This window comes from Klebsiella sp. P1CD1 (genome assembly GCF_003790505.1).
GTDB lineage: Bacteria > Pseudomonadota > Gammaproteobacteria > Enterobacterales > Enterobacteriaceae > Klebsiella > Klebsiella variicola.
The window spans coordinates 3,694,445-3,924,104 of sequence record NZ_CP033631.1 but is presented as its reverse complement, the minus strand read 5'-3'; the positions used below and the strand labels follow the sequence as shown (position 1 = coordinate 3,924,104).

At 57.7% G+C, this 229,660-nt stretch carries 201 protein-coding genes, 3 tRNA genes and 2 pseudogenes (2 of these 206 cut by a window edge); 105 read left to right on the top strand and 101 right to left on the bottom strand.

The window, feature by feature from the left end:
- Positions 1 to 783, top strand: the 3' portion of a protein-coding gene (kdeA, locus tag DTA24_RS19535; protein WP_047666183.1) for a multidrug efflux MFS transporter KdeA. The gene continues 450 nt to the left of window position 1, outside the view; 783 of the gene's 1,233 nt are visible here — the last part of the coding sequence; its start codon lies off the left edge, out of view; its stop codon occupies positions 781 to 783.
- Positions 784 to 825: 42 nt separating this feature from the next.
- Here kdeA and DTA24_RS19530 read toward each other — a convergent pair whose 3' ends face one another.
- Both DTA24_RS19530 and DTA24_RS19525 read right to left on the bottom strand, forming a co-directional pair.
- Complete coding sequence (locus DTA24_RS19530) at positions 826 to 1,638, bottom strand: Cof-type HAD-IIB family hydrolase (protein WP_025713828.1); 813 nt, start codon at positions 1,636 to 1,638, stop codon at positions 826 to 828.
- Positions 1,638 to 2,840 (bottom strand): MFS transporter, encoded by a 1,203-nt coding sequence (locus tag DTA24_RS19525; protein WP_012968636.1) that lies wholly within the window; start codon positions 2,838 to 2,840, stop codon positions 1,638 to 1,640. Before DTA24_RS19525 ends, DTA24_RS19530 begins: the two co-directional genes overlap by 1 nt.
- Before the next feature lie 82 nt (positions 2,841 to 2,922).
- Between DTA24_RS19525 and DTA24_RS19520 the strand changes: the two genes are divergently transcribed.
- Positions 2,923 to 3,486 (top strand): TetR/AcrR family transcriptional regulator, encoded by a 564-nt coding sequence (locus tag DTA24_RS19520; protein ID WP_012968635.1) that lies wholly within the window; start codon positions 2,923 to 2,925, stop codon positions 3,484 to 3,486.
- 179 nt (positions 3,487 to 3,665) lie between these two features.
- Here the strand turns inward: DTA24_RS19520 and DTA24_RS19515 are convergent, their stop codons facing one another.
- Entirely contained in the window at positions 3,666 to 5,351 is a 1,686-nt protein-coding gene (locus DTA24_RS19515; protein WP_008805810.1) for an aspartate:alanine antiporter, read from the bottom strand.
- 267 nt (positions 5,352 to 5,618) lie between these two features.
- Here DTA24_RS19515 and ybjM point away from each other — a divergent pair, with 267 nt between their 5' ends.
- Positions 5,619 to 6,002, top strand: coding sequence for an inner membrane protein YbjM (ybjM, locus tag DTA24_RS19510; RefSeq protein WP_008805811.1), 384 nt, complete (start codon positions 5,619 to 5,621; stop codon positions 6,000 to 6,002).
- 6 nt (positions 6,003 to 6,008) lie between these two features.
- On the opposite strand, the gene DTA24_RS19505 is transcribed toward ybjM, so the two are convergent.
- On the bottom strand, positions 6,009 to 6,272 hold the full coding sequence (locus DTA24_RS19505) for a GrxA family glutaredoxin (RefSeq protein WP_002896352.1): 264 nt from the start codon (positions 6,270 to 6,272) through the stop codon (positions 6,009 to 6,011).
- Positions 6,273 to 6,474: 202 nt separating this feature from the next.
- Between DTA24_RS19505 and DTA24_RS19500 the strand changes: the two genes are divergently transcribed.
- From DTA24_RS19500 to DTA24_RS19445, 12 genes are all read left to right on the top strand, one after another.
- Complete coding sequence (locus DTA24_RS19500; protein WP_008805812.1) at positions 6,475 to 6,762, top strand: YbjC family protein; 288 nt, start codon at positions 6,475 to 6,477, stop codon at positions 6,760 to 6,762.
- Positions 6,746 to 7,468 carry a nitroreductase NfsA gene (nfsA, locus tag DTA24_RS19495; protein ID WP_016160548.1) on the top strand — a complete coding sequence of 241 codons (723 nt, stop codon included), beginning with the start codon at positions 6,746 to 6,748 and terminating at the stop codon, positions 7,466 to 7,468. The genes DTA24_RS19500 and nfsA overlap by 17 nt, the downstream gene beginning before the upstream one ends.
- 114 nt (positions 7,469 to 7,582) lie before the next feature.
- Positions 7,583 to 8,485 (top strand): 30S ribosomal protein S6--L-glutamate ligase, encoded by a 903-nt coding sequence (gene rimK, locus DTA24_RS19490; RefSeq protein WP_012542349.1) that lies wholly within the window; start codon positions 7,583 to 7,585, stop codon positions 8,483 to 8,485.
- Between the two features lie 88 nt (positions 8,486 to 8,573).
- Positions 8,574 to 9,053, top strand: coding sequence for a YbjN domain-containing protein (locus tag DTA24_RS19485; RefSeq protein WP_002896365.1), 480 nt, complete (start codon positions 8,574 to 8,576; stop codon positions 9,051 to 9,053).
- A gap of 348 nt (positions 9,054 to 9,401) precedes the next feature.
- The gene (gene potF, locus DTA24_RS19480) at positions 9,402 to 10,514 is read left to right on the top strand and encodes a spermidine/putrescine ABC transporter substrate-binding protein PotF (RefSeq protein WP_002896368.1); all 1,113 of its coding nucleotides are present in this window, start codon (positions 9,402 to 9,404) and stop codon (positions 10,512 to 10,514) included.
- 163 nt (positions 10,515 to 10,677) lie between these two features.
- Positions 10,678 to 11,811 (top strand): putrescine ABC transporter ATP-binding subunit PotG, encoded by a 1,134-nt coding sequence (gene potG / locus DTA24_RS19475; RefSeq protein ID WP_046622770.1) that lies wholly within the window; start codon positions 10,678 to 10,680, stop codon positions 11,809 to 11,811.
- Between the two features lie 10 nt (positions 11,812 to 11,821).
- Positions 11,822 to 12,775 (top strand): putrescine ABC transporter permease PotH, encoded by a 954-nt coding sequence (gene potH, locus DTA24_RS19470; RefSeq protein WP_008805816.1) that lies wholly within the window; start codon positions 11,822 to 11,824, stop codon positions 12,773 to 12,775.
- Positions 12,772 to 13,617 carry a putrescine ABC transporter permease PotI gene (gene potI, locus DTA24_RS19465; protein WP_002896372.1) on the top strand — a complete coding sequence of 282 codons (846 nt, stop codon included), beginning with the start codon at positions 12,772 to 12,774 and terminating at the stop codon, positions 13,615 to 13,617. Before potH ends, potI begins: the two co-directional genes overlap by 4 nt.
- Before the next feature lie 57 nt (positions 13,618 to 13,674).
- Positions 13,675 to 14,163: a YbjO family protein gene (locus tag DTA24_RS19460; RefSeq protein ID WP_008805817.1), complete on the top strand. Its 489-nt coding sequence runs from the start codon at positions 13,675 to 13,677 to the stop codon at positions 14,161 to 14,163.
- A gap of 41 nt (positions 14,164 to 14,204) precedes the next feature.
- Entirely contained in the window at positions 14,205 to 15,332 is a 1,128-nt protein-coding gene (gene rlmC, locus DTA24_RS19455; protein WP_016160549.1) for a 23S rRNA (uracil(747)-C(5))-methyltransferase RlmC, read from the top strand.
- Positions 15,333 to 15,410: 78 nt separating this feature from the next.
- A complete protein-coding gene (locus DTA24_RS19450; RefSeq protein WP_012542345.1) occupies positions 15,411 to 16,127 on the top strand; it encodes a response regulator transcription factor in 717 nt (238 codons plus the stop codon).
- Entirely contained in the window at positions 16,124 to 17,596 is a 1,473-nt protein-coding gene (locus DTA24_RS19445; protein WP_046882267.1) for an ATP-binding protein, read from the top strand. The genes DTA24_RS19450 and DTA24_RS19445 overlap by 4 nt, the downstream gene beginning before the upstream one ends.
- Before the next feature lie 83 nt (positions 17,597 to 17,679).
- On the opposite strand, the gene artJ is transcribed toward DTA24_RS19445, so the two are convergent.
- The 7 genes from artJ to yahO all read right to left on the bottom strand — a co-directional run bounded on the left by artJ (position 17,680) and on the right by yahO (position 22,736).
- A complete protein-coding gene (artJ, locus tag DTA24_RS19440) occupies positions 17,680 to 18,411 on the bottom strand; it encodes an arginine ABC transporter substrate-binding protein ArtJ (RefSeq protein WP_008805821.1) in 732 nt (243 codons plus the stop codon).
- A 184-nt stretch (positions 18,412 to 18,595) separates the two neighbouring features.
- On the bottom strand, positions 18,596 to 19,264 hold the full coding sequence (gene artM, locus DTA24_RS19435; protein ID WP_008805822.1) for an arginine ABC transporter permease ArtM: 669 nt from the start codon (positions 19,262 to 19,264) through the stop codon (positions 18,596 to 18,598).
- The gene (artQ, locus tag DTA24_RS19430) at positions 19,264 to 19,980 is read right to left on the bottom strand and encodes an arginine ABC transporter permease ArtQ (protein ID WP_002896386.1); all 717 of its coding nucleotides are present in this window, start codon (positions 19,978 to 19,980) and stop codon (positions 19,264 to 19,266) included. The genes artM and artQ overlap by 1 nt, the downstream gene beginning before the upstream one ends.
- 6 nt (positions 19,981 to 19,986) lie before the next feature.
- Positions 19,987 to 20,718: an arginine ABC transporter substrate-binding protein ArtI gene (gene artI / locus DTA24_RS19425; protein WP_002896390.1), complete on the bottom strand. Its 732-nt coding sequence runs from the start codon at positions 20,716 to 20,718 to the stop codon at positions 19,987 to 19,989.
- Between the two features lie 20 nt (positions 20,719 to 20,738).
- On the bottom strand, positions 20,739 to 21,467 hold the full coding sequence (gene artP, locus DTA24_RS19420; RefSeq protein WP_012968630.1) for an arginine ABC transporter ATP-binding protein ArtP: 729 nt from the start codon (positions 21,465 to 21,467) through the stop codon (positions 20,739 to 20,741).
- Positions 21,468 to 21,693: 226 nt separating this feature from the next.
- Positions 21,694 to 22,209, bottom strand: a complete 516-nt coding sequence (locus DTA24_RS19415; protein ID WP_012968629.1) for a lipoprotein — start codon at positions 22,207 to 22,209, stop codon at positions 21,694 to 21,696.
- Positions 22,210 to 22,463: 254 nt separating this feature from the next.
- On the bottom strand, positions 22,464 to 22,736 hold the full coding sequence (gene yahO / locus DTA24_RS19410; protein ID WP_008805825.1) for a DUF1471 family periplasmic protein YahO: 273 nt from the start codon (positions 22,734 to 22,736) through the stop codon (positions 22,464 to 22,466).
- A gap of 361 nt (positions 22,737 to 23,097) precedes the next feature.
- Between yahO and DTA24_RS19405 the strand changes: the two genes are divergently transcribed.
- Positions 23,098 to 24,237: a GGDEF domain-containing protein gene (locus DTA24_RS19405; protein ID WP_016160551.1), complete on the top strand. Its 1,140-nt coding sequence runs from the start codon at positions 23,098 to 23,100 to the stop codon at positions 24,235 to 24,237.
- A 31-nt stretch (positions 24,238 to 24,268) separates the two neighbouring features.
- Entirely contained in the window at positions 24,269 to 25,099 is an 831-nt protein-coding gene (locus DTA24_RS19400) for an N-acetylmuramoyl-L-alanine amidase (protein WP_008805827.1), read from the top strand.
- On the opposite strand, the gene DTA24_RS19395 is transcribed toward DTA24_RS19400, so the two are convergent.
- The 4 genes from DTA24_RS19395 to poxB all read right to left on the bottom strand — a co-directional run bounded on the left by DTA24_RS19395 (position 25,096) and on the right by poxB (position 30,408).
- Positions 25,096 to 26,109, bottom strand: a complete 1,014-nt coding sequence (locus tag DTA24_RS19395) for an NAD-dependent epimerase/dehydratase family protein (protein WP_117113914.1) — start codon at positions 26,107 to 26,109, stop codon at positions 25,096 to 25,098. The genes DTA24_RS19400 and DTA24_RS19395 overlap by 4 nt on opposite strands.
- Before the next feature lie 87 nt (positions 26,110 to 26,196).
- Complete coding sequence (locus DTA24_RS19390; RefSeq protein ID WP_023322270.1) at positions 26,197 to 27,639, bottom strand: SDR family oxidoreductase; 1,443 nt, start codon at positions 27,637 to 27,639, stop codon at positions 26,197 to 26,199.
- A 10-nt stretch (positions 27,640 to 27,649) separates the two neighbouring features.
- The gene (ltaE, locus tag DTA24_RS19385) at positions 27,650 to 28,651 is read right to left on the bottom strand and encodes a low-specificity L-threonine aldolase (RefSeq protein WP_012542339.1); all 1,002 of its coding nucleotides are present in this window, start codon (positions 28,649 to 28,651) and stop codon (positions 27,650 to 27,652) included.
- Positions 28,652 to 28,689: 38 nt separating this feature from the next.
- Complete coding sequence (gene poxB / locus DTA24_RS19380) at positions 28,690 to 30,408, bottom strand: ubiquinone-dependent pyruvate dehydrogenase (protein ID WP_123837033.1); 1,719 nt, start codon at positions 30,406 to 30,408, stop codon at positions 28,690 to 28,692.
- Positions 30,409 to 30,559: 151 nt separating this feature from the next.
- Between poxB and DTA24_RS19375 the strand changes: the two genes are divergently transcribed.
- Positions 30,560 to 30,994, top strand: coding sequence for a DoxX family protein (locus tag DTA24_RS19375; protein ID WP_016160554.1), 435 nt, complete (start codon positions 30,560 to 30,562; stop codon positions 30,992 to 30,994).
- A 207-nt stretch (positions 30,995 to 31,201) separates the two neighbouring features.
- Here the strand turns inward: DTA24_RS19375 and hcr are convergent, their stop codons facing one another.
- From hcr to aqpZ, 4 genes are all read right to left on the bottom strand, one after another.
- Positions 31,202 to 32,170, bottom strand: a complete 969-nt coding sequence (gene hcr / locus DTA24_RS19365) for an NADH oxidoreductase (protein ID WP_049162167.1) — start codon at positions 32,168 to 32,170, stop codon at positions 31,202 to 31,204.
- A 10-nt stretch (positions 32,171 to 32,180) separates the two neighbouring features.
- On the bottom strand, positions 32,181 to 33,833 hold the full coding sequence (gene hcp / locus DTA24_RS19360) for a hydroxylamine reductase (RefSeq protein ID WP_123837032.1): 1,653 nt from the start codon (positions 33,831 to 33,833) through the stop codon (positions 32,181 to 32,183).
- Positions 33,834 to 33,976: 143 nt separating this feature from the next.
- On the bottom strand, positions 33,977 to 34,876 hold the full coding sequence (locus DTA24_RS19355; RefSeq protein WP_123837031.1) for a lysine exporter LysO family protein: 900 nt from the start codon (positions 34,874 to 34,876) through the stop codon (positions 33,977 to 33,979).
- A 115-nt stretch (positions 34,877 to 34,991) separates the two neighbouring features.
- The gene (gene aqpZ / locus DTA24_RS19350; protein ID WP_002896434.1) at positions 34,992 to 35,687 is read right to left on the bottom strand and encodes an aquaporin Z; all 696 of its coding nucleotides are present in this window, start codon (positions 35,685 to 35,687) and stop codon (positions 34,992 to 34,994) included.
- Between the two features lie 419 nt (positions 35,688 to 36,106).
- On the opposite strand from aqpZ, the gene DTA24_RS19345 reads away from it, so the two are divergent.
- The 3 genes from DTA24_RS19345 (at position 36,107) to macB (ending at position 40,955) form a co-directional block, all read left to right on the top strand.
- On the top strand, positions 36,107 to 37,765 hold the full coding sequence (locus DTA24_RS19345; RefSeq protein WP_008805837.1) for an ATP-dependent endonuclease: 1,659 nt from the start codon (positions 36,107 to 36,109) through the stop codon (positions 37,763 to 37,765).
- A gap of 137 nt (positions 37,766 to 37,902) precedes the next feature.
- A complete protein-coding gene (macA, locus tag DTA24_RS19340; RefSeq protein ID WP_123837030.1) occupies positions 37,903 to 39,018 on the top strand; it encodes a macrolide transporter subunit MacA in 1,116 nt (371 codons plus the stop codon).
- On the top strand, positions 39,015 to 40,955 hold the full coding sequence (gene macB / locus DTA24_RS19335) for a macrolide ABC transporter ATP-binding protein/permease MacB (protein ID WP_072125349.1): 1,941 nt from the start codon (positions 39,015 to 39,017) through the stop codon (positions 40,953 to 40,955). The genes macA and macB overlap by 4 nt, the downstream gene beginning before the upstream one ends.
- A 66-nt stretch (positions 40,956 to 41,021) precedes the next feature.
- Here the strand turns inward: macB and cspD are convergent, their stop codons facing one another.
- On the bottom strand, positions 41,022 to 41,243 hold the full coding sequence (gene cspD, locus DTA24_RS19330; RefSeq protein WP_002896516.1) for a cold shock-like protein CspD: 222 nt from the start codon (positions 41,241 to 41,243) through the stop codon (positions 41,022 to 41,024).
- A 325-nt stretch (positions 41,244 to 41,568) separates the two neighbouring features.
- On the opposite strand from cspD, the gene clpS reads away from it, so the two are divergent.
- Together clpS and clpA are read left to right on the top strand one after the other, a co-directional pair.
- The gene (gene clpS / locus DTA24_RS19325; RefSeq protein ID WP_002896520.1) at positions 41,569 to 41,886 is read left to right on the top strand and encodes an ATP-dependent Clp protease adapter ClpS; all 318 of its coding nucleotides are present in this window, start codon (positions 41,569 to 41,571) and stop codon (positions 41,884 to 41,886) included.
- Between the two features lie 30 nt (positions 41,887 to 41,916).
- Entirely contained in the window at positions 41,917 to 44,196 is a 2,280-nt protein-coding gene (clpA, locus tag DTA24_RS19320) for an ATP-dependent Clp protease ATP-binding subunit ClpA (protein ID WP_012542332.1), read from the top strand.
- 118 nt (positions 44,197 to 44,314) lie between these two features.
- Here clpA and infA read toward each other — a convergent pair whose 3' ends face one another.
- The 5 genes from infA to trxB form a co-directional block, all read right to left on the bottom strand.
- Positions 44,315 to 44,533 (bottom strand): translation initiation factor IF-1, encoded by a 219-nt coding sequence (infA, locus tag DTA24_RS19315; protein ID WP_001040187.1) that lies wholly within the window; start codon positions 44,531 to 44,533, stop codon positions 44,315 to 44,317.
- Positions 44,534 to 44,884: 351 nt separating this feature from the next.
- Positions 44,885 to 45,589: a leucyl/phenylalanyl-tRNA--protein transferase gene (aat, locus tag DTA24_RS19310; RefSeq protein WP_008805841.1), complete on the bottom strand. Its 705-nt coding sequence runs from the start codon at positions 45,587 to 45,589 to the stop codon at positions 44,885 to 44,887.
- A 39-nt stretch (positions 45,590 to 45,628) separates the two neighbouring features.
- The gene (gene cydC / locus DTA24_RS19305; RefSeq protein ID WP_072125348.1) at positions 45,629 to 47,350 is read right to left on the bottom strand and encodes a heme ABC transporter ATP-binding protein/permease CydC; all 1,722 of its coding nucleotides are present in this window, start codon (positions 47,348 to 47,350) and stop codon (positions 45,629 to 45,631) included.
- On the bottom strand, positions 47,351 to 49,117 hold the full coding sequence (gene cydD, locus DTA24_RS19300) for a heme ABC transporter permease/ATP-binding protein CydD (protein ID WP_039103033.1): 1,767 nt from the start codon (positions 49,115 to 49,117) through the stop codon (positions 47,351 to 47,353).
- 114 nt (positions 49,118 to 49,231) lie between these two features.
- Positions 49,232 to 50,200 carry a thioredoxin-disulfide reductase gene (gene trxB, locus DTA24_RS19295; RefSeq protein ID WP_012542328.1) on the bottom strand — a complete coding sequence of 323 codons (969 nt, stop codon included), beginning with the start codon at positions 50,198 to 50,200 and terminating at the stop codon, positions 49,232 to 49,234.
- 532 nt (positions 50,201 to 50,732) lie between these two features.
- Between trxB and lrp the strand changes: the two genes are divergently transcribed.
- The 9 genes from lrp (at position 50,733) to DTA24_RS19245 (ending at position 64,507) form a co-directional block, all read left to right on the top strand.
- Positions 50,733 to 51,227 carry a leucine-responsive transcriptional regulator Lrp gene (gene lrp / locus DTA24_RS19290; protein WP_000228469.1) on the top strand — a complete coding sequence of 165 codons (495 nt, stop codon included), beginning with the start codon at positions 50,733 to 50,735 and terminating at the stop codon, positions 51,225 to 51,227.
- Positions 51,228 to 51,362: 135 nt separating this feature from the next.
- On the top strand, positions 51,363 to 55,481 hold the full coding sequence (gene ftsK / locus DTA24_RS19285) for a DNA translocase FtsK (protein ID WP_123837029.1): 4,119 nt from the start codon (positions 51,363 to 51,365) through the stop codon (positions 55,479 to 55,481).
- A 122-nt stretch (positions 55,482 to 55,603) separates the two neighbouring features.
- Positions 55,604 to 56,215 carry an outer membrane lipoprotein chaperone LolA gene (gene lolA, locus DTA24_RS19280; RefSeq protein WP_004201368.1) on the top strand — a complete coding sequence of 204 codons (612 nt, stop codon included), beginning with the start codon at positions 55,604 to 55,606 and terminating at the stop codon, positions 56,213 to 56,215.
- Between the two features lie 8 nt (positions 56,216 to 56,223).
- On the top strand, positions 56,224 to 57,567 hold the full coding sequence (rarA, locus tag DTA24_RS19275) for a replication-associated recombination protein RarA (RefSeq protein ID WP_012542326.1): 1,344 nt from the start codon (positions 56,224 to 56,226) through the stop codon (positions 57,565 to 57,567).
- Between the two features lie 91 nt (positions 57,568 to 57,658).
- The gene (gene serS, locus DTA24_RS19270; protein WP_008805848.1) at positions 57,659 to 58,951 is read left to right on the top strand and encodes a serine--tRNA ligase; all 1,293 of its coding nucleotides are present in this window, start codon (positions 57,659 to 57,661) and stop codon (positions 58,949 to 58,951) included.
- Positions 58,952 to 59,151: 200 nt separating this feature from the next.
- The gene (gene dmsA / locus DTA24_RS19265) at positions 59,152 to 61,590 is read left to right on the top strand and encodes a dimethylsulfoxide reductase subunit A (RefSeq protein ID WP_110196058.1); all 2,439 of its coding nucleotides are present in this window, start codon (positions 59,152 to 59,154) and stop codon (positions 61,588 to 61,590) included.
- A 10-nt stretch (positions 61,591 to 61,600) separates the two neighbouring features.
- Entirely contained in the window at positions 61,601 to 62,218 is a 618-nt protein-coding gene (locus tag DTA24_RS19260; protein ID WP_004201375.1) for a DMSO/selenate family reductase complex B subunit, read from the top strand.
- Between the two features lies 1 nt (position 62,219).
- Positions 62,220 to 63,083, top strand: a complete 864-nt coding sequence (locus DTA24_RS19255; RefSeq protein WP_022066091.1) for a dimethyl sulfoxide reductase anchor subunit family protein — start codon at positions 62,220 to 62,222, stop codon at positions 63,081 to 63,083.
- 275 nt (positions 63,084 to 63,358) lie between these two features.
- A complete protein-coding gene (locus DTA24_RS19245) occupies positions 63,359 to 64,507 on the top strand; it encodes an MFS transporter (RefSeq protein ID WP_008805851.1) in 1,149 nt (382 codons plus the stop codon).
- 165 nt (positions 64,508 to 64,672) lie between these two features.
- Here DTA24_RS19245 and pflA read toward each other — a convergent pair whose 3' ends face one another.
- The 4 genes from pflA to ycaO form a co-directional block, all read right to left on the bottom strand.
- The gene (gene pflA, locus DTA24_RS19240; protein WP_101139672.1) at positions 64,673 to 65,413 is read right to left on the bottom strand and encodes a pyruvate formate lyase 1-activating protein; all 741 of its coding nucleotides are present in this window, start codon (positions 65,411 to 65,413) and stop codon (positions 64,673 to 64,675) included.
- Between the two features lie 191 nt (positions 65,414 to 65,604).
- Positions 65,605 to 67,887, bottom strand: a complete 2,283-nt coding sequence (gene pflB / locus DTA24_RS19235; RefSeq protein WP_008805852.1) for a formate C-acetyltransferase — start codon at positions 67,885 to 67,887, stop codon at positions 65,605 to 65,607.
- A 51-nt stretch (positions 67,888 to 67,938) separates the two neighbouring features.
- Positions 67,939 to 68,796: a formate transporter FocA gene (focA, locus tag DTA24_RS19230; protein WP_008805853.1), complete on the bottom strand. Its 858-nt coding sequence runs from the start codon at positions 68,794 to 68,796 to the stop codon at positions 67,939 to 67,941.
- Positions 68,797 to 69,181: 385 nt separating this feature from the next.
- Complete coding sequence (gene ycaO / locus DTA24_RS19225) at positions 69,182 to 70,942, bottom strand: 30S ribosomal protein S12 methylthiotransferase accessory factor YcaO (protein ID WP_012968619.1); 1,761 nt, start codon at positions 70,940 to 70,942, stop codon at positions 69,182 to 69,184.
- A 116-nt stretch (positions 70,943 to 71,058) separates the two neighbouring features.
- Here ycaO and DTA24_RS19220 point away from each other — a divergent pair, with 116 nt between their 5' ends.
- From DTA24_RS19220 to DTA24_RS19160, 13 genes are all read left to right on the top strand, one after another.
- Positions 71,059 to 71,751 (top strand): DUF421 domain-containing protein, encoded by a 693-nt coding sequence (locus DTA24_RS19220; RefSeq protein WP_012542321.1) that lies wholly within the window; start codon positions 71,059 to 71,061, stop codon positions 71,749 to 71,751.
- A gap of 188 nt (positions 71,752 to 71,939) precedes the next feature.
- The gene (gene serC / locus DTA24_RS19215; RefSeq protein WP_012542320.1) at positions 71,940 to 73,028 is read left to right on the top strand and encodes a 3-phosphoserine/phosphohydroxythreonine transaminase; all 1,089 of its coding nucleotides are present in this window, start codon (positions 71,940 to 71,942) and stop codon (positions 73,026 to 73,028) included.
- Positions 73,029 to 73,101: 73 nt separating this feature from the next.
- Positions 73,102 to 74,385 (top strand): 3-phosphoshikimate 1-carboxyvinyltransferase, encoded by a 1,284-nt coding sequence (gene aroA, locus DTA24_RS19210; protein WP_008805857.1) that lies wholly within the window; start codon positions 73,102 to 73,104, stop codon positions 74,383 to 74,385.
- 174 nt (positions 74,386 to 74,559) lie between these two features.
- On the top strand, positions 74,560 to 75,243 hold the full coding sequence (gene cmk, locus DTA24_RS19205; protein ID WP_012542319.1) for a (d)CMP kinase: 684 nt from the start codon (positions 74,560 to 74,562) through the stop codon (positions 75,241 to 75,243).
- 133 nt (positions 75,244 to 75,376) lie between these two features.
- Positions 75,377 to 77,050 carry a 30S ribosomal protein S1 gene (rpsA, locus tag DTA24_RS19200; RefSeq protein ID WP_002898162.1) on the top strand — a complete coding sequence of 558 codons (1,674 nt, stop codon included), beginning with the start codon at positions 75,377 to 75,379 and terminating at the stop codon, positions 77,048 to 77,050.
- 151 nt (positions 77,051 to 77,201) lie between these two features.
- Positions 77,202 to 77,489 carry an integration host factor subunit beta gene (ihfB, locus tag DTA24_RS19195; RefSeq protein WP_004100704.1) on the top strand — a complete coding sequence of 96 codons (288 nt, stop codon included), beginning with the start codon at positions 77,202 to 77,204 and terminating at the stop codon, positions 77,487 to 77,489.
- Between the two features lie 205 nt (positions 77,490 to 77,694).
- On the top strand, positions 77,695 to 79,959 hold the full coding sequence (locus tag DTA24_RS19190) for a ComEC family protein (protein ID WP_123837028.1): 2,265 nt from the start codon (positions 77,695 to 77,697) through the stop codon (positions 79,957 to 79,959).
- 36 nt (positions 79,960 to 79,995) lie between these two features.
- Complete coding sequence (msbA, locus tag DTA24_RS19185) at positions 79,996 to 81,744, top strand: lipid A ABC transporter ATP-binding protein/permease MsbA (protein WP_004201387.1); 1,749 nt, start codon at positions 79,996 to 79,998, stop codon at positions 81,742 to 81,744.
- Positions 81,741 to 82,721, top strand: coding sequence for a tetraacyldisaccharide 4'-kinase (lpxK, locus tag DTA24_RS19180; RefSeq protein WP_016160566.1), 981 nt, complete (start codon positions 81,741 to 81,743; stop codon positions 82,719 to 82,721). Before msbA ends, lpxK begins: the two co-directional genes overlap by 4 nt.
- 54 nt (positions 82,722 to 82,775) lie before the next feature.
- A complete protein-coding gene (locus DTA24_RS19175; RefSeq protein ID WP_012542317.1) occupies positions 82,776 to 84,005 on the top strand; it encodes a winged helix-turn-helix domain-containing protein in 1,230 nt (409 codons plus the stop codon).
- Positions 84,006 to 84,068: 63 nt separating this feature from the next.
- Positions 84,069 to 84,251: a protein YcaR gene (gene ycaR / locus DTA24_RS19170; RefSeq protein ID WP_012542316.1), complete on the top strand. Its 183-nt coding sequence runs from the start codon at positions 84,069 to 84,071 to the stop codon at positions 84,249 to 84,251.
- Positions 84,248 to 84,994 (top strand): 3-deoxy-manno-octulosonate cytidylyltransferase, encoded by a 747-nt coding sequence (gene kdsB, locus DTA24_RS19165; protein ID WP_123837027.1) that lies wholly within the window; start codon positions 84,248 to 84,250, stop codon positions 84,992 to 84,994. Before ycaR ends, kdsB begins: the two co-directional genes overlap by 4 nt.
- Positions 84,995 to 85,131: 137 nt before the next feature.
- Positions 85,132 to 86,025, top strand: coding sequence for a YcbJ family phosphotransferase (locus DTA24_RS19160; protein ID WP_008805863.1), 894 nt, complete (start codon positions 85,132 to 85,134; stop codon positions 86,023 to 86,025).
- On the opposite strand, the gene elyC is transcribed toward DTA24_RS19160, so the two are convergent.
- A complete protein-coding gene (gene elyC / locus DTA24_RS19155; protein WP_123837026.1) occupies positions 86,002 to 86,781 on the bottom strand; it encodes an envelope biogenesis factor ElyC in 780 nt (259 codons plus the stop codon). The two genes, DTA24_RS19160 and elyC, sit on opposite strands and share 24 nt — an antisense overlap.
- A 121-nt stretch (positions 86,782 to 86,902) precedes the next feature.
- On the opposite strand from elyC, the gene cmoM reads away from it, so the two are divergent.
- The 7 genes from cmoM to DTA24_RS19120 all read left to right on the top strand — a co-directional run bounded on the left by cmoM (position 86,903) and on the right by DTA24_RS19120 (position 97,662).
- Positions 86,903 to 87,703, top strand: coding sequence for a tRNA uridine 5-oxyacetic acid(34) methyltransferase CmoM (gene cmoM / locus DTA24_RS19150; protein WP_016160569.1), 801 nt, complete (start codon positions 86,903 to 86,905; stop codon positions 87,701 to 87,703).
- Positions 87,700 to 89,022: a chromosome partition protein MukF gene (gene mukF / locus DTA24_RS19145; RefSeq protein WP_008805866.1), complete on the top strand. Its 1,323-nt coding sequence runs from the start codon at positions 87,700 to 87,702 to the stop codon at positions 89,020 to 89,022. The genes cmoM and mukF overlap by 4 nt, the downstream gene beginning before the upstream one ends.
- Positions 89,003 to 89,707: a chromosome partition protein MukE gene (mukE, locus tag DTA24_RS19140; protein ID WP_032735144.1), complete on the top strand. Its 705-nt coding sequence runs from the start codon at positions 89,003 to 89,005 to the stop codon at positions 89,705 to 89,707. The genes mukF and mukE overlap by 20 nt, the downstream gene beginning before the upstream one ends.
- Positions 89,707 to 94,155: a chromosome partition protein MukB gene (gene mukB / locus DTA24_RS19135; protein ID WP_123837025.1), complete on the top strand. Its 4,449-nt coding sequence runs from the start codon at positions 89,707 to 89,709 to the stop codon at positions 94,153 to 94,155. The genes mukE and mukB overlap by 1 nt, the downstream gene beginning before the upstream one ends.
- A gap of 200 nt (positions 94,156 to 94,355) precedes the next feature.
- Entirely contained in the window at positions 94,356 to 96,146 is a 1,791-nt protein-coding gene (gene ldtD, locus DTA24_RS19130; protein WP_012542312.1) for a L,D-transpeptidase, read from the top strand.
- A gap of 303 nt (positions 96,147 to 96,449) precedes the next feature.
- Positions 96,450 to 97,001 carry a YcbK family protein gene (locus DTA24_RS19125; RefSeq protein ID WP_004201403.1) on the top strand — a complete coding sequence of 184 codons (552 nt, stop codon included), beginning with the start codon at positions 96,450 to 96,452 and terminating at the stop codon, positions 96,999 to 97,001.
- A gap of 13 nt (positions 97,002 to 97,014) precedes the next feature.
- Positions 97,015 to 97,662 carry an MBL fold metallo-hydrolase gene (locus DTA24_RS19120; protein ID WP_008805870.1) on the top strand — a complete coding sequence of 216 codons (648 nt, stop codon included), beginning with the start codon at positions 97,015 to 97,017 and terminating at the stop codon, positions 97,660 to 97,662.
- A 76-nt stretch (positions 97,663 to 97,738) separates the two neighbouring features.
- On the opposite strand, the gene DTA24_RS19115 is transcribed toward DTA24_RS19120, so the two are convergent.
- The 4 genes from DTA24_RS19115 to pncB form a co-directional block, all read right to left on the bottom strand.
- Complete coding sequence (locus DTA24_RS19115) at positions 97,739 to 98,929, bottom strand: amino acid aminotransferase (RefSeq protein WP_117112339.1); 1,191 nt, start codon at positions 98,927 to 98,929, stop codon at positions 97,739 to 97,741.
- Between the two features lie 187 nt (positions 98,930 to 99,116).
- Positions 99,117 to 100,196, bottom strand: a complete 1,080-nt coding sequence (gene ompK35, locus DTA24_RS19110; RefSeq protein WP_008805872.1) for a porin OmpK35 — start codon at positions 100,194 to 100,196, stop codon at positions 99,117 to 99,119.
- A 591-nt stretch (positions 100,197 to 100,787) separates the two neighbouring features.
- Positions 100,788 to 102,188: an asparagine--tRNA ligase gene (gene asnS / locus DTA24_RS19105; protein WP_046621985.1), complete on the bottom strand. Its 1,401-nt coding sequence runs from the start codon at positions 102,186 to 102,188 to the stop codon at positions 100,788 to 100,790.
- A gap of 165 nt (positions 102,189 to 102,353) precedes the next feature.
- Entirely contained in the window at positions 102,354 to 103,556 is a 1,203-nt protein-coding gene (gene pncB, locus DTA24_RS19100) for a nicotinate phosphoribosyltransferase (protein ID WP_032691145.1), read from the bottom strand.
- A gap of 326 nt (positions 103,557 to 103,882) precedes the next feature.
- Between pncB and pepN the strand changes: the two genes are divergently transcribed.
- The gene (pepN, locus tag DTA24_RS19095) at positions 103,883 to 106,498 is read left to right on the top strand and encodes an aminopeptidase N (RefSeq protein WP_123837024.1); all 2,616 of its coding nucleotides are present in this window, start codon (positions 103,883 to 103,885) and stop codon (positions 106,496 to 106,498) included.
- A 97-nt stretch (positions 106,499 to 106,595) separates the two neighbouring features.
- On the opposite strand, the gene ssuB is transcribed toward pepN, so the two are convergent.
- Genes ssuB through ssuE form a run of 5 tightly spaced genes read right to left on the bottom strand, consistent with a single transcriptional unit; the run spans position 106,596 to position 110,840 of the window.
- Positions 106,596 to 107,369 (bottom strand): aliphatic sulfonates ABC transporter ATP-binding protein, encoded by a 774-nt coding sequence (gene ssuB / locus DTA24_RS19090; RefSeq protein ID WP_012542307.1) that lies wholly within the window; start codon positions 107,367 to 107,369, stop codon positions 106,596 to 106,598.
- A complete protein-coding gene (gene ssuC, locus DTA24_RS19085; RefSeq protein WP_008805877.1) occupies positions 107,366 to 108,157 on the bottom strand; it encodes an aliphatic sulfonate ABC transporter permease SsuC in 792 nt (263 codons plus the stop codon). Before ssuC ends, ssuB begins: the two co-directional genes overlap by 4 nt.
- Before the next feature lie 10 nt (positions 108,158 to 108,167).
- A complete protein-coding gene (ssuD, locus tag DTA24_RS19080) occupies positions 108,168 to 109,313 on the bottom strand; it encodes an FMNH2-dependent alkanesulfonate monooxygenase (protein WP_008805878.1) in 1,146 nt (381 codons plus the stop codon).
- Positions 109,310 to 110,272: a sulfonate ABC transporter substrate-binding protein gene (locus DTA24_RS19075; RefSeq protein ID WP_023297328.1), complete on the bottom strand. Its 963-nt coding sequence runs from the start codon at positions 110,270 to 110,272 to the stop codon at positions 109,310 to 109,312. The genes ssuD and DTA24_RS19075 overlap by 4 nt, the downstream gene beginning before the upstream one ends.
- Positions 110,265 to 110,840: an NADPH-dependent FMN reductase gene (gene ssuE / locus DTA24_RS19070; RefSeq protein WP_008805880.1), complete on the bottom strand. Its 576-nt coding sequence runs from the start codon at positions 110,838 to 110,840 to the stop codon at positions 110,265 to 110,267. The genes DTA24_RS19075 and ssuE overlap by 8 nt, the downstream gene beginning before the upstream one ends.
- A 248-nt stretch (positions 110,841 to 111,088) precedes the next feature.
- On the opposite strand from ssuE, the gene pyrD reads away from it, so the two are divergent.
- Positions 111,089 to 112,099, top strand: a complete 1,011-nt coding sequence (gene pyrD, locus DTA24_RS19065; protein WP_002898303.1) for a quinone-dependent dihydroorotate dehydrogenase — start codon at positions 111,089 to 111,091, stop codon at positions 112,097 to 112,099.
- A 169-nt stretch (positions 112,100 to 112,268) separates the two neighbouring features.
- Positions 112,269 to 112,811 (top strand): cell division protein ZapC, encoded by a 543-nt coding sequence (gene zapC / locus DTA24_RS19060; protein WP_012542305.1) that lies wholly within the window; start codon positions 112,269 to 112,271, stop codon positions 112,809 to 112,811.
- Here the strand turns inward: zapC and DTA24_RS19055 are convergent.
- Positions 112,808 to 113,917, bottom strand: a complete 1,110-nt coding sequence (locus DTA24_RS19055) for a YcbX family protein (RefSeq protein WP_094284865.1) — start codon at positions 113,915 to 113,917, stop codon at positions 112,808 to 112,810. The genes zapC and DTA24_RS19055 overlap by 4 nt on opposite strands.
- Positions 113,918 to 114,016: 99 nt before the next feature.
- Here DTA24_RS19055 and rlmKL point away from each other — a divergent pair, with 99 nt between their 5' ends.
- From rlmKL to rmf, 6 genes are all read left to right on the top strand, one after another.
- Positions 114,017 to 116,122 carry a bifunctional 23S rRNA (guanine(2069)-N(7))-methyltransferase RlmK/23S rRNA (guanine(2445)-N(2))-methyltransferase RlmL gene (gene rlmKL, locus DTA24_RS19050; RefSeq protein ID WP_008805884.1) on the top strand — a complete coding sequence of 702 codons (2,106 nt, stop codon included), beginning with the start codon at positions 114,017 to 114,019 and terminating at the stop codon, positions 116,120 to 116,122.
- A gap of 12 nt (positions 116,123 to 116,134) precedes the next feature.
- The gene (locus DTA24_RS19045; protein WP_012542303.1) at positions 116,135 to 118,042 is read left to right on the top strand and encodes an ABC transporter ATP-binding protein; all 1,908 of its coding nucleotides are present in this window, start codon (positions 116,135 to 116,137) and stop codon (positions 118,040 to 118,042) included.
- 14 nt (positions 118,043 to 118,056) lie between these two features.
- Complete coding sequence (gene pqiA / locus DTA24_RS19040; RefSeq protein WP_012542302.1) at positions 118,057 to 119,325, top strand: membrane integrity-associated transporter subunit PqiA; 1,269 nt, start codon at positions 118,057 to 118,059, stop codon at positions 119,323 to 119,325.
- A complete protein-coding gene (gene pqiB, locus DTA24_RS19035; protein ID WP_008805887.1) occupies positions 119,315 to 120,952 on the top strand; it encodes an intermembrane transport protein PqiB in 1,638 nt (545 codons plus the stop codon). Before pqiA ends, pqiB begins: the two co-directional genes overlap by 11 nt.
- Entirely contained in the window at positions 120,952 to 121,515 is a 564-nt protein-coding gene (gene pqiC, locus DTA24_RS19030) for a membrane integrity-associated transporter subunit PqiC (RefSeq protein ID WP_008805888.1), read from the top strand. The genes pqiB and pqiC overlap by 1 nt, the downstream gene beginning before the upstream one ends.
- Positions 121,516 to 121,768: 253 nt before the next feature.
- A complete protein-coding gene (rmf, locus tag DTA24_RS19025) occupies positions 121,769 to 121,936 on the top strand; it encodes a ribosome modulation factor (RefSeq protein WP_002898396.1) in 168 nt (55 codons plus the stop codon).
- A gap of 68 nt (positions 121,937 to 122,004) precedes the next feature.
- Here rmf and fabA read toward each other — a convergent pair whose 3' ends face one another.
- Positions 122,005 to 122,523: a bifunctional 3-hydroxydecanoyl-ACP dehydratase/trans-2-decenoyl-ACP isomerase gene (fabA, locus tag DTA24_RS19020; RefSeq protein WP_012542300.1), complete on the bottom strand. Its 519-nt coding sequence runs from the start codon at positions 122,521 to 122,523 to the stop codon at positions 122,005 to 122,007.
- A 69-nt stretch (positions 122,524 to 122,592) separates the two neighbouring features.
- On the bottom strand, positions 122,593 to 124,350 hold the full coding sequence (locus DTA24_RS19015; protein ID WP_094284866.1) for an AAA family ATPase: 1,758 nt from the start codon (positions 124,348 to 124,350) through the stop codon (positions 122,593 to 122,595).
- Positions 124,351 to 124,535: 185 nt separating this feature from the next.
- On the opposite strand from DTA24_RS19015, the gene matP reads away from it, so the two are divergent.
- Complete coding sequence (matP, locus tag DTA24_RS19010) at positions 124,536 to 124,985, top strand: macrodomain Ter protein MatP (RefSeq protein ID WP_049158034.1); 450 nt, start codon at positions 124,536 to 124,538, stop codon at positions 124,983 to 124,985.
- Between the two features lie 110 nt (positions 124,986 to 125,095).
- On the opposite strand, the gene ompA is transcribed toward matP, so the two are convergent.
- Positions 125,096 to 126,148 carry a porin OmpA gene (gene ompA / locus DTA24_RS19005; protein WP_008805892.1) on the bottom strand — a complete coding sequence of 351 codons (1,053 nt, stop codon included), beginning with the start codon at positions 126,146 to 126,148 and terminating at the stop codon, positions 125,096 to 125,098.
- A 352-nt stretch (positions 126,149 to 126,500) separates the two neighbouring features.
- Entirely contained in the window at positions 126,501 to 127,010 is a 510-nt protein-coding gene (gene sulA / locus DTA24_RS19000; RefSeq protein WP_008805893.1) for an SOS-induced cell division inhibitor SulA, read from the bottom strand.
- A gap of 350 nt (positions 127,011 to 127,360) precedes the next feature.
- Here sulA and DTA24_RS18990 point away from each other — a divergent pair, with 350 nt between their 5' ends.
- On the top strand, positions 127,361 to 127,957 hold the full coding sequence (locus DTA24_RS18990) for a TfoX/Sxy family DNA transformation protein (protein ID WP_012542296.1): 597 nt from the start codon (positions 127,361 to 127,363) through the stop codon (positions 127,955 to 127,957).
- A gap of 13 nt (positions 127,958 to 127,970) precedes the next feature.
- Here the strand turns inward: DTA24_RS18990 and yccS are convergent, their stop codons facing one another.
- Both yccS and DTA24_RS18980 read right to left on the bottom strand, forming a co-directional pair.
- Entirely contained in the window at positions 127,971 to 130,106 is a 2,136-nt protein-coding gene (gene yccS / locus DTA24_RS18985; protein WP_008805895.1) for a YccS family putative transporter, read from the bottom strand.
- Between the two features lie 17 nt (positions 130,107 to 130,123).
- Positions 130,124 to 130,570, bottom strand: coding sequence for a YccF domain-containing protein (locus tag DTA24_RS18980; protein WP_008805896.1), 447 nt, complete (start codon positions 130,568 to 130,570; stop codon positions 130,124 to 130,126).
- Between the two features lie 124 nt (positions 130,571 to 130,694).
- On the opposite strand from DTA24_RS18980, the gene helD reads away from it, so the two are divergent.
- Complete coding sequence (gene helD, locus DTA24_RS18975) at positions 130,695 to 132,749, top strand: DNA helicase IV (RefSeq protein ID WP_012968608.1); 2,055 nt, start codon at positions 130,695 to 130,697, stop codon at positions 132,747 to 132,749.
- A gap of 11 nt (positions 132,750 to 132,760) precedes the next feature.
- On the opposite strand, the gene mgsA is transcribed toward helD, so the two are convergent.
- Positions 132,761 to 133,219: a methylglyoxal synthase gene (mgsA, locus tag DTA24_RS18970; RefSeq protein ID WP_008805898.1), complete on the bottom strand. Its 459-nt coding sequence runs from the start codon at positions 133,217 to 133,219 to the stop codon at positions 132,761 to 132,763.
- Between the two features lie 153 nt (positions 133,220 to 133,372).
- Between mgsA and DTA24_RS18965 the strand changes: the two genes are divergently transcribed.
- Positions 133,373 to 133,786 (top strand): CoA-binding protein, encoded by a 414-nt coding sequence (locus DTA24_RS18965; RefSeq protein ID WP_002898434.1) that lies wholly within the window; start codon positions 133,373 to 133,375, stop codon positions 133,784 to 133,786.
- A gap of 29 nt (positions 133,787 to 133,815) precedes the next feature.
- Here the strand turns inward: DTA24_RS18965 and hspQ are convergent, their stop codons facing one another.
- Both hspQ and rlmI read right to left on the bottom strand, forming a co-directional pair.
- Positions 133,816 to 134,133, bottom strand: coding sequence for a heat shock protein HspQ (hspQ, locus tag DTA24_RS18960; RefSeq protein ID WP_002898441.1), 318 nt, complete (start codon positions 134,131 to 134,133; stop codon positions 133,816 to 133,818).
- Positions 134,134 to 134,192: 59 nt separating this feature from the next.
- On the bottom strand, positions 134,193 to 135,395 hold the full coding sequence (gene rlmI, locus DTA24_RS18955) for a 23S rRNA (cytosine(1962)-C(5))-methyltransferase RlmI (protein ID WP_008805900.1): 1,203 nt from the start codon (positions 135,393 to 135,395) through the stop codon (positions 134,193 to 134,195).
- A 190-nt stretch (positions 135,396 to 135,585) separates the two neighbouring features.
- Between rlmI and DTA24_RS18950 the strand changes: the two genes are divergently transcribed.
- The 3 genes from DTA24_RS18950 to yccX are packed head-to-tail and all read left to right on the top strand — an operon-like array spanning position 135,586 to position 137,276.
- Positions 135,586 to 136,140, top strand: coding sequence for a YbhB/YbcL family Raf kinase inhibitor-like protein (locus DTA24_RS18950; protein ID WP_012968606.1), 555 nt, complete (start codon positions 135,586 to 135,588; stop codon positions 136,138 to 136,140).
- Positions 136,141 to 136,157: 17 nt separating this feature from the next.
- The gene (locus tag DTA24_RS18945; protein WP_012968605.1) at positions 136,158 to 136,946 is read left to right on the top strand and encodes an AraC family transcriptional regulator; all 789 of its coding nucleotides are present in this window, start codon (positions 136,158 to 136,160) and stop codon (positions 136,944 to 136,946) included.
- 48 nt (positions 136,947 to 136,994) lie between these two features.
- Positions 136,995 to 137,276: an acylphosphatase gene (gene yccX / locus DTA24_RS18940; RefSeq protein WP_012542291.1), complete on the top strand. Its 282-nt coding sequence runs from the start codon at positions 136,995 to 136,997 to the stop codon at positions 137,274 to 137,276.
- Here yccX and tusE read toward each other — a convergent pair.
- A complete protein-coding gene (gene tusE / locus DTA24_RS18935) occupies positions 137,273 to 137,602 on the bottom strand; it encodes a sulfurtransferase TusE (RefSeq protein WP_002898457.1) in 330 nt (109 codons plus the stop codon). The genes yccX and tusE overlap by 4 nt on opposite strands.
- Before the next feature lie 88 nt (positions 137,603 to 137,690).
- Complete coding sequence (yccA, locus tag DTA24_RS18930; RefSeq protein WP_002898458.1) at positions 137,691 to 138,350, bottom strand: FtsH protease modulator YccA; 660 nt, start codon at positions 138,348 to 138,350, stop codon at positions 137,691 to 137,693.
- 268 nt (positions 138,351 to 138,618) lie between these two features.
- Here yccA and DTA24_RS18925 point away from each other — a divergent pair, with 268 nt between their 5' ends.
- The 4 genes from DTA24_RS18925 to DTA24_RS18910 all read left to right on the top strand — a co-directional run bounded on the left by DTA24_RS18925 (position 138,619) and on the right by DTA24_RS18910 (position 143,611).
- Positions 138,619 to 140,244 carry an ABC transporter substrate-binding protein gene (locus tag DTA24_RS18925; RefSeq protein ID WP_123837023.1) on the top strand — a complete coding sequence of 542 codons (1,626 nt, stop codon included), beginning with the start codon at positions 138,619 to 138,621 and terminating at the stop codon, positions 140,242 to 140,244.
- A gap of 146 nt (positions 140,245 to 140,390) precedes the next feature.
- A tRNA-Ser gene (locus DTA24_RS18920) sits at positions 140,391 to 140,478 on the top strand.
- 303 nt (positions 140,479 to 140,781) lie between these two features.
- Positions 140,782 to 143,208: a glycogen/starch/alpha-glucan phosphorylase gene (locus DTA24_RS18915; protein WP_039103047.1), complete on the top strand. Its 2,427-nt coding sequence runs from the start codon at positions 140,782 to 140,784 to the stop codon at positions 143,206 to 143,208.
- Between the two features lie 64 nt (positions 143,209 to 143,272).
- Entirely contained in the window at positions 143,273 to 143,611 is a 339-nt protein-coding gene (locus tag DTA24_RS18910) for an STAS domain-containing protein (RefSeq protein WP_012968602.1), read from the top strand.
- Between the two features lie 38 nt (positions 143,612 to 143,649).
- On the opposite strand, the pseudogene DTA24_RS28915 reads toward DTA24_RS18910, so the two are convergent.
- Both DTA24_RS28915 and DTA24_RS28910 read right to left on the bottom strand, forming a co-directional pair.
- Positions 143,650 to 144,411 (bottom strand): annotated as a pseudogene (locus DTA24_RS28915) (EAL domain-containing protein); the annotation flags it as partial.
- Positions 144,412 to 144,570: 159 nt separating this feature from the next.
- A pseudogene (locus tag DTA24_RS28910) lies at positions 144,571 to 145,185 on the bottom strand (CSS-motif domain-containing protein); the annotation flags it as partial.
- A 402-nt stretch (positions 145,186 to 145,587) separates the two neighbouring features.
- Between DTA24_RS28910 and DTA24_RS18900 the strand changes: the two are divergent.
- The 4 genes from DTA24_RS18900 (at position 145,588) to DTA24_RS18885 (ending at position 150,394) form a co-directional block, all read left to right on the top strand.
- Entirely contained in the window at positions 145,588 to 146,604 is a 1,017-nt protein-coding gene (locus tag DTA24_RS18900) for an iron ABC transporter substrate-binding protein (RefSeq protein ID WP_004179245.1), read from the top strand.
- A gap of 21 nt (positions 146,605 to 146,625) precedes the next feature.
- Positions 146,626 to 148,200, top strand: coding sequence for an ABC transporter permease (locus DTA24_RS18895; protein WP_023297342.1), 1,575 nt, complete (start codon positions 146,626 to 146,628; stop codon positions 148,198 to 148,200).
- A 1-nt stretch (position 148,201) separates the two neighbouring features.
- Positions 148,202 to 149,230 (top strand): ABC transporter ATP-binding protein, encoded by a 1,029-nt coding sequence (locus DTA24_RS18890; RefSeq protein WP_004179253.1) that lies wholly within the window; start codon positions 148,202 to 148,204, stop codon positions 149,228 to 149,230.
- Positions 149,231 to 149,473: 243 nt separating this feature from the next.
- Positions 149,474 to 150,394 carry a GGDEF domain-containing protein gene (locus tag DTA24_RS18885; protein WP_008805910.1) on the top strand — a complete coding sequence of 307 codons (921 nt, stop codon included), beginning with the start codon at positions 149,474 to 149,476 and terminating at the stop codon, positions 150,392 to 150,394.
- Here the strand turns inward: DTA24_RS18885 and DTA24_RS18880 are convergent.
- Complete coding sequence (locus DTA24_RS18880; protein ID WP_023297344.1) at positions 150,391 to 151,224, bottom strand: helix-turn-helix transcriptional regulator; 834 nt, start codon at positions 151,222 to 151,224, stop codon at positions 150,391 to 150,393. The genes DTA24_RS18885 and DTA24_RS18880 overlap by 4 nt on opposite strands.
- 261 nt (positions 151,225 to 151,485) lie before the next feature.
- Here DTA24_RS18880 and DTA24_RS18875 point away from each other — a divergent pair, with 261 nt between their 5' ends.
- Complete coding sequence (locus DTA24_RS18875; protein ID WP_004183607.1) at positions 151,486 to 152,253, top strand: phytanoyl-CoA dioxygenase family protein; 768 nt, start codon at positions 151,486 to 151,488, stop codon at positions 152,251 to 152,253.
- Between the two features lie 13 nt (positions 152,254 to 152,266).
- On the opposite strand, the gene DTA24_RS18870 is transcribed toward DTA24_RS18875, so the two are convergent.
- Genes DTA24_RS18870 through DTA24_RS18850 form a run of 5 tightly spaced genes read right to left on the bottom strand, consistent with a single transcriptional unit; the run spans position 152,267 to position 157,229 of the window.
- Positions 152,267 to 152,608 carry a PTS fructose-like transporter subunit IIB gene (locus tag DTA24_RS18870; protein ID WP_004179260.1) on the bottom strand — a complete coding sequence of 114 codons (342 nt, stop codon included), beginning with the start codon at positions 152,606 to 152,608 and terminating at the stop codon, positions 152,267 to 152,269.
- Positions 152,609 to 152,623: 15 nt separating this feature from the next.
- Positions 152,624 to 153,499: a [formate-C-acetyltransferase]-activating enzyme gene (locus DTA24_RS18865; protein WP_008805914.1), complete on the bottom strand. Its 876-nt coding sequence runs from the start codon at positions 153,497 to 153,499 to the stop codon at positions 152,624 to 152,626.
- Positions 153,465 to 155,762 (bottom strand): formate C-acetyltransferase, encoded by a 2,298-nt coding sequence (locus tag DTA24_RS18860; RefSeq protein WP_022065193.1) that lies wholly within the window; start codon positions 155,760 to 155,762, stop codon positions 153,465 to 153,467. The genes DTA24_RS18865 and DTA24_RS18860 overlap by 35 nt, the downstream gene beginning before the upstream one ends.
- 49 nt (positions 155,763 to 155,811) lie before the next feature.
- On the bottom strand, positions 155,812 to 156,132 hold the full coding sequence (locus tag DTA24_RS18855; protein WP_004179264.1) for a PTS fructose-like transporter subunit IIB: 321 nt from the start codon (positions 156,130 to 156,132) through the stop codon (positions 155,812 to 155,814).
- 20 nt (positions 156,133 to 156,152) lie between these two features.
- Positions 156,153 to 157,229: a PTS fructose transporter subunit EIIC gene (locus DTA24_RS18850; RefSeq protein ID WP_008805917.1), complete on the bottom strand. Its 1,077-nt coding sequence runs from the start codon at positions 157,227 to 157,229 to the stop codon at positions 156,153 to 156,155.
- A gap of 309 nt (positions 157,230 to 157,538) precedes the next feature.
- Here DTA24_RS18850 and ptsP point away from each other — a divergent pair, with 309 nt between their 5' ends.
- Positions 157,539 to 160,040, top strand: coding sequence for a phosphoenolpyruvate--protein phosphotransferase (ptsP, locus tag DTA24_RS18845; protein WP_022065194.1), 2,502 nt, complete (start codon positions 157,539 to 157,541; stop codon positions 160,038 to 160,040).
- A 37-nt stretch (positions 160,041 to 160,077) separates the two neighbouring features.
- Here the strand turns inward: ptsP and DTA24_RS18840 are convergent, their stop codons facing one another.
- From DTA24_RS18840 to DTA24_RS18815, 5 genes are all read right to left on the bottom strand, one after another.
- Positions 160,078 to 161,043 carry a PDR/VanB family oxidoreductase gene (locus tag DTA24_RS18840; RefSeq protein WP_008805919.1) on the bottom strand — a complete coding sequence of 322 codons (966 nt, stop codon included), beginning with the start codon at positions 161,041 to 161,043 and terminating at the stop codon, positions 160,078 to 160,080.
- Positions 161,044 to 161,099: 56 nt separating this feature from the next.
- Complete coding sequence (locus DTA24_RS18835; RefSeq protein ID WP_086631554.1) at positions 161,100 to 162,548, bottom strand: NAD-dependent succinate-semialdehyde dehydrogenase; 1,449 nt, start codon at positions 162,546 to 162,548, stop codon at positions 161,100 to 161,102.
- 18 nt (positions 162,549 to 162,566) lie between these two features.
- Positions 162,567 to 163,691, bottom strand: a complete 1,125-nt coding sequence (gene yeaW, locus DTA24_RS18830) for a carnitine monooxygenase, oxygenase subunit YeaW (protein ID WP_012968597.1) — start codon at positions 163,689 to 163,691, stop codon at positions 162,567 to 162,569.
- A 36-nt stretch (positions 163,692 to 163,727) separates the two neighbouring features.
- On the bottom strand, positions 163,728 to 165,335 hold the full coding sequence (locus DTA24_RS18825; protein WP_004201469.1) for a BCCT family transporter: 1,608 nt from the start codon (positions 165,333 to 165,335) through the stop codon (positions 163,728 to 163,730).
- 595 nt (positions 165,336 to 165,930) lie between these two features.
- Positions 165,931 to 167,016, bottom strand: coding sequence for a tartrate dehydrogenase (locus tag DTA24_RS18815; RefSeq protein ID WP_123837022.1), 1,086 nt, complete (start codon positions 167,014 to 167,016; stop codon positions 165,931 to 165,933).
- An 82-nt stretch (positions 167,017 to 167,098) separates the two neighbouring features.
- Between DTA24_RS18815 and DTA24_RS18810 the strand changes: the two genes are divergently transcribed.
- Positions 167,099 to 168,061: a LysR substrate-binding domain-containing protein gene (locus tag DTA24_RS18810; protein ID WP_164481346.1), complete on the top strand. Its 963-nt coding sequence runs from the start codon at positions 167,099 to 167,101 to the stop codon at positions 168,059 to 168,061.
- Here the strand turns inward: DTA24_RS18810 and DTA24_RS18805 are convergent.
- The 4 genes from DTA24_RS18805 to puuD form a co-directional block, all read right to left on the bottom strand.
- Positions 168,058 to 169,338, bottom strand: a complete 1,281-nt coding sequence (locus DTA24_RS18805) for an NAD(P)/FAD-dependent oxidoreductase (protein ID WP_008805924.1) — start codon at positions 169,336 to 169,338, stop codon at positions 168,058 to 168,060. The genes DTA24_RS18810 and DTA24_RS18805 overlap by 4 nt on opposite strands.
- A gap of 2 nt (positions 169,339 to 169,340) precedes the next feature.
- Entirely contained in the window at positions 169,341 to 170,828 is a 1,488-nt protein-coding gene (puuC, locus tag DTA24_RS18800) for an aldehyde dehydrogenase PuuC (protein WP_117114548.1), read from the bottom strand.
- 320 nt (positions 170,829 to 171,148) lie between these two features.
- Positions 171,149 to 171,706, bottom strand: a complete 558-nt coding sequence (puuR, locus tag DTA24_RS18795) for an HTH-type transcriptional regulator PuuR (RefSeq protein ID WP_002898590.1) — start codon at positions 171,704 to 171,706, stop codon at positions 171,149 to 171,151.
- Between the two features lie 25 nt (positions 171,707 to 171,731).
- Positions 171,732 to 172,484: a gamma-glutamyl-gamma-aminobutyrate hydrolase gene (puuD, locus tag DTA24_RS18790; protein WP_162494428.1), complete on the bottom strand. Its 753-nt coding sequence runs from the start codon at positions 172,482 to 172,484 to the stop codon at positions 171,732 to 171,734.
- Between the two features lie 225 nt (positions 172,485 to 172,709).
- Between puuD and DTA24_RS18785 the strand changes: the two genes are divergently transcribed.
- Both DTA24_RS18785 and DTA24_RS18775 read left to right on the top strand, forming a co-directional pair.
- Positions 172,710 to 174,131, top strand: coding sequence for a glutamine synthetase family protein (locus DTA24_RS18785; protein ID WP_008805927.1), 1,422 nt, complete (start codon positions 172,710 to 172,712; stop codon positions 174,129 to 174,131).
- A 352-nt stretch (positions 174,132 to 174,483) separates the two neighbouring features.
- The gene (locus DTA24_RS18775) at positions 174,484 to 175,875 is read left to right on the top strand and encodes an APC family permease (protein ID WP_008805929.1); all 1,392 of its coding nucleotides are present in this window, start codon (positions 174,484 to 174,486) and stop codon (positions 175,873 to 175,875) included.
- 119 nt (positions 175,876 to 175,994) lie between these two features.
- On the opposite strand, the gene DTA24_RS18770 is transcribed toward DTA24_RS18775, so the two are convergent.
- A complete protein-coding gene (locus DTA24_RS18770; protein WP_002898600.1) occupies positions 175,995 to 176,117 on the bottom strand; it encodes a small membrane protein in 123 nt (40 codons plus the stop codon).
- A 256-nt stretch (positions 176,118 to 176,373) separates the two neighbouring features.
- Here DTA24_RS18770 and DTA24_RS18765 point away from each other — a divergent pair, with 256 nt between their 5' ends.
- Positions 176,374 to 176,595, top strand: a complete 222-nt coding sequence (locus tag DTA24_RS18765) for a hypothetical protein (protein ID WP_008805930.1) — start codon at positions 176,374 to 176,376, stop codon at positions 176,593 to 176,595.
- Positions 176,596 to 176,615: 20 nt separating this feature from the next.
- Here DTA24_RS18765 and DTA24_RS18760 read toward each other — a convergent pair whose 3' ends face one another.
- Both DTA24_RS18760 and DTA24_RS18755 read right to left on the bottom strand, forming a co-directional pair.
- Positions 176,616 to 177,404 carry an SDR family NAD(P)-dependent oxidoreductase gene (locus DTA24_RS18760; RefSeq protein WP_094284868.1) on the bottom strand — a complete coding sequence of 263 codons (789 nt, stop codon included), beginning with the start codon at positions 177,402 to 177,404 and terminating at the stop codon, positions 176,616 to 176,618.
- A 115-nt stretch (positions 177,405 to 177,519) separates the two neighbouring features.
- Positions 177,520 to 177,969: a winged helix-turn-helix transcriptional regulator gene (locus tag DTA24_RS18755; protein ID WP_012542276.1), complete on the bottom strand. Its 450-nt coding sequence runs from the start codon at positions 177,967 to 177,969 to the stop codon at positions 177,520 to 177,522.
- A gap of 152 nt (positions 177,970 to 178,121) precedes the next feature.
- Between DTA24_RS18755 and agp the strand changes: the two genes are divergently transcribed.
- Positions 178,122 to 179,369 carry a bifunctional glucose-1-phosphatase/inositol phosphatase gene (gene agp, locus DTA24_RS18750; RefSeq protein WP_016160599.1) on the top strand — a complete coding sequence of 416 codons (1,248 nt, stop codon included), beginning with the start codon at positions 178,122 to 178,124 and terminating at the stop codon, positions 179,367 to 179,369.
- Between the two features lie 67 nt (positions 179,370 to 179,436).
- Here agp and DTA24_RS18745 read toward each other — a convergent pair whose 3' ends face one another.
- From DTA24_RS18745 to DTA24_RS28340, 3 genes are all read right to left on the bottom strand, one after another.
- Positions 179,437 to 179,664, bottom strand: a complete 228-nt coding sequence (locus DTA24_RS18745; protein WP_008805934.1) for a YccJ family protein — start codon at positions 179,662 to 179,664, stop codon at positions 179,437 to 179,439.
- Between the two features lie 20 nt (positions 179,665 to 179,684).
- The gene (gene wrbA, locus DTA24_RS18740) at positions 179,685 to 180,281 is read right to left on the bottom strand and encodes an NAD(P)H:quinone oxidoreductase (protein WP_008805935.1); all 597 of its coding nucleotides are present in this window, start codon (positions 180,279 to 180,281) and stop codon (positions 179,685 to 179,687) included.
- Between the two features lie 217 nt (positions 180,282 to 180,498).
- A complete protein-coding gene (locus tag DTA24_RS28340) occupies positions 180,499 to 180,600 on the bottom strand; it encodes a hypothetical protein (protein ID WP_223168430.1) in 102 nt (33 codons plus the stop codon).
- A gap of 117 nt (positions 180,601 to 180,717) precedes the next feature.
- Between DTA24_RS28340 and DTA24_RS18735 the strand changes: the two genes are divergently transcribed.
- On the top strand, positions 180,718 to 180,891 hold the full coding sequence (locus tag DTA24_RS18735) for a general stress protein (protein ID WP_002898708.1): 174 nt from the start codon (positions 180,718 to 180,720) through the stop codon (positions 180,889 to 180,891).
- A 162-nt stretch (positions 180,892 to 181,053) separates the two neighbouring features.
- A complete protein-coding gene (locus DTA24_RS18730) occupies positions 181,054 to 181,992 on the top strand; it encodes a DMT family transporter (RefSeq protein WP_008805936.1) in 939 nt (312 codons plus the stop codon).
- Between the two features lie 685 nt (positions 181,993 to 182,677).
- Here the strand turns inward: DTA24_RS18730 and rutG are convergent.
- Genes rutG through rutA form a run of 7 tightly spaced genes read right to left on the bottom strand, consistent with a single transcriptional unit; the run spans position 182,678 to position 188,100 of the window.
- Entirely contained in the window at positions 182,678 to 184,000 is a 1,323-nt protein-coding gene (rutG, locus tag DTA24_RS18715) for a pyrimidine utilization transport protein G (protein WP_008805937.1), read from the bottom strand.
- A gap of 21 nt (positions 184,001 to 184,021) precedes the next feature.
- Entirely contained in the window at positions 184,022 to 184,516 is a 495-nt protein-coding gene (gene rutF, locus DTA24_RS18710) for an NADH-dependent FMN reductase RutF (RefSeq protein ID WP_008805938.1), read from the bottom strand.
- Positions 184,517 to 184,526: 10 nt separating this feature from the next.
- Positions 184,527 to 185,117: a malonic semialdehyde reductase gene (locus DTA24_RS18705; protein ID WP_023339872.1), complete on the bottom strand. Its 591-nt coding sequence runs from the start codon at positions 185,115 to 185,117 to the stop codon at positions 184,527 to 184,529.
- Positions 185,114 to 185,917, bottom strand: coding sequence for a pyrimidine utilization protein D (gene rutD, locus DTA24_RS18700; protein ID WP_023339873.1), 804 nt, complete (start codon positions 185,915 to 185,917; stop codon positions 185,114 to 185,116). Before rutD ends, DTA24_RS18705 begins: the two co-directional genes overlap by 4 nt.
- Positions 185,914 to 186,306: a pyrimidine utilization protein C gene (gene rutC, locus DTA24_RS18695; protein WP_004204505.1), complete on the bottom strand. Its 393-nt coding sequence runs from the start codon at positions 186,304 to 186,306 to the stop codon at positions 185,914 to 185,916. The genes rutD and rutC overlap by 4 nt, the downstream gene beginning before the upstream one ends.
- Entirely contained in the window at positions 186,299 to 187,009 is a 711-nt protein-coding gene (gene rutB / locus DTA24_RS18690; RefSeq protein ID WP_023339874.1) for a pyrimidine utilization protein B, read from the bottom strand. The genes rutC and rutB overlap by 8 nt, the downstream gene beginning before the upstream one ends.
- The gene (rutA, locus tag DTA24_RS18685) at positions 187,009 to 188,100 is read right to left on the bottom strand and encodes a pyrimidine utilization protein A (protein WP_004204507.1); all 1,092 of its coding nucleotides are present in this window, start codon (positions 188,098 to 188,100) and stop codon (positions 187,009 to 187,011) included. The genes rutB and rutA overlap by 1 nt, the downstream gene beginning before the upstream one ends.
- Before the next feature lie 285 nt (positions 188,101 to 188,385).
- On the opposite strand from rutA, the gene rutR reads away from it, so the two are divergent.
- A complete protein-coding gene (gene rutR / locus DTA24_RS18680; protein WP_047666343.1) occupies positions 188,386 to 189,024 on the top strand; it encodes an HTH-type transcriptional regulator RutR in 639 nt (212 codons plus the stop codon).
- Here rutR and DTA24_RS18675 read toward each other — a convergent pair.
- Together DTA24_RS18675 and putA are read right to left on the bottom strand one after the other, a co-directional pair.
- Positions 189,021 to 189,416: a lysozyme inhibitor LprI family protein gene (locus tag DTA24_RS18675; protein WP_008805943.1), complete on the bottom strand. Its 396-nt coding sequence runs from the start codon at positions 189,414 to 189,416 to the stop codon at positions 189,021 to 189,023. The genes rutR and DTA24_RS18675 overlap by 4 nt on opposite strands.
- Positions 189,417 to 190,325: 909 nt before the next feature.
- Positions 190,326 to 194,288 (bottom strand): trifunctional transcriptional regulator/proline dehydrogenase/L-glutamate gamma-semialdehyde dehydrogenase, encoded by a 3,963-nt coding sequence (gene putA, locus DTA24_RS18670; protein ID WP_123837020.1) that lies wholly within the window; start codon positions 194,286 to 194,288, stop codon positions 190,326 to 190,328.
- Positions 194,289 to 194,709: 421 nt separating this feature from the next.
- On the opposite strand from putA, the gene putP reads away from it, so the two are divergent.
- Both putP and DTA24_RS18660 read left to right on the top strand, forming a co-directional pair.
- Entirely contained in the window at positions 194,710 to 196,218 is a 1,509-nt protein-coding gene (putP, locus tag DTA24_RS18665) for a sodium/proline symporter PutP (protein ID WP_008805945.1), read from the top strand.
- Positions 196,219 to 196,352: 134 nt separating this feature from the next.
- A complete protein-coding gene (locus tag DTA24_RS18660; protein WP_008805946.1) occupies positions 196,353 to 196,787 on the top strand; it encodes a DUF3574 domain-containing protein in 435 nt (144 codons plus the stop codon).
- 31 nt (positions 196,788 to 196,818) lie between these two features.
- Here the strand turns inward: DTA24_RS18660 and DTA24_RS18655 are convergent, their stop codons facing one another.
- A complete protein-coding gene (locus DTA24_RS18655; RefSeq protein WP_012968585.1) occupies positions 196,819 to 198,003 on the bottom strand; it encodes a NupC/NupG family nucleoside CNT transporter in 1,185 nt (394 codons plus the stop codon).
- Between the two features lie 270 nt (positions 198,004 to 198,273).
- On the opposite strand from DTA24_RS18655, the gene efeU reads away from it, so the two are divergent.
- From efeU to phoH, 4 genes are all read left to right on the top strand, one after another.
- The gene (gene efeU, locus DTA24_RS18650; RefSeq protein WP_008805948.1) at positions 198,274 to 199,104 is read left to right on the top strand and encodes an iron uptake transporter permease EfeU; all 831 of its coding nucleotides are present in this window, start codon (positions 198,274 to 198,276) and stop codon (positions 199,102 to 199,104) included.
- 51 nt (positions 199,105 to 199,155) lie between these two features.
- A complete protein-coding gene (gene efeO, locus DTA24_RS18645) occupies positions 199,156 to 200,283 on the top strand; it encodes an iron uptake system protein EfeO (RefSeq protein WP_012542259.1) in 1,128 nt (375 codons plus the stop codon).
- Positions 200,284 to 200,287: 4 nt separating this feature from the next.
- A complete protein-coding gene (gene efeB / locus DTA24_RS18640) occupies positions 200,288 to 201,571 on the top strand; it encodes an iron uptake transporter deferrochelatase/peroxidase subunit (RefSeq protein WP_008805950.1) in 1,284 nt (427 codons plus the stop codon).
- Positions 201,572 to 202,075: 504 nt separating this feature from the next.
- Positions 202,076 to 202,864 carry a phosphate starvation-inducible protein PhoH gene (gene phoH, locus DTA24_RS18635; RefSeq protein WP_002898923.1) on the top strand — a complete coding sequence of 263 codons (789 nt, stop codon included), beginning with the start codon at positions 202,076 to 202,078 and terminating at the stop codon, positions 202,862 to 202,864.
- Positions 202,865 to 203,235: 371 nt separating this feature from the next.
- On the opposite strand, the gene DTA24_RS18630 is transcribed toward phoH, so the two are convergent.
- The 3 genes from DTA24_RS18630 to DTA24_RS18620 form a co-directional block, all read right to left on the bottom strand.
- Positions 203,236 to 203,323: transfer RNA gene (locus DTA24_RS18630), tRNA-Ser, on the bottom strand.
- A 144-nt stretch (positions 203,324 to 203,467) separates the two neighbouring features.
- Positions 203,468 to 204,145 carry an isochorismatase family protein gene (locus DTA24_RS18625; protein WP_002898927.1) on the bottom strand — a complete coding sequence of 226 codons (678 nt, stop codon included), beginning with the start codon at positions 204,143 to 204,145 and terminating at the stop codon, positions 203,468 to 203,470.
- A gap of 18 nt (positions 204,146 to 204,163) precedes the next feature.
- Entirely contained in the window at positions 204,164 to 205,024 is an 861-nt protein-coding gene (locus DTA24_RS18620) for a pirin family protein (RefSeq protein WP_046622966.1), read from the bottom strand.
- A 114-nt stretch (positions 205,025 to 205,138) separates the two neighbouring features.
- Here DTA24_RS18620 and DTA24_RS18615 point away from each other — a divergent pair, with 114 nt between their 5' ends.
- On the top strand, positions 205,139 to 206,044 hold the full coding sequence (locus DTA24_RS18615; protein WP_004141420.1) for a LysR family transcriptional regulator: 906 nt from the start codon (positions 205,139 to 205,141) through the stop codon (positions 206,042 to 206,044).
- A 188-nt stretch (positions 206,045 to 206,232) separates the two neighbouring features.
- Here the strand turns inward: DTA24_RS18615 and DTA24_RS18610 are convergent, their stop codons facing one another.
- The 3 genes from DTA24_RS18610 to DTA24_RS18600 form a co-directional block, all read right to left on the bottom strand.
- The gene (locus tag DTA24_RS18610) at positions 206,233 to 206,805 is read right to left on the bottom strand and encodes a TetR/AcrR family transcriptional regulator (RefSeq protein ID WP_004224069.1); all 573 of its coding nucleotides are present in this window, start codon (positions 206,803 to 206,805) and stop codon (positions 206,233 to 206,235) included.
- A gap of 94 nt (positions 206,806 to 206,899) precedes the next feature.
- A complete protein-coding gene (locus tag DTA24_RS18605; protein ID WP_117143277.1) occupies positions 206,900 to 207,763 on the bottom strand; it encodes an arginase family protein in 864 nt (287 codons plus the stop codon).
- A 723-nt stretch (positions 207,764 to 208,486) separates the two neighbouring features.
- Positions 208,487 to 208,574, bottom strand: a tRNA-Ser gene (locus DTA24_RS18600).
- A gap of 268 nt (positions 208,575 to 208,842) precedes the next feature.
- Between DTA24_RS18600 and ghrA the strand changes: the two genes are divergently transcribed.
- The 6 genes from ghrA to DTA24_RS18570 all read left to right on the top strand — a co-directional run bounded on the left by ghrA (position 208,843) and on the right by DTA24_RS18570 (position 213,110).
- Positions 208,843 to 209,781, top strand: coding sequence for a glyoxylate/hydroxypyruvate reductase GhrA (ghrA, locus tag DTA24_RS18595; protein WP_008805955.1), 939 nt, complete (start codon positions 208,843 to 208,845; stop codon positions 209,779 to 209,781).
- Positions 209,782 to 209,869: 88 nt separating this feature from the next.
- Positions 209,870 to 210,607 (top strand): phosphatase, encoded by a 738-nt coding sequence (locus tag DTA24_RS18590; protein ID WP_008805956.1) that lies wholly within the window; start codon positions 209,870 to 209,872, stop codon positions 210,605 to 210,607.
- Between the two features lie 22 nt (positions 210,608 to 210,629).
- A complete protein-coding gene (locus DTA24_RS18585) occupies positions 210,630 to 211,184 on the top strand; it encodes a molecular chaperone (protein ID WP_008805957.1) in 555 nt (184 codons plus the stop codon).
- Between the two features lie 103 nt (positions 211,185 to 211,287).
- Positions 211,288 to 211,770 (top strand): DUF1097 domain-containing protein, encoded by a 483-nt coding sequence (locus DTA24_RS18580; protein WP_016160611.1) that lies wholly within the window; start codon positions 211,288 to 211,290, stop codon positions 211,768 to 211,770.
- 152 nt (positions 211,771 to 211,922) lie between these two features.
- Complete coding sequence (gene ymdB, locus DTA24_RS18575; RefSeq protein ID WP_044613803.1) at positions 211,923 to 212,450, top strand: O-acetyl-ADP-ribose deacetylase; 528 nt, start codon at positions 211,923 to 211,925, stop codon at positions 212,448 to 212,450.
- Between the two features lie 66 nt (positions 212,451 to 212,516).
- Positions 212,517 to 213,110 carry a TetR/AcrR family transcriptional regulator gene (locus DTA24_RS18570; protein ID WP_012968582.1) on the top strand — a complete coding sequence of 198 codons (594 nt, stop codon included), beginning with the start codon at positions 212,517 to 212,519 and terminating at the stop codon, positions 213,108 to 213,110.
- Positions 213,111 to 213,144: 34 nt separating this feature from the next.
- Here DTA24_RS18570 and mdoC read toward each other — a convergent pair whose 3' ends face one another.
- Positions 213,145 to 214,305, bottom strand: a complete 1,161-nt coding sequence (gene mdoC, locus DTA24_RS18565; protein WP_012968581.1) for a glucans biosynthesis protein MdoC — start codon at positions 214,303 to 214,305, stop codon at positions 213,145 to 213,147.
- Between the two features lie 251 nt (positions 214,306 to 214,556).
- Here mdoC and mdoG point away from each other — a divergent pair, with 251 nt between their 5' ends.
- The 3 genes from mdoG (at position 214,557) to DTA24_RS18545 (ending at position 218,925) form a co-directional block, all read left to right on the top strand.
- Entirely contained in the window at positions 214,557 to 216,110 is a 1,554-nt protein-coding gene (gene mdoG / locus DTA24_RS18555) for a glucans biosynthesis protein MdoG (RefSeq protein ID WP_012968580.1), read from the top strand.
- Entirely contained in the window at positions 216,103 to 218,631 is a 2,529-nt protein-coding gene (mdoH, locus tag DTA24_RS18550; protein WP_008805963.1) for a glucans biosynthesis glucosyltransferase MdoH, read from the top strand. Before mdoG ends, mdoH begins: the two co-directional genes overlap by 8 nt.
- Before the next feature lie 66 nt (positions 218,632 to 218,697).
- Positions 218,698 to 218,925, top strand: coding sequence for a YceK/YidQ family lipoprotein (locus tag DTA24_RS18545; RefSeq protein WP_008805964.1), 228 nt, complete (start codon positions 218,698 to 218,700; stop codon positions 218,923 to 218,925).
- Here the strand turns inward: DTA24_RS18545 and DTA24_RS18540 are convergent, their stop codons facing one another.
- The 3 genes from DTA24_RS18540 to DTA24_RS18525 form a co-directional block, all read right to left on the bottom strand.
- Positions 218,926 to 219,312 (bottom strand): MysB family protein, encoded by a 387-nt coding sequence (locus tag DTA24_RS18540; protein ID WP_012542251.1) that lies wholly within the window; start codon positions 219,310 to 219,312, stop codon positions 218,926 to 218,928. It abuts the gene before it with no gap.
- 91 nt (positions 219,313 to 219,403) lie between these two features.
- A complete protein-coding gene (gene mdtG / locus DTA24_RS18535; RefSeq protein ID WP_008805966.1) occupies positions 219,404 to 220,642 on the bottom strand; it encodes a multidrug efflux MFS transporter MdtG in 1,239 nt (412 codons plus the stop codon).
- A 170-nt stretch (positions 220,643 to 220,812) separates the two neighbouring features.
- Positions 220,813 to 221,733 carry a Kdo(2)-lipid IV(A) acyltransferase gene (locus DTA24_RS18525; protein WP_123837019.1) on the bottom strand — a complete coding sequence of 307 codons (921 nt, stop codon included), beginning with the start codon at positions 221,731 to 221,733 and terminating at the stop codon, positions 220,813 to 220,815.
- A gap of 205 nt (positions 221,734 to 221,938) precedes the next feature.
- Between DTA24_RS18525 and DTA24_RS18520 the strand changes: the two genes are divergently transcribed.
- Positions 221,939 to 223,003, top strand: coding sequence for a rhodanese-related sulfurtransferase (locus DTA24_RS18520; protein WP_123837018.1), 1,065 nt, complete (start codon positions 221,939 to 221,941; stop codon positions 223,001 to 223,003).
- Here DTA24_RS18520 and DTA24_RS18515 read toward each other — a convergent pair.
- The 7 genes from DTA24_RS18515 to mdtH all read right to left on the bottom strand — a co-directional run bounded on the left by DTA24_RS18515 (position 222,989) and on the right by mdtH (position 228,360).
- Complete coding sequence (locus DTA24_RS18515; RefSeq protein ID WP_002898988.1) at positions 222,989 to 223,102, bottom strand: DUF2770 family protein; 114 nt, start codon at positions 223,100 to 223,102, stop codon at positions 222,989 to 222,991. The genes DTA24_RS18520 and DTA24_RS18515 overlap by 15 nt on opposite strands.
- A 72-nt stretch (positions 223,103 to 223,174) precedes the next feature.
- Entirely contained in the window at positions 223,175 to 224,293 is a 1,119-nt protein-coding gene (gene solA, locus DTA24_RS18510) for an N-methyl-L-tryptophan oxidase (protein ID WP_008805968.1), read from the bottom strand.
- Between the two features lie 126 nt (positions 224,294 to 224,419).
- A complete protein-coding gene (gene bssS, locus DTA24_RS18505) occupies positions 224,420 to 224,674 on the bottom strand; it encodes a biofilm formation regulator BssS (protein ID WP_008805969.1) in 255 nt (84 codons plus the stop codon).
- 304 nt (positions 224,675 to 224,978) lie between these two features.
- Positions 224,979 to 225,230 (bottom strand): DNA damage-inducible protein I, encoded by a 252-nt coding sequence (dinI, locus tag DTA24_RS18495; protein ID WP_002898994.1) that lies wholly within the window; start codon positions 225,228 to 225,230, stop codon positions 224,979 to 224,981.
- Between the two features lie 73 nt (positions 225,231 to 225,303).
- Positions 225,304 to 226,350 carry a dihydroorotase gene (gene pyrC / locus DTA24_RS18490; protein WP_008805970.1) on the bottom strand — a complete coding sequence of 349 codons (1,047 nt, stop codon included), beginning with the start codon at positions 226,348 to 226,350 and terminating at the stop codon, positions 225,304 to 225,306.
- Positions 226,351 to 226,475: 125 nt separating this feature from the next.
- Positions 226,476 to 227,036, bottom strand: a complete 561-nt coding sequence (locus tag DTA24_RS18485) for a lipoprotein (protein ID WP_012542249.1) — start codon at positions 227,034 to 227,036, stop codon at positions 226,476 to 226,478.
- A 115-nt stretch (positions 227,037 to 227,151) separates the two neighbouring features.
- Positions 227,152 to 228,360: a multidrug efflux MFS transporter MdtH gene (mdtH, locus tag DTA24_RS18480; RefSeq protein ID WP_012542248.1), complete on the bottom strand. Its 1,209-nt coding sequence runs from the start codon at positions 228,358 to 228,360 to the stop codon at positions 227,152 to 227,154.
- Positions 228,361 to 228,588: 228 nt separating this feature from the next.
- Between mdtH and rimJ the strand changes: the two genes are divergently transcribed.
- A complete protein-coding gene (rimJ, locus tag DTA24_RS18475) occupies positions 228,589 to 229,173 on the top strand; it encodes a ribosomal protein S5-alanine N-acetyltransferase (protein WP_008805973.1) in 585 nt (194 codons plus the stop codon).
- A gap of 9 nt (positions 229,174 to 229,182) precedes the next feature.
- On the top strand, positions 229,183 to 229,660 hold the 5' portion of the coding sequence (locus DTA24_RS18470) for a YceH family protein (RefSeq protein ID WP_012542247.1). It continues 176 nt past the right edge of the window; 478 of the gene's 654 nt are visible here — the first part of the coding sequence; it begins with the start codon at positions 229,183 to 229,185; the stop codon falls past the right edge of the window.

Here is a 229,660-nt window from a genome sequence, read left to right as displayed (position 1 = left end):
CTGATTGCCCCGCTGCTGGGGCCGCTGGTGGGCGCCGCCTGGGTGCACGTGCTGCCGTGGGAGATGATGTTCGTCCTGTTCGCCGTGCTGGCGGCCATCTCGTTCGTCGGTCTGCAGCGGGCGATGCCGGAAACCGCGACGCGGTTGGGCGAAAAGCTGTCGGTCAAAGAGCTGGGCCGCGATTATCGCCTGGTGCTGAAAAACCTGCGCTTCGTCGCCGGTGCGCTGGCGACAGGCTTTGTCAGCCTGCCGTTGCTGGCGTGGATTGCCCAGTCGCCGGTGATTATTATCAGCGGCGAACAGGCCACCAGCTATGAGTACGGCATGCTGCAGGTGCCGATTTTCGGCGCGCTGATTGCCGGTAACCTGGTGCTGGCGCGCCTGACTTCGCGCCGTACCGTGCGCTCGCTGATTATCATGGGCGGCTGGCCGATCATGTTTGGTCTGATCCTCTCCGCGGCGGCGACCGTGGTCTCTTCCCACGCTTATCTGTGGATGACCGCCGGCCTGAGCTTTTACGCCTTCGGAATTGGCCTCGCGAATGCCGGGCTCGTGCGCTTAACGCTGTTCGCCAGCGAGATGAGCAAAGGCACGGTCTCGGCGGCGATGGGAATGCTGCAGATGCTGATCTTCACCGTCGGCATTGAGCTCAGCAAACATGCTTATGAGCTGGGGGGCAACGGCTTGTTCAGCCTGTTTAACCTGCTGGGCGGAGTACTGTGGCTGGGGCTGATGATCTACTTCCTGAAAGATAAAAGCGTCGGCAATTCGCAGCAGGTGTAACCGGTGGCAAACCCGGATGCACAAAAGCATCCGGGGGGCTAATCAGGCGAACGGCGCTTCGCGATTTAACACCTTATCAATAATCTGCAGCACGCCTTCTTCGTTGTTGTGCGGCGCGTGATGGCTGGCGACGGCTTTGACGTCTTCCCGGGCGTTGGCCATGGCAAAGCCAAATCCGGCGTGCTGCAGCATCTCGATATCATTGCCGCTATCGCCGAACGCCACCACCTCATGATCCTCAATGCCCCAGCGCTGCTGCAAAATGCGCAAGCCGTTGGCTTTGTGCACCCCAGGCATAATTAAGTCAATACTGCCGTAGCCGGTGGCCACCGCGGTGACCATATCCCCCAGCGCCGCGTGCAGCTTCGGCTGAATTTCCGGGATCAGGCTGTCCGGTACGTTGAGACCAAATTTGAGGATCGCATCATCAAGGTGGTTAAAATCATCCACCAGTTCGAGGCGGTGATAATACTTCGCCGCCACCGTCTTCAGCGCGTCGTTATAGCGGTTGAGAGTGTAGGCGCTGCGCTTCCCGCAGGCGATGATTTCGATATTCGGCAGGGTCTGCAGATGATCGACCACGGCGTTGAAATGGTGGACCGGCAGCTGGCAGTTGAAGACGTCTTCATTGCCGCTCACCACCCAGCCGCCGTTTTCCGCCACAAAGGCGATCTGATGGGCGATCTCCGGGAAAAAGGAGATCAACTGATAATACTGGTTGCCGCTGGCGACCACGAAGCGAATATTCTGTTCACGCATTCGCTGGTACTGGGCGAGGAAGCGCGGCCGGTTGTAAGTTTTGGCATCGCTTAAAAAGGTGCCGTCCATATCCACCGCAATCAGTTTGATGCTCATTAGCTGTTCTCCATAACGGGTTCAGATTGTGGCTTAGCCACCGCGCGGGCGACCAGTGCCGCCACCATCACCAGACCCAGCACCACCATCATGGCGCTGCGCAGGCCGAAGTGTTCGCCGAGGAAGCCCAGCAGCGGCGGCCCGACGAGGAAAGCAAGATAACCGGTGATCGCCACCACGCTGACGCGCTTGGGCGCGTCCGGCCCGGTATCGCTGGCGGCGGAGATGGTCAGCGGGAAGCCGAGCGAGGCGCCGATGCCCCACAGCAGTACCGAGATGCCCGCCACCCAGGGGTTATCGACGAAGATGATCAGGCCAATACCCAGGGCGCCCATCACCGCGCTGCCGCGGACCACCGTCACCCGGCTGTAGCGATCGATAAACCAGCCGCCGGTGAAGCGGCCCAGCGTCATGCCGAGGGTGAAGCCGGCATAGATCAGCGAGCCGGAGGTGGGGCTAAAGCCGTGGCCGTCCACCATCAGCAGCGGCAGCCAGTCGTTGGCCGAGCCTTCGGCAAAGGCCATCGCCAGGACGATGACCCCGATCAGCAGTAGCTGCGCGTCGCGCCATACCGGCAGACCTTTCGCCTCACCGTGGGCGGCTTCGGCGGCGTTTTTACCGGTGCCATCGGGAATGGCGCGGATGGCAATGGCGATGGGCAGAATAGCCACCAGCGCGGCCGCCAGGATATGCGGGGCGGCAGGCAGGCCGAATCCGGTCACTGCCATGCCCACCCCGGCGCCGAACAGGGTGCCAAAGCTGTAGAAGCCATGCATCATCGGCAGCACCGTTTTATTCATCTCTCGCTCGATGGCCGCGCCTTCGACGTTAATAGCGACTTCGGCGGAGCCAAAGCTGGCGCCAAAGATGGCCAGGCCGAAGGCGAACAGCGGGGCGGAAGAGACCCACAGGGCCAGGCTGAGCACCAGCATGCCGAGTACGGCGAAGGACATGGTGGCGCGGATGACCTTGCGGGTACCAAAGCGCTTCACCAGCCACGCCGAGCAGAGAATACCGCTCATCGACCCCACCGACAGACCAAACAGCACTACGCCCATTTCTGCCGTAGAAAGCATCAGCTGATCGCGGATCGCCGGCGTGCGGGTAGCCCAGGAGGCCATTAATAAGCCGGGGATGAAAAAGAACATAAACAGCGCCCACAGCCGAAGCTGGAGCGCTCTGCGCGAGGTTTGCGTCGTCATCCGTAAACGCCTTAAAGGAGAAGAGTGAAGACAACAGTAGCAAGCATGTGTACATTTGTACATAAACCGGAAGAGGAAAATTATGGCCCGTAGACCGAACGATCCGCAGCGCCGTGAGCGCATCCTGCAGGCGACGCTGGACACCATCGCGGCGCACGGCGTCCAGGCGGTGACGCACCGCAAAATCGCCCTCTGCGCGAATGTGCCGCTGGGGTCGTTGACCTATTATTTCAGCGGTATCGAGGCGCTGGTTGAGGAGGCGTTCAGCCTGTTTACCGCCGAGATGTCGGCGCAGTATCAGCAATGCTTTGCCGGGGTAACGAACCGGGAACAAGCCTGCGATGCCATCGCGGAGCTGATCTTCAGCGCCCAGGTGACCACGGCGCGCAATATGGAGCTGATGTATCAGCTGTACGCGTTCTGCAGCAGCCAGCCGGCGCTGAAGGGGGTGATGCAGAACTGGATGCGGCGCAGCCAGCAGACGCTGGAGCAATGGTTCGCCCCCGATACCGCCCGCGGCCTCGACGCCTTTATTGAAGGAATGACTTTGCACTTTGTCACCGACCGCGCGCCGCTGTCGAAGGCGGCAATCCGGCTGCTGGTTGGGCAGCTGGCGGGGGAGAGGGCGGAGGAAGAGGGGCGCTGAGGCGGTGCGAGACATGCGTGAGGGATAAATGCAGGCAACAAAAAACCCATCAACCTTGAACCGAAGTGGCGGGGTTGATGGGCTCCACAAAATGGGGACATCAAAGAAAAGCAGTGGCATTACTTATGACTGATGCCCTGAGAAAAAGTTCTGCCTGTGACGGCTTTTTTCTCAAAAATTTATTGTAGCCCTGGCCAGATGATCACGATGAGCGTCCCGGCAAGGGTAAGCAGCACGTTGGCGATGGCGTAGGTGCCTGCGTAGCCAAGCGCCGGAATGTTGCTGCGCGCAGTATCGCTGATGATCTCCATTGCCGGGGCGCAGGTGCGGGCGCCCATCATGGCGCCAAACAGCATCGCCCGGTTCATGCGCAGCACATAGGCGCCGAACAGGAAGCAGATCACCACCGGCAACAGGCTGACGATAAGCCCTGCCGCCAGCATCTGGCCGCCGACGGCGCCCAGACCGTTATTGATCCCGGCCCCGGCGCTCAGTCCGACCCCGGCCATAAACACCATCAGGCCAAACTCTTTCACCATGTTCAGCGCTCCCTGCGGGATATAGCCGAAGGTTGGGTGGTTGGCGCGCAGGAAGCCAAGCATAATGCCGGCAAACAGCAGGCCGGCGGCGTTGCCGATGCCGAAGCTAAAAGAGCTGAACTGGAAGGTGATCATGCCGATCATCAGGCCGACGATAAAGAAGGCGCAGAAGGCCAGCAGGTCGGTCACCTGGCTGTGAATGGAGATGAAGCCGATGCGGTCGGCCACGGTTTTTACGCGGCGGGCGTCGCCGCTGACCTGCAGCACGTCGCCTTTGTTCAGCACCACGTTATCGTCGATAGGCATTTCAATCTGGCTGCGGATCACCCGGTTTAAGAAGCAGCCGTGGTCGGTGAGCTTCAGCTGCGCCAGGCGGCGGCCGACGGCGTTGTGGTTTTTGACCACAATCTCTTCGGTGACGATGCGCATGTCGAGCAGATCGCGGTCGAATACCTCTTTGCCGTTACGGAAGCTCGGGTCGAGGCGAGCGTGCGCGTCCGGATAACCCACCAGCGCAATATCGTCGCCCATCTGCAGCACCGCGTCGCCGTCCGGGTTGGCCAGAATGCCGTTGCGGCGGATGCGTTCGATATAGCAGCCGGTCTGGCGATAAATCCCCAGCTCGCGCAGATTTTTGCCATCCGCCCAGGCCACCAGCTCCGGGCCAACGCGGTAGGCGCGGATCACAGGCAGGTACACTTTACGTTTTGAATCGGTATCGAGGCCGCGCTCACGGGCGATTTGTTGGGCGCTGGTCTGCAGATCCTGATGCTGCAGCTTGGGCATATAACGGGCGCCGACGATCAGACTCACCAGGCCGACCAGGTAGGTCAGGGCATAGCCGAGGCTCAGATGGTCAAGCGACTGCGCCAGCTGATCGCTGGGCAGGCCGAAATGGCGCAGGGTGTCGCCCGCGCCCACCAGCACCGGGGTGGAGGTCATGGCGCCCGCCAGCATACCGGCGGTAAGACCAATATCCCAGCCGAACACTTTGCCCAGCACGGTGGCGATCAGCATCGCGCTGCCGACCATCACCAACGCCAGCATCAGGTAGTTTTTGCCGTCGCGGAAAAAAATGGAAAAAAAGTTGGGCCCGGCTTCCACGCCGACGCAAAAAATAAACAGCATAAAGCCGAGATTAAGGGCATCAGTGTTAATCGCGAAATGCTGTTGACCTAATAAGAGAGAAACGACTAAAACGCCAATGGAATTACCAAGTTGTACTGAGCCGAGACGCAGTTTTCCCAGGCATAGTCCTAATGCAAGTACAACGAATAATAACAGGATGTAATTCCCGTTTAACAAATCTGCGACGTTTATATTCACGAAAGCCAACTTCTCATTTACTAGTAAGTTGTTGAAGGAAATGGTTATTTGGTCTAAGGTTGCTCAGGCGTTCGCGTTGTGGCGAACCTATTCTGGCACCCTGTTATAACCAGCAAAAATATACCCGCTAGTTTAATCCTTCCTGGATGCGGCGGCTAGTGACAATCGTTTTTAGGCTGGTTGGGGAGTTATTGGCATGGATTGCCGAAATGCTTTATCTGACTGGGCGACGTGGACGTGAGTTAGAGGCAACATCAGGAGGATACGGTGAAGTCTGAGCGTAGTTGGGCCGGTATTATCTGCGGCTTCGTTCTGTTCATTGTGGTGTGCTTATCGCTGCTACTACATATGAAAGGGGCCTTTCGCGCCAGCGGCAACCCGGAGCTGGGCCTGCTCTTCTTTTTGCTGCCAGGGGCGGCGGCGAGCTGCCTCTCTCCCGGACAGCGGGTACTGCGTCCTTTGCTGGGTGCGATGCTGGCGGCGCCGGTCTGTATGGTGACGATGCGGCTGTTCTTCGTGACGCACAGAACGTTCTGGCAGGAGATGGCGTGGGTACTGAGCGCGGTGTTCTGGTGCGCACTCGGGGCGTTGTGCTTTTTGTTTATCTGCGCCTGGCTTGATACCTGGCGCAGTCACTCATCGAGCAAATAAATTGACTCAGGCAAACAGGCCAAGGTTCTCTTTCGCCCAGGCTTCGAAATCGGTGCAACCGCCGATGTGTTTCTGGTCGACGAAGATCTGCGGCACGGTTTCAACCGGTTTGCCGACGGTCTTTTCCAGGTCAGCTTTGCTGATGCCTTCGGCGTGAATATCCACGTAACGGTAGTTAAAGTCATCACGCTCGTTGGTCAGTTTTTCTGCCAGCTCTTTGGCGCGAACGCAGTAAGGGCAGCCTGGACGACCAAAAATAACGGTAAACATTGCTTCTCTCCTTAAACCTCAGCCGGATGGCGAATGGCGCTTATGATGCCTGCATTGACCGGTGAGGGAAAGAAGGTTCTGCCTTTTGCTTCGATGGTTTACGGCTATGTTTGATAAATGTCGTACTATCAAAACCCGTATACTGACCCGGCGGCGTAGTGAGATTGTCTGATGCGCCGCGCTTATCAACCGGAGAGGTGTGATGCGAAAATTTGCCCCGTTGCCGAAAAGCATTCTGCTGGTTGAGATCCTCGGGATGGGGCTGTTAACCCTCGCCTGGCTCTCGCTTAACCAGTATGTCCAGCTGCCTGCGCCCATTGCCAGCCCGACCGCGGCGCTGGTGATGCTCTTTGCCGGGATCGTGCTGATGATCCCCGCCGCCATCGTCGTTATGTGGCGGATGGCGCAGATCGTGGCCCCGCAGTTAACGCACTCTCCAAAGCCTGAATCCTTGTCTGACAGAGAAAAACGTAATGACGCCGACCATTGAGCTGCTGCGCAGCCATCGTTCCATCCGCCACTTCACCGATGCCCCCGTGAGCGACGAACAGCGCGCAGAGATTATCGCCAGCGCGCAAGCGGCATCTACCTCGAGTTTTTTACAGTGCACCTCCATCATCCGTATTACCGACCCCGCGCTGCGTGAGCAACTGGTCCCGCTGACCGGCGGCCAGCAGCACGTCGCCCAGGCGGCGGAGTTTTGGGTCTTCTGCGCCGACTTTAACCGCCACCTGCAGATTTGCCCACAGGCGCAGCTGGGGCTGGCTGAACAGCTGCTGATCGGCGTCGTCGATACGGCGCTGCTGGCGCAAAACGCGCTGATTGCCGCCGAGTCCCTCGGGCTGGGCGGCGTCTATATCGGCGGGTTGCGTAATAGCATCGAGGCGGTGACTGAGCTGCTGGCGCTGCCGCAGCACGTCCTGCCGCTGTTCGGTCTTTGCCTTGGCTGGCCGGCGGATAACCCGGACATCAAGCCGCGGATGCCGGCCGCCATGCTGGTGCATGAGAACCGCTATCAGCCGCTGGATAACGCGCTGCTGGCGGACTATGACGACCAGCTGGCGCACTATTATCTGTCGCGCGGCAGCAACGCCCGCCGCGATACCTGGAGCGATCATATCCGTCGCACTATCGTGAAAGAGAGTCGTCCGTTTATTCTCGACTATCTGCATAAGCAGGGGTGGGCAACACGCTGATTACGTGTACACTGCTGCTCCGGCCAGGTGATCTCCGCCGCCGGCCGCAGGAAAGGTGAAAGTGTGTTCGATAGCTGAGGCCCGCCAGAGCGGGTCTTTTTGCAGAGGTGCAGGATGAAAATTGCCATATTATCCCGGGATGGAACGCTTTATTCATGTCGACGCCTGCGCGAAGCGGCGCAACAGCGCGGGCATCAGGTCGAGATCCTCGATCCGCTTTCCTGCTATATGAATGTCAGTCCGGTGGCGTCGTCCATCCACTACAAAGGGCGTCAGCTACCGCATTTTGATGCGGTGATCCCGCGGATTGGCTCGGCGATCACCTACTATGGCACCGCGGCTTTGCGTCAGTTTGAACTATTGGGAAGCTATCCGCTGAATGAGTCGGTCGCCATCACCCGCGCTCGCGATAAGCTGCGCTCGCTGCAGCTGCTGGCGCGCCAGGGTATCGATTTGCCGCTGACCGGCATCGCTCACTCCCCCGATGACACCAGCGACCTGATCGCCATGGTGGGCGGGGCACCGCTGGTGGTGAAGCTGGTGGAAGGCACCCAGGGGATCGGCGTGGTGCTGGCGGAGACCCGTCAGGCGGCGGAGAGCGTGATCGACGCCTTTCGCGGGCTGAATGCGCATATTCTGGTGCAGGAATATATTGCCGAGGCGAAAGGCTGCGATATTCGCTGCCTGGTGGTCGGCAATGAGGTGGTGGCGGCGATCGAACGGCGGGCTAAAGAGGGCGACTTTCGTTCTAACCTGCACCGCGGCGGCATGGCCACGGTGGCGCAGATTAGCGACGAGGAGCGGGCGATTGCCATCAAGGCGACGCAAACCCTTGGGCTCGATGTCGCCGGTGTCGATATTTTACGCGCCACCCGCGGGCCGCTGGTGATGGAGGTGAATGCCTCGCCGGGGCTGGAAGGGGTGGAAACCACCACCGGCGTGGACATCGCCAGCCGGATGATCGCCTGGATCGAGCGCCAGGCGACGCCGGAATTCTGTTTGAAAATAGGCGGCTAGCCGCTGGATGCAAGTCTGTCATGGTATGCGGCGCTTTTTTTGCGTAAGCTATGGCGTCGTTTTTTCATTGTAAGGGGTCACAGGCACTATGGATTCACTGGTCGTTCCAGGTCTGGATACGCTACGCCGCTGGCTGGATGAGATCGGCATCAGCTTTTTTGAGTGCGATTCCTGCCAGGCATTGCATCTGCCGCATATGCAGAATTTCGACGGTATTTTTGATGCCAAAATTGACCTGGTAGACAACGTGGTGCTCTTTTCCGCCCTCGCGGAGGTGAAGCCGTCCGCTCTGCTGGCGCTGTCGGCGGATCTCTCGGCTATCAACGCCAGTTCGTTAACTGTGAAGGCGTTTATCGATATTCAGGACGATAACTTGCCCAAGCTGGTGGTCTGTCAGTCGTTGTCTATCGGCCCGGGGGTGACCATGGAGCAGTTCGCCTGGTTCTTCCGCCAAAGCGAAGAGCAGATCTCAATGGTGATCCTCGAAGCCGGCGCCAACCAGCTGCTGTACAAAGGCGAAGAAGAAGAGCCCGCGGCGGAAAACGTGCAATACCATTTTCTTCACTAAACCTGCCTAAAATTAGCGCAGCCACTACCGCAGCGGCTGCGTATTACCCGCTTTTATTCTGCGTTTATCCTTCTCTTAAAGCATTATTCACCGCCATTCAGGCCGTTTTGGCTTATCACGTAGACCGTTATTGCATAAAAATTTGATAAAAGGCGTTTTTTTACCTGGGCTATAGCCTCTTATTCTGGCTACAGTTATTCTGGCGATGCTTCCAGTTGCGAGCAACCACTCCGGGAGAGATCCGCTCTCCTTTTCTCAGGCAATGAAAAAATATGCATGATTCTTGCATGCGTTGAAATGCGTATATTTGAGCCCGTAAATTAACGGGCGTTGAGAAGGATAAGAGATATGACCGCCTTTGGTAAAAAATGGTTAACAGGTCTGGTTACGGGTGCGCTGATGGCCGTCTCTGCCGGTTCGCTCGCCGCCGAACAAAAAACCCTGCATGTTTATAACTGGTCTGATTATATTGCGCCGGACACGGTAGCGAATTTTGAAAAAGAGACCGGGATTAAAGTCGTGTATGACGTTTTTGATTCCAACGAAGTACTGGAAGGCAAATTAATGGCCGGCAGCACCGGTTTCGACCTGGTGGTACCGTCGGCAAGCTTCCTTGAGCGCCAGCTGGCGGCGGGCGTGTTCCAGCCGCTGGACAAGAGCAAGCTGCCCAACTGGAAGAACCTTGATCCCGAAGTGTTGAAGCTGGTCGCCAAGCATGACCCTGAGAATAAATACGCTATGCCTTACCTGTGGGCGACGACGGGCATTGGCTACAACGTGGATAAGGTGAAAGCCGTCCTCGGTAAAGATGCGCCGGTGGACAGCTGGGATCTGGTGCTGAAGCCGGAGAACCTTGAAAAACTGAAAAGCTGCGGCGTCTCCTTCCTCGACGCGCCGGAAGAGATTTTCGCCACCGTGCTGAACTACCTCGGCAAGGATCCGAACAGCAGCAAAGCGGATGATTATACCGGCCCGGCGACCGATCTGCTGCTGAAGCTGCGGCCGAACATTCGCTACTTCCACTCTTCGCAATATATTAATGACCTTGCCAACGGCGACATCTGCGTGGCGATCGGCTGGGCAGGGGATGTCTGGCAGGCGGCCAACCGCGCGAAAGAGGCGAAAAATGGCGTCAACGTCTCCTACTTTATTCCGAAGGAAGGCGCGCTGGCGTTCTTTGATGTCTTTGCCATGCCGGCCGACGCCAAGAATAAAGATGAAGCCTATCAGTTCCTTAACTATCTGATGCGCCCGGATGTGATCGCTAAAATCAGCGACCAGGTGTTCTACGCCAACGGCAACAAGGCCTCCACACCGCTGGTCAGCGAGACGATCCGTAACAACCCGGCGATTTATCCGCCAGCGGATGTGTTCGCCAAACTGTTCACGCTGAAGGTGCAGGATCCGAAGATTGACCGCGTGCGCACTCGCGCGTGGACCAAAGTGAAGAGCGGCAAATAATCTCTGACGGCCCGTCGAACACGGGCCGAATCAGATCTGCACTCGCCGGGAAATGGCAGCGCGCCCGGCGAGCAGAAGCACCAGGATGGTGCAATTGCACTGTTAAGCACGAAGTATGGCACCGGACCATATGGTGATCGTTTTTTTGCCGGAGAGCACCCGATTGAACGACGTAATGCCCCGCCCACAGGCGAAAGCCCCCAAAGCGCTGACCCCGCTACTGGAAATCCGTAACTTAACCAAGTCGTTCGATGGCCAGCACGCGGTCGACGACGTCAGTCTCACTATCTATAAAGGCGAAATTTTTGCTCTGCTGGGCGCATCAGGCTGCGGGAAATCGACCCTGCTGCGTATGCTGGCGGGCTTTGAACAACCGACCGCCGGGCAGATTATGCTCGACGGCGTGGATCTGGCGCGCGTGCCGCCCTATCAGCGGCCTATCAATATGATGTTCCAGTCCTACGCCCTGTTTCCCCATATGACCGTTGAGCAGAATATCGCCTTCGGTCTGAAGCAGGATCGTCTGCCTAAGGCGGAAATCACCGCCCGGGTGCAGGAGATGCTGGCTCTGGTGCATATGCAGGAATATGCCAAACGCAAGCCGCACCAGCTCTCTGGCGGCCAGCGCCAGCGCGTCGCGCTGGCGCGTAGCCTGGCGAAACGGCCGAAGCTGCTGCTGCTCGATGAGCCGATGGGCGCGCTGGACAAAAAGCTGCGCGATCGCATGCAGCTGGAGGTAGTGGATATTCTCGAACGCGTTGGCGTGACCTGCGTGATGGTGACTCACGACCAGGAAGAGGCGATGACCATGGCGGGCCGTATCGCCATCATGAACCGCGGCAAGTTTGTGCAGATTGGCGAACCGGAAGAGATTTACGAGCACCCGACCACCCGCTATAGCGCCGAGTTCATCGGCTCGGTAAACGTCTTTGAAGGGCTGGTGAAGGAGCGTCTGGAGGATGGCCTGGTGCTAAGCTCGCCGGGATTGATGCATCCGCTGAAGGTCGACCCCGACGCGTCGGTGGTGGATAACGTGCCGGTCTGGGTGGCGCTGCGCCCGGAGAAGATCATGCTGTGCGATGAACCACCGGCGGACGGCTACAATTTTGCCGTCGGCGAGGTGATTCATATCGCCTATCTCGGGGATCTCTCTATCTATCATGTGCGCCTGCAAAGCGGGCAGATGATCAGCGCCCAGTTGCAGAATGAACACCGCCATCGGAAAGGAACGCCCACCTGGGGTGACGAGGTGCGTTTATGCTGGGATGCGGATAGCTGCGTAGTGCTGACGGTGTAAGGAGAGGGCGATGAGTACCGTTGAATCCCCGTCAGGGGCGAAAAAACCGGGCGGCTTCGGGCTGTGGGCGGCGCGCCTGCAGATGGCGCATGGCCGCAAGCTGGTGATTGCGCTGCCCTATCTGTGGCTGATCCTGTTGTTCATGCTGCCGTTCCTGATCGTGTTCAAGATAAGTCTTGCCGAGATGGCGCGGGCGATCCCTCCCTACACCGAGCTGATGGAGTGGGCGGATGGCCAGCTGACGCTGACCCTCAACTTTGCCAACTTCCTGCAGTTGACTGACGATCCGCTCTATTTCGAAGCTTATCTCCAGTCGCTGCAGGTGGCGGGCATATCGACGATCTGCTGCCTGCTGCTGGGCTATCCGCTGGCCTGGGCGGTGGCGCACAGCAAGCCGTCGACGCGCAATATTCTGCTGCTGCTGGTGATCCTGCCGTCGTGGACGTCATTCTTAATCCGCGTCTATGCCTGGATGGGGCTGCTGAAAAGCAACGGCGTGTTGAATAACTTCCTGCTGTGGTTAGGGGTTATCGATCAGCCGCTGGAGATCCTGCACACCAACCTGGCGGTGTATATCGGTATTGTGTATGCCTATCTGCCGTTTATGGTGCTGCCGATCTACACCGCGCTGACCCGCATCGACTATTCGCTGGTGGAGGCCTCGCTGGATCTCGGCGCCCGGCCGCTGAAGACCTTCTTCCAGGTGATCGTCCCGCTCACCAAAGGCGGCATTATTGCCGGTTCGATGCTGGTGTTTATCCCGGCGGTGGGGGAGTTCGTGATCCCGGAACTGCTGGGCGGGCCGGACAGCATCATGATTGGCCGCGTGCTGTGGCAGGAGTTCTTTAACAACCGCGACTGGCCGGTCGCCTCGGCGGTGGCGATTGTCATGCTGCTGCTGCTGATCGTGCCGATCATGTGGTTCCACAAGCACCAGCAAAAACAGATGGGAGAGCAGGGATGAACGACTTGCCGGTAGTACGCTCGCCGTGGCGCATTCTGATCCTCGTGCTCGGGTTCACCTTCCTCTATGCCCCGATGCTGATGCTGGTGATCTACTCGTTCAACAGCTCGAAGCTGGTAACGGTCTGGGCCGGGTGGTCGACGCGCTGGTATAGCGAACTGTTCCACGATGATGCGATGATGAGCGCGGTAGGTTTGAGCCTGACCATCGCCGCCTGCGCGGCGACGGCGGCGGCGATCCTCGGTACCATCGCCGCGGTGGTGATGGTGCGCTTTGGACGCTTTCGCGGGTCTAATGGCTTCGCATTTATGATCACCGCGCCGCTGGTTATGCCGGACGTGATCACCGGTCTCTCGCTGCTGCTGCTTTTCGTGGCGCTGGGACATGCCATTGGCTGGCCGTCGGATCGCGGGATGTTGACCATCTGGCTGGCGCACGTCACCTTCTGTACCGCCTATGTGGCGGTGGTGATCTCCTCGCGGCTGCGTGAACTGGACCACTCGATCGAAGAGGCGGCGATGGATCTGGGCGCCGCGCCGCTGAAGGTCTTTTTCGTCATCACGCTGCCGATGATTATGCCAGCGGTGATCTCCGGCTGGCTGCTGGCGTTCACGCTGTCGCTGGATGACCTGGTGATCGCCAGCTTTGTCTCCGGTCCCGGGGCCACGACGTTACCGATGCTAGTCTTCTCCAGCGTGCGTATGGGGGTCAACCCGGAGATTAACGCCCTGGCGACGCTCATCCTTGGCGTGGTCGGTATTGTTGGTTTTATCGCCTGGTATTTGATGGCCCGCGCAGAAAAGCAGCGAGTGCGCGATATCCAGCGTGCAAGACAAGGCTGAACCACCTAAAATCGGTACAGCAGCCTCCGGTCGGCGCCACCCTGTGGCGCCGTTTTCATGGAAGACATTACGTTGGGATTGTTTACGAAAACTCGCTCATCGCATGCCCGCCTTAACGTCCCTGCGCTGGTGCAGGTGGCGGCCTTTGCTATTATTTTGATCCGCGCTCTGGACCTGCTGATGATCCTCAATCTGTTGGGTCTGCAGGGGCTGAACGAATTCATACACCGCAGCGTCCAGACCTGGAACCTGACGCTGGTCTTCCTCGGCAGCCTGGCGCTGGTATTTGTCGAAATCTGGTGCGCCTTCTCGCTGGTGAAAGGGCGCAACTGGGCGCGCTGGGTCTATCTGCTGACGCAGATTATCGCCGCCGGCTACCTGTGGGCGGCGTCGCTGGGCTACGGGTATCCGGAACTGTTCAGCATTCCCGGCGAATCCAAACGGGAGATCTTCCACTCGCTGGTGATGCAAAAACTGCCGGATCTGCTGGTTCTGACGCTGCTGTTTGTGCCGGCGAACTGCCGTCGGTTTTTCCGCCTGCAATAACGGTGATACAATCCCCGCCCCTGGATTTTTGAAGGTCAATTATGCATTGCGCACTCTACGACGCCGGCCGCTGCCGCTCCTGTCAATGGCTGGAGCGGCCGGTCCCGCAACAGCTCGCCGATAAAATGGCCGATCTGCGCACGCTGCTGGCGGCGATCCCGGTCGCTGCCTGGGGCGAGCCGGTCAGCGGGCCAGAGACGGCCTTTCGTAACAAGGCCAAGATGGTGGTCAGCGGCAGCGTTGAGCGTCCGCTGCTGGGGATGCTGCATCGCGATGGCACCCCGGTGGATCTCACCGACTGCCCGCTCTATCCTTCATCGTTTGCGCCGGTGTTTGCCGTCCTGAAGCCCTTTATCGCCCGCGCCGGGTTAACCCCCTATAACGTCGCGCGCAAGCGCGGGGAGCTGAAATATCTGCTGCTAACCGCCAGCCAGCAGGGGGAGATGATGCTGCGCTTCGTACTGCGCTCAGAGGCCAAGCTGGCTCAGCTGCGCGCCGCGCTGCCGTGGCTGCAGGCGCAGCTCCCGCAGCTCAAGGTGATCACGGCGAATATCCAGCCGGTGCATATGGCAATCATGGAAGGCGAGCAGGAGATCTTCTTCACCGAACAGCAGGCGCTGGGGGAGGTCTTTAACGAGGTGCCGCTGTGGATCCGCCCGCAAAGTTTCTTTCAGACCAACCCGGCGGTAGCCAGTCGGCTGTATGCCACCGCCCGCGACTGGGTGCGCGCGCTGCCGGTCCAGCATATGTGGGATCTGTTTTGCGGCGTCGGGGGATTTGGCCTGCACTGCGCGACGCCGGCGATGCGCCTGACCGGTATCGAGATCGCTCCGGAAGCGATCGCCTGCGCCAGACAGTCAGCCGCGCAGCTGGGGCTCAGCAATCTGCATTTTCAGGCGCTGGACTCGACGCAGTTCGCCACTCATGAAGCGGATATCCCGCAGCTGGTGTTGGTCAACCCGCCGCGCCGCGGCATTGGCGCCGAACTGTGCGACTATTTAAGCCGCATGGCGCCGCCCTATATCATCTATTCCAGCTGTAACGCTCGCACCATGGCGACCGATATTGCCCGTCTTCGCGGCTATCGCGTCGAGCGGGTCCAGCTGTTTGATATGTTCCCTCACACCGCGCACTACGAAGTGCTGACCCTGCTGGTCCGCGAAGTTTAAACAAAATGTGAAGGCTTTGCGCCGCTGAAATCAGGTAAGCTTGGCGCTGCATGTTTTGTTATTGGTGGGGGGAATCTAATGGCCAAAACCATTCTGCTGGTGGAAGATGACGAGGATATTGCCACGCTGCTGCGGCTCAATCTTCAGGATGAGGGCTATCAGATTGTGCATGAAGCCGACGGCGACCAGGCCCTTGTCCAGCTGGAAAAGCAGGTCTGGGATGCGGTGATCCTTGATTTGATGCTGCCTGGCGTCGATGGCCTGGAGATCTGCCGGCGTATCCGTCAGATGACCCGTTACCTGCCAGTAATTATCATCAGCGCTCGCACCAGCGAAATGCACCGCGTGCTGGGCCTGGAGATGGGCGCCGATGATTATCTGGCGAAGCCCTTTTCACTGCTGGAGCTTATCGCCCGCGTCAAAGCGCTGTTTCGTCGCCAGGAGGCGATGGGGCAGAACCTGCTGATGGACGCCGGGCGCCTGTCCTGCCATGGCCTGAGCATCGATCCGCTGTCGCGCGAAGTGAAGCTGCGCGGCGAGGTGGTGGACCTTACGCCGCGCGAATTCGATCTGCTCTATTACTTCGCCCGCCATCCCGGTGAGGTGTTTTCGCGGCTGGCGCTGCTGGAGCAGGTCTGGGGATATCAGCACGAGGGCTATGAGCACACGGTTAATACCCATATCAACCGCCTGCGCAGCAAAATCGAACGTGACCCGGCGGAGCCGGACATCATTCTTACCGTCTGGGGTAAAGGCTATAAATTCGCCCCGATGTCGCAAGAGGTCGCCCCGTGATCCGCCGCCTGAGCCTCAGCCAGCGGTTGGCGCTGGTGGTGGTCTCCCTGCTGATGCTGTGCGCGGCGGCAGTATGCGCCGTTCAGTTACACAGCAGCGCGCAGTATGGCAACGCCATGGTGCAGCGCCTCTCCGCCGGGCTGGCTCAGCAGATTGTCGCCCGCGAGCCGCTGCTGGACGCCCACGGCGAGGTCAACCGACAAACCCTGAAGTCGTTGTTTGACCGCCTGATGACCTTTAATCCCAGCGTGGAGCTCTATCTGTTGTCGCCGGATGGCGACCTGCTGGCCGATGCGGCGCCGCCGGGACATATCCAGCGCCAGCGTATCGATATGGCGCCAGTGCAGGCTTTTCTCACCGGCAGTGCGTCGCCGGTGTATGGCGACGATCCACGTAGTCTCGACGGACGAAAAGTCTTCAGCGCCGCTCCGCTGCGCGTCGACGGGCAGCTGCGCGGCTACCTGTATATCATTTTGCAGGGAGAGACCTTTAATCAGCTGGCGGCCGACGCCTGGCAAAAAACGCTGTGGAGCATTGTTCTGTGGACGCTGCTGCTGGTGGCCCTGTTTGGCCTTCTGACAGGGGGGCTGGCATGGTTCTGGGTCACCCGGCCGGTCCGCCAGCTCACCGCCCAGGTCGCGGCGAGCGGCCAGGACAGCATCAGCGCCATCAAAACCCTGGCGGCCCGCACGCCGGAGCCCCTGCCTGGTAACGAGGTGGCGGTGCTCGAGAATCGCTTTATTGACCTTGCGCAGCAGATAGCCGGCCAGTGGGATCGGCTGGCCGACAGCGACCGCCAGCGCCGCGAATTTGTGGCCAATATCTCCCATGATTTGCGTACGCCGCTCACCTCGCTGCTGGGGTATCTGGAAACGCTGACGCTGAAGGATGAACGGCTGACCGCCGAGGAGCGCAGGCAATATCTCACCATCGCCCTGCGTCAGGGCAACAAAGTGCGCCATCTCTCGCAGCAGCTGTTTGAGCTGGCGCGACTGGAGCATGGGAGCATTAAGCCGCAGCGCGAGCGTTTTGCGATGGGGGAGCTGATCTCCGATGTCGCGCAGAAGTTTGAATTAACTGCCCGCACGCGCGAGGTGAACCTGCGTATTGATGTGCCGGGACCGCTGCCGCTGATTAACGCCGATGTGTCGATGATTGAGAGGGTGGTGACCAACCTGCTCGATAACGCGATGCGGCATACGCCCGTCGGCGGGGAGATCCGTCTGGCGGTCTGGCAGGAGGATCAACAGCTCCAGGTGGAAGTGGCCGACAACGGAACGGGCGTCGATGCCGCGCTGCGCGACGATCTGTTCCAGCGGCCGTCGGCGTTGTCTACCCAGGCATCGCGGGAGGATCGCGGCGGGTTAGGGCTACTGATTGTGAAACGAATGCTGGAGTTGCACGGGGGCGGTATCAGACTGGTGGAGTCGGTAAGCGGGGCGCGGTTCAGGTTCTTCGTGCCACTTTAAGACATTGCCGGATGGCGGATACGCCTTACCCGGCTACGGGGGAAGAGTAGGCCGGGTAAGCGCAGTGCCACCCGGCAAAAAATTTACTCCGGGAACCACTGGTTGCTGATTTTCTGGTAGGTACCGTCGGCCTTAATCGCTTTCAGCGCGGCGTTCAGTTTCTCCAGCAGCGCCTTGTTATCCGGGCGCACGGCAATGCCGAGTCCGGTGCCGAAGTATTGCGGATCCGTCACTTTCGGCGTGGCTGCGCCCAACTGCGGGTTGGTTTTCAGCCACTCGTTGACCACTGCGGTATCGCCGAACACGCCGTCGATACGGCCATTTTTCAGATCGATAATCGCATTCTGGTAGCTGTCATAGGCGACGGTCTTCACCTCAGGATGTTTATCCTGCAGATATTTCTGGTGGGTGGTGCCGTTTTCCATGCCGATCCGTTTGCCTTTCAGGTCATCGAAGGAATGGAACGCGTCTTTTTTGGCGATCACCAGCGCCGAGTTGGCGTAGTACGGGTCGGTGAAGGCCACCTGCTTGCTGCGTTCCGGCGTAATATCCATTCCGGAAATCACCGCATCATATTTCTTGAACTTCAGTGCCGGGATCAGGCTGTCAAAAGCGTGGTTGGTAAAGGTACATTCTGCCTGCATTTGTTTGCACAGCGCTTTGGCCAGGTCGAGATCGAAACCAACAATCTGATTATTGGCATCCATCGATTCAAACGGCGGATAGGTTGCGGACACGCCGAAGCTGATTTTCTCTGCGGCGGCAGCGCCGAAGGTGAACGTGGTGAGCAGTGCAGCCAGAACTAACTTTTTCATCGTGGAACTCCCGTCTGTCAATCTTATGATTATTCGCCGTGTCTGCGGCATAGAGTGACAATGCCATTAAATGAATTTATATGCAATAAATATGATTAAATATTTTTAATGCCATAAAAAAAGACGGACAGATGTTAGACTTGTCCGTCTTGTTGTCTGCTTTTTATGCAATAAGGCTCAGGCGCTAGTTACGTCGCTCGAAGGCCAGCGCTTTACGTTCCACCAGGCGCATCAGCAGCGTCAGCAGTCCGTTGACGATGAGATAGATAATCCCGGCGGCGCCGAACACCATCACGTCGTAGGTGCGTCCGTACAGCAGCTGGCCGTGGCCCATTACTTCCATCAGGGTGATGGTGTAGGCCAGAGAGGTACTCTTGAAAACCAGCACCACTTCGTTGGAATAGGACGACAGCGCACGCTTAAAGGCATACGGCAGCAGGATCGCCAGGGTATCCTTTTTACTCATCCCCAGTGCGCTGCACGACTGCCATTGCCCGTCGGGGATCGCCCGGATGGCGCCATAAAACAACTGAGTGGTGTAGGCGGCGCTATTGAGCGACAGGGCGATCAGAGCGCACAGCCACGGTTCAGAGATAAGATGCCACAGCCACGGATAATCCTGCAGCGAAGGAAACTGTCCGGGGCCGTAGTAAATCAGGAAGATCTGCACCAGCAGCGGCGTACCGGTAAACAGGGTGATATAGCCGCGGACTATCCACACCAGCCCCGGCGTCTTCAGCGTCAGGATAATGGTAAAAATCAGCGACAGGATCAGCGCCACGATAATCGACGCCACGGTCAGCGTCAGGCTGGTATGAAGCCCTTTCAGCAGTTCGGGTAAGTAGTCGAGCATCAGCCTGGTCTCCGTTCGAAGCGCGTCGCACGCTGGTCAATCCGCTTAAGGATGTATTGACTCAACAGGGTGATGACGAGATAGATTGCCGCCGCAATGATATACCAGTTAAAGGGTTCCTGAGTGCGGGTGGCGATGCTTTTGGTCTGCAGCATCAGATCGTTGACGCTGATCAGGCTCACCAGCGCGGTGTCCTTCAGCAGCACCAGCCACTGGTTACCGAGGCCAGGCAGAGCATGGCGCCACATCTGCGGCATCACCAGACGGAAGAATATAGCCGCTTTCGACAGCCCCAGCGCCTGGCCGGACTCCCACTGACCCTGCGGAACGGCTTTCAGCGCGCCGCGCAGCGTTTGCGAGGCGTAGGCGGCATACAGCAGCGACAGGGCGATCGCCCCGCAGAGGAACGGACTGACGTCAAAGTTCTCAATCTGCATCTGCACCGGGATCTGCGTGAACCCGAGCGGGATGGTAAAACCGTCAGAGAGCGTCAGCAGCAGCTGGGAAGAGCCGAAATAGATAAACAGCACCACCAGAATTTCCGGTAGTCCGCGCAGGATGGTCACAATGCCGGTTGCAAGCCAGGCTACCGGGCGCCATTTCACTGACTCCAGTACCGCAAAGAGCATCGCCAGGACCAGGCCGATGACGAGCGCGCAAACGGCAAGGCCGACGGTCATCCCGGCGGCGCTTGCTAATGGAAAAATTTCGTTCATTCAGTCTTACTTCTGGAACCATTTGTTATAGATGGTCTGGTAAGTGCCGTCTTTCTTCACTTTTTCCAGCGCAGCGTTAAATTTCTGCTGCAGGTCGGTGTTGCCCTGACGTACGGCAATGCCCAGCCCGGTGCCGAAATAGGCTTTGTCGGTCACTTTATCGCCCACGGCCGCCAGCTTCGGATTGCTCTTCAGCCATTCGGTCACCACGGCGGTATCGCCAAAGACCGCGTCAATACGACCATTCTGCAGATCCAGCTTCGCATTCTGGTAGCTGTCGTAAGGAACGGTAGTGATTTCCGGATGTTTATCGGTGATGAATTTCTGGTGGGTGGTGCCGTTCTGCACGCCCACTTTTTTGCCCTTCAGCTGGTCAATGCTGGTGAACTTACCCTGCTGACCGACGAACAGCGCCGAGTTGTCATAATACGGGGTAGAGAACAGCACCTGCTTTTCACGCTCCGGCGTGATGTCCATCCCGGCCATGACCGCGTCGAAACGGCGGAATTTCAGTCCCGGGATCAGGCTGTCAAAGGCCTGGTTGGTGAAGGTACAGGTGGCGTCAATCTCTTTACACAGCGCGTTCGCCAGATCGACATCGAAACCGACGATCTGGTTGTTGGCGTCCACCAGCTCAAACGGAGGGTAGGAGGCCTCGGTGGCGAAACGAATGGTCTGCGCGGCGGAAGCGGAGAGGCTCATGCCTGCGAGCAGGGCGGCAATCAGTACTTTTTTCATCGTCATTTCCCCGAAAAACATCAATGTGAAAGATAGTTTTTAAACGCGTCAGTTTGCGGATGCGTGAAGCAGGAGGCATCCCCTTGCTCGACGATATGGCCATTTTCCATATACACCACCCGGCTGGCCGTCTTGCGCGCCACTTCAACTTCGTGGGTGACGATAACCTGGGTGATGCCGGTTTCAGCCAGCTCGCGAATGATGCTGACGATCTGAGCCGTGATTTCCGGGTCAAGCGCCGCGGTAGGCTCATCGAACAACAGGACCTGGGGCTCCATCATCAGCGCGCGGGCGATAGCCACACGCTGCTGCTGGCCGCCGGATAAATGCAGCGGGTAGCGATCGCTGTAAGGCTTCAGACGCAGACGCTCCAGCAGTTTCTCTGCGCGAGCCAGCGCCTGATCCTTGCTTAACCCCAGTACGCGGCAGGGGGCTTCGATCAGGTTCTGCTGTACCGTCAGGTGCGGCCACAGGTTGTATTGCTGGAAGACCATGCCGACGTTCTGACGCAGCTCGCGAATCGCTTTATCGGACGGCGCTTTGGTGAAGTCGAATTGGTTGCCGGCGATGGATAACGAACCGGACCGCGGCATCTCCAGCAGGTTGAGTACGCGCAGCAGCGAGCTCTTCCCGGCACCGCTGGGGCCGAGCAGCACCAGCGTTTCCCCCTGCGGGCAATCCAGCGTGATGTCGAACAGCGCCTGGTGTGCGCCGTAGAAGCAATTAATGCCGTTTAGTTTAATACTCATCTGGGCAGTCTGATACGAATAGCTATTGAGGCCGCAAATACTACCTTTGGCAGAATAGTTATGCAATATTTATGCGTTAAAAGTTAAATCTAAACCACGTTTAGCTTTAAAGTTAGCACAAAATATGGCCTGGTGGGTGAGGGGGGCGCAAATGTCGGCATTCCTGGGGCGAATACCGACATTTTACCGGGGTTATCGTTTCAGCGGGGTGGCTTCAACTCCGGAATCAGCGTTTCTCCAGACTCTGTCGCAGCGTCCCGGCTGGCGCATGGCTGTTGTTGCCGAGATAGCGGACGTCATCGACAGCCCAGCACTGGCCTTCCTGGATCATCAGCACTTCATCTTTCCAGCTCTGGGTGCCCTGTTTTAGTTCGACGCGCAGCGGAATATTGCGCGCATCACGGTTCGGGATGGTGGAGGCGCTGGCGACCACGGCGCTGTCTGCTGGGGTGCTGCTGCTGGAGAACGGGTTAGCCTGCAGCAGTTTGCTGTTGGCCGGATCCTGGCGGGCGTCATTGAGTAACTGCGCCAGCCCGTCGCTCAGATAGGGGCGCAGGGCCGCCGGATCCTGAGTGCGGTTCTGGATCTGAGTGTCATAGAATTTTTGCGCTACGTCGTCAGGGCCGCCTTCGACACAGGGGCCGCTGCGGGTACCATTATCTTTATAGGCCGGGGTGACGGTCGTACAGGCGCTGAGCGCCAGCGCGCAAGGGAGAAGTACAGCAAGAAGTTTGTAGCGCATGATGATTTCCTTATAAGCGAACTACGTTTTCAGTTTCCGTTAAAGCATAGCGTATAGCGTGCGGATTGTACTTGACGCAAAGAGCTAAGACCTTGATGTGACAACGGCCTTAAGGCAGGAAGTCGACAATGCGCATCACCGAATGATATTCAGGCAGGAAAAACCAGGCGCCGTTTAAAAATAAACAGACTTTTTGGGCAAACAAGAAACATTACCCGGACAATAGGATAATGTTTCTTGAGATATAAGATTAATTACTTCTTCTTATAGATGTTAGCGGAAACGTGCAGTTTTTTATCGGTATTACCGGAAGAGAGCACGATAACGTCCGCGCCTTTTTCATCGGCCTTTTTAATCAGCTCTTCACGGGCATCGCTCGGCGCAGTCTGGCCGGTAGAGGAAATGGTGCCGATTTTGGTATATTGCGTATGGACCTTATTAAAGGCTTCTTTCGTTAAAATCTCAGCGGAGAAGGCGTTCGCCGTTAAAAACAATGCTGCACCTGCCACTAAAGCTGCATATTTCATATTTTTAGACTCCATTGTTTATTTTGCTATCATCATGCTCTTGTTTTAACTCACCAATGAGCGATTTCAGATTGTACTAACGCCGCTTTTTTTTCAAGCAAAATACTGCAATTTTATGACGATTAGTTAACGCTTTTTTAAAGAAAAGATGACGAGGTTCTCATTGATAATGCTTGCTTTTTTTTGCGGAATGAACATTGAGGCGACGCAAGACCTTTTTTTACTGTGGTTAGCTGAAAATTAGCTGAGGCGCACGCAGGAGAAGGGGCCGGGACGCTGACAGACATTCCCTGTAACATGGTTTATCATATAGAACAGCAGGGGCTGCACCCATGGTCATGCAGGTCACCAGGGAGATAAGATGTTAACAAATAAGCGAGAGCAGGCCCGGCAGCAGCGAGCCGCGTTGTGGGCCACCAAAGATAATGTTCAGCGCCATGCGCTGTCCATGAGTATGCCCTGGCTGGCCTTTGTCAATATCGCTTTTGCGTTAATGATTTTCTTCCGCAATTTTATCTTTACCTATTTTGATAAGAAGTTACTGACGCACCGGGCGGTTATTCCTTATATCGAAGTGGCGCTGATCGCGGTTATTATTATTTCGGCCATTTTAGTGATTATTGCCGTCACGCCGCGGCTGGCGCAGGGGCGATATACGCTGAATATCATCACCGGGCTGCTGCTGGCGCTCAGCCTGTGCTGGTCCCTGAGTAATTACTGTTTTATCTTTTTCTGGACCTTGCCCTTCGCCTGGCCGCTGCTGGTGATTTTAATGACCACCGGGCTCACCGCGCTCTATCACCACTGGCCCGGCATTATCGCCTTTATGCTCCCAATGTGGGTGACCGCCTTGCTGGCAGGGGTGCAGATTCACTATGACGGTGAATTTCGTTTTTTGACCTTATGGGCTATTTTCACCGCGATTTTGCTTTATGGACGGCGTATTCTGCAGCGCTGGTATGATGAAGCCTGGGATACGCATCAGGAAAATATGCAGCTTATCCAGCGGCTGGAAAGTATCGCTAACCGGGATGCCTTAACCGGAACGGCCAATCGCCGGGCACTGAATGCTTTTCTGGCGCAGCTCTGGGAGCAAAAAGCGCCGTTAGCGCTGATCATGATCGATGTCGATTACTTTAAGCGTTATAACGACCATTACGGCCATCAGGCCGGCGATGACTGCTTATCGTCTGTCGCGCAGGTGCTTAAAATGGCGGTGCGGGCTGAGGACGATTTGGTGGCCCGCTACGGCGGCGAGGAGTTTGTCGTGTCGCTGCCGGGGGTTTCCTTAGCGCACGCCACCGTCATTGCCGAGCGCATTCAGCAGAAAATCCACGACGCGGCCTTGCCGCATGAAGCCTCTGCAGTGGCGGCGGTAGTGACCGTCAGCATGGGCGTGGTGGCTTCCGACGGCACGGTCCCGATGGAGACGCTGATCGCCCGGGCGGACAGTGCGTTGTACCAGGCTAAAAATAAAGGACGTAATCAATGGTCTTATTAACCCGGCTCCACTGCCGGGCGAGGGAAAGGGGATGAAACGGATTGCGCAGGTCGCCCTGCTGGCGCTGCTGTTAACCGGCTGTGCCGGGGAAAAGGGAATTATCGATCGCGATGGATACCAGCTGGACACTCGCCATCCGGCGCAGGCGGCCTATCCGCGAATAAAAGTGCTGGTGATCCACTATACGGCAGACAATTTTGATGTTTCTCTGGCGACGTTGACCGATAAAGAGGTCAGCTCCCACTATTTAATCCCCGAGCAGCCGCCGCGTTATCAGCATAAACCGCGGATCTGGCAGCTGGTGCCGGAAGAGGATTTAGCCTGGCACGCCGGGGTGAGCTACTGGCGCGGCAGTACGCGTATCAATGATACGTCCATCGGCATTGAGCTGGAGAACCGCGGCTGGCAGAAGACGGCGGGCGTCAAAAGCTTTACCCCCTTCCATCCGGAACAGATAGCGGCCCTGATCCCGCTGGCGCGCGATATTATCACCCGCTACCACATCGCGCCGCAGAACGTGGTGGCCCATGCCGATATCGCGCCGCAGCGTAAAGACGATCCGGGGCCGCTGTTTCCCTGGCAACAGCTGGCGCAGCAGGGGATTGGCGCCTGGCCTGACGAGCAGCGAGTGGCCTTTTATCTGAACGGACGGCCGGCCAGCGATCCCGTTGACCCAGAGGTGGTGCTGGATTTACTGGCGCGCTACGGCTATCAGGTGACGCCGGAGATGACCCCCGCGCAGAAGAAGCGGGTGATTATCGCCTTCCAGATGCACTTCCGTCCGCAGCGCTGGGATGGCGTAGCGGATGCGCAAACTGAAGCGATAGCCGAGGCGCTGTTAGAAAAATATGGCCAGGGTTAGCGGTGAAGTTTACCGTGGTCGCGTAGCCAGGCGGCGGTACGCACAATGCCGTCGTCAAGCGTCACCACCGGCTGATAGCCCAGTTCATCCTGCGCGCGGGTGATGTCGAGCGTAAAATCAAAGTTAAGTTTGGAAACGCCGTAGTGGGTAAAGGCGGGCTCTTTGGCTGTTTTATCGCCAAAACGTTCCATGCTGCGGGCAATAATATCCAGCATCGGGTAGGGAACTGAGCGGATCCGGCACTTGATGCCCAGCTCGTCGATCAGTTTCTGCACGATGCTTCGCAAGGTGCGCGGTTCGCCGTTGCTGATATTCCACGCGCGGGCGGAAGGAAGACGATCGCAGGCCGACTGGCTCGCCAGCCACATCGCATGCACGGCGTTTTCATAATAGGTCATGTCGACCAGCGCGCTGCCGCCACGCGGCAACAGGACGCTGCCATAATGCTGCATCATTTGCGCCAGCCGGGGAATAAAGACTTTATCGTGCGGCCCGAACAAGCTCTGCGGACGCAGAATGGTAAAACGGGTGTGCGGGTTGGCCTGCGCCAGCAGGTTGATCACCTCCTCGCTGGCCGCCTTGCTGCGGGCAAACTCGTTGGCGAAGCGATGCGGGCGGAAATCTTCCTGGATATCGCGATGGTGGTGATAATCGAAATAGAGCGATGGCGAAGAGATATGGACGAAATTGCGTACCCCCCATGCCACAGACCATTCGCCCAGACGGCGGGTGGCGCGGACGTTAGCGAGATCGAAAGCCTGCTGGGTGCCCCAGGGCGAGGTAAAGCTGGAGCAGTGCCACAGGGTATCGATACCGGCGAGCATCACTTTAGCCTGCGAAGAGACCAGCTCGGTTAAATCGGCCGGGATGAATTCTGCCCCCATTTTGCTCAGAAGCTTACCCATCGCTTCGTTGCGCCCGGTGGCTCTCACGCTGATGCCCTTATTGCGCAGATATTCCACTGCGTTGCGGCCTAATCCGCTGGTCGCACCGGTAACCAGTACCTTCATATCACTCTACTGTCCCAGAAAAGAATTTCGTGCGCATTTTTCCGTGATTCTCCCGACTATGCAATGAGAATCATGAAAGAATAATGCTTATCCTTGGTCTCTGCCTGAGATTTGTTCGGCCAGCCGGGCGATGCGTTGCGCCATACCGCGGAAAATAAACAGGTGCGCCGGGATCATCAGCAGCCAGTAGATCAGTCCGGGCATACCGTGCGGGTGCCACCAGGCGCGCACGTCCAGTTCGCGATGGTCGCCTTTATCGTTTATCGTAAAGCTTAACCGGCCCAGCCCCGGCGCTTTCATACCGAACAGCAGGGTGAGCTGTTTTTCTTCCTCCACGATAATTACCTTCCAGCTGTCGACCGTATCGCCGGTTTGCAGATAGTCGCGCTGCGGCCGTCCTTTGGCTAACCGATGGCCGACCAGCAGGTCCATCGCACCACGGGTTTTCCACAGCAGATTGCCGAAAAAATACCCCTCTTTACCACCGATTTGGTTAACGACCTGCCACAAGGCCTGGCGGCTCGCCTGGGTGGTGACGGTGCAGCCAGCCTGTTTCGGAAAGTAGCCGTACTCCGGTCGCCAGCGGGCGAAAGCCTGGGCGTCGTAGCCCCAGTCGCTGGAGTTTACCAGCTGCTCTTCTTCTTTCAGCGTGCGGCGAACCGCCTGATCGAAGGGGATCAGCGTTTGCGGGATCAGCGCTCGCAGCGCCCGGTCGTCGGCGATCAGATCGTGCTTCAGCCCCTGAATCAGCGCCCTGGCGATGGTAGGCGGCACCGAGGTGATAACGTTAAGAAACCACACTGAGATCCAGCGCGTCGGCAGGGGAATGGGAATGAGCGGGCGATGTTTACCGCTGACGGCCATAAAGTGGATAAACTGCTGCTGATAGCTTAACACCTCCGGACCGGCGGCTTCGAAGACGCGATGCGCGTTGGACGGATGATTCAGCAGCTCAACCAGGTCAAAGAGCAGATTTTCCAGGGCGACAGGGGTGGTACGCGAGCGTACCCAGCGCGGGGGAGTGAGCACTGGCAGGTTATAAACCATATCGCGCATCACCTCGAAGGCGGCAGAGCCGGCGCCGACGATAATCCCGGCCCGCAGTTCGGTCACCGGCACGCCCGACTCACGCAGGACCTCACCGGTCACCTGGCGGGCGCGCAGATGGTCAGATTGTTCCTGCGCCGGGGCCTGCAGCGAACTGAGAAATATCACCTGGCGCACTGACGACTGACGCAGGGCATCGCGCACATGCGTGGCCACCCGGCGTTCATGGGCGATAAAATCGCCGCCTTCGCCCATACCGTGTACCAGATAATAAAGGGTATCGATGCCGGCGAGCAGTGCAGGCAGAGCCTGCGGCTGATTAAGATCGACTGACCGACAGGTGACGCCGGGCAAATCGAGTTTTTGCAGTCGGTCGATGTGGCGTGCCGCCGCCAGCACTGGATAACCCCGCGCGCTTAACTCGCGCACCAAATGCTGGCCAATATAGCCGCTGGCGCCGAGCACCAGAACCGATTGCGACACGCCTGACTCCTTAGCGCTGTAAAAAAGCCTGCCAGTGAGCGACCACCTCGCTCAGCTGCTGACGGTTGACATCCAGGTGAGTGACCAGACGGACAACAGGCGAGGCGTTAATCAACACGCCGCGCGCCTGCATAAACTCGCCGAGCGCCGGGGCCTGCGCTTCGCCAACGCGCACAAACAGCATGTTGGTATCATGGCGGGTGACGTCGGCGCCGATGGCGCGAAGCTGCTCCGCCATCCACGCGGCGTTGTCATGATCCTCCTGCAGGCGCTGTACGTTATTTTTCAGCGCGTACAGCCCGGCAGCGGCCAGTATGCCCGCCTGGCGCATGCCGCCGCCAACCATTTTCCGCCAGCGGATAGCACGGCGAATGTACGCCTCGCTGCCCAGCAATAGCGAGCCTACCGGGGCGCCAAGCCCCTTTGACAGGCAGATGGTGAAGGAGTCGCAGTATTGGGCAATATCACGCAGTTCGCAGCCGTAGGCCACTACGGCGTTAAAGATACGCGCGCCGTCGACGTGCAGCGCCAGGTCGCGCTGGCGGGTAAACGCCCAGGCTTCCTGCAGATAGTCGCGCGGCAGCACCTTACCGTTGTGGGTGTTTTCCAGGCTCAGCAGGCGAGTCGGGGCAAAATGGATATCGTCGGGTTTGATTTTCGCCGCCACTTTATCCAGCGGCAGCGAACCATCCGCCGCGGCGTCAATCGGCTGTGGCTGAATACTGCCGAGTACTGCCGCACCGCCGGCTTCGTACAGATAGTTATGCGCCCCCTGGCCGACGATATACTCTTCGCCGCGCTGGCAGTGGCTGAGCAGGCCAACGAGGTTGGCCTGGGTGCCGGTGGGCAGAAAAAGCGCCGCCTCTTTGCCGGCGAGGTCGGCGGCATAGCGCTGCAGTTCATTGACGGTAGGGTCGTCGCCATACACATCGTCCCCGACCGGGGCGGCCATCATGGCCTCCAGCATGGCGCGCCCGGGACGGGTAACGGTATCACTGCGTAAATCGATCACGGCTTTTCCTTGGTCTGGTTCAACGTATTGCTTCTGTTTTACCTGAGCCAGTTGGTTTTCGCCAGTTCGATGACCTCATCGCCGCGCCCGCTGATGATCGCCCGCAGCATATACAGGCTAAAGCCTTTCGCCTGCTCCAGCTTGATCTGCGGCGGGATAGCCAGCTCCTCTTTGGCGACGACGACGTCGACCAGCACCGGACCGTCGGTGCTGAAGGCGGTCTGCAGCGCTTCATCCACCTCGGAGGCTTTTTCAACGCGTATACCTTTGATACCGCAGGCCTCGGCGATGCGGGCGAAGTTGGTATCGTGGAGCTCCGTACCGTCGGTGAGATAGCCCCCGGCCTTCATCTCCATCGCCACGAAGCCCAGCACGCTGTTGTTAAAGATGACAATTTTCACCGGCAGCTTCATCTGCGCCAGCGACAGAAAATCGCCCATCAGCATGCTGAAGCCGCCGTCGCCGCACATGGCCACTACCTGCCGTTCCGGAGCGGTGGCCTGGGCGCCGATGGCCTGCGGCATGGCGTTGGCCATTGAGCCGTGGTTGAACGAGCCCAGCAGGCGGCGTTTGCCGTTCATTTTGAGATAGCGTGCCGCCCAGACGGTGGGGGTGCCGACATCGCAGGTGAAAATGGCGTCTTCATCGGCAAAATGACTGATCTGCTGCGCCAGATACTGCGGGTGAATGGCTTTATCGCTGGGCTTCGCCAGGTCGTCGAGTCCTTTTCGCGCGTCGCGATAGTGCTCCAGCGCTTTATCCAGGAAGTGGCGATCGGTTTTCTCTTCCAGCAGCGGCAGTAGCGCTTTTAGCGTCGATTTAATATCGCCCACCAGCGCCATATCGACCTTACTGTGGGCGCCGATGCTGCCGGGGTTAATGTCGATCTGAATAATTTTGGCGTCGGTTGGATAGAAGGCGCGATAGGGGAACTGGGTGCCCAGCAGGATCAGGGTATCGGCGTTCATCATAGTGTGGAAGCCAGAGGAGAAGCCAATCAGCCCGGTCATGCCGACATCGTACGGATTGTCGTACTCCACGTGCTCTTTGCCGCGCAGGGCGTGGACGATGGGGGCTTTAATTTTGGCCGCGAACTCCACCAGCTCCTGATGAGCGCCGGCGCAGCCGCTGCCGCACATGAGCGCGATATTGCTGGAGTAGCGAATAAACTGCGCCAGCTTGCGCAGTTCTTCTTCCGCCGGAGTGACCGTCGGCAACGGCGCATGATACCAGTGGCTGCTGGCGCTCTCCGGGGCAGCCTTCAGCGCCACGTCGCCGGGCAGCACCACCACCGAGACGCCGCGGTTAATCACCGCTTTACGCATGGCGATGGCCAGCACCTGCGGAATCTGTTCCGGGGTGGAGACCAGCTCGCAGTAGTGGCTGCATTCTCGGAACAGCTCCTGAGGATGGGTCTCCTGAAAGTAGCCGCTGCCGATTTCGCTGGAGGGGATGTGGGCGGCAATGGCCAATACCGGTACATGGTTACGATGACAGTCAAACAGACCGTTGATCAAATGCAGGTTACCCGGTCCGCAGGAGCCGGCGCAGACCGCCAGCTCGCCGGTCAGTTGCGCCTCGGCGCCGGCGGCGAAAGCAGCGACCTCTTCGTGCCGGGTGGGCATCCAGTCGATGGTGCCCATGCGGTTCAGACTATCGCTCAATCCATTGAGGGAATCTCCGGTGACGCCCCAGATACGTTTCACGCCGGCCTGTTCCAGCGTTTTGGCAATGTATGCGGCCACGGTTTGTTTCATGATCTCCATCTCCTTTTTGTGATAACGCCTTCAAGCTTAGATGAAACTGCAGGTTACGTTGCTGATTGTCCCTTATTTTTTGCTGGTTTTATTGCTGAAAAATTGTGCATACTCAGGGACCTCACAGGTTGTAAAACAGGAAGCACATCAGATGGTTAAGGGAATGTTAAACGCAGTAAATAAAACGCTGTCGCATGACGACGCCGGTAAACTCTTGTTACGACTCGCCGTCGGCGGGTTAATGCTGTTTCACGGTCTGCACAAGCTGCTGGACGGCGTGGGCGGGATCAGCGGCATGCTGGTGGCGAAGGGGTTGCCGGGGTTTATAGCCTACGGTGTGCTGGTGGGGGAAGTGGTCGCTCCCTGCTTGTTAATTCTCGGCGTCCTGACCCGCCCGGCGGCGCTGGTGCTGGCGTTCACCATGGTGGTGGCGTGGCTGATGGTCGGTCTCGGCAAGACGTTTGCGCTTGATGCAGTGGGGGCGTGGGCCATTGAGAACCTGGTCTATTTCTTTGTTGGCGCGCTGGCGATTGCGCTACTCGGCGCAGGGCGTTATTCGCTGGCCGGCCAGTCGGCCTGGCGGTAAAAATGCCTCATTTGTCCTGGGGCGTAAAGTCGATACTGTTGCCGGTTTGCAACTTTTTCAGTCTGAGAAAATGTTTATCTCATGTCGCCTGAGCGTTTATTGTCGCCCGGGATTTTCCCGGAGTCGGCGCATTGCGCCTTCTCCGGGCTACCCAATCGCACAGCGCTGTAGCCCCGGTAAGCGGTAGCGCCACCGGGGATTTTGACCTCAGGCGAGAACCAGATCGCTCTGCGGATGGCAGGAGCAGGCCAGCACATAGCCGTCGGCGATTTCGGCGTCGGTTAACGTCATGGTGCTGGTGACGCTGTACTTCCCGGAAACCACTTTGGTTTTACAGCAGCCGCAGACGCCGGCGCGGCAGGCGACGGTCACCGGCACTTTATTGCTCTCTAGCGCATCAAGCAGTGTGGTGCCCACCGGCGCGTAAAACTCGCGCGCCGGCTGCAGTTTGGTAAATTTCAGTCCACTGGTCGCGGCTTCCGCCACCGGGGTGAAGAACTTCTCCTTAAAGAAGCGGGTGACGCCCAGGGCGGCAACATCCTGCTCGACCTTCTCCATATAAGGCGCCGGGCCGCAGGTCATCACGGTGCGGCTGGCTAAATCCGGCACGCTCTGCAGCAGCTCCCGGGTCAGACGGCCGGCGACAAAGCCATGAGTGGCATGGTGCTCTGCCACCAGGGTGACCGGATACTGGCGCCACTCCTCGGCAAAGATCACATCCTCCGGCGAACGCACGCAATAGATCACCTGCACGTCGGCCTGCGGTCGATACTTCGCCAGCCAGCGACGCATCGACATTATCGGCGTTACGCCGCAGCCGGCGGCCAGCAGCAGGAATTTATCTTCCGCTTTATCGTCGCAGGTAAACTCGCCCATCGCATCGGACAGCCAAAGGTAATCGCCGCGTTTGACCTCGCGGGTCAACCACTGCGAACCCGCGCCCTCGTCAATACGGCGAACGGTCAGCGTAATGTACTCGCTGACCCCCGGCGTGGAGGAAAGGGTATAGGCGCGCAGCGTTTCCGCCGAGTGACGCACGCTGACCAGGGCATACTGGCCGGCGCGGTACGGATAGTAATCGTGGCACAGCAGCGAAAGGGTCCACACGTCCGGGGTTTCCTGGTGAATGTGGTGAACCTGCATCCGCCACGGGCACTGGGAGGTTGGCATGGTCATCAGGGACTCCTTAAGCGCTCAGCAGCTGCTGCATATCTTGTTCCACGGTGGTCACGGACCGCAGACCAAACTTCTCATTGAGGACCGCCAGCAGATCCGGGGTGAAGAAGCCAGGCGCCGTCGGGCCGGTGACGATGTTTTTCACCCCCAGCGACAGCAGCGTCAGCAGAATGACGATCGCTTTCTGTTCGAACCAGGAGAGCACCAGCGACAGCGGTAGGTCGTTAACACCGCAGCCCAGTTTTTCCGCCAGCGTAACCGCGAGAATAATTGCCGAGTAGGCATCGTTGCACTGCCCGGCGTCGATCAGACGCGGCAGACCTTCGATATCGCCGAAGTCCAGCTTGTTGAAGCGGTATTTACCGCAGGCCAGGGTCAGGATCAGACAGTCATCCGGCACGCTGGTGGCGAAATCGGTGAAGTAGTTACGCTCCCCGCGGGCGCCGTCGCAGCCGCCGACGAGGAAGATATGGCGCAGTTTTTCACGGCTGACCAGATCGATCAGCGTATCCGCCGCGCCAAGCAGGGTCTGACGGCCAAAGCCGACGGTGATCAGATGCGGGATTTCGCTGTACGGGAAGCCCGCCATCTGCTGCGCCTGGGTGATAACCGGGGCGAAGTCTTCACCTTCCAGATGGTTCACGCCCGGCCAGCCGACGATGCTGCGGGTCCAGATGCGGTCGTCGTAGGCGCCGACGGTGGGGTCGATGATGCAGTTCGAGGTCATCACGATAGGGCCCGGGAAGCGGGCGAATTCCACTTGCTGGTTTTGCCAGCCGCTGCCGTAGTTGCCGATCAGATGTTTGAATTTACGCAGCTCCGGATAGCCGTGCGCCGGCAGCATTTCGCCGTGGGTATAGACGTTAACGCCGGTGCCTTCCGTCTGCTCAAGCAGGTTATACAGATCTTTCAGATCATGGCCGGAGATCAGGATGCACTTCCCTTCGGTGGCTTTAACGTTCACCTGAGTCGGCGTCGGGTGGCCATATTTAGTGGTTTCACCAGCGTCAAGGATGCTCATCACCTGGAAGTTCATCTGGCCGATTTCCATCGAACATTCCAGCAGCGCGTTCATATCCGCCGGCCAGGTTCCCAGCCATGCCATGATTTTATGGTACTGGGCATAAATCGCGTTGTCGTACTGGCCGAGTACGTGGGCGTGCTCCATATAGGCCGCCGCGCCTTTCAGGCCGTACAGGCACAGCAGACGCAGACCGAGAATATTCTCGCCGATGGCGGCTTTATCTTTATTTGGGGCATAGTCTGCCGCCTGACGCTGCAGGTCACCCAGATCGTCGCTGACCAGGTGTAAATCGGCTACCGGGTTATCAACCGCGGCGCTGGCGTCGAGGTTCTGGCACTGCGCTTTCAGCGCTTCACGCAGGGCAATCGCCTGGCGGGCGTAGCCGACGATGCGTGGAGAATCGAAGTTGACGTTGGTCAGGGTGGAGAAGAAGGCGCGGGGGGCGAAACTGTCGACCTCATGATCGATAATGCCATATTCGCGGGCCTTGAGCGCCCAGGCGGACAGGCCTTGCAGTGACGCAATCAGCAGATCCTGCAGATCGGAGGTTTCCGCTGTTTTACCGCACATCCCCTGCGCGTAAGAGCAGCCGTTGCCGGCTGGGGTACGAATGGTTTGTTCACATTGCACACAAAACATGGTCACACCTTTAAAGTTATATTTAATATACATGTTTAAGGTTATGCCGCATGGCACAAGGTGAAAAGGCATTTCTGATACAACTTAAAGGGAGATTGATTTAGCGCAAATTTGGCGGCAGTAAGTCTGCCGCCAGCGGGTATTCAGGCGGTAAAAAAGGCGATCAGGATCGGGACCAGCAGGCTAAGCAGAAAACCGTGCACGATGGCGGCAGGAACAATCTCGACGCCGCCGGAACGCTGGAGTACCGGTAAGGTGAAGTCCATCGAAGTGGCGCCGCACAGCCCCAGCGCTGTGGAGCGGCTGCGGCGAACAAGGCCCGGAATTAACATGATAGCCAGCAGCTCACGACACAGATCGTTAAAGAACGCCGCACTGCCGATCACCGGGCCAAAGGATTCAGTGAGTAAAATACCGGAGAGCGAATACCAGCCGAAACCGCTCGCCATCGCCAGACCGGTCTTTAACGGCAGACCGAGAATAAAGGCGTTAAGTATCCCGCCAAGTAATGAACTGGCCATAACCACCACGGCGACGATCATTCCCCGACGGTTAAGGACTATTTGTCGCAGACTCATTCCATTATTGCGTAATTGAATACCGACGAGGAACAGGAGAAAGATCAGCGTATATTCGCTGGCTTCGGTCGCGTGCTGTAAAAAAGACAGGCCGGTCAGGCCGAGCAGAAAACCGAGCACCACCACGCCGCACAGCTGCAGCGATTCCAGGGCCATGGCCAGGCGCGAAGGTAATTTCTCCTGCCGATGCTGACTGCGCCATGGCATTTTACTTTCCAGCCACAACAGGGCGGCAATATTACACAGTAAAATGATGACCACGCTCACTGCAGCGTAATGCAATATGGCCAGCAGGTTGCTTGCCAGATTGTCGAGGAATGCCAGGCTGATCCCCATAAAGAAAAGGATGACATAGACAATCCAGCTGAGCATCCGGTTAATCAGTTTTAGCGCGGAGGGTTGATGAAGTGGCACCAGATAGCCGACAACCAGCGGCAACAGAATGATGAAGAGTCCCGAGAACATGAACGATGCAGCCCTTGCATAATGAGAATAGCGCCCATGACACTACCCAAATCACCGGGCCGAGTAAAGCTGTCACCAGAAAGAAAAAGCCCGGAAACCCGGGCTTTACAAAGGATTAATCGCGTTTTTCCAGCAGGGTGCGATACAGCACGCCGCCGAGGATCCCGCCGACGATCGGCATGACCCAGAACAGCCACAGCTGCTGCAGCGCCCAGCCGCCCTGGAAAATGGCTACCGCGGTGCTGCGCGCCGGGTTGACCGAGGTGTTGGTGACCGGAATGCTGATCAAATGGATGAGGGTCAGCGCCAGGCCGATAGCGATGGGGGCAAAGCCCGCCGGGGCATGTTTATCGGTCGCGCCATGAATAACCAGCAGGAAGCCGCAGGTCAGGACAATTTCAATGACGATAGCCGACAGCATGGAGAAGCCGCCCGGGGAGTGTTCGCCATAGCCATTGGAGGCAAATCCGCTGGCGGCGGCATCAAAGCCGGCTTTACCGCTGGCCACCACGTACAGCACCGCCGCGGCAATAATGCCGCCGACCACCTGAGCGATAATATAGCCAATGACTTCTTTCGCCGGGAAACGGCCGCCGGCCCACAGGCCCAGGGTCACCGCCGGGTTGAAATGCCCCCCGGAAATATGGCCGACCGCAAATGCCATGGTTAATACCGTTAAGCCAAATGCCAGCGCGACGCCGGCAAAACCAATACCGAGCTCAGGGAAGGCTGCGGCAAGCACGGCGCTACCGCAGCCACCAAATACAAGCCAGAAAGTGCCGAAGCATTCTGCTGCTAATTTTCTGAACATAACCACCTCAATTAAATTGTATGCGCGCACGAGCGGACCGTGCCGGTCTTTATTTATCGTGATAAGGGATGACGATAAAAATAAAGCGGCGTTATTCTAGAGATAATCGCCATCCCAGAGCCAGTTAAATATATTGATATTATTTGATTTAGGGCAAGGTGAAGGGATTCCGTTTGCCAGTGTAGTCTTTCCTTTATCCGTGGAAGATTATCAATAGTGTAGATCATAACGCCTGAAATAAAACTATTTTGTTTGATGAATAATCAACAGCCGGTAATAGGCGATAAGTGAGTAATTTTATGAATATATTTAATCCGCTGAATATGAGCCACGGATGCGATTAAGCAGAGTGTCATCTTGCCGTCGCCCTCGCTATACTGTTGATTACTGAAGGAGAGTAGTGGTTTAGCGGAGGGGATATGCTTCTTGAGCGCGTAGAAATCGTCGGTTTTCGCGGTATCAATCGTTTGTCGTTGATGCTGGAGCAAAATAACGTCCTGATCGGGGAGAACGCGTGGGGGAAGTCCAGTCTGCTTGATGCGCTGACCCTGCTTTTGTCCCCTGAGTTCGATCTTTATCACTTTGTACGCGATGACTTCTGGTTTCCCCCGGGCGACATCCAGGGGCGCGAGCACCATTTGCATATTATCCTGACCTTCCGTGAAACCGAACCTGGGCGCCATCGGGTCCGGCGTTTTCGTCCGCTTCAGCGCTGCTGGGTACCTTGTGACGATGGTTATCATCGGGTGTTCTATCGTCTGGAAGGCGAGCTAGCCGATGACGACAGCGTGATGACCCTGCGGAGCTTTATCGATGGCGAAGGCGAAGCGCTGGCGGTTGAGGATATTGATGATCTGGCCAGACACCTGGTGCGTCTGATGCCGGTGCTGCGCCTGCGCGACGCGCGCTTTATGCGGCGTATCCATAACGGGACGGTACCGCATTCGCCGCAGATAGAGATCACCGCCCGCCAGCTCGATTTTCTCTCCCGGGAGCTGGTCAGCCATCCGCAAAATTTATCGGACGGTCAGATCCGCGAGGGGTTGTCGGCCATGGTGCAGCTGCTGGAGCATTACTTTGCCGAGCAAAGCAGCGCCCAGACGCGGCATCGTCTGATGCGGCGGCGCTCCCATGATGAGCAGCGCAGCTGGCGCTATCTGGATATTATCAACCGGATGATCGATAAACCCGGCGGGCGCAGCCATCGGGTGATTCTGCTGGGGCTGTTTTCCACCCTCCTGCAGGCAAAAGGTACGGTGCGCCTCGATCGCGACGCGCGGCCGCTGTTGCTGATTGAAGATCCGGAGACGCGTTTGCATCCGATTATGCTCTCTGTCGCCTGGCACCTGCTGAATTTATTGCCGCTGCAGCGCGTGACCACCACCAACTCCGGGGAGCTGTTGTCCCTGACGCCGGTGGAGCAGGTCTGTCGACTGGTTCGTGAGTCGTCGAGGGTGTCGGCATGGCGGCTGGGACCCGGCGGAATGAATGCCGAAGACAGCCGGCGTATCGCCTTCCATATTCGCTTCAATCGCGCCTCATCGCTCTTCGCCCGCTGTTGGCTGCTGGTGGAAGGGGAGACGGAGACCTGGGTTATCAACGAACTGGCCCGCCAGTGTGGCCATCATTTTGATGCCGAGGGCGTGAAGGTGATCGAGTTCGCCCAGTCAGGCCTTAAACCACTGATCAAATTTGCCCGCCGGATGGGGATCCAGTGGCACGTGCTGGTGGATGGCGATGAGGCGGGGAAAAAATATGCCGCCACCGTGCTCGGCCTGCTGAATAACGATCGCGAGCTGGAGCGTGACCATTTGACGAGCCTGCCCGCGATGGATATGGAGCACTTTATGTATCGCCAGGGATTTGATGACGTTTATCACCGGGTGGCGCAGATCCCGGATAATGTCCCTATGAATATGCGGCGGGTGATCACCAAGGCCATCCATCGTTCATCCAAGCCCGACCTGGCGATTGAGGTGGCGATGGAGGCCGGCCGACGCGGGGTGGACGCGGTGCCGACGCTGTTAAAGAAAATGTTCTCGCGGGTACTGTGGCTGGCTCGTGGTCGTGCAGATTAACCTGCGCCGTAGGGCTGGCGCAAAGCTCTCCGGTAGCTAAACAAAACGTAAGCAACGTTAAAAATGGGTGTTCTGTTGTCGACGGGTTTGGATAGAATCACCGTCTGGAGCGGCAGGGAAACAGCAGGAATCGGATAATGAAAGTGAAGGGAAAACGCAGGACAATCTGGTGGTTGTTAGCGATCGTTGTGCTGGGTCTGGCCGTCTGGGGATGGCGGATCCTGAATGCGCCGCTGCCGAACTACCAGACGCTGGTGGTGCGCAAAGGTGACCTCCAGCAGAGCGTGCTGGCCACCGGTAAGCTGGATGCCCTGCGGAAAGTTGACGTCGGCGCCCAGGTCAGCGGACAGCTGAAAACGCTGCACGTCAATATCGGCGATAAGGTCAAAAAGGACCAGTTGCTGGGGGTTATCGATCCGGAGCAGGCGCAAAACCAAATTAAAGAGGTTGAAGCGACGCTGATGGAACTGCGTGCCCAGCTCAATCAGGCGCGCGCGGAGAGCAAACTGGCGCAGGTGACTCTGGCCCGTCAGCAGCAGCTGGCGCAGCGCCAGCTGGTCTCGCGACAGGACCTTGATACCGCGGCCACCGATCTGGCGGTGAAACAAGCGCAGATCGGCACTATTGAAGCGCAAATTAAGCGTAACCAGGCGACGCTCGACACCGCGAAGACCAACCTCGACTACACGCGGATCCTGGCGCCGATGGCTGGCGAAGTGACGCAAATTACCACCCTGCAGGGACAGACGGTGATCGCCGCCCAGCAGGCGCCGAACATTCTGACGCTGGCGGATCTCAGCACCATGCTGGTCAAAGCGCAGGTCTCTGAAGCGGATGTCATCCACCTCAGACCGGGGCAAAAGGCGTGGTTTACCGTGCTGGGGGATCCGCTGACTCGCTATGACGGCACGCTGAAAGACATTTTGCCGACGCCGGAAAAAGTCAATGACGCCATCTTCTACTATGCCCGCTTCGAGGTGCCGAATCCGCAGGGCATCCTGCGTCTCGACATGACCGCGCAGGTGCATATCCAGCTGGCCGAGGTGAAAAACGTGATTACCATCCCGCTGAGCGCCCTGGGTGACGCGGTGGGTGATAACCGCTATCACGTCCGGTTGTTGCGCACCGGCGAGGTAAAAGAGCGTGAGGTTGCCATTGGCGCCCGCAACGATACCGACGTCGCGGTGGTGCAGGGGCTGGATGAGGGAGATGAAGTGATCGTCGGCGAGAGCGCGAGCGGGGCGGCAAAATGACGGCGCTGCTTGAGCTGCGTGATATTCGTCGCAGCTACCCTTCCGGCGACGGCAGCGTTGAGGTACTGAAGGGGATCACCCTCAGCATCAATGCGGGGGAGATGGTGGCGATCGTGGGTGCCTCCGGCTCGGGCAAATCGACGCTGATGAATATTCTCGGCTGTCTCGACAAACCGACCAGCGGCACCTACCGGGTGGCGGGAACCGATATCGCGCAGTTGAATGGCGATGCGCTGGCTCGGCTGCGGCGGGAACACTTTGGTTTTATCTTTCAACGCTACCACTTGCTGTCACATCTTACCGCCGCGCAGAACGTTGAAGTGCCTGCGGTGTATGCCGGCAGCGAGCGACGGGCACGCCTGGCGCGCGCCCATGATCTGCTGGTGCGTCTGGGGCTTGGCGATCGGGCTGACTATCAGCCGTCGCAACTGTCTGGCGGCCAGCAGCAGCGGGTGAGTATCGCCCGTGCGCTGATGAACGGCGGGGAAGTGATTCTGGCGGATGAACCGACCGGCGCGCTGGACAGCCATTCCGGCGAAGAGGTGATGGCGATCCTGCATCAGCTCAAAGCTCAGGGCCATACGGTCATCATTGTCACCCACGATCCGCAGGTCGCGGGCCAGGCGGAACGGATCATTGAGATCCGCGATGGCGAGATCGTCCGCAATCCGCCCGGCAGCCGCCAGGGCGGTGGGCTGCGCGCCCGTCAGCAGCCGGAACCCTCGGCGTGGCGTCAGTTTACCAGTGGCTTTCGCGAAGCGCTGGTTATGGCGTGGCGGGCGATGGCGGCGAATAAAATGCGTACCCTGCTGACTATGCTCGGCATTATTATCGGCATTGCGTCGGTGGTATCGATCGTGGTGGTCGGTGATGCCGCCAAACAGATGGTGCTGGCGGATATTCGCGCCATCGGCACCAATACCATCGATGTCTATCCCGGAAAGGATTTTGGCGATGACGACCCGCGTTATCAGCAGGCGCTGAAGTATGACGATTTGCTGGCGATCCAGAAACAGCCATGGGTGCGTTCCGCCACGCCGGCGGTATCGAAAAGCCTGCGCCTGCGCGCCAACAATATTGACGTTGCCGCCAGCGCGGAGGGGGTCGGGCCGCAGTACTTTAATGTTTACGGCATGACCTTCAGCGAAGGCAATACCTTTAATGAACTGCAGCTCAACAGTCGGGCGCAGGTGGTAGTGCTCGACAGCAATACCCGTCGCCAGCTGTTTCCCAATAAAGCGAAAGTGGTGGGCGAGGTGATTCTGGTGGGCAATATGCCGGCCACGGTGATCGGCGTCGCGGATGAAAAACAGTCAATGTTTGGCAGCAGTAAAATTCTCCGCGTCTGGTTGCCTTACACCACCATGGCGGGAAGAGTGATGGGCCAGTCGTGGCTGAACTCCATTACGGTACGCGTTCATGAAGGTTATGACAGTGAAACCGCGGAGAAACAGCTGCTGCGTCTACTGGAGCTGCGGCATGGTAAAAAAGATGTATTCACCTGGAATATGGACAGCATCTTGAAAACCGCAGAAAGGACCACACATACCTTACAGCTGTTCCTGACATTGGTGGCGGTGATTGCCCTGGTGGTTGGCGGTATTGGTGTAATGAATATTATGCTGGTGTCGGTGACCGAACGGACGCGCGAAATCGGCATCCGCATGGCGGTTGGCGCGCGGGCCAGCGATGTACTGCAGCAGTTTCTCATCGAAGCGGTGCTGGTTTGCCTGGTCGGTGGCGCGCTGGGGGTCACGTTATCGCTGATGATCGCATTTATTCTGCAGCTGTTTCTGCCCGGCTGGGAGATCGGTTTTTCCCCGCTGGCTCTGCTAACGGCTTTTCTCTGTTCGACGTTGACCGGGGTGCTGTTTGGTTGGCTGCCAGCGCGCAACGCGGCACGGCTCGATCCGGTGGATGCGCTGGCACGCGAATAGAAATAAAAATGCCAGTCAGAAGGACTGGCATTTTATTAGCAGGATGTACACAATGAAGCAAAAGAGTTATGCAGCCGTTTCCGCTTCCACAGGGACGATCACGCTGGCGTGGTTGCCTTTTGGCCCCTGGTGAACATCAAACCGAACGGCTTGTCCGGCTTTTAGCGTTCTGTAACCATCCATCTGGATGGTGGAGTAATGGGCGAAAATGTCTTCGCCGCCGCCCTCAGGGCAGATAAAACCGAACCCTTTGGCATTGTTGAACCACTTAACAGTACCCATTTCCATACTTCGACATCCTTCGTAAATCTTTATAAGTAAGATGGAATGAACCGGTGGTGGAGTGACGAGTTGTTCAATTGCTCGCCAACTCTCGCCACTACAATTTAGAGAAATACGAAAACGCGTCAAGCGATTGAGGAGGGGGAACGGCGAAAAATGCGTCAAAATTTGAAGCAGTTAACGCTATTGCCGGGGAATGTGACAGCCGTCGCGGATAGAAGCGATAGATGATAGTTATTTATGATCTGTTGTAGATTTGTGATGAGCATAACCTCTGGTCATCGACAGGCCTCCGCCTGTTGGCAACAGCAACCGATGATGAACACTGACGATGAGTAAGAGAGATTGGCTGGACTTCGAGCACCTGGTTGACGACGAAGTTCGTGATGCGATTAAACCGCCATCTATGTATAAAGTGATATTAGTCAATGATGACTACACTCCAATGGAGTTTGTTATTGACGTGTTACAAAAATTCTTTTCTTATGATGTTGAACGTGCAACGCAACTGATGCTCACGGTTCACTATGAAGGTAAGGCGATTTGTGGCGTGTTTACCGCGGAAGTGGCGGAGACCAAAGTCGCTATGGTGAATCAGTACGCGAGGGAGAACGAGCATCCATTGCTGTGTACGCTGGAAAAAGCCTGAATACAGGCATGAAAATTGGGGGAGGTGCCTATGCTCAATCAAGAACTGGAACTCAGTTTAAATATGGCTTTCGCCAGAGCGCGCGAGCACCGTCATGAGTTTATGACCGTCGAGCACTTGCTGCTGGCTCTGCTAAGCAACCCCTCGGCCCGTGAGGCCCTGGAAGCGTGTTCAGTGGACCTGGTGGCATTGCGTCAGGAACTTGAAGCCTTCATCGAACAAACCACACCCGTCCTGCCAGCCACGGAAGAAGAGCGCGACACCCAGCCGACGCTGAGCTTCCAGCGTGTGCTGCAGCGCGCCGTCTTCCACGTGCAATCTTCTGGCCGCAGCGAAGTGACCGGCGCCAACGTACTGGTGGCCATTTTCAGCGAGCAGGAGTCGCAGGCCGCTTACCTGCTGCGTAAACATGAAGTCAGCCGACTCGATGTGGTGAACTTCATTTCTCATGGTACACGCAAAGACGAGCCGAGCCAGTCTTCCGATAACAGCGGAAGCCAGCCTGGCAATGAAGAGCAAGCCGGCGGGGAGGAACGTATGGAAAACTTCACCACCAACCTCAATCAGCTTGCTCGCGTCGGCGGCATTGATCCCCTGATCGGCCGTGAAAAAGAGCTGGAGCGTGCGATTCAGGTCCTGTGCCGTCGCCGTAAAAATAACCCATTGCTGGTGGGTGAATCCGGCGTCGGTAAAACTGCGATCGCCGAAGGCCTTGCCTGGCGCATTGTGCAGGGCGATGTGCCGGAAGTGATGGCCGACTGCACCATCTACTCGCTCGACATTGGCTCTTTGCTGGCAGGGACCAAATATCGTGGCGATTTTGAAAAACGCTTCAAAGCGTTGCTCAAACAGCTGGAGCAGGATACCAACAGCATCCTGTTTATTGATGAAATCCACACCATTATCGGTGCGGGGGCGGCTTCTGGCGGCCAGGTCGATGCGGCTAACCTGATTAAACCGCTGCTTTCCAGCGGCAAGATCCGGGTGATCGGCTCCACCACCTACCAGGAGTTCAGCAACATCTTTGAGAAAGATCGTGCGCTGGCCCGTCGTTTCCAGAAGATCGATATCACCGAACCGTCGGTGGAAGAGACGGTGCAGATTATCAACGGCCTGAAGCCGAAGTACGAAGCGCACCATGACGTGCGTTATACCGCTAAGGCGGTGCGTGCGGCGGTTGAGCTGGCGGTAAAATACATTAACGATCGTCATCTGCCGGATAAGGCAATTGACGTCATTGACGAAGCGGGCGCGCGGGCGCGCTTAATGCCGGTCAGCAAGCGTAAGAAAACGGTCAATGTGGCGGATATCGAGTCAGTGGTGGCGCGGATTGCGCGGATCCCTGAGAAGAGCGTCTCCCAGAGCGATCGCGATACGCTGAAAAACCTTGGCGACCGTCTGAAAATGCTGGTCTTCGGTCAGGATAAAGCCATTGAGGCGCTGACCGAAGCCATCAAAATGGCGCGCGCCGGGCTGGGCCATGAGCACAAGCCGGTTGGGTCATTCCTGTTCGCCGGGCCTACCGGGGTCGGGAAAACCGAAGTGACCGTGCAGCTGGCGAAGGCGCTGGGTATTGAGCTGCTGCGTTTTGACATGTCCGAATATATGGAACGTCATACCGTCAGCCGTTTAATCGGGGCGCCTCCGGGCTACGTTGGCTTCGATCAGGGCGGGCTGCTGACCGATGCGGTGATTAAACATCCGCACGCGGTGCTGCTGCTTGATGAGATCGAAAAAGCGCATCCGGATGTGTTCAACCTGCTGCTGCAGGTGATGGATAACGGTACGCTGACCGATAACAACGGGCGTAAAGCGGACTTCCGCAACGTGGTGCTGGTGATGACCACTAACGCCGGGGTGCGGGAAACTGAGCGTAAATCGATTGGCCTTATTCAGCAGGACAACAGTCCGGATGCAATGGATGAGATCAAGAAGATCTTTACGCCGGAGTTCCGTAACCGCCTCGACAACATTATCTGGTTCGATCATCTCTCTACCACGGTGATCCATCAGGTTGTCGACAAGTTTATCGTCGAGCTGCAGGTCCAGCTGGACCAGAAAGGCGTCTCCCTGGAAGTCAGTCAGGAAGCGCGCGACTGGCTGGCGGAGAAAGGTTACGACCGGGCGATGGGTGCACGTCCAATGGGACGCGTCATTCAGGACAACCTGAAAAAGCCGCTGGCGAACGAGCTGCTGTTCGGCTCGCTGGTCGATGGTGGCCAGGTGACAGTGTCTCTGGACAGCGCGAAGAATGCGCTGACCTACGATTTCCAGAGCGCGCAGAAGCACAAACCGGAAGCCGCCCACTAAAGCGATGTCTTCAACGTAAAAACCGGCCCTGGGCCGGTTTTTTTTTGCCGGCGGCAGATATGAAAAGACCGGGAATTATCCCGGCCTTCAGCATCTGACGCCTTAAGGGCGAAAACAATCAGCGACTACGGAAGACAATGCGGCCTTTGCTCAGGTCGTACGGGGTCAGCTCAACAGTCACTTTGTCGCCCGTCAGAATGCGGATGTAGTTTTTACGCATTTTACCGGAAATATGCGCAGTTACCACGTGACCGTTTTCCAGTTCTACGCGGAACATAGTGTTAGGCAACGTTTCAAGTACGGTGCCCTGCATTTCAATATTGTCTTCTTTGGCCATCTAGTCCTCTGGGGTATCACTACCGTAGTTTTGAACCGGCAAGATAATGCCGAAGTTCATCATGTAAGTAAAGTTTTACGTATCTACCCTGAATCATTCGCCTTGCCGCAAGGTGCGCAGTCAGCACACCGGCAACGGATATATGACGGGTATGAATCGCCGAAGTAGTTTTGGCGCATTGCCCGGAACACACACGGCTATGCCGCGTGACAGGCGCAAACGTAAAGGGGAGTGACAGAACGATGGGCGTTATCTGACTCTTATTATTCCCAAACGGCGGCGGGGCAACAGGCAGAAGCTACTCTACCGCGCAATTATACCATCCTGACGCAAAATGTGCTGAAAACATTTTTATTGCGCGCCCGGAAATAGCACCCGCGGCACCCAAAATAGCTCGGGCAGGCGGTAGCCGCGTAATACTGACAGGTAGTCAAGATAATCGCGGCGGGGAATATCCACCGCGCCTAATGAGGCGGTATGGTTGTTCAGTACCTGGCAGTCGATTAATTTACCACCACTCTGCGTAAAAGCCTGACAGAATACCAGCAGCGCGGTTTTGGAGGCATTTTCTGCCCGGCTGAACATCGATTCGCCGCAAAACAGCGCCCCCTGCGCCACGCCGTACATTCCACCTACCAGCGTATTCTCTTGCCAGACTTCAATGGAATGGGCATGGCCCAGCTCATGGAGTTGGTGATAGGCGCGAACGATACTGCTGGTTATCCAGGTGCCTTCGTCACGATCGCTGGCGCAGCCTTCAATGACCTCACCAAAGGCATGATTCAGCGTGACGCGATAAGGCGAACGCTGATGAAAACGCTTCATGCTGCGGCTGAGATGAAACTGTTCCGGCCAGAGCACCGCCCGGGGATCGGGCGACCACCAGAGGATCGGGTCGCCCGGAGAAAACCATGGAAAAATACCGCGCTGATAGGCCATCAGCAGACGTGCCGGGCTCAGATCGCCGCCGAGCGCCAGCAGGCCGTTAGGTTCACGGAGGGCGCCTTCCGGGGAAGGGAAGGCGATAGAATGCCGGGAGAGCTGAACCAGACGCATTTTAACCTCAATACGCATCAGCAAAAATTAGATAATAGCCTACAGACGCTGTTTAAACTGGAAGTACCGGCCCTGTTTAGCGAGCAGATCCGCGTGACTACCTTGCTCAATTATCTGGCCGTTGTCCATGACTATTATCTGATTAAAACGCGCCAGGCCCCGCAGGCGGTGAGTCACCATCAGCACGGTTTTCTCGCGCATCACTTCCGCCAGAAGATGCAGGATCTGGCTTTCGGTGGCCGCATCCAGGCCTTCTGTCGGCTCATCGAGCAGCATCAGCGGCGCATCGTGGAGCAGTGCGCGGGCAATCGCCAGCCGGCGCAGTTCGCCGCCGGATAGCTGGCGCCCGCCTTCCCCCAGCCAGCTGTTCAGTCCGCCATCTTCCAGCAGTTTTTCCAGCCCCACTTTCTCGAGGGTCGCGCAGAGCGCGGTATCGTCAGCGTCTGGCGCCGCCAGCAGCAGGTTGTCGCGCAGCGTAGCGCTGAACAGGTGGACGCGCTGCGGCACCACGCTCATCGTCTGGCGCAGGGTGGCTTCGCTGAGCTGGGACAGCGGCTGGTCGTTGAGCAAAATCTCTCCCTGCGTTGGATCCCAGGCCCGGGTGAGGAGTTGCAACAGCGTCGACTTTCCGCAGCCGGTCCGGCCAAGAATGGCGATATGCTCTCCGGCGGCAATCTGCAGGGAGATATTCTCCAGGGCGGGGGAGGGCTGGTGCGGATAGCGGAAGGTAACCTGCCTGAAGGTTAAGGCCACCTGCGCAGGCACGCTGGCTTCACCCTCGACGAAAGTGACCTCCGGCTGCTGGTCGGTGATCTGCGAAATCCGCCGGGCGGAGGCGATCACCTGACCTAAATGCTGGAAAGCGCCAGTGACTGGCGCCAGGGCTTCGAAGGCCGCGAGGGCGCAGAAAACAAACAGCGCGATCAGCGCCCCTGGCTGGCTGTTACCCCCGATGCCGGCGGACGCCAGCCAGAGCATGGCCACCACGGCGATGCCGCCGATTAACAGCATTACTGCCTGCGAAAGCGCGGTCAGCTCGGCCTGACGGCGCTGTGCGTCCTGCCAGCTGAGCTCGGTCTTTTCCATTTGCGCGCGGTAGCGGTCGCTGGCGTTAAACACCATCAGCTCTGCCTGGCCCTGCAGCCAGGCAGAGAGCTGTTGGCGATACTGGCCGCGCAACTGCGTCATACTTTCGCCGGCTGGTTTACCTGCGCGATAGAACAGCGGCGGCATAACCAGCAGGGTGACCAGCATGATGCCGCCGAGCGTCAGCGCAAGGGTAACGTCGAGCAGGCTTAATCCGCAGGTGACCACTACAATCACCACCAGCGCGCCGACCAGCGGTGAAATCACCCGCAGGTAGAGATGATCCAGGGTATCGACATCGGCCACCACCCGGTTGAGCAGTTCACCCTGGCGAAAGCGCGCCAGCCCCGCGGGAGAGAGGGGGAGTAGTTTGCTGAAGGTGAAGACGCGCAGGTGCTGCAGCACGCGGAAGGTCGCGTCATGACTGACCAGACGCTCGAAGTAGCGCCCGGCGGTACGGATAATCGCCGCGCCGCGGACGCCCGCGGCAGGCAGCATATAGTTAAAACTGTAGATCCCGGCGACACCCACCACCGCTGAGGCGGAGAGGAACCAGCCGGAGAGCGTCAGCAGGCCGATGCTGGCCAGCAGAGTCACGATGGCCAGCACGACGCCGAGCAGCAGCATCCATTTATGGCGTTTATAGAGCGCCAGATAGGGTAAAAGTGCGCGCATTTAAATCTCCTCCTGACGATGGGCCAGCAGCGCCGAGAAGACCCCACCGGCACGGGCCAGCGTGGCGTAGTCGCCTTGTTCGATAATCTGTCCGTCCTGCATGACCCAGACGGCATCCCAGTCAGCCAGTCCCTCGAGCTGGTGGGTGACCAGCAGCGTGGTTTGCTCGGTGGAGGCATGGGTCAGGGCCTGCATCACCCGTTGTTCGCTATGGGCGTCGAGGCTGGCGGCGGGTTCATCCAGCAACAGCAGGCGGCAGGGCACCAACAGCGCGCGAGCAACCGCGATACGCTGCGCCTGACCTACCGACAGACGACCCGCCTGATCGCCCACGGCGGTATGGATCCCGTCCGGCAACAGGGCGATAAACTCACTGACCCAGGCTTTATCCAGCGCCAGCCGAAGCTGGGCATCGCTGGCTTCCGGCCACGCCAGCAGCACATTCTCCCGTAGCGTGGCGGCAGGTAGCTGGGGATTCTGTCCCACCCAGCTTAACAGGCGGCGCCAGCGTTCGGCGTCCAGTTCGCGCAGCTCTGCGCCGTTGACCTTCAACGAGCCCTCGTAGGGCAAAAAGCCGAGCAGTGTGTTCAGCAGCGAACTTTTCCCGGAGCCGCTCTGACCCACCAGCACAACGCGTGCGCCAGCAGGCAGTGAAAAGTTAAGCGGCCCGGCCAGGACTTTACCTTCCGGAGATTTGATCACCAGATCGCGCGCTTCCACGCCAATCAGATCGTTATCATTTAAGGTTTTTTCGCCGCGCTCCAGCTGGGTCAATGGGGTTTCCATAAACGTTTTCAGGCTGTCTGCGGCGCCCACGGCCTGGGCTTTGGCATGGTAGAAAGTGCCCAGGTCACGTAACGGCTGGAAAAATTCCGGCGCGAGGATCAGCGTCAGGAAGCCTGCCATCAGCGTGACGCCCGCGCCATAGTGGCCGAAGTTCAGCTCGCCAAGGTAAGAGAAGCCAAAATAGACCGCCACCAGCGCAATGGAGAGGGAGGTGAAAAACTCCAGCACCCCGGAGGAGAGGAAGGCCAGACGCAGGACTTCCATGGTGCGTTGGCGAAAATCCTGCGAGGCGTCGCGAATATTATCGATTTCTGCCTGACCGCGGTGAAAAATACGCAGGGTTTCCATGCCGCGCAGGCGATCGAGGAAATGGCCGCTCAGGCGGGCCAGCGCCTGGAAGTTACGCCGGTTGGCATCGGCGGCACCCATCCCGACCAGCGCCATGAAAAGCGGGATCAGCGGGGCGGTGCCGAGGAGGATCAATGCGGCGGCCCAGTTAATCGGGAAAATAGTGATAACGATCAGCAGCGGCACGCAGGCCGCCAGCGTCATCTGGGGCAGGTAGCGCGCATAATAATCGTGCATATCATCGATCTGCTCAAGGATAAGCGTTGCCCAACTGCCGGCCGGTTTGCCCTGGATCCAGGCGGGGCCCGCCTGCTGGAGGCGGTCGAGAACCTGACGGCGAATTTCATAGCGGATATGCTGCCCGGCCTGAAAACCAACCCGCTCACGCAGCCAGACCACCCAGGCGCGCAGCACAAAGACCAGTACCAGCAGCGTCAGCGGCAGCAGCAGGGCGGTTGCCGGAATATTTTCCATCACCATCCGGTGCAGGATCCGCGCCAGGAACCAGGCCTGCGCGACGATCAGCAGACCGCTTGCCACGCCAAGCAGGCGGGAAATCATCAACCAGCGACGGGAGATAATACTTTGCTGTTTTAACCAGCGGGTTAACTCTTGTTGACGGGTTTTATTCATTGCGCGCTTTGCAGGTATCGTTATGGGAATATTGGGCACGGCAATGTTACATCGCGGCAAAAATAAAGGCGACTTTTCGTCGCCTTCTTTACCTTTGTTACTGACTTGTAAAGATTATTTGCAAGCGTCGGCCAAACCGTCCAGGTAACGCTCGGCGTCCAGCGCCGCCATGCAGCCGGTGCCAGCGGAGGTGATCGCCTGACGATAGATATGGTCCATGACATCGCCAGCGGCAAATACGCCCGGGATACTGGTTTGCGTGGCGTTGCCGTGGATCCCGGACTGCACTTTGATATAGCCGTTTTCCAGTTCCAGCTGACCTTCAAAGATGGCGGTGTTCGGGCTGTGGCCAATGGCAACGAACAGGCCTGCCACTTCCAGAGACTCGACGTTGTCGCTGTTTTTGGTATCGCGCAGGCGCAGGCCGCTGACGCCCATCTGGTCGCCGGTCACCTCTTCGAGGGTGCGGTCGGTATGCAGCACGATGTTACCGCTCGCCACTTTATCCATCAGACGTTTGATGAGGATTTTTTCCGCGCGGAAGGCGTCGCGACGGTGGATCAGATGCACCTCAGAGGCAATATTGGACAGATACAGAGCCTCTTCAACCGCTGTGTTACCGCCGCCGATCACCGCCACTTTCTGATTGCGATAGAAGAATCCGTCACAGGTGGCGCAAGCTGAAACGCCACGGCCTTTAAACGCCTCTTCCGATGGCAGACCGAGGTAGCGCGCCGATGCGCCGGTGGCAATGATCAGCGCATCACAGGTGTACTCACCGCTATCGCCTGTCAGACGGAACGGACGGTTTTGCAGATCGACGCGGCTGATATGGTCGAAAATAATTTCCGTTTCAAATTTCGCGGCATGTTCGTGCATGCGCTCCATCAGCAGCGGGCCGGTGAGATCGTTAGGATCGCCCGGCCAGTTTTCCACTTCCGTCGTGGTGGTCAGCTGACCGCCTTTTTCCATCCCGGTGATCAGCACCGGCTGCAGGTTGGCGCGTGCGGCATAGACCGCCGCGGTGTATCCCGCAGGTCCAGAACCAAGGATAAGCAGTTTACTGTGTTTGGCTGTGCCCATGAGATCCCCATAATAATTGGCATACATTGGGCAGAGATTGTAGGGAATTTGTTGTCGTAAAAAAAGAGCGCAGCGATTTTGTTAACGATGTGTGCAATAGAAGCGACCGATGAATTGGCGATTTTACCGGCAAAGAATATAACTATTTCTACTGTCAGCAGGACAATTATAAGACGAAAAAATGAGAATCAACCAGGGGGGATGATGAATATCTGGCATCTTGTACTAAAAATCGATGTTTTGCTTTGACAATCCCCTGTGCTTTTGCGAAAACATTCATGGAAGAAGAAAAGCAGTATTTAGCGTGCGGCGAATTTTCATGCACGCAAATGCCATTTTTATCCGGGTTAACGAAATCTACGCATGGTGTGGACAGACGCCATGCGTGATGTCGGTGACTGCCGTCAGGCAACGGGCTTCTCACGTACCCCTGGGTTACCCATTGTCGTACGGGTAATAACAGGATGGGCTCTGGCAGTGAAGGCACAGAGCCGGAACAGGAGTAGGGAAGGAATACAGAGAGACAATAATAATGGTAGATAGCAAGAAGCGCCCTGGCAAAGATCTCGACCGCATTGATCGTAACATCCTGAATGAATTGCAAAAAGATGGGCGAATTTCTAACGTCGAGCTTTCTAAACGGGTGGGACTTTCTCCGACGCCTTGCCTTGAGCGCGTGCGTCGTCTTGAAAGACAGGGTTTTATTCAGGGCTATACGGCGCTGCTCAACCCGCATTATCTGGATGCATCACTTCTGGTATTTGTTGAGATTACTCTGAATCGTGGCGCACCGGATGTGTTTGAGCAATTTAACGCCGCAGTGCAAAAACTTGAAGAAATTCAAGAGTGTCATCTGGTTTCCGGTGATTTCGACTACCTGTTGAAAACCCGCGTACCGGATATGTCAGCGTATCGTAAATTACTGGGCGAGACCTTGCTGCGCCTGCCGGGCGTAAACGACACCCGTACCTACGTGGTGATGGAAGAAGTCAAGCAAAGTAATCGTCTGGTTATTAAGACGCGCTAACACGGAACAGGTGCAAAATCGACGTAGTTTGATTACACTCCTGTTAATCCATACAGCAACAGTGCCGGGGAGACCCGGCGCTGTTGTCCGTTTTAGCAGCAGGCAGGAAACAGCCTGATACCTGGAGAGCCTTTCTTGAGCCAGGAATACACCGAAGACAAAGAAGTCAAACTAACCAAACTCAGCAGCGGGCGCCGACTCCTTGAGGCGATGCTCATCCTTTGCTCCCTCTTCGCCATCTGGCTGATGGCGGCACTACTGAGCTTTAACCCCTCGGATCCAAGCTGGTCGCAGACGGCGTGGCATGAGCCTATTCATAATTTAGGCGGCGCCCCCGGTGCGTGGCTTGCCGATACCCTCTTTTTCATTTTTGGCGTCATGGCCTACACCATCCCGGTCATCATTATTGGCGGATGCTGGTTTGCCTGGCGGCATCAGGAAAACGACGAATACATTGATTATTTCGCCGTTTCCCTGCGCCTCATTGGCGCGTTAGCCCTGATCCTGACCTCCTGTGGTCTGGCAGCCATTAACGCCGATGATATCTGGTACTTTGCCTCGGGCGGAGTGATCGGCAGCCTGCTGAGCACCACGCTGCAACCGCTGCTGCACAGCAGCGGCGGCACCATCGCCCTGTTATGCATCTGGGCGGCCGGCCTGACGCTGTTCACCGGTTGGTCGTGGGTCAGCATTGCGGAAAAACTGGGCGGCGGCATCCTGTCGGTACTCACCTTTGCCAGCAACCGTACCCGTCGCGATGATACCTGGGTCGATGAAGGCGAATACGAAGACGACGATGAAGAGTACGACGACGAAGAGGCGGCAACCCCTCAGGAGTCGCGTCGTGCCCGTATTTTACGCAGCGCGCTGGCGCGACGTAAGCGTCTGGCCGAGAAGTTTACCAACCCCATGGGGCGTAAAACCGACGCGGCGCTTTTCTCCGGCAAACGGATGGATGACGGTGAAGAGGCGGTGCAATACAGCGCCAGCGGTGCGCCTGTCGCCGCCGACGATGTCCTGTTTTCCGGCGCCAGCGCGGCACGTCCCACAGAGGATGATGTGCTGTTCTCCGGCGCCAGCGCCGCGCGCCCTGGAGATTTCGACCCTTACGATCCGTTGCTGAATGGTCATAGTATTGCTGAGCCCGTGGGCGCAGCGGCGGCGGCCACTGCCGCGCCACAGGCGTGGGCTGAATCCGCGGCTGGCCATCAGGGCGCTGCGCCTGCTTATCAGCCGGAAGCGGGTTACCCGCCGCAGGCGTACCAGCCTGAGCCGGCGCCGTATCAGCAGCCGACTTACGATCCGTATGCCGCTCAGCCGGCGCCGCAGGCGTACCAGCCAGAGCCGGCGCCGTATCAGCAGCCGACTTACGATCCGTATGCCGCTCAGCCTGCGCCGCAGGCGTACCAGCCAGAGTCGGCGCCGTATCAGCAGCCGACTTATGCTCCGCATGCCGGTCAGCCGGCGCCGCAGGCGTATCAGCCAGAGCCGGCGCCGTATCAGCAGCCGACTTACGATCCGTATGCCGCTCAGCCTGCGCCGCAAGGGTATCAGCCAGAGCCGGCGCAGTATCAGCAGCCGACTTACGATCCGTATGCCGCTCAGCCTGCGCCGCAAGGGTATCAGCCAGAGCCGGCGCAGTATCAGCAGCCGACTTACGATCCGCATGCCGCTCAGCCTGCGCCGCAGGCGTATCAGCCGCAAAGCGCGCCAGTGCCGTCACCGGAGCCAGAACCAGAGGTTGCGCCGGAAGAGGTGAAACGTCCACCGCTCTATTACTTCGAAGAAGTCGAAGAGAAGCGGGCACGTGAACGCGAGCTGCTGGCCTCCTGGTATCAGCCAATTCCGGAGCCGGAAAGTCCGATTGCCACTAAACCGCTGACGCCGCCAGCCTCCTCGTCCAAACCGCCAGTAGAGACAACCGTGGTCTCTGCGGTCGCGGCAGGGGTGCATCAGGCAACGGCCGCCAGCGGCGGCGCGGCGGCAACCTCGGCGACAGCCGCATCCGCTGCGGCTGCGCCATTGTTCAGCCCGGCATCCAGCGGACCGCGGGTCCAGGTGAAAGAAGGTATTGGTCCAAAACTACCGCGACCAAACCGCGTTCGTGTCCCGACGCGTCGGGAGCTGGCCTCTTACGGCATCAAGTTACCGTCGCAACGGGAGGCGGAACAGCGTGCGCGGCAGGCGGAGCGCGACCCCCATTATGACGATGAGCTGCTCTCGGATGAGGAAGCGGATGCTATGGAGCAGGATGAACTGGCTCGCCAGTTCGCCGCCACCCAGCAGCAGCGCTATGGCCATCGCTGGGAAGACGATAACGCGACTGATGACGATGACGCCGACACTGCGGCGGAAGCGGAGCTGGCGCGCCAGTTTGCCGCCACCCAGCAGCAGCGCTACTCCGCTGAGCAGCCGCCGGGCGCTAATCCGTTCTCGCCGGCGGATTATGAATTCTCGCCGATGAAAACGCTTGTCAATGAGGGGCCGAGCGAGCCGCTGTTTACGCCGACGCCGGAAGTCCAGCCGCAACAACCGGCCCCGCACTATCAACAACCGGCCGCCGCTCCGCAACAGGGTTATCAACCTGCGCAGCACCAGCCGGTACACCCTCAGCCAGTGCCGCCGCAGCCTTACCAGACTGCACCGCAGCCCGTGCAGCAGCAACAGCCGGTTGTCCCGCAGGGGCATCAGCCTGCCGCGCCCGCGCCGCAGGAGAGCCTGATCCACCCGCTGCTGATGCGCAATGGCGATAGCCGTCCGCTGCAAAGACCGACCACGCCGTTGCCGTCGCTGGATCTGTTAACCCCACCACCCAGTGAAGTCGAGCCGGTGGATACCTTTGCTCTCGAGCAGATGGCGCGACTGGTGGAAGCACGTCTGGCCGATTTCCGCATTAAAGCGGATGTGGTGAACTACTCGCCGGGGCCGGTGATCACCCGCTTCGAACTGAATCTGGCGCCTGGCGTCAAAGCGGCTCGAATCTCTAACCTGTCACGCGATCTGGCGCGTTCGCTGTCGACGGTTGCCGTGCGCGTGGTGGAAGTGATCCCGGGTAAACCGTATGTCGGTCTTGAGCTGCCGAATAAAAAGCGTCAGACCGTCTATCTGCGTGAAGTGCTCGACAACGCCAAGTTCCGCGATAACCCATCGCCGCTGACCGTGGTGCTGGGTAAAGATATCGCTGGCGACCCGGTGGTAGCTGACCTGGCGAAAATGCCGCACCTGCTGGTTGCCGGTACTACCGGTTCCGGTAAGTCAGTCGGTGTGAACGCCATGATCCTCAGCATGCTCTACAAAGCGCAGCCGGAAGATGTGCGTTTCATCATGATCGACCCGAAAATGCTCGAACTGTCGGTCTACGAAGGTATTCCGCATCTGCTGACGGAAGTGGTCACCGACATGAAAGACGCCGCCAATGCGCTGCGCTGGAGCGTCAACGAGATGGAGCGCCGCTACAAGCTGATGTCAGCGCTGGGCGTGCGTAACTTGGCGGGCTATAACGAGAAGATCGCCGAGGCCGCGCGCATGGGGCGTCCGATTCCGGATCCGTACTGGAAGCCGGGCGACAGCATGGATGCCGTACATCCGGTGCTGGAAAAACTGCCGTATATCGTGGTGCTGGTGGACGAGTTCGCCGACCTGATGATGACCGTCGGCAAGAAGGTGGAAGAACTGATTGCCCGTCTGGCGCAAAAAGCGCGTGCGGCGGGGATCCACCTGGTGCTGGCGACGCAGCGTCCGTCGGTAGATGTTATTACCGGCCTGATTAAGGCCAACATTCCGACGCGCATCGCCTTTACCGTGTCGAGTAAAATTGACTCGCGTACCATTCTCGATCAGGGCGGCGCGGAATCGCTGCTGGGTATGGGGGATATGCTTTACTCCGGACCGAACTCTACCACGCCGGTGCGCGTCCACGGGGCATTTGTACGCGACCAGGAAGTCCACGCTGTGGTTCAGGACTGGAAAGCCCGCGGCCGTCCGCAGTACGTCGATGGTATTACCTCCGACAGCGAAAGCGAAGGCGGCGGCGGTGGTTTCGACGGTGGTGAAGAGCTGGACCCGCTGTTCGATCAAGCGGTCAGTTTTGTGACTGAGAAGCGCAAAGCGTCGATTTCCGGGGTCCAGCGTCAGTTCCGCATTGGCTATAACCGTGCAGCACGCATTATCGAACAGATGGAAGCGCAGGGGATCGTCAGCGAACAGGGCCATAACGGTAACCGCGAAGTGCTGGCGCCGCCGCCCTTTGAATGAGTGCAAAGTTGGGTAAATAAGCGCAAAATCAGCCAATTCTTCTGTTCCGCCGCCGTCGGCGGTCCTACATTAGGGACAGAAGAGGCTCCCGCGTCGGGAGTGACGCACATTAAGGAATAACAATGAAAAAACTCGCAATCACCTGTGCATTACTGTCTGGTATGGTCGTCAGCCAGGTCTGGGCAGATGCGGCCAGTGACTTAAAAAGCCGTCTTGATAAAGTGAGCAGTTTCCATGCCAGCTTCACGCAGAAAGTCACCGACGGCAGCGGTAACGCCGTCCAGGACGGACAGGGCGACCTGTGGGTAAAACGTCCGAACCTGTTTAACTGGCATATGACCCAGCCAGATGAAAGCGTTCTTGTCTCGGATGGCAAAACGCTGTGGTTCTACAACCCGTTCGTTGAGCAGGCTACGGCGACCTGGCTGAAAGATGCTACCAGCAACACGCCGTTTATGCTGATTGCCCGCAACCAGTCCAGTGACTGGCAGCAGTACAATATCAAACAAAACGGCGATGATTTTGTGCTGACGCCGAAAAGCGGCAGCGGTAACCTGAAGCAGTTCACGATCAACGTCGGTCGGGACGGCACCATCCATCAGTTCAGCGCCGTCGAGCAGGATGACCAGCGCAGCAGCTATCAGCTGAAGTCGCAGCAGAACGGCGCCGTCGACGCATCTAAGTTCACCTTTACGCCGCCGAAAGGGGTGACGGTGGACGATCAACGTAAGTAGAGGCGAAAGTGAGCAATCTGTCGCTCGATTTTTCCGACAACGCGTTTCAACCTCTGGCCGCTCGCATGCGGCCAGAAAATTTAGCGCAGTATATTGGCCAGCAGCATCTGCTGGCGCCGGGTAAACCCCTGCCGCGGGCGATTGAAGCCGGGCATCTGCATTCAATGATCCTCTGGGGGCCGCCGGGCACCGGCAAGACCACCCTCGCGGAAGTGATTGCCCGCTACGCCAGCGCCGATGTCGAACGGATCTCGGCGGTGACCTCAGGGGTGAAAGAGATTCGCGAGGCTATTGAGCGCGCGAGGCAAAATCGCAACGCCGGCCGGCGGACCATCCTGTTTGTTGACGAAGTGCATCGCTTTAATAAAAGCCAGCAGGATGCCTTTCTGCCCCATATTGAAGACGGCACCATCACTTTTATTGGCGCGACCACCGAAAACCCCTCCTTTGAGCTTAATTCAGCGCTGCTCTCCCGCGCCCGCGTCTACTTACTGAAATCGCTGACCACCGACGATATCGAGCGGGTGCTTGACCAGGCGATGAACGATAAGTCCCGCGGCTACGGCGGGCAGGATATTATTCTGCCGGAAGAGACCCGCAAGGCCATCGCCGAACTGGTGAACGGCGACGCGAGGCGGGCGCTGAATACCCTGGAAATGATGGCTGATATGGCCGAGAGCGATGACTCGGGCAAGCGGGTGCTGAAGGCGGAACTGCTGACCGAGATCGCTGGCGAGCGCAGCGCGCGCTTTGATAACAAAGGCGACCGGTTCTACGATTTGATTTCTGCTCTGCATAAGTCGGTGCGCGGTAGCGCGCCGGATGCGGCACTTTACTGGTATGCGCGGATCATCACCGCCGGCGGCGATCCGCTGTACGTTGCCCGCCGCTGTCTGGCGATAGCCTCGGAAGATGTCGGCAACGCCGACCCACGGGCGATGCAGGTCGCCATTTCGGCGTGGGATTGCTTTACCCGCGTCGGGCCGGCGGAAGGCGAACGGGCGATTGCCCAGGCCATTGTCTATCTGGCCTGCGCGCCGAAAAGTAACGCCGTCTACACCGCCTTTAAAGCGGCGCTGTCCGACGCGCGGGATCGTCCTGACTACGACGTTCCGGTGCATCTGCGCAATGCGCCGACGAAGCTGATGAAAGAGATGGGTTACGGACAGGAGTATCGTTACGCTCATGACGAACCCAACGCCTACGCCGCCGGCGAGCAGTACTTCCCGCAGGAAATGGCGCAAACGCGCTATTATCACCCGACAAACCGGGGGCTTGAGGGCAAAATTGGCGAAAAGCTCGCCTGGCTCGCTGAACAGGATCAAAATAGCCCGATAAAACGCTACCGCTAATTGAGGCGTTGCGGTAAGGTTATTACTCTATTTCCGTGGTCGTAGTCTGCGGCCACTTTTCTTTATTTAATTCGATAAGCACAGGATAAGCATGCTCGATCCCAATCTGCTGCGTACCGAGCCAGACGCAGTCGCAGAAAAACTGGCACGCCGGGGCTTTAAGCTGGATGTAGATAAACTTCGCGCGCTTGAAGAGCGTCGTAAAGTTCTGCAGGTGCAAACGGAAAACCTGCAGGCGGAGCGTAACTCCCGATCGAAATCCATTGGCCAGGCGAAAGCGCGCGGGGAAGACATCGAGCCATTACGCCTGGAAGTGAACAAACTCGGCGAACAGTTGGATGCTGCAAAGTCCGAGCTGGAAACGCTGCTGGCGGAAATTCGCGATATCGCGCTGGCGATCCCGAATATTCCTCATGATGATGTGCCGGTTGGCCGTGACGAAAACGACAACGTTGAAGTCAGCCGCTGGGGCACGCCGCGCCAGTTCGATTTTGAAGTGCGCGATCACGTGACGCTGGGGGAAATGCACGGGGGGCTGGATTTTGCCGCCGCCGTTAAGCTGACTGGTTCGCGTTTTGTGGTGATGAAAGGCCAGCTGGCCCGTCTGCACCGCGCCCTGGCGCAGTTCATGCTGGATCTGCACACCGAACAGCATGGCTATAGCGAAAACTATGTCCCGTACCTGGTGAACCAGGACACGCTGTATGGCACCGGCCAGTTGCCGAAATTCGCTGGCGACCTGTTCCATACTCGTCCGCTGGAAGAAGAAGCCGACAGCAGCAACTACGCGCTGATCCCGACGGCGGAAGTGCCGCTGACCAACCTGGTACGCGATGAAATCATCGACGAAGACGACCTGCCGATCAAAATGACCGCCCATACGCCGTGCTTCCGCTCTGAAGCCGGTTCCTATGGTCGCGACACCCGCGGTCTGATCCGCATGCACCAGTTCGACAAAGTTGAAATGGTGCAGATCGTGCGTCCGGAAGACTCCATGGCCGCGCTGGAAGAGATGACCGGTCACGCCGAGAAAGTGCTGCAGCTGCTGGGTCTGCCGTACCGTAAGGTCGCGCTGTGCACCGGCGATATGGGCTTCAGCGCCTGCAAAACCTACGACCTGGAAGTGTGGGTTCCGGCGCAGAACACCTACCGTGAAATCTCTTCCTGCTCTAACGTCTGGGATTTCCAGGCGCGTCGTATGCAGGCCCGCTGCCGCAGCAAGTCCGACAAGAAGACTCGCCTCGTTCATACTCTGAATGGTTCTGGTCTGGCGGTAGGTCGTACCCTGGTGGCGCTGATGGAAAACTATCAGCAGGCCGATGGCCGTATTGAGATCCCGGAAATTCTGCGCCCGTATATGCGTGGCCTCGAATATATCGGGTAATTTTTTCTTCCTCTCTTTTAAAAGCGCCTGCGGGCGCTTTTTTTACGCCCTTATTGATACCGGGCAATAATCCATTCTACGAATGCAGTGATACTCCCTTTGGATTAAATCAGCATAAAAAACCAATAATATTTCAAAGCAATATATATATGACTATATAGCGCTTGTCAGTTTATTGTGAGCAACCAAAGCGAGTATCCATGAAAATTAAAGCCCCCGATGCTTTACTGGCTGCTGAGGTAAGCCGCCGTGGTCTGATGAAAACCTCGGCAATAGGCGGCCTGGCGCTGGCCAGCAACGCACTAACATTACCCTTTACCCGACTGGCGCATGCCGCCGATACGCCGGCACCCGCCAACGAGAAGGTGGTCTGGAGTGCCTGTACCGTCAACTGCGGCAGCCGCTGCCCGCTGCGCATGCACGTGGTGGATGGCGCGATTAAATACGTCGAAACCGATAATACCGGTGACGATAACTATGACGGTTTGCACCAGGTCCGCGCCTGCCTGCGCGGGCGTTCGATGCGCCGCCGCGTCTATAACCCGGATCGCCTGAAGTACCCGATGAAGCGCGTTGGCAAACGCGGGGAAGGGAAATTCGAGCAAATCAGCTGGGAAGAGGCGTTCGATACTATCGCCAGCAATATGCAGCGGCTGATTAAAGAATACGGCAACGAATCCATCTATCTGAACTACGGCACCGGTACGCTCGGCGGCACGCTGACTCGTTCCTGGCCGCCAGGAAAAACGCTGATTGCCCGTCTGATGAACTGCTGCGGCGGTTATCTGAACCACTATGGCGATTACTCTTCGGCGCAGATTGCCGAGGGCCTCAATTATACCTACGGCGGCTGGGCCGACGGCAATAGTCCATCGGATATTGAAAACAGCCAGCTGGTGGTGCTGTTCGGCAATAACCCCGGCGAAACGCGGATGAGCGGCGGCGGGGTGACATACTACCTTGAACAGGCGCGGCAGAAATCCAATGCCCGGATGATCATCATCGATCCGCGCTATACCGACACCGGCGCCGGGCGTGAAGATGAATGGATCCCGATTCGCCCCGGCACCGATGCGGCGCTGGTATCGGGTCTGGCGTGGGTGATGATCACCGAGAATCTGGTCGATCAGCCGTTCCTCGATAAATACTGCGTGGGATACGACGAGAAAACGCTGCCCGCCGGTGCGCCAGCCAATGGTCACTACAAAGCTTACATTCTTGGCCAGGGCACGGACGGTATCGCCAAAACGCCGGAGTGGGCCTCGACGATTACCGGTATTCCGCGCGAACGCATTGTTAAACTGGCGCGCGAAATTGCCACCGCCAAACCGGCCTATATCAGCCAGGGTTGGGGGCCGCAGCGTCACGCCAACGGCGAAATCGCCACCCGGGCTATCTCGATGCTCGCTATCCTGACGGGTAACGTCGGGATCAACGGCGGCAACAGCGGCGCGCGCGAGGGCTCTTACAGCCTGCCCTTTGAGCGCATGCCGACGCTGGAGAATCCGGTTCAGACCAGTATCTCGATGTTTATGTGGACCGACGCTATCGAGCGTGGTCCGGAAATGACCGCGCTGCGCGACGGCGTTCGTGGCAAAGATAAGCTCGACGTGCCGATCAAAATGATCTGGAACTATGCGGGCAATTGCCTGATTAACCAGCACTCAGAGATCAACCGTACCCACGAGATCCTGCAGGACGACAAGAAGTGCGAGATGATCGTAGTCATCGATTGCCATATGACCTCGTCCGCGAAATACGCCGATATTCTGCTGCCGGACTGCACCGCCTCCGAGCAGATGGATTTCGCGCTGGATGCCTCCTGCGGCAACATGTCCTACATCATCTTTGCCGATCAGGCCATCAAGCCGCGTTTCGAATGCAAAACTATCTATGAGATGACCACCGAGCTGGCAAAACGCCTCGGTGTGGAGCAGCAGTTTACCGAAGGCCGTACCCAGGAAGGCTGGATGCGCCATCTGTATGAACAGTCGCAGAAAGCGATTCCTGACCTACCAGATTTCGACACCTTCCGCCAGCAGGGCATTTATAAGCAGCGCGATCCGCAAGGACACCATGTGGCCTACAAAGCCTTCCGCGAGGATCCGCAGGCCAATCCGCTGACCACGCCGTCGGGCAAGATCGAAATCTACTCGCAGGCGCTGGCGAAAATCGCGGCCACCTGGGAGCTGCCGGAAGGGGATGTTATCGATCCACTGCCGATCTACACCCCGGGCTTCGAAAACTACAACGATCCATTGACGGCGAAATACCCGCTACAGCTGACCGGCTTCCACTATAAATCGCGCGTTCACTCAACTTACGGCAACGTCGATGTACTGAAGGCCGCCTGTCGGCAGGAGATGTGGATTAACCCGATCGACGCGAAGCAACGCGGCATTGCCAACGGCGATCGCATTCGCATCTTCAACGACCGCGGAGAAGTGCATATTGAAGCGAAGGTGACGCCGCGCATGATGCCGGGCGTTGTCGCGCTGGGGGAAGGGGCCTGGTATAACCCGGACGCTTCACGGGTGGATCAGGCGGGCAGCATTAACGTGCTGACCACCCAGCGTCCGTCGCCGCTGGCGAAGGGGAACCCGTCGCATACCAACCTCGTCCAGGTTGAGAAGCTGTAAGGAGTAACCGATGACAACTCAGTATGGATTTTTTATTGATTCCGCCCGTTGCACCGGTTGCAAGACCTGCGAACTGGCCTGTAAGGATTACAAGAACCTGACCCCGGAGGTCAGCTTCCGCCGCATCTATGAGTATGCCGGTGGCGACTGGCAGGAGGATAACGGTGTCTGGAATCAGAACGTTTTTGCTTATTACCTCTCCATCGCCTGTAACCACTGCGAAGATCCGGCCTGCACCAAGGTCTGTCCGAGCGGGGCAATGCACAAGCGTGAAGATGGTTTTGTTGTGGTCAACGAAGAGGTGTGCATTGGCTGCCGTTACTGCCATATGGCCTGCCCGTACGGCGCCCCGCAGTACAACGCCGACAAGGGCCACATGACCAAGTGCGACGGTTGCCATGAGCGCGTCGCCGAGGGGAAAAAGCCGATCTGCGTCGAGTCCTGCCCGCTGCGGGCGCTTGATTTCGGGCCGATTGCCGAGCTGCGCGCTAAGCATGGCCAGCTGGCCGCGGTAGCCCCGCTGCCGTCGGCGCACTTTACCAGGCCGAGTATCGTTATTAAACCTAACGCCAATGCCCGGCCGTGTGGCGATACCACCGGTTACCTGGCGAATCCGAAGGAGGTGTGAGATGGGAAACGGATGGCATGAATGGCCGCTGATGATCTTTACTGTCTTCGGCCAGTGCGTCGCGGGCGGGTTTATCGTCATGGCCCTGGCGCTGATGACGGGCAATCTTTCTCGCGAGCAGGAGCAGCGCGTGGTTGGGAGTATGTTTGGCCTGTGGGTATTGATGGGGATCGGGTTTATCGCCTCGACAATGCACCTCGGTTCGCCGCTACGGGCCTTTAACTCGCTGAATCGCGTGGGAGCCTCGTCGCTGAGTAATGAGATAGCCAGCGGGGCGATCTTCTTCGCCGTCGGCGGGATTGGCTGGCTACTGGCCGTGTGTAAAAAACTGCCTGCCGGCCTGCGTAGCCTGTGGCTGATAGTCACCATGGTGCTGGGCGTGATCTTCGTCTGGATGATGGTGCGGGTATACAACACTATCGACACGGTGCCGACCTGGTACACCGTCTGGACGCCGCTGAGCTTCTTCCTGACGCTGTTTATCGGCGGTCCGCTGCTGGGCTACCTGCTGCTGCGCGTGGCAGGCGTTGACGGTTGGGCGCTGCGCTTGCTGCCGGTGGTTACTTTGTTGGCGCTGCTGGCGAGTATTGTCGTGGTCCTGATGCAGGGGAGTGAACTCGCCACTATCCGCAGTTCAATCCAGCAGGCCTCCGCTCTGGTGCCGGATTATGGGTTGCTTATGGCCTGGCGTATGGTGCTGCTGGCGCTGGCCCTGGCCTGCTGGTGCGTGCCGCAGATCCGCGGCCGCAAGCCGGCGGTCTCGCTGCTTAGCCTGGCGTTTGTTCTGGTGCTGGCGGGAGAGATGATTGGCCGCGGCGTATTCTATGGTCTGCATATGACCGTGGGGATGGCTATCGCCAGTTAATCGGCGTCATCATGCCGGCGGTCATACGCCGGCATGATGAAAACGTGCTGTCGATAGATGAAATTTTTCAACTGAAATCAACGTCGACATTTATTAATAAATTAAGAAAAACAACAGTGTATTATCTGTTGCCTCACCTTTACCCATTCTGTGGATAAAAAACTTCTATCGTAGCCTGCAAAACCGCATCACGCCTGATTTCAGGTGGATTGACAATGTTTTTAGCGGTGGCATGATGCGCTCGCGATCTGAACATTCCTCACGGTTTTTTACCCATGACCATCTACACCCGGCCAGTGCAAATGCTGCTCTGTGGCCTGCTTTTATTGACCCTGGCGATAGCGGTGCTGAATACGCTCGTCCCGCTCTGGCTCGCCCATGAAAATATGCCAACCTGGCAGGTCGGCATGGTGGGGTCATCCTATTTTACCGGCAACCTGGCCGGTACGTTGCTGGCTGGTTGGGTGATTAAGCGCCTTGGGTTTAACCGCAGCTATTATCTCGCGTCGTTAATTTTCGCCGTCGGCTGCGTAGGGCTGGGGATCACCGTTGGCTTCTGGACGTGGCTGAGCTGGCGGTTTATCGCCGGCGTAGGCTGCGCGATGATTTGGGTGGTGGTGGAAAGCGCGCTGGTCTGCAGCGGGACTTCCCGCAGCCGCGGCCGTCTGCTGGCGGCGTACATGATGGTCTATTATGTCGGTACCGTACTGGGCCAGCTGATGGTCAGTAAGTTACCTACCGATTTAATGAGCGTCCTGCCGTGGGTGACTGGCCTGGCGCTGGCGGCGATCCTGCCGCTGCTGTTCACCCGTATTATGGGACAGGCTGAAGAGCCGCACGAAACGGTACGTATCTGGCCAATGCTGAAGCTGCGCCAGGCGCGCCACGGGGTCAATGGCTGTATTATCTCGGGGATTGTCCTCGGTTCGCTGTATGGCCTGATGCCGCTGTGGCTGAACCATCAGGGTGTGAGCGACGCCGGCATTGGCTTCTGGATGGCGGTGATGGTGAGCGCGGGGATCCTCGGCCAGTGGCCGGTAGGGCGCCTGGCTGACCGCTATGGCCGTCTGCTGGTGCTGCGGGTGCAGGTCTTTGTGGTCATTCTGGGCTGTATGGCGATGCTGAGTCAGGCGGCAATGGCCCCGGCGCTGTTTGTGCTTGGGGCATCCGGTTTCACGCTGTATCCGGTGGCGATGGCCTGGGCCTGCGAAAAAGTCGAACATCACCAACTGGTGGCGATGAATCAGGCGCTGCTGATGAGTTATACCATCGGCAGTCTGCTGGGCCCGACCCTGACAGCAATGCTGATGCAGAATTTCTCAGACAATCTGCTGTTTATCATGATCGCCAGCGTGTCGTTTATCTATCTGCTGACCCTGCTGCGTAAAGCCGGGCATCATCCGACGCCGGTGGCGCACGCATAACCATTCTGACGTGCAGCGAAGGCTGCACGTCATCTGTTTCTATCGCATGTTTTCCACTGCAGAGAGACGGCATTGCGCTTTTCATGAGGATCAACGGCGGGGCTGGAATGATTTCCAGTGTCGCTTCGGGCCGGCGTAAGCGCACCACCGACCCTGATGAGGCTCTTAGTACATCACCTTGTGACCATACTGCTCAAGAATGCCTTTCACCCGCTCCATGGTCTCTTTTTTCGGCGGATGAACGCCGTCCAGCTTGTACTCTTCGCCCATCGCTACCCATTTGTGTTTGCCCAGCTCATGGTAGGGCAGCAGTTCAATTTTCTCGACGTTGCCCATATCGCGGGTAAATTCGCCCAGGCGGTGCGCGGAGTCATCATCGTCTGACCAGCCCGGAACCACGACGTAGCGGATCCAGACATTGATATTCTTTTTCGCCAGATACTGGGCAAACGCAAGGGTGCGGTGGTTGGAAACGCCGACCAGGTTCTGGTGGATCTCATCGTTCATCTGCTTAAGATCCAGCATGACCAGGTCAGTCACCTCCAGCAGTTCGTCGATAACCGGATCGTAGCGACGGACAAAGCCGTTGGTATCGAGACAGGTATGAATACCTTCCTTTTTACAGGCGCGGAACCAGTCGCGAACAAACTCCGCCTGCAGGATCGCTTCGCCGCCTGATGCCGTGACGCCGCCGCCGGAGGCATTCATAAAGTGACGATAGGTCACTACCTCTTTCATTAACTCTTCAACGGTGATTTCTTTGCCGCCGTGGGTATCCCAGGTGTCACGGTTATGGCAGTACAGGCAGCGCATCAGGCAGCCCTGGAAAAAGGTAATAAAGCGGATGCCCGGGCCATCAACGGTGCCACAGGATTCAAAGGAGTGAATGCGACCAATAACTGACATTGCGGTGTTTTCTCCAGATGTGGCCCATCCGGGGCCGTGTTGGTGCACAGCTCAGCGGCTGCGTCGAGTCTGTTTTGACAGGTACCCAAAGTATAGATAACTGGCAAAGCAGGCTGGGGCGGGGATCACTTGTTAAAAAGGCCCCACTGATGTGGGGCCTTTATTGTACGCTTTTTCAGTCAGACTGGGAATTACATGGTCTGAGTGAAGGTACGGGTAATAACGTCCTGCTGCTGTTCTTTGGTCAGGGAGTTAAAACGTACGGCGTAGCCAGATACGCGGATGGTCAGCTGCGGATATTTTTCCGGGTTTTCCATCGCGTCGAGCAGCATTTCGCGGTTCATGACGTTCACGTTCAGGTGCTGGCCACCTTCGATGGACGCTTCGTGGTGGAAGTAACCATCCATCAGACCGGCCAGGTTGGTCTTACGAACTTCGTCATCTTTACCCAGCGCGTTCGGCACGATAGAGAAGGTGTAAGAGATACCATCTTTCGCGTAAGCAAACGGCAGTTTAGCAACGGAAGTCAGTGAGGCAACAGCACCTTTCTGGTCACGACCGTGCATCGGGTTAGCACCTGGTCCGAACGGCGCGCCAGCGCGACGACCGTCTGGGGTGTTACCGGTTTTCTTACCATATACCACGTTAGAGGTGATGGTCAGAACAGACTGAGTCGGGATAGCGTTGCGGTAGGTGTGCAGTTTCTGAATTTTCTTCATGAAACGTTCAACCAGGTCAACGGCCATGTCATCGACGCGAGCATCGTTGTTACCAAACTGCGGGTATTCGCCTTCGATTTCGAAGTCGATAGCCAGACCGTCTTCGTCACGAATCGGTTTAACTTTCGCATATTTGATAGCAGACAGGGAGTCAGCAGCAACGGACAGACCAGCGATACCACACGCCATGGTGCGGATAACGTCACGGTCGTGCAGCGCCATCAGAGAGGCTTCGTAGCTGTACTTGTCGTGCATGTAGTGGATGATGTTCAGCGCGGTGACGTACTGTTTCGCCAGCCAGTCCATGAAGTGATCCATGCGATCCATGACTTCGTCGAAGTTCAGGACGTCGCCTTTGATCGGTTCAGATTTCGGACCTACCTGCATTTTCAGTTTTTCATCCACGCCGCCGTTGATAGCGTACAGCATGGTTTTCGCGAGGTTAGCACGAGCACCGAAGAACTGCATTTGCTTACCAACAACCATCGGGCTTACGCAGCATGCGATAGCGTAGTCGTCGTTGTTGAAGTCCGGACGCATCAGGTCATCGTTCTCATACTGCAGAGAAGAGGTATCGATGGACACTTTAGCCGCGAATTTCTTGAAGCTCAGTGGCAGTTTTTCAGACCACAGGATAGTAATGTTCGGCTCCGGAGACGGCCCCATGGTGTACAGGGTGTTCAGGAAGCGGAAGCTGTTTTTGGTGACCAGAGTACGGCCGTCAACACCCATACCGCCGATGGATTCTGTTGCCCAAATCGGGTCGCCGGAGAACAGTTCATCATATTCCGGGGTACGCAGGAAGCGAACCATACGCAGTTTCATGACCAGGTGGTCAACCATTTCCTGCGCGTCTTGCTCGGTGATTTTACCGGCCTGCAGGTCACGTTCGATGTAGATATCCAGGAAGCTGGAGGTACGACCGAAGGACATTGCTGCGCCGTTCTGAGATTTCACGGCAGCCAGGTAACCGAAGTAGGTCCACTGGATAGCTTCCTGAGCAGTCGTTGCCGGACCGGAGATGTCGTAGCCATATTTAGCCGCCATCTCTTTGATCTGACCCAGTGCACGGTGTTGTTCAGAGATCTCTTCACGCAGACGGATGGTCGCTTCCAGATCTTCGCCGCTTTCCAGTTTTTCTTGCAGAGACTGGAACTGAGCGTATTTGTCTTTCATCAGGAAGTCGATACCGTACAGCGCAACGCGACGGTAGTCACCGATGATACGACCACGGCCGTAAGCATCCGGCAGACCGGTCAGCACGCCGGATTTACGGCAGTTCAGGATGTCTTTGGTGTAAACATCAAATACGCCCTGGTTGTGGGTTTTACGGTACTCGGTAAAGATTTTTTTCAGCATCGGATCCAGCTCGCGATTGTACGCTTTGCAGGAACCTTCAACCATTTTAATACCACCGAACGGGATGATCGCACGTTTCAGCGGCGCTTCGGTCTGCAGACCAACGATTTTTTCCAGACCTTTCTCGATATAGCCAGCGTCGTGAGAGGTGATGGTGGAAGCCAGGGCAGTGTCAAAATCAACAGGCGCGTGAGTACGGTTTTCCTGTTTTACACCTTCCATTACGGTGTCCCACAGCTTGGTGGTCGCTTCAGTTGCGCCAGCCAGGAAGGATTCGTCGCCTTCATATGGGGTGTAGTTTTTCTGAATAAAGTCACGGACGTTGACTTCATTCTGCCAGTCACCTTTCGCAAAACCTTCCCAGGCTGTGGCTAACTTTTCATTAAGCTCGGACATGTAACACCTACCTTCTTAAGTGGATTTTTTATTTACTGCCTGAAACAACCCTTAGTGATGGTCGTTGCCACGCAGGTAAATGACCCAGTATGTCAACCCGACCAGCAAACCTCCGCCGATAATGTTCCCGATAGTCACCGGAATCAGGTTATCAGTGATGAAGTTCATAACGGTCAAGTGTGAGAAACTTTCCGGAGTTGAACCGATAGCGGTCCAGAATTCCGGGCTCGCAAAATTGCGGATTACGATACCCATCGGGATCATAAACATGTTGGCGATGCTGTGCTCAAAGCCGCTGGCAACAAACATCGCTACCGGCAGGACCATGATCATCGCTTTATCCATCAGGCTACGACCGGAATAGCTCATCCATACGGCGAGACAAACCATCAGGTTAGCGAGGATACCCAGGCTCACGGCCTCCACAAAAGTATGGTGCAATTTGTGGTCAGCAGTCTGCAGGACGTTTAGCCCCCAACCGCCGTTGGCAGTCATATATTCGCCTGATAACCACATCAGCAGCACAAACAGCAGTGCGCCCACCAGGTTACCAAAATAGACGTTGAGCCAGTTTTTTGCCAGTTGCCCCCAGGTGATTCGACCGCTGGCTTTCGCCACCACGATCAGCACAGTAGAGGTAAAGAGGTCAGCGCCGCAGATAACGCACAGAATCAGACCCAGGGAAAAACAGACCCCACCGATAAGCTTGGCAATCCCAAAAGGCATCGCGGCAGTGCCGGTGGTCGCGGTGATATAGAATACGAAAGCGATGGAGATGAAAACGCCAGCGGTGATCGCCAGATAAAAGGTCTTCATCGGATGCTTCGTTGCTTTATAGACACCTGCTTCTTCGGCGACTTTCGCCATCGCGGCAGGGAGCAAAAGATCAAAAGGGTTGTCAGCTTTCACACTAACTCTCTCTTTATATAAGTTGGCGGTGAGATACTAACAAAGCATTATAGAAGGGAAATTGATATAGATCATATCTCACCGGAACTATATGCCTTTTTAGTGTGGGGTTTTTGCTTGTTTGATACTTAACTATTTGATTTTTTTGTGGAAAATAAATTTTAAAATTTATAAGTTATGTTGAATTTTTTCGTTTTTGCCCCAGTATTTGAGTTAATTAAAATGGAGTATTTTATTTTAAATTAACAATTGGTAAATGATATAAGTGCGATATTTACTATTAATTAACTTTACAACTACAAACTATAGTGGCTCCCTCGCCAGGTTAAAATAACGGAGCCGCATCGGGCTCCGTTGTTGGCAAGCATGTTGGCGTAATGGGGGCTTATTTTGCCCAGAACGCCGCTTTCGCCCGCTGCAGCTTTTCATACGCTTTCAGCAGCGACTGATGAGCCGGGAAGGCTTGCAGATCGCTGTCGACAGCCTGAAGGCCATAGAACGGGGCTTCGCCGCTTAGCGCAGCGCTGGCGGCTTCGACCGCATCGGCGCCATACATACGGATGAAGGCGTTCAGATACTGCAGCGGCTGACGCTCCTCTTCCTGGCTCAGCAGCAGCAGGGTCTGCAGGCAGCGATAGTAGTTTGCGCGCTCAGGGCTGAAGACAGAGGCATTGAATTCCATGGTCCATTCGGTCCAGATCAGCGCCTGTTCCAGATCGCCGCCAGCCAGGGCCAGCATCGCTTTCAGCTCGCCGACGCGCAGGGTATACCAGCCGTTGTCTTTCCCGGTGGCAAGGCCCAGCAGTTCGCGAACGCGGGTGAAATCATCTAGGCCTTCGTCATCCATTTGTTCGATGAGCGCCAGATAATCTTCTTTTTCCCACTCGCTGCCCGGCAGAGACAGAATGGTGTCCCGCAGATGGGCGCCCATGCTGTTGTTTGCCAGCCACAGGTCTTCTGCCGGATAAATATCCGACATGCCCGGAACGATGATACGGCAGGCGTAAACGCCCAGATGCTCGTAGTCGGCAATGTACACTTCTTTATCTTCGGCCTTGAAGATGGCCATCAGGGTGGCGAACTCTTCTTCGGTGGTGCCGGAGAAACTCCAGTCAACGAACGGATAGTCGGCATCCTGCTTGAACATATCCCAGGAGATCAGGCCGCTGGAGTCGATGAAGTGGGTTTCGAGGTTCGCGTGCTCGGCGACTTCTTCGTCATCAAAGGTCGGCGGCGTAAAGACATCAAGGTCTTTCAGGCTGCGACCCTGCAGCAGTTCTGTGACCGTACGCTCCAGCGCCACGCCGAAGTCCGGGTGGGCGCCAAAGGAAGCGAAGCAGGTGCCGTTAGTCGGGTTAAACAGCACGACGCAGATAACCGGGTATTTGCCGCCCAGCGAACCATCGTAGGCGAAAATCGGGAAGCCTTCGGCTTCAAGTTTTGCGATCGACTCCACGACGCCAGGATAGCGCGCCATGACTTCCGCCGGGATCTCCGGCAGGCTGATGCTCTCTGCGATGATGCGGTTTTTTATGTGACGTTCAAAGACCTCTGACAGGCCCTGCACACGTGCTTCATTCGGGGTATTCCCTGCAGACATACCGTTGGATACGTACAAGTTGCCAACGATATTCATCGGAATATAGACGGTTTCGCCGTCGGACTGGCGGGTAAAGGGCAGGCCGCATACGCCGCGCTCATCGTTCCCCGACTGCAGATCCACCAGCATGCTGGCGGTCAGCTGATCGTCCGGATCGTAGAACGCGAGCAGACGGGCATCCAGCAGACCTTCCGGGACATCGTCGTTTTCGGTCAGCGGGAACCACTTTTCGTTCGGGTAGTGAACAAACGGGCCATTAGCGATAGTGTCGCCTAACCAGAAGTCGGCGAAGAAATAGTTGGTGGACAGGCGCTCGAAATATTCGCCCAGCGCGGAGGCCAGGGCTGCCTTTTTGGTGGCGCCTTTACCATTGGTAAAGCACAGCGCGCATTCTTTATCGCGAATGTGAACGGACCACACGTGCGGCACCGGGTTCAGCCACGAGGCCTCTTCGATATCAAATCCGAGGTCGAGCAATTTCTGCTGGAAGCGAGCGATGGAATCTTCCAGGGCGGCATCTTTGCCGGGAATAAACGTTTGGGTCATGGCGATCACTTTTGTCGTACGGAAAGCGCGCAATGATACGGCTTTTATCTGACAGGTGCTATCTCCATCATCTGGCTATGCTTAGAGGCAACTTATGACCCACAGGGAGATGATAGATGAAAGCCTTTGACTGGCAGCGGATGGCGCTCGATAAAGTGCCGGTGGAGTTTCTTGCCGAGGTGGCGTTGCGCAGCCTCTATACCTTCGTTCTGGTCTTTATTTTCCTCAAGATTACCGGACGGCGCGGCGTGCGGCAGATGTCGCTGTTCGAGGTGTTGATTATTCTGACCCTCGGTTCGGCGGCAGGGGACGTGGCGTTTTATGACGATGTACCGCTACTGCCGGTGCTAGTGGTCTTCATCACGCTGGCGCTGCTGTATCGCGGCATCATGTGGCTGATGGGGCACAGCGAAAAGCTGGAGGATCTCCTGGAAGGTAAACCTATCGTGGTGGTCGAGGAGGGGCAGTTGGCGTGGGAGAAGCTGCATGCGGAAAACATGACCGAATTCGAATTCTTTATGGAGCTGCGGGTCAACAGCGTCGAGCAGCTTGGCCAGGTCCGGCTGGCGATCCTTGAAACCAACGGGCAGATCAGCGTGTTTTATTATCCGGATGAAGAGGTCAGAGCGGGGTTGTCTATCCTGCCTACCCACTGTACCGCGCGTTACACCACGATTCCGCAGGAGGGGATCTATGCCTGCGTACGCTGCAGCATCGTGATGGCGATGCAGGCGGGAGAAAAGCGAATATGTTCCCGCTGCGCAAATGCAGAATGGTCGAAGGCCAGCCGAGCGAAACGACTCACCTGACAGCAAATATGTCGGTTTTATTACGTCAAGCCGATAGATTCTGTTGTGTGACGGTGGCCGCGTTTTACCGTCGGCGAGTTTTAGCCATTGCGGACCGTGTCACTGAATGATAAAACCGATAGCCACAGGAATAACTTATGCCCGCGGCGGTTCGCGGGCAAAACAACATAGCAACGTGGTGAGGGGAAATGGCTCAGGTCTATAACTTCAGTTCGGGCCCGGCAATGCTGCCGGCGGAAGTACTCAAACTGGCTCAGCAAGAACTGTGCGACTGGCACGGTCTGGGTACGTCGGTCATGGAGATCAGTCACCGTGGTAAGGAGTTTATCCAGGTGGCAGAAGAGGCAGAACAGGACTTCCGCTCTCTGCTGAATATCCCTTCCAACTATAAAGTTTTGTTCTGCCACGGCGGCGGCCGCGGCCAGTTCGCGGGGATCCCGCTGAACATCCTCGGCGATAAAAACGTCGCTGACTATGTGGACGCCGGCTACTGGGCCGCCAGCGCGGTCAAAGAGGCGAAGAAATACTGCGCGCCTAACGTCATCGACGCGAAAATCACTGTCGATGGCAAGCGAGCTGTTACGCCGATGAGCGAGTGGCAGCTGACGCCGGGCGCGGCCTATCTGCATTACTGCCCGAACGAAACCATTGACGGTATCGCGATTGATGATACGCCGAATTTCGGCGACGACGTCATCGTCGCTGCTGATTTCTCCTCCACCATTCTGTCCCGCGAAATTGACGTCAACCGCTTCGGTGTAATCTACGCCGGCGCGCAGAAAAATATTGGCCCGGCAGGGCTGACGCTGGTCATCGTGCGTGAAGATCTGCTGGGCAAAGCCAGCGTGGCCTGTCCGTCGATCCTCGACTATACCGTGTTAAGCGAGAACGACTCGATGTTTAACACGCCGCCGACGTTCGCCTGGTATCTGGCTGGTCTGGTGTTTAAGTGGCTGAAACAGCAGGGCGGCGTCGCTGCGATGGATAAAATCAACCAGCAGAAAGCCGAACTGCTTTATGGCGTTATCGATAACAGCGGGTTCTACCGTAACGATGTGGCGCAAGCCAACCGCTCACGCATGAACGTGCCGTTCCAGCTGGCGGACAGCGCACTGGACAAACTGTTCCTCGAAGAGTCGTTTGCCGCCGGGCTGCACGCGCTGAAGGGCCACCGCGTGGTGGGCGGCATGCGCGCCTCCATCTACAATGCGATGCCGCTGGACGGCGTGAAGGCGTTAACCGACTTTATGCTGGACTTCGAACGCCGCCACGGTTAATCGCCTGTTTCTTTCTTCCTCCCCGCGGCCTGTCTGCGGGGTTTTTATTCTGTTTGTTTGAGAGTGAAGTTTGATGGAATCCCTGACGTTACAACCCATCGCACGCGTAGAGGGCACCGTGAACCTGCCAGGTTCGAAAAGCGTCTCCAACCGCGCGCTGCTGCTGGCCGCTCTGGCCCGCGGCACGACGGTGCTGACCAACCTGCTGGACAGCGACGATGTGCGCCATATGCTGAATGCCCTGAGTGCGCTGGGGGTTCAATATACCCTGTCTGCCGACCGCACCCGCTGCGAAGTGACCGGCAACGGCGGCCCGCTGCGCGCTGCTGCGGCGCTGGAGCTGTTCCTCGGCAACGCCGGAACCGCGATGCGTCCGCTGGCGGCGGCCCTGTGCCTTGGCAGCAACGATATTGTGCTGACCGGCGAACCGCGGATGAAAGAGCGCCCGATCGGCCATCTGGTGGATGCCCTGCGTCAGGGCGGCGCTCAGATCGACTATCTTGAGCAGGAAAATTATCCACCGCTGCGCCTGCGCGGCGGTTTTCAGGGCGGGAACGTCGAGGTTGACGGCAGCGTCTCCAGTCAGTTCCTGACCGCGCTGCTGATGACCGCGCCGCTGGCGCCGCAGGATACCGTGATCGCCATTAAGGGCGATCTGGTGTCGAAACCCTATATCGACATTACGCTGCACCTGATGAAAACCTTCGGCGTTGAGGTGGACAATCAGTCTTATCAGCGTTTTGTGGTGCGCGGCAAGCAGCAGTATCAGTCGCCAGGGGATTACCTGGTGGAAGGCGATGCTTCCTCGGCCTCGTATTTCCTCGCCGCTGGCGCCATTAAGGGCGGCACGGTAAAAGTCACCGGTATCGGCCGCGGCAGTGTGCAGGGCGATATCCGTTTCGCCGACGTCCTGGAGAAAATGGGCGCTACCGTGACCTGGGGCGACGATTTTATCGCCTGCACCCGCGGCGAGCTCAAGGCTATCGATATGGATATGAACCATATTCCGGACGCGGCGATGACCATCGCCACCGCCGCGCTGTTCGCGCAAGGGACCACTACGCTGCGCAATATCTACAACTGGCGGGTCAAAGAGACGGACCGTCTGTTCGCCATGGCGACCGAGTTGCGTAAAGTGGGCGCCGAGGTGGAAGAGGGTGAAGATTATATTCGCATCACCCCGCCGGCAAAGTTGAAATATGCTGAAATCGGCACCTATAACGACCACCGGATGGCGATGTGCTTCTCGCTGGTGGCGCTGTCTGATACGCCGGTGACCATCCTTGATCCCAAATGTACGGCCAAAACGTTCCCGGACTATTTTGAGCAACTGGCGCGGATCAGTACCCTCGCCTGAGTAAAACTTTGTCATCCCGCGGGCTGATGTCCTGTCAGCCCGCTATAATTGCGCAAAACTTCTGCTTTTCATTTCCTGTAGTCCGTAATTTACAAGCAATGCTCACTTTCCGGCGTATTGATGCGTATAATGCGCGGCGTTTATATTCCATGCGCCTTGCTGAAGGAGAAAAAGATGACGGCGAATATTCCGGTAATCACCATTGATGGGCCTGGCGGTGCGGGTAAAGGTACGTTGTGCAAGGCAATGGCGGAAGCGCTGGGCTGGCATCTGTTAGATTCAGGCGCGATCTACCGCGTTCTGGCGCTGGCGGCGCTGCATCATCATGTTGACGTAGAGTCCGAAGAGGCGCTGGTGCCCCTGGCGGCCCATCTTGACGTGCGCTTTATTTCTACTGACGGCACCCTGGAAGTGGTGCTGGAAGGGGAAGATGTCAGCGGCGAAATTCGCACTCAGGAGGTCGCCAATGCCGCCTCGAAAGTGGCCGCTTTCCCCCGCGTTCGCGAAGCGCTGCTGCGCCGCCAGCGTGCTTTCCGTGAACTGCCGGGGCTCATCGCCGACGGGCGCGATATGGGCACGGTGGTTTTCCCGGACGCGCCGGTGAAAATTTTCCTCGATGCCTCGGCCGATGAGCGGGCGCATCGCCGCATGCGGCAGTTGCAGGAAAAGGGCTTTGATGTTAACTTTGAACGTCTTTTGTCCGAGATAAAAGAGCGTGACGATCGCGACCGAAATCGCGCCGTGGCGCCGCTTGTCCCGGCTGCCGATGCATTAGTTCTCGATTCAACAGAACTAAACATTGAGCAAGTGATTGAAAAAGCGCTACAATATGCGCGCGAAAAATTGGCCGTTGCGTGAGCCTTAACCGGTAGCGCGCCGAAGCCTCCGAATTATAGCAGTACCCCGCGGCAATGGATGGTCAGCGGGTATGTGAAACAACCCCATCCGGCACGGAGCCAGGTGGACGTTAATATTAACCTGAAGATTAAACATGACTGAATCTTTTGCTCAACTGTTTGAAGAATCCTTAAAAGAAATCGAAACCCGCCCGGGTTCCATCGTTCGTGGTGTTGTTGTTGCTATCGACAAAGACGTAGTACTGGTTGACGCCGGTCTGAAATCTGAGTCCGCCATCCCGGCTGAGCAGTTCAAAAACGCCCAGGGCGAGCTGGAAATCCAGGTTGGTGACGAAGTTGACGTTGCTCTGGATGCAGTAGAAGACGGCTTCGGTGAAACTCTGCTGTCCCGTGAGAAAGCTAAACGTCACGAAGCTTGGATCACGCTGGAAAAAGCTTACGAAGACGCTGAAACTGTTACCGGTGTTATCAACGGCAAAGTTAAAGGTGGCTTCACTGTTGAGCTGAACGGTATTCGTGCGTTCCTGCCGGGTTCCCTGGTAGACGTTCGTCCGGTGCGCGACACGCTGCACCTGGAAGGCAAAGAGCTTGAGTTCAAAGTCATCAAGCTGGACCAGAAGCGTAACAACGTTGTTGTTTCTCGTCGTGCCGTTATCGAATCCGAAAACAGCGCAGAGCGCGATCAGCTGCTGGAAAACCTGCAGGAAGGCATGGAAGTCAAAGGTATCGTTAAGAACCTCACTGACTACGGTGCATTCGTTGATCTGGGCGGCGTTGACGGCCTGCTGCACATCACCGATATGGCCTGGAAACGCGTTAAGCATCCGAGCGAAATCGTAAACGTTGGCGACGAAATCACTGTTAAAGTGCTGAAGTTCGACCGCGAGCGTACCCGTGTATCCCTGGGCCTGAAACAGCTGGGCGAAGATCCGTGGGTAGCTATCGCTAAACGTTATCCGGAAGGTACCAAACTGACCGGTCGCGTGACCAACCTGACCGACTACGGCTGCTTCGTTGAAATCGAAGAAGGCGTTGAAGGCCTGGTTCACGTTTCCGAAATGGATTGGACCAACAAAAACATCCACCCGTCCAAAGTTGTTAACGTTGGCGACGTTGTGGAAGTGATGGTTCTGGATATCGACGAAGAGCGTCGTCGTATCTCCCTGGGTCTGAAGCAGTGCAAATCTAACCCATGGCAGCAGTTCGCGGAAACCCACAACAAGGGCGACCGTGTTGAAGGTAAAATCAAGTCTATCACTGACTTCGGTATCTTCATCGGCCTGGACGGCGGCATCGACGGCCTGGTTCACCTGTCTGACATCTCCTGGAACGTTGCAGGCGAAGAAGCAGTTCGTGAATACAAAAAAGGCGACGAAATCGCAGCAGTTGTTCTGCAGGTTGACGCAGAGCGTGAGCGTATCTCCCTGGGCGTTAAACAGCTCGCGGAAGATCCGTTCAACAACTACGTTGCTCTGAACAAGAAAGGCGCTATCGTTGTTGGTAAAGTCACTGCAGTTGACGCTAAAGGCGCAACCGTAGAACTGGCTGACGGCGTAGAAGGTTACCTGCGTGCTTCTGAAGCATCCCGTGACCGCGTTGAAGACGCAACTCTGGTTCTGAGCGTTGGCGACGAAGTTGAAGCGAAATTCACCGGCGTGGATCGTAAGAACCGCGTAGTGAGCCTGTCTGTACGTGCGAAAGACGAAGCGGAAGAAAAAGACGCTATCGCTACCGTGAACAAGCAGGAAGACGCGAACTTCTCCAACAACGCTATGGCTGAAGCGTTCAAAGCAGCGAAAGGCGAGTAATCTTTGTCATTCAGGTAATAACAACCTGAATAGTGACGAGTTTACTTGACAGATTGCAGGATTCGTCCTGTAATCAAGCACAAAGGGCGGCTACGGCCGCCCTTGTTTAAGCTGTTAGCTAATTTTTGCCTTGAAGGAAACCGGAGGAATAATGACCAAGTCAGAATTGATTGAAAGACTTGCCAGCCAGCAATCTCACATTCCGGCGAAAGCGGTGGAAGATGCTGTTAAAGAAATGCTGGAACATATGGCCTCAACGCTTGCTCAAGGTGAGCGCATTGAAATCCGCGGTTTCGGCAGCTTCTCTCTGCACTATCGAGCACCTCGCACCGGACGTAACCCGAAAACTGGTGATAAAGTCGAACTGGAAGGTAAGTACGTTCCGCACTTTAAGCCCGGGAAAGAATTACGTGACCGCGCCAATATTTATGAAGAGTAAGTTGCACGACGTGCAACCTGCCTGATGATAAAAAAAGCACCTGCGGGTGCTTTTTTTGTGTCCGCGATTTACCTCCAGCTTCGCAAAAAAACCGTGCCTGACTGCAACAGATACGATTGTCTGGAAGGCGCTACGCACGCCTGAATTCGGCGGCGGGACGCCACCGTCGCTTTGCGTAACACTGCCTGCTCACAGGGAGGTGTTTATGCGTCTACCATGGCTTGCCGGATGCGCCAGCATCGCGATGCTGCCGCTACTCTGGCTACCCGTCTTGCCGGGCCCGCACGTTCTGGCGAGCGCGTGCCTTGCGGCGCTGTTGCTGACCCGCCTGCGCGGAACGGCCATGGCTTGTGTGGCGATGACGCTTCTGCTGATGATCTGGGGAGTATTGAGCGCGCATCAGGCGCTGTGGCCGACCCGGCACCTTACCGGCGCCATCCGGCAGGCGGAAGTGATCCTCAGCGAGACGGATGGCCAGGCCCTGCACCGTGGTCAGATTGTGCGCCTGGCGGGCCGCTACCTGTTTCCCCCGGTGGGCGTGACGCTGTACGGGGAACTTACACCTGCGCCCGCCTGTGCGGGTCAGCACTGGTTGATGACGCTGCGCCTGCGCCCGGTGCACGGGCAGCTCAACGACGGGGGCTTCGACAGCCAGCGTTATGCGCTGGCGCAGCACCGGCCGCTGAGCGGGGGGATTGTTGCAGCTTCCGCGCTGGATCCCCGCTGCAGCCTGCGCGCCCGCTACCAGGCGTCGTTGACCCGGCGTCTGGAGCCTTATCCCTGGCGTGCGGTGATGCTGGGATTAGGGATGGGGGAGCGACTGACCCTGCCGACGGCGATTAAGGTCCTGATGCAGAACACGGGCACCTCCCATCTGATGGCCATCTCTGGTCTCCATATCGCCCTCGCGGCTTCCCTTATCGTGCTCCTGCTGCGCGGCGTGCAGTATATTCTCCCGGGCCGCTGGATCGGCTGGCGGTTGCCGCTGCTGGCCGGGCTGGCCGGCGCCGTCTGCTATGCCTGGCTGACCGGCATGCAGCCGCCGGCGCTGCGCACCTGCGTAGGGTTGGGCGTGTGCTGCGCCTTACGCTTGTCGGGCCAACGCTGGACGGCGTGGCAGGTGTGGCTCTGCTGTCTGGGGGCGATACTCGTTACCGACCCGCTGGCGGTGCTGTCGCAAAGCCTGTGGCTATCCGCTTTCGCCGTGGCGGGGCTGATCTTCTGGTTTCAGTGGGTACCGCTGCCTGCCGGTCGCTGGCGCTGGCCATGGAAGGCACTGTTCGCCCTCGTTCATTTGCAGGCTGGCGTGACGCTGTTGCTGATGCCGCTCCAGCTCCTGCTCTTCCATGGCGTCAGCCTGACGTCCATGGCCGCCAATTTGCTGGCGGTACCCTTAGTGACCCTGCTGGCGGTGCCGCTTATTCTCGGCGCGATGCTGCTGCATCTCACAGGCCCGGGGATGGTGGAGTCGCTGCTCTGGCTGGCGGCCGATCGCGTGCTGGCGCTGCTGTTCTGGGCATTACGGCGTTTACCGGACGGCTGGCTGCCGCTGGACGCCCGCTGGCTCTGGATCAGTAGCCTGCCGTGGCTGCTGGTGATGGGCTGGCGCTTTCAGAGCTGGCGGCATTTCCCGGCCCTGTGTCTGAGCGTGCTGTTCCTGCTGATGCGGCCCTTCTGGAGGCCGTTTCCCGCGGACGAATGGCGGGTGACGATGCTGGATGTCGGGCAGGGGCTGGCGATGGTTATCGAACGTCACGGCAAGGCGCTCCTCTATGATACCGGGCCAGCATGGCCGCAGGGCGACAGCGGTCAGCAGGTGATTATCCCGTGGCTGCGCTGGCATCATCTGCAGCTGCAGGGCATTGTGCTAAGCCACGAGCATCTGGATCATCGCGGCGGCCTTAATTCAGTGCTACAGGCATGGCCGCAGGCGTGGGTGCGCAGCCCTTTAGGCTGGGCGCGTCATCTGCCGTGTCATCGCGGCGAGCGCTGGCAATGGCAGGGACTCAACTTCCAGGCCCTGTGGCCGCTGCCGGGCAGCACGGCAAAGGGTAATAATCACTCCTGCGTGGTGCGCATCGATGATGGTCGCTCCAGCATCCTGCTCACCGGCGATATAGAACGTCAGGCGGAGCAGGCGATGATCAGCCGTTACTGGCAGCATCTGACGTCTACACTTATCCAGGTTCCCCACCACGGTAGCAACACCTCCTCCAGCGAATTGCTGGTCCGCCGGGTAGAGGGTGCGGCCGCGCTGGCATCCGCTTCGCGCTACAATGCGTGGCGGATGCCCTCGTACAAGGTGGTTCAGCGCTATCGCCAGCGGGGGTATCGCTGGTTCGCCACGCCGCAGCAGGGACAGATAACGGTGGTTTTTTCCGCAGAAGGGTGGCAAATCCATAGCTTACGGGATCAAGTTTTACCACGTTGGTATCATCAGTGGTTTGGCGCGCCCGCCGATAACGGGTAGAATATGCGGCTATTTCAACACAAGCTGGTTTATTGAATGCAGAACGATAAAGATCTCTCCACGTGGCAGACCTTCCGCCGACTTTGGCCGATTATTGCACCGTTTAAAGCCGGGCTAATCGTCGCGGCGGTGGCGTTAGTGCTTAACGCGGGCAGTGACACCTTCATGTTATCGCTTCTTAAACCGTTATTGGATGATGGTTTTGGTAAAACGGATCGCTCAGTGCTGCTATGGATGCCGCTGGTGGTTATCGGGCTGATGGTGCTGCGTGGGATCACCAGCTACATCTCGAGCTATTGTATCTCCTGGGTTTCCGGCAAAGTGGTAATGACCATGCGTCGTCGCCTGTTCGGCCACATGATGGGCATGCCGGTGGCTTTCTTTGACAAGCAGTCTACCGGGACGCTGCTGTCACGTATCACCTATGATTCTGAACAGGTCGCTTCCTCCTCTTCCAGCGCGCTGATCACCGTGGTCCGCGAAGGGGCATCGATTATCGGCCTGTTTGTGATGATGTTCTATTACAGCTGGCAGCTGTCGTTGATCCTAATTGTACTGGCGCCGATCGTGTCGGTAGCAATCCGCGTGGTCTCCAAGCGTTTTCGCAATATCAGTAAGAATATGCAGAACACGATGGGGCAGGTCACCACCAGCGCTGAGCAGATGCTGAAAGGGCACAAAGAGGTGCTGATGTTTGGCGGCCAGGAAGTGGAAACCAAACGTTTTGATAAGGTCAGCAATAAAATGCGCCTGCAGGGGATGAAAATGGTTTCCGCCTCGTCTATCTCCGACCCGATCATTCAGCTTATCGCCTCCCTGGCGCTGGCCTTTGTCCTGTATGCCGCCAGCTTCCCGAGCGTAATGGACACCCTGACCGCCGGGACCATTACCGTGGTCTTCTCCTCAATGATTGCGCTGATGCGCCCGCTGAAGTCGCTGACCAACGTCAATGCCCAGTTCCAGCGTGGGATGGCGGCGTGCCAGACGCTGTTTGCGATCCTCGATTCCGAGCAGGAAAAAGATGAAGGTACGCGGGTCATTGAGCGGGCCAAAGGCAATCTCAAGTTTGAGAACGTCACGTTCACCTATCCGGGCCGCGAAGTGGCCGCGCTGCGCAATATCAATCTCGATATCCCGGAAGGGAAAACCGTCGCGCTGGTGGGGCGCTCAGGGTCGGGTAAATCGACCATTGCCAGCCTGATCACCCGCTTCTACGATGTTGACGACGGCCAGATCCTGCTGGATGGTCACGACCTGCGCGAGTACAAGCTGAGCTCGCTGCGCGACCAGGTGGCACTCGTTTCACAGAACGTGCATCTGTTCAACGATACTGTCGCCAACAACATCGCCTATGCCCGTACCGAAGAGTACAGCCGCGAGCAGATTGAAGAGGCCGCGCGAATGGCCTACGCCATGGATTTCATCAACAAGATGGACAATGGTCTGGATACGATCATTGGTGAAAATGGCGTAATGCTGTCCGGTGGCCAGCGCCAGCGTATTGCTATCGCCCGTGCGCTGCTGCGTAACAGCCCGATCCTGATCCTTGATGAAGCCACCTCGGCGCTGGATACTGAGTCCGAGCGAGCCATTCAGGCGGCGCTGGATGAGCTGCAGAAAAACCGCACCTCGCTGGTTATCGCCCACCGTCTGTCGACCATTGAGCAGGCTGATGAAATCGTGGTGGTTGAAGATGGGCGGATCGTGGAACGCGGAACGCACCACGATCTGCTGGAGCATAAGGGCGTGTACGCCCAGCTGCATAAGATGCAATTCGGCGAATGATCGCGCGCATCTGGTCCGGGGAATCGCCGCTGTGGCGCCTGCTGCTGCCGCTCTCCTGGCTGTATGGCCTGGTGAGCGCGGTGATTCGCCTCAGCTATCAGCTGGGGTGGCAAAAAGCCTGGCGCGCGCCGGTGCCGGTGGTGGTGGTCGGTAACCTGACCGCCGGCGGCAATGGTAAAACGCCGGTGGTGATCTGGCTGGTGGAGCAGCTGCAGCAGCGCGGTATTCGCGTGGGGGTGGTCTCTCGCGGCTACGGCGGTAAAGCCGACCGCTACCCACTGGTATTAACTGACCGGACCAGTACGGCGCAGGCGGGTGATGAGCCGGTGTTAATTCATCAGCGTACCGGCGCGCCGGTGGCGGTTTCTCCGCTGCGCAGCGACGCGGTGAAAGCGCTGCTCAGCGCGCACGATCTGCAGATTATCGTGACCGACGACGGGTTGCAGCACTATAAGCTGGCGCGGGACAGAGAAATTGTCGTTATCGACGGCGTGCGCCGCTTTGGCAACGGCTGGTGGCTGCCTGCCGGGCCGATGCGCGAGCGGGCGTCGCGCTTGCAAAGCGTTGATGCGGTTATCGTTAACGGCGGCGTGGCGCGTCCGGGGGAGATCCCGATGCAACTGCGTCCAGGGATGGCGGTTAACCTGCTTACCGGCGAACGTCGCGATGTCTCGACTTTCACGAACGTAGTGGCGATGGCCGGCATCGGCCATCCGCCGCGCTTTTTCGCCACCCTTGAAAGCTGTGGCGTCCAGCCGGTCAAAACCGTGGCGCTGGCAGACCATCAGGCGCTGAGCCAGGCCGATGTCGCCGCCCTGGTAACCACCGGGCAGACGCTGCTAATGACTGAGAAAGACGCGGTGAAATGTCGCGATTTCGCCGCCGCAAACTGGTGGTATTTACCGGTCGACGCCATAATGGCCGATGAACGCGCACAGCGGTTGCTTGCGGACTTAGCGACGTTGGCGCAACGTTAACTGACGCGCCGGCTTTGCTCGCCGCTGTGCTGGAATTCCTGACGGAGAACCTGCATGTCGGTATTGCAATTATCGCTTAACGAGGCGCGCCACCTCCATCTCGCGGCGCAGGGGTTGTTAAAGAAGCCCCGACGTCGCGCTCGCCCGAAAGACATTCTTTCCACCATCCAGCAGATGTCGCTGCTGCAAATCGATACCATCAACGTGGTGGCCCGCAGCCCCTATCTGGTGCTGTTCAGCCGCCTCGGCAGCTATCCGCAGCACTGGCTGGATGAGTCGTTGCGCAGCGGCGAGCTAATGGAATACTGGGCGCATGAAGCCTGCTTTCTACCGCGCAGCGATTTCGCCCTGGTGCGCCATCGCATGTTGAATCCCGACAATATGGGCTGGAAATACCATCGCGCGTGGATGGAGGAGCATGCCGGGAGTATTGCAGAGCTGCTGGCGCATATCGGGCAAAACGGCCCGGTTCGCTCGGCGGATTTTATCCACCCGCGCAAAGGCGCCAGCGGCTGGTGGGAGTGGAAACCGCATAAGCGCCATCTGGAAGGGCTGTTTACCGCCGGCGAAGTGATGGTGGTGGAACGACGCAATTTTCACCGCGTGTATGATTTAACCCAGCGGGTGATGCCGGACTGGGATGACGAACGCGACGCGCTGTCCCGCGAAGACGCAGAGGCCATCATGCTGCGCAACAGCGCCCGCAGCCTCGGTATCTTTCGTCCCCAGTGGCTGGCCGATTACTATCGCTTGCGCCAGCCGTCGCTACCGGGTCTGCTGGCTGCCTGGCAGGAAGAGGGCCTGGTGGTGCCGGTTAACGTGGAAGCACTCGGCGAGATGTGGTTGCATCGCGACGCGCTGGCGCAGCTTGAGTCAGCGCCTGGCGGTAAGCTGATCGCCAGCCATAGCGCCGTGCTCTCTCCTTTTGACCCGGTGGTCTGGGATCGGAAACGCGCGGAGCAACTCTTCAACTTCAGCTATCGCCTGGAGTGCTATACCCCAGCGCCGAAGCGGCAGTATGGCTACTTCGTACTGCCCCTGCTGCACCAGGGAAAACTGGTTGGGCGGATGGACAGTAAAATACATCGCAAAAGCCAGGAGCTGGAGATCTTCTCCCTGTGGCTGGAGGAGGGTGTGAAGATCACCCGTGGCCTTGAGCAGGGGCTGCGCCGGGCGATTAACGACTTCGCGCGATGGCAATCGGCGGAGCGGATCCTGTGCCGACGCTTGCCGGAAGGGCTGTTTGTCGGCCAGGAGCAGGGGTGGGAAATCAACGCCGATTGATCCCGGCGCCGACCTTCCTGTGATATGCTGCTGTGAAATCTATCCGGTCCATCAGGAGGAAACATGGATCACCGTTTACTTGAAATCATCGCCTGCCCGGTCTGTAACGGTAAGCTGTATTACAGTCAGGATAAGCAAGAACTTATTTGCAAACTTGATAGTCTGGCGTTTCCGCTGCGCGATGGTATTCCTGTGCTGCTGGAGACAGAGGCCCGAGCGCTGACGGTTGAAGAGAGTCACTCATGAGTTTCGTGGTTATTATTCCTGCGCGTTTCGCCTCTACGCGCCTGCCGGGAAAACCACTGCAGGACATTAACGGCAAACCGATGATTGTCCACGTGCTGGAGCGCGCGCGCGAATCCGGCGCGGATCGCATTATTGTCGCCACCGATCATCCGGACGTGGCCAGCGCCGTTGAAGCGGCGGGTGGTGAAGTGTGCATGACCCGCGCCGATCACCAGTCCGGCACCGAACGGCTGGCGGAAGTGGTGGAGAAGTGCGCGTTCAGCGATGACACTATTATCGTCAATATTCAGGGCGATGAGCCGATGATCCCCCCGGCGATCGTCCGCCAGGTGGCGGAGAATCTGGCGTCCAGCAGCAGTGGAATGGCGACGCTGGCGGTACCGATCCACGATGCGGAAGAGGCGTTTAATCCAAATGCGGTGAAAGTGGTGATGGATGCGCAAGGTTATGCGCTTTATTTCTCCCGTGCCACCATACCCTGGGATCGCGATCGCTTTGCCCACTCCCGCGAGACCATCGGTGATTCCCTGCTGCGTCACATCGGCATTTATGGCTACCGCGCTGGCTTTATTCGCCGCTATGTCAGCTGGGCGCCGAGCCCGCTGGAGCAGATTGAAATGCTCGAGCAGCTGCGGGTGCTGTGGTATGGCGAGAAAATCCATGTTGCCGTGGCGGCAGAAGTGCCCGGCACCGGTGTGGATACCCCGGAAGATCTGGAGCGCGTCCGCGCTGAACTGAGTTAATCCCCTGTCCCCTCCTTGCAGGGGGGGATATCCCCGCCGGTTTTTCGCTTTTTTTGTCCCTTTTTGATCTTATTCGATGACAACCCAGGTGCGGGCGCTCATTATGAAACCAGTAGTGTTCATAGGGGTAATCGACAATGGAACAGTTGCGAACCGAACTCAGTCACCTGCTTGGCGAAAAGCTGAGCCGGGTGGAGTGTGTCAGTGAAAAACCCGCTACGGCGCTGTGGTCCCTGTACGACGCGCAGGGAAACCCGATGCCGCTGCTGGCGCGCAGTTTCACCACGCCCGGTGTGGCGCGGCAACTGGCATGGAAGATCTCCACCCTCGCGCGCAGTGGTACAGTGCGCATGCCGGTGGTTTACGGCGTGATGACGCATGAAGAGCATCCCGGGCCGGATGTGCTGCTGCTTGAGCGCTTGCGCGGCGTTCCGGTGGAGGCCCCCACGCGCACACCAGCGCGCTGGGAGCAACTGCAGGAGCAAATCGTCGAGGCGCTGCTCGCCTGGCATCGTCAGGACAGCGGCGGCTGCGTAGGAATGGTCGATAATACCCAGGACAATCTGTGGTCGAACTGGTACCGCCAGCGGGTAGAGATGCTGTGGAGCACCCTGAACCTGTATCAGGATACCGGCCTGACGATGCAGGATAAGCGTATTTTGTTCCGCTCCCGCGAGTGCCTTCCGGAGCTGTTTCGCGATTTCAATGACAATGCCGTGCTGGTACACGGTAATTTCACCTTGCGCAGTATGCTGAAAGACCCACGCAGCGATCAGCTGCTGGCGATGGTGGGCCCGGGAATGATGCTGTGGGCGCCACGCGAGTATGAACTGTTCCGCCTTGCAGAAGGCGGCCAGGCGGAACAGTTGCTGTGGCGCTACCTGCAGCAGGCGCCAGTTTCCGAGGCCTTTGTCTGGCGGCGCTGGCTCTATCTGCTGTGGGATGAGGTGGATAATCTGGTCAATACCGGGCGCTTTGACCGCGCCCGTTTCGACCTCGCGACAAAATCACTCCTGCCCTGGCTCGCCTGAGCCACCTTTCAGCCATTGCCAGACACGACCGAGGGTTTCATAGCCGACTCGGTCGCTGTGCATCAGCCATACCGGGGAGGGGATGGCTCGTTCCCACGGATTAAGCGGCGAGGTCACCGCTAACTGATTTGCCGGCGCGGGCAGGGGATCCAGACCGGCATGACGAAAGAAAATCATCGCCCGTGGCAGGTGGGACGCCGAAGTGACCAGCAGGAAGGGCGCATCGCCGATGGCGCGCTTCACCGCCTGCGCTTCCTCTTCTGTATCTTTCGGCCGATCGAGCACGATGATATCGCTGCGTGGTACGCCGAGGCTCTCCGCGACTCTCGCCCCGGCCTCCGCCGTGCTGACGGGGTTGGTTTTTGCCGCCGCGCCGGTAAAGATCATTTTCGATCCGGCATTCGCCTGCCACAGGCGAATGCCCTCCGTCAGGCGCGGCAGGCTGTTATTGATAAGATTAGAGCTTGGCGCCCACTCCGGATTCCAGGTATAGCCGCCGCCCAACACCACCACGTAGCTCACCGGCTGCTCGCCGCGCCAGGTGGGGTAGCTATCTTCAATCGGTTTCAACAGGCTGTCGGCCACCGGTTGCAGGCTCAGCAGCGCCAGCAGCAGCCAGCCGAGGCTCACGCATAGCTTGCCGGTACGTTGAAAACGGCTGAACCATAACAGCGCGATCCCGATCCCGATCAGCAACAGCAGGGCGGGAAGCGGCAACAGCAGACCGCCGACGATCTTTTTTAGCGTGAAAAGCATGCCAGATGGTTCCTTTTTTAACCATATAACCAAAGTTATGTTCGGATCTTATAACAGATCGCTTCATTCTCGGCGTGGGTATGACAAAATAGCGGTTTTGTGTTGGCTTGTGGAGTCGCCCGTGCAGGATCGCAATTTCGATGACATTGCTGAAAAGTTTTCGCGCAATATTTACGGCACCACAAAAGGTCAGCTGCGCCAGGCGATCCTCTGGCAGGATCTGGAACCGCTGCTGGCGCAGCTGGGGCCGGGACCGCTGAGGGTGCTGGATGCCGGCGGCGGCGAAGGGCAAACGGCCATTAAAGTGGCGCAACTGGGCCATCACGTGACGCTGTGCGATCTCTCCGCTGAAATGGTGGCGCGCGCCCGCCAGGCGGCCGTCGATAAAGGTGTGATCGACAACATGCATTTTGTACAATGCGCGGCTCAGGATATTGCGCAGCATTTGGAAAGCCCGGTTGATCTGGTACTGTTTCATGCGGTGCTGGAGTGGGTGGCGGAGCCCCAGGAGGTGCTGCGTACGCTGTGGTCGACACTGCGTCCTGGCGGTGGGCTGTCGTTGATGTTCTACAATGCTAACGGCCTGCTGATGCACAATATGGTGGCCGGTAATTTCGATTACGTACAACTGGGCATGCCAAAAAAGAAAAAACGCACGCTGTCGCCGGATTATCCGCGTGAGCCGCAGCAGGTTTATCACTGGCTGGAAGAGATTGGCTGGCAGATTGTCAGCAAAACCGGCGTGCGGGTGTTTCATGATTATCTGCGTGAAAAACGCCAACAGCATGACAGCTATGCGGCGCTGCTGGAGCTGGAAACGCGCTACTGTCGTCAGGAGCCGTATCTCAGCCTGGGCCGTTATATTCATGTCACCGCGCTTAAGAGCCAGGCTCATAGCCGCAGATGCAAGGATAAAGTATGAGTGAATTTTCCCAGACAGTCCCCGAACTGGTTGCCTGGGCCAGGAAAAATGATTTTTCTATCTCGCTGCCGGTCGACAGACTCTCTTTTCTGCTGGCGGTCGCCACGCTGAACGGCGAACGGCTGGAAGGGGAAATGAGCGAGGGAGAACTGGTGGATGCGTTCCGCCACGTCAGTGATGCGTTTGAGCAGACCAGCGAAACCATCAGCCAGCGCGCCAATAATGCGATCAACGATTTGGTGCGCCAGCGTCTGCTGAACCGCTTTACCAGCGAAATTACCGAAGGCAATGCGATCTATCGCCTGACGCCGTTGGGGATCGGGATCACCGATTACTATATCCGTCAGCGTGAATTCTCGACGCTGCGTCTCTCGATGCAGCTGTCGATCGTCGCTGGCGAGCTGAAGCGTGCGGCGGATGCGGCAGAAGAGGGCGGGGATGAGTTCCACTGGCATCGCAATGTTTTCGCTCCGCTGAAATATTCCGTGGCGGAAATTTTCGACAGCATCGACCTGACGCAGCGCATTATGGATGAGCAGCAGCAGCTGGTGAAAGACGATATCGCACAGTTGTTAAATAAAGACTGGCGCGCGGCGATTTCCAGCTGTGAACTGCTGCTGTCGGAAACCTCTGGCACCCTGCGCGAACTGCAGGATACGCTGGATGCGGCAGGGGATAAACTGCAGGCGAATCTGCTGCGCATTCAGGATTCGACCATGGCGCGCGACGATTTGCATTTTGTCGACCGGCTGGTATTCGACCTGCAAAGCAAACTCGACCGCATCGTCAGCTGGGGTCAGCAGGCGATTGACCTGTGGATCGGCTACGACCGCCATGTGCATAAGTTTATCCGTACCGCTATCGATATGGATAAGAACCGCGTCTTCGCCCAGCGTCTGCGCCAGTCGGTACAGACCTATTTTGATGAACCGTGGGCGCTGACTTACGCCAACGCCGACCGTCTGCTGGATATGCGCGATGAAGAGATGGCGTTGCGCGATGAAGAGGTCACCGGCGAACTGCCGGCGGATCTCGAATTTGAAGAGTTTAACGAAATTCGCGAGCAGCTGGCGGCGCTGATCGAAGCGCAGCTGGCGGTCTATAAAGAGAAGGGAATACCGCTGGACCTCGGCCTGGTGGCGCGGGAGTTCCTGGCGCAGTATCCGCGCGGGCGTCACTTCGACGTGGCGCGGATCGTCGTGGATCAGGCGGTACAGCTGGGCGTCGCCCAGGCAGATTTCACCGGACTGCCGGCAAAATGGCAGCCGATTAATGATTACGGAGCCAAGGTACAGGCGCATGTCATTGACAAATATTGAACAAGTGATGCCGGTTAAGCTGGCGCAGGCGTTGGCCAATCCGTTATTTCCGGCGCTGGACAGCGCCCTGCGCGCGGGCCGTCATATCGGTCTCGACGAGCTGGATAATCACGCATTTTTGATGGATTTCCAGGATTACCTGGAAGAATTTTACGCTCGCTATAACGTCGAGTTGATCCGCGCACCGGAAGGGTTCTTCTATCTGCGCCCGCGCTCCACCACGCTGATTTCGCGCTCGGTGCTGTCGGAGCTGGATATGATGGTGGGCAAAATTCTTTGCTATCTCTATCTCAGCCCGGAGCGCCTGGCAAACGAAGGGATTTTCACCCAGCAGGAGCTCTATGACGAACTGCTGACCCTGGCGGATGAAGCCAGGCTGCTGAAGCTGGTGAACAATCGTTCCACCGGTTCGGATCTGGACCGCCAGAAGCTGCAGGAAAAAATGCGCGCGTCGCTTAACCGCCTGCGCCGCCTGGGGATGGTGTGGTTTATGGGCCATGACAGCAGCAAGTTTCGCATTACCGAATCGGTATTCCGCTTTGGCGCCGATGTGCGCGCCGGCGACGACCCGCGCGAGGCGCAGCGCCGCCTGATCCGCGACGGGGAAGCGATGGCTCTGGAAAATCACCTGCAGCTCAATGATGAGAATGAAGAAAACCAGCCGGATAGCGGGGAGGAAGAGTAATGATTGAACGCGGTAAGTTTCGCTCGCTAACGCTGGTGAACTGGAACGGTTTCTTTGCCCGGACCTTTGATCTTGATGAACTGGTGACCACCCTCTCCGGGGGGAACGGCGCGGGTAAGTCCACGACCATGGCGGCTTTCGTCACGGCGCTGATCCCGGATTTAACCCTGCTGCACTTCCGTAACACCACTGAAGCGGGGGCCACCAGCGGCTCACGCGATAAAGGCCTGCATGGTAAGCTGCGCGCCGGGGTGTGTTACTCGGTACTCGATGTGATCAACTCCCGCCACCAGCGCGTGGTGGTCGGCGTGCGCCTACAACAGGTCGCCGGACGCGATCGTAAAGTCGATATTAAGCCGTTCGCCATTCAGGGACTGCCGACCTCTATCCTGCCGACCCAGCTGTTGACCGAAACGCTGAACGATCGTCAGGCGCGCGTGGTCAGTCTCAATGAGCTGAAAGACAAACTCGAGGCGATGGAAGGCGTCCAGTTTAAACAGTTCAACTCGATCACCGAATATCACTCGCTAATGTTCGATCTGGGCGTGGTGGCGCGTCGTCTGCGTTCCGCCTCCGATCGTAGCAAATACTACCGCCTGATTGAGGCCTCGCTGTACGGCGGGATCTCCAGCACCATTACCCGCTCGCTGCGCGACTACCTGCTGCCGGAAAACAGCGGCGTGCGTAAAGCGTTCCAGGATATGGAAGCGGCGCTGCGGGAAAACCGCATGACGCTGGAAGCCATTCGCGTAACCCAGTCTGACCGCGATCTGTTTAAACACCTGATCAGCGAAGCCACCAACTACGTGGCGGCGGACTATATGCGTCACGCCAACGAGCGGCGCATTCACCTGGATAAGGCGCTGGAGTATCGTCGCGATCTCTTTACCTCGCGTTCGCAGTTGGCGGCCGAGCAGTATAAGCACGTCGAGATGGCGCGCGAGCTGCAGGAGCACAACGGCGCGGAGGGCGATCTGGAAGCCGATTACCAGGCCGCCAGCGATCACCTGAACCTGGTGCAGACCGCCCTGCGTCAGCAGGAAAAAATTGAGCGCTACGAAGCGGATCTCGATGAGCTGCAGATCCGTCTGGAAGAGCAGAATGAAGTGGTGGCGGAAGCCACCGACCAGCAGGAAGAGAACGAAGCCCGCGCCGAAGCCGCCGAACTGGAAGTGGATGAGCTGAAAAACCAGCTCGCCGACTATCAGCAGGCGCTCGACGTCCAGCAGACCCGCGCCATTCAGTATAACCAGGCGCTGCAGGCGCTGGAGCGCGCGAAGGCGCTGTGCCATCTGCCGGATCTGACGCCAGAGAGCGCCGACGAGTGGCTGGAAACCTTCCAGGCGAAAGAGCAGGAAGCGACGGAGAAAATGCTGTCGCTGGAACAGAAAATGAGCGTGGCGCAAACCGCGCACAGCCAGTTCGAACAGGCGTACCAGCTGGTGGCGGCGATTAACGGCCCGCTGGCGCGTAATGAAGCCTGGGACGTGGCGCGCGAATTGCTGCGCGACGGCGTTAACCAGCGCCATCAGGCCGAGCAGGCGCAGGGGCTGCGCAGCCGTCTCAACGAGCTGGAACAGCGTCTGCGCGAGCAGCAGGACGCCGAGCGTCAGCTGGCTGAGTTCTGCAAACGCCAGGGCAAACGCTACGATATCGACGATCTGGAAACGCTGCATCAGGAGCTGGAAGCGCGCATCGCGTCGCTGGCCGACAGCGTCTCTAACGCTCAGGAACAGCGCATGACCCTGCGTCAGGAGCTGGAGCAACTGCAGTCGCGCACCCAGACGCTGATGCGCCGGGCGCCGATCTGGCTGGCGGCGCAGAACAGTCTCAACCAGCTGTGCGAGCAGAGCGGCGAACAGTTTGAGTCCGGCCAGGAGGTCACCGAATACCTGCAGCAGCTGCTGGAGCGTGAGCGTGAGGCTATCGTTGAACGTGACGAGGTCGGCGCCCGCAAGCGTGCCATCGACGAAGAGATCGAGCGACTCAGTCAGCCGGGCGGCTCTGAAGACCCGCGTCTGAACGCGCTGGCGGAGCGCTTTGGCGGCGTCCTGTTGTCGGAAATTTATGACGACGTTAGCCTCGAAGATGCGCCGTACTTCTCCGCGCTGTATGGCCCATCGCGCCATGCGATCGTGGTGCCGGATCTGTCGCAGGTGGCGGAGCAGCTCGAAGGGCTGGAAGATTGTCCGGAAGACCTGTATCTGATCGAAGGCGATCCGCAGTCCTTCGACGACAGCGTGTTCAGCGTTGACGAGCTGGAAAAAGCGGTGGTGGTGAAGATTGCCGACCGCCAGTGGCGTTATTCACGTTTCCCAACGCTGCCGCTGTTTGGTCGCGCGGCGCGCGAAAATCGCATCGAAACACTGCATGCTGAGCGTGAGAGTCTCTCCGAGCGTTTCGCGACCCTGTCGTTCGACGTGCAGAAAACCCAGCGTCTTCACCAGGCTTTCAGCCGCTTCATTGGCAGCCATCTGGCGGTGGCTTTCGAGGACGATCCGGAAGAAGAGATCCGCAAGCTTAACAGCCGCCGCGGCGAGCTGGAGCGTGCGCTGAACGCCCATGAGAGCGATAACCAACAGAACCGCGTGCAGTATGAGCAGGCGAAAGAGGGCGTGTCGGCGCTCAACCGCCTGCTGCCGCGCCTGAACCTGCTGTCGGATGATACGCTGGCTGACCGCGTGGACGAGATCCAGGAACGTCTGGACGAAGCGCAGGAGGCTGTGCGCTTTATTCAGCAGCATGGCAATCAGCTGGCGAAGCTGGAGCCGATCGTCTCGGTATTGCAGAGCGATCCGGAGCAGTTTGAGCAGCTGAAAGAAGATTACGCCTATGCGCAGCAAACCCAGCGCGATGCGCGTCAGCAGGCCTTTGCGCTGGCGGAAGTCGTGCAGCGCCGGGCCCACTTCAGCTACTCCGATTCGGCGGAGATGCTCAGTGGCAACAGCGATCTCAACGAGAAGCTGCGCCAGCGTCTGCAACAAGCGGAATCTGAGCGTAGCCGCGCGCGCGAAGCGATGCGTAGCCACGTTGCGCAGTTGAACCAGTACAACCAGGTGCTGGCGTCGCTGAAGAGCTCGTATGACACCAAAAAAGAGCTGCTCAACGATCTGTATAAAGAGCTGCAGGATATCGGCGTGCGTGCCGATGCCGGGGCGGAAGAGCGCGCGCGTCAGCGTCGTGACGAGCTGCACACGCAGCTGAGCAACAACCGCTCCCGTCGCAATCAGCTGGAAAAAGCGTTGACCTTCTGCGAAGCGGAAATGGACAACCTGACCCGTAAACTGCGCAAGCTGGAACGCGATTACTGCGAAATGCGTGAGCAGGTTGTCAGCGCCAAGGCGGGCTGGTGCGCGGTGATGCGTCTGGTGAAAGACAATGGCGTCGAACGTCGTCTGCATCGCCGCGAACTGGCCTATCTCTCTGCCGACGAACTGCGTTCGATGTCGGATAAGGCGCTCGGTGCGCTGCGTCTGGCGGTCGCCGATAACGAACATCTGCGCGACGTGCTGCGTATTTCGGAAGATCCGAAACGTCCGGAGCGCAAAATCCAGTTCTTCGTCGCCGTCTATCAGCATCTGCGCGAGCGTATCCGTCAGGATATTATTCGTACCGATGACCCGGTGGAAGCGATCGAGCAGATGGAGATCGAGCTCAGTCGTCTGACCGAAGAGCTGACCAACCGCGAACAGAAGCTGGCGATCAGTTCCCGCAGCGTGGCGAACATTATTCGCAAAACCATTCAGCGTGAGCAGAACCGTATCCGGATGCTCAACCAGGGGCTGCAGAGCGTGTCGTTCGGCCAGGTTAACAGCGTGCGTCTGAACGTTAACGTGCGCGAGACCCACTCGACGCTGCTGGATGTCCTGTCTGAACAGCATGAGCAGCATCAGGATCTGTTTAACAGCAATCGCCTGACCTTCTCGGAAGCGCTGGCCAAGCTGTATCAGCGCCTGAACCCGCAGATCGACATGGGGCAGCGCACGCCGCAAACCATCGGCGAAGAGCTACTCGACTACCGCAACTATCTGGAGATGGAAGTGGAAGTTAACCGCGGCTCCGACGGCTGGCTGCGCGCGGAGTCCGGCGCGCTGTCGACCGGGGAAGCGATCGGTACCGGGATGTCGATTCTGGTAATGGTGGTGCAGAGCTGGGAAGATGAGTCTCGTCGCCTGCGCGGCAAGGATATCTCGCCTTGCCGTCTGCTGTTCCTCGATGAAGCGGCGCGTCTCGACGCCCGCTCCATCGCCACGTTGTTCGAGCTGTGCGAACGTCTGGAGATGCAGCTGATTATCGCGGCGCCGGAAAATATCAGCCCGGAAAAAGGCACGACCTATAAACTGGTGCGTAAAGTGTTTAATAATCACGAACACGTACACGTTGTCGGCCTGCGCGGTTTTGCCGCGCCGGTACCGGAAGCACTGCCGGGAACGGCCGACGCCTCCTGAGGCTGCGGCTACATTCTGGCGGCTAAGCGCTGAAAAGGGCAACGTTAAGTTGCCCTTTTTGCTATCCAGCCTGGTATGCCTGGGTGGTATAATCTTTAAGCTTCTTTACATTAGGTAAGGCAAAAGCCTTTTCGTCTTTATATACTGTGATAAAGCCCACTAATTTGTGGGCGGCAATGTGTGACAACAGGGGGCAAGGGATGTTGCTAAAGAAACGGTATGGTCGTCCATTGTCAGCGCTCAGCCTGAGCCTGGCACTGGCATTTGCTCCGCTGTTCAATGTCCAGGCCGCAGAGCCTGAAGTCGTACCTGGTGATAGCTCCGCTACGCCTGGAGAGCTTTCCGTCGCGCTGACGCAAAGCGATGGGCAATCGCCGGCGGTCGCGAAGCTGGCCGGTGAGCAGCCGCTGTCGATGGAGGCGGCCGCAAACAGTCGCGCCCAGATCGAGGCGCTGTTGCCGGCAGGGTACAAACCTGTCTTTATCAATCCGCTGGTGTCGCTGTACGCCGCCAGGGATATGAAACCGATGTGGGAGAACCGCGAGGCGGTGCAGGCGTTCCAGCAGCAGCTGGCGGAGATCGCCATCGCCGGTTTTCAGCCGCAGTTTACCACTTGGGTCAGCCTGCTGACCGATCCCGCCGTCAGCGGCATGGCGCGCGATGTGGTGTTGTCGGATGCCATGATGGGCTATCTGCACTTTATCAGCGGCATCCCCACCCAGGGGACCCGCTGGCTATATAGCTCGACGCCGTACAAGATGGCGACCCCGCCGCTATCGGTGATTAACCAGTGGCAGCTGGCGCTGGACAATGGCTCCCTGCCGGCGTTTATCGCTGGCCTGGCGCCGCATCATCCGCAGTATGAGGCCATGCACCAGTCGTTGTTGGCGCTGGTGGCTGATTCTCGCCCGTGGCCGCAGATGACCGGTAGCGGCTCGCTGCGCCCCGGCGAATGGAGCAATGATATCGGTGCCCTGCGCGAGATCCTCCAGCGTACCGGGATGCTGGACAATACCGCCAATATCGTTCTGCCCGGCGATGTGGTGAGCCCGTCGGCGAAGAAAAAGAGCAAACCCGCGGCGCGCGGCGTGTACGATCGCCAGCTGGTGGAGGGGGTTAAGCGCTTTCAGGCCATGCAGGGGCTGGGTGCGGATGGCGTCATTGGCCAGTCCACCCGCGACTGGCTCAACGTCTCTTCCGCGCAGCGTGCGGGGGTGCTGGCCTTGAATATTCAGCGTTTACGCCTGCTGCCGGGCAAACTGTCGACCGGCATTATGGTGAATATTCCCGCTTTCTCGCTAGTCTATTACCAGGATGGCAGCCAGGTGCTGGCCTCGCGGGTGATCGTCGGGCGTCCGGACCGCAAAACGCCAATGATGAGCAGCGCGCTGAACAACGTGGTGGTCAATCCACCGTGGAACGTGCCGCCGACGCTGGCGCGCAAAGATATCCTGCCGAAGGTGCGTAACAATCCGGGCTATCTGGAGCAGCATGGCTACACCGTGATGCGCGGCTGGAACAGTAAAGAGACCATCGATCCTTATCGGGTCGACTGGTCGACCATCACCGAGAATAATTTACCGTTCCGTTTTCAGCAGGCGCCTGGAGCGCGTAACTCACTGGGCCGCTACAAGTTTAATATGCCGAGTTCAGATGCTATTTATCTGCACGATACGCCGAACCATAATCTGTTCCAGAAAGATGTTCGCGCGCTCAGCTCCGGCTGCGTACGCGTCAATAAGGCCTCGGAGCTGGCCAATATGTTGCTGCAGGACGCGGGCTGGAACGACACGCGTATTTCCGATGCCCTGAAGCAAGGGGACACGCGCTATGTCAATATTCGGCAAAATATACCGGTGAATTTATATTACTTAACGGCTTTTGTGGACGCTGATGGACGTACACAATATCGAACAGATATTTACAATTACGATCTCACCGCGCGATCCAGTGCACAAATTCTGACGAAAGCTGAACAATTAATCAGGTAAATGAAGTAGTTCAATGGATTTTGTTGTCCTAGCACTGGGTAAAAAAGGGCGCTGCTCCTCTGCAGCGCCCGATTTTCCTGGGGTGAGGCTGCCTTGACGTTGGCAATAATGCCCGGTAAGGTGCCTTTCGTGCGCCAGAAGTGCATATACATATCATTCCGCTCAATGCGTAGCGCGGTCAGCGCGAACGCTCTCCTTTGCCGGACAGCATCACGGCTGTGGCGAGCGATGGCGAGCTGGCGGTTAGCCTCGCGCGATGCGGAAAAAGTATATAACGATTCATTGACTGTAGACCTGATTATCATGGACAAATTTGACGCTAATCGCCGCAGATTGCTGGCGTTGGGTGGTGCTGCGCTGGGTGCTGCCGCCATTCTCCCTGCGCCGGCATTTGCCACCCTCTCGACCCCCCGTCCGCGTATTTTGACGCTGAATAACCTGCATACCGGTGAATCGCTCAAGGCGGAGTTTTTCGATGGCAGAGGCTATATTCAGGATGAATTAGCAAGACTTAATCATTTTTTCCGTGATTACCGCGCGAATAAAATTAAGTCCATCGATCCAAATCTGTTCGATCATCTTTATCGGTTGCAGGGATTGCTTGGCACCAACAAACCTGTCCAGCTTATTTCTGGTTATCGTTCCCTCGATACCAATGATGAGCTTCGCGCACGAAGCCGTGGTGTGGCAAAACACAGCTATCACACCAAGGGGCAGGCAATGGATTTCCATATTGAAGGTATTTCGTTAAGCAATATTCGCAAAGCGGCGTTATCTATGCGCGCAGGTGGTGTAGGATATTACCCACGTAGTAACTTTGTGCATATTGATACCGGTCCCGTAAGGCACTGGTAACGAAAGGAGCGTCATGAACTATCGTATTATTCCGGTTACCGCGTTCGCGCAGAACTGTTCTCTCATCTGGTGCGAACAAACCCGCCTGGCGGCGCTGGTCGATCCTGGCGGCGATGCTGAACGTATCAAAGCGGTGGTGGCGGAGGCGGGCGTCACGCTGATGCAGATCCTGCTGACGCATGGCCATCTCGATCACGTCGGCGCCGCTGCGGAACTGGCGCAGCATTATGGCGTACCGGTTATTGGTCCGGAAAAAGAAGATGAGTTCTGGCTGGAAGGATTGCCGGCGCAAAGCCGGATGTTCGGCCTGGAGGATTGCCAGCCGCTGCGTCCGGATCGCTGGCTCAATGAAGGCGATGTGGTCAATGTAGGGAATGTGGCGCTGCAGGTACTGCACTGTCCGGGCCATACGCCGGGTCACGTGGTCTTCTTTGATGACGCTTCCCGATTGCTCATTTCCGGAGACGTGATTTTTAAAGGCGGGGTGGGGCGCAGCGATTTTCCACGCGGCGACCATGGACAGTTGATTGCGGCCATTAAGGATAAGCTGTTGCCGCTGGGCGATGACGTGACCTTTATTCCCGGCCATGGTCCGCTGTCGACGCTGGGTGAGGAACGTCGTAACAACCCGTTCCTGCAGGATGAGATGCCGGTCTGGTAACAGACATGACGCGAACACATAAAAAAGGCCGCATTCGCGGCCTTTTTCTTTTATCTCGCTTAGAGCACGCTGTCGCTTACAGTACTGCGACGATGGCTTCGCACAGCGGCGCCATATTGTCAGGCGTCATCCCGGCCACGTTGATACGTCCGGAAGCAACCGCATAGATGGCGAACTCTTCACGCAGGCGCAGCACCTGCTCTTTAGTCAGGCCGCTGAATGAGAACATGCCGTTCTGCTGGCTGATAAAGCTGAAGTCGCGGCTCGCGCCTTTCTCCTGCAGGGTGTTGACGAACAGCAGGCGCATACGCTGGATGCGCTGGCGCATATCGGTCAGCTCCTGCTCCCAGATCGCACGCAGCGCATCGTTGCTCAGAATGGTGGCGACCACGGAGGCGCCATGCGCAGGCGGGTTGGAGTAGTTGGCGCGGATCACCGATTTCATCTGACTGAACGCGCGGTCCACGGTCTCCTGATCGGCGGCGACCAGCGTGCAGGCGCCGACGCGCTCGTTGTACAGGCCAAAGTTTTTCGAGTAGGAGCTGGCGACCAGCAGCTCTTTGTGCAGCGCAGCAAAGGCGCGCAGCCCTTCAGCATCTTCTTCCAGACCGCGGGCGAAGCCCTGGTAGGCGAAATCAAACAGCGGGAGCCAGCCTTTTTCCACTGACAGCTGCGCCAGCTGCTGCCACTGGTCGAGCGTCGGATCGATTCCGGTCGGGTTGTGGCAGCAGCCGTGGAACAGCACCACGTCGCCTGCCTGCGCTTCATTCAGGCTGGCCAGCAGACCCTCAAAGTCCAGCGCATGGTTAGCGGCGTCGTAGTAGGTATATTCGCGCACTTCCAGCCCGGCAGAGGTAAACACGCTCTTGTGGTTCGGCCAGCTTGGGTTGCTCACCCACACGCGTTTCACGTCGGTGTTTTTGGCGAGGAAGTCAGCCGCGACACGCAGAGCGCCAGTACCGCCTGGGGTCTGCGCAGTACGGGCGCGTTTATCAGCGATAATCGCATTGCCTTTACCGAACAGCAGCTCCTGGGTGCAGCGACCAAATTCAGGAATACCATCGATGCCCAGATAGTTTTTAGTCGTTTCATTTTCCAGCAGGTACTGCTCTGCTTTCTTGACGCTGGTCAGAACGGGTGTTTTACCGGTTTCATCCTTGTAAACACCAATTCCGAGGTTAATTTTTTCAGGGCGGTCATCGGCACGAAACAGATCGGCCAGACCTAAAATCGGGTCGGCTGGGGCGGCGGTAATGTTCTCAAACATGACGAGGTTCCATTGTGATTACTGAAGGGAAATCCGCTATCAGGTTAACGGGAGAATAACGAATTGCCAACCGTTTGCGACAAAAAGCGAGAAGGTTTTCGAAAGATACGATCTTTGCCTCACGAATACAGAAAAGCAGGACCGAAGTCCTGCTTTGAAGGCATATCACGAAGGGGTGTACTGCAGATTAGAACTGGTAAACGATACCCACGGCCGCCTGGTCGTCGGTGGCTACGCCAGCCGCTTTGGTGTAATCGTTGTCGTCCAGCTGGTTGAATTTATACGCAGCGTAGACGTTCATGTTCTTGTTGAAGTAGTACCAGGTACCCACTTCGATGTATTTAACCAGATCCGCATCGCCGCCGGAGAAGCCAGCACGTGACTGCAGGTCTTTACCTTTGGTCTGCACGTAACCGATGGACGGACGCAGGCCGAAGTCGAACTGATACTGTACGACAGCTTCAAAGTTCTGGGTTTTGCCCGCGAAGTGGTTATCTTCTTCCGGAGTCATGTTGTAGGTCTGAGAGTACATGACCGCTGCATAGACGTTGTTGGCGTCATATTTTGCAGAGGTTGCCCAGGCTTCGGCTTTGTCGCCATTGCCGTCAGCTTTCTGATCGACGCTACGGTTGGAGCCGGAGTAGCCTGCAGACAGTGCGATACCGTTGTCGAACGCGTAGGTGGCTGCGGTGCTGAAGCCGTCGCCATTCTGCTTGCGAACCGCACGGTCGTGGTCGTTTTTACCCTGGTACTGCAGCGCGAAGCTCAGACCGTCAACCAGACCAAAGAAGTCAGAGTTACGGTAGGTTGCCACGCCGTTGGTACGGCCGGTCATGTAGTTGTCGGTGTAGTTCCAGCCGTCGCCGCCCCATTCAACCAGCATATCGGTTGCTGCTTCGACATCGTAGATCGCGCCGTAGTTACGGCCGTAGTCGAATGAACCGTATTCACCCGCTTTCAGACCCGCGAACGCCAGACGGGTTTTCGTCGGTTGGGAACCTTCAACGTTGGACGCATCCATGTTGTATTCCCACTGGCCGTAACCGGTCAGCTGATCGTTGATCTGAGTTTCGCCTTTCAGGCCGATACGGGCATAGGTGGTATCGTCGCTGCTGGTGTCGCCATTGGTGGTCCAGACGTGCTCGCCGACCATTTTCCCATAGAAGTCCAGTTTGTTGCCGTTTTTGTTATAGATTTCTGCAGCGTTGGCTGCACCGGCTACCAGCAGGGCAGGGATCACCACTGCCAGAATATTGCGCTTCATCATTATTTATTACCCTCATTAATATTTTTTATATGAACACGTGCCACTGCCGTCAATAAGTTCTGTCAATAAAAACTTACAGAACCATTGATGAGAGTTTGGTGTCTGAAGGCATCTTTCCATCCGCGACAACGTTTCGCTAGCCGGAAAATGCTACGAATATCTCATATGAGTAACAAAACGAAAAATCATGTAACTAAATGTGTATTTTGAGGAACTTTGTGAACTTAATCAAAATTCCGTTCCACCTGATGAGGTAAAACGCCATTGCTTATCTATCTATATGAATTATTTATGATTAATTTGGATAAGCGGCAATTCGTTCATTTTATGTGTTGAATTCGTCTTCTTTTTATTCAGCCTCTGTCTTGGCAAGAAGTGCGGCGAATGGTTAAAAAATGAGCAATTTTATCAGGGGTTTTGCTCTGATATGAACATAAAGTGCGATCTGCATCACCGGTGTGCACCGAAACAGTGCGTAACATAAATGTGATTTCCAGGCCTTGATGTTTAAGTTTGTTGAATTTTGCTAACAGTAATTGACATAAAAAAAGGCCAGCTTGCGCTGGCCTTTCAGGTTTATGTCAGAAAAATTTAGAATGTCGCGTTGCGCGGGGTACGCGGGAACGGAATGACATCGCGGACGTTCTGCACGCCGGTGACGTAAGCGATCAGACGTTCGAAGCCCAGACCGAAGCCGGAGTGCGGTACGGTGCCGTAGCGGCGCAGGTCGCGATACCACCAGTAGTCTTCTTTGTTGAGCCCCATCTCTGCCATACGCGCGTCCAGCACGTCGAGACGCTCCTCACGCTGGGAACCACCGATGATCTCGCCGATGCCCGGCGCCAGCACGTCCATTGCCGCGACGGTTTTACCGTCTTCGTTAAGGCGCATGTAGAAGGCCTTAATGTCTTTCGGATAGTTTTTCACCACGACCGGCGCTTTGAAGTGCTCTTCAGCCAGATAACGCTCGTGCTCGGAGGAGAGATCCACGCCCCAGTAAACCGGGTTCTCAAACTGCTTACCGCAGTTTTCCAGGATAGTGACGGCATCGGTGTAATCCACCTGAGCAAAATCAGCGGAGACGAAACGCTGCAGACGGTCGATAGCGTCTTTGTCTACGCGCTCGGCGAAGAACTGCATGTCATCCGCACGCTCTTCCAGTACCGCCTTAAAGACGTACTTGAGCATCGCTTCCGCCAGACCAGCAACATCGTTCAGGCTCGCGAAGGCGACTTCCGGCTCCAGCATCCAGAACTCCGCCAGGTGGCGGCTGGTGTTGGAGTTTTCGGCGCGGAAGGTTGGGCCGAAGGTGTAGATTTTCGACAGTGCGCAGGCATAGGTCTCGCCGTTCAGCTGGCCGGATACGGTCAGGAACGACTCTTTACCAAAGAAGTCTTTATCGAAGTCGACTTTGCCCTGATCGTTACGCGGCAGGTTTTCCAGATCCAGCGTCGACACGCGGAACATTTCGCCGGCGCCTTCGGTATCGGAAGCGGTGATCAGCGGGGTGGAAACCCAGAAGAAGCCCTGTTCGTCGAAGAATCGGTGCAGCGCCTGCGCCAGGGTATGACGCACGCGAGCTACCGCGCCAATCAGGTTGGTGCGCGGACGCAGGTGCGCTACTTCACGCAGATACTCGATGCTGTGGCGCTTGGCCGCCATCGGGTAGGTGTCCGGGTCTTCCACCCAGCCGGTGACTTCCACGCTGCTCGCCTGGATCTCAAAGCTTTGACCCTGGCCCTGGGAAGCCACGACTTTACCGGTGACAATCACCGAGCAACCGGTGGTCAGACGCAGCACTTCCTGATTGTAATTGGGCAGAGAATTATTAATAACGGCCTGTACAGGATCAAAGCAGGAACCGTCATAGACGGCGAGGAATGAAAAGCCAGCTTTAGAATCTCGGCGGGTACGCACCCATCCGCGGACCGTGACTTCGCTGTCAACGGCAACGCGGCCCTGGAGTACGTCGGCTACAGGCACAACGCTCATAATAATCTCTCTATGTAGTCCAATAAAAAAGTCTCTTCCCCCTACAGCGGGGGGATATCTATGTTACCTGTCATCTTCCATCAGACAAGTAGATTTCGCATCATAAGCGGATAATTCGGCAATAAATAATAAAGAAAAAGGAGCCTGAAAGGCTCCTTAGGGGAATTAGCTCGCCTTTTTAATCGGCGGCAGGTCGAACGCCTCGCGCAGGGCGCGGACGAAGGCCTTATCGTGGCAGATGGTTTTTCCCGGGCTGTCGGAGAGTTTCGCCACCGGTTTGCCGTTACATTCCACCAGCTTAATCACGATATTGAGCGGTTTAACCTGCGGCAGATCGCAGGTTAAACGGGTGCCGATACCAAAGCTCAATTTCACCCGCGAGGCGAAGTGGCGATACAAATCGACCGCTTTGGCGAGATCGAGATTATCGGAGAAGACCAGCACTTTGCTCAGCGGATCGATGCCCAGCTTCTGATAATGGGCGATGGCTTTTTCACCCCATTCCACCGGGTCGCCGGAGTCATGGCGCAAACCCTGATAGCGGGTAGCGAATTCCGGACCAAAATCGCGCAGGAACGCATCCATGGTGATGCAGTCGGTCAGCGCGATGCCCAGCTGGTCGGGATACTCTTCCAGCCAGGCAGCAAGGGCCGCCCGCTGGCTGCTGGCGAGGTTCGGGCTGATCTGCTGGTGGGCCTGGAACCATTCGTGCGCCTGGGTGCCCATCGGGGTTAAATGTAAACGACGAGCCAGATCGTAATTGCTGGTGCCGACAAACCACGGCTCCTGCTGCAGACGTTGCACAATGGCCTCTTGCACTTCGCGTGAAAAACGACGGCGGGTGCCGAAGTCCATCAGGCGGAAGGCGCGCATATCGAGGCCAGCGGTCATGCTGGCGAAGTCGCCTAGCTTATGTTCCAGCGTGTTCAGCGCCTGATCGACGCCCATCTCTGGTGAACGATAGCGATGGACCAACTCGCTTATCACCGCCAGCAGCGGGACTTCCCACATGATGGCTTCCCGCCATGGGCCGGTAAGGCGAATGTTCAGCTTACCATTGTCATTGCTGACCGTGACCTGGCGCGGGTCATAGCGAAAATCGCGCAGCCAGTCGAGATAATCCTGGCGGAAAAAGGGAAGGGTGGACAACCAGTGATATTCATCATCCCGCAGTCTCAGGTCGCGCATGGACTCCACCTGCTCGCGGATCGCGTCGGCATAAATGCCGAGCAGGTCGTCTCCGCGGCAGCGAAACTCCGCCGCCACATGCACATCGCCGTAGCGGTGGAAGACAGCCTGCTGCATGTGCAGCTTGTAGGCATCCGTATCAAGCAGCGAGTGCAGTACAGGAGAAGTGAATTGTGTCATGGTGCGCAGTAGCATCCTCTCACTGGAGCGTTCCATCCAAACCAACGCGAAAAAAGGAGGCGGAGTATACCTTTATTACCCGGCTCTGTCCCGCGATGGCGAGCGATGGCGACGCTGACGGTCATTTGCGAGGCCTAGTTTAATATATTGAACATGGATCACACCACAAGCTTTGCGTCGGGTCGAGGGCATTTCGTGCCGCGCGTGTTAACAAAATGTAGCGGTTTTCGTGTTTCACATTGAAAAGATGAAGATTCTGCATAGCGCGATTGACACAACGGGAATAGACTGGGACGACACTTTACCCAAGATGCGAAAGGTTTTTTATGACACAACAGCCCCAAGCCAAATACCGCCACGACTATCGTGCGCCGGAGTATCTGATTAGCGATATCGATTTGACCTTTGACCTGGATGCCGCAAAAACCGTCGTTACGGCCGAGAGCAAGGTCTCCCGCCACGCGGCTGCGTCTGATGTGCCATTGCGCCTCGACGGCGAAGATCTGACCCTGATCGCGCTGCAAGTGAACGGCCAGCCGTGGAGTAACTATAAAGAAGAAAACAATCAGCTGGTGATCGGCGGCCTGCCGGAGCATTTCACCCTGACCATCGTCAATGAGATCAGCCCGGCGGCGAACACCGCGCTGGAAGGCCTGTATCAGTCAGGCGAAGCGCTGTGTACTCAGTGCGAAGCGGAAGGTTTCCGCCATATTACCTGGTACCTGGACCGCCCGGACGTGCTGGCGCGGTTTACCACCAAAATCATCGCCGACAAAGCGAAATACCCGTTCCTGCTCTCCAACGGCAACCGCAAGGCGCAGGGAGAGCTGGAGAATGGCCGTCACTGGGTACAGTGGCAGGATCCGTTCCCGAAACCGTGCTACCTGTTTGCGCTGGTGGCCGGTGATTTTGACGTCCTGCGTGACACCTTTACCACCCGCTCCGGTCGTGAAGTGGCGCTGGAGCTGTACGTCGATCGCGGCAATCTCGACCGCGCGCCGTGGGCAATGACCTCGCTGAAAAATTCCATGAAATGGGATGAGGAGCGCTTTGGCCTCGAGTACGACCTCGACATCTATATGATTGTCGCCGTCGACTTCTTTAATATGGGCGCGATGGAGAACAAAGGACTCAACGTCTTTAACTCCAAATATGTCCTGGCCCGTACCGATACCGCCACCGATAAAGACTATCTTGATATCGAGCGGGTGATTGGTCATGAGTATTTCCATAACTGGACCGGCAACCGCGTCACCTGCCGCGACTGGTTCCAGCTCAGCCTGAAAGAAGGTCTGACCGTGTTCCGCGATCAGGAATTCAGCTCCGACCTCGGCTCACGGGCGGTTAACCGCATCAACAATGTGCGCACCATGCGCGGGTTGCAGTTTGCTGAAGACGCCAGCCCGATGGCGCACCCGATCCGCCCGGATATGGTTATCGAAATGAATAACTTCTACACCCTGACGGTTTATGAAAAGGGTGCCGAAGTGATCCGTATGCTGCACACCCTGCTGGGTGAAGAAAACTTCCAGAAAGGGATGCAGCTGTACTTTGAACGCCATGACGGCAGCGCCGCGACCTGCGATGATTTCGTCCAGGCGATGGAGGATGCCTCTAACGTCGATCTGTCACACTTCCGCCGCTGGTACAGCCAGTCCGGTACGCCAATCGTCACCGTGCATGACGACTACAACCCGGAAACCGAGCAGTACACGCTGACCATCAGCCAGCGTACGCCGCCGACCGCCGAGCAGGCCGAGAAGCAGCCGTTGCATATCCCGTTTGCCATTGAGCTGTACGATAACGAAGGCAAGGTGATCCCCCTGCAGAAGGGCGGCCATCCGCTGCACCCGGTGCTCAATGTAACTCAGGCCGAGCAGACTTTCGTCTTCGATAACGTCTATTTCCAGCCGGTGCCGGCGCTGCTGTGCGAATTTTCAGCACCAGTGAAACTGGAATATAAGTGGAGCGATCAGCAGCTCACCTTCCTGATGCGCCATGCGCGGAATGATTTCTCGCGCTGGGATGCGGCGCAGAGCCTGCTGGCGACCTATATCAAGCTGAACGTCAACCGTCATCAGCAGGGACAGCCGCTGTCGCTGCCGGTACACGTGGCGGACGCCTTCCGCGCCATCCTGCTGGACGAGAAGATTGACCCGGCGCTGGCCGCCGAGATCTTAACCCTGCCGTCGGCCAACGAAATCGCCGAGATGTTCGCCATTATCGATCCGATCGCCATCGCCACCGTGCGCGAAGCGCTCACCCGCACTCTGGCGAACGAACTGGCGGACGAATTCCTCGCGGTTTATCACGCCAATAAACTCGACAGCTACCGGGTGGAGCACGCCGATATTGGTAAGCGTGCCCTGCGCAATACCTGCCTGCGCTATCTGGCGTTTGCGGAGCCAACGCTGGGCGATAAACTGGTGTCGGCGCAGTATCACCAGGCGGATAACATGACCGACGCGCTGGCTGCGCTGTCGGCAGCGGTTGCCGCCGAGCTGCCGAGCCGCGATGCGCTGATGCAGGAGTATGACGATAAATGGCATCAGGACGGTCTGGTGATGGATAAGTGGTTTATCCTGCAGTCCACCAGCCCGGCGGCCAATGTGGTGGAAACAGTGCGTGGTCTGCTGAATCACCGTTCATTCAGCATGAGCAACCCGAACCGTGTGCGGTCGTTAATCGGTGCTTTCGCCAGCAGCAACCCGGCGGCGTTCCATGCTGAAGACGGCAGCGGCTACCAGTTCCTGGTGGAGATGCTGACCGAACTTAACCAGCGCAACCCGCAGGTGGCGTCGCGACTGATTGAGCCGTTGATTCGTCTGAAGCGTTATGATGAGAAGCGACAGGCGCTGATGCGCGCTGCGCTGGAGCAGTTGAAGGGGCTGGAGAATCTCTCCGGCGATCTGTTCGAGAAAATCAGTAAGGCGCTGGCGTAACGGTGGCAAAATCCCCGGTTGCGCTCTCGCTTACCGGGGCTACAGCGCTGTGCGATTTGGTAGCCCGGCCGAGCGAAGCGCGGGCCGGGGACGTTAGTTAGCCATGACTAAACAAACGCGGCGCACGCTCGCTGTCGCCGCGTTTCATCACCCGATCCAGCACCTCTGCCTCCAGCTCGGCCAGCTTCGCCGACCCGGTGCGCCGCGGTCGCGGAATATCCACGTTCAAATCGAGGCCAATTTTCTTCTCTTCAATTAACAGCACCCGGTCGGCCATGGCCACCGCTTCACTGACGTCGTGCGTCACCAGCAGGACCGTAAAACCATGCTCCTGCCACAGAGAGACGATCAGCTCCTGCATCTCCAGACGGGTGAGGGCGTCCAGCGCTCCCAGCGGCTCGTCCAGCAGCAGCAGGCGCGGGCGATGGATCAGCGCGCGGGCCAGCGCAACGCGCTGCTTTTGCCCACCTGACAGCGCCGCCGGCCACTCCTGCGCACGGCTCTCGAGTCCGACGCTGGCCAATGCCTGTAGGGCGGCGTCGCGCCAGGCGCCTTTTAACCCCAGCCCGACGTTATCAATCACCGTTTTCCACGGCAGCAGGCGCGCATCCTGAAACATCATCCGGGTGTCGTCCTGGATCGCCGCCAGGGGTGTCGCGCCCGCCAGCAGCTCGCCAGCGTTCGGTTTTTCCAGACCCGCCAGCAGGCGCAGCAGGGTACTCTTGCCGCCGCCGCTGCGGCCCACCACCGCCACAAACTGGCCGCTGGGAATATGCAGATCCAGCTCGTTAAGAATAGTGTTATCGCCATAGCGTTTCGTCACCCCGTTCAGCAGCAGCGGGATACCTGGGGTCAGACGGGCAGTGTTCATGCGTTAGCCTCCTGAAGATGATACGCCGGGTTCCAGCGCAGCCAGAGCCGTTCCAGCAGCTGGGCGCAGACATCGGCCAGTTTGCCAAGGATGGCGTAAAGAATGATGGCGACCACCACCACGTCGGTTTGTAGAAATTCACGCGCATTCATCGCCAGATAACCGATACCGGCATTCGCCGAGATGGTTTCAGCGACAATAAGCGTCAGCCACATCAGGCCAAGAGCGAAACGCACGCCGACCATAATTGAGGGCAGGGCGCCGGGTAAAATCACGTGACGGAACAGCGCGAAGCCGGATAAACCATAGCTGCGCGCCATCTCTACCAGCCCACGGTCGATATTACGGATCCCATGCCAGGTGTTGATATAGATCGGGAACAGGGTGCCCAGCGACACAAGGAAGATCTTGGCGGTCTCGTCGATGCCGAACCACAGAATTACCAGCGGGATCAGCGCCAGATGCGGGACATTGCGCAGCATCTGGATCGAGGTGTCCAGCAGACGCTCGCCCCAGCGTGACAGGCCGCTGATCAGGCCGAGCACCAGCCCGATGGAGCCGCCGATGGCGAAGCCGACCAGCGCCCGCCACGAGCTGATGGCCAGATGCTGCCACAGCTCACCGCTGGCCGAGAGCGTCCAGAACGCTTTCAATACCCCCTCCGGCGAGGGAAGCACCCGCGTCGAGAGCCAGCCGACGGACGAGGCCAGCTGCCAGACAATGACCGTCCCCACCGGCAGCAGCCAGGGGGCGAGGCGTAACAACAGGGGATGGGTTGATTTTGCCATCAGTGTCTCCTCAGCTTTGCGCCACTTTACGCGGGATAAACTCGTTGGCGACCGCTTCCCCCTGCAGGCGCAGGTTTTGCGGCTGCGGGATAGACGGCACGGCGACGTCGAGCAGGGGGAACAACAGCTCGCCGACCCGATACGCCTCTTCCAGATGCGGATAGCCGGAGAAGATAAAGCTATCAATACCCAGCGCAGCGTATTCATTGATTCGTTCGGCAACGGTGGCGGCATCGCCCACCAGCGCAGTACCGGCGCCGCCGCGCGCTAAGCCGACGCCGGCCCACAGGTTGGGGCTGATCTCGAGCTGATCGCGTCGACCGTTGTGCAGCGCCGCCATTCGCTTTTGACCGACGGAGTCGGTTCTGGCGAAGGCCGCCTGGGCGCGGGCGATCGTTTCATCATCAAGGTGGGAGATAAGGCTGTCCGCCGCCTGCCAGGCTTCCTCGTTGGTTTCCCGCACGATCACGTGCAGACGGATGCCAAAACGCACCCGGCGCCCATGCCGGGCCGCTTTCTCCCGGACCTGAGCAATCTTCTCTGCCACCTGCTTCGGCGGTTCACCCCAGGTGAGATAGAGATCGACCTGCTCGGCGGCCAGATCCTGCGCGACGTCAGACGATCCGCCGAAATAGAGCGGTGGACGGGGCTGCTGGAGCGGCGGGAACAGCAGCTTAGCGTCGCGAACGCGCTGATGCTTGCCGTTAAAGGTGACGGTTTCTCCCTCCATCAGCTTGCGCCAGATGTGGGTAAATTCAGCTGAGGCCTCATAGCGCTCGGTGTGGTCGAGGAAGACGCCGTCGCCGGCCAGCTCGGCGGGATCGCTGCCGGTGACCAGATTGAACAGCGCCCGGCCGTTTGACAGTCGGTCCAGTGTCGCCGCCTGGCGGGCGGCTACCGTCGGCGACACCACGCTAGGCCTGAGGGCGACAAGAAATTTCAGCCGCTGCGTCACCGGGATCATCGAGGCCGCAACCAGCCAGGCATCTTCACATGAGCGTCCGGTCGGGATCAGCACGCCGGTGAACCCCAGCCGATCCGCCGTCTGCGCGATTTGCTGCAGATAGCCGTAATCGACCGGACGGGCGCCCTCTTCGGTGCCCAGATAACGACCATCACCATGGGTCGGTAAAAACCAGAACATATTCAGACTCATGATTTCGCTCCTTGTGCGGCAACGGGCTGCCAGATACGGGCCCGGATATCAACTTTTTTCGGCACCAGCTTGTTCTCATAGAACAGGTCGGCCGTCTGCTGCTGGCGAGCGGCGGTTTCGGCACTCACCGGGGTTACTGAGGTGGGGGGACGATGGTCCAGATAGCTGGCGATCACCGCTTCCGGTAATCCCATCGTTTTCGCCAGCAGCGTAATGCTTTGCGCGCGCTGGCTATGGGTCAGGGCATCGGCCTGAGTAAAGGTATCGAGTACGCCTTCAATGAAAGCGCCATTGCGTTCAGCGTAGGGGCGGGAAGCAAGATAGAACGATCCCGTCTGTTTCAGATCGGTTCCGTCAGTGAGTACCCGGGCGCCGCCCTGCAGCAGCGCGGCGGAGTAGTACGGATCCCAGATGGCCCAGGCGTCGACATTACCCTGCTGGAAGGCGGCGCGCGCATCGGCGGGGGCAAGGTAAACCGGCTGAATATCGCTAAATTTCAGGCCCGCCAGCTGCAGGGCGCGCAGCAGCAGATTGTGGGAGCTGGAACCTTTCTGGAAAGCGACCTTTTTCCCTTTTAATTCGGCAACGTTGTGAATAGGACTGCCTTGCGCCACCAGGATGACTTCCGCTTTCGGCTTGGGCGGCTCCGAACCGATATAGACCAGATCGGCGCCCGCCGCCTGAGCAAAGATAGGCGGAATGTCGCCAGTACTGCCGATGTCAATGCTGCCGACGTTCAGCGCCTCCAGCATCTGCGGACCGGCCGGGAATTCAATCCACGAGATATGGGTGCCCGGATAGCGCTGCTCCAGCAGCTGATGGCTCTTCGCCAGCACCATGCTGACGCTGCCTTTCTGATAACCAATGCGCAGGGCATCGGGCGCCGCCGGGGCGGCGTGGCCCAGCGCGGAGAACAACAGCAGTCCGCCGAGGGTCAGCGCGCGGAGAGGATTAAACATGTTCCACCCCACGCAGAGACGTTAACGACGGGGCGCGGCTGCTGGGACGATGCAGCGCCTGCCAGAAGGTCTCCAGGGACTCATCCAGGCGCCGCTGCAGGTTAGGGGTGAACTGCGGCTTATGCTGGTAATCCGTGACCTGGCTGTCATCGGCGAAGACGCCATGGAGGATCTCCTGGGCCTTCAGGGCATTCAGGACGGGTTTCAGAGCGTAGTCCACCGCCAGCATGTGGGCGATGGTGCCGCCAGTGGCCAGCGGTAGCACGATTTTGCCCTCCAGCGCGCGCTCAGGAAGCAGATCGAGCAGGGTTTTCAGGGCGCCGGAAAACGAGGCTTTATACACCGGCGTGGCGATAATCAGACCGTCGGCCCCGGCCAGTTGCTCATTGAGCGTTTGTAGCGCCGGGTTGTCAAAGCGAGCGTACAGGAGGTCTTCCGGGGCAAAGTTCTGCAGATGCCAGTGGCAGACTTCGATATCGGCGGCGGTGAGCGTCTCTCTGGCATATTCCAGCAGGGCGCTGGAACGGGAAGGGTAACGCGGGCTGCCCGCAAGCGTAATGACGCGCATCTCTCTCTCCTTATAACTAAATGTTTGCATTTATCTATAATTGATAACATTTGCAGTGAGTGTGACAGAGCACCATTATTTCCCTAAATGATTTATCCACCGTTAGATAGCCGAAAAGCGCATAACGGCGCGGGGAGAGGTAATCGTTTGCGCTGATGGGTGATTTTTTGTCGCAGGTCAATTCCCTTTCAGCTGCGGATCGCACATAATACGCCCCCGGTTTGCACACCGGGAATCCAGGAGAGTTCATGTACTACCCCTTCGTTCGTAAAGCCCTTTTTCAGCTCGATCCTGAGCGCGCTCATGAAGTTACCTTTCAACAATTACGCCGTGTCACCGGGACGCCGCTGGAAATGCTGGTTCGCCAGAAGGTACCGGCCAGGCCCGTTACCTGCATGGGGCTGACCTTTAAAAATCCGCTGGGTCTGGCGGCCGGGCTGGATAAAAATGGGGAATGCATTGACGCGCTGGGCGCGATGGGTTTTGGTTCGATTGAGATCGGCACCGTCACCCCGCGTCCGCAGCCGGGCAACGATAAACCGAGGATCTTCCGTCTGGTGGATGCCGAGGGGTTGATCAACCGCATGGGCTTTAATAACCATGGCGTTGATAACCTGGTTGAGAACGTGAAAAAGGCGCATTTTGACGGCGTGCTGGGCATCAATATCGGCAAAAATAAAGATACGCCGGTGGAGCACGGTAAAGATGATTACCTGATTTGTATGGAAAAAGTCTATCCTTACGCCGGGTATATCGCCATTAATATCTCCTCACCGAATACCCCGGGGCTGCGTACGCTGCAATACGGTGAAGCGCTCGATGATTTACTCTCCGGTATTAAAAATAAGCAGCTTGAGCTGCAGCAAAAGCATCAGAAATATGTTCCGGTCGCCGTGAAGATCGCGCCGGATCTTTTACCAGAGGAATTGATCCAGGTTGCCGATAGCCTCGTGCGTCATAATATTGATGGGGTAATTGCAACCAATACCACCCTCGATCGTTCTCTGGTTCAGGGAATGAAACATTGCGATGAGACCGGTGGGCTTAGCGGTCGTCCATTACAATTAAAGAGCACTGAAATTATCCGTATGCTCTCCGCTGAGCTGAATGGTCGTTTGCCTATCATCGGCGTGGGCGGTATTGATTCGGTGATTGCTGCGCGAGAAAAGATAGCCGCCGGAGCATCGTTGGTGCAGATCTATTCCGGATTTATTTTTAAAGGTCCGCCGCTGATTAAAGAAATTGTTACCCACATCTAATCTTTTCCTCCGCTGAAACCCACCCAGGGCTTTATTTCCGGCCCTGGTTGTTTTATATTCCCTCACTGTTGCTTATTTAAACATTTTAGACTTTTCTTAATTTTAGAAAATATTCTGCGGCAAGTCGCAACAACTTTGCAGAGGCGTATGAAAGGGGACAGGGGGAAAAATGCGCATTAAACCTGACGATAACTGGCGTTGGTATTACGATGAAGAGCACGACCGTATGATGCTCGATTTGGCCAATGGCATGTTATTTCGCTCGCGCTTCGCCCGGCGAATGCTGACCCCGGATGCCTTTGCGCCGTCGGGATTCTGCGTCGATGACGCCGCGCTCTATTTCTCCTTTGAAGAAAAATGTCGCGATCTCGAACTGTCGAAAGAACAGCGAGCGGAATTAGTCCTCAATGCGTTAACCGCGATCCGTTTTCTCAAACCGCAGATGCCGAAAAGCTGGCACTTTATCGCTCATCCCCACCAGTGGCAGCCGAGCGGCGGCGACGCCGCCTGCGTCTGGCTGAGCGATACCGGGGAGCAGGTGAATTTGCTGGTGGTGGAGCCGGGAGATAACGCCGCGCTTTGTCTGCTGGCCCAGCCGGGTCTCACCCTTGCCGGGCGCGTGATGCAGTTAGGCGACGTTATTAAAATCATGAACGACAGGCTGCAGCCGGCGCAGAGCGCGGTCAGCTACAGCCTGGGACAGGCGGTTTAAGGCGCCAGGCGCAGCGCCGTTTTCGGTACGCAGCTGCAGGCGAGAATGGTGCCGTCCCCGGCGACCGCATTTTTCTTTAACGAGCTGACTTCGCCCTCTTCCAGCCGAATGCGGCAGCTGCCGCAGATCCCTGCCCGACACGAATAGGGTACGCGAATGCCCTGTTGCTCCAGTTGCTCCAGCAGCACCTGCTGGTTATTCCCGCTAAACTGTTGACCCTGCCATTCGATGGCAACCGTAGCTTGCTGCTGCGCTTCCGGGGCCGGAGTATCGTCGCTCTCGCCGGCGCCGTAGGCTTTCGCCGGGCCGCGGGCGAGGATTTCGACTTCATCACCCACCCGGATCACCCCGCTGTTGCGGGCAATCAGGTTCTGGCCAAAATCGACATCGCCATTGTCCAGCGCAGTACGAAAACGCTTTAAGGTTTCCAGCGGCTCCCCGGTGGGATGCTTCTGCCCGCGCTCTGGACTGACGGTGGTAAAAATGCAGCGGCTGCATGGCTTAGCGACGTCAAACACCACTTCGCCGACGCGGATCACTTTCCAGCTATCTTCATCCCAGGCGGCCGCGCCGGTGACCACGAGGTTAGGACGAAACTGTTCTATGCTTACGCTGGCCGGGCAGCGTTGCTGCAGATCGCGCAGCGAGGCCTCGTTAGCCAGCAGGTACGGGTAGCCGTCGGCGAAGGAGAGCGGTACCGCATCGTGGCGCTTCACCCGGCGGGTTAACTGCGGCCCCAGCCAGCGCAGCTGGACATCGCGCTTGAAAAAGCCGCTGAGCCACTGGTTAACGGCGGCGGGCGCGATAAGGGCGGTGAAATGGTTGCCCCAGACTTCGGTGGGCTCGGCCTGCAGGGCGAAATCGCTAAAACGCACCACGGCGCTGCTGCCGTCCGGCGCGGTCAGGTGAAGGCCATCATGCAGCGGCGCCGGAATAAATTTTACCATTTGCGGAAACTGGCGGGCGGTAATAAAGGTCCCGTCGTTTTCGGTGACCATAAACAGGCGATCGAAGGCCAGGCCGCTGATATCAGCAAAGGCGTGGGTCAGGCCCATGCCGCGCATGGATTTAACGGGATGAATAAAAAGTCGCGAGAGCGTTACCATACGCTGCCTCCGGGTTCCAAAAATAAGCCTATAACTTTATGACATAGGGCACATATTGGCTATAATGCGCACCAATTTTCTTTAAGTAAAAGTGACGATATGAATTCTCTGTTTGCCAGTACGGCTCGTGGGCTGGAAGAGCTGTTAAAAACTGAACTGGAAGGACTTGGCGCGACGGACTGCCAGGTCGTCCAGGGCGGGGTCCATTTTCAGGGGGATACGCGCCTGCTGTATCAAAGCCTGATGTGGAGCCGGCTGGCTTCGCGCATCATGCTGCCGCTGGGCGAGTGTCGCGTATACAGCGATCTGGATCTGTACCTCGGCGTACAGGCCATTCCGTGGACGGAGATGTTTAACCCTGGCGCCACCTTCGCGGTACATTTTAGCGGCCTCAATGACGAGATCCGCAACAGCCAGTATGGTGCATTAAAAGTCAAAGACGCCATCGTCGACAGCTTCACGCGTAAAAACCTGCCGCGCCCGAATGTCGATCGTGAGTCGCCCGATCTGCGGATCAACGTCTGGCTGAACAAAGAGACGGCGCATATCTCCCTGGATCTGAGCGGGGAAGGGTTGCATCTGCGCGGCTACCGCGATGGTACCGGTATGGCGCCGATCAAAGAAAACCTCGCGGCGGCGATCGTCATGCGCTCTGGTTGGGTACCGGGTACGCCGCTGCTCGATCCGATGTGCGGCTCCGGTACCCTGCTGATTGAAGCGGCGATGCTGGCGACCGATCGTGCGCCGGGTCTGCACCGCGGCCACTGGGGCTTTGGCGGTTGGGCGCAGCACGATGACGCTATCTGGAAAGAGGTGAAGGCGGAAGCGCAAACCCGCGCGCGTCAGGGGCTGGCGGCCTATGGGTCGCGCTTCTATGGCTCTGACGTCGACGAGCGCGTCATTGAGCGCGCGCGCCGCAACGCCCGTCGCGCCGGCATCGGCGAGCTGATCGATTTTGCAGTCAAAGACGTCGCCCAGCTGAATAACCCGCTGCCGAAAGGCCCGTACGGCACCGTGATCAGCAACCCGCCGTACGGCGAGCGCCTGGAAAGCGAGCCGGCGCTGATTGCCCTGCACAGCCTGCTGGGCCGGATCATGAAAAGTCAGTTTGGCGGCTGGAACCTGTCGGTGTTCAGCGCCTCGCCGGAACTGCTGAGCTGCCTGCAGCTGCGTGCCGATAAACAGTTCAAAGCGAAGAACGGCCCGCTGGACTGCATACAGAAAAACTATCACCTGGCGGAAAGCGAAGGCGGCAAGCCGGCGATGCTGGCGGAAGATTTTGCCAACCGTCTGCGTAAGAATCTGAAGAAATTTGAAAAGTGGGCCCGTCAGGAAGGCATTGAATGCTATCGCCTGTACGATGCCGATCTGCCGGAATATAACGTGGCGATCGATCGCTACGGTGACTGGGTGGTGGTCCAGGAGTATGCGCCGCCGAAAACCGTCGATGCGCACAAAGCGCGCCAGCGTCTGTTTGATATTATCGCGGCGACCATCGCCGTGCTGGAAATCGCCCCCAACAAGCTGGTGCTGAAGACCCGCGAGCGGCAAAAGGGTAAAAACCAGTATCAGAAGATGGCGGAGAAGGGCGACTTTATCGAGGTGCAGGAGTACAACGCGCGCCTGTGGGTTAACCTCACCGACTACCTCGATACCGGTCTGTTCCTCGACCACCGTATCGCCCGTCGTATGCTCGGCCAGATGAGCAAGGGTAAGGATTTCCTTAACCTGTTCTCCTATACCGGCAGCGCCAGCGTCCACGCCGGTCTGGGCGGCGCGCGCTCTACGACCACGGTGGATATGTCGCGTACCTATCTGGAGTGGGCGGAGCGCAACCTGCGTCTCAATGGCCTGACCGGTCGTGCGCATCGCCTGATGCAGGCTGACGTGCTGGGCTGGCTGCGGGAAAGCACCGAGCAGTTCGATCTGATCTTTATCGATCCGCCGACTTTCTCTAACTCCAAACGAATGGAAGATGCCTTTGACGTGCAGCGCGATCATATTCGCCTGATGACCGATCTGAAACGTCTGCTGCGTAAAGGCGGCACCATTATGTTCTCGAACAACAAACGCGGTTTCCGTATGGATCATGACGGGCTGGCGGCGCTTGGCCTGAAGGCGCAAGAGATTTCGCAAAAAACGCTGTCGCAGGATTTTGCCCGCAACCGTCAGATCCACAACTGCTGGCTGATTACTGCAGCCTGAAAGGAATAAAGAATGTCACTGATTAGTATGCACGGCGCCTGGCTTTCATTCAGCGATGCGCCGCTGCTGGATAATGCTGAACTGCATATCGAAGATAACGAACGCGTCTGTCTGGTTGGGCGCAACGGCGCCGGTAAATCGACCCTGATGAAGATCCTTAACCGTGAACAGGGGCTGGATGACGGGCGTATTATTTATGAACAGGATCTGATCGTCGCGCGTCTGCAGCAGGATCCGCCGCGCAACGTTGCCGGTACGGTGTACGATTTCGTCGCCGAAGGGATCGCCGAACAGGCCGCTTACCTGAAGGCCTACCATGATGTTTCGCATCAGGTGATGACCGACCCGAGCGACAAAAATTTAAATGAACTGGCCCGTCTGCAGGAACAGCTGGATAACCTGGGCCTGTGGCAGCTGGATAGCCGCATCAATGAAGTGATCGAGCAGCTTGGTCTTAACGCCGACGCGCAGCTGGCTTCGCTTTCCGGCGGCTGGTTGCGTAAAGCGGCGCTGGGCCGTGCCCTGGTCAGCGGGCCGCGCGTGCTGTTGCTGGATGAACCGACGAACCACCTCGATATCGAAACTATCGACTGGCTGGAAGGGTTCCTGAAAAGCTTTAAAGGCACCATTATCTTTATTTCGCACGACCGCTCCTTCATCCGCAACATGGCGACGCGCATCGTCGATCTCGATCGCGGCAAGCTGGTGACTTATCCGGGCAATTACGATCAGTATCTGTTGGATAAAGAAGAAGCGCTGCGGGTTGAAGAGCTGCAGAATGCTGAATTCGACCGCAAGCTGGCCCAGGAAGAGGTGTGGATCCGCCAGGGGATTAAAGCGCGTCGTACTCGCAACGAAGGCCGCGTTCGCGCCCTGAAAGCGATGCGTCGCGAGCGCGGCGAGCGCCGGGAAGTGATGGGCAGTGCGAAGATGCAGGTGGAAGAGGCTTCGCGCTCCGGCAAAATCGTTTTCGAAATGGAGAACGTCAACTATCAGGTTGACGGCAAAGTGCTGGTGAAAGATTTCTCCGCGCAAATCCAGCGCGGCGATAAGATTGCCCTGATCGGCCCCAATGGCTGCGGGAAAACCACGCTGCTGAAGCTGATGCTTGGCCAGTTGCAGGCCGACAGCGGGCGGATCCACGTTGGCACCAAGCTGGAAGTCGCCTACTTCGACCAGCACCGTGCAGAGCTGGATCCGGACCGGACGGTGATGGATAACCTCGCCGAAGGTAAGCAAGAGGTGATGGTTAACGGTAAGCCGCGGCACGTGCTGGGCTATCTGCAGGACTTCCTGTTCCATCCGAAACGGGCGATGACGCCAGTACGCGCGCTGTCCGGCGGGGAGCGTAACCGTCTGCTGCTGGCGCGACTGTTCCTGAAACCCAGTAACTTATTGATTCTCGATGAACCGACAAACGACCTTGATGTCGAAACGCTGGAGCTGCTGGAAGAGCTGATCGATGGCTATCAGGGCACCGTGATGCTGGTCAGCCACGATCGTCAGTTTGTCGACAATACCGTGACCGAGTGCTGGATCTTCGAAGGCGGCGGCCATATTGGTCAGTACGTCGGCGGTTATCACGACGCCCGCGGTCAGCAGGCCCAGTCTTTGGCGCAAAAGCAGACGATCGTTAAAAAAACGACGGAAGTCGCTCAGCCAAAAGCAGAAACTGTCAAACGCGGCGGGAACAAACTAAGCTATAACCTGCAACGCGAGCTGGAGCAACTGCCGCAGAAGCTGGAAACGCTTGAGGCCGAACTGCAAACGCTGCAGGAGCAGGTAGCCGATCCTGACTTCTTTGGCCAATCGCACGATCGTACGCAGCAAGTGCTGGCGCAGCTGGCCGAAGCGGAGCAGGCGCTGGAAGCCGCCTTTGAACGCTGGGAATATCTCGAAGGATTAAAGAACGGCGCCTGAGCCGAGGAGTTGTCATGTGCGATCACCATCATGCTGCGCGACATATTTTATGTCCCCAATGTGATTTGCTGGTGGCTTTGCCGCAGCTTGAGCATCGCCAGAAAGCCGCCTGCCCGCGCTGCGGTACAACGTTAACCACCACGTGGGACGCGCCTCGCCAGCGTCCCACGGCTTACGCGCTGGTCGCGCTGTTTATGCTGCTGCTGGCCAACCTGTTTCCTTTTATCTATATGAAAGTGGGTGGCATCAGCAGCGAAATAGCGCTGCTGGAAATTCCCAACGTGCTGTTTACCGAGGATTACGCCAGCCTCGGCACCTTCTTTTTACTCTTTGTACAACTGGTACCGGCCTTTTGTCTGGTCACCATTTTGCTGCTGGTCAATCGGGTCAGGATGCCCGCTGGGCTGAAGGCGTTTCTGGCGCGCATTTTGTTTCACCTCAAGACCTGGGGCATGGCGGAGATCTTTCTTGCCGGCGTGCTGGTGAGCTTCGTCAAACTGATGGCCTACGGCGATATCGGCATCGGCCTGAGCTTTATTCCCTGGTGCATGTTTTGCCTGCTGCAGTTACGCACCTTCCAGTGCGTCGACCGCCGCTGGCTGTGGGATGATATTGCCCCTATGCCGGCGATTACCCAGCCGCTGAAGGTCGGGGTAGCCGGGATCCGCCAGGGGCTGCGCTCCTGCGGCTGCTGCACGGCGGTGTTACCGGCCGACCAGACCGTCTGCCCGCGCTGTCACAGCAAAGGGACGGCGCGGCGTAAAAATAGCCTGCAGTGGACGCTGGCGCTGCTGGTGACCTCATTTATTCTCTATCTTCCCGCCAATATTATGCCGATCATGATCACCGATCTGCTGGGCGATAAAATGCCGTCGACCATTATGGCCGGGGTGGTGTTACTGTGGAGCGAGGGCTCCTACCCGGTGGCGCTGGTGATCTTTATCGCCAGTATTATGGTGCCGACGCTGAAGATGATCGCTATCGCCTGGCTGTGCTGGAATGCTAACGGCAACGGTGCGCGCGATTCGGAACGCATGCATCTGATTTATGAAGTGGTGGAATTTGTTGGCCGCTGGTCAATGATTGACGTTTTTGTCATCGCCGTGCTCTCTGCGCTGGTGCGCATGGGGGGGTTGATGAATATCTATCCCGCCATCGGCGCGGTCATGTTTGCGCTGGTGGTGGTGATGACCATGTTTTCAGCGATGACGTTTGATCCCCGTTTACTGTGGGATCGTGAGCCAGATTCAAGCCATGAGGAAATACAACAACATGGAAAATAAGAGCGGAGAAGCGAAAGTGCAGAAGGTGAAGAACTGGTCACCGGTGTGGATCTTCCCTATCGTCACTGCGCTGATCGGAGCGTGGATCCTGTTTTATCATTACAGCCATCAGGGACCAGAGGTCACGCTGATCACCACTAACGCGGAAGGCATTGAAGGGGGAAAAACCCGGATCAAGAGCCGCAGCGTGGATGTTGGGGTGGTAGAGAGCGCGACGCTGACCGACGATTTAACCCACGTGGAAATCAAAGCTCGCCTCAATTCCGGCATGCAGAAATTACTGCATAACGATTCCGTCTTCTGGGTGGTGAAACCGCAGGTAGGGCGCGAGGGGATCAGTGGTCTCGGGACATTATTGTCCGGGGCCTATATTGAACTGCAGCCGGGGTCGAAAGGTTCGGTGCCGGCGCAGTATCCGCTGCTGGATTCTCCGCCGCTCGCCTCGCCGGATGCCAAGGGGATCCGGATTTTGCTGGAAAGCAGCAAGGCAGGCCAGCTGTCGCCAGGCGACCCGGTGCTGTTCCGCGGTTATCGCGTGGGGTCGGTGGAAACCAGCACCTTTGATGCGCAGAAACGTCATATCACTTATCAGCTGTTCATCAACGCGCCTAATGACCGCCTGGTGACCACTAACGTTCGCTTCTGGAAGGACAGCGGGATCGCCGTTGATTTGACCGCGGCGGGGATGCGCGTCGAGATGGGCTCGTTGTCGACGCTGTTTGGCGGCGGGGTGAGCTTCGATATTCCGGAAGGACTGGACCTCGGCGAGCCGGTGGCGAACAAAACGGAATATCACCTGTTTGACGATCAGAAGAGCATCCAGGATTCGGTCTTTACCGAGCATATCGATTACGTGATGTTCTTCAAAGACTCGGTTCGTGGCCTGCAGCCCGGCGCGCCGGTGGAGTTCCGCGGCATCCGTCTGGGAACCGTCGGCAAAGTGCCGTTCTTTATTCCTGGGCTGAAGCAGCGTTTGAACGATGACTATCGCATTCCGGTGGAAGTGCGGGTTGAACCGCAGCGTCTGGTCAACCAGCTCGGCGGCGATCCGAATATTCGCGCTCACATTGACGATCTAATTAACCGCGGACTGCGCGGCTCGCTGAAAACCGGTAACCTGGTGACCGGCGCGCTGTATATCGATCTCGACTTCTATCCGAAAGCGCCGCCGCGTGGGAAAATTCAGGAGTTTAACGGCTATCCGATTATCCCGACCATTAGCGGTGGACTGGCGCAGATCCAGCAGCGTCTGATGGATGCGCTGGATAAAATCAATAACCTGCCGCTCAATCCGCTACTGGAACAGGCAACCAGTACGCTGGCGCAAAGCGAGAAGACCATGCAGCATGTACAGACCACGCTGGATAGTCTGAATAAGATCACCTCCAGTCAGTCGATGCAGCAGCTACCTGCCGATATGCAGACGACGCTGCGCGAGCTGAACCGCAGCATGCAGGGCTTCCAGCCGGGCTCCGCGGCCTACAATAAGATGGTGGCCGATATGCAGCGTCTGGATCAGGTGCTGCGTGAGCTGCAGCCGGTTCTGAAAACGCTCAATGATAAGAGCAATGCGCTGGTATTTGAGGCGAAGGATAAAAAAGACCCACAGCCGAAGGGAGCGAAATAATGAAAAAATGGTTACTGGTGGCAGCCGTTTGCGTGATGACGGCGTGCAGTAGCGGCGGTGAGAGCAAAACATATTACCAGTTGCCGGTGGTGCAAGGCGGCGCGCAGAGCGCCGCCAGCCAGGGGGCACGTCTGCTGTGGGTTGAGCAGGTCAGCATCCCGGATTATCTGGCGGGCAATGGAGTGGTCTATCAAACCACCGATGTGCAGTATGTAATCGCCAATAATAATCTGTGGGCCAGCCCGCTGGACCAGCAGCTGCGTACTACGCTGGTGGCAAACCTCAGCCAGCAGTTGCCGGGCTGGGTAGTGTCGTCCCAACCCTTGGGCAGCGAGCAGGATACGCTCAATGTGGCGGTAAATGGCTTTCACGGGCGCTACGACGGGCGGGTTATCGTCAGCGGCGAGTGGCTATTGAAGCATCAGGGACAGCTGATTAAGCGCCCGTTTAACATCGTGCTCAAGCAGCAGCAGGATGGCTATGACGCGATGGTGAAGACCCTGGCCCAGGCATGGAGCCAGGAGGCGGTGGCCATTGCCGGCGAGCTTAACCGTCTGCCATAAGTAAATTTCATAAAAGTGATATGCCGCGTGGTTCATCTGAGCCGCGCGGCATTTTTTTTGCCAGGTCAGTTTGTTACCGAGCGCTGCGCCGAATGAACAAAAAATGAACTCTTATATAGGTCACAAATATGACACTGGCGTGAATTTTGCGCATTGACGTTGTCTTCATTTCGCGGTATTCGTAACCCGTGGCTGCACAATTTGCGACCACTGTTTTCTTTTCCACCAGATCAAAGAATGAGGGAAACGAGGCATGAAGAGACAAAAACGAGATCGCCTGGAACGGGCACATCAACGTGGATATCAAGCGGGTATCGCGGGGAGATCGAAAGAAATGTGTCCATACCAGAGCTTGAATCAACGCTCATGGTGGCTGGGAGGCTGGCGAGAAGCCATGGAGGACAGGGTACTAACGGCCTGACACTGTCTCTTTAAAAAAGAAGCCTCCGCATAGCGGGGGCTTCGCCTTTTAATCGCTGCCGATAATTATCAGAAAGCGGAAGTATCCTGGAACAGGCCGACTTTCAGATCGTTCGCGGTATAGATCAGACGATCGTCAACCAGCACTTCGCCATCCGCCAGGCCCATAATCAGACGACGGTTAACAATGCGCTTGAAGTGGATGCGGTAGGTGACTTTTTTCGCGGTCGGCAGAACCTGACCGGTGAATTTCACTTCGCCAACGCCCAGCGCACGGCCTTTGCCTTCGCCGCCGAGCCAGCCAAGATAGAACCCGACCAGCTGCCACATCGCATCCAGGCCCAGGCAGCCCGGCATCACCGGATCGCCGATGAAGTGGCAACCGAAGAACCACAGGTCCGGGTTGATGTCGAGTTCCGCCTCAACATAACCTTTGTCATAGTTACCACCGGTTTCGCTCATTTTGATGACGCGGTCCATCATCAGCATGTTTGGTGCTGGCAACTGCGGGCCTTTCGCGCCGAACAGTTCACCACGACCAGAGGCAAGAAGATCTTCTTTTGTATAGGATTCGCGTTTATCTACCATGTTTTCAGTAAGCCTTATTTTAAGTTCGGGACGCAGGATAGCTAACACGTGTAAGCTGAACAAGTCCGATCAGTTAGAACTTGTCCCACCTAACCAGCGTAGCGGCCACGGAAAACGATGGCGAGTCTCTTGCTGGGTCGCCTGCGCTATCCGCTCCTGAATGGTTTGTCGCAGCGTCAGCCCTTCACCGTCCCACATCAGTTGGGTCAGCATCGGCAGCGCTTCGGTAATATCGTCAATGGCCCAGATGGCAAACTGGTTTTCGGCAACGGCCTGACGGAGCTCATGGCTAAGACTGAGATGACGAACGTTGGCCGCAGGGATAATGACGCCCTGTTTACCGGTTAGCCCGCGCTGTTGACAGATAGTGAAGAAACCTTCAATTTTTTCGTTCAGACCGCCGACCGGCTGCACGCGACCAAACTGGTCGACAGAACCGGTAATCGCAATGCTCTGATTAATCGGCACATTGGCCAGCGCGCTGATTAAGGCGCAGAGTTCAGCCATGGAGGCGCTGTCGCCGTCCACTTCACTGTAGGACTGTTCGAAGGTCAGCGAAGCGGAGAACGGAAGCTGCTGCTCCAGCTCCAGCTCGGACATCAGAAAAGCCTGCATGATCATCATGCCTTTCGCATGAATATTGCCGCCGAGCTCGGCTTTGCGTTCGACATCAATAAACTCGCCATCACCAATGTGCACGACGCAGCTGATGCGCGAAGGTTCACCGAATGCGCGCGGATGGCCGGGGAATTCAATCACCGACAGGGCGTTGATCTGCCCGACGCATTCGCCTTCGGTTTCAATCAGGATCTGTTCCTGCAGGATTTCATCCTGCATTCGTTCTGCGAGGTAGCCTTCACGCCACTCCCGGCGTGCCAGCATCGTCTGCATTTCTTCGCCAGTAATCTCCTCGCCTTCGCAGAACGCGGCGGCCTCTCGCAGCTGGCGGGCTATCCATAGCGGACTGAGTGGCAGGGTCTCCTGATCGCCGGTGTAGCGCGTCCCCTCATCGATCAGCAGTGGCCAGGCGTCGGCCGCCGGACCTGGCAGCGTCAGCTGCTGGGCATTTTGCCATACCCACTGGCACCAGGCTTTCAGCGTCTCGGCGTCAGCAAACTGCAAAGTGTCTTCATACTCACTGTAGATCGCCTGAGCGCAAAGCTCTGGTTCCATTTCCTGGAAATCCGCCAGCGATTCGCGTTCGCCGACCAGCATGACTTTCAGGCTCAGCGGCATGGAGGGAATGCTGACCGGCAGCGGGCGCGACTCATCGATGGAGAGCCAGTCAAACCGCTGACGGGTCACCATATTTTTCAGGCGCACCCACAGAAGCGGCTGCGCCAGCAGTGTGCGAAGCGAGATTACCAGCACGCCACCATTGGCCTGATGAACCAGGCCTGGCTGGAGGGTGATGTCGCCGTTAAACTGGCGTACGCAGCCAAACAGCTGTTCCGCCTCTACCCAATCGGCCGCGACGACCGGGGCGGTGCTGGCAAAATTATCCTCAGCCCGTTGCGCCGGGGAGAGCGTCACGCGAGCGCCGTCAACGTCATAGCGGACCCCGTAGAGCGGGGCGGTAGGTTCATGCAGCGTACGGGTTTCTGCCGTCAGCCATTGCAGATACTCCGGTTCTTCGGGGGCTTTCACCAGCATGAAGGAGGAGACTGCCGGCGTGCACAGCAATTGCTCAAGCGCGTAGAACAGACGCGGCTGCAGATCGCCCGAGAGAGAGGGGGCCGGTTGAGAGAGATCAGCTTGGGCAAACAGCGCCTGATAAGGTTCCATATCGGGCGCAAGGTCGGTTCGGGTCAGTTTCGTAATGGTCAAAGTCGCTGTTTTTTAGTTAGATGTAAAGCGCGCAATTATACCTGATGCCGCGACTGAGCACACGGAGGATTATGATTACCCCGATGATTCCCCGGCCATACACCTCACGAATAATGATTTATATTCAGCACATCAGGAAAAAACTGATATCCTGAAATGAGTTACACGGTCACATTGAGATCGCAATGAAATATCAACAACTGGAAAATCTTGAAAGCGGCTGGAAATGGAAATATCTGGTAAAGAAGCACCGGGAAGGTGAGCTGATTACCCGCTACATTGAGGCCAGCGCTGCGCAAGCTGCGGTAGATGACTTGCTGACGCTCGAGAATGAACCTGTGCTGGTGCATGCCTGGATTGAGCAGCATATGAATCCGGCGCTGATGAACCGCATGAAGCAGACCATCCGCGCGCGACGGAAACGGCATTTTAACGCGGAGCATCAGCACACGCGTAAGAAGTCTATCGATCTGGAGTTTGTCGTCTGGCAGCGTCTTGCCGGCCTGGCACAGCGGCGGGGTAAAACCTTGTCCGAAACCATCGTGCAGCTGATTGAGGATGCTGAGCATAAAGAGAAGTACGCCAGCAAAATGTCGAGCCTGAAACACGATCTGCAGGAACTGTTAGGCAAGTAGTCTTTACGGCGGCCTGTCAGAGGCTACTCTGATATGGGGCCCACCACCGCAAAAGCGGGAGAGAAGGCATAAAAAAACCCGCCGAGGCGGGTTTTTTCATCAGTTATAACTTAAGCCGCTGGCTGAGTTACAACTTCTTTGTAGCCTTTAACTTCGATCTCTACACGACGATCCGGGGCCAGGCAGTCGATCAGTGCAGCGCGAGCTTTCACGTTGTCACAGGTGTTGCCAGTAACCGGGTTGGATTTACCCATACCGCGTGCGGAGATTTTGCCAGCCGGGATGCCTTTAGCAACCAGGTAGTCAACAACGGACTGAGCACGTTTCTCAGACAGCTGCTGGTTGTAAGCTTCGGAACCGATACGGTCGGTGAAGCCCATAACAACTGCAGAACCGTCTTTCGGATCCATGTTGCTCAGCTGGGTGTACAGCTGATCCAGAGCCTGCTGACCTTCCGGTTTCAGGGTTGCTTTGTTGAAGTTGAACAGAACGTCAGACTTCAGGGTGAAGTGCTTGGTAGTCACTTCCGGAGCCGGAGCCGGAGCCGGAGCTACAACCGGTGCAGCATCTTCCTGACCGAAACGGTAGGAAACACCCACGCTCAGCATGCCGTTGTCCGGACGAACGCCAACGGTGCCCGCGTCGCCGATGTTGTTAACCCACTGGTATTCCAGACGGGTAGCGATGTCACGAGTCACAGCCCACTCTACGCCGCCAGCAAATACCGGAGATACGCCAGTGTCGTGGTTGTCGCCAGCGATGCTGTTGCTGGAGTCTGCGCGCCATACCATGCCGCCCAGACGGGTGTAGATGTCCAGATCGTCAGTGATCGGGTAACCCAGTTTAGCGGTCAGCTGAACGCCCTGAGCTTTGAATGCGCCATTAACCTGGTCGCCTTTATACGGCATACGGCCCAGCCAGTCGTAACCCATTTCGAAACCGAGGTACGGGTTAACCTGGTAACCACCGAACGCACCAGCGCCCAGCTGGCTTTCGTGGGTCGGGCCATTGTTGTTCAGAGAGCTGTTGTACCAGCCAGTGTCATGGAACTGGGACCAACCCAGTTTACCACCTGCATACCAGGTGTTATCTTTCGGAGCGGCCTGCGCTACGGTAGCGAAGCCAGCCAGTGCCACTGCAATCGCGATAGCTGTCTTTTTCATTTTTTGCGCCTCATTATCATCCAAAATTCGCCATGAAGTTACAAAAGACCTCACGGTTAAATCCTTCACCCGGGGCGTGACTTGTTGTTAACTATGCTGATACATGCAGCGTAAGCCGATCACCCCTGGCGATGTAAAGTCTACAACTTAGTTCGAAACTTACAAGTGTGAACTCTGTCAGGCATATGAAAAAAAAGGGTTGTGTACACAATATTTAACAAATATGGTTGATTTTCGTACGCAGAAAAAAGGCAGAAATCCCCGTGTGACAGGCATTGCGCGAAAAAGTCCCTGAAAAACGCTGTGTCTTTACCATCGGTAAAAAAAATTCCAGGAATAATCCTAATTTCACTCAATGATACAAATTTGAGTGAATTTTTAGCCCGCTGAGTTGTCTGCCGAGCGTGCCTTGATTTCTCACCGGGCGCATGATGAATCCCATCGCGCAACCTTCCTGGGCGGCATTGACCAGACGCTCATGCTCTTCCGCGGTTAGCTCCTCCGTTAGCCAGCAGATAACCACACTATAATTACCGGTGCGCAGCGCGCGGATCATTGAGTCTACGGTATGGCAGGGTGACAGCTGGCTAATTTGCATGACTTTAGACAGCGGTAGACCGGCAGACTGGACCCACTCGCGGCTAAGCTTTTGTTGCGGCGTGAGCCACAGTTGCCAGCGAGACTGTTGACCCAGCTGCTGTAATAAAGGTAGCAGCAGTAACTGTGTCATCATGGGTTGATCTTCACGATAGACAATTTCACTGATCAGCCCATTGGCGGTCTGTTCGCCAGAACGATGAGCGTAGTGGCCTGCAGAAGCAGAAGCCTGTGCTGAACGATTTGCGTGAGCTGAAGTAAACATAGTCTATCCCGCCTGTAGTTACTGTATGCATATACAGTATATCTACCTGGGGAAAAGATCAACCGCAATTTGCCATTTTGCTGGCTGAAATTTAATCATTTCCCGCCGCGTCTGATTTATAGCGATGCGCACCTCTCCTCAACGATATCCTTAATGCCGGCTAATGATTTCTTTCCACCCTGTTGATTGCAGCAACGTCAGTGATTTTCTGAAAGCGTCTCGCAAAACCGCATTCTGGTGGAAAAGTCGGCGAAAATCATCTTGCTGCTGTTCGGGAAGTCCCTTATGTTTTCTCTTAGCGGATCCGTTAACAACTTAAGTTTAATTACATGATTAACAAAGGAATGATCATGAGAAAACTAGTATGTCCGCGGTTCCCGCAATTTCAGGCCTGCGTCTCGCCGCTGGGTCAGTTACATTCTCGTCCGCTTTTTGGCGGCTATAGCCTGGCCATTGATGATACGGTGTTTGCGATGGTGGCAGAGGGCGATATTTACCTGAGGGCCTGCGAGCAGAGCGCCGCGTATCGGGTTGAACATCGCAATCCTTTATTAACGCTGCGCCGACATGGGCGCATCGTGCCGATGAAGTATTATCAAATTGACGACGCATTGTGGCGCGATGAGACTCAGCTTTTTCGGCTGTCGCTGTTGTCGTGGCAGAGTGCGCAGCGTGAAAAGAACCACCGACGGGCGTCGGGCCGTCTGAAGGATTTACCCAATATCAGCTTTCATATGGAATTGCAGCTGATCCACGCGGGCATACCGGATGTCAGGACGCTTCGGGAGGTAGGCGCTCAGCAGGCCTGGCAACGGCTACGAGAAAACAACGCCTCTCTGTCGCTCAACGTCTTGCTGGCGCTGGAGGGGGCGATTGTCGGCGTTCACGCCGCCGCGCTCCCGACGCTGCGGCGTCAGGAGCTGCTCGAATGGGCTGGAGCCCGCTAGCGGACTGCCGCCGTTATTCTGTCTGAGCGTGGACGCGCTGTTGCAGGCGGCAAATTTCAGGCAGCAGCGCAAGCAACAAGCCAATCTGCTGTAATACCAGCGGCTCTTTACTGTCCGCGCGCGGTTCCAGATGCTGGATCCGGCTTTGCAGGCTGGTCAAAGACTTCTGCACCCGATGTTCATCGGCGGGGGTATGGTGCAGGGCGTCATCAACATAACAAACAGCATCATCCAGCAGGGCAAGAATATCGGGGGTGGACAGTTTTTCCCGATGCGCGCCGAGAGCGGAGATGTAGCTGGTGAAGGTATGGTTGAGACACAGCAAGCGAAAAGCGGTCTCGCGCTGGGCGCCATCCGCGCGCGGTTCAGTCGACAAATTCGAGACCACGGAGGCCAGTTCGGCATCACGGTTGTAGGCATCACGGCGGGCGACACGATAGGCCAGACGGTTGTCGCGGCCCTGGTGATACTGCTCCAGAATGGCATCCAGATAACGGCAGTTCGCGTTCATCGCCCGGTCCAGGACGCGCGGCAGATTGCGAAATTTCCAGTCCGGCCAGATGAAGCTGACCGCCGCCCAGGCGATGGCGCAGCCGATCAGGGTATCAATAATGCGCGGTAGCGCGACCTCAAAACCTTCGCCAAGCAGGTTAAAGCACAGCAGCACCAGCAGCGTAATAAACATGGTGGCATGGGCGTACTGCACGTTACGAAAGGCAAAGAACAGCACGCCGGTGAGCACGATCAACACCAGTTGCCCTTCAATCGAAGGCACCAGCAGCAGGACGGGCAGGCCGATCGCCACCCCCACCAGCGTGCCGATGATCCTCAGCGCCAGTCGGTGGCGGGTGGCGTTATAGTTCGGCTGACAGACAAACAGGCTGGTCAGCAGGATCCAGTAGCCATGCTGGAGCCCGGTAAACTGGATAAAGGCATAGCCGGCGCAGAGCACCAGCGACATACGTACCGCGTGGCGAAAGAGAGCGGACTCCGGTGACATGTTGCGCCGCAGACGCAGCCAGATGTCGTTCAGCCCGCCGAGTCTGTCGTCGGCCAACAGCGTCTCGGTGTTGCTCCCGGCAGGCGCGGTCGTTTGCACCGATTCAATCGTGGCCAGCTGCGCATCGATAGCGCGCAGGTTATTGAGTAAAAACCCAAGGGCATTGATCTGCTCGTCGGACGCGCCGCTGGCGCGCACACGGTCAAGCGCCGCGTCGAGATGCATAAACGCGCGTTCAAAATGGGCGTCATGTTGGTAGGGTTCGCGCAGTAAAATCGCCCGCGAGAGCTTCTGGCAGGCCTGGGCCTGCATCGAGAGCATGCGCTGGAAACGGAACATCACGTCGCTGTAGCGGAATTGATCGCGCAGAGTCTGATACTGAATATGCGATGAGCTGGCGCGTTCATGAATATCCTGGGCCACAAAGTAGTACTGCAGGGTGCGGCGGGTGCCGCGCTGGCCCCGATCGCCTCGCAGTCGGGTTAGCAGCGAGACCTTGGTTTGGTTAAGCGTAGCAACCAGCTGGCCGTTGGCGAGGGCCAGATCGTACAGCGGCGCCTGGCTCTCATCCTCCAGGTCAGGATCAAACAGCCGGGATTTGAGCTCCAGATAGCGAGCCAGTTGCTCATAGCTACGCGCCAGGTTGTCCTGCAATGGACGAATCGGAAAAATCAGGTGCCCGGACAGCGTCAGCAGGTTGTACCACACGGCCCCCGCCAGCAGGAACAACGGCTGTAGATACCAGTGATCGTACAGTGTGACGCCGAGCATGGTGTAGATGGCGATGAGCAGGGCGCCGAAGGCGATGGTGGCATAGCGCTGGCCGAGGCCGCCGAGCAAAATAAAGCCGATGGTAGACACGGTCAGGCCGAGGGCAAACAGCGGCGGCCACGGAAACAGCAGCTCCACGGAGGCGGAGGCGATAAAAAAACAGACCAGGGTAATGGCGAGGTTGCGCAGACGACCGGTCAGCCGGTCGTCGAGGTCGGTCAGGGCCGCGGCAACAACGCCAAGGGTGAGAGGGATGGTCAGTTTGACTTCGCCGATCCACCAGGGAAACAGCGTTGTGCCGCAGAGCGCAATAAAGATCCGTACGTTATAAAGCCAGGCACTGTTCCAGGTATAGCGGCGTAGCAGGGGGCTAATCATGTCCGTGTTCCGTTCGGTTACTGAAAGCGACGACGCGCATTGGCTTCACGTGCGGCACGCGCGGTTTCCACAGAGACGACCCGACGTCCTACCGGCCAAAGGGCAATGGCAGCAATTTTAAAGTTCGCGATCCCCACCGGGATGCCAATAATGGTCAGACATTGAGCTATGCCGCTGAAAATATGCATCAGGCACAACCACCAGCCGAAAAAAATGAACCACAGAATATTCAGCACGGTGCCGCCGGCGTTGAGGAGGCCATTTTTACGGCCCGGCTCCAGCTCATCCACATGAATAGCCTCGTTACCGTATGGAAATAAGGAGAGTCGGGTGATTTCCCAGCAGGAGCGGGTCAGCGGCAGCGTGACGACCAGAACGATGCTAACCAGCGTGGCGAGCAGCCAGCCTAGAGTGGTGGCGAAACCGCCAAGGATAAAGTTCAAAATATTCAGAATGGTACGCATAAAGCCTCGGTTTTGCCCTGTGGATAATAAGACCTGACAATTGTAACGTTTTTTTGCGCTGGAGCACCTGGTCCCGGGCGGTTAAACTGAAAAACAATCCACCCTGATTGAAAATCGACATTATATGGAACTTAAAGCGACAACATTGGGCAAACGCATGGCTCAGCACCCTTATGATCGGGTGCAGTTACTGAACGCCGGCGTAAAGGTTTCCGGCGACCGTCATGAGTATCTTATCCCTTTCAATCAGTTATTGTCAGTGCATTGTAAGCGCGGTCTGGTCTGGGGCGAACTGGAGTTTGTGTTGCCTGACAGCAAAGTCGTGCGTTTGCACGGTACCGAGTGGAGCGAAACGCAGCGCTTCTATCACCATTTACAAACGCTCTGGGAGCAGTGGAGCGCGGAAATGAGTGACATCGCCGCTGGCGTACTGAAGCGGCAGCTGGCGACGATCGAGCGCACCCGTGCGGAAGGCAAATGGTTGACGCGTCAGCAGGTGGCGGATGTGCAGGATAACATTCGCCAGGCGTTGACTGGTTTGCCGATGCCCACCAGCCGGCTTGAGGCCTTTGACAACTGTCGGGAGCTGTGGCGGGAGTGTCAGCGCTGGTTAGGGGATATTGAAGCGACACGCCTGGCCCATAACCAGGCCTTCACCGAGGCGATGCTTGAGCAGTATCGCGGCTTTTTTGACGGCGTTGAGTCGTCCCCTCTTAATGCCTCACAGGCGCGGGCGGTGGTGAACGGCGAACGTTCCCTGCTGGTGCTGGCGGGCGCGGGCAGCGGCAAAACCTCGGTGCTGGTGGCGCGGGCAGGCTGGCTGCTGGCGAGGGGAGAAGCGGCAGCAGAGCAAATTTTGTTACTGGCATTCGGCCGCCAGGCGGCGCAGGAGATGGATGCGCGGATCCGCGAGCGTCTTGCATCCGACGATATCACCGCGCGTACCTTCCACTCGCTGGCGCTACATATTATTCAGCAGGGCAGCAAAAAAGTCCCCACCATCAGCAAACTGGAAAGCGATAGCGCAGCTCGTCAGGCGCTGCTCGTGAAAAGCTGGCAGCAGCAGTGTCAGGAGAAAAAAGCGCAGGCGAAAGGCTGGCGCCTGTGGCTGGAAGAGGAGATGGGCTGGCAACTGCCGGAAGGCGATTTCTGGCAGGACAAGAAGGTGCAGCGGCGTATGGCCAGCCGGCTCGACCGCTGGGTCAGCCTGATGCGTATGCACGGCGGCTCCCAGGCAGAGATGATTGCCGGGGCGCCGGAGGCGGTACGCGATCAGTTCAGTAAACGGGTGAAACTGATGTCGCCTCTGATGAAAGAGTGGAAGGCGGCGCTGAAGGCCGAGAATGCGGTCGATTTTTCCGGCCTGATCCATCAGGCGGTCAATATTCTCGATAAAGGCCGCTTCGTCAGCCCATGGAAACACATTCTGGTGGATGAATTTCAGGATATCTCGCCGCAGCGGGCCTCGCTGTTGGCTGCATTACGCCGGCAGAACAGCCAAACCACGCTCTTTGCCGTCGGGGATGACTGGCAGGCGATTTACCGGTTCAGCGGGGCCCAGCTTTCCCTGACCACCGCGTTTAATCATTACTTTGGCGAAGGGGATAGCTGCGCGCTGGATACCACCTATCGCTTTAACGGCCGCATTGGCGAAATCGCCAATGGCTTTATCCAGCAGAATCCGCATCAGTTAAGTAAGCCGCTGAACAGCCTGACGGCGGGCGATAAAAAGGCCGTCACGCTGTTAGCCGACGATAAGCTGGATGATTTACTGGATAAACTGAGCGGCTACGTTAAGCCCGAGCAGCGGATCCTACTGCTTGCCCGTTACCATCATCTGAAGCCCGACGCGCTCAACAAGGCGGCGACGCGCTGGCCGCATCTGCAGCTTGATTTTATGACTATTCATGCCAGCAAGGGCCAGCAGGCGGACTATGTGATTGTGCTGGGACTGCAGGAGGGAGAGGATGCGTTTCCCGCGCCGGCGCGCGAGTCGATCATGGAGCAGGCGCTCCTGCCGCAGCCGGAAGATTTTCCTGATGCGGAGGAGCGTCGACTACTGTACGTGGCGATAACCCGCGCACGTCATCGGGTGTGGTTGTTGTTTAACAAAGCGCAACCTTCGCCGTTTGTCGACATCCTGCAGGCCTTGGATGTGCCGGTGGCCAGGAAACCCTAATCACGTGTGGGTTATTTCAGGCGCTCGGCAAGATAACGCGGATAATCCGGGATCAGAATATCGAGCGGCTGATTAAAGTGCGGTGACTGGATGATAAAGTCAGCGGTGGAGACGTTAGTGGCGACCGGAATGTTCCAGACGGTGGCCAGGCGCAGCAACGCTTTGACGTCCGGGTCGTGAGGCACGGCGTTCAGCGGATCCCAGAAGAAGATCAGCACGTCGATTTTGCCTTCTGAAATAAGCGCGCCAACCTGCTGGTCACCGCCCATCGGGCCGCTCAGCATGGCATTGACCTCCAGTCCGGTAGCCCGCGAGACCAGGTTACCGGTGGTGCCGGTGGCATACAAAACGTGTTGCGCCAGCAACGCCTGATGGCGAGCGACCCATTTCATCAGCATATCTTTACAGTGATCGTGAGCCACCAGCGCGATATGTTTTTGCGCGGACAGGGTACGAGTTGTCAGTTCCATATTTTCATTCCACATTTTGACCTGCAGACAGATTACTGAATGTGGCTGCCGCTGCAAGCATCGGGGTGAAAATTTTGTCGAATCTGTGGGTTAGCCTGGATGGCCGCCTGCTGCGGATTAGCATACACTTAGGTGAAATAGCAGGAGGAACCCATGAAAGAGAACGATATTGCCGGCATCCTGACGTCGACACGGACGATTGCGCTGGTTGGCGCCAGCGATAAACCTGACCGCCCGAGCTACCGGGTCATGAAGTATCTGTTGGATCAGGGGTATCACGTTATCCCGGTTTCGCCGAAGGTGGCGGGCAAGACGCTGCTGGGACAGCAAGGGTATGCGACGCTCGCCGACGTTCCGGAAAAGGTCGACATGGTTGATGTCTTCCGTAATTCAGAAGCGGCGTGGGGCGTGGCGCAGGAGGCGATAGCCATCGGCGCGAAAACGCTGTGGCTGCAGCTGGGGGTGATCAATGAGCAGGCCGCGGTGCTGGCCAGAGAAGCCGGATTGAACGTGGTGATGGATCGTTGCCCGGCCATTGAGCTACCGCGACTGGGATTAGCAAAATAACAAAAAACCCCGCCTGGCGGGGTTTTGTTTTAGTTGCGAAGGCGCGGAGCCTGCAGCTGCTGACGAATCGTTTTGGCCAGTTCGTCGAGGGACGGCTGTTCCGGGTGTTCGTCGCGGGTTTCGCTGCTCAGCTGCGCTTCTGCCAGATAGGTGTGGATCGGCTGACCATCATCATCTTCCATCACCACATGGTACCAGGGCGCCGCACGCAGTTCGTCATTGGCGGCAATCTCATCCTCTTCCGGTTCCGCGAGTGAATACTCGGGATCGACATCGACGATGACACCCAGGTAGCCCAAGAGCGTATGGCGGACCTGTTGGCCGATACCGAATTTGCTGGCTATCATAGGCACCTCCTGGGAAACATGAATACTCCCTATATGAGGCTCATGTTTCGTTTTTCAAGTTACATGACGCGACAGGCAAACCCCTTCAGATACAGCCCTTCCGGGTAGGTTGCGATCACCGGGTGGTCGGCAGCCTGACGGAACTGTTCTATAAATTGTACATCACGCCCGGCATCAATTGCGGCATCGGCGATGATTTTCTGAAATAAATCGGTGGTCATCAGGCCGGAGCAGGAGAAAGTCAGCAGCACGCCGCCGGGGTTCAGCAGCTGGATCGCCAGCATATTGATATCTTTATAACCGCGGCAGGCGCCCATCAGCTGGCTTTTGTTTTCCACGAATTTCGGCGGATCCATCACGATCACGTCGAATTTCTCTCCCTGATCGCGGTATTTACGCAGCAGTTTGAACACGTCGTCGCGCACAAATTCCGCTTTGGACAGATCCAGTCCGTTGAGCTCGACGTTCTGTCGGGCGACGTCCAGCGCTTCCTGAGAGGTATCCACGCTGGTGACCTGGCGGCAGCCGCCCATCAGCGCTGACACCGCAAAGCCGCCAGTATAAGAGAAGCAGTTCAGCACCCGCTTATCCGCGACATAGCGGCGAGTAGCCAGGCGACTGTCGCGCTGGTCGAGGTAGTAGCCGGTTTTGTGCCCGCCCTGGATATCAACCAATAGTTTCATGCCGTGCTCGGTGATCGGCAGCAGCGCCGGGGGCAGCTCGCCCACCACCGGCCCCTGGGCCAGCTCCAGTCCCTCTTTTTTACGCACGGCGACATCGCTGCGATCGTAAATGGCGCAGTCCGGGAACAGGTTCTGCAGGGCGCTGATGATGGCGGCCCGCTGGTATTCGGCGCCTGCGCTGAGCAACTGCAGCACGAAAAAGTTGCCAAAGCGGTCGATAGTGACGCCCGGCAGCCCATCGGACTCGCCGGCGATCAGACGGTAGCTGTCGAGACCATCGCGCTCGGCCAGCCATGCCCGCCAGGTTTGCGCTTGCTGCAGGCGGCGTTCAAAGAAGGTGCTATCGATGGCTTCATTGCGGTCGAAGGTCCACACGCGGGCGCGGATCTGCGACGACGGCGAGTAAGCGCCGCGGGCCAGCCATTTTCCCTGATGGTCAACAATATCGATGGTTTCACCGCTGCGGGCTTTACCCTCCATGCGGGCGACGCCGCCTGAGAAAATCCACGGATGGCGACGCAGCAGGGATTTCTCGCGTCCTTTGGCTAACACTAAGCGGGGGAATAGGGAATCTGTCATGGAGCTACCTTTAAGCAACGGGAATGTCGGCACCGAAAAATGGCGCGTAGAGTAGCACACCTGGCGCACGCAAGCATCTTTCGCCCGGCAGGCACAGGTGAGCGTTTCGGCACAAAATGCAGGCGCTTCGGCACATTCAGTTTGTGCGGACTCTCATACCCTGTTTTCTCACCCCAACGAGGAGCAGACGATGAAAACAGGTATCCGCATGGCCGTGGCGATGGTCGCGGCAGTGAGTAGTGGCGCGATGGCTGCGCCGTTTAGCGTGAGCAGCGATGATATACATGACGGGCAGGCGCTGGCCCGGAAGCACTGGTTTGCCGGTTTCGGCTGTACCGGAGGCAATGTCTCTCCGCAGCTGGCATGGAAAAATGCCCCGGCGGGGACGCGAAGCTTCGCGGTCACTGTCAGAGATCCCGATGCGCCTACCGGCAGCGGCTGGTGGCACTGGACGGTGGTCAATATCGCCAGCAGCGTCTTTTCGCTGCCCGCTGGCGCGGGAGATAAAAACAGCGCTACACTGCCGGGCGGAGCGGTACAGGGCCGCAACGATTTTGGCTATGCAGGTTTCGGCGGCGCCTGTCCGCCGGCGGGAGATAAACCGCATCGCTACCGCTTTACGGTATGGGCGCTGGATGTCCCTACGCTGCCGGTGGATGCCGGGGCCAGCGGGGCGCTGGTCGGCTATCTGTTACACAGCCATGCTCTCGCCAGCGTACAGTTGACGGCGATGGCCGGGCGCTAAAATAAAGGGTCGATCCGATGGAGAGTATCCACTTTCAGCATAACGCCTTAACCGCGGCAGAGGTCACCACCCGACGGCTGTGCAGACTGCATCGGGTGCGGCTGTTCTCCCCGGCGCTCTGTCGGGTGAAACGCGGCAGCAAAGTGATTGTGCAAGGGGAGAGCCGGGTGCTGGCGACGCCGCAACAGCTGATTGTGTTGCCGGCTGACGTTGAGCTGGAGGTGATTAACCAGCCGGAGAACGGCCTGTTTTGCTCCGATCTGCTGTCGCTGACCCCCGAGCTGCTGACGACGTTTAAGACCCGTTATCTCAGCGAAACACCCCCAGGGCGTCTGACCTCGCTCTGCGCCCCGGTGACGACAGAGCTGGCGTTTATGTGGCAAAGCGTTCTGCAGGCGGTGCGGGAGGGATTATCCACCTCTCTACAGCTCCACCAGACTATGGGCCTGCTGCTGGCCCTGCACGAGGCGGGCTATGCGGGCCCGCTGCTCGTCGAGCGGCAGCAGGATCTGTCGGCGCAGGTTCGACAACTGGTCATGCTGTCGCCGGCGCAGGCATGGAGCGTGTCGCGGGTGGCGAAAATGCTCTTTCTCGGCGAGTCCACGCTGCGCCGTCGGCTGCAGCAGGAATCGCAGAGTTTTCGCCAGATCGTCGAGGAGGTGCGGATGGCTCACGCCCTGGGGCAGCTGCAGACCACCTCGCGGCCAATAGGCGAAATCGCGCAGAACAGCGGATATCAGTCGGGATCGCGCTTTACCGCGCGCTTCCGTCAGCATTATGGTTTACTGCCGAAGCACGTACGCTGAGCGAATTTGCTATCCTCAGCGTAAAGTGTGAGCGAAAAGGAGATGATAATGGCCAGTATCTGCACGATGGCATGGGTTTACGGTTCGGTTCAGGGCGTGGGATTTCGCTATTCAACACAGCGGGAAGCGCTGCAACTGGGGTTGACCGGCTATGCCCGTAATCTGGACGACGGCGGGGTGGAAGTGCTTGCCTGCGGCGAGGCAGAGCAGGTGGAGAAACTCATCGCCTGGCTGAAAGCCGGGGGGCCGCGCAGCGCGCGGGTTGACCGGGTGTTAACCGAGCCCCATCAACCCACCCGCAGCTGGGAAAAATTCGCGATTCTCTATTAGATGCACTTCACCGGCTTCGGCAGCCCGGCGATTTTGGTCGCCTGTTTGGCGGGGCCTTTCGGGAACAGGCGATAGAGATAGCGGCTGTTGCCTTTCTCTTCGCCAAACTTGTTGGCCATCGCCTTCACCAGCATGCGGATCGCCGGAGAGGTGTTGAACTCAAGGTAAAACTCGCGCACAAAGCGCACCACTTCCCAGTGTTCAACGGCGAGCGTTATCCCTTCCTGCGCGGCAATGACTTCCGCCATCGCCTCGCTCCACTGGGTGGTATCTTTCAGATAGCCTTCGCTATCCGTTTCAATTTCGTTGCCTTCAAAAATAAACATGATTTTTCACATACCGCCTGAAACTGGCCGCAGTGTAGCAAAAAAAAAGGCCCCGCATAAGCGAGGCCTCGGTGAAGCAGGGGAGCGGTTAGTCCCGGCTGGCGAAGCCCAGGATGCTCAGCAGGCTGACAAAGATGTTGTACAGCGAGACATACAGGCTGACCGTGGCGCGGATGTAGTTGGTTTCACCGCCGCGGATGATGTTGCTGGTCTCGAACAGGATGGCACCCGAAGAGATCAGGATGAACACCGCGCTAATCGCCAGATGAAGCGCCGGCAGCTGCAGGAACAGGTTAGCGACCATACCAATCAGGACGACCACCACGCCCGCCATCAGCATTCCGCCGAGGAATGACATATCTTTGCGCGTCGTCAGCACGTAGGCCGAGCAGCAGAAGAAGACCAGTGCGGTGCCGCCCAGCGCCAGGCCGATCAAATCGCCCATGCCGGCAGAAAGGTACGCGTTCAGCATCGGCCCAAGGATATAGCCGAGGAACCCAGTGAAAGCGAAGGCGGAAATAATCCCGGTGGGTTTATTCGCCGTTTTGTAGGTCAGGAACATCAGACCGTACATCCCCACGAGGGTTAAAATCAGCCCCGGGGAAGGGAGCATCAGCACCGTGCTGGCGGTGGCGGTGATAGCGGAAAACGCCAGCGTCAGGCTGAGCAAGAAGTAGGTGTTACGCAGAACCTTGTGCGTGCTGAGCAGCGAGGAACGGTCACGCGATGATGTAATTATGCGATCCATGAGTCACTCTCTTATGACAGATGTAATTAGGGATAAAGAATAAGAAAAACAAGCGTGAAGCCCTAATGCTTTTACCCATCTTTACTTAGCTTTTGCCGCTTTTGTCCAGCATAAAATTCTACATGGATTGGGAAAAGCGATATGTTTTCGCGTTTCGCTTCGGTGAGCCGATCGAAATCTTATAGGTTGCTGAAATATATTGCTTTATTTAAATTCTGCGACTAAGTGTGGAAGGGGGAATAACTCCGTACGTTAAAGGCAAAGGGAAATGACATTACACAAAAACAATCACATCACGCGGACGCTCCTGGCAATGAGTCTGATGGTCATAACCGGTGGGGCGCTGGCGGCACAGGTGCCGCCTGGCATCCAGCTGGCGGAAAAGCAGGAGCTGGTCAGAAATAACGGCAGTGAACCTGCCTCACTCGATCCGCATAAAGTCGAGAGCGACATTGAATTCAACATCATTAGCGATCTCTTTGAAGGGCTGGTCAGCGTGACGCCTGCGGGGGCGATCCAGCCCCGGCTGGCGGAGCGCTGGGAAAACAAGGACAACCTGTTATGGACCTTCCATTTACGCCCCGGTCTGACCTGGTCCGACGGCACGGCCATCACGGCGCAGGATATCGTCTGGAGCTGGCAACGGCTGGTCTCGCCGGCCACCGCCTCGCCCTATGCGAGCTATCCCGGCAATATGCATATCGCCAACGCTCGCGAAATTGCCCTGGGGCAAAAGGGACCCGAGACGCTGGGGGTGAAAGCGCTGAATGACTCCACGCTGCAGGTCACTCTGAGCCAGCCGAATGCCGCTTTCCTGGCGATGCTGGCGCACCCTTCGCTGGTACCGATCGACAAAGTGCTGGTGGAGCGTTTTGCCGATAAATGGACCCGACCAGAGCATATCGTCACCAGCGGCCCGTATAAGCTGACCCAATGGGTGGTGAATGAGCGGCTGGTGGCTGAACGTAATGCGAAGTACTGGGATAATGCGCACACCGTTATTAATAAAGTGACTTACCTGCCTATCTCTTCGGAGGCTGCCGATGTCAACCGCTACAAAGCGGGGGAGATCGATATTGTTTATACGGTGCCGATCAATCAGTTTGCGCAGTTGCAGAAAACCATGGGCGATCAGCTGGACGTTTCGCCGCAGCTGGCGACCTATTACTACGAATTCAATACTACCCGCCCGCCGTTTAACGACGCCCGCGTGCGGCGCGCGCTGAATATGGCGCTTGATAAAGATATCATTGCCGGAAAAGTGCTTGGCCAGGGGCAGCGACCGGCCTGGGTGATCAGCCAGCCGGATATCGGCGGCGTGACGCTGCACAACCCGGACTACGCCAGCTGGCCGCGCGAGAAGCGGATTGCTGAGGCGAAAAAACTGCTGGCGCAGGCGGGGTATGATGACAGTCACCCATTGGTCTTTACCCTGCTGTATAACACCTATGAGTCGCACCAGCGTATCGCCATCGCCGCCAGCTCTATGTGGAAGAAAAACCTCGGCGTCGAGGTGAAGCTGCAGAACCAGGAGTGGAAGACGATGCTGGATACCATGCATACCCATAACTTTGACGCCGTCCGCTATGCCTGGATCGCCGATTACGACGATGCCGCCACTTTCCTCAATACGTTCCGTACCGGTGATAGCGAGAACACCAGTCAGTACAGCAACCCTGCTTACGATGAGGCCCTGCGCAATGCGGCGAAAGCCTCCGACGTAGCGACACGGGGCAAATACTATCAGCAGGCGGAAGATCTGCTGGCGCAGGATGTTCCCGCCATTCCGGTCTATCACTATGTGCGTACCCATTTAGTGAAACCCAGGGTGGGCGGTTTCACGCCGGATAAGCTGGGGTATTACTACACCAAAGACATGTACATTAAAAAATAGCCCTCTGGATAGCGGTGAGGGCGCTGATTTTCTGTGCGAACTGCCTGAAATTCAGACGAATAACACAAGATTGTTTGTTTTTAAGGCAGTTGAACAAAATGGTGCTTTACAGCATCCGCCGAGGTGTTTATAGTGCGCCTCACACCGGAAGTGTGGCCGAGCGGTTGAAGGCACCGGTCTTGAAAACCGGCGACCCGAAAGGGTTCCAGAGTTCGAATCTCTGCGCTTCCGCCATATAAAAGAAGGGGTTACCGAAAGGTAACCCCTTCTTGCTTTTACCTGTAGCCGTCCTGACTGCACTTCACCTTCACCTCCCGACTCCGCAAACCCGCCATGTCTGTAGCGTTATCGCTGGCGAAAAGGTGACGATCAATCCATTGCAAATGGTTGTTATTTTAATTATTCAGCCTCTCGTTATAAACGGCAATGGTGCTGAGGAATAAAAACCATTCGGCAAAATATCTTCGTCTATACTTGGAAAAATGATGATTTACCTGCCATGGTTTTTACGCAGATACAGAGACCAGAGAGGTCAGCATGCCTGACATTAACCCGCAAAATATCAAAGAATTACGGGCGTTGGTTGAACAGCAATTACAGTACACATTGTGTGTTAGCTTAAATAAAGCTACGCATGGCGATATTTTTAACGCGGTGGCGCTGGCCATTCGTCATTTTCAACAGGATCATTTTTTGTTGAGCCAGACGCGGCAACGTGAAGAGCGTAAAAAGCGTGTTTACTATCTGTCGATGGAATTTTTACTGGGACAGTCGCTGCGTAATAACCTTTTGAATATGAATTTACTGGCGGAGATGCACCAGGTGGTGAATGACCTGGGGTTTGATCTTGACCACCTTCTTGACGAAGAGCCCGACGCCGCGCTGGGTAACGGAGGGTTAGGGCGCTTAGCCGCCTGTTTTATCGATTCGATGGCTACCCTTGATATTGCCGCATCCGGGCATGGCATCAAATACGAATATGGCCTTTTTCGCCAATCCTTTCAAAATGACCAGCAGATCGAGCATCCGGATGACTGGCATTCGATGCACTCCCCGTGGCTGGTCGAACACCATGCTCAGCAAATCCTGATCCCGCTGGGGGGCTATATTGAACACAGCGAAGATATTGATGGCAATTACAATCCAATGTGGCTGGGTTGGAAAACCATCGTCGGTATACCCCATGACTATTTCGTTTCCGGTTACCGGGATACGACGACCAACAAGCTGCGGCTTTATAGCGCGGTGGCCTCTGACTCCTTTAATATCCATATTTTCAATCGCGGTGATTATATCAAGGCGGTGAGTGATAAAATCGCGTCGGAGAATATTTCAAAAATACTCTATCCATCCGATGAGGTGCTGACCGGAAAAGAGCTGCGGCTGACGCAAGAGTATTTTCTGGTGGCCTGTACGCTGCGGGATATATTTCGCGACTATGCCGAGGTTAATGACGATATTACTTTCCTGCCGCAGCATGTGGCGATTCAGCTGAATGACACCCATCCGGCATTAGCGGTGGTGGAGCTGATGCGTATCCTCGTCGATGAATACCGGCTGCCCTGGGAGCAGGCGTGGGAGATAACGCAAAACACCTGTGCCTACACGAATCATACGTTGATGCCGGAAGCGCTGGAGACCTGGCCGGTGACGCTGTTTGAAAAACTGCTGCCGCGTCATTTGCAAATTATATTTGAGATCAACCATCGCTTCCTTGAAGAGGTAGCCCGGCGCTGGCCGGATAAAAATCATCTGTTATCTTCGCTGTCTTTAATCGACGAACATCACGATAAGCAAATCCGTATGGCCAATCTGGCGATTGTCGGTAGCCATCGCGTGAACGGGGTAGCATGGCTGCATTCGGAACTGGTCAAGAAACAACTGGTGCCGGACTTCTATTTTATGACCCCGGAGAAATTCATTAATCAGACCAACGGCGTCACGCCGCGACGCTGGGTGCAGCAGGCTAACCCCGGCCTGGCAGCATTTTTGCACCAACAGCTGGGGGAAGGGTGGCCAACCGATTTACCCTTGCTGTCCAGTCTGGAAAGCCTGGCCGATGATACTGCTGTTATTGATAATATCCGGGCCATTAAATTTGCCAACAAAACCGCGCTCAGCCAGCTGGTCGCTCAACGCTATGGCATCGCCCTCGATCCGCTGGCGATGTTTGATTGTCAGGTCAAACGTATTCATGAATATAAGCGTCAGTTGCTCAATATTCTTCACGTGATCGCGCTTTATCTGGATATCAAAGAGACAGGGAAAACTATCGCGCCTAAGGTGCATTTGTTTGCGGGTAAAGCGGCGCCGGGCTATCGGATGGCGAAGCTGATTATTCAGTTGATTAATACCGTCGCCCGGAAAATTAACCGCGACCCGCAGGTTGCCGGGCAGCTTAAAGTGGTTTTCCTCGAAGATTATAAAGTTTCGCTGGCGGAAAAAATCATTCCGGCCACAGATCTCTCCGAGCAAATTTCCACCGCCGGGACCGAGGCGTCCGGCACCAGCAATATGAAGTTTGCCATGAACGGCGCGTTAACCATCGGCACCTATGATGGGGCGAATATCGAAATCCGCGAGGCCGTGGGGATCGATAATTTTTATCTGTTTGGCGCCGTGGCGGAAGAGATTGAAGAGAGCCGGCGCCTTGGGCATCACCATAATTTCTATCATCAGAACCCGGCTATGGCGCGTGTTGTCGATACCCTCGTGTCTGGGTTGTTCACCAGCGATCGTGAGCTGTTTGCACCACTTCACCACATGTTGACTGAGGGCGATCATTACTGTCATTTACTGGATTTCGACAGTTATTGTCAGGCCCAGCGGCAGGCGATGGCCGATTTTGAACTGCCGGAACAATGGCACCGTCGGGCCTTACTCAATATTTGTCGGATGGGAGAATTTTCCAGCGACAGAACCATACGTGGCTACGCCCGGGATATTTGGGGTATCACCTGCTAAAGAGAGAACACGCCGGCCGAAAAAGGGACTCGTCGACGGATATCAGTCACTATTGAGGATGAGCATGAACGTTGAATTACATACCGAGCAGGGCGTAAAAATTATTGTACCTCTTGTGCGCCGACTGGATGCTTCCGTCGTGCAGGCGTTTAAGCAGCAGGTTCTGGAGGCTATCGACCCGGATACCAAAAACGTGCTGCTGGATCTGAGCCACGTCGATTTCATCGACAGTAGCTGTCTTGGCGCGCTGGTATCCATTCTGAAAAGCGTCAACGGTCAGGGCGAGCTGGTGCTGTGTTCGCTCAATGACACGATTAAAAACCTGTTTAAGCTCACCCGTATGGATCGCATCTTTTCTATTAAGGAGACTCGACAGGATGCGCTGAACACGTTCACTCAGTGATGACGTTGGTGCAGACCCGCGGGTGATGGAGCGCCCGCTTATTCTTCGACAATCCGCGCCTTCGGTTTGCTCAGCAGGAGCATCACCAGCGCGACGTAGGGCATCGGCTTCCAGAAATAGTAGCCCTGCAGCAGATGAATATTCTGGCGATTGAGATACTCCAGCTGGACCTGGGTTTCGACACCCTCGGCAATGATGCGCAGTGACAGCGTCCTGGCCATCTCTATCACGCAGTCCAGCAGCTTGCTTGACGGCGCCTCCCCGGTTACCCGGCCGACAAAACTCTGATCGATTTTGATATAGTCGAAAATCAGCTCGTGGAGACAGGAAAGCCCGGAATAGCCGGTGCCAAAGTCGTCCAGCGCGATGGAAAACCCGCGGGAGTGTAACGTATTGAGCTTGTCCACGACCGCGTCGTTGAGCAACAGCGGCTCCTGCTCCGTGATCTCCAGCATCAGCTTCACCGCTTTCCCCTCAAAGCCGCGCTGATAGTGCAGGCAGTCATCGATAAACGACGGGGCGTTAATGTGTGACACGCTGATATTCAGGCCAATATGAAACCCATCCGGCAGCTTACTGAAGATGGGATTCATCTGGGCGGCGACCTGCGCCATCAGGCTGCGGGTCAGCGGGATAATTAAGCCGGTACGTTCGGCCAGTGGAATAAATTCCGCGGGCGAACGCCGCTGTGTGGTAGCATTTTTCCAGCGGGCGAGAATTTCCACACCGTATATCTCCCCCGTTTTCCCATTCACGACGGGCTGGTAGAAGGGAACGATATACCCCTGGGCGATGGCGTAGCGCAGGTTTTCTTCTTCAGAGGTATAGACATTCAGGTATTTGCGCAGCAGGAAATAAAATAATAGCGAGACAGAGAAAATGAAAATCAGCAGACCGAAGCCATTTTGAAATAAGCGACTGGGGCTAAAAAAAGGCGACTCGGGATAGATAATGCGAAACGGGTAGTCCGGTGAGCTAAATATATCCTGATGCGGGCTGGCTTTCAGCGGCCCCACATCGCCATATCTGGCGATCATCTGATGGTTGACCGAGAGCGCCAGTCCGGCGTTATCCTCATCGCTATACAAGGCATCGCGCAAATGGATGTCGCTGATACTGACAATGACTCTCACCTGCGCTGAACGCGTATGATAGATCAGCACCGGCCGCTTGTTAACCATCATCCTGGCGGGCAGCAGCTGCAGCTTCTCATCAGGCAAGGATTCCGGATGGAGCGTCAGGACTCGGTTGCCGGGGAGTGATGAGCACCACACCTGGCCATCTTTTATCAGCAGAATAGTGCGCAGGTGTGGCTGCAGGGCGGCCTCCGTTCCGAGCTGAAATTGACCCTGACCAGAGCAACCGCTGCGGCTAACGTTCAGCGCCGTGGCCGTCGCCGCATGGGCCTCATCCAGAATGGCTGCGATCTTTTTCGCCGCCTGACGGGCGGCCGCGACATGAGTCGCCTGGTCCGAATGCCACAGTTGCCAGTTAATGACGAACACGCCAGCAAGAAACACCACCAGCGCCAGGGAAAAGGCAATCCATGCGTTTCGCCGCTTTATCTCTTTCATTTATCGTGCGTGCCAGGGTGAGTGTGCATAAAGTTAATCATCCCTCTGACGGTAAAGGCTTTTTAATGATCGTAGAAGGGGGATATCTTTCGTGATGACGGCGCATATTAAAAACATGATCAGTATCACAATACCCGCCAGCAAAGACCGCAGATAACGTGCAGAGGCGGCTGTTCTGTCACGAAGGTAATAAAAAAATCGCAGCTTAATGTTTTCTTAATCTAAATTTCGGGGATGGATGGTTTTAAGCATTTTCTAATCCCTAATAACCGACCGGCGCTATTTTTTGCTTTTTTAAGTTTATGATAATTGTTTTCATTATCATTCTTTTTTTGCTGTGATTTAATCCTCTCCGCTCAGGCTATTTACCGTTTATTGCCCTATTTCATTAAGGATGCGTTCATGAAATTTCGCTTATCGCCCCTCCGTACGGCAGCGCTGGTTGCCGCTTCTCTGTTTCTGGCGCCGCAGGGGATGGCGGCTGACGCTCAGAACGGGATTGTGGTCTACAACGCCCAGCACGAAAATCTGGTGAAGTCGTGGGTGGATGGATTCACCAAAGAGACCGGTATTAAGGTCACGCTGCGCAATGGCGATGACAGTGAGCTGGGTAATCAGCTGGTTCAGGAAGGCTCCGCGTCGCCGGCCGATGTGTTTCTGACCGAGAACTCGCCGTCGATGGTGCTGGTCGATAATGCCAAACTTTTCGCCCCGCTGGATGCCGCCACCCTGCAGCAGGTTCCGGCGCAGTACCGTCCGCAGCATGGGCGCTGGATCGGCATTGCCGCGCGCAGCACCGTTTTTGTCTACAACCCGGCGAAAATCAGCGAGGCGCAGCTGCCGCATTCCCTGATGGATCTGGCAAAACCGGAGTGGAAAGGGCGCTGGGCGGCTTCGCCATCGGGGGCTGATTTCCAGGCTATCGTCAGCGCGATGCTGGCGCTGAAGGGTGAGCAGGCGACTCTCGACTGGCTGAAGGCGATGAAAACCAACTTTGTCGCCTATAAAGGCAACAGCACGGTGATGAAAGCGGTCAACGCCGGACAGATCGACGGCGGGGTGATCTACCACTACTATCGCTTCGTCGATCAGTCCAAAACCGGCGAGAACAGCAAAAACACCCAACTGTATTACTTCAAACACCAGGATCCGGGCGCCTTCGTCAGCATTTCCGGAGGCGGTGTGCTGGCTTCCAGCAAACATAAGGCGCAGGCGCAGGCCTTTATTAAATGGATCACCGGCAAGCAGGGGCAGGATGCACTGCGCACCAATAACGCCTTCGAGTATGCCGTGGGGGTAGATGCGGCCTCTAACCCGAAACTGACCCCGCTGAAAGATCTGGATGCACCGAAGGTAGAACCTTCCTCGCTGAACAGTAAAAAGGTCATTGAGCTGATGACGCAGGCTGGCCTGCTCTGATCCTGAGGAAGTGATGTTGCTATGTCTGTTCTGAGTTTGTCGCTCGGAAAGAAAACAGGACGCCTGCCCGAGCGCAGGCGTCCTGCATTTCCGATGGTGGCGTTAGCGCTGCTGTTTTCATTGCTGGCGCTGTTGCCGTTAGGGTTTGTGGTGGCGGTTGGGTTCGACACCGGCTGGCCGACCATTAAAGCGCTGGTCTTTCGTCCGCGGGTAGGGGAGCTGCTCAGCAATACCCTGTGGCTGACGGTGCTGGCGGTCCCCATCAGTATTTTGCTCGGCGTGACGCTGGCCTGGCTGACGGAACGTACTGCCCTTGCCGGTCGGCAGCTGTGGTCGGCGCTGGCGGTAGCCCCGCTGGCGATCCCGGCCTTTGTCCAGAGCTACGCCTGGGTCAGTGCCGTGCCTTCGCTGCATGGCCTCTCCGCCGGGGTGTTTCTCTCGGTGCTCGCCTACTATCCGTTTATTTATATGCCGGTGGCGGCCGTGCTGCGCCGCCTCGATCCCACCCTTGAAGATGTCGCCGCGTCGCTGGGCACGCCGCCGTGGAAAGTGTTCTTCCGGGTGGTGCTCCCGCAGCTGCGTCTGGCAATCTGCGGCGGTGCGCTGCTGGTGGCCCTGCATCTGCTGGCGGAATATGGCCTGTATGTGATGATCCGCTTCGATACCTTCACGACCGCTATTTACGATCAGTTCCAGTCGACCTTCAGCGGTCCGGCCGCCAATATGCTGGCAGGAGTGCTGGCCTTGTGCTGCCTGGCGATCCTGCTGCTGGAGAGCGCCTCACGCGGTAAAGCGCGTTACGCGCGTATCGGCGCCGGGGCAGCCCGCGAGCAGAAGCGGCTTGTGCTGGGTAAAGGGGCCGCTTTTGGCGCGCAGCTACTGCTTCTGCTGCTGGTGATGCTGGCGATGGGGGTTCCCTTACTGGTCCTGTGCCGCTGGCTATGGCTGGGCGGCATCGACAACTGGCTGCATGCCGATCTCTGGCATTCTCTGCGCCAGACCCTGCTCCTGGGGGCGGGCGGGGCGCTGCTGACAACGGTTTGCGCGATCCCCATTGCGTGGCTCGGCGTGCGCTATCCGCGCCCGCTGTTCCGCCTGCTGGAGGGGTGTAATTACATCACCAGCTCGCTGCCCGGTATTGTCACCGCGCTGGCGCTGGTGACGGTCACCATCCACTACGCCCGTCCGGTGTACCAGACCGAAGTGACGCTGTTTCTGGCCTATCTGTTGATGTTTATGCCGCGAGCGCTGATTAACCTGCGCGCCGGTATCGCGCAGGCGCCGGTGGAGCTGGAAAACGTTGCCCGTAGTCTCGGACGCAGTCCGGCCCGCGCCCTGTGGAGTATCACTATGCGGCTTGCCGCGCCGGGCGCGGCTGCAGGTGCCGCGCTGGTGTTCCTTGGCGTCAGCAATGAGCTCACCGCCACACTACTGCTTTCGCCGTTAGGCACCCGCACCTTGTCGACCGGTTTCTGGGCGTTAACCAGTGAGATCGACTACGTAGCGGCGGCACCGTACGCGCTATTGATGATCGTCATTTCGCTGCCGCTGACCGCGGTTCTTTATATGCAGTCGAAAAAAATGGCAGGGTTGTAACATGCTGGAATTGTCTTCTATTTCGAAATCCTTCGCTGATGCGCTGGTCCTCGATAATCTCAATCTGACCGTAGCGCCGGGGAGCCGGACGGCCATTGTTGGTCCGTCGGGTTCGGGAAAAACCACGCTGCTGCGCATTCTCGCCGGTTTTGAAACGCCCGATCGCGGGCGGATCGTCATGCACGGTAAGTCTCTGTTTGCCGATGGTGTGTTTGTCCCCGCCCACCAGCGACGGATCGGCTATGTTCCGCAGGAAGGGGCGCTGTTTCCTCATCTTAATGTTGCGGACAATATCGCCTGGGGGCTCGACGCCAGCCGTGAGGAGAAGCGTCGCCGCGTGGGGGCGCTAATGGAGATGGTCGCCCTCGACGCTGGCCTGGCGAGTCACTGGCCACACGAAATTTCCGGTGGCCAGCAGCAGCGTGTTGCCCTGGCCCGCGCCCTGGCTCAGCAGCCGGCGCTGATGCTGCTGGATGAGCCGTTTTCTGCACTGGATACCGGGCTGCGCGCCAGCACACGCAAAGCGACGGCGGACCTGCTGGCCGAGACGGGGATCGCCTCGATTCTGGTGACTCATGACCAGAACGAGGCGCTGTCGTTCGCTACGCAGGTGGCGGTAATGCGTCAGGGGCGCTTCGCCCAGGTTGGAACCCCGCTGACGGTTTACTCGCAGCCGGTGGATGAAGAGACGGCGTTATTTCTCGGCGATGCCCTGATCCTCCCCGCACGCCTTAGCCCCGGCCGGGCAAGCTGCGCGCTGGGGGACCTGGCGACGGACGCACTGCATCCTGCTGGCGAAGGTAGGGTGATGCTGCGTCCGGAACAGCTGAGCGTCAGTGTGAGCGGGCCGCAGGAAAGTACCGCCATTATCCGCGATGTCGATTTCTCAGGCCAGCTTTCCACGTTGACGCTGTCGATGGCTGGGCACGAGCGGCCGATTGTCCTGCGAACCGTGAGCCAGCCGGCGTGGCAGCCCGGCGCGATGGTGAGACTGACGGTCAGCGGCAAGGCGCGAGTGTTTAGCGGCTAATCCCTGAGCAGGCGGCGCCGGCTATCGACGGCGCCGCACGGAAAGCTAATTAGATGGCGGATGAAGCCGCTAGTATCCGCGCCACTGACCTCGTCGCCATGGAGTGGTAGTACGTTGGAACAATTCCGCGGGGTCAGTCCAGTTCCCGCCATTTTACCGAACCGTCGCTTTTTCATTCGTCCCGCTACGCTTAACTGTTATCCTGTCTCGCGATCGGCCCTGTTGTTACCATGAGACACCGCTATGCCTGAACTCCATACTCCTGCGAATCGCCCCGGCCCGGCCGCTGTGGCCCGGGTGACGCTCCTGCCTGCGCTGCTGGTTATCGTCGCTGTTGCTGTCGGCTGCGCCCTGGTGTCGCCTCCGGTCGGTACACGACACGAGATCCTGACTAACCCCGGCCTCTATATCGATCTGCTGGCGTTGTTGTTTCTGGTGTTTATGCTGTGGAGCTCGGCGAAGGTGCGGATGAGCCACATTGCCGTCAACTGGGTACGCTATGGGCTGCTGTTGTGGATTGCCGGCGGCACCTTTGATGTGATGGATGAGATCGTGGTTCAGCCGCGCTGGATGGGCTACTACTGCGAAGATCTGCTGCGCCTCTCCGGGATGCTGCTGACCGTGGTGGGGGTCTACAAAATTATTGAGCGAATCAATTTGCTGTACGTCGATGCGCGCTCGCAATCCCTGAAGGATGAACTGACCCAGTTACCCAACCGGCGTTTTTTCATTGATACCATTCGCGAGAAGTCCGGGCATGCGCTGGGACTCATGATTCTGGATATCGATTTTTTTAAGAAAATCAACGATAGCTGGGGCCACCTGGTGGGGGATGAAGTGTTATTTTCGCTGGGGAAACAGCTGGCGAAACTAACCAGCGAGCAGGTCCAGCCGGCGCGGATCGGTGGGGAAGAGTTCGCCATTATCGTCGATGGCCTGTCGGAGCCCGAGCTGCACGCTCTGGCGCAGTCGATCCTTGCTAACGCTCGCACCATCCTGATCAATCATCAGACGCCGCTGTCGATCAGCATTGGCGTCGGAACCTGGCGGCCAGGCGAAGCGCAGGAGACGTTTATCCGTAAAGTCGACGAGGCGCTGTACAAGGCCAAGCATAACGGCCGCGGCCGCGTGGAGTGGGCGCCATCTGCCGGTGCGGCAGGTTAGGCCTGCTGCGCGCTACGGCAGTGTCGCCGATACTCCGATGGCGAGCGTTCTGTGTAGCGTTTAAAAACCCGGCAAAAATAGTTGCTGTCGACAAAGCCGCAATTGTGCGCAATCTCTTTCACCTTCAGGTCATAGCCGCGCAATAGCTGCTTCGCCTTTTCCAGACGGACACGGGTCAGATATTCATTAAATCCCACCGAGCCTGATTTCTGAAAAATATGCGAAAGATAGTTGGGCGTGATGTGAAAACGTTTGGCTACCGATTCCCGCGTCAGCGGTAGACTGAGATTTTCCTCGAGGTAGTCCTGGACGGCGAGAAACAGATCCCGGCTGCGGCTGACGCGCATCTCCAGCCCGACCAGCTGTTCACGACAATGACTCAGCAGCGCGGCGATCACCAGTCGCGCGGTCAGCGGATCGGGCTGCAGGCTGACTTCATTCAGGCTCAGCAACAGGTAGGAACCCACGCGCGGCCCAAGCCGGGAAACGCTCTGTTTTTCCGTGTACAGGCTTTTTCCGTCCCAGCGCTGAATACTGAATCCCAGTTTCTGCCGACCAAACAGAATGCTCAGGGTAGTGGCCGGACCGGTCCACTGCGGCAGCGTCCACTTCCCCGCCTGCACGTACAGTACCTGCAGCGTGGTTAACGTCGAGGCCGCCAGCGGCAGTCCCTGTTCATTCAGTTGGCCCTCCAGCACAATTTCCAGACGCGGAAACGGCACGTTGAAGGCGAGGGCAGGCACGGAGATATCCGGCTCAGGAAATCTCACCTGTAAGTGATCTTTTTGACCGATTAACCGATGCAGTATATCCGGCAGATCTTCAATCATTCTTTGCCCTCAGCATGCGCATTATCCTGTTGATGGTAATCTATTTTTTCCTTCCCGGCAGCGTTAGTTTAGCCATTTTGCGCAGCGGATTGCCGGCCAGCTGTAGCGCATGCATCGCCGGAAAAGAGATTATTGATGTCCATCACACTTTGTGGGCTCGCGTACGTATGTCCAGTTTTTTGTAGCGCTCGCCTCGTGTCATGCCGCGGAGGGACCAGTAGAGTTTGTTTGTGTTATCGGAACGTTAAAAAGGAACGTAAAATGAACTCATCATCGGCTAACTTTCTCGATGCGTTAGGCGCCAGCCAGACGCTCAGCGCGCAAATGAAACACGAGCTCGACACCCTCGGCTACACCGTCGTGCATAACGTCGTTGACGCCCAGTGGCTGAGCGAAATGCGCCTGCTCATTGACACCCTGGTTGAACGCGAAGGCGATAATCTGGCGATGGAGCACCATCAGGAGGCGACGGCGACGCGGATCGCTAACCTGATTAATAAGGGGGTTATCTGGGAGAAAGTCTGGTCACACCCGCTGATCCTCTCCGCTTGTCGCTATATCTTCAACGGGGATTTTAAAGTCTCCAGCCTGAACGCCCGCGAGGCGCTGTATAACGGCGGCCACCAGCCGCTGCACGCCGACTGGAAAAAGCCGCGCCCGGATTTTCCCAAAGTCCACCTGGTGAATACCATCTGGGCGATAGACGATTTGAGCGCCGCCAACGGCGCGCCGCGGATCATTCCTGGTACCCACCTCCGCCCCGAGTTACCAGAGGAGGTGCTGGCCGACCCGGAACAGGCCCATCCCGATGAGATTGTGTTTGCCGCGCCGGCTGGCAGCGTGATGATCTACAACGCCCACGCCTGGCACGGCGGCACCCGTAATCGTGAAGGCAGCAGACGACGCGTACTGCATGGGTTATATATCGATCGTGCGGATACGCCGCAGCAGGACCAGCGGCGTTGGCTCACGCCGGAGACGGCAAGCCGCCTGACGCCGGCGCAAAAGTGGCTGCTGGATGTAGAATAAGGTCTGTCGCCGGTCAGGGAAGTTCTACATAGACGACCGGCTTTTTCATGATGCTTTTCACGGCCTCGACGATCTGCTGCGGCTGCAGCAGGAAGCTCTTGATGCTGGTTTTAATCGTCCGCAGGCCGCGAAAGCGATGAGGGTCGTCGATTTCGATATCCGTCACCAGCAGCACCACTTCGGCGCGGGCGATATCTTCCGCGGTGATCCGATTTTCTACGCCGAGCGCCCCCTGGGTTTCCACCTTCAGGTGCCATTTTTCATGATGACCGACCTTTTCCAGTCGTTCGGCGGCCATGTAGGTATGCGCCACCCCGCTGACGCAGGCGGTGACGGCGACAATATTGAAGTCCATAACATCCTCCTGGCGTTAACCGCCGATAGTGACGTGGAAACCGGCCGCTTCGGCCATCACCCGATATGGTTGAATTTCCGCTTCGTCAGGCGCTTTCACGCTGGCCAGCGTCCAGGGTTTGCCCAGCAGACGGTATTTGGGCTCGCCATATTGATGAAACGGCAACAGGTGCATTTCTTTTAGCGCGAAAGGGGCGAGGAACGCCAGAATCTGGCGAAAATTATCGGTATTCAGTGTGTAGCCCGGGATCAGCGGCACCCGCGGGATCAGGTTGATTTTTCTCGCCGCCAGCTGGCGAAAATTGTCCAGCACCCGTGGCTGATTCATTCGCAGCAGCGACCGCGCCCGCTCAGGTTCCATGATTTTAAAATCAAACAGCACTTCATTGCAGGCTTCGGCCACCGGCAGGAAGCGGTCAAAAGCGCCGTCGCCCGCGGTTTCGATGGCGGTGCGGATCCCCCACTGGCGCAGGCGCTGGAGAAAGCGGGCGGCAAACCCGGCCTGCATGAGCACTTCGCCCCCGGAGAGGGTGACGCCGCCGCCGGAGGCGCGAAAGAAGACCTCATCCTTCAGCACCTCCTGCAACAGGTTATCCAGCGTCACATCGCGGCCAATCTGTTCCCACGCACCGGACGGACATTCGGCGACGTCCTGCTGGCAGCGGGTGCAGCGCAGGCATTTGCTCTCCCGGCGCAGGGTCTGAATCCTGGGTGAAATTGATTCGGGATTGGCGCACCACGGGCAGGTATGAGGGCAGCCTTTAAAAAAGACCACCGTGCGGATCCCCTGGCCATCGTTGAGCGAGTAGCGCTGGAGGTTAAAAATACGCGCCCGGTCGGCGCGCGTGTCGATGACCTCACAGCTGATGCGCGGTGCGGCGGATAATGTCATCCTGAATCTCCTTCGACAGCTCAACAAAGAAGGCGCTGTAGCCCGCGACCCGTACCACCAGACCGGCAAAGTCCTGCGGCCGCTGCTGCGCTTCACGCAGGGTGTCGGCATTGACCACGTTGAACTGAATATGCTGCAGCTTGAGCTTGCAGAAGGCCTGTAAAAAATCGGCCAGTTTGTTCAGGCCGCCGTCGCCGGCCAGCGTTGCCGGAGTGAATTTGACGTTCAGCAGCGTACCGTTCGACAGCAGATAGTTATCCAGCTTGCTGACCGATTTCAGCACTGCCGTCGGCCCCTGGGAATCCTGACCGACCATCGGCGACAGGCCGCCGTCCGCCAGCTGTTCGCCGGCCAGTCGCCCGTCCGGGGTGGCGCCCACCACCGAACCCAGCGGCACGTGCGCGGAGACGGTGTAGGAGCCGGGGGTAAAATGGCCGCCGCGCGGGTTCAGATACTGCTCGACTTCTTTGCAGTAAAAACGCAGCAGATCGGCGCTAATATTGTCGACATCGTCGATATCGTTGCCGTATTTGTCAAAATGGTTAATCAGCCGGGCGCGGATTTTTTCCCCTTCTGGCGTCTGGAAATTGGCTTTCAGCACGGCCATCAGTTGGTCAAAGCTGAGACGCTGCTGGTCGAAGACCATACCCTTCAGGGCGTACAGCGAATCGCTCAGGTTAGCGATTCCGATACCCTGAACGCCGGAGAAGTTATAGCGCGCGCCGCCAGCGGTGATATCTTTGCCGTGCTGCACGCAATCTTCAATGAACGAGGAGAGCAGCGGGACCGGCGCCCAGTCGCGGTGGCCGATATCGCAAATGTTGCTGCCCTCGACCATCAGCTTGATGTAATGGCGAATTTTGTCACGGATCTGGCAGATAAGGCCGTCCCAGCTGACGTCAGGCTGATGTTCATTTTCCTGCAGCACAATTTCCATCACCTTCAGCAGATTAAACATGGCGATATCATGCAGGCCGTAGGTGCGCCCTGGAATAGAGAGCTCCACGCAGCCGACCACCGCGTAATCGCGGGCATCTTCCAGCGACACGCCGCGGTTAAGGAAGGCCGGCACGACCACCTCATCGTTGAAAATCTGCGGGATCCCGGTACCCAGGCGAATGGTCTCAGCGGTTTTACGCAGGAACGGGCGATCAATCAGCTCGTTGACCCGCACGCCCAGATTCGGCTGCGGCAGCTGAACGTTTTGATAGGCGTCGAGGCATAAAAATGACAGCACGTTGACCGCGCTGCGCCCGGTGTCCGTCAGCCCGCCGAGCAGGGCGGTATAGCCGGTGGGAAAACCCGCGAAATAGCGCGCGCTGCTGGAGGAGCGTAGCAGGACGATATCGTTGCATTTCACCCACAGCGACTCCAGCAACTCCTTGAGATACGCGGGATCCTGACCCTGATTCAGCGATGCCTGATAAAACGGCAGCATATACTGGTCAAAACGCCCCAGCGAAATCGAGCTGGCATTGGATTCGTACTGCAGAATGATATTCATATACCAGAACAGCTGGCAGGCCTGGGGGAAGTCCGTTGGCCGGTGCTGCGCGTTGTGGCGCGAAATAGCGGCGATAGTTAACAGCTCCTGCTGACGCTGCGGGTCCTGACAGTGCCCAGCCATCTCCTCGGCCAGCGCGGCGTAGCGCAGAATATGGCGCTGGGAAGCTTCCAGCAGGATCAGTACCGCCTGATAAAAGGGGTTCTCCGGTTGCCGGGCGCAGTGCGTTTTGAGTTCGGCGACCAGGGCGCCAAGGCCATGATTCAGCAGCCGTGGATAGTCGATGATGATATGGCCCTGGCCTTTATCGGTCTGGTTCACGCTGAATATCTGGGTGTTGACGGCGGCCTTGACCTCTTCGGTCATCTGGCCGTTGATGAAATCTTTCATTGAACGCTTTTCCCAGTAGGGGTACAGCGTTTCGCGGTAGATTTGCTTATCTTCTTCGCTTATTGCGAAGCGGTCCTGTGGGCGGGTCGGAAAGGCGTCGAGCTCGTTGAGCAGCCAGTAGGGGTCCATCTCGGGCGACATAATCCCTGCCCGCGGTTTGACGGTGCGGTTGCCGGCGATCAGTTCATCCTCACGAATCGAAATCATCACCTTATCGAGGATCCACGCGGTGGCTTTCGCCCGGCGGATAATCACCGGCTCGCCCTCCGTCTGCCGATGGCTGGCAGTGTAGAGTAATGCGCGCTCAAGGGAGATTTCGCGCGGCTGGGCGAACAGGCTGGCTTTCAGGCGTTGGGTACGATTCGTCATGATAAACTCCATGTTGTGGCGAAGGGCGCGAAGGCGCCCTTTTAAGGCTTCAGGCGCTCTGGGAAAGGTGGCTGTCTATCTTGTTCATGATGGCGTCGGCGCGCTTGACCGCATCGCTGATATTGACGCGCACGATAGTTTTCCCGGCAAAACGCTCTTCGAATTTGATGCCGATATCTTTGGTCAGAATGACCATATCGGCGGCGGCAATCTCCTCCGCCGTCAGTTCGTTTTCAATGCCAATGGAACCCTGCGTTTCAACCTTGACCTGCCAGCCTTTGGCTTTGGCGGCGCTTTCCAGCGATTCAGCGGCCATGTAGGTGTGAGCCACGCCCGACGGGCATGCGGTGACAGCGATAATGTGGGTCATAATCTGTTCCTTCCAGTCTGTTAGTTAATTTCGAAATCAAGGTCTAGTTCATCGTCAGCGGCGACGTCAGTGGGTTTCTTTTTGGCGAAGGCTTTCAGCAGGATGACGCAGGCAGCGCTGACGCAGGCGCCGACCAGCAGCGCGGCAACAAAGCCGAGCTTGCCCTGGACCACCGGCAGCACGATGAGCCCGCCCCAGCCGGCGTAACACTGGGCGCCCATCAGCGCGGCGGTGACGCAGCCGCTGGCGGCGCCAATCATATTGGCCGGAATGACGCGCAGCGGATCCGCGGCGGCAAAGGGAATCGCCCCTTCGGTCACGCCGACACAGCCCATCACCAGCGCGGCTTTGCCGGTTTCCCGCTCTTCGGCGGTGAAATATTTGCGGCCAATCAGCGTCGCCAGCCCCATGCCCAGCGGCGGTACGGCGATACCGACGGCAGCGATAGCCACCACGCTGTAGACGCCCTGCGAAACGCAAATCAGCATGAAGGCGTAGGCTACTTTGTTCACCGGGCCGCCCATATCAAAGGCCAGCATCAGACCCATAATGATGGCCAGCACCACGATGCTGCCCTCGCGCATCCCCTGCAGCCAGCCGGTCAGGTTAGCGGTCAGCGCGCCAACCGGCTCGCCAAGCCCCCACATCATGATCCCGGCGGTGATAAAGGTGCCGACGATGGGAATGATGAAAATCGGCATCACCGAGCGCAGAACTTTATGTACGGGGATTTTTTTCAGGTAATAGACCACCAGGCCGCCAATCATGCCGGCGATCAGCGCGCCGAAGAAACCGGCGCCAAAGCTGTTGCCCACCCAGGCGCCGATGGCGCAGGGGGCCAGCGCGGCGCGGTCAGAAATGGAGTAGCCGATGTAGGCGGCGAGAAAGGGCACCATCAGCGTCAGCCCGGCGACGCCGATATCAAAAAGTTTCTTCAGATTAGGGTCGGTGGCGGCATCGGGTACCGCGCCTTTGCCATACAACATGACGGAGACCGCCAGCAGGATCCCGCCGGAGACCACGAAGGGGATCATATGTGACACGCCGGTCATCAGATGCTGGCGGGTATTTTTTAGTATTTGCACCAGTTCGTTCATTGCTTGCTCCTGAGCGCTGTAGGGCCCGTGACAGTATTGATGCCTCAACATTAGAAAAAGGGCGGGGTATTAAACAGTAGAGAAAAAGTGCATTTACTGGATATTTGTAAGGTGAGAAAAGAATTGCGATCCACCTCAAATCTTAGTAGTGACAGGAGAGATGAGCGCTAACAGGGTGGAATTGTGATGGCGGGCATAAAAAAATATTGTGTGTACAATAGTCCAGTAATTGCCAGTTTTATCACCTAGTCCCTGGGGCCGTCTTTTATTACTTTTTGACGAAATAATGGATTGCTCTGGAGGAAGGCGATGGCTCTGGTCATTGAATTTACATGTGATTTGCCCAACGGCGTGCATGCGCGTCCGGCCAGTCTGGTCGAAACGCTGTGTAACCGTTTTTCATCAGCGATTGAGTGGCGGAACTTGCGCCGCGAGACCGGCGGAAATGCCAAGAGCGCGCTGGCGATTATCGGCAGCAATACCCTGAAGGGCGACGCCTGCCAGCTGCTTATCAGCGGCGAAGATGAAGCTGAAGCATTCGCCGCGTTAACGGCTTTTATGCGCGATGAATTTCCCCACTGTGACGCGCCGCTGCCCGCTGCGCCAACGCTGGATGTCCAGCCGGTGCCAGAGTCGCTTTCGCGGCTGAACCCGACGCTGTTTCATGCCCACCCGGTGTGCGCCGGCAGCGCGGGAGGGACGCTGGTTCATCTCAAATCACGCGATCTGCACGAGCTGGGCGAACTGCCCGTCGCCGCCAGTCCCGAACAGGAGCAGGCGGCGCTGGATAATGGCCTGCGCCTGCTGGTGAAAGATATCGAGCTGCGGCTGCTGGACAATGACGGCACCGCCAGCGCGATCCTGGAAGCTCACCGTTCGCTGGCGACGGATGCCTCGCTGCGCCAGCACCTGCTTGGCGGTATTCTCACCGGGTTGAGCTGCGCCCAGGCGATTGTCGCCACCGGCGACCACTTCTGCGCCCAGTTCCGCGACTCCGGCAACAGCTATCTGCAGGAGCGGGTACTGGATGTACGCGACGTTTGCTTCCAGCTGTTACAGCATATCTACGGCGAAGCCCGTTTCCCGGCGCCGGGCCAGTTGCGGGAAGCGGCCATTTGTCTTGCCGACGAGCTGACCCCCAGCCAGTTTCTGGAACTGGATAAAACGCATCTCAAAGGGCTGCTGCTGCGCAGCGGCGGCACCACCTCGCATACCGTGATTCTGGCACGCTCATTCAATATCCCTACTCTGGTAGGCGTGGATTTAGCCGCGCTGCTGCCGTGGGTGGATACGCAGGTGCAGATTGACGGCAACGCCGGGCTGCTGGTGGTGGATCCGAGTCCGGCGGTAGCGCGCTACTATCAGCAGGAGGCCTGGCTACAGGCGCAAATCCGGCAACAGCAGCAGGTATGGCTGGATAAAGCCGGGCAGACGCAAGACGGTATCCGCGTGGAGATCGCCGCCAATATCGCCCATTCGGTGGAAGCGGTGGCGGCATTCAACCAGGGCGCGCAGTCGGTAGGGTTGTTCCGCACTGAAATGCTGTATATGGATCGCCCGAGCGCGCCGTCGGAAGATGAGCTCTACAACATCTTCTGCCAGGCGCTGGAACCCGCTGCCGGGCGCAGCATTATCGTGCGGACTATGGATATCGGCGGTGATAAGCCGGTGGCCTATCTCAACATCCCTGCGGAAAACAATCCGTTCCTCGGCTACCGCGCGGTGCGCATCTATGAAGAGTATCAGGCGCTGTTTCACACTCAGCTACGGGCGATTTTACGCGCCTCGGCGCACGGCTCGCTGAAGATTATGATCCCGATGATTTCATCAATGGAAGAGATCCTGTGGGTGAAAGAGCGACTGGCGGAGGCCAAACAGTCGCTGCGCGCCGAGCAGATCCCGTTTGATGAAAAGATCCCGCTCGGCATCATGCTCGAAGTGCCGTCGGTGATGTTTATCATCGATCAGTGTTGTGAAGAGGTGGATTTCTTTAGCATCGGCAGCAACGACTTAACGCAGTATCTGCTGGCGGTCGATCGTGATAATGCGAAAGTGACGCGCCATTATAACAGCCTGAATCCCGCCTTCCTGCGCGCGCTGGACTATGCGGTACAGGCGGTGCATCGGCAGGGGAAATGGATCGGTCTGTGCGGCGAACTGGGGGCCAAAGGATCGGTGCTTCCGCTGCTGGTAGGCCTCGGTTTAGATGAATTGAGCATGAGCGCGCCGGCGATCCCGGCGACCAAATCGCGCCTGGCGCAACTGGACAGCCGCGCCTGCCGCCAGCTGCTGAATCAGGCCATGCAGTGCCGTACCTCACTGGAAGTGGAGCATCTGCTGGCCCAGTTCCGCATGCGTCAGCAGGATGTGCCGCTGGTGAGCGCCGAGTGCATTACGCTGAACAGCGACTGGCGCAGTAAGGAGGAGGTGCTGAAAGGGATGACGGATAATCTGCTTTTGGCCGGCCGCTGTCGATATCCGCGTAAGCTGGAGGCCGACCTGTGGGCCCGCGAGGCGGTGTTCTCCACCGGTCTGGGCTTTAGCTTCGCCATTCCGCACAGTAAATCCGAGCATATTGAGCAGTCGACTATCAGCGTCGCGCGGCTGGCGCAGCCGGTGATATGGGGCGATGAAGAGGCGCAGTTTGTGATTATGCTGACGCTGAACAAGCACTCGGCGGGCGATCAGCATATGCGTATCTTCTCGCGGCTGGCGCGGCGCATTATGCACGCGGAGTTCCGCCAATCTCTGGTATCCGCGGAGAGCAGCGAGGATATTGCCGACCTGCTGCGCCGCGAGCTGGAACTGTGATCTGCACACCGGCCAGCGGTGCCGGCCGGTGTGCGCTTTACAAATCCAGTACCAGGCGGCCGCCTTTGGCGCGCGAGCAGCAGATCAGCATACTCTGCTGGCTGGCTTTCTCTTCCTCGCTGTAATACTGATCGCGGTGGTCCGCTTCCCCTTCCAGAATCATCGTTTCGCAGGTGCCGCACACCCCTTCGCGGCACAGGCATTCCACCTTCGCCGCTTTGTTATTCTCAATAACCTGCAAAATGGTCATGTCCTGCGGTACGGTAAATTCGCGTCCGGAACGCGCCAGCACCAGGGTAAACGCCTCTCCGCCTTTATCCTCAACGATAAACTGCTCAAAGTGCAGCTGACTGGCGGGCACCTGATGGCGTTCGGCGGCGGCTTTCACCGCCTCGTTAAGCGCCGCCGGGCCGCAGGTATACACGTGGGTTCCGGGCTCGAGGTCGGCGAACAGGCGCGGCAGGTCGAGACGGCTGCCGAGCGCTGATACATGAACATTGACCCGATCTCGCCACGGCGCGGCGCTGAGCGCATCGACGAAAGCATTATTGTCGGCGTCGTGGAAACAGTAGTGCAGCTGCCAGTCGGCCTGCCGTTGTTCCAGTTCCGGAATATGGGACAAGAATGGCGTGATGCCGATACCGCCGGCGATCAGCAGATGTTTTCGCGCCTGTGGTTCGATGGCGAACAGGTTGTTGGGCGTGGACACCGTCAGGGTATCGCCCGGGCGCACCTGCTGGTGCATAAAACGCGAGCCGCCTTTGGAAGGCGACTCAAGACGCACCGCAATCTGCCAGCTGGTGGTATCCAGCGGCGAGCTCATCAGCGAATAGGCGTTACTGTAGCGCTGCTCGCCATCCTGCATCTGGACGATAATATGGCTGCCGCCGCTGAATCCCGGCAGCGGGGCGCCGGTCGGCGACACCAGCGTAAAACGCTTCACCTGGGCGGTGATCTGTTCAACATCGCGAACGATCGCCTCAAACATTTGATAATCAGACATCGCTGAACTCCATCAAAAATCCCGGCGTGGCCAGCGCCGCCGCCGGGAGAGGACATTTACAACCCCTGGCAGAGATACTTCATCTCCAGGTAATCTTCGATTCCGTGTTCCGACCCTTCGCGGCCAAGGCCGGACTGCTTCACTCCGCCAAATGGCGCGACTTCGTTGGAAATCAGCCCGGTATTGATGCCGACCATCCCGTATTCCAGCTGCTCGGAGACGCGCCAGATACGGGCGGCATCGTTGCTGTAAAAATAGGAGGCGAGACCGTAGATGGTGTTATTCGCTTGCTCGATGACCTGCTGCTCATCGTCAAATTTCACCAGCGCGGCCACCGGGCCGAAAATCTCTTCCTGCAGCAGCAGTGACCCCGGCTGTACGTCGCCGATAACCGTAGGGGTGAAGAAATTACCGCCCAGTGGGTGCGCTTTACCGCCGGTTAACAGCGTTGCGCCGCGGGTCAGGGCGTCGTCGAGCAGGGACTGGACTTTGCGCCCGGCGTCGGCGTTGATAAGCGGGCCAATCTGCACACCGGACTCGTTGCCATCGCCCACTTTCAGGGCGGCGACGCGGGCGACGAATTTATCGCAGAATTGGTCGTAGACGGCGCGATGAATATAGAAGCGATTGACGCAGACGCAGGTTTGCCCGGCGTTGCGGAACTTGGCGATCAGCGCTCCTTCGACCGCTTTATCGATATCGGCATCGTCAAAGACGATAAACGGCGCGTTACCGCCGAGCTCTAAAGAGAGCTTTTTGATGGATTCCGCGCACTGGCGCATCAGTACGCGGCCAACTTCGGTCGAGCCGGTAAAGGAGAGTTTACGCACCCGCTCATCGCCGGTGAACACCGCGCCAATTTCGCGCGACTGGCCGGTAACGACGTTAATGACGCCCTGCGGGATCCCGGCCTGATTCGCCAGTTCCGCCATCGCCAGCGCGGTAAACGGCGTTTCGTTAGCCGGCTTAATCACCATCGTGCAGCCAGCGGCCAGCGCCGGGCCGGCCTTACGGGTGATCATCGCCACCGGGAAGTTCCACGGGGTGATCGCCGCGCAGACGCCCACGCCCTGGCGGATCACCATCAGGCGTTTATCCGCGCCAGGGGAGGGGATTATTTCGCCGTTGGTGCGTTTGCCCTGTTCGGCAAACCACTCGATAAACGAGGCGGCATAGGCGATTTCGCCTTCGGCCTCCGCCAGCGGCTTGCCCTGCTCGGCGGTCATGATCTGCGCCAGCGCGGTTTTGTTTTCGAGGATCAGGCGGTGCCAGTTTTTCAATAGCGTGGCGCGCTGAGCGGCGGTTAATGCGCGCCAGGCCGGCAGCGCGGCCGCGGCGGCCTCCACGGCCTGCTGCGCTTCCGCCCGACCCATATTAGGGATCTGGCCGAGCGCCGCGCCGGTGGAAGGATTGCTGACGGCAAGCGTCGTGCCGTCGGCGGCGTCGCGCCAGCTTCCGGCAATCAGCGCCTGCTGGCGAAACAGATCTGAGTGAAACACGGACATAGCAAACTCCTTCAACGATTACGGCTGGAACACCTGGGCCACCAAATTGTGGAAATGGGCGATACCGTGCTCGGAGATACCGCTGCCGCTGTTATCCGCCATAATGCGTCCCTGGCCGCGATAGCCGCGGGACTTCAGCCCCTTCTGCACGCTTTCCACCAGGCGTAAATCTTCCGGGCGGAACACGTCGCGATACCACTCAATCAGCGCTTTCTGATCGTCAGTCAGCTCTTCGTTGGTGAAATAGATGTCGTAATTCTGCAGAGTGGTCTCTTCATCCACCGGGAATTCATAGATCACGGTCATCATGCCCTTGATCGGCGTCACGTTGAACATGGTGCACGGCCATAGCCAGAAACCGTGGAACGCGGCTTCGGTACCTTCTTCGAATTTAAACGACTGCTCGGACGGCTTGGCGAAGCCATACTGCAGCGTCCATTTGCCGTGCATGGTGTGCCAGTAACGGTCAACCTGTACGGAATCCGAGAAGCCCGGGTGCGCCGGGCCGCAGTGGTAACATTCCAGATAGTTATCGACGATATTTTTCCAGTTCGCCGGGGTGAGAGTGGTAAAGCGCGCTGCCAGTTTCAGGTCATGCACGTCCGGGCAGGCTTCCAGCACTTTGTCCTGCAGGCCCGGCAGCTGCGTTTCCACGCTCTCCGCTTGCGGGTTCATATTGATAAACACAAAGCCGGCATACTCTTCCAGGCGAACCGGCACCAGCGTTGCCTTTTCGCTATCGAAATTCGCCACGTTTTCGCAGTTGCGGGCGTGGGCGAGATTGCCGTCAAGCTTGAAGGCCCAGGCGTGATAGGGGCAGGTAATCACGTTTTTGGCTTTACCTTCACCGCTCAGCAGCTGGTGGCCGCGGTGCGGGCAGACGTTATAGAAAGCGCGCAGAATATTGTCGCGGCCGCGGACGATAACGATATTTTCGCCAATGATCTCCCGGGTGATGTAGTCGTTCGGCCGGGCGACCTCGCTGCCGTGGGCGACGCAAATCCAGCTATTGGCGAAGATGCGCTCTTTCTCGTGCTCAAACGCCTGGCTGTCGGTATAAAAACGGGCCGGAATGGTCCAGGCATCCTGCGGATTGGCGCAAAAGTTAATCGGCAGAGTAAAGTCAGGGCTCAAATTGCTCATGTAAGGTCACCTTGTGATTATTGTCAGTAAGAGGTTTTACAGCGACTGGCCGTCGCCTTTGAGTACCGTGCCAACCGGTAGCGTCTCGGCTTTAATCATTGGCTCGGGCGTATGGGTTTCTATCTGATTGACCGGCACGTGGGCGTAGTCCTGTTTTAGCCAGCGCACGAAGCCGCCGGTTTTAATCAGTAAAATGGCCAGGAATGGTAGGGCGGTCAGCACCACGGTGGTTTTCATGGTCTCAAGCGAAGCGCCGGTAAACAGAATCGATAGCGGGATGAGGGTGATCACCACGCACCAGAACAGGCGCATGCCGCGATCCGGATCGTCGCCTTCGCGCAGGTTGCGGGTGCTGGTCGCTGCCATGGTGTAGGCCACCGCATCCATGTGCGAGGCGAGGAAAACAATCATCACGAACAGATAGGCGGCGAGGAACAGCTTACCTGCCGGCAGCGACATCAGGACCTGCTGGACGGCGGTTTCGCCGCCGAGAGTCTGCATCACCTGCGGTACGTTAATCACGCCGTTAACGAACTGGTGCATGGCGTAGCTTTCCATCACCCCAAAGAAGAACCAGCAGCCGGCGGTGCTACCAAGGAGCAGTCCCCATATCACCTCTTTGATTTTGCGCCCGCGGGAGACGCGGGTGACGAACATCGCCACGCCCGGAGTATAGGAGATCCACCACAGCCAGTAGAAGACGGTCCAGTTGCGGGTAAAGGCGCCGTCGCCGAGGGGATCGGTAAACAGACTCATCTGCAGGAAGTTCTGAGTCGTCAGGCCGACGGCGTTAATGATGTTATTGGTGATGAATTCGGTCGGACCAACCAGTAATACCACCAACGGCAGCAGAAACGCCCCCCAGCCGACCATTTTGCTCAGGCGCTGCAGGCCGTTGTTGATGCCAATCCACGAACTCATGCAGAAAATACCGCCGGAGAGCAGGATCACAAACGCCTGCACGGTGAAGTTATCCGGCAGCCCGGTCAGCGCTGACAGGCCGCGGGTGAAGGTGGCGGCAGTGACCACCAGCGAAATGGTTAACGCGCCGACGGTAGCGATCAGGAACATCAGATCGACCAGACGGCCCCAGAAGCCCTGCGGACTCACTCCGGTGATCGCTGAAATGATCCCGGAGAGGCTGAGGCCTTTATTTTTCCGCACGTGGAAGTGATAGGCCATGATCAGCGAAGCGAGAGTGTAGGTCGCCCAGGCGCTAACCCCCCAGTGGAAGAAAGAATAAGGGATGCTGTATTCCAGCGCTTTCGGCGATTGCGGAGCAATGTTCAGGCCCGGGGTCTGGTAGTAATAAGCCCATTCGGCAACGCCCCAGTACAGCGTGGAGGAGCCGAGCCCGGCGCAGATAAACATAAACAGCCATGAGAGGGTACTGTATTCGACTTTGCCTTCGCCGAGACGGATATTGCCGTATTTGCTGGTCGCCAGATAGAGCACCAGTCCCAGCGCCAGCAGCACCAGTACCTGTACCGTGGAACCCAGCAGGCGGGTCACGCCGTTAAAAATCGAATCAGCCGCCTGCGCGGTTTGCTGCGGGAAGAGACTTAATGTAGCGGCGATGAAAACAATGGCCGCCAGGCTGATGGCAATCAGCGGCACATCTTTTTTCTTTACGTTGCTCAACATGGGTGATCTCCTGGGCATGATTGCCCGTCGGTGGCTTTAGCCTGTCGTTGTTATCACGCTGTAGGGTCAAGGTTCGTAGCAAAAGCTATTAACAATCGGATTATTTCTTCGTTACATGAATTAAACAATTGGCCGTTTCGTGAAGCAATAAAACACGGAACGGAAATAATAAAAGGTGAATTGGCGCAGGTTCTGTCCTTTCAGGAATAATAAAGTTCACCGCTGTGATGCGGTCCACTTGTCAATCGTGGGGGATTCTGCATAGCGAAAAGAGAGGGGAGTTGGAGGACCAGGCGCGCGGGTTTTCCCGGGTAGCGGCTGCGCCTTACCCGTGCTTGCTACTCGCGGTGTCGTTTTTTTGTCGGGTGGCGGCTAACGCCTTACCCGACCTACGGTCCGTGCCATTGCGAGCTTAAGATCACTACCTTGTCCCTATGGCTACTGAAACTGCCGGTGTTGGCGGCCTCAACATCGCTGAGACGTTCCCTGCAGGCCGGGGCAGCCCGCAGGGATGCGGGCTGAGGGCCGTGTTTTTACATTATCGTGCCTTTTGTAGCCCCGGTAAGCGCCGCGCCACCGGGGAGCGGCGGGGTAATTACGCCAAAACGGCTTTGCAGATAGCGTCGCTGACCTGTTGCGTTGATGCGCTGCCTTTCATATCCGGGGTTTTCGGCCCGCTGGCAATCACCTGCTCAATCGCCGCCAGGATGCCGTTGTGCGCGGCGTGATAGCGCGCATCGCCGTTGCCGAGGAAATCGAGCATCATCGCCCCGGCCCACACGGTGGCGATCGGGTTGGCGATATTTTTACCGTAGATATCCGGCGCGGAGCCGTGAACCGGCTCGAACAGCGACGGGAAGGTGCGCTCCGGATTGAGATTGGCCGACGGCGCAATACCGATTGTGCCGGTACAGGCCGGGCCGAGATCGGAGAGAATATCGCCGAACAGGTTGGAGCCGACCACCACGTCGAAACGCTCCGGCTGCAGCACGAAGCGGGCGCACAGGATATCGATATGCTGCTTGTCCCAGCGAATATCCGGATAGTTTTTGGCCATCTCTTCCACCCGCTCATCCCAGTAGGGCATGCTGATCGCCAGACCGTTGGATTTGGTTGCCGAAGTCAGCGTTTTGCGTGGGCGGCTTTGCGCCAGTTCGAAGGCGTAGCGCAGGATCCGGTCCACGCCGCGGCGGGTAAAGACCGACTCCTGAATCACCACTTCATGCTCGGTGCCTTCATTGGCGCGCCCGCCGAGGGCGGAATATTCGCCTTCGGTATTTTCGCGCACCACGTAAAAATCGATATCGCCGGCCTTTTTACCCGCCAGCGGGCAGGGGACGCCGGGGAACAGACGCACCGGACGCAGGTTGACGTATTGGTCAAACTCACGGCGGAACTTCAGCAGCGACCCCCACAGCGAAATGTGGTCGGGAACGGTATCCGGCCAGCCGACGGCGCCGAAGTAGATGGCATCGAAGCCCTGCAGCTGCTCGCGCCAGTCGTCCGGCATCATCTTGCCGTGATGGGCATAATATTCGCAGCTTGCCCACTCCATCTGCTCGAAGCTCAATGACAGATCCCAACGCTGTGCGGCGGCTTGCAGCACGCGAATCCCTTCAGGCAGAACTTCTTTGCCAATTCCGTCACCCGGGATGGCGGCAATACGATAGGTTTTTTTCATTCCGGTTCTCACTTTTTAGCGATGATGTTTGACCACCTGCCTATCCTATAATTGACTGGTTCATAATTAATCACGCTAACTGGTGAAACATAAAACACAGATCATGAATAATCTGCCGCTGCTAAATGATTTACGCGTCTTTATGCTGGTCGCTCGCCGGGCCGGGTTCGCCGCCGCCGCCGTAGAGCTTGGCGTATCACCGGCGTTCGTCAGCAAGCGGGTTTCGCTGCTGGAGCAAACCCTGAATGTGGTGTTGTTGCACCGGACCACCCGCCGGGTCACCATCACCGAGGAGGGGGAGCGGATCTACGAATGGGCGCAGCGCATTTTGCAGGATGTCGATGAGATGATGGACGAACTTTCCGACGTACGTCAGGTGCCGCAGGGAACGCTGCGTATTATCAGTAGCTTCGGCTTTGGTCGCCGGGTGGTGGCCCCGGCGCTGTCGGCGCTGGCCCTTCAGTACCCGCAGCTGGAACTGCGTTTCGATGTCCAGGACCGGCTGGTGGATTTAGTCAATGAAGGGGTGGATCTCGATATTCGCGTGGGCGATGATATCGCGCCGAATCTGATTGCCCGCCAGCTGGCGGCCAACCACCGCGTGCTCTGCGCCTCGCCGCAATTCCTTGCCCGCCATCCACCGCCGAAACAGCTGAGCGATCTGGCCGCCTTACCCTGCCTGGTGATTAAAGAACGCGATCATCCGTTTGGCATCTGGCAGTTGCACAGCAAAGAGGGGCAGCATGCGATCAAGGTGACCGGGCCGCTGTCGTCCAACCATGGTGAAATTGTGCATCAGTGGTGTCTGGACGGGCAGGGGATTGCGTTACGTTCATGGTGGGACGTCCGGGAGAATATCGCCAGCGGCCATCTGGTGCATGTGCTGCCGGAATTCTTTCAGCCTGCCAACGTCTGGGCAGTCTATGTCTCCCGGCTGGCGACGTCGGCTAAAATTCGCACCACCGTGGAGTTTCTGCGCCACTACTTTCAGCAGCACTATCCGCAGCATGAGCCGACGGCCAGCGCCGTCGGCAGAGGCGATTAAACCCCAAGGCGGTCGCGCAGGCTGTAGTAGGCCGCGCCCATGGCGGTAAAAGGAATGCGCAGGCTGCGGCCGCCCGGGAACGGGTAGTGCGGCAGTTTGGCGAAGGCGTCGAACCGCTCGGCGTCGCCGCGCAGCAGCTCTGAAATCAAGCGTCCGGCAAGGTGGGTACAGGTCACGCCGTGGCCGCTGTAGCCCTGCATGTAGTAAATATTGTTATCGAGACGGCCGAACTGCGGCATCCGCGACAGGGTCAGCAGGAAGTTGCCGGTCCAGCGGTAGTCAATTTTCACCCCCTGCAGCTGCGGGAAGGTTTTCAGCAGCTTCGGCATAATCAGCCGCTCCACGTCGTCCGGATCGCGCGCGCCATAGACCACGCCGCCGCCGTACAGCAGACGGTTGTCGCCGGTCAGACGGTAGTAGTCCAGCAGGTAGTTACAATCTTCCACACAGTAGTTTTTCGGGATCAGCGAGCGGGCGACCTCTTCCGACAGCGGAGCGGTCGTGACCACCTGGGTGCCACACGGCATGCTGCGTTTCGCCAGCTCCGGCTCCAGTTTATCGCCAAGATAGGCGTTGCCGGCGACGATCACGTAGCGTGCGGTGACCTGGCCGCGCGCGGTGCTGACCACCGCCGGGCTGCTGTGCTGGATGCGGGTGACCGGCGACTGCTCATACACCCGGCCGCCGTTCAGACGAATGGCGTCCGCTTCGCCGATGGCGAGGTTCAGCGGGTGAATATGGCCGCCGCTGTGGTCAAGCAGGGCGCCGACGTAGCGGTCGCTGTCCACTTCACGACGAATGGCCTCTCTGTCCAGCAGCTCCAGTTGGGTGTTACCGTAGCGTTCCCAGTTGGCTTTCTGCTCTTCCAGGGTTTCCAGCTGCTTATGGTTCATCGCCACGAACAGGCCGCCCGGGCGGTAATCGCACTGGATCTGGTAGCGCTGGATGCGCTCGCGAATAATATCGCCGCCTTCGAACATCATGCTGCCGAGCATTTTGGCCGCATCCGGGCCGTAGTTCTTCTCAATGACGTCGATATCGCGGCTATAGGAGTTGACCAGCTGACCGCCGTTGCGGCCGCTGGCGCCGAAGCCGATGCGCGCCCCTTCCAGCACCACCACGTCGTAGCCCATTTCGGCCAGATGCAGAGCTGAGGAGAGGCCGGTGTAGCCGCCGCCGACGACGCAGACGTCACAGTTGATGGATCCCTCCAGCGTCGGGAACGGTTCATACTTATTGGCGCTGGCGGCGTAGTAGCTAGTGGTATGTTCAGTCATGATCAAGACTCCAGGGCAATCCAGATGGTTTTCAGTTCGGTGAATTTTTCCAGCGCGTGCAGCGATTTATCGCGCCCGTTGCCGCTCTGCTTGTAGCCGCCGAACGGAACGGTCATATCACCATCGTTATAGTTGTTGACGAAGACCGAGCCAGCCTTCAGGCGACGGCTCATGCGGTGGGCGCGTGACAGATCGCGGGTCCACACGGCGGCGCCGAGACCGTAGTCACTGTCATTAGCAAGCTGCAGCGCCTCTTCTTCGCTTTTGAAGCGCGTGACCACCAGTACCGGACCGAAGATCTCTTCCCGGCTGAGGGTCGATGCCGGGTCGACGTCAACGAAAATGGTCGGGCCGACGGCGGCAGGCCACGGATTTTTCCGTCCGTCGAGGAACAGCGTGCTTTTGGCTTCGCCACCGCGGATAAAACTGTGCACGTTGTCGGCATGGGCGTTATCAATCAACATGCCCATGGTGGTGTCCGGATCGAGCGGGTTACCCGGCTGCCAGTGTTGCGCCTGCGCTTTCAGCAATGTCAGAAATTCGTCGGCGATGCTCTCCTCCAGCAGCAGGCGGGTGCCTGCGATACACACCTGGCCCTGGTTATAGAAGATGCCGCCGGCGGTGGCGTTGACCGCTTTTTGCAGATTCGGGCAGTCGGCGAAAACGATGTTGGCGCTCTTGCCGCCCGCTTCCAGCCATACGCGCTTCATATTGCTGTCGCCGGCGTCTTTCAGCAGCTGCTTGCCGGTACGGGTGGAGCCGGTAAAGGTAATGACTTCAACATCAGGATGCAGGGCCAGCGCCTGTCCGGCCTCGTGGCCAAAGCCGCTGACCACGTTCAACACGCCGTCCGGCAGGCCGGCCTCTTTCGCCAGCCCGGCCAGACGCAGGGCGGTGAGCGGCGATTTTTCTGAGGGTTTGAGGATCACGCTGTTGCCCGCCGCCAGCGCCGGACCGAGTTTCCAGCAGGCCAGCAGCAGCGGGAAGTTCCACGGCACCACCGCGGCGATCACGCCAATTGGTTCGCGAACGATCATCGCCAGCTCGTTGCTGCCGGTGGGCGCGACTTCGCCATAGACTTTATCCAGCGCCTCGGCGTACCAGCGAATGGCGCGGGCGGCGCCGGGAATATCATCGCGCAGGCTGTGGCGGATCGGTTTGCCGGTATCCAGCGTTTCGAGCAGCGCCAGCTCTTCACAATGGGTTTCCATCAGGTCAGCAAAGCGAGTGAGAACCGCTTTACGCCGGGCCGGAGAGGCCTGCGACCAGTCGCCGTTATCAAAAGCCTGGCGCGCGGCCTTCACCGCCCGTTCGACGTCGGCTTTTTTACCGCGGGCGACCTGCGCTAATGTCTGCTGCGCGGCAGGGTCGATAGTTTCAAAGGTGGTATTATCGGCCGCGGCGCAATATTCGCCGTTAATAAATAAGCGCGTTTCAATGGCCAGGTTTTTCGCTTTTTCCTGCCAGTAAGCCAGGTGCTGAAAATTCATCATGACTCCTTAAAAACATTATCGGCACATTAATCAGTTCGGCGTTTTCAGGCTGCACGGGGGCACTGCGCCGGGCGCAGGGCATAATGTATCCCCGGAGTTGAATACCGTTTTATTCCCCTGAATGGCGACAGGTTGTTTACAACCCGAATTATTCAGGAGCGAGTCGCCATTCACTGGCGTTAATTATTTCGGGGCCAACAGGAAATAATATTCCGTACGGCGCAGGCGTAATTACTACGATTTCTTCGCCGCGACGAAAATAGATTTTCCGCCGCGACAGGCCTGAAGAAAGCCTGAACCTCGTTCAGGCTAAATAATCAGAATGTGGTGGGGGTGTGGGCACTGATGATGCGGCAGATGCCTGCCGAGGTGTTGCTGAAGCTGTGCGGGATGCCGGTATTAATGGCATAGCTCTGTCCAGCCACCAGGTGATACGACTGACCGTTAATGGTCAGCACGATCTCACCTTCCAGTATGGTGCCTATCTCCTCACCCTGATGCTTAATTCTCTCCCCGGTCGTGGTTCCAGGCTGGTAAGTTTCAAAAATCATCGCCAGCGTACGGTTCGGATTTCCGTTATGAACCAGCTTCATGGAAACGCCCTGACTTCCCATCTCAATCAGGTCATCCTGATTAATGACCACCTGGGGTTCGTCCGGCTTTTCGGGTTCAGAAAAGAATTCCGAGAGCGACAGCCCATAGACTTTCAGCAGCTTTTGCAGCGTACTGATGGCAGGACTGACTTTGTCCTGCTCTATGGTGCTGATGGCACTATGTGTCAACCCAGACAGTTCGGCGGCACGACGCTGTGAGAGACCCAGCTGTTGGCGGATCTCTGACAGACGTTTCCCTGGCGCCAGTCCGTCATCGCTCATATTTGCATTTCCTTAACGGTAGTGGTCAGCGCCGCCGCTTTTCAGCATGATGGCCCTGACAGGCGGTGATAAAACCATCAAACAACATACGCGACAGGGCGTATTCGCTACTGTTCCATTCAGGATGCCACTGTACGCCCAACGCGAAAGGATGATCGTTCACGCTGACCGCTTCCACCAGTCCATCCGGCGCTCGCGCCTCCACGCGCAGCTGCGGACTCAGGGTTTTTGCCCCTTGCCCATGTAGCGAGTTTACCCAAAACGTGTTGCAGCCCGGTATCAATTGCGACAGCAATCCTCCTTCCTGAACCTCAACCTGATGGGACGGCGCATACTGCTGCTCGACGGGCAGTTCAGGATCTTCACGATGTTCAAGGAGCTCAGGCTGCTCGAACAGACGACGATACAGAGTCCCGCCGGTGGCGACAACCAGTTCCTGCAGTCCACGACAGATGGCGAAAATGGGGATGCGCCTTTCGAGCGCGGCGTTAATCAGCGCCATGCTCAGAAGATCACGCCCGGGGTCGGCGTCAGGCTCATCGCCGTTTTCACCATAAAGGTGCGGCTGCACATTACTGGGGCTGCCTGGCAGGTAAATCCCGTCCAGTTTATCGACTAACGCGTTCAGCAGCTCCGGCTCCGCCAGCGCATGCGGCAGGGCGATCGGCAGTCCGCCGTGGTTAACAATGGCATTCAGGTACTTTTCTTGCAGAGTCTGGGTCTGGTGACCCTTAAGCCTGTTTCTACACATCACGACGCCAATAACTGGCTTGTACATTATATTTTCCATGATCGCCCTCACAAAGTGGACTAAATTATGACCGCTATAGCGGGTTTAACGGCCATATCGTTCAATATTTTCTCAATCTAGCAGTGGAAATAGCCCTTTGCAAACTTAATTTAACATTTGACAAACAATTTATTTGCATACACAGTCGATGGGGTGGACATTATATTTAACGGTCTGAGCACAGGACCGAAACCCAACCAACGGCGGTGAATCATGGAAACCAATATCGTAGAAGTTGAGAACTTTGTTCAGCAGACGGAAGAGAGACGGGTCAGCGCGTTCGCGAAAGAAGTGAAGCGCTACCTCGAAACCTACCCCGATACCCAGTATGTCGATGTCCTCCTTACCGACCTGAACGGCTGCTTCCGCGGCAAGCGCATTCCGGTTGCCGGCCTGAGCAAACTGGAGAAAGGCTGTTATTTCCCGGCCTCGGTGTTTGCAATGGATATTCTTGGCAATGTGGTGGAAGAGGCCGGCCTGGGTCAGGATATGGGCGAACCGGATCGCAGCTGCATTCCGGTACCCGGCACCTTAACGCCTTCGGCGGCTGACCCACAATCGATAGCCCAGGTACAGCTGACCATGGTTGATGAAGATGGCGCTCCCTTTGACGTTGAGCCGCGGAACGTACTCAACCGCCTCTGGCAGCAGTTGCGCCAGCGCGGGCTGTTCCCCGTGGTAGCGGTAGAGCTGGAGTTCTATTTACTGGACCGCAAACGCGACGCCGAAGGCTACCTCCAGCCGCCGTGCGCGCCGGGCACCGACGATCGCAACACCCAAAGCCAGGTCTACTCCGTCGATAACCTGAACCACTTTGCCGACGTGCTTTATGACATCGACGAGCTGGCCAAACTGCAGCTGATCCCCGCCGACGGCGCGGTGGCGGAAGCCTCGCCGGGCCAGTTTGAAATCAACCTTCACCATACCGATAACGTGCTGGATGCCTGCGATGATGCGCTGGCGTTAAAACGTCTCGTGCGTTTAATGGCGGAGAAGCATAAGATGCACGCCACTTTTATGGCGAAGCCTTATGAAGAGCATGCGGGCAGCGGGATGCACATCCACATCAGCATGCTGAACAATAAAGGGGAAAACGTGCTGGTGGACGGCGACGGGGAAGACTCTGTGCTGCTCAAACGCGCGCTGGCCGGGATGATCGATCTGATGCCGGCCTCGATGGCGCTGCTGGCGCCGAACGTGAACTCGTATCGCCGCTTCCAGCCGGGGATGTACGTCCCGACGCAGGCTTCGTGGGGGCATAACAACCGCACCGTGGCCTTGCGTATTCCGTGCGGCGAGCGGCAGAACCACCGCGTCGAGTATCGCGTGGCGGGGGCGGACGCCAACCCGTATCTGGTGATGGCGGCGATTTTTGCCGGCATTCTGCACGGGCTGGATAACCCCCAGCTGCCTTTGCAGGAAGAGGTGGAAGGTAACGGTCTGGAACAAGAGGGCCTGCCGTTCCCGATCCGCCAGAGCGATGCGCTGTGGGAGTTTATGCAGAACGATCATCTGCGCGAGCGCCTCGGTGAGCGTTTCTGCCACGTTTTCCATGCCTGTAAGCATGATGAATTACTGCAGTTTGAGCGTCTTATCACAGAAACCGAAATTGAGTGGATGTTGAAAAACGCCTGATGGTCGCCCCGCGAGGGGCCCATGAGTTTGGTAATCAGTAGCATCTACGGCCTGAGCGGAGCCTGGTCGTCCTTTTTGCTGGGAGCCCAGCCATTTCCCGGATGTCGCGTTAAGGAGCGCAGGCGGCAACGGGGCTTCAGTTAACGACACAGTGTGTGACGAGGAAATGAGATGATGCAGATGTTCAAATATCCGCAGGGAGAGGGAGGCCGCTCAGGCCGCATGGAATGCCAGCCAGCTACCGCTCACCGGTCCGTCTTACCCTTTTATCTATGCCTTACCCCTTTGCTAAGCAGGTTTGTCACGCGGACGTTGGGTCCGCAAACTGTTAACAGCAAGGGGGGAATGGGCGATGGCTATTAATCTTCCTGCGCATAACGCCGCTCAGGCGGGCAGACCACGCCTGCGTAAATCCCTCAAACTCTGGCAAGTGGTGATGATGGGGCTGGCCTATCTGACGCCGATGACGGTGTTTGATACCTTCGGCATCGTCTCCGGCATCAGCAATGGCCACGTACCGGCGTCTTATCTGTTGGCGCTGGCCGGGGTGCTGTTCACCGCCATCAGCTACGGCAAACTGGTGCGTCAGTTCCCGGAAGCCGGTTCCGCCTATACCTACGCGCAAAAATCCATCAGTCCGCACGTCGGTTTTATGGTCGGCTGGTCGTCGCTGCTCGATTATCTGTTTCTGCCGATGATCAACGTCCTGCTGGCGAAGATCTATCTCTCGGCGCTGTTCCCGGAGGTGCCGCCATGGGTGTGGGTGGTCACCTTTGTCGCCATTCTGACCGCCGCGAACCTGAAAAGCGTTAACCTGGTGGCCAACTTCAACACCCTGTTCGTGCTGGTGCAGATTTCGATCATGGTGGTGTTTGTCATTCTGGTGGTGCAGGGGCTGCACAAAGGCGAGGGGGTGGGGACCGTCTGGTCGCTGCAGCCGTTTATCAGCCAGAATGCGCATCTGATCCCGATTATTACCGGCGCGACGATTGTCTGCTTCTCGTTTCTCGGTTTCGACGCGGTGACCACGCTGTCGGAAGAGACCCCTGACGCCGCACGGGTGATCCCGAAAGCGATTTTTCTTACTGCGATGTACGGCGGCATTATTTTCATCGTCGCGTCGTTCTTTATGCAGCTGTTCTTCCCGGATATTCATCGCTTTAAAGACCCCGATGCCGCGCTGCCGGAGATTGCGCTGTACGTGGGCGGCAAGCTGTTCCAGTCGATTTTCCTCTGCACCACCTTTGTTAACACCCTGGCATCGGGCCTGGCCTCGCATGCCAGCGTCTCCCGTCTGCTGTACGTGATGGGCCGCGACAACGTCTTCCCGGAGCGCATTTTTGGCTATGTGCATCCGAAATGGCGTACCCCGGCGCTGAACGTGATTATGGTGGGTATTGTCGCGCTGTCGGCGCTGTTCTTCGACCTGGTGACCGCCACGGCGTTGATCAACTTCGGCGCGCTGGTGGCGTTCACCTTCGTAAATCTGTCGGTGTTCAACCACTTCTGGCGGCGCAAGGGGTATAACAAAACCTGGAAGGATCGGCTGCACTATCTGCTGTTGCCGATGGTCGGCGCGTTGACGGTGGGCGTGCTGTGGATCAACCTCGAGGCCACCTCGCTAACGCTCGGCCTGGTGTGGGCGGCGCTTGGCCTGCTGTACCTGGCTTACCTGACCCGACGCTTCCGTAAACCGCCGCCGCAGTTCGATGCCACCAAAGCGGAGCAGGCCTGGGAGTCATAAACGTTTGATGCTGCGATTGAACCAAGGCAGGCCCACAGGCCTGCCTTGGTTTTTGGTTCGGTAAGGGACAGTACAGGACGGTAAAGAAATCAGCAGAAAACGGCGGGGAACGGAAGGTATTATTTCTTCTTTTTATGGACAGGTAACTGACTGGCGCGCCGCTCTTTGAGGTACGACACCAGGCTGTAGATGGCGACGCCCAGCAGCGCCACCGCGACGATAAAGAGAATAAGACCCGACATAGACCAACCTAATATTCTGTTTAGAAAGGGAAAAAGATACAGGGCTCTGTTTGAAGATAACATCGGGATATGTCTGAAAGATGACGCCTCATCGCGAGAATATCCGGCGGCGGGGTTGTGATAAAATATTTCCCGCAGGAATGTGACCGCCCGGGTTTCACCTGAAAGGATGTAACACTCCGTTAAGTGATTTTACAGAAGTGCGGCGTACAGCGGGTTACGCTGACCGCGAATAAGAACGATCTGAGAGTCAGTCATGTATAAGAAATCCCTCAGCCTGCTGGGCGTGGTGCTGGCGCTGTCTGCCTTTGCCAGCCAGGCTGAAAGTGAACGTCAGGCGAGCCGCGAGCAGATCGTGGAGCAGGTCCTCAAGCCGTGTGAAGGCAAAAAAGCGGGCGATAAGGTGGTGATCACCGATCGCCGCGGCGGCGAGCACGAGGCCATTTGTACCCTGACGGCGGTTCCGCTACCGGAGTAACCACCGCCGCGAGGTGCCGGTTAGCGATACCGCGGCGCCGGTTCCCCGGTTCGTGCGGTGGTAAACAGCGCCAGCCTGGCCTGCTCGTAGGTATCCCACAGTGTCAGGTCATGAACCGGCGGTAACGTGACCTTTTCCCCCATCTCCAGCCCCCTGAGGGCGGCGTCCACCAGATCTTCTGTGGTCATCACCGTGCCGGTGGGCAGGGCGTTCAACGCCACGCCGGAGGTCGGCCAGAGATCGGTGGCGGTCGCCGCCGGCAATACCGCCTGAATACGCACGCCGCTGTCGGCAAACTCATCCTGCAGACCGCGGGTGAAGCTCAACACCCAGGCTTTACTGGCGCTGTAGACCGCGCTGCCCGGCAGCGTATGTAGCGCGAGGATGGAGGCAATATTAATGAGCGTTCCCCGGCGTCGGGGGGCGAAAGCGGCCAGCGCGGCATAGCTCAGGCGCAGCAGCGCCGTGGTGTTGAGCGTGTGAATCGCCTGGTGCTCCCGCGGCGTACTGGCGAGAAACCCCGCCATTTTCGCGGTGCCGGCGTTGTTAATGAACAGGTCGATGGCGGGATCCTGCTGCAGACGCTGCTCTACGGCGGCAATCCCGTGCTCTTCGCTAAGATCGGCTTTGAGGATGCTGGCCTGGATGGCATACCGTGACTGCAGCTGGTCGGCGAGCGCCTGCAGCCGGTCTTCACGGCGGGCCGCGAGGATCAGATTGTAGCCGCGGGCGGCGAGTCGTTCGGCATAGATCGCGCCGATACCTGAGGACGCGCCGGTGATAAAAGCAGTGTGCGATGGTTGGGTCATGAGAATTGCCTCGTAAAAGGTTGCATTATTAAACCAAATTCAGCATGAGATATTAGGTTTAATAATGCAACCATTTTGTCCGGACTTTTTCATTTTTGCCTGCCGCGGGCAGCGTTTAGTCGTTCAGCGGAATAGCGATGGTGATGTCTGCCGGGGCCAGCTCACGGCCATCCGCCGCCTGCAGGACCAGCTTACGCAGGGGCTGGCGCTGCTGACGGTCAATGAGCCGGGTCGCCGGTTCGTCGGGCTCGAACAGATAGTCGTCTGCCCACTGGGAGAGGGCGACCAGCACCGTCTGCAGGGCACGGCCCTTGTCGGTCAGGACATACTCCTGCCAGGCGCTGCCATCGGAGGCCGGCTGCAGGCGCAGGATGCCTTCATCCACCAGCATTTTCAGCCGCCCGGCGAGCATGTTTTTGGCAATACCGAGGTTTTTCTGGAATTCGCTAAACCGGCGCACCCCGCGCAGAGCATCGCGGACGATCAGCAGCGACCACCAGTCGCCGATAACATCGAGGGAGCGGGCGATAGGGCAACAGCTGTTTTCCAGACGGGTACGTTTCACGAAAGCCTCCAGGTTAATTGTTTCATTATAAAACTCTTTGCCCGGCAGGGGAAATTTTCGGCTACGGTCTAAGTTTGCGAGCGATTACCAGGAAAAATGTCATAAATCCGTCACAATTAACGCGATGATAATAAATGACTAAGGATGAAGGGATGAAAAAACGTCTACTTGCCGCCGCCGTTGCCGGCGCGGTGATGTTATCCGCTGGCGCTCAGGCGCAGGACTCGGCCGCCCCGGAGGGATATCAGCTGCAGCAGGTGCTGATCATGAGCCGTCACAACCTGCGTGCGCCGCTGGCCAATAACGGCAGCGTGCTCGAGCAGTCCACCGCCAAGGCCTGGCCGCAGTGGGATGTGCCGGGCGGCCAGCTGACCACCAAAGGCGGCGTGCTGGAGGTGTATATGGGCCACTATATGCGCGAATGGCTGGCGCAGCAGAAGCTGGTGACCAGCGGCGAGTGCCCACCGGAAAACGCGGTTTACGCCTATGCCAACAGCCTGCAGCGTACCGTCGCCACCGCGCAGTTCTTTATCACCGGCGCGTTCCCTGGCTGCGGCATTGCAGTGCATCACCAGCCGCAGATGGGCACCATGGACCCGACCTTCAACCCGGTTATTACCGACGACTCCCCCGCGTTTCGCGAGAAAGCGCTGCAGGCGATGGAAAAAGAGCGTCAGGGGATGCAACTGACCGAGAGCTATAAGCTGCTGGAGACGATGATCGATTACCGCAACTCGCCCTCCTGCAAAGAGAAGCAGGTCTGCTCGCTGAGCGAGGGTAAGGATACCTTTAGCGCCGGTTATCAACAGGAGCCGGGGGTTTCCGGTCCGCTGAAGGTGGGCAACTCGCTGGTGGACGCCTTCACCCTGCAATATTATGAAGGTTTCCCGAAAGACCAGGTGGCGTGGGGGGAAATCACCAGCGATAAGCAATGGCAGGTGCTGTCGAAGCTGAAGAACGGCTACCAGGATAGTCTGTTTACCTCGGTAGCGGTGGCACAAAACGTCGCCAAACCGTTGGTTAAATATATCGATAACGCGCTGGTGGGCGAGGAGGCCAACAAGGCGAAAGTCACGCTGCTGGTGGGGCACGACTCGAATATCGCCTCGCTGCTGACGGCCCTGGACTTTAAGCCTTATCAACTACCTGGCCAGTACGAGCGCACGCCCATTGGCGGCAAACTGCTGTTTCAGCGCTGGCATGACAGCGCCGGTAATCGCGATCTGATGAAGATTGAGTATGTCTATCAAAGTACTGAACAGCTGCGTAACGCCGACGCGTTAACCCTGCAGGCCCCGCCGCAGCGGGTCACCCTGGCGCTTAACGGCTGCCCGGTTGACGATCAGGGATTCTGTCCGCTGGAGACCTTTAAAAAGGTGATCAACGAGGCGGCGAAATAATGTAAAAAACCCGGAGCAATCCGGGTTTTTTAGCAGGTTAGGGCGAGACCTGGCGGAAATAAACGTTCTAGACGTTTTTACGCTCAATCGTCTGTTCACCCCAGAACAGCGCATCTTTATCGGTTTTGGCAAAGGCCAGCGCCAGCACTTCGTCGCTGCCTTCCTCCCAGATTTGCTCCGCCAGTTTTTCATCGTAGTGGGCGACTTCGAAAATCGCCTCGGCGATCTCCGGCGAGGTGTTACGTAAACTTGCCCATTCGCCGACGCGATGTGCTTTTGCTTCTTGAGTTGGCATGTTACTCCTCCTGCAGAAGATTAGCCGTGGACTTTAACGGCCAGTTTGGCGACATGTTCGCCCTGATAGCGGGCGATGGCTAACTCTTCCTCGCTCGGCTGACGCGAGCCGTCTCCGCCGGCGATGGTGGTCGCGCCATAAGGGGTACCGCCGCGGACCTGGGAAATATCAAACAGCTCCTGGGCGCCGTAGCCGATCGGGACGATGATCATGCCGTGGTGGGCCAGCGTCGTCCAGGTCGAGGTAATGGTTTGTTCCTGTCCGCCGCCGGTGCCGGTTGAGCTGAATACGCTGGCGATCTTGCCGTACAGGGCGCCGGACGCCCACAGACCGCCGGTTTGATCGAGGAAGGTGCGCATCTGACCGGACATGTTGCCGAAACGAGTTGGGGTACCAAAGATGATGGCGTCATACTCTGCCAGCTCCTGCGGCGTGGCGACGGGCGCGTTTTGCGTTTTCCCGCCTGCTTTGGCAAATGCTTCAGCCTGCATGGTTTCCGGCACGCGCTTCACAACCACCTCAACGCCATCCACCCGGTTTGCCCCATCGGCGACGGCGTGAGCCATGGTTTCAATGTGTCCATACATGGAATAATAAAGCACCAGAATTTTAGCCATTTCCATCACTCCTCGGTTGCGTTATAAGCCAGCCAAATGGCTGGTTACCTTTAAAGATAAAGCCTCCGCCGGAGAGTGCAAATCCAACGGGCATTTATTTGATTTATAACAAAATGACAAAGCATTATTTACTTTTCCTTGCACCGCGCGGCCTGAAAGGGAGAGAAGGAGGAAGCGTTGTGCCTGCTATTTTGGCCGGTGTGGCAAGGGTGTAGCATCAGGATACATTTTTGCCGACTATTTTTTCTCCGCCAGCAGAGTCGGTTAGGACCTGTTCACGCCGCGAGGGGACTTTTTTCGCCCGGGTTTGTTTCTGGATATTTCATTTGCCGCCGTCAGCGGCAGTCATTCACTAACCTTATAGATACGCGGTAAGACAGCGGCGTCGCCGCTCCCGCGTAATGCACTATGATGTCTAACCTAATGGAGGTCAGTAATGGCAAACCATCGTGGCGGTTCTGGCAACTTTGCTGAAGACCGTGAAAGAGCATCAGAAGCAGGACGTAAAGGTGGCCAGCATAGCGGGGGGAATTTTAAAAATGACCCTCAGCGCGCCTCAGAGGCTGGCAAAAAAGGGGGTAAAAACAGTCACGGTAGTCGTGAAAGTTAACGCGCGACTCGCACTGTTCTCTTTGATGCGGTGTTAATCTCCCCGACCCAACCGCATCGCCCTCGCCGCCGGCATCTGCCGGCGGTTTTTTTATCTGTCGGTGGTTGCGCTCCCGCCGGGCGGATTGCACACTGGTCGCCCGTTAATCGTCATGGCTGTCTTATGTCTTCGTTAAAATTCTCCATTACCCGCCAGGAAGCGCTCCTCATCATGATCACCATGTTCTGGGGAGGGACGTTCCTTGCCGTGCAGTATGCGGTGAGCCTCAGCGGGCCGCTGTTTTTTGTCGGTCTGCGTTTCGCGACCGCCGCGCTGGCGGTGGGCCTGCTCTCGCTGCGCACCCTGCGGGGGCTGACGTGGCTGGAGGTGAAGGCGGGGGTGGCGATTGGCGTGGCGATTGCGCTGGGGTATGGCCTGCAGACCTGGGGACTGCAGTCGATCTCCAGCAGTAAATCTGCGTTTATCACGGCGATGTATGTGCCGCTGGTACCGCTGCTGCAGTGGCTGTGCCTGGGCCGTATGCCGGGGGTGATGTCCTGCGTGGGGATTGTGCTGGCGTTTATCGGTTTGATCCTGCTGGCCGGGCCGGAAAATAATCTGCTGGCGCTTGGCGTGGGGGAGATGATTACTCTGGCGAGCGCGCTGGCGATCGCGGCGGAGATTATCCTTATCAGCGCCTGGGCCGGGAAAGTCGATGTCCGCCGGGTGACGGTCGTGCAGCTGGCGACCGCGTCGCTGGTGGCTTTCGCCGCCATGAAGCCGGCCGGTGAGGCGGTTCCGCCGTTGACGCCGGCCCTGCTCGGCGTCGCGCTGGGGCTGGGGATTTTCAGCGCGATCATTCAGGTGACCATGAACTGGGCGCAGCGCAGCGTCTCGCCGACGCGGGCCACCCTTATCTATACTGGTGAACCGGTATGGGCCGGTATTTTTGGCCGGCTGGCCGGTGAGCGTCTGCCGCTGCTGGCTCTGCTCGGCTGCGTCTTGATCCTCGCGGGGGTGCTGGTGAGCGAGCTGAAGTGGAAGCGCAAGTCGCCGCCGCAGGTTTCCACAAACGACGATGCGCAGCCGCTCACGGACCTGGCCGATCGCCGCGAGCCATAATTTTACGCTTCTGATCCTACAGCGGCGCTTATCCTGGCTGGCCTACTCGTCCGGCTCTGATTGTCTCCAGGCCCGCGCCAGCGCAGCGCCGCCGGGCGATGGCATCAGGCACGGCGTCGCTTTTATGCCGGGTGGCGGCTGCGCCTTACCCGGCCTACAGCCCCAAATCACCGCTGGCGCTGGGGCTGCTGAAACTGCCGTTGTTGGCGGCCTCAAAATCGCTGAGACGTTCCCGGAAGGCCGGGGCAGCCCGCATGGATGCGGGCTGAGGGCCGTGTTTTGCAGGGACGCTGCCTCGGCCCGACCCGAAGCCTGCAGGGATAAGTCGAAGGCACCACGCAGTGGCGATGTTGCTGGCCGGAGCCCGGGGGTACAGGGGGCGGCGGCGACTGGCCGCCCCCTGTGCGCTCCCTGCGCTATAAGAGACATAACGCAGAAGACCTATCGGGAGCGCCATCTGCCCGGAAATAACACAGAACAACCGTTTTTCCGGGGCGAAACCGTTGCAAACCGATAACCGTATCAAATTATCCAGCCCTGACGGTCAGTCGGCCCACGCCAGCGCAGCGCCGCCGGGCGGTCAGGCTCCGTACCTGCGGCGGTGCCGGATGGCGGCATAAATGCCTTATCCGGCCTACAGGCTCACACCACCCAGGCCCACGCGCCAACACCGCGCTAATGTGGCTTACACCGGCGTTACCCTGGCCTCCTTCGCCTCGCGCGTCCCGCGATGAAGCAGCGCGTGCAGCAGGATCGCCCCGAAGGTGGCCGTACCAATTCCGCCCAGCGTAAAGCCGCCCAGCGACAGCGCGAAATCGCCGGCGCCCAGCACCAGGGTCACCGACACCATGATCAAATTGCTGTTCTGGCTGAGGTCGACGCGGTTTTGCACCCAGATCCGCGCCCCGGCGACCGCGATCAGGCCAAAGACCACGATCGAGGCGCCGCCGATCACCGGCCCGGGAATGGTGTGGATTAATGCGCCAAACTTCGGCGAGAAGCCGAGCAGCATCGCGATCAGCGCCGCGGCGACAAAGACCAGCGTCGAATAAACCTTGGTCACCGCCATGACGCCAATGTTCTCCGCATAGGTCGTGACCCCGCTGCCGCCCACCGAGCCGGAGAGCATGGTCGCCAGCCCGTCGCCGACGAAGGCGCGCCCCATGTACGGGTCCATATTGCGCCCGGTCATCCCGGCGACGGCCTTCAGGTGCCCGAGGTTCTCGGCCACCAGGATCACCGCGACCGGCGCAATCAACATCATCGCCTGACCGTTAAAGGATGGGGTGGTAAAGTGCGGCAGCCCGAACCACGCCGCCTGGGCGAGGGGGGAGAAGTCCAGCGGTTTGCCAAGGCCAAAGCCGTTAGCCAGCAGGGCGTACAGTGCGCAGGCAACGATCAGGCCGACCAGGATCAGCAGACGCTGCAGCATCCCGCGGGTAAATACCGCGACTATGCCGATGCAGAGCACGGTCAACACCGCCATCCAGCTGTCGAAGGCGCTGGCGGAGACGCTGCGCACGGCAATCGGCGCCAGGTTCAGGCCGATTGCCATCACCACCGCGCCGGTCACCACCGGCGGCATCAGGCGCTCGATCCAGCGGGTGCCGATCTTCATCACCACCAGACCAATCAGGGTGTAAACCAGCCCGCAGGCGATGATCCCGCCAAGGGCGACGCTCAGATGAGGGTTCAGCCCCTGGCCGTTAAAGCCGGTAATGGCGATCACCACCCCGACAAAAGCGGCGCTGGAGCCGAGATAGCTCGGCACCCGTCCGCCGGTGACGACAAAGAACAGCAGAGTGCCGACGCCCGACATCAGAATCGACAGGTTGGGGTCGAGCCCCATCAACAACGGCATCAGCACCGTCGCACCGAACATCGCAACGGCGTGCTGCACGCCCATCACCAGCGTTTGTCCGGCCGACAAGCGTTCATCGGGGGCGACAACGCCGGACTCAGCGGCGGGGGAGGTCAACTTCCAGCGAGGAAAATCGAAGAGTGCCATGATGATATCCCGGGTTAAAGGTTAACAAGCGGGTCGCATAAGCGTGTGATAACCGCGGTCAAACCACATCAGTCCCCGGGGCTCCGGGTGACGGGTAATGGCCACGACGTGACAAAACAGGATGTCGTGCGTCCCGACGCTGACGCGCTGGTCGATGCGGCAGTCGAAGCTGACCAGCGCCGCCTCCAGCCGCGGACAGCCGGTGGCGCCGGTCTGCCAGTCGGCGGCGGCAAAGCGCTCGTCCATTGCCGTTTTACCGCCAAACAGCGTCGACAGGGCCTCCTGTCCGGCCGCCAGGGTATTGACGCACAGCGTGTGGTGTTCGCTGAACACCGGCCACACCGAGGCCGAGCGGTTCAGGCAGACCAGCAGGGTCGGCGGCGTGTCGGTAACGCTGCAGACCGCGCTGGCGGTGAACCCCGCCCGGCCCGCCGGGCCATCGGTGGTAATAATGTTAACCGCGGCGCCGACGTGGGCCATGGCGTCACGAAAATTCGCTTTGTCCGCTAACTCCATCGCCAACTCCTTATGCCAGCAGGCAGGCTTCATCAAAGGACAGACGCGGCAGGCGACCATACAGCTTGCCGGGGTCGCCATAGCCGATGTTCACCAGCAGGTTGCTTTTCCAGCCGTTGTCGGCAAAAAACGCCGCGTCGACTTTTTCCCGGTCAAAACCGGACATCGGCCCGGTGTCGAGGCCCAGCGCGCGGCAGGCGAAAATCAGGTACGCCGCCTGCAGCGAGCTGTTGCGAAACGCGGTCTCTTCCGCCAGCTGCGGGCTGGAGGTAAACCAGCTGCGGGCGTCACCGTGGGGAAACAGGGTCGGCAGCCGGTCGTAGAAGGCGCTATCCCATGCCACGATGGCGGTCACCGGCGCCTGCATGGTTTTCTGCAGATTGCCGCTGGAGAGCGTTGGGCGGAGTTTCTCTTTGCCTTCCGCGCTGCGCACGAACACGATGCGCGCCGGCGAACAGTTGGCGGAGGTAGGCCCCATTTTCATCAGGTCCCAGATGGCCTGCAGTTGCGCGTCGCTCACCGGTTTATCCAGCCAGCCGTTATGGGTCCGGGCCTGGGTAAACAGCATCTCGCAGGCCGTGTGGTTTATCGCGTCGTTCATCGGATCTCCCTGGCGACCGGCAGCATAGCGGCCAGCCCGTCGCATAAAATGGTATTAAACGTATCGGCGTCGGTGACGTTACAGGCATGGCCGCCCCACGGCATCTCCACACGCTGGCTGCCGGGGATCGCCGCCTGCAGCACGCGGGAGCAGGAGGCCGGGACCAGCAGGTCGTCAGCGGCGCTGACAATCAGCGTCGGGCAGGCGATGGCCGCAGCACGGCGTGAAAAATCAGCCTGCTTAAGGGCCTGCAGCCGCTTCAGCAGATTCTCCTTGCCCTGAAAATGGCTGATGGCAAGCGCATCTTCCGCTTCGAGGCGCGGCAGGCGCGCGGCCATCCATTCCGCCGGGTAGAGAAACAGCGGTTGCGCTTCAACCCACGCCTGCGCGCCGCCGGCATGCAGCAGACGCTCGCGCACCAGGAAGCAGCGGCGGGTGTGCGGCGACAGCGTCAGCCAGCCGTTGACCAGCACCAGGGCGCTCACCGCCTCGGGGCGATCGAGCGCCAGCTGCAGGCCAATCAGCGCCCCCAGGGCGTGGCCCACCAGCGCAAAGCGGGTGATCCCCGCCGCCTGCAGGGCGCTGAGCAGCTCCTGGGCCATCGTCGCCATGCTGTAGTCGGCGGGCAGCGGGCCGGCGTTTTCCCCGGTCCCGTTATGGTCATAACTCACCAGCTGATACTGTGCCTCCAGCGCCGCGCGCTGCGCCAGCCAGTAGCCGCCGCCGCCGCCCAGACCGGCGCTGAGGACCACCACCGGCGCGCCGGGCCATGGGGCTGGAGCAATATTGAGCCTCATCATGTCGGGGTGCCGATATGGGCGACGCTGGCGATTTCCACCAGCGCATCAGGCTTCACCAGTCCGCACTGAATGCAGAAGCGGGCCGGTTTATCGCCGGGGAAGAACTCGGCGTAGACCTCGTTAATCGCGGCGTAATTTGTCCAGTCGGTGATAAAGATGCTGTTGAAAGTCACATCCGCCATACTCCCGCCCGCCGTTTCGATAACGCTCTTGATGGTCTCCAGCACGTGGCGGGTTTGCGCCTTTGGGTCGCCGATGTGCACCACATTGTTTTGCTTATCAAACGGCAGGGTGCCCGAGACGTAGACCACCCCGTCGGCGAGCGTTCCCGGAACAAAGGGGGCAATCGGCGTGGTGGTGCCTGGCGGAATAATCACCTGTTTAGGCATAACGTTTCTCCTTGGCTAAAGACAGCGGGGTGGCGGGGGACAGCGCGTGGCAGAAGCTCTCGACGTCGCTGACCCAGCCGAAAAAGGTTTCAATATTGAACAGCGCCGCCTGCTGGGCGAAGGCCGGGCCGGCCTGATGGGTGGCATCCTCCAGCACGATGCCGAAGTATTCGAGAAAGAAGCCATCGCGCAGCGTCGATTCGACGCAGACGTTGGTGGCGATCCCGGTGAACACCAGGTGGCGTATGCCGCGGCTGCGTAAAATGCTGTCGAGCGGGGTGTTAAAGAAGCCGCTGTAACGCGGTTTCGGCAACACGATATCGCCTTCCTGCGGCGTCAGCTCATCCACCAGCTGATAATCCCAGCCGCCTTTCGCCAGCAGCTTGCCCTGCAGTTCCGGACGCTGACGCATCGTTTTCAGCGCGTTGGACTTGTGATAGTTCGGCGAGCCCGGGCCGCCAGCTTCAATATACTGGTCATCCCAGCCATTCTGGAACCAGATAATCAGCATACCCGCGGCGCGGGCGGCGGCGACGGCGGTATTAATATTGTCGATAACCGGCCGGGTGGCGGAGACGTCAAAGCCGGCGAGATCCAGATAACCGCCCTGACTGGCGTAGGCATTCTGCATATCGACCACAATCAGCGCGCTCTGCTGCGGCGCGAAGGTCAGGGATTCCGGGCGAGCGGGAAGGGTAATCATCAGGCCACCTCACGGGTAACAGGAGCAATGTGGTCCCGGCAGCGCATCAGCGGCTGAATGCGTTCGCCAAAGGCGTCGATGCCGGCAAGAAAATCATCAAAGGTCAGCAGCACGCCGTCGGTGCCGGGCACGCTCGCCACTTCATCGAGCATCCGCGCGACGCTGGCATACGATCCGACAAGGGTGCCCATGTTAATGTTGACCGCCGAGGTGGGGTCGGCCATCTGGCGCACGTTGGTATCGCTGCCGGAGCGGGTGTCTTTCTGACTCTGCTCGGTGAGCCACGCCAGCGCTTCTTCATCGGCGCCCGCTTTGTAATGTTCCCATTTGGCGCGCGCCGCCTCGTCGGTTTCGTCGGCGATCACCATAAACAGCACATAGGACCCCACGTCGCGGCCGGTTTTTTCCGCCGCCTGCATCATGCGTGCGGCGGTTGGGGCAAAGGCCGTTGGCGTGTTGACTCCTTTGCCAAAGCAGAAGTTGTAGTCCGCGTGCTGGGCGGAGAAGGCCATACCGGCATCGCTCTGCCCGGCGCAGATCACCTTCATCGGCTGCGAAGGGCGCGGGCTGACCCGGCAGTCGTTCATGGTGAAGTAATCACCTTTGAAATCGCTGCGCCCGGTGCCCCACAGGTCACGGAGCACCTGAACGTATTCGGTGAGATAGTCATAGCGGCTGGCGAAATAGTCATCTCCCGGCCACATGCCCATCTGGTCATATTCCGGTTTTTGCCAGCCGGTCACCAGATTGACGCCAAACCGGCCGCCGGAGATGGAGTCGATAGTGGAGGCCATTCGGGCGACAATCGCCGGCGGCAGCGTCAGGGTGGCGGCGGTGGCGTAGATCTGGATCTTCGAGGTCACCGCGGCCAGGCCGGCCATCAGGGTGAAGGACTCCAGGTTGTGATCCCAGAATTCAGTTTTCCCGCCGAAGCCGCGCAGCTTGATCATGGAGAGCGCGAAGTCGAAATGGTAGTGCTCGGCCTTCTGCACGATAGCCTTATTCAGTTCGAAGGTCGGCATATACTGCGGGGCATGAGTAGAGATCAGCCAGCCGTTGTTGCCAATGGGAACGAAAACACCAATTTTCATACCTACCTCTCTGCAGTCATGGAAGATGGAGTTGCGGTGGTGCGGCATCCTGCCTCTCCCTGGACCACCTCGCAGAAGAGCTAAAGCAAACGCGATGCCAGTTTTATAAATGCTAATGTTATTAATGTGTTACTTTTGAGTTGCTAAAAAGGACGATAAAAAAGTGGACTGGATGGTCAAAATCAGTGCACGAAAAAACGGCAGTCATGCGCAATCAGGGTGCACGGGGTCGTGTCGGCGCAGGGCTTTTGCTATGCTGGTGGCGTCAACTGAAGGAGAGGATGTATGACACAAGGCGCGGTGAAGAAAAACGGCAAACGTTCACAAGCGGTAAGCGCCAAAAAGGAGGCCATCCTGGCCGCCGCGCTGGAGGCATTTTCGCAATTTGGTATTCACGGTACGCGACTGGAGCAGGTGGCTGAGCGCGCCGGGGTATCGAAAACCAATCTGCTCTATTACTACCCTTCGAAAGAGGCGCTGTATGTGGCTGTCCTGCAGCAGATCCTCGCCATCTGGCTGGCGCCGCTGAAGGCGTTTCGCGAGGATATCAGCCCGCTGGTGGCGATCCGCGAATATATTCGCCTGAAGCTGGAGGTGTCCCGCGATCATCCCCAGGCCTCGAAGCTTTTCTGCCTCGAGATGCTGCAGGGGGCGCCGCTGCTGATGGGCGAACTGACCGGGGACCTGAAAGCGCTGGTCGATGAGAAATCGGCGATTGTCTCCGGCTGGATCGACCGCGGCAAGCTGGCGCCGGTCGATCCGCAGCATTTAATCTTTATGATCTGGGCCACCACCCAGCATTACGCCGACTTCGCCACCCAGGTGGAGGCGGTCACCGGCGCCACGCTGCAGGATGCGGCCTTTTTTGAACAAACGGTCGATAATGTCCAGCGGATGATTATCGAAGGCATTCGCGTCCGTTAATTGGCCGGCGGCAGCGGGCAGCTTTGATCGCCATCCTCGCACTGCAGCAGCGAGGCGAGGAAAGACTCCCGCTCCACGCTCTTATCGGTCATGCACTGGCTTACCAGCATCGGCTGCATGCTGCCGCCTTCGGCGCCGGACGCGAGAAAGGCGCAATCGGCGTCGCGCAGGGCGATCCATGCCTGCTGCGCCTGCTTCAGTAATGTTTGTTGTTTACCCACCGCCCGCTGCAGGGCCTGCTGCCAGGTGTCATTCAGCTTTTTGTCGGCCGCCTGATACTGCGCGGCCGCGCACTGATTCATTTCGGTTTGGGTATTGGCGTTGCTGCACTCGTCCGCCAGCGCCGCGCCGCTGGCCAGCAGGGCCATCACGGCAAATAACGTGCGTTTCATTGTTCTGCTCCCATAAAAAAGGCTCCCGTCCGGGAGCCTTAATTAAACACAGCTGACGTCGGCTGTCATTAGCTGATCACAGCGCCGATTTCGCGGAGGACGGCGCATAGCGCCTTATCCGGGCTACCTCGTTGTATTGTTATGTTGTCGGGTGGCGCTACGCTTACCCGACCTACAATACAGGCCGTCCTCCGTGCCATGAGACAGGTAGCCCCGGTAAGCGCAGCGCCACCGGGGATGATCACAGCGCCGATTTCCCGGATGACGGCGCACAGCGCCTTATCCGGGCTACCTCGTTGTATTGTTATGTTGTCGGGTGGCGCTACGCTTACCCGACCTAGAATACAGGCCGCCCCCCGTGCCATGAGACAGGTAGCCCCGGTAAGCGCAGCGCCACCGGGGATGAACACAGCGCCGCTCTCCCGGATGGCGGCGCACAGCGCCTTATCCGGGCTACCTCGTTGTATTGTTATGTTTTCGGGTGGCGCTACGCTTACCCGACCTACAATACAGGCCGCCCCGTGCCATGAGACAGGTAGCCCCGGTAAGCGCAGCGCCACCGGGGATGAACACAGCGCCGATTTCCCGGATGGCGGCGCACAGCGCCTTATCCGGGCTACCTCGTTGTATTGTTATGTTGTCGGGTGGCGCTACGCTTACCCGACCTACAATACTGGCCACCCCCCGTGCCATGAGACAGGTAGCCCTGGTAAGCGCAGCGCCACCGGGGATGAACACAGCGCCGATTTCCCGGATGGCGGCGCACAGCGCCTTATCCGGGCTACCTCGTTGTATTGTTATATTGTCGGGTGGCGCTACGCTTACCCGACCTACAATACAGGCCGTCCTCCGTGCCTTTGGCGGTGTTATGTAGCCCCGGTAAGCGCAGCGCCACCGGGGGAGCCTGTTTTAGCCGATGGTCATCAGGCTGGCGTTACCGCCTGCCGCCGCGGTGTTAACGCTCAGCGAGCGCTCGATATACAGCCGCTCCAGCAGCAGGTTGGTTTCGCCGCGGGCGAAGCCCTGCACCGAGACAATCGCCCCCTCGCGCGCCGCCACCTGCTCGCACAGCTCGCGCAGCTGGTCGGAATCGCCGTGGTAGATAACCGCGTCGAAGGCCTGGCCAGGTAACTGCTCCGCTTTGGCAAAGCGAATGCGCTCGCTGACCTCCCGCGGCAGCTTCTTCGCCAGATCGCGCTGCAGGGCGCTGTCCGGCCACAGTACTTCACAACCCACCGCCAGCACAGCCGCCAGCTGGATCAGCGCATCCTGTTCATTATCCGCCACGCACAGCACGCGCTCGCGCGGCATCAGCGTCAGGGTATTGCGCTCGCCGGTTGGCCCCGGCAGCAGGCGTTGGGTGCCGCTTTGCGCCTGCTCGCTGTACTGCTGGCACAGCGCCTGCAGCTCAGGACGGCCCGCCGCCCACTGCTGCAGCGCCTGCAGCGGTTTTTCCAGCAGCGTTTTCAGCTGGGCGTCCAGCGGGCGCTCCGCATCCTGGCGGGCGAAGGTCACGCCAACCGCGTCCTGCGGACGGCTGGAGAGCAGACGGTACAGATACAGCGGACCGCCGGCTTTCGGACCGGTACCGGACAACCCTTCGCCGCCGAACGGCTGCACGCCGACCACCGCGCCAACCATATTGCGGTTGACGTACAGGTTGCCCACCTTCGCGCTGCCGGTGACCTGGGCGATGGTCTCGTCGATGCGGGTATGCACGCCGAGCGTCAGGCCGTAGCCAGAGGCGTTAATCTGCTCCACCAGTTTGTCCAGCTCGTTACGGTTATAGCGCACCACGTGCAGCACCGGGCCGAAGACCTCTTTTTTCAGCTCGTCGAAGCTATCGAGTTCGATAAGCGTCGGCGGCACAAAGGTCCCGTGGCGCCATTCGCTTGCGTCTTCGCTATTCTCGCGCACCGCCTGGTAGACGGTGCGTCCTTTGGCGCGCATCGCCTGAATATGGCGTTCAATATTCTCTTTCGCTTCCGCATCGATAACCGGGCCGATGTCGGTGGTCAGCCGACCCGGGTTACCCATCCGGCACTCGCTCATGGCGCCGCGCAGCATGGTCAACGTATGGTCGGCGACTTCCTCCTGCAGGCAGAGGACGCGCAGGGCGGAGCAGCGCTGGCCGGCGCTGTCGAACGCGGAAGCCAGGACGTCGATCACCACCTGCTCGGTCAGCGCCGACGAGTCGACGATCATCGCGTTCATCCCACCGGTTTCAGCGATCAGCGGCGTCGGGCGACCCTGGGGGTCGAGGCGGCTGGCAATATTGCGCTGCAGCAGCGTCGCCACTTCGGTGGAGCCGGTGAACATCACGCCGCGTACGCGCTCATCGGAGGTTAGCGCGGCGCCCACGGTTTCCCCGCGGCCCGGCAACAGTTGAATAACGCCCGGCGGCACGCCGGCCTCCAGCAGAATCGCCACGCCCTGGGCGGCGATCAGCGGCGTCTGCTCGGCTGGTTTCGCCAGCACGCTATTGCCGGCGGCCAGCGCGGCGGCAATCTGGCCGGTGAAGATCGCCAGCGGGAAGTTCCACGGGCTGATACAGACCACCGGGCCCAGCGGGCGGTGGGTTTCATTATCGAAATCGTCGCGCACCTGGCCGGCATAATAGTGCAGGAAGTCGACGGCTTCGCGTACTTCGGCGATGGCGTTGCTGAAGGTTTTACCCGCCTCGCGCACCAGGATCCCCATCAGGGTCGGCATCTGGCTTTCCATCAGCACCGCGGCGCGCTCAAGAATGGCGGCGCGCTCCTGCGGCGGGGTGGCGAACCAGATCGGCGCATTGTTGATAGCGCTGGTCAGCGCCTGCTGCACTTCGGCGTCGCTGGCTTCGCGGACGTAGCCGACGATATCTTTCGGCTCTGCCGGGTTAACCACCGGCTGCATTTCGCCTTCGGCCACCGGCTGCTCCAGCATCGGCAATGCCTGCCATTTATGCAGGGCGCTGTTGAGCAGGGAAGAGGAGAGGGAGGCCAGACGGTGCTCGTTCGCCAGATCGAGACCGGCGGAATTGCTGCGGCCGCTGCCGTAGAGATCACGCGGCCGCGGGATTTTCGGATGCGGCAGGCCGGCCTGGCCTTCCTGCTGCGCCAGTTTTTCTACTGCGCTGACCGGGTCGGCCACCAGCTCGTCCAGCGGCAGGGTATTGTCCGCGATACGGTTGACGAAAGAGGTATTGGCGCCGTTTTCCAGCAGACGGCGCACCAGATACGCCAGCAGCGTTTCGTGGGTGCCCACCGGGGCGTAGATCCGGCACGGCCGGTTCAGTTTGCCGTCGGCGACTTTGCCCACCACCTGCTCGTACAGCGGTTCGCCCATGCCGTGCAGGCACTGGAACTCATACTGGCCCGGGTAGTAGTTCTGGCCCGCCAGCTGGTAGATAGCCGCCAGGGTATGGGCGTTGTGGGTAGCGAACTGCGGGTAAATCAGGTTCGGCACCGCCAGTAGCTTCTTCGCGCAGGCGAGGTAGGAGACGTCGGTGTAAACCTTGCGGGTATAGACCGGATAGCCTTCGAGGCCTTCCATCTGCGCGCGTTTGATTTCGCTATCCCAGTAGGCGCCTTTCACCAGACGGATCATCAGGCGACGGCGGCTGCGGGTGGCGAGGTCAATCAGGTAATCAATAACAAACGGACAGCGCTTCTGGTAGGCCTGAATAACAAAGCCGATGCCGTTCCAGCCGGCCAGCTCTGGCTCGAAGCACAGTTTTTCCAGCAGATCGAGGGAGATCTCCAGGCGATCGGCCTCTTCGGCGTCGATGTTGATGCCGATATCGTACTGGCGCGCCAGCAGGGTCAGCGATTTCAGACGCGGGTAAAGCTCTTCCATCACCCGGTCATACTGCGCGCGGCTGTAGCGCGGGTGCAGAGCGGAGAGCTTAATGGAGATGCCCGGCCCTTCATAAATGCCGCGGCCGTTGGAGGCTTTGCCGATGGCGTGGATCGCCTGCTGATAAGAGACCATATAGGCCTGAGCGTCGGCGGCGGTCAGCGCCGCTTCGCCGAGCATATCGTAGGAGTAGCGGAAACCTTTTTCTTCCAGTTTACGGGCGTTAGCCAGCGCTTCGGCGATGGTTTCGCCGGTGACGAACTGCTCGCCCATCAGGCGCATCGCCATATCCACGCCCTTGCGGATCAGCGGTTCGCCGCTCTTACCGATGATGCGGTTCAGGGAGCGGGAGAGGCTGGTCTCGTTATGGGTCGACACCAGTTTGCCGGTAAACAGCAGCCCCCAGGTGGCGGCGTTGACGAACAACGACGGGCTGCGGCCGATGTGCGACTGCCAGTTGCCGTTGCTGATTTTGTCGCGGATCAGCGCATCGCGGGTGGCTTTATCCGGAATACGCAGCAGGGCTTCCGCCAGGCACATCAGCGCCACCCCTTCCTGTGAGGAGAGGGAGAACTCCTGCAGCAGACTCTGCACCATGCCGGCGCGGCCGCTGGCGGTCTTCTGGTTGCGCAGTTTTTCCGCCAGCTGATACGCCAGCTTGTGCGCCTGTTCGCCCAGCGACTGCGGCAGTCGGGCCTGTTCCAGCAGCATCGGTACCGCGTCGGTTTCCGGACGTCGCCAGGCGGCGGTAATCGCTGCGCGGCTCACCGACTGCGGCAGGATCTGCTCGGCAAATTCGAGGAACGGTTGATACGGCTCTTCCGCCGGTGAACCCGCTTCATCGCTTTCATTGGCGGCGCCGTTCAGAAGCGCCGGCAGCTCAGGCAGCGTCTCATCGTTTTCCAGCTTTTCCAGATAATTGAAGATGGCCTGTTTAATCAGCCAGTGCGGCGTGCGGTCAATACGGCTCGCGGCGGACTTAATGCGCTCGCGAGTTGCGTCGTCAAGCTTAACACCCATGGTGGTGGTGCCCATGCTCAAAACTCCTGTCATTTATCGTTAGGCTTATGCGGTTGCATGGAAATATCCACTATGTTGCAACTTTGTGCAACCTTGTTAATTATGGCTTGTGACGCAAGCCGTGAAATGGCGGATTTGTTAAAAATAATGCCTAAAATAGCAGAATTTTAACCCCGTGCTCATAGGGTATTTGTATGCGTGAGTTAACACTTTTGTTTGGTGCAACCTTTAAAAACGTGAGAGAGTGCAACCTCTAAAAAAATGACGTTTTGCGCTGTCGGGTTTTCGTGTAAATGCTGTGTTAAATCATTTGTGAAAAACCGAAGCTTCCGTCAGGATACGGTCGCCCAATTAAACAACGCACCATTACCCCGTTCCGGTAGTGGAAAAAAACGACGAAGCGGGATGCTGTCGATAAAAATTCTGGAGACTTTGCATGGCTATTAGCACACCGATGCTGGTGACATTTATTGTTTATATTTTTGGTATGGTTTTAATAGGGTTTATAGCCTGGCGTTCGACCAAAAACTTTGATGATTATATTCTCGGGGGGCGGAGTCTGGGGCCATTTGTGACCGCGCTTTCCGCCGGCGCCTCGGATATGAGCGGCTGGCTGCTGATGGGCCTGCCGGGCGCCATTTTTCTCTCCGGGATTTCCGAAAGCTGGATTGCCATTGGCTTAACGCTGGGGGCGTGGATTAACTGGAAGCTGGTAGCCGGGCGCCTGCGCGTGCATACCGAGGTGAATAATAACGCCCTGACGCTGCCCGATTATTTTACCGGCCGTTTTGAAGATAAAAGCCGGGTGCTGAGAATTATTTCAGCGCTGGTTATTCTGCTGTTCTTTACCATCTATTGTGCATCGGGAATTGTGGCGGGGGCGCGTCTGTTTGAAAGCACCTTCGGCATGAGTTATGAAACCGCACTGTGGGCCGGGGCGGCGGCGACGATTATCTATACCTTCGTCGGCGGTTTCCTCGCCGTCAGCTGGACCGACACCGTGCAGGCCAGCCTGATGATTTTTGCCCTGATCCTCACCCCGGTGATCGTGATTATTTCCGTCGGCGGCTTTGGGGATTCGCTGGAAGTCATTAAGCAAAAGAGCATCGAAAATATCGACATGCTCAAGGGGCTGAACTTCGTGGCGATTATTTCGCTGATGGGCTGGGGGCTGGGCTATTTCGGTCAGCCGCATATTCTGGCGCGCTTTATGGCGGCGGATTCGCACCACAGCATCGTCCACGCGCGTCGCATCAGTATGACCTGGATGATCTTGTGCCTGGCGGGCGCGGTGGCGGTCGGCTTCTTTGGTATCGCCTACTTCAATAACAACCCGAGCCTGGCGGGCGCGGTTAATCAGAATGCCGAGCGCGTGTTTATCGAACTGGCGCAAATCCTGTTTAACCCGTGGATTGCCGGGATCCTGTTGTCGGCGATTCTGGCGGCGGTGATGTCCACCCTGAGCTGTCAGTTGCTGGTCTGCTCCAGCGCAATCACCGAAGATTTGTATAAAGCCTTCCTGCGTAAAAACGCCGGCCAGAAAGAGCTGGTGTGGGTGGGCCGTATGATGGTGCTGGTGGTTGCCCTGGTGGCGATTGCCCTGGCGGCCAATCCGGAAAACCGCGTGCTGGGACTGGTGAGCTACGCCTGGGCTGGCTTCGGCGCCGCCTTTGGTCCGGTGGTGCTGTTCTCGGTGATGTGGTCGCGCATGACCCGTAACGGCGCGCTGGCCGGGATGGTGATTGGCGCCCTGACCGTGATCGTCTGGAAGCAGTTTGGCTGGCTGGGCCTGTATGAAATTATTCCGGGCTTTATCTTCGGTAGCCTGGGGATTGTGGTCTTTAGCCTGCTGGATAAAGCGCCGTCGGCCAGCATGCAGCAGCGCTTCGCCGAAGCGGATGCCCATTATCATACGCCGCCGCCGGTACGCGCCACGGCTGAGTAAGGTCATCTGACGCTCACGAGCCCGCCGTTGGCGGGCTTTTTTTTGCCTGTTGCCGGGCCGGAATATTATAACCCTTGCTAATTATTTGAAAATCCGCTGATATTTCCTGACTAATAACAATGAGGATAGCAAAGATGACGTTCAGACAGGGTGCAATGGCGCTGGTGCTGGCAGGGTTACTCAGCGGCTGCGTGGCGGGTGGAAGTTCGTCGACCCGCGCGCCGAAGCCCGGCGCCTGCCCGGCGGATCGGTCCATGGTGCAAACCACGCTTTATTTCGGCCTGAGCCGCCCGGCGGGGAAAGACATCACTGCTGAAGAGTGGCAACAGTTTGTCGACCGCGACGTCACGCCGCGCTTTCGCGATGGGCTGACGGTGTTTGATGCCCGCGGCCAGTGGCTTGGCCAGAATGGTCAGGTGGTGCGGGAGCAGAGTAAGGCGCTGATGGTGATCCATGGCAACGATGCGCAGAGCGAGGCCGGTATTGAAGCCCTGCGCCAGGGCTATAAATCACGCTTCGCGCAGGAGTCGGTAATGCGTGTCGACCAGCCGGTCTGCGTGCAGTTCTGAGTAAACGGCGGGGGCAGCCCCGCCGTTTGTCTTACAGCACCAGCCCGGCGAAGCTGGCGGAAAGCAGGCTCACCAGCGTGGCGCTATACACCAGCCGCAGGCCGAAGCGGGAGACGATATTGCCCTGCGGTTCATTCAGGCCTTTGATCGCCCCGGCGATAATGCCGATCGAGGCAAAGTTGGCAAACGACACCAGGAAGACCGAGAGAATGCCGAGCCCGCGCGGCGTCATGCTGGCGGCAATCTTTTGCAGCTCAATCATCGCCACAAATTCGTTAGCGACCAGTTTGGTGGCCATGATGCTGCCGGCGTTCAGCGCATCGCTCAGCGGGATACCGATAAGCCAGGCCAGCGGATAGAAGACGTAGCCGAGGATCTGCTGGAAGCTGAGACCAAACAGGGTAGCGAACAGCGCGTTAATGGCGCTGATCAGGGCGATAAAGCCGATCAGCATCGCCAGAATAATCATCGCCACTTTAAAGCCGGCCAGAATATATTCCCCGAGCATTTCAAAGAAACTCTGCGATTCGTGCAGCTTCTCGAGTTTTATTTCCTGCTCGCTGTCCGGCCGCGTCGGGTTAATCACCGACAGCACGATAAAGGTGCTGAACATATTCAGGATCAGCGCCGCGACGACATATTTGGCATCCAGCATGGTCATATAGGCGCCGACAATCGACAGCGATACGGTCGACATGGCCGTCGCCGCCATGGTGAACAGACGCCGTGAGGAGAGGTCGCCCAGCACGCCTTTGTAGGCGATGAAGTTTTCCGACTGGCCGAGGATCAGCGAACTGACGGCGTTGAAAGATTCCAGCTTACCCATGCCGTTTACCTTCGACAGCAGGGTACCGATGACACGAATGAAAATCGGCAGGATCCGCCAGTGCTGAAGAATACCAATCAGCGCGGAAATAAACACAATCGGACACAGGACGCCCAGGAAAATAAAGGCTAACCCTTTTTCGCTCATGCCGCCAAAGACGAAATTGGTCCCTTCGGCGGCAAAGCCTAACAGTGAAGCAAAAAAGCCGGAGATATTTTTCACCAGCCACAGGCCGCTTTCTGCGTGCAGGAAAAAGAAGGCGAGCGCTATTTCGATAATAATCAACTGGAGAATGTAACGAATACGAATATTTTGTCTGTCGTAGCTGACAAGCCAGGCCAGGGCGAGGATCACCACCAGCGCCAGCAGGAAATGAAAAAATGCAGTCATGTTGTTCTTTTCGCAGGTCAATAAGGCCGCCATTTAGCCATAGCCGCCGCCACGGGTAAATATCTGGCGTAAAAAATCCTTTGCTTATTCTTTTCCCTCATAACAGGCGAATATTTTCGTAAGTCATTATTTGCCAGCGATTTATTTACAGATAGTCATCATTCTCTAAACATTTCGCTTGTGTTTCTGAGTATTGTAATGATAATCACTATCATAAATATTACCTGTTTTTGCATTCGTTGACGGTGCTTTACATTTAAGGGTATTGGCATGTTTGTCCCATTTCTCATTATGTTACGCGAAGGCCTTGAGGCGGCGCTGATTGTCAGCCTGATCGCCAGCTATCTGAAACGCACCCAGCGCGGCAACTGGATTGGCGTGATGTGGATTGGCGTGATCCTCGCGGCGGCGCTGTGTCTTGGCTTAGGCATTTTTATCAACGAAACCACCGGGGAATTTCCTCAGCGCGAACAGGAGTTGTTCGAGGGGATCGTCGCGGTCATCGCGGTAGTGATCCTGACGTGGATGGTCTTCTGGATGCGCAATGTCTCGCGCAACGTTAAACAGCAACTGGAGCAGGCCGTGGACAAGGCGCTGCAGCGCGGTAATCACCATGGCTGGGCGCTGGTGATGATGGTCTTTTTCGCCGTTGCTCGTGAGGGGCTGGAGTCGGTCTTCTTTCTGCTGGCGGCATTCCAGCAGGATGTCGGCATCTGGCCGCCGCTGGGGGCGCTGCTGGGCCTGGCCACGGCAATCGTGCTGGGCTTCCTGCTCTACTGGGGCGGTATCCGCCTTAACCTCGGCGTGTTCTTCAAATGGACCAGCCTGTTTATTCTGCTGGTGGCCGCTGGCCTGGCCGCGGGGGCGATCCGCGCCTTCCACGAGGCTGGCCTGTGGAACCTGTTCCAGGATACGGCCTTCGATCTGAGCAACGTGCTGTCGACGCATACGCTGTTCGGCACACTGCTTGAAGGGATCTTCGGCTACCAGGAGACCCCGAGCGTTAGCGAAGTGGCGGTCTATCTGCTTTATCTGATCCCGGCGCTGGTGCTGTTTGCCCTGCCGCCGCGGAATAATACCACTGCCTCGCGGGCTGCCTGACCGGGCGCTGCGAGCTTATAAGCGACACTCTACTTACCGAAAGGGATGATCATGATGATTCATTTTCGCCGTAATGCGCTGCGGGCGACCGTGGCCGCGCTGCTCAGCTCTGCATTGGGTGCTCAGGCTGCGGATATCCCGCAGGTCAAAGTCACCGTCAACGACAAGCAGTGCGAGCCGATGCAGGTGACCGTTAAAGCGGGTAAAACCCAGTTTATTATTCAGAACCATAGCCAGAAAGCGCTGGAGTGGGAAATTCTGAAAGGGGTCATGGTGGTAGAAGAGCGTGAGAACATCGCGCCGGGCTTTACCCAAAAGCTCACCGCTAACCTGCAGCCAGGCGAATATGATATGACCTGCGGCCTGCTCACCAACCCGAAAGGGAAACTGATTGTCACCGGCGAAGCAACCAAAGACGCGGCGAAAGCGGATGCGGTGTTGAGCCTCGGCGACGCGATCACCGCTTATAAGGCCTATGTGACGGCGGAAACCGCGCAGCTGGTCAGCGGCACCAAAGCCTTTACCGACGCGGTGAAAGCGGGCGATATCGAAAAAGCGAAAGCGCTGTACGCCCCGACGCGCCAGCATTACGAGCGCATTGAGCCGATTGCCGAGCTGTTCTCTGACCTTGACGGCAGCATCGACGCCCGCGAAGACGACTTCGAGAAAAAAGCGGAAGATCCGAAATTCACCGGTTTCCACCGTCTGGAAAAGGCGCTGTTTGGCGATAACAGCGTCAAGGGCATGGGAAAATATGCCGATCAGCTGAACAGCGATGTGCTGGAGCTGCAAAAACGCATCAGCGAGCTGGCGTTCCCGCCGTCAAAAGTGGTGGGCGGGGCGGCAGGATTAATTGAGGAAGTCGCAGCCAGCAAGATCAGCGGCGAAGAAGATCGTTACAGCCACACAGACCTGTGGGACTTCCAGGCCAACATTGACGGCGCACAGAAAATCGTCGACCTGCTGCGTCCGCAGCTGCAAAAAGAGAACAGCGCGCTGCTGGCGAAAGTGGACGCCAACTTTAAGAAAGTGGACAGCATCCTCAGCAAATATCGCACCAAAGACGGTTTCGAGACCTACGATAAGCTGACCACCGCTGACCGTAATGCGCTGAAAGGGCCGATCACCACCCTGGCGGAAGATCTGGCTCAGCTGCGCGGGATCCTGGGTCTGGACTAAGTCGATGGCACAACAGAAACCACACGACGTGAACGAGCCGTCACGTCGTCGCTTACTGAAAGGGATCGGCGCGCTTGGCGGCGCGCTGGCCATCACCGGCGGCTGCCCGGTGGCGCATGCGGCAAAAGCAGAAAGTTCCCCCGGGACGCTCACACCCGACGCCCGTCAGGAAAAACAGCCCTTCTACGGCCCGCATCAGGCGGGCATCCTGACGCCGCAGCAGGCCTCGATGATGCTGGTGGCGTTCGATGTGCTGGCGTCAGATAAAGCTGACCTCGAGCGTCTGTTTCGGCTGCTGACCCAGCGTATCGCCTTTTTAACCCAGGGCGGCCCGGCGCCGGATACGCCGAATCCCCGGCTGCCGCCGATGGATTCCGGCATCTTAGGGGCGTGGATTGCACCGGATAACCTGACCATGACCGTCTCGGTTGGCCATTCACTGTTTGATGAGCGTTTTGGCCTGGCGGATAAAGCGCCGAAAAAACTGCAGCCGATGACCCGCTTCCCCAACGATTCACTGGATGCCGCCCTGTGTCATGGCGACCTGCTGCTGCAGATCTGCGCCAATACTCAGGATACGGTGATCCACGCCCTGCGCGATGTCATCAAACATACGCCGGATCTGCTGAGCGTGCGCTGGAAGCGGGAAGGGTTTATCTCCGACAGCGCGGCGCGCAGTAAAGGCAAAGAGACCCCGATCAACCTGCTGGGATTCAAGGACGGCACCGCTAACCCGCCGAGCCACGACAGCGCGCTGATGGATAAAGTCGTGTGGGTGACAGCCGATCAGGACGAGCCGGCCTGGACCGTGGGCGGCAGCTATCAGGCGGCGCGAATTATCCAATTTCACGTGGAGTTCTGGGATCGGACGCCGCTCAAGGAGCAGCAGACGATCTTTGGCCGCGACAAGCACAGCGGTGCGCCGCTGGGGATGAAAAACGAACACGATACCCCGGATTACAGTAAAGATCCTGGCGGCGAAGTCATTGCGCTGGATAGCCATATTCGTCTGGCCAATCCTCGCACGCCGGAAACCCAGTCCAGCCTGATGATGCGCCGCGGCTACAGCTATTCGCTGGGCGTCACTAACGCCGGACAACTGGATATGGGGCTGTTATTCGTTTGCTATCAGCACGATCTGGAAAAGGGTTTTCTGACGGTGCAGAAACGGCTTAACGGCGAGGCGCTGGAGGAGTACGTCAAACCCATCGGCGGGGGCTACTTCTTTGTTTTACCCGGCGTAGTGGATGAAAAACACTATCTGGGAGAGTCGCTGCTGCAGGCCTGATACCGACCCTGTCCGTGAGGGCAGGGCGTTTTCTGCTGTTTTTCTCTTTTTTATTATATTTCCTGCCATGTGTTATATTTCTGTAATACAAATGACCGATAGTCTCCTACACTTGCTTAAGAACTATTTGTTGCGTCATTGTGAAAAATAAGTTGCATTAAGAATCTTTTTTGATGTACTTATTACATACGCGGTAGTTCCCGGCAGTGTGACGTTTCACTATGGAGATCGCGAATGGTAAGGTCCCGTACCGGACAACGTAAAACCACAGACCGTACTCTTCAGCACGGAAGCCCCGCTTCCGGCAGCGATTTTCTTACTCTTTCTCCCTCCGCTTCGAATTATTACCACCTTGGCAGGGTACGCGGTGCGCGTAGCCGCGACTCGTTGTCAGTTCTACCGGCAAGCAATGGCTTACAAGGAAGCCAAACCTCAATCGTTCGTGCGCATAGTCGCGTCGATGTTGACGCGTGTGATGTAAACCTACAACGCAAGGTGCTATCCATGGGAAGACAAAAAGCAGTGATCAAAGCTCGTCGTGAAGCAAAACGTGTGCTGAGACGGGATTCACGTAGCCATAAACAGCGTGAAGAAGAATCGGTCACATCGCTTGTGCAAATGAGTGGCGTAGAAGCAATTGGCATGGCGCGGGACAGCCGTGATACTTCCCCAATTGAGGCGCGCAATGAAGCTCAGGCGCATTATCTGAATGCCATCGACAATAAACAGCTGATTTTCGCCACCGGCGAAGCCGGATGCGGCAAGACCTGGATCAGTGCGGCGAAGGCAGCTGAAGCGCTGATCCATAAGGATGTGGACAGAATTATTGTTACCCGTCCCGTTCTGCAGGCCGATGAAGATCTTGGCTTCTTACCGGGAGATATCGCCGAGAAGTTCGCGCCCTATTTCCGACCGGTTTACGACGTGCTGGTGAAAAGGTTGGGGGCTTCCTTTATGCAGTACTGCCTGCGTCCGGAAATCGGCAAGGTGGAAATCGCGCCGTTCGCCTATATGCGCGGACGTACCTTTGAAAATGCGGTGGTGATTCTGGACGAGGCCCAGAACGTGACCGCAGCGCAAATGAAGATGTTTTTAACCCGCCTCGGGGAGAACGTGACGGTCATCGTCAATGGCGATATCACCCAGTGCGATTTGCCCTCTGGTGTGAGGTCTGGCCTGAGTGATGCGCTGGCGCGTTTTGAGGAAGACGAGATGATCGGCATCGTGCGTTTCACCACCGATGACTGCGTGCGCTCGGCTCTCTGCCAGCGGACGCTGAAAGCCTATTATTAATCGTCATACTGTGAGCAAGGCCCGGGCTAGCCCGGGCTTTGTTGTTTTTGGGCATCCTCCCGGCGGCGCTGCGCTTAGCCGGGCTACCTGGCGGGTAGGGTCTGGTAGCCCGGGAGAGGCATTGCTGCCGACCCCGGGGATGTCTGCGGTGCCACATGCGAAAAAAAAGCCCGTACTTGCGTACGAGCTCTTCTTAAAATATGGCGGTGAGGGGGGATTGACTCGCTTCCCGGCGGTACTGCGCGTGGCCGGACTACCTGGCGGGTAGGGTCTGGTAGCCCGGGAGAGGCATTGCTGCCGACCCCAGGGATGTCTGCGGTGCCACATGCGAAAAAAAAGCCCGTACATGCGTACGAGCTCTTCTTAAAATATGGCGGTGAGGGGGGGATTCGAACCCCCGATACGTTGCCGTATACACACTTTCCAGGCGTGCTCCTTCAGCCACTCGGACACCTCACCATATTGTCTTGCTGCTCACCTTGGGTGGGCAACGGGGCGCTACTATAGGGAGTTGCGTTAAAACGGTCAAGCATATTTTCTTCTTTCTCTACCGTTCGCTCACGCAATGAACAACACCCCGCTGCGGTACAGCGGGGCGGGGTTTTAGCGCTGAGAATCCAGCTGTTCGTTATTCTTCACCACGTCCTGCGCTTTGCTGTAGCTTTCGATCAGCAGTTGGTAGGCCGGGAAGACTTTGGTGTACACCTCCGCCCATTCTGCGGCGTCCGGGCGATTCCAGGTGCGCTGCAGCTCAGAGGCGACAGCGGCGGTATCCATCGGCACTACGCCAGCCTGTACCACGCGAGCCAGGGTGATTTCCTGCGCCATTTTGCTGTAGGTGCCGGAAGCGTCAATCACGGCAAACACTTTATACCCATCGGCGACAGCGGCGATAGCCGGGAAGGCCATGCAAACGCTGGTAATGGTTCCGGCGATAATCAGCGTCTTACGACCTGTCGCTTTCACCGCGGCGACGAATTCCGGGTTATCCCAGGCGTTAATCTCGCCTTTACGGGCGATGTATTTCGCATGCGGCGCGTTTTCATGAATCTCCGGGATCAGCGGACCGTTCGGCCCCTGCGGCACGGAGGCGGTGGTGATCACCGGGATCCCGGCAAGCGACGCCATCTTGGCCAGCGCGGCGGCGCGAGCGCGCAGCTCTGGCATCGGCATATCGCCGACGGTCTGGAACAGGCCGCTCTGGTGGTCAATCAACAGCATGGCGGTATCGTTAACATCAATCACCGGACGAGCACCGTTAAAGTTAGCGGGAGTAGACATAGTATTCACCTCAATCAGTTAGATTTGGCCAAAACGGCCGCTGTTAAAATCGCGAACGGCTTCTGCGATCTGCGTTTTGTTATTCATGACAAAGGGGCCATAGCCCACAATCGGCTCCTGCAGCGGTTCGCCAGCCATCAGCAGAACTTTTGCCTGGGCGGTCGCCTCCAGATGCAGGGCGTCTCCTGTCTGGCTCAGGACGGCGAGCTGACCTTCGCGGGCGGACTCGGAACCGTTGATGATCACTTCCCCTTCCAGCACCACCAGCGCGGTACTCCAGCCTTCCGGCTGGCGCAGCGTGAGGTCGCGCCCCTGATTCAGCTGCAGATCCCACACGTTAAGTGGTGAGAAGGTATGGGCCGGGCCGCTGACGTCGTCATACTGGCCGGCAATAACCCGAACCTGTCCGGCGCCATTCGCCAGCGCGACGGTGGGGATCGTCCCGGCGGTAATGCTCTGATAGCCGGGGGCCGTCATTTTGTCTTTGGCGGGCAGGTTGACCCACAGCTGGATCATCTTCAGCTCGCCGCCGCTGCGGGTGAAGGCCTCCGAGTGGAACTCTTCGTGCAGGATCCCGGCGCCCGCCGTCATCCACTGCACGTCGCCCGGGCCAATCACCCCGCCGCGTCCGGTGGAGTCACGATGCTCTACTTCACCGGCGTAGACGATGGTGACGGTTTCGAATCCGCGATGCGGATGCTCACCGACGCCGCGTTTATCGCTGCCCGCCGGGAAGGTGTACGGCCCGGCATAGTCGAGCAGTAAGAAGGGGCTCAGCTGCTGGCCGTGCGTCTGATAAGAAAACATCGAACGAACCGGGAAGCCGTCGCCTACCCAATGCTGCGCAGGCGCGGTGTAGACTCCTGTAATCTTTTTCATGGCTTTCTCCTGTGTATCGGTATCTGATGTGAATAAGCTTATATCCGGGACGACGTATGCGGTAGTGAGCAAAAATGACCTATACTGTTCCAAAAATGGAACAATGGAGGAAGGATGCAGGATCTCAATGACTTCGCCTGGTTTGTCCAGGTGGTAGACCATGGCGGTTTCGCCGCGGCGGGGCGAGCGCTTGACCAGCCGAAATCCAAGCTCAGCCGCCGCATTGCGCAACTCGAGGAGCGGCTGGGCGTGCGTTTGATCCAGCGAACCACCCGTCAGTTCGCGGTCACCGAGGTCGGGCAGACCTTTTATCAGCATTGCAAAGCGATGCTGATAGAGGCCGAGGCGGCGCAGCAGGCGGTCGAGACGCTGCGCGCCGAGCCGCGCGGTAGCGTCAGGATCACCTGTCCGGTCACCTTGCTGCATGTCCATATTGGACCGATGCTGGCGCGATTTATGGCGCGCTATCCCGGGGTAACGCTGCACCTTGAGGCGACCAACCGCCGGGTGGATGTGGTCGGGGAGGGGATTGATGTGGCGATCCGCGTCCGTCCCCGGCCCATCGAGGATAGCGATCTGGTGATGCGCGTGCTGGCGGACCGCGGGCACCGGCTGGTGGCCAGTCCTGATCTCATTTCCCGGCTCGGACGCCCGCAGGCGCCGTCCGAGCTGAGCGCCTGGCCGGGACTCAGCCTGGGAGCGAACAAGCATCAGCATAAATGGCAGCTTACCGGGCCCGGGGGGGCAAGGGCGGAGGTGTATTTCACGCCGCGAATGGTGACCACCGATATGCTGGCGCTGCGCGAGGCGGCGATGGCCGGCGTCGGCGTGGTACAGCTTCCTTTATTAATGGTGCGCGATCAGCTGGCGTCAGGGGAATTAGAGGTGGTACTGGATGAGTGGCAGCCGCGGCGGGAAGTGATCCATGCGGTGTTTGCTTCACGGCGCGGGCTGCTGCCCTCCGTCAGGGCGCTGGTGGACTACCTCAGCGAAGAGTATCAGCGGATGGAGGAAGATTGATGGGTAGGCAGAGGTTTTTTGCCGGACTCATATGTGAAAAGCGTCCGTACTTTTTCACGCACTCTTCGCAATCGCGTAGGCTCGTGAAAGATTGCTCACTGTGTGAGTCGTTTGCCGCTTGAGAGCGTTGGCTGTTATAAGCAACCTCTGGTTTTTTCGATACATCGTTTTACTATGACCGTCTGGTATTATTTAAGCAATTTTGCCATAACGTCAAAAAACATTGGCAGATCATCCTTGAATGAGAAGGTCGTGTTTATTGCCTGACGAGCGATTAAACCGTCAATAAGGGCAAAAATAATGATCGTGATTTCTTCAAGGTTAATATCACGGCGAAACTCTCCGGCAGCGATACCCTCCTGGATGAGCCGCGCGAAGCTTTTCCGCATGATGTCATCACTGGAGATATACGTTTTTCGCAGTTCTGGATTACGCGCAGACTCAGCCATGATTTCAACCCAAAGTTGATGCGTGATAGGGTAACCGATCTCGCTAATACAGGACGTGACTTGTGCACAAAGGCGATCAAAATAAGAGCCTGCATAGGTCGCATTATGGGCAGTCAGCGCGGAGTTCTGTTCTTCCAGTACAATAGCCTTAACAAGCTCATCCTTACTTTTGAAATACGTATACATTGCTCCTTGACTAATTCCTGCCCGGGTAGAGATTTCACGTACGCTTGTCGCACTAAAACCTTTTTCCGCAAAGCAGGCAGCAGCAGCCGTAATCAACTTATGGTAGGTTTCGGTTTTTTTTAACATATCGGCATCTTGGTAAATTCGGTGTCCAGACTTTAACGCGCTTTTATGCAAGGAGCCAGAGCTAAACTCTGTCGTCTGGCTCCTGGATTTCGTCTTACTTTAGAAGGGGTAATTCACTGAGCATGTTCTTGAGATTCAGCATGTCCCAGGGCAAATGTTCAGCGATTGTCAGGCCAACGGGGACTGCTTTTGTCGTCGCTGCCGCTATCAGATTGAGTACATCCTCAATCGTCAGTTTGCCTTCAGCAACGTCACCAAAATCGTGTTTTCCGCGCCCCGGTTTTGCAAAAAGAATGGAGCGGAACAGAGATGGGTCGAGTACGTCCAGATCGATATGGATCGCCAGATACGCAATCTTTTCTTTAGCTATCCACTCCAGGACTTCATCTGCACCGCTTTTAACCTGTTCAGGTGCTAGCGTCGTCATGTTATGGCGAGTGAGGTATTCAGCTTCATAAGGAAGTGGCGCGTGGATACCGGCAATCATTATTTTTGACGGATTAAGTTTGGTTTTTACATGGGCAACTAAATCGTTATCACCCGTACCCATTAGCGCACCAAGCACATGGGCATGCGCGTTTGGATATTGTTCAGCCGTCTGCACGTCAGGATGCGAGTCAATCCAGAGCACACCGAGTTTGTCTCCGTACTTATCGAGCAGGTGGGCGAAAGGCGCCAGCGAAACCAGGCAGTCTCCGCCTAAAATGACAATGCTATTGGGATCATGTTTTTCAATCAGTGCGGCAGCATTATTGAGTTGCCTGATGAGGGATGGCTTAGCCGTGATGCCATTAATCCCTGGCAATGGCTCTGTTGTTGGTAACTCAACAGGAACGATCTCAACGGGCCCTTTTGCTTCAGGAGAGAGAAACGAGAGGAGCTGCGAGCCAAGATAGTAGGGAGGATTGTTACCGCCTTGCCATTGAGGAAATATAAGTCGCAGTGTTTTGCTAGTCATTGGTACCTTCTGTGTTGTCATGCGCTAAAGTGAATGAACGTTCATTCACTTTTACATTGTATTACGGTCGATACGCAAGTAACAAAGCACTTTTCGTTAATGCATAACGTACACCATCCGGAGCGATATGATTTTCGTTATGCCGGGTGGCTCAAAGCGGAAGAGGGGATAGTGTTGGCGAACATCTTCGCTGCGCTGTTAATCGTGTGAAGCAGAGTCTGGCTTTCCGCTCGCAGGCTTGCGGTCTGTCCAACTGGCTGCGCCAGTTGTCGAACCCCGGTCGGGGGTTCTCATCCCCCCAGCGGAGAATATAAAAGAAAAAAGCCCGTACTTGCGTACAGGCTCTCATCTCGAATATGGCGGTGAGGGGGGGGATTGACTCGCTTCGCTCGCCCCTGCGGGGCAGCCCGCTCGCAGGCTTGCGGTCTGTCCAACTGGCTGCGCCAGTTGTCGAACCCCGGTCGGGGGTTCTCATCCCCCCCCAGCGGAGAGAATATAAAAGAAAAAAGCCCGTACTTGCGTACAGGCTCTCATCTCGAATATGGCGGTGAGGGGGGGATTGACTCGCTTCGCTCGCCCCTGCGGGGCAGCCCGCTCGCGGGCTCGCGGTCTGTCCAACTGGCTGCGCCAGTTGTCGAACCCCGGTCGGGGGTTCTCATCCCCCTGGTGAGTGCCACATGCGAAAAAAAAGCCCGTACTTGCGTACGAGCTCTTCTTAAAATATGGCGGTGAGGGGGGGATTCGAACCCCCGATACGTTGCCGTATACACACTTTCCAGGCGTGCTCCTTCAGCCACTCGGACACCTCACCATATTGTCTTTCCCGTTGTTGTCGGGAACGGGCGCTAATGTAGGGAAATACGTATCGCCCGTCAATCAACTTTTTGCAAAAAAAGCGCGTTTAGACAAACTTCGAGCAACTTGCTCCTTAAACGTGCGAAATCCGTTTTTTTTGTCGCCAGTGCCTTTTCCCTTTTCGCTCGGGGGAAATTTGTTATGCTGGCAAACCAATAGAAAACAATGAGTAAAATAAGACGCCAGCGTCAATCGGCCAAAGGCGTCTGCTATCAGGAGCCCCTATGGAGATTATTTTTTACCATCAGACCTTCGATACCCCATTCTGGATCCGTGAGTTGGAAAAACAGTTACCCGGGGCGCGGGTGCGCGAGTGGAAAGCGGGTGACAACCAGCCGGCGGACTATGCCCTGGTCTGGCATCCGCCGGTAGAGATGCTGCAGGGCCGGGCGCTGAAGGCCGTGTTTGCCCTCGGGGCGGGGGTAGATTCTATTCTCAGCAAGCTGCGTGACCATCCGGATATGCTGCCGCTGTCGATCCCGCTGTTTCGCCTCGAAGATACCGGTATGGGACGACAGATGCAGGAGTATGCCGTGAGCCAGGTGCTGCACTGGTTCCGCCGCTTTGATGACTATCAGGCGCTGAAGCTGGCTTCCCGCTGGCAGCCGCTGCCCGAGTATCGCGCCGACGAATTCACTGTCGGGATTATGGGCGCCGGCGTGTTGGGGGCGAAGGTTGCGGAAAGTCTGCAACCCTGGGGGTTCCCGCTTCGCGTCTGGAGCCGTAGCCGCAAATCCTGGCCACAGGTACAGAGCTTCGCCGGTCAGGCCGAACTGGGCGAATTCCTGCAGGGCACTCGCGTGCTGATCAACCTGCTGCCGAATACCGCCGAAACCGCCGGTATTATTAACCAAACGCTGCTGGCGCAGTTGCCGGATGAGAGCTATGTCCTCAACCTTGCTCGCGGCGTGCATGTCGTTGAAGAGGATCTGCTGGCGGCGCTGAACAGCGGTAAGCTCAAAGGGGCGATGCTCGATGTCTTCAGTCGCGAACCTCTGCCGCAGGAGAGCCCGCTATGGGCACATCCGCGGGTGGCCATGACCCCCCATGTGGCGGCAGTGACCCGTCCAATGGAAGCTATCACCTACATTGCGGAGACCATTAGCCGGCTTGAGCGAGGGGAACCGGTAAGCGGTCAGGTTGACCGCCAGCGCGGTTATTAAGACGAGAGAACCCCGCCACGGCGGGGTTTTTGCTAATCAATAGCCCGGTTTCCTGCTATTCTTGCGGCAAACAGAAGAGGAGAATGTGATGTATCCCGTTGACCTGCACATGCATACCGTCGCCAGCACCCACGCCTACAGCACCCTGCACGATTATATTGCGGAAGCAAAGCGTAAAGGGATCAAACTCTTCGCCATCACTGACCATGGCCCGGATATGGCGGATGCCCCGCATTACTGGCACTTCGTTAATATGCGCATCTGGCCCCGTCTGGTAGACGGGGTGGGGATCCTGCGCGGTATTGAGTCGAATATTAAAAATATCGAAGGTGAGATCGACTGCTCCGGGCCGATGTTAACCTCGCTTGATCTGATCATTGCCGGATTCCATGAGCCGGTGTTCCCGCCGCAGGATCGAGACACCCATACGCAGGCGATGATTGCCGCGATGGCCAGCGGTAAGGTGCATATGATTAGCCATCCGGGTAATCCGAAATTCCCGGTGGATATCCCGGCTATTGCCGAAGCGGCGGCCCGCTATCAGGTGGCGCTGGAGATTAATAACTCCTCTTTTATTTCATCGCGCGTGGGCAGTGAAGATAACTGTCGAGCTATCGCTGCGGCGGTGCGTGATGCCGGGGGATGGGTGGCGCTGGGCTCGGACTCTCACACTGCCTTTACCCTCGGGGAATTTACCGAATGCCGCAAGATCCTTGATGCGGTCGATTTCCCGGAGGAGAGGATCCTCAACGTTTCTCCGCGTCGCCTGCTCAACTTCCTCGAGTCGCGGGGCATGCCGGCGATCCCGGAATTTGCTGACCTTTAATTTGTATAACTGGAATAACTGAATGAACGAGTTTTCAATCCTCTGCCGCGTGCTGGGTTCGCTGTATTACCGTCAACCGCAGGACCCGCTGCTGGTGCCGCTGTTTACCCTGATCCGTGAGGGCAAACTGGCTGCCAGCTGGCCGCTTGAGCAGGATGAACTGCTGGCGCGTCTGCAGAAAAGCTGTGAGATGCAGTCCCTGGCGACGGACTATAATGCGCTGTTCGTCGGTGAAGCCTGCAGCGTGCCGCCGTACCGTAGCGCGTGGGTGGAGGGTTCCTCGGAAGCAGAAGTACGGGCTTTTATGAGCGAACACGGTATCCCGACAGGGGAAGGTCCGGCGGATCATCTCGGATCGCTGCTGTTGGCCGCCTCCTGGCTGGAGGATCATGCTACAGAAGACCAGAGCGAGACGCTGGAGCTCCTGTTTGCTGACTATATCCTGCCATGGTGCGGGACGATGCTGGGCAAAGTCGAAGCCCATGCGCACACGCCATTCTGGCGCACCATGGCGCCATTGACCCGCGACGCCATCGCCGCGATGTGGGACGAGCTTCAGGAAGAAGATGAGCAATAATATGTGATTTTAATCACTATTTGAATGCAACTGAAATTAGGTTCATTCATATACTGTGTTTTAGATCTCATTCTTCCGGCGCGTATCTGCTAGGATACGCGCCATGAACATACTCTTCGCAATCGCATTAACGACGGGCATTCTCTCCGGAATTTGGGGATGGGTGGCGGTCGCTCTCGGCCTGCTGAGCTGGGCCGGTTTCCTCGGCTGTACGGCCTATTTCGCCTGCCCGCAGGGCGGTCTGAAAGGTCTGGCCATCTCCTCGTGCACGGTAATGAGCGGCGTGGTCTGGGCATTAGTGATTATCCACGGTAGCGCACTGGCCCCGCAGCTGCAGATCCTCAGCTATATGATGACCGGTATCGTCGCCTTCCTGATGTGCATTCAGGCGCGACAGACATTGCTGTCGTTTGTACCGGGCACCTTTATCGGCGCCTGCGCGACTTTTGCGGCAGACGGCGACTGGCGCCTGGTGGTGCCCTCCCTGGCGTTGGGTCTGGTTTTTGGCTATGCCATGAAGAATAGTGGCCTGTGGCTGGCGGCCCGCGCGGGCAAACATAAATTGTTCGCTAATGACAACGCCTGACTGGCGAAACAGCAGACTCAACAGGACCCTTAGGGTCCTGTTTTTTTTAGCTTCCCGTCGCCAGGGCTGAGGGATAATCTTGCTCCCGGGGGCGGGAATGCCCTAGTATCGGCAGAAAGCCGTATCCACGCGCTATGCCGACAGGAGGAGAAATGGCTGTTCAACCTGAGGTAATTCTCGGCGATATTACGACGCTTGAAGTCGATGTGATTGTTAATGCGGCAAACCCCTCGCTGCTGGGCGGCGGCGGGGTAGATGGCGCGATCCACCGGGCGGCCGGCCCGGCGCTGCTGGCGGCTTGCAAACAGGTATTGCAGCAGCAGGGCGAATGTCCTCCCGGTCACGCGGTGATCACTATTGCGGGCGATCTTTCCGCCAGCGCGGTGATCCACACCGTGGGCCCGGTCTGGCACGGCGGCGACCGCATGGAAGCGCAAACCCTGGCGGATGCTTACAAAAACAGTCTGCAGCTGGCCGCGGCAAACAACTATCGCTCCATTGCGTTTCCGGCGATCAGCACCGGCGTGTATGGCTATCCAAAAGAGGAAGCGGCGGAGATCGCCGTGCGCACCGTCACCGCGTTTCTCACTCGCTATAACCCCCTTGAGCGCGTCCTGTTCGTCTGTTTTGATGAGGAAACGGCGGCTATCTATCGCCGCCTGCTGGCGTCATACCCCTGATCCAGCAGAATAGGCTATGATAACCGCCGGTATTGACGGGAAAGATGGATAGCAGGAGGGAGCAGGGTGTCAGAAGGAAAAGTACAGCAGAAGCAGCAGGCGCGCCGCGCAGAGATCGTTGCCGCTGCGCAAAGGTGTTTTGCTGAAAAGGGGCTGCATGGCGCTTCCGTTGCCGATATTGCCCGCGAGGCGGGCCTGAGCGTTGGTCAGCTGTATCGTATTTTTGCCAGCAAAGAGGCGATCATCGAAGCGATTGTCAGCGAAATCGTCCACGCCAGGGTCGGGGAGATGATCGATGAGAACCACAATCTGGCGCGCAAAGCGGCGGTGCTGGCCGGCAGGATCCCGACGTCGGCAGCCACCAAAAGCGACAATTATCTGCTGATGGAGATCAACGCCGAAGCCTCGCGTAACCCACGCTTGCGCGAGATCCTGGTGCAGGCCGATCGGCGTTTGAAAGAGGAAGGAGGGCGTCTGTCGCAGCGCTACCATCCCGGGCTCAGCGATGCGCGACGCAATGCCGCATCAGAGCTCATCGCCGTTCTGACCGAGGGGGCCGCCTATCGCTGTGAGCTGAGCGCCTCGACCCCGGTCGATAAGGCAGATTTAGAAGCTCTGTATAATATGATTTTCGACCGGCTTTTTGACGAGCAGGCGTAATGCGACACGCCTGGCGTGCCGCACCCGCGGCAAATTAGCTGGCCGAAGCCGGGGTTTTGGCCGGTTTGTTCATCGGTTTACCGGAGAACAGGAAACGCAGCAGCGGAATGCGCAGATGAATTTCATACAGGATCAGCGCGATACCCACCACAAAAACCAGCCCGACAATAAAGCCTAAGGTATTGGACTTGATGGCCGGGGTGATCCACGCCCCGTACAGTAGCGTCAGCGGGTGGTGCACCAGGTAAATAAACAGCGAGGCATTGACGAAATAGGTCACGCGCGCTGACTGGAAGTTCAGCAGTCGATGGCCGAGCGAAAAGACCACATTGACCATCCACAGCCCCAACACCATAGTAATCACCGATTCGGTTTCATACATCCAGCCGTCGCCGGACCCATACTGCTGATTCAGTCGATAGGCGATAAACCCGAGCAGCGCTGCGGCGCAGCACCACGGCGACGGAGTGGTGAACATGGTCTTTAAGCGTGGGTTAATAAAGGTCTGCGCGCCCAGCACAAAGAAGGGCAGATAGAACAGCGTCTGCATCACCACAAAGTTAAACAGACCATTGCTTAGCAGGGGCGGATAGAGCAGGAACAAGGACCGGCGGATCAGCGCATAAAAGACCCCCAGCGCGAGGAAAATCATCGTCAGCTGGCCCATGGTGACAGTGTCACTGAAGGCGAGGCCGTGGCCAGCCGGACGGCGCGTCAGCCATTTAAACAGCACCACCCCCAGCGAGGTCAGCACCACCAGAACCAGTAAAAACCACAGGTGGGAAATGAGCTCCCAGGCCAGGGTATTAAATTTGTCGTACATCGAAAGGGTATGCCAGTTTTCCGCCTTGCCGTTGACGTATTGCAGCATAATAAATTGCGGCAGCGTCAGCAGTGGGATGGCGGTCAGCATCGGAATACCGACCCGTTCAACGCGCACTTTCCACCATTTTTTCAGCGGGTAGCGCAGGAACAGCATGTAGGAGAAATAGCCGGAGATGACGAAAAAGACCTGCATGCGAAAGGCATGGATGAAGTCATTAAACAGCGTCAACCACCACGAGGGTTCGGCGCTGTTGACATGCCAGCTGTGGCTGGAATAAATCAGCGAAATGTGGAAAGGGATCCCCAGCAGCATCAACCAGGCGCGGATGCTGTCGAAGAAATATTCACGCTGTACCGGAGTATTATTCATACGATTCACGACAATCTCAGATAATTCGTCTTATCACTCAAGGTGATAACGCTTACATTATCAGCAACCCTACATGAACTCGGGGTATCTGTCTCCAGGATAAGCACTCAAAGTGCAAACGGGACAGCGAACTGTTTATTCCCTGTGCCGCCAGGCTGAACAAAGCAGGGATTATGTTGTCGGATTGCCTGAGTTTCCATTAAAATAGATCGGATCGATTTAAGCACACAAAGGGGGAAGTGCTTACTTATATGAAACATAAACCACAGATGATGAAAATGCGTTGGTTAAGCGCAGCCGTAATGTTGTCCCTGTGTACTTCATCTGCATGGGCGTTTAGCATTGATGACGTTGCAAAAGAGGCCAAAACGTTAGCCGGGAAAGGCTATGAAGCGCCGAAGAGTAACCTGCCCTCCGCTTTCCGCGACATGAAATACGCGGACTACCAGCAAATTCAGTTTAATCACGATAAAGCTTACTGGAATAACCAGAAAACCCCATTCAAGCTTGAATTTTACCATCAGGGGATGTACTTCGACACGCCGGTCACCATCAATGAAGTGACGGCGACCAGCGTGCGCAAAATTAAATATAGTCCGGACTATTTCAACTTTGGTAACGTCCAGCACGATAAAGACACGGTGAAAGACCTCGGTTTCGCCGGCTTCAAAGTACTGTATCCGATCAACAGCAAAGATAAGAACGATGAAATCGTCAGCATGCTCGGTGCCAGCTACTTCCGCGTGCTGGGTCAGGGTCAGGTTTACGGTCTGTCCGCGCGTGGTCTGGCTATCGATACCGCGCTGCCGTCCGGCGAAGAGTTCCCGCGTTTTCGTGAGTTCTGGATCGAACGTCCAAAAGCCACTGACAAGCGTCTGACTATCTATGCGCTGCTGGATTCCCCACGGGCAACCGGCGCCTATCGCTTTGTCATCATGCCGGGACGCGACACCGTCGTGGACGTCCAGTCCAAAGTTTACCTGCGTGACAAAGTCGGCAAACTGGGTGTGGCGCCGCTGACCAGCATGTTCCTGTTCGGTTCCAACCAGCCTTCTCCGACGCTCAACTATCGTCCGGCGCTGCACGACTCCAATGGTCTGTCTATCCTGGCCGGTAACGGCGAGTGGATCTGGCGTCCGCTGAACAATCCGAAACACCTGGCTGTCAGCAGCTATGCGATGGAAAACCCGCAAGGGTTTGGCCTGCTGCAGCGCGGCCGTCAGTTCTCGCGCTTCGAGGATCTCGACGATCGTTATGACCTGCGTCCAAGCGCCTGGATCACCCCGAAAGGGGACTGGGGCAAAGGGAAAATCGAGCTGGTTGAAATTCCGACCAACGATGAAACGAACGATAACATCGTGACTTACTGGACGCCGGATCAGCTGCCGGAGCCGGGCAAGGAGATGAACTTCAAATACACCATCACCTTCAGCCGCGATGAAGACAAGCTGCATGCGCCAGATAACGCTTACGTTATGCAGACCCGCCGCTCTACCGGCGACGTGAAGCAGTCGAACCTGATCCGCCAGCCGGACGGTACGGTTGCCTTCATTGTCGACTTCACCGGCGCCGATATGAAGAAACTGCCAGCGGATACCCCGGTCGCTGCTCAGGCGAGCACCGGCGATAACGCGGAAATCGTTGAAAATACCGTGCGTTACAATCCAGTGACCAAAGGCTGGCGGATGATCCTGCGTTTGAAGGTCAAAGATCCGAAGAAAACGACGGAAATGCGTGCCGCACTGGTTAACGGTGATGACACGTTGAGCGAAACCTGGAGCTATCAGCTGCCTGCCAATGAATAAGATAACGAAGTACATTGACGCATTGCCGCTGTCGGACGCCGAAAAATCGGCGCTGCCGGACACCAGCCTGCAGGCCGTTCATCAGGCCCTGGATGACGAACATCAGACCTTCGCCCGCGAAGACGACTCTCCGCTGGGGTCGGTGAAGGCGCGTCTGGCGCACAGCTGGCCGGATTCGCTTTCTGGCGATCAACTGGTGAAGGATGACGAAGGTCGTACCCAGCTGCATGCTATGCCGAAAGCCAGGCGTTCCTCGATGATCCCGGATCCGTGGCGGACTAACCCGGTCGGCCGCTTCTGGGATCGTCTGCGCGGCCGCGATGTCACGCCGCGCTATCTCTCCCGCCTGACGCAAGAAGAGCGCGAGAGTGAGCAAAAATGGCGTACCGTCGGCACCATTCGTCGCTACATCCTGCTGCTGCTGACGCTGTCGCAGACCGTGGTGGCCACCTGGTATATGAAAACCATTCTGCCTTATCAGGGCTGGGCGCTGATCAACCCGGCCGACATGGTGGGGCAGAACCTGTGGATCTCGTTCATGCAGCTGCTGCCGTACGTGTTGCAGAGCGGCATTCTGATCCTCTTCGCGGTGCTGTTCTGCTGGGTTTCCGCCGGCTTCTGGACCGCGTTAATGGGCTTTCTGCAGCTGTTGATCGGCCGCGACAAGTACAGTATTTCCGCCTCGACGGTTGGTGACGAACCGTTGAACCCGGCGCACCGTACGGCGCTTATTATGCCGATCTGTAACGAAGACGTTGACCGCGTTTTCGCCGGGCTGCGGGCGACCTGGGAGTCGGTGAAAGCGACCGGTAACGCCGCTCATTTCGACGTCTATATCCTCAGCGACAGCTATAACCCCGATATCTGTGTGGCTGAGCAAAAGGCGTGGATGGAGCTGATTGCCGAAGTGCAGGGCGAAGGGCAGATCTTCTACCGTCGCCGTCGTCGTCGCGTGAAGCGTAAGAGCGGCAACATCGATGATTTCTGCCGCCGCTGGGGCAGCCAGTATAGCTATATGGTGGTGCTGGACGCTGACTCGGTGATGACCGGCGAGTGTCTGAGCAGCCTGGTGCGCCTGATGGAAGCGAACCCGAACGCCGGGATCATCCAGTCATCCCCGCGCGCCTCGGGCATGGACACGCTGTATGCGCGTTGCCAGCAGTTTGCCACCCGGGTGTACGGTCCGCTGTTTACGGCCGGTCTGCACTTCTGGCAGCTGGGGGAGTCCCACTACTGGGGACACAACGCCATTATCCGCGTGAAGCCGTTCATCGAGCACTGCGCGCTGGCGCCGCTGCCGGGCGAGGGTAACTTTGCCGGGTCGATTCTGTCGCACGACTTCGTCGAAGCCGCGCTAATGCGCCGTGCCGGCTGGGGGGTGTGGATTGCCTACGATCTGCCGGGCTCCTATGAGGAGCTGCCGCCGAACCTGCTGGACGAGCTGAAACGCGACCGTCGCTGGTGTCAGGGCAACCTGATGAACTTCCGCCTGTTCCTCGTCAGAGGGATGCACCCGGTTCACCGGGCGGTGTTCCTCACCGGCGTGATGTCGTACCTGTCGGCGCCGCTGTGGTTTATGTTCCTTGCCCTGTCGACGGCGCTACAGGTGGTGCATGCCCTGACCGAGCCGCAGTACTTCCTGCAGCCGCGTCAGCTGTTCCCGGTGTGGCCGCAGTGGCGTCCGGAGCTGGCCATCGCGCTGTTCGCTTCGACCATGGTGCTGCTGTTCCTGCCGAAGCTGCTGAGTATTATTCTGGTGTGGTGTAAAGGGCCGAAAGAGTATGGCGGATTTATCCGCGTCACGCTTTCTCTGCTGCTGGAGGTCCTGTTCTCGGTCCTGCTGGCGCCGGTTCGCATGCTGTTCCACACCGTTTTCGTGGTCAGCGCCTTCCTCGGCTGGGAAGTGGTGTGGAATTCGCCGCAGCGTGATGATGACTCCACGCCGTGGGGAGAAGCCTTTATGCGTCACGGCTCGCAGCTGCTGCTGGGGCTGGTATGGGCAGTCGGAATGGCATGGCTGGATCTGCGCTTCCTGTTCTGGCTGGCGCCGATCGTCGTCTCGCTGATCCTGTCGCCGTTCGTGTCGGCGATCTCCAGCCGGGCGACCGTGGGCCTGCGCACCAAGCGCTGGAAGCTGTTCCTGATCCCGGAAGAGTATTCGCCGCCGCAGGTGCTCAAGGATACCGACGCGTACCTGACGCTGAACCGTCAGCGTTCACTGGACGATGGCTTTATGCACGCGGTATTCAATCCGTCGTTTAACGCCCTCGCCACGGCGATGGCCACCGCGCGCCACCGTCATGGTCATATCCTTGAGATCGCTCGCGAGCGCCACGTTGAGCAGGCGCTGAACGAAACGCCGGATAAGCTGAACCGCGATCGTCGACTGGTGCTGTTGAGCGACCCGGTGACCATGTCGCGTCTGCACTATCGCGTCTGGGCCGCGCCGGAGAAATATTCATCGTGGGTCAACGCCTATCAGCAGTTAGCGCTTAACCCGCTGGCGCTGAAAACGAAATAAGCCGTACGTAAAGGAAAATACCGGCAGCGATGCCGGTATTTTTTTATCTGAAACACGAGGTTGTGAATGCGAATATTATCGATCATTGCCATGGCGCTGCTGCTGAGCGGCTGCGGCAGCATTATCAGCCGGACGGTGCCCGGGCAGGGGCATGGCAATCAATATTACCCGGGCGTGCAGTGGGACGTTCGCGACTCGGCATGGCGCTATCTCACCGTTCTGGACCTTCCGTTCTCGCTGGTGTTCGATACGCTGCTGCTGCCGCTGGATGCCAGCCACGGGCCCTATAACTGATTAGCGCTCGTCCCACTCGTCGGCCGCCGTCTGTCCCTCTTCGGTGTCCAGCGAGGGCTCGAGCTGGAATTCGCCTTCATCCCACTCATGGAGGGTATTTTCCTCCAGCCACTCCTGGCGCAGCTCTATCTCATCATAATCCCCGTCGAAAACGCTCTGCGCAGCTTCGCCGCTGAGCATCGGTAAACATTCGCCTTGTTCGTCTTCGTCAGCAAAAAATTCGGCCTGCCAGGCGATATCGCCATCCTGCAGCACATACTTTTGAATATTAAGCTGCTCAACGTTAGCGCTCTCTTCATCGCTGTCAGGATTATTGGCGAGAAATTCTTCGCGTGCTGCATCAATAGCTTCTTCGAGCGTGGCATAGAACATCGAATCCTTTGGCATAGCGAATCTCCTGAGAAGAATATGAATTGAACACGATTCAATCTATAGAAGGCGGTAGCCAAAGCGTCAAGGGGCTGGGCCCCTCTGGACATTAATTTACTGAATGGCGGTCAGGCTGCGAGGCTTCCGCGGCAGGTCGGCGCAGGCTGAGGGTAGAATAAATGGCGTTAAAGAGCACCACGCCCGCGGTGACCAGGAATACCGCGCGGAAACCGTAGTTGGCGGACACCGAGGCGCCTATCAGGGGGCCGGTGACGTTGCCAATATCGCGGAACGACTGGTTATAGCTAAAGATACGCCCGGAGATCTGGCTGGTGGAATTATACACCAGCAGGGTTTGCACTGCCGGCAGCAGTGCCCCGTCTGCCGCGCCGAGCAGGAAACGCAGGATACCCAGCTGCAGTGGGGTCTGAACGAACGACATCGGGATCAGCAATAGCACAGAGATAATTAGCGCGACGATGAGGATCTTTTCCGGCCCGATACGATCCCCGAGCCTGCCCAGCCGCGGGGCGCTCATCAGCGCGGCTATTCCCGGCACCGAGGCGATCATCCCGCTAATAAAGGCGATGTTACTGACGTTGCCCGCGAGATCGCGCACGTAAAGCGTCAGAATCGGCGCAATGGAGCCGGTGGCCACCTGGATGATCAGCGAGGTCACAAACAGGCTGAGCACCAGCTTGGGATTCTGTAGCGAGGAGAAAACCTCTCTGGCGCTGAGCATCTCTTTTTTGGCGATCGGCACAAAATTTTCACGGATTAAAAACAGGGTAAACAGGAAGCAGATAAACAGCACCGCCGCGGTCATAAAGAAGACGGTGCGCAGGCCCCAGTGGTCGGCCAGGAAGCCACCCGCCAGCGGGCCGAGCAGGGCGCCGCTCACCGCGCCGGTTGACAGCGTGCCCAGCGCCCAGCCGCTTTTGTGGCGCGGGATCTGGGTGGCAATCAGGGCGTTGGCGTTGGGAATAAAGCCGCCCAGCAGGCCGAGCAGTGCGCGTAGCAGCAGAAACTGCCAGATATTCTGTGCCATCCCCATCAGCATCATCACTACGGACATTCCGAGGGCGGAACGCAGCAGCATAATTTTTCGTCCTTTGCGGTCAGCAAGACCGCCCCAGAACGGTGAGGCAATGGCGGAGAAGAGGAAGGTGATACTAAAGACCAGCCCGGACCACATGTTCAGCGCGCTATGCCCGGTGACCCCGAGCTGTTCGACATAGAGTGGCAGAAAGGGCATAACCAGACTGAAGGCGGCGCCCGTTAAAAAGCAGCCGAGCCAGGTCACGGTCAGATTTTGTTTCCAGTTAATAGGGGTATCAGCAGAGGACATAGGGTTCCACTGGCCTGCGCGGCAGGTCAAATTAAGAGAAAATATGAGCCTGCTAATTATGCGCCTGGGAAATAAATGCCGCAATGGAGGAGAGCTTTTAAAGCTAAAGCAGAGCCTTAAGCATGAGCGAGAAGCGCATTCCCGGCCACATGCGCGGCCGGGAAAAGGGATCAGTAGCGGGAGGGCATGCCCTCGGGGCGGGTTTTGAAGCGGCGGTGGAGCCACATATATTGTTCCGGGGCCATCATGATGCACTGCTCAACAATCTTGTTCATCCAGGCGGCCGTGGTTTCCGCGTCGTCCAGCGGCGGGGAACACTCTGGCGGCAGGATAATCAGTTCATAACCTTTACCATCCGGTTTGCGACGCGGGACGAAGGGGACGATACAGGCTTTGGACATTTTCGCCAGCATCCAGGTGCCGGAGGTGGTCGCCGCCTGGTCGACAGCGAACAGTGGGGCGAAGACGCTGGCGGTCGGACCGTAATCGTGATCCGGCGCATACCAGACCACTTCACCTTTTTTCAGCGCCCGGATCATCCCTTTCAGATCCTTACGGTCAATCATGTCCTTATTTGAGCGCAAGCGGCCCCATGTCTGCAGCCAGTCGATCACCGGGTTGTCGTTGGGACGGTAGACGCCAATTCCCGGCTCGTTCATACCGAACATTCGCGCGCCCATCTCGAGGGTCAGGAAGTGAATACCGATCAGCAGAATGCCGCGCTGCTGCGCCTGCACATCGCGGATATGCTCAAAGCCGATGGTGTCGGTCCAGCGGGCGATACGACGAACCGGCCAGAACCAGGCCATCCCCGTCTCCATCAGTCCCATCCCCACCGATTCAAAGTTCATCACCACCATTCGGTGACGTTCCTGCTCGCTTTTCTCTGGGAAGCAGAGTTCAAGGTTGCGGTAGGCTATCTTCGCCCGACGCTTCATAAAGCGCATGGCCAGCCGGCCGATGACATTTCCCAGGCGGTAAATCAGCGGATAGGGCAGTTGGACAACCAGCCACAGCAGGCCAATACCCAGCCACAGCAGCCAATAGCGCGGATGCAACAGCGCCGGAGAAAATTTAGGCAAATGAGTCATTTCATACCCGTATCAGTGAGCAACGTCTTATATTATCGCATTTTTTTACCGGCCAGCCAAAGGCGGCGACAGTCAGCTCGTTTTGTTAAGCGGGGCGCGACCGGGTGAGAGAAATGTAGCGTAAAATGTAGGGATGTAAATTAATTAGCTTTGCTATATCATGCCCGCCGTTTATTTCCTCATTTCTATGTCGAGCAGGTACACCATGCCAGTGTTACACAACCGCATTTCAAATGAGACGTTAAAGGCGCAAATGCTGGCTGAGGCCGAGCCGCGCACGACGATCTCATTCTATAAATATTTCACCATTGTCGACCCACAAGCCACTCGCGATGCGTTATGGGTTGCCTTAACCCAGCTGAAGGTCTTTGGCCGTATTTATCTGGCCCGGGAAGGGATCAACGCGCAAATCAGCGTGCCGGAAAGCAACGTTGAAGCCCTGCGTGAGTTTCTGTATGGCTTCGATCCGGCGCTGGCGGGGCTGCGTTTCAATATCGCCCTTGAGGACGATGGGAAATCTTTCTGGGTTCTGCGCCTGAAAGTGCGCGACCGTATTGTCGCCGATGGCATCGACGATCCCTCTTTCGATGCCTCCAATGTTGGGGATTATCTCAAGGCGGCGGACGTCAATGCCATGCTTGACGATCCGGATGCGGTATTTATCGATATGCGTAACCACTATGAATATGAGGTGGGTCATTTCGAAAACGCGCTGGAGATCCCGGCGGATACCTTCCGTGACCAGCTGCCGAAAGCCGTGGAAATGATGCAGGACCACAAAGACAAGAAAATTGTTATGTATTGCACCGGCGGTATTCGCTGTGAAAAAGCCAGCGCCTGGATGAAGCATAACGGTTTCAATAAGGTCTGGCATATCGAGGGCGGGATTATTGAGTACGCCCGCCGCGCACGTGAGCAGGGGCTGCCGGTCCGTTTTATTGGCAAAAACTTTGTCTTTGATGAGCGGATGGGCGAGCGTATCTCCGATGACGTCATCGCGCACTGTCATCAGTGTGGCGCGCCGTGCGATACCCATACCAATTGCCTGAATGATGGCTGTCATCTGCTGTTTATACAGTGCCCGAGCTGCGCTGAGAAGTTTGCCGGTTGCTGTAGCGAAGCGTGCATGGAAGAGCATAAGCTGCCGGAAGAGGAGCAGCGCAAACTGCGCGCCGGACGCGAAAACGGCAATAAAATCTTTAACAAATCGCGTGGCCGACTGAACACCAAACTCGGGATCCCCGAGCCGGAGTCGTCAGAAAAACCATAACCAGACGAGATCGATGATCGCCAGCAGCAACCACAGCGCAAGGTAGATCATAAAGTGCTCGCGCACGTTGTTAACCAGCATATTAAACAGGCGACGCATAACAGTTCTCAATGACTAACGGCCTCGACACAGAGGCCGTTTTTTTTCCGGCGGCAAGCGTGCCGCATTCCGTTATGAGCTAAAGCGCGCCAGCGAGAAAGGCGTCAGGTTAAAGGTCGACGTCTGTCCCTGGGCAAACTGACTGGCAATTTCTCCCAGCACCGGCGCAAACTTAAAGCCATGGCCGCTCAGACCGGTGATCAGCAGCGTGTCTGGTCTGCCAGGGAGCGTATCGATAATAAAATCTTCATCGACCGTGTTGTCATAGGTGCAGGAGGCGCCGTGCAGACAGCCGCCGATCCCGGGCAGGACGTTACGTAAAAACGGAAAGGATTCGGAACCATCGCTGGCGACAGCGCCAAACGCCGATCGCTCCTGCGGCGTGGAGACAGGCTGACCGCCGTTATGCTTGCCGATCTTTAGCTCGTTATCTTCCGCCGGGAAACCGTAGTATTGATCGCCGTTGGGTAGCTCGCCGGTGAATGCCGGGAAATGATTCTTGCTGCTGTAACGGCCATCGGCCTGGAACCAGGCGAAAACCTTACGTACCGGCTGGATGGGGAGGTCCGGAAGCAGGCGGGTGACCCAGGTGCCGGCGCTAATCAGCAATTTCTTGCCGTGATATTCACCGTCAAGGGTATCAATGGTGACCCCGTCTGCATGGTGATGAATGGCTGAGACCGGGCAGTTGAATAGCTGTGCGCAGCCAGCTTCCCGTGCCAGACGTATCCAGGTCTCGACAGCCAGCTCACTACGCAGTACGCCGGAAGCCGGTTCGAAAATCGCCCGATAGTCGTCGGGAAGGCGTATCTCCGGCCAGCGCTGCATGACGGCCTGAGCATCTAACTCTTCAACCTCAAGATCGAACGCCCTGGCGCTGGCGGCGACGTTGGCCAGGAAAGGAGAGCTGGCGGGGCCGAGGTTAATGACGCCGGTGCGTTCAAAAACGGCTTCGCCGCTGATTTCAGCCAGTTCATCCCACAGCTGCTGGGCGCGCAGCACCAGCGGAACATACTTTTCACCTTCGCCATAAGCGTGACGGATAAGACGGCTACTGCCATGATGGCTGCCCTCCTGATGGGGAGGTTGGTGGGCATCGGTCATCAGAACATTGAGTCCGGCACGACGCGCATAATAGCCAGCGGCGGCGCCGACCGATCCGCTGCCGATAATGATAAGATCGTATTGCATGGTGAGTTCCGGGTAATTGCCTTATTAGCAGGGTAATTAACTCCCTGCGCTTATACAAGCCCGAAAATAATTCAGGCACCCGCAGGTGCCTGTTAAGACTATTGTTTAGTCATTCCCCGTATCGCGTTAATGTCGGCGGTACTCGTTTTCCTGGTATTCGCCAGATTCAATCTTCGCAATGCCTGCTTCCAGGATTGAAATAAATTGACGTGCGACGTCCGTCGTTAGCCATAGCGTCTGGCCAATTTCAGCATCATGACTGTTTTCTTGAGTGGGGTTCTGGTAGTGCAGGCGCAACATCAGCGCATCGTAGCTATCAACGGTGCTGATGTCCCATCCAACGAGGGGATGGGTCTGAATGACTTCATTATTTTTTTCCATCATAACCCCTTATTCATATGTTAAAAGACAACAATTCTCGAGGTTTAATGCATGTTTTTTGAAGCAAGTTAATTATATCAGGGATCAAGAATAAACTCGAGAAATTAAATGAAAGGCAGCATGATTTTCTTGTTTTCGCCGCTTTTTTACGCAAGATAAGCGCGGGAAATGGCCATTTTAGCCGATATTAAGCAGAATAATCAGGAATATTCTGAACAAGAGGCGGGGAGAAAAAAGCCGGGGCGACCCGGCAAAGAAAAGCACAATGAGGGAGCAAACCAGAGTAACTGGATCCCGCCATGCTTCAGGAGAGATCGTGGACAAACCAGTCGTCCGCGCTTTCCCAGGTTTCCTGCAGGATTTCGCTTATCCGGTCTTTGTCTTCTTTCAGGGCGCCGAACACCGAGAGCTGGTTGCCGGTGGCGTAGCGCACGCTCACCTGACTGTCGATGGCCGGGAATTGCTCGGCGATACGCCGGGAGAGTTCGTTATTCAGCGCTTCCAGCGCGCCGTTGGGTAAGGCGGTCGTTTTGGCGATAGACACTTCGATGCGCATAATTGCCCCCTGTGTTTGATACTGGTTATTTATACAGTATCCGGTGGGCGTTGACAACAGGGGGCTAGGTTTTTTATCGCTTCATCGTCCAGCGAACGGTTTCACCCGCCAGGAACGGGACCAGGCTATCATTGGGCAGCGCAATGCTGTCAACGACCGTGGTCTCTTCACGCACCAGCTCAACATAGCTTTCATTGACCGGCAGACCATAGAAGCGCGGGCCGTTCAGCGAGCAGAAGGCTTCAAAGTGCTGCAGAGCGTTCATTTCTTCAAACACGGTGGCGTAGCTGCCGAGGGCGGTCGGGGCGTTGAAGCAGCCGGCGCAGCCGCAGCTGGCTTCCTTACGATGGCGGGCGTGCGGCGCGGAGTCGGTGCCAAGGAAGGCGCGGCTAAAGCCACTGGCGACCAGTTCGCGCAGCGCCTGCTGATGAATATTGCGTTTGAGTACCGGCAGGCAGTACAGGTGAGGACGAATACCGCCGACCAGCATATGGTTGCGGTTGAACATCAGGTGCTGCGGGGTAATAGTGGCCGCCAGCAGTTCATTGCCGTCACGCACATATTCGGCGGCATCTTTGGTAGTAATATGCTCAAAGACCACCTTTAGACCGGGCAGGCGCTGGCGCAGGGGCTCCATCACCGTGTCAATAAAGCGCGCTTCACGATCGAAAATATCAATCTCGGCGTGGGTGACTTCCCCATGTACCAGCAGCGGCATGCCCAGTTTTTCCATCCGCTCCAGCACCGGCATAATGGCGTCGGTGCTGGTGACACCGTGGCTGGAGTTGGTCGTGGCGTTGGCCGGGTAGAGCTTGGCGGCGGTGAACACACCTTCGTTAAAGCCGCGCTCCAGCTCTGCCGGGTCGAGAGAGTCTGTCAGATAGCAGGTCATCAACGGGGTAAAATCGTGCCCGGCCGGGACGGCGTCCATAATGCGCTGGCGATAGGCGATAGCCGCCGCGACGGTGGTGACAGGCGGCACCAGATTCGGCATCACGATCGCCCGGCCATAAAACTCACTGGTGTAAGGCACGACGGTTTTCAGCATATCGTCATCACGCAGATGGATATGCCAGTCGTCTGGGCGGCGGATTTTCAATACCTGGGGTTGTGCTGTCATGGAAGGCTCCGGCTAATAGGTTCAGTCATCAGGGCTGTTTTTTGCCGGGCACTAAGGATAAGCGTAAACGTTTTCCTTTGCACTCATTTCCGTAAAAAATTCAGGGCGCCGTAGCGCCCTGGAGATTAATTGGTAAAGGGGATGACAATTTCGCCCGGTTTCACCTCTATGCCCTTGGCATATTTCTTCGCCAGCGCTTCGCCGGTGCTGGCGTCTTCACGCAGGACATAGGCCGGTTGCTGGCTGAAGTAGCTGCGCAGCGACTGGTTCAGATAGGGGAGCAGGGCCTGAATCACCGACTGCAGCTTCTCGGGCGCCACTTTGGCATCGACCACCTCCATTTCCTGCAGGAAGATAGCGCCTTTCTCTCTGTCAAAGGTTGGCAGCGCTTTGAGCTTCAGATCGATCGTCGCTTTCTGGGTGCCGAACAGGGAGTTCAGATCGACGTTGGCGACCCCGGTCAGCGTGACTTTACCCGGCTCTTCACGGCCAATAGCGCTGGTCAGGTTCTGCAGCTCAATATGGGCATCGGCAACGCCTTTCAGACCGATATCTTTGGCGAAATGGTTACGCTTCTGCAGCGCCTGGTTTATCTCCTGCTCGCTTACCGTGTATTGGGTCAACTGGTTACAGCCGCTCAGCAGACCGCTGACAATCAGCGCCGCGGCGATCAATATTTTTTTCATGGGGTTCCTCAAGCTCGTACCATCATTCATCCTGACACAAAGCATCATGACCTGTCAGCATTCTTCATGCCAGCAGAATAGGCTGAAAGGCAGGAGAAACCGCGGACCTACGCTCTTAGGTGCGCGGCTCCAGCATACCGGAGGCGGAGCGTTTTGGACTGAATTGCCACCACAGGGCAAGGAAAGTGATAAACCCAATGGCGCCGAGCATCAGCCACGGCAGTTCGGGCTGGCCCACGGCTTTGCCGGCATCAAACAGCCAGCCGCCGCCCGCGTAACCCAGCGCGCCGCCGAAGGCGAGACCCAGGCGGCTGAACCCCATATAGCTGCCGCGCGCCCGGGCATCCGCCAGCGAGGCGCCCAGCGTCTCCCTGGCGGGTTCCGCGATGATCGAACCGATGTAAAACAGGCAGATCAGGGTAAATAACTGCTGCAAACTGCTGGTCATGCCAATCGGCAGCATCGCCAGCGTCATTACCAGCAGACCGGCCATCAGCCGGTGCTCAAGGCGGTAGCGTTTCTCGCTCCAGCGGGCAATGGGATAGAGCAGGGTCAGTGAAATGGTGGCTTCGATGGCGTACATCCACTTCACGGCGGCCGGCGAACCGGCGATGTCGTTCACCATGATCGGCAGCATCAGCATCACCTGCACCGCCAGCATGTAATAGCCTGTTAACGTCAGGACATAGGTGACGAAGCGCTTATCCCGCAGCACCCGTCCCAGCCCCTCGCGGACTGGCGTTTTCACCGTGGACAGTTTCCATGCTGGCAGATACCAGGCGTTAAACGCGGCGCAAGCGATAAACAGCGCGGCGCCGGCGCTGCACACCAGACGGAAGTCATACTGTAGCAGCCAACTGCCCAGCAGGGCGCCAATCACCGCGCCGGCGCTGTCCTGCATCATCAGGAGGGAGAAAAAGCGGCCGCGCTGATGCGGGCGCACCAGTTTGACCACCAGCGCGGCTCGTGGCGGATCGAACAACGTGCCGCCCAACCCGGACAAGATACAGGAGAGCCAGAGCACCCAGGGCTCATGGGCGACGGCCATCGCCGCGAAGCCGCCGGCGCGCATCAGCATGCCGGTGACAATCATGGGTTTCGCGCCGAAGCGGTCGGCAATGGCGCCGCCAAAAATGCCTAATCCCTGCTGCACCAGCTGGCGCAGGCCGAGCGCAATGCCGACCATCAGCGCTGCCCAACCCATCTGATCGACAAAGCGGATGGAAATCAGCGGAAAAACGACAAAAAAGCCCAGCACGACCAGCATGTTATCGACTAACAGGAAATATTTACCCAGGCTCCTTGCCTGCGAGACGCGGGACATTTCCCCTCCAGGGAAAAATAGAGATAAGCGAGGATATTCTGCGGGCAATCTGCTGCTTTTCCCAGCACCCTTGCGACAATATTTTTTTATCAAAAAGCAAGTTCGATTGAGCCTATTCATCGAAAAGAGGAGATGGCGCAGAAAATGGTATGTTGCTGTTTTCACACTATCGTGCAGGACAGGTATAGTGATGAGAGCAAGATTGAAGTCAGGGGGACTGAAAAGGAAATGTTTGGCTATCGCAGTAACGTGCCGAAGGTGCGTTTGACGACGGACCGGCTGGTGGTGCGCCTGGTCCACGATCGTGACGCCTGGCGTCTGGCCGATTATTACGCCGAGAATAAAGTGTTCTTAAAACCCTGGGAGCCGGTACGTGACGACAGCCACTGCTATCCCTCCGGGTGGCAGGCGCGTCTGTCAATGATCGGCGAGTTTCATAAGCAGGGGTCTGCATTTTATTTCGCGCTGCTCGATGCGGAGGAAAAAGAGATCGTTGGCGTGGCGAATTTCTCCAACGTAGTTCGCGGATCATTCCATGCCTGTTATCTCGGCTACTCCATTGGCGAGAAGTGGCAAGGGCAGGGGCTGATGTTTGAAGCGTTGACCGCCGCGATTCGCTATATGCAGCGCACGCAGCATATCCATCGCATTATGGCCAACTATATGCCGCATAATCAGCGCAGCGGCGCGCTGCTGGCGCGGTTGGGGTTCGAAAAAGAGGGTTACGCCAAAGATTATCTGCTGATTGACGGGCAGTGGCGTGACCATGTACTGACGGCGCTAACGACGCCGGACTGGTCAGCAGGGCGCTAAGGAGAGAGGATGAAATATCAGTTAACCGCGCACGAAGCGCGCGTCATTGGCTGTCTGCTGGAAAAGCAGGTTACCACGCCCGAGCAGTACCCGCTGTCGGTGAACGCCGTGGTGACCGCCTGCAATCAGAAAACCAACCGCGAACCGGTGATGTCGCTGAGCGAAGGCGAGGTCCAGACGCTGCTGGATACCCTGGTGAAGCGCCACTATTTACGCACGGTCAGCGGATTCGGCAATCGAGTGACCAAGTATGAGCAGCGCTTTTGCAACTCTGAATTTGGCGATCTGAAACTCAGCGCCGGCGAAGTAGCGGTGGTGACGACGCTACTGCTGCGCGGCGCCCAGACGCCGGGTGAACTCCGTAGCCGCGCGCAGCGGATGCATGAGTTCAGCGATATGGCGGAAGTGGAAAGCGTGCTGGAAGGGTTAGCGACGCGCGAGGATGGTCCTTTTGTTGCCCGCCTGCCACGGGAACCGGGGAAACGGG

What these genes read in the sequence shown, in the direction of transcription:
- DTA24_RS19530 (WP_025713828.1), bottom strand. Translation starts at nt 1,638, where the DNA reads ATGAGCATCAAACTGATTGCGGTGGATATGGACGGCACCTTTTTAAGC.
- DTA24_RS19525 (WP_012968636.1), bottom strand. Translation starts at nt 2,840, where the DNA reads ATGACGACGCAAACCTCGCGCAGAGCGCTCCAGCTTCGGCTGTGGGCG.
- DTA24_RS19520 (WP_012968635.1), top strand. Translation starts at nt 2,923, where the DNA reads ATGGCCCGTAGACCGAACGATCCGCAGCGCCGTGAGCGCATCCTGCAG.
- DTA24_RS19505 (WP_002896352.1), bottom strand. Translation starts at nt 6,272, where the DNA reads ATGTTTACCGTTATTTTTGGTCGTCCAGGCTGCCCTTACTGCGTTCGC.
- DTA24_RS19500 (WP_008805812.1), top strand. Translation starts at nt 6,475, where the DNA reads ATGCGAAAATTTGCCCCGTTGCCGAAAAGCATTCTGCTGGTTGAGATC.
- nfsA (WP_016160548.1), top strand. Translation starts at nt 6,746, where the DNA reads ATGACGCCGACCATTGAGCTGCTGCGCAGCCATCGTTCCATCCGCCAC.
- rimK (WP_012542349.1), top strand. Translation starts at nt 7,583, where the DNA reads ATGAAAATTGCCATATTATCCCGGGATGGAACGCTTTATTCATGTCGA.
- DTA24_RS19485 (WP_002896365.1), top strand. Translation starts at nt 8,574, where the DNA reads ATGGATTCACTGGTCGTTCCAGGTCTGGATACGCTACGCCGCTGGCTG.
- potF (WP_002896368.1), top strand. Translation starts at nt 9,402, where the DNA reads ATGACCGCCTTTGGTAAAAAATGGTTAACAGGTCTGGTTACGGGTGCG.
- potH (WP_008805816.1), top strand. Translation starts at nt 11,822, where the DNA reads ATGAGTACCGTTGAATCCCCGTCAGGGGCGAAAAAACCGGGCGGCTTC.
- potI (WP_002896372.1), top strand. Translation starts at nt 12,772, where the DNA reads ATGAACGACTTGCCGGTAGTACGCTCGCCGTGGCGCATTCTGATCCTC.
- DTA24_RS19460 (WP_008805817.1), top strand. Translation starts at nt 13,675, where the DNA reads ATGGAAGACATTACGTTGGGATTGTTTACGAAAACTCGCTCATCGCAT.
- rlmC (WP_016160549.1), top strand. Translation starts at nt 14,205, where the DNA reads ATGCATTGCGCACTCTACGACGCCGGCCGCTGCCGCTCCTGTCAATGG.
- DTA24_RS19450 (WP_012542345.1), top strand. Translation starts at nt 15,411, where the DNA reads ATGGCCAAAACCATTCTGCTGGTGGAAGATGACGAGGATATTGCCACG.
- artJ (WP_008805821.1), bottom strand. Translation starts at nt 18,411, where the DNA reads ATGAAAAAGTTAGTTCTGGCTGCACTGCTCACCACGTTCACCTTCGGC.
- artM (WP_008805822.1), bottom strand. Translation starts at nt 19,264, where the DNA reads ATGCTCGACTACTTACCCGAACTGCTGAAAGGGCTTCATACCAGCCTG.
- artQ (WP_002896386.1), bottom strand. Translation starts at nt 19,980, where the DNA reads ATGAACGAAATTTTTCCATTAGCAAGCGCCGCCGGGATGACCGTCGGC.
- artI (WP_002896390.1), bottom strand. Translation starts at nt 20,718, where the DNA reads ATGAAAAAAGTACTGATTGCCGCCCTGCTCGCAGGCATGAGCCTCTCC.
- artP (WP_012968630.1), bottom strand. Translation starts at nt 21,467, where the DNA reads ATGAGTATTAAACTAAACGGCATTAATTGCTTCTACGGCGCACACCAG.
- DTA24_RS19415 (WP_012968629.1), bottom strand. Translation starts at nt 22,209, where the DNA reads ATGCGCTACAAACTTCTTGCTGTACTTCTCCCTTGCGCGCTGGCGCTC.
- yahO (WP_008805825.1), bottom strand. Translation starts at nt 22,736, where the DNA reads ATGAAATATGCAGCTTTAGTGGCAGGTGCAGCATTGTTTTTAACGGCG.
- DTA24_RS19405 (WP_016160551.1), top strand. Translation starts at nt 23,098, where the DNA reads ATGTTAACAAATAAGCGAGAGCAGGCCCGGCAGCAGCGAGCCGCGTTG.
- DTA24_RS19400 (WP_008805827.1), top strand. Translation starts at nt 24,269, where the DNA reads ATGAAACGGATTGCGCAGGTCGCCCTGCTGGCGCTGCTGTTAACCGGC.
- DTA24_RS19395 (WP_117113914.1), bottom strand. Translation starts at nt 26,109, where the DNA reads ATGAAGGTACTGGTTACCGGTGCGACCAGCGGATTAGGCCGCAACGCA.
- poxB (WP_123837033.1), bottom strand. Translation starts at nt 30,408, where the DNA reads ATGAAACAAACCGTGGCCGCATACATTGCCAAAACGCTGGAACAGGCC.
- DTA24_RS19375 (WP_016160554.1), top strand. Translation starts at nt 30,560, where the DNA reads ATGGTTAAGGGAATGTTAAACGCAGTAAATAAAACGCTGTCGCATGAC.
- hcr (WP_049162167.1), bottom strand. Translation starts at nt 32,170, where the DNA reads ATGACCATGCCAACCTCCCAGTGCCCGTGGCGGATGCAGGTTCACCAC.
- hcp (WP_123837032.1), bottom strand. Translation starts at nt 33,833, where the DNA reads ATGTTTTGTGTGCAATGTGAACAAACCATTCGTACCCCAGCCGGCAAC.
- DTA24_RS19355 (WP_123837031.1), bottom strand. Translation starts at nt 34,876, where the DNA reads ATGTTCTCGGGACTCTTCATCATTCTGTTGCCGCTGGTTGTCGGCTAT.
- aqpZ (WP_002896434.1), bottom strand. Translation starts at nt 35,687, where the DNA reads ATGTTCAGAAAATTAGCAGCAGAATGCTTCGGCACTTTCTGGCTTGTA.
- DTA24_RS19345 (WP_008805837.1), top strand. Translation starts at nt 36,107, where the DNA reads ATGCTTCTTGAGCGCGTAGAAATCGTCGGTTTTCGCGGTATCAATCGT.
- macA (WP_123837030.1), top strand. Translation starts at nt 37,903, where the DNA reads ATGAAAGTGAAGGGAAAACGCAGGACAATCTGGTGGTTGTTAGCGATC.
- macB (WP_072125349.1), top strand. Translation starts at nt 39,015, where the DNA reads ATGACGGCGCTGCTTGAGCTGCGTGATATTCGTCGCAGCTACCCTTCC.
- cspD (WP_002896516.1), bottom strand. Translation starts at nt 41,243, where the DNA reads ATGGAAATGGGTACTGTTAAGTGGTTCAACAATGCCAAAGGGTTCGGT.
- clpS (WP_002896520.1), top strand. Translation starts at nt 41,569, where the DNA reads ATGAGTAAGAGAGATTGGCTGGACTTCGAGCACCTGGTTGACGACGAA.
- clpA (WP_012542332.1), top strand. Translation starts at nt 41,917, where the DNA reads ATGCTCAATCAAGAACTGGAACTCAGTTTAAATATGGCTTTCGCCAGA.
- infA (WP_001040187.1), bottom strand. Translation starts at nt 44,533, where the DNA reads ATGGCCAAAGAAGACAATATTGAAATGCAGGGCACCGTACTTGAAACG.
- aat (WP_008805841.1), bottom strand. Translation starts at nt 45,589, where the DNA reads ATGCGTCTGGTTCAGCTCTCCCGGCATTCTATCGCCTTCCCTTCCCCG.
- cydC (WP_072125348.1), bottom strand. Translation starts at nt 47,350, where the DNA reads ATGCGCGCACTTTTACCCTATCTGGCGCTCTATAAACGCCATAAATGG.
- cydD (WP_039103033.1), bottom strand. Translation starts at nt 49,117, where the DNA reads ATGAATAAAACCCGTCAACAAGAGTTAACCCGCTGGTTAAAACAGCAA.
- trxB (WP_012542328.1), bottom strand. Translation starts at nt 50,200, where the DNA reads ATGGGCACAGCCAAACACAGTAAACTGCTTATCCTTGGTTCTGGACCT.
- lrp (WP_000228469.1), top strand. Translation starts at nt 50,733, where the DNA reads ATGGTAGATAGCAAGAAGCGCCCTGGCAAAGATCTCGACCGCATTGAT.
- lolA (WP_004201368.1), top strand. Translation starts at nt 55,604, where the DNA reads ATGAAAAAACTCGCAATCACCTGTGCATTACTGTCTGGTATGGTCGTC.
- serS (WP_008805848.1), top strand. Translation starts at nt 57,659, where the DNA reads ATGCTCGATCCCAATCTGCTGCGTACCGAGCCAGACGCAGTCGCAGAA.
- dmsA (WP_110196058.1), top strand. Translation starts at nt 59,152, where the DNA reads ATGAAAATTAAAGCCCCCGATGCTTTACTGGCTGCTGAGGTAAGCCGC.
- DTA24_RS19260 (WP_004201375.1), top strand. Translation starts at nt 61,601, where the DNA reads ATGACAACTCAGTATGGATTTTTTATTGATTCCGCCCGTTGCACCGGT.
- DTA24_RS19255 (WP_022066091.1), top strand. Translation starts at nt 62,220, where the DNA reads ATGGGAAACGGATGGCATGAATGGCCGCTGATGATCTTTACTGTCTTC.
- DTA24_RS19245 (WP_008805851.1), top strand. Translation starts at nt 63,359, where the DNA reads ATGACCATCTACACCCGGCCAGTGCAAATGCTGCTCTGTGGCCTGCTT.
- pflA (WP_101139672.1), bottom strand. Translation starts at nt 65,413, where the DNA reads ATGTCAGTTATTGGTCGCATTCACTCCTTTGAATCCTGTGGCACCGTT.
- pflB (WP_008805852.1), bottom strand. Translation starts at nt 67,887, where the DNA reads ATGTCCGAGCTTAATGAAAAGTTAGCCACAGCCTGGGAAGGTTTTGCG.
- ycaO (WP_012968619.1), bottom strand. Translation starts at nt 70,942, where the DNA reads ATGACCCAAACGTTTATTCCCGGCAAAGATGCCGCCCTGGAAGATTCC.
- DTA24_RS19220 (WP_012542321.1), top strand. Translation starts at nt 71,059, where the DNA reads ATGAAAGCCTTTGACTGGCAGCGGATGGCGCTCGATAAAGTGCCGGTG.
- serC (WP_012542320.1), top strand. Translation starts at nt 71,940, where the DNA reads ATGGCTCAGGTCTATAACTTCAGTTCGGGCCCGGCAATGCTGCCGGCG.
- aroA (WP_008805857.1), top strand. Translation starts at nt 73,102, where the DNA reads ATGGAATCCCTGACGTTACAACCCATCGCACGCGTAGAGGGCACCGTG.
- cmk (WP_012542319.1), top strand. Translation starts at nt 74,560, where the DNA reads ATGACGGCGAATATTCCGGTAATCACCATTGATGGGCCTGGCGGTGCG.
- rpsA (WP_002898162.1), top strand. Translation starts at nt 75,377, where the DNA reads ATGACTGAATCTTTTGCTCAACTGTTTGAAGAATCCTTAAAAGAAATC.
- ihfB (WP_004100704.1), top strand. Translation starts at nt 77,202, where the DNA reads ATGACCAAGTCAGAATTGATTGAAAGACTTGCCAGCCAGCAATCTCAC.
- DTA24_RS19190 (WP_123837028.1), top strand. Translation starts at nt 77,695, where the DNA reads ATGCGTCTACCATGGCTTGCCGGATGCGCCAGCATCGCGATGCTGCCG.
- msbA (WP_004201387.1), top strand. Translation starts at nt 79,996, where the DNA reads ATGCAGAACGATAAAGATCTCTCCACGTGGCAGACCTTCCGCCGACTT.
- lpxK (WP_016160566.1), top strand. Translation starts at nt 81,741, where the DNA reads ATGATCGCGCGCATCTGGTCCGGGGAATCGCCGCTGTGGCGCCTGCTG.
- DTA24_RS19175 (WP_012542317.1), top strand. Translation starts at nt 82,776, where the DNA reads ATGTCGGTATTGCAATTATCGCTTAACGAGGCGCGCCACCTCCATCTC.
- ycaR (WP_012542316.1), top strand. Translation starts at nt 84,069, where the DNA reads ATGGATCACCGTTTACTTGAAATCATCGCCTGCCCGGTCTGTAACGGT.
- kdsB (WP_123837027.1), top strand. Translation starts at nt 84,248, where the DNA reads ATGAGTTTCGTGGTTATTATTCCTGCGCGTTTCGCCTCTACGCGCCTG.
- DTA24_RS19160 (WP_008805863.1), top strand. Translation starts at nt 85,132, where the DNA reads ATGGAACAGTTGCGAACCGAACTCAGTCACCTGCTTGGCGAAAAGCTG.
- elyC (WP_123837026.1), bottom strand. Translation starts at nt 86,781, where the DNA reads ATGCTTTTCACGCTAAAAAAGATCGTCGGCGGTCTGCTGTTGCCGCTT.
- mukF (WP_008805866.1), top strand. Translation starts at nt 87,700, where the DNA reads ATGAGTGAATTTTCCCAGACAGTCCCCGAACTGGTTGCCTGGGCCAGG.
- mukE (WP_032735144.1), top strand. Translation starts at nt 89,003, where the DNA reads ATGTCATTGACAAATATTGAACAAGTGATGCCGGTTAAGCTGGCGCAG.
- mukB (WP_123837025.1), top strand. Translation starts at nt 89,707, where the DNA reads ATGATTGAACGCGGTAAGTTTCGCTCGCTAACGCTGGTGAACTGGAAC.
- ldtD (WP_012542312.1), top strand. Translation starts at nt 94,356, where the DNA reads ATGTTGCTAAAGAAACGGTATGGTCGTCCATTGTCAGCGCTCAGCCTG.
- DTA24_RS19125 (WP_004201403.1), top strand. Translation starts at nt 96,450, where the DNA reads ATGGACAAATTTGACGCTAATCGCCGCAGATTGCTGGCGTTGGGTGGT.
- DTA24_RS19120 (WP_008805870.1), top strand. Translation starts at nt 97,015, where the DNA reads ATGAACTATCGTATTATTCCGGTTACCGCGTTCGCGCAGAACTGTTCT.
- DTA24_RS19115 (WP_117112339.1), bottom strand. Translation starts at nt 98,929, where the DNA reads ATGTTTGAGAACATTACCGCCGCCCCAGCCGACCCGATTTTAGGTCTG.
- ompK35 (WP_008805872.1), bottom strand. Translation starts at nt 100,196, where the DNA reads ATGATGAAGCGCAATATTCTGGCAGTGGTGATCCCTGCCCTGCTGGTA.
- asnS (WP_046621985.1), bottom strand. Translation starts at nt 102,188, where the DNA reads ATGAGCGTTGTGCCTGTAGCCGACGTACTCCAGGGCCGCGTTGCCGTT.
- pncB (WP_032691145.1), bottom strand. Translation starts at nt 103,556, where the DNA reads ATGACACAATTCACTTCTCCTGTACTGCACTCGCTGCTTGATACGGAT.
- pepN (WP_123837024.1), top strand. Translation starts at nt 103,883, where the DNA reads ATGACACAACAGCCCCAAGCCAAATACCGCCACGACTATCGTGCGCCG.
- ssuB (WP_012542307.1), bottom strand. Translation starts at nt 107,369, where the DNA reads ATGAACACTGCCCGTCTGACCCCAGGTATCCCGCTGCTGCTGAACGGG.
- ssuC (WP_008805877.1), bottom strand. Translation starts at nt 108,157, where the DNA reads ATGGCAAAATCAACCCATCCCCTGTTGTTACGCCTCGCCCCCTGGCTG.
- ssuD (WP_008805878.1), bottom strand. Translation starts at nt 109,313, where the DNA reads ATGAGTCTGAATATGTTCTGGTTTTTACCGACCCATGGTGATGGTCGT.
- DTA24_RS19075 (WP_023297328.1), bottom strand. Translation starts at nt 110,272, where the DNA reads ATGTTTAATCCTCTCCGCGCGCTGACCCTCGGCGGACTGCTGTTGTTC.
- ssuE (WP_008805880.1), bottom strand. Translation starts at nt 110,840, where the DNA reads ATGCGCGTCATTACGCTTGCGGGCAGCCCGCGTTACCCTTCCCGTTCC.
- pyrD (WP_002898303.1), top strand. Translation starts at nt 111,089, where the DNA reads ATGTACTACCCCTTCGTTCGTAAAGCCCTTTTTCAGCTCGATCCTGAG.
- zapC (WP_012542305.1), top strand. Translation starts at nt 112,269, where the DNA reads ATGCGCATTAAACCTGACGATAACTGGCGTTGGTATTACGATGAAGAG.
- DTA24_RS19055 (WP_094284865.1), bottom strand. Translation starts at nt 113,917, where the DNA reads ATGGTAACGCTCTCGCGACTTTTTATTCATCCCGTTAAATCCATGCGC.
- rlmKL (WP_008805884.1), top strand. Translation starts at nt 114,017, where the DNA reads ATGAATTCTCTGTTTGCCAGTACGGCTCGTGGGCTGGAAGAGCTGTTA.
- DTA24_RS19045 (WP_012542303.1), top strand. Translation starts at nt 116,135, where the DNA reads ATGTCACTGATTAGTATGCACGGCGCCTGGCTTTCATTCAGCGATGCG.
- pqiA (WP_012542302.1), top strand. Translation starts at nt 118,057, where the DNA reads ATGTGCGATCACCATCATGCTGCGCGACATATTTTATGTCCCCAATGT.
- pqiB (WP_008805887.1), top strand. Translation starts at nt 119,315, where the DNA reads ATGGAAAATAAGAGCGGAGAAGCGAAAGTGCAGAAGGTGAAGAACTGG.
- pqiC (WP_008805888.1), top strand. Translation starts at nt 120,952, where the DNA reads ATGAAAAAATGGTTACTGGTGGCAGCCGTTTGCGTGATGACGGCGTGC.
- rmf (WP_002898396.1), top strand. Translation starts at nt 121,769, where the DNA reads ATGAAGAGACAAAAACGAGATCGCCTGGAACGGGCACATCAACGTGGA.
- fabA (WP_012542300.1), bottom strand. Translation starts at nt 122,523, where the DNA reads ATGGTAGATAAACGCGAATCCTATACAAAAGAAGATCTTCTTGCCTCT.
- matP (WP_049158034.1), top strand. Translation starts at nt 124,536, where the DNA reads ATGAAATATCAACAACTGGAAAATCTTGAAAGCGGCTGGAAATGGAAA.
- ompA (WP_008805892.1), bottom strand. Translation starts at nt 126,148, where the DNA reads ATGAAAAAGACAGCTATCGCGATTGCAGTGGCACTGGCTGGCTTCGCT.
- sulA (WP_008805893.1), bottom strand. Translation starts at nt 127,010, where the DNA reads ATGTTTACTTCAGCTCACGCAAATCGTTCAGCACAGGCTTCTGCTTCT.
- DTA24_RS18990 (WP_012542296.1), top strand. Translation starts at nt 127,361, where the DNA reads ATGAGAAAACTAGTATGTCCGCGGTTCCCGCAATTTCAGGCCTGCGTC.
- yccS (WP_008805895.1), bottom strand. Translation starts at nt 130,106, where the DNA reads ATGATTAGCCCCCTGCTACGCCGCTATACCTGGAACAGTGCCTGGCTT.
- DTA24_RS18980 (WP_008805896.1), bottom strand. Translation starts at nt 130,570, where the DNA reads ATGCGTACCATTCTGAATATTTTGAACTTTATCCTTGGCGGTTTCGCC.
- helD (WP_012968608.1), top strand. Translation starts at nt 130,695, where the DNA reads ATGGAACTTAAAGCGACAACATTGGGCAAACGCATGGCTCAGCACCCT.
- mgsA (WP_008805898.1), bottom strand. Translation starts at nt 133,219, where the DNA reads ATGGAACTGACAACTCGTACCCTGTCCGCGCAAAAACATATCGCGCTG.
- DTA24_RS18965 (WP_002898434.1), top strand. Translation starts at nt 133,373, where the DNA reads ATGAAAGAGAACGATATTGCCGGCATCCTGACGTCGACACGGACGATT.
- hspQ (WP_002898441.1), bottom strand. Translation starts at nt 134,133, where the DNA reads ATGATAGCCAGCAAATTCGGTATCGGCCAACAGGTCCGCCATACGCTC.
- rlmI (WP_008805900.1), bottom strand. Translation starts at nt 135,395, where the DNA reads ATGACAGATTCCCTATTCCCCCGCTTAGTGTTAGCCAAAGGACGCGAG.
- DTA24_RS18950 (WP_012968606.1), top strand. Translation starts at nt 135,586, where the DNA reads ATGAAAACAGGTATCCGCATGGCCGTGGCGATGGTCGCGGCAGTGAGT.
- DTA24_RS18945 (WP_012968605.1), top strand. Translation starts at nt 136,158, where the DNA reads ATGGAGAGTATCCACTTTCAGCATAACGCCTTAACCGCGGCAGAGGTC.
- yccX (WP_012542291.1), top strand. Translation starts at nt 136,995, where the DNA reads ATGGCCAGTATCTGCACGATGGCATGGGTTTACGGTTCGGTTCAGGGC.
- tusE (WP_002898457.1), bottom strand. Translation starts at nt 137,602, where the DNA reads ATGTTTATTTTTGAAGGCAACGAAATTGAAACGGATAGCGAAGGCTAT.
- yccA (WP_002898458.1), bottom strand. Translation starts at nt 138,350, where the DNA reads ATGGATCGCATAATTACATCATCGCGTGACCGTTCCTCGCTGCTCAGC.
- DTA24_RS18925 (WP_123837023.1), top strand. Translation starts at nt 138,619, where the DNA reads ATGACATTACACAAAAACAATCACATCACGCGGACGCTCCTGGCAATG.
- DTA24_RS18915 (WP_039103047.1), top strand. Translation starts at nt 140,782, where the DNA reads ATGCCTGACATTAACCCGCAAAATATCAAAGAATTACGGGCGTTGGTT.
- DTA24_RS18910 (WP_012968602.1), top strand. Translation starts at nt 143,273, where the DNA reads ATGAACGTTGAATTACATACCGAGCAGGGCGTAAAAATTATTGTACCT.
- DTA24_RS18900 (WP_004179245.1), top strand. Translation starts at nt 145,588, where the DNA reads ATGAAATTTCGCTTATCGCCCCTCCGTACGGCAGCGCTGGTTGCCGCT.
- DTA24_RS18895 (WP_023297342.1), top strand. Translation starts at nt 146,626, where the DNA reads ATGTCTGTTCTGAGTTTGTCGCTCGGAAAGAAAACAGGACGCCTGCCC.
- DTA24_RS18890 (WP_004179253.1), top strand. Translation starts at nt 148,202, where the DNA reads ATGCTGGAATTGTCTTCTATTTCGAAATCCTTCGCTGATGCGCTGGTC.
- DTA24_RS18885 (WP_008805910.1), top strand. Translation starts at nt 149,474, where the DNA reads ATGCCTGAACTCCATACTCCTGCGAATCGCCCCGGCCCGGCCGCTGTG.
- DTA24_RS18880 (WP_023297344.1), bottom strand. Translation starts at nt 151,224, where the DNA reads ATGATTGAAGATCTGCCGGATATACTGCATCGGTTAATCGGTCAAAAA.
- DTA24_RS18875 (WP_004183607.1), top strand. Translation starts at nt 151,486, where the DNA reads ATGAACTCATCATCGGCTAACTTTCTCGATGCGTTAGGCGCCAGCCAG.
- DTA24_RS18870 (WP_004179260.1), bottom strand. Translation starts at nt 152,608, where the DNA reads ATGGACTTCAATATTGTCGCCGTCACCGCCTGCGTCAGCGGGGTGGCG.
- DTA24_RS18865 (WP_008805914.1), bottom strand. Translation starts at nt 153,499, where the DNA reads ATGACATTATCCGCCGCACCGCGCATCAGCTGTGAGGTCATCGACACG.
- DTA24_RS18860 (WP_022065193.1), bottom strand. Translation starts at nt 155,762, where the DNA reads ATGACGAATCGTACCCAACGCCTGAAAGCCAGCCTGTTCGCCCAGCCG.
- DTA24_RS18855 (WP_004179264.1), bottom strand. Translation starts at nt 156,132, where the DNA reads ATGACCCACATTATCGCTGTCACCGCATGCCCGTCGGGCGTGGCTCAC.
- DTA24_RS18850 (WP_008805917.1), bottom strand. Translation starts at nt 157,229, where the DNA reads ATGAACGAACTGGTGCAAATACTAAAAAATACCCGCCAGCATCTGATG.
- ptsP (WP_022065194.1), top strand. Translation starts at nt 157,539, where the DNA reads ATGGCTCTGGTCATTGAATTTACATGTGATTTGCCCAACGGCGTGCAT.
- DTA24_RS18840 (WP_008805919.1), bottom strand. Translation starts at nt 161,043, where the DNA reads ATGTCTGATTATCAAATGTTTGAGGCGATCGTTCGCGATGTTGAACAG.
- DTA24_RS18835 (WP_086631554.1), bottom strand. Translation starts at nt 162,548, where the DNA reads ATGTCCGTGTTTCACTCAGATCTGTTTCGCCAGCAGGCGCTGATTGCC.
- yeaW (WP_012968597.1), bottom strand. Translation starts at nt 163,691, where the DNA reads ATGAGCAATTTGAGCCCTGACTTTACTCTGCCGATTAACTTTTGCGCC.
- DTA24_RS18825 (WP_004201469.1), bottom strand. Translation starts at nt 165,335, where the DNA reads ATGTTGAGCAACGTAAAGAAAAAAGATGTGCCGCTGATTGCCATCAGC.
- DTA24_RS18815 (WP_123837022.1), bottom strand. Translation starts at nt 167,016, where the DNA reads ATGAAAAAAACCTATCGTATTGCCGCCATCCCGGGTGACGGAATTGGC.
- DTA24_RS18805 (WP_008805924.1), bottom strand. Translation starts at nt 169,338, where the DNA reads ATGACTGAACATACCACTAGCTACTACGCCGCCAGCGCCAATAAGTAT.
- puuC (WP_117114548.1), bottom strand. Translation starts at nt 170,828, where the DNA reads ATGAATTTTCAGCACCTGGCTTACTGGCAGGAAAAAGCGAAAAACCTG.
- puuR (WP_002898590.1), bottom strand. Translation starts at nt 171,706, where the DNA reads ATGAGCGATGACGGACTGGCGCCAGGGAAACGTCTGTCAGAGATCCGC.
- puuD (WP_162494428.1), bottom strand. Translation starts at nt 172,484, where the DNA reads ATGTACAAGCCAGTTATTGGCGTCGTGATGTGTAGAAACAGGCTTAAG.
- DTA24_RS18785 (WP_008805927.1), top strand. Translation starts at nt 172,710, where the DNA reads ATGGAAACCAATATCGTAGAAGTTGAGAACTTTGTTCAGCAGACGGAA.
- DTA24_RS18775 (WP_008805929.1), top strand. Translation starts at nt 174,484, where the DNA reads ATGGCTATTAATCTTCCTGCGCATAACGCCGCTCAGGCGGGCAGACCA.
- DTA24_RS18770 (WP_002898600.1), bottom strand. Translation starts at nt 176,117, where the DNA reads ATGTCGGGTCTTATTCTCTTTATCGTCGCGGTGGCGCTGCTGGGCGTC.
- DTA24_RS18765 (WP_008805930.1), top strand. Translation starts at nt 176,374, where the DNA reads ATGTATAAGAAATCCCTCAGCCTGCTGGGCGTGGTGCTGGCGCTGTCT.
- DTA24_RS18760 (WP_094284868.1), bottom strand. Translation starts at nt 177,404, where the DNA reads ATGACCCAACCATCGCACACTGCTTTTATCACCGGCGCGTCCTCAGGT.
- agp (WP_016160599.1), top strand. Translation starts at nt 178,122, where the DNA reads ATGAAAAAACGTCTACTTGCCGCCGCCGTTGCCGGCGCGGTGATGTTA.
- DTA24_RS18745 (WP_008805934.1), bottom strand. Translation starts at nt 179,664, where the DNA reads ATGCCAACTCAAGAAGCAAAAGCACATCGCGTCGGCGAATGGGCAAGT.
- wrbA (WP_008805935.1), bottom strand. Translation starts at nt 180,281, where the DNA reads ATGGCTAAAATTCTGGTGCTTTATTATTCCATGTATGGACACATTGAA.
- DTA24_RS18735 (WP_002898708.1), top strand. Translation starts at nt 180,718, where the DNA reads ATGGCAAACCATCGTGGCGGTTCTGGCAACTTTGCTGAAGACCGTGAA.
- DTA24_RS18730 (WP_008805936.1), top strand. Translation starts at nt 181,054, where the DNA reads ATGTCTTCGTTAAAATTCTCCATTACCCGCCAGGAAGCGCTCCTCATC.
- rutG (WP_008805937.1), bottom strand. Translation starts at nt 184,000, where the DNA reads ATGGCACTCTTCGATTTTCCTCGCTGGAAGTTGACCTCCCCCGCCGCT.
- rutF (WP_008805938.1), bottom strand. Translation starts at nt 184,516, where the DNA reads ATGGAGTTAGCGGACAAAGCGAATTTTCGTGACGCCATGGCCCACGTC.
- DTA24_RS18705 (WP_023339872.1), bottom strand. Translation starts at nt 185,117, where the DNA reads ATGAACGACGCGATAAACCACACGGCCTGCGAGATGCTGTTTACCCAG.
- rutD (WP_023339873.1), bottom strand. Translation starts at nt 185,917, where the DNA reads ATGATGAGGCTCAATATTGCTCCAGCCCCATGGCCCGGCGCGCCGGTG.
- rutC (WP_004204505.1), bottom strand. Translation starts at nt 186,306, where the DNA reads ATGCCTAAACAGGTGATTATTCCGCCAGGCACCACCACGCCGATTGCC.
- rutB (WP_023339874.1), bottom strand. Translation starts at nt 187,009, where the DNA reads ATGATTACCCTTCCCGCTCGCCCGGAATCCCTGACCTTCGCGCCGCAG.
- rutA (WP_004204507.1), bottom strand. Translation starts at nt 188,100, where the DNA reads ATGAAAATTGGTGTTTTCGTTCCCATTGGCAACAACGGCTGGCTGATC.
- rutR (WP_047666343.1), top strand. Translation starts at nt 188,386, where the DNA reads ATGACACAAGGCGCGGTGAAGAAAAACGGCAAACGTTCACAAGCGGTA.
- DTA24_RS18675 (WP_008805943.1), bottom strand. Translation starts at nt 189,416, where the DNA reads ATGAAACGCACGTTATTTGCCGTGATGGCCCTGCTGGCCAGCGGCGCG.
- putA (WP_123837020.1), bottom strand. Translation starts at nt 194,288, where the DNA reads ATGGGCACCACCACCATGGGTGTTAAGCTTGACGACGCAACTCGCGAG.
- putP (WP_008805945.1), top strand. Translation starts at nt 194,710, where the DNA reads ATGGCTATTAGCACACCGATGCTGGTGACATTTATTGTTTATATTTTT.
- DTA24_RS18660 (WP_008805946.1), top strand. Translation starts at nt 196,353, where the DNA reads ATGACGTTCAGACAGGGTGCAATGGCGCTGGTGCTGGCAGGGTTACTC.
- DTA24_RS18655 (WP_012968585.1), bottom strand. Translation starts at nt 198,003, where the DNA reads ATGACTGCATTTTTTCATTTCCTGCTGGCGCTGGTGGTGATCCTCGCC.
- efeU (WP_008805948.1), top strand. Translation starts at nt 198,274, where the DNA reads ATGTTTGTCCCATTTCTCATTATGTTACGCGAAGGCCTTGAGGCGGCG.
- efeO (WP_012542259.1), top strand. Translation starts at nt 199,156, where the DNA reads ATGATGATTCATTTTCGCCGTAATGCGCTGCGGGCGACCGTGGCCGCG.
- efeB (WP_008805950.1), top strand. Translation starts at nt 200,288, where the DNA reads ATGGCACAACAGAAACCACACGACGTGAACGAGCCGTCACGTCGTCGC.
- phoH (WP_002898923.1), top strand. Translation starts at nt 202,076, where the DNA reads ATGGGAAGACAAAAAGCAGTGATCAAAGCTCGTCGTGAAGCAAAACGT.
- DTA24_RS18625 (WP_002898927.1), bottom strand. Translation starts at nt 204,145, where the DNA reads ATGTCTACTCCCGCTAACTTTAACGGTGCTCGTCCGGTGATTGATGTT.
- DTA24_RS18620 (WP_046622966.1), bottom strand. Translation starts at nt 205,024, where the DNA reads ATGAAAAAGATTACAGGAGTCTACACCGCGCCTGCGCAGCATTGGGTA.
- DTA24_RS18615 (WP_004141420.1), top strand. Translation starts at nt 205,139, where the DNA reads ATGCAGGATCTCAATGACTTCGCCTGGTTTGTCCAGGTGGTAGACCAT.
- DTA24_RS18610 (WP_004224069.1), bottom strand. Translation starts at nt 206,805, where the DNA reads ATGTTAAAAAAAACCGAAACCTACCATAAGTTGATTACGGCTGCTGCT.
- DTA24_RS18605 (WP_117143277.1), bottom strand. Translation starts at nt 207,763, where the DNA reads ATGACTAGCAAAACACTGCGACTTATATTTCCTCAATGGCAAGGCGGT.
- ghrA (WP_008805955.1), top strand. Translation starts at nt 208,843, where the DNA reads ATGGAGATTATTTTTTACCATCAGACCTTCGATACCCCATTCTGGATC.
- DTA24_RS18590 (WP_008805956.1), top strand. Translation starts at nt 209,870, where the DNA reads ATGTATCCCGTTGACCTGCACATGCATACCGTCGCCAGCACCCACGCC.
- DTA24_RS18585 (WP_008805957.1), top strand. Translation starts at nt 210,630, where the DNA reads ATGAACGAGTTTTCAATCCTCTGCCGCGTGCTGGGTTCGCTGTATTAC.
- DTA24_RS18580 (WP_016160611.1), top strand. Translation starts at nt 211,288, where the DNA reads ATGAACATACTCTTCGCAATCGCATTAACGACGGGCATTCTCTCCGGA.
- ymdB (WP_044613803.1), top strand. Translation starts at nt 211,923, where the DNA reads ATGGCTGTTCAACCTGAGGTAATTCTCGGCGATATTACGACGCTTGAA.
- mdoC (WP_012968581.1), bottom strand. Translation starts at nt 214,305, where the DNA reads ATGAATAATACTCCGGTACAGCGTGAATATTTCTTCGACAGCATCCGC.
- mdoG (WP_012968580.1), top strand. Translation starts at nt 214,557, where the DNA reads ATGAAACATAAACCACAGATGATGAAAATGCGTTGGTTAAGCGCAGCC.
- mdoH (WP_008805963.1), top strand. Translation starts at nt 216,103, where the DNA reads ATGAATAAGATAACGAAGTACATTGACGCATTGCCGCTGTCGGACGCC.
- DTA24_RS18545 (WP_008805964.1), top strand. Translation starts at nt 218,698, where the DNA reads ATGCGAATATTATCGATCATTGCCATGGCGCTGCTGCTGAGCGGCTGC.
- DTA24_RS18540 (WP_012542251.1), bottom strand. Translation starts at nt 219,312, where the DNA reads ATGCCAAAGGATTCGATGTTCTATGCCACGCTCGAAGAAGCTATTGAT.
- mdtG (WP_008805966.1), bottom strand. Translation starts at nt 220,642, where the DNA reads ATGTCCTCTGCTGATACCCCTATTAACTGGAAACAAAATCTGACCGTG.
- DTA24_RS18525 (WP_123837019.1), bottom strand. Translation starts at nt 221,733, where the DNA reads ATGACTCATTTGCCTAAATTTTCTCCGGCGCTGTTGCATCCGCGCTAT.
- DTA24_RS18520 (WP_123837018.1), top strand. Translation starts at nt 221,939, where the DNA reads ATGCCAGTGTTACACAACCGCATTTCAAATGAGACGTTAAAGGCGCAA.
- DTA24_RS18515 (WP_002898988.1), bottom strand. Translation starts at nt 223,102, where the DNA reads ATGCGTCGCCTGTTTAATATGCTGGTTAACAACGTGCGCGAGCACTTT.
- solA (WP_008805968.1), bottom strand. Translation starts at nt 224,293, where the DNA reads ATGCAATACGATCTTATCATTATCGGCAGCGGATCGGTCGGCGCCGCC.
- bssS (WP_008805969.1), bottom strand. Translation starts at nt 224,674, where the DNA reads ATGGAAAAAAATAATGAAGTCATTCAGACCCATCCCCTCGTTGGATGG.
- dinI (WP_002898994.1), bottom strand. Translation starts at nt 225,230, where the DNA reads ATGCGCATCGAAGTGTCTATCGCCAAAACGACCGCCTTACCCAACGGC.
- pyrC (WP_008805970.1), bottom strand. Translation starts at nt 226,350, where the DNA reads ATGACAGCACAACCCCAGGTATTGAAAATCCGCCGCCCAGACGACTGG.
- DTA24_RS18485 (WP_012542249.1), bottom strand. Translation starts at nt 227,036, where the DNA reads ATGAAAAAAATATTGATCGCCGCGGCGCTGATTGTCAGCGGTCTGCTG.
- mdtH (WP_012542248.1), bottom strand. Translation starts at nt 228,360, where the DNA reads ATGTCCCGCGTCTCGCAGGCAAGGAGCCTGGGTAAATATTTCCTGTTA.
- rimJ (WP_008805973.1), top strand. Translation starts at nt 228,589, where the DNA reads ATGTTTGGCTATCGCAGTAACGTGCCGAAGGTGCGTTTGACGACGGAC.